Here is a 230,686-nt window from a genome sequence, read left to right on the forward strand (position 1 = left end):
CTGTTTCCGACAAAGTGTATCAAGCATATGCGGCGTTGAAACGAAGCGCGCATCCGGCGTTTTTGGAAATAGCTCCTTCGTATGCTTCGTTGATGGTCGGTTTTAATTCGGTACGGTACGATTTTCAAACGACATGTCGACTGATTCAATCGTTTCTCGAAGATGCGCCGCACATCGATGCACGCGAGCAAAAGGTCGTGACGATTCCCGTTTACTACGCGCAAGAAGTCGGTTGGGATTTGGAGGCTCTTGCTTTGGAAAAACGGATGTCGATCGAAGCGATCGTTGCGTTGCATACGCAAACGACGTACCGAGTTTATGCCATCGGTTTTGCACCCGGATTTGCCTATTTGGGACAAACCGACGAACGCTTGGAAACGGCACGCCTTGCCAATCCTAGAAAAGCCGTTCCTAAAGGAAGCGTTGCGATTGCGGATCGCCAAAGTGCCGTGTATCCCGCGAAAAGTCCCGGAGGATGGAAAATTTTAGGACGTACGCCGATTGCGATGTTCGATGCATCGTATCCAGGACTTTCGTTTGTACATGTAGGAGACGCGGTACGTTTTGAAGCGATTAGCCAAGAGCGTTTTTTGGCATTGGGCGGTGAACTATGAGTCAAAAACATGTAGGTTTCACGGTACTCAAAGGCGGCGTGCAAAGCACGATTCAAGATAGCGGACGTATAGGATTTTGCGATATCGGGTTGACGCAAAGCGGGGCGATGGACGAAACGGCGTTCGGTTATGCCAATAAGCTTGCCGGAAACGCGTTTAACACGCCGGTCGTGGAGATTGCCTTGGGCGGGCTTGCTTTGGTTTCGACATGTAAGCAAACCGTTGCGATTACGGGAGCGGATATGCATCCGACGCTGAATAGCGAACCGATCGGCATGTGGCAAACGCACCGTCTCGAAAAAGACGACGTCATACGCTTCGGATTTGCCTCAAAAGGGCAGTTTGCGTACTTAAGCGTCGCGGGAGGTTTTAAAACGCCTTTTGCGTACGGAAGTTTTTCCACGAGCGTTAAAGAAGGGCTTGGGGGCATTGACGGAAGAAAACTGATCGAAGGGGATTTTTTGCCGACGCAAGGTACGTGCTTGCCATTAAAACGCCGTCTTCCGAGCGTTCTTATACCTTCGTACTCCGACGAGGCGGTTTTACGCGTCGTTAAAGGATACCAAGAGGCATTGTTCGATGCACGGGCGCACGAGACGTTTTTTACGACAACGTATCGTTACAAAGGCGAGGGCGATCGTATGGGGTATCGTTTGTGCGGAGAAAAAATCGTACCGAGCGTTACGGGCATTTTGTCGGAACCGATTTGTTACGGAGCGATTCAGATTCCCAGTCACGGCGAACCGATCGTTCTTTTAAAAGAGCGACAAACGATCGGCGGATACCCGAAAATCGGCTCGGTCATTGCGGTGGATTGTTTTAAACTCGCGCAATTAAACGTCGGGGGAAGCATACGGTTTCAAAGCGTTACGCCTGAGGAAGCAAGAGCCGAGGCCCTTGCCTTTCGTGCGCGTTTTACGTTCTAAAGTCGGTTAAAACGTGGTTGAGCTCTTCGGTAAGCGTGCTTAAGTGGCGCGTTGCGCTTTCCATCTCTTCCATGCTTTTGGCGTTACTGACGCTATACGCGTTCATCTCTTCGATCTTTTGGGCAATACCGTCGATACGTTCGGCGGTTTTGGCGTAATCGTGAAGCGTTTGTTCGTTGGAAGCGGTGGCGTCGTCCATGATACGGGCGGTTTGGCTGATGTTGTTTTCGACGTCGTGCGCGATTTGCGTCAATTTTTCCATACTTTGCGAATTGGTGTTCATATGATCGCTGGCGTCGTTAATCGCTTGAACGATCACGTTAATGGTCGCATTGATCTCCAAAAGGCTTTTTTGCGTACGTTCGGCGAGTTTTCTCACTTCATCGGCAACGACCGCAAAGCCTCGTCCGTGCTCGCCCGCGCGTGCGGCTTCGATGGCGGCGTTAAGCGCTAAAAGATTGGTTTGATCGGCAATGTCGGAGATGACCGTTAAGACGTTTTTCACTTGATCTGCATCGGAGCTGAGTTGTGCGATTTGTCTGGCCAGTTCGACTTCGGTTTGCGCCGAGTCTTCGACTTGTGCCGCCATTTTCAAAATTTCGTTTTTGGCATTGCCAAGCGTCGTATGCGCATTTTCGATCTCTTTTTTGGACTGCTCGGCTTTTTGGAGCGAATGTTGCAGCTCGTTTTTGATCGCTTGCGACATCGCGTTGGTTGTTTGGGCGATTTCGGAGGTGCTTTTGACACGTTTGCCGACTTCGATCGCGGTAGAGCTTAATTGGGTTGCAACCGAAGCGTTTTGAACGCTGGATTCTTTGGCGTGCGCAACGGTTTGGCGGACTTTTTCGATAAAACGGTTGAATTCCAAAGAGGTTTGTCCGATTTCGTCGCCGCTTTTAATATCGATTTTTTTCGTTAAATCGCCATCACCGCTTGCCAGACTGGCGGCTTTGTCTTTCAACTCCTCAAGCGGTCGGCTAACGGCTTTTCGAAGCACGAGAATCAGAGCGACGATTACCAAAATATCGATGAGTGCCATAATGACGATTTGGCGTAACATACCGCTTTGCGCTTCGTTGACCGTTTGATCGACGACGGATTTGGGTACCGCCATCAACACTTCGCCGCAACGATTGCCGTCAAAGCCTTTGAGCTCTTGGCGAACGACGAAATACGTCGGCGTCATAAAGCGGCTTCCTTGTGCGCTTAAATCGAGGTTTTTAATCTCTTCGAAAAGCTTCATATCGGTATTTTCTTTTTTTTGCGACAAGGCGGTATCGCGGGCTAAGAGCGCGTCTTTTGCCGAAGCGCTAAGATCGAGTTGTTTTTTATCGGTCAAAAAGATAACGCTAGCACCCAAATCTTTTTTAGCACCGGTGACGACCGATTCGAACGATTGGATAAACTCGACCGAACCTAAATACTCTTTGTCTTTGAGAACGGGTGCCAAACCTCGAAGCGACATGCCAGCAACGCCCATTTCGATGGCATAAAGCGGTTGCTTGCTCTCTTTAACTTTTTTAATCGTATGACGAAACGACGCAAGATCGTCGCCGAATTTTTCAGGCATCCATGCGCGTAAGAAACTTTTAATATCTTTGGTATGAATGTGAATTTGAACGTTTTTAAAGTCGGTAAACTCTTTATAGGTTTGAGAGAGCGTTTTAAGCCCTTCGAGCGCAAGCGCGCGATCGTTGCGAAGCAAGGCTTCGATGACGTAATAGTTCGACGCGACGGTAATCGCATTGGTTAAGGCAACGTCGTATTTGGCATCGAGTTGGTTTTCGACGTAGACGCGAAGCGTTGATTGCTCTTTGGTATAAACGTCTTTTTCGATCGTACGAACGCTCAAATACGTAGACGCTAAAATAATCACCATACCCACGATGATCGAAGAGATCAGCGGAAGATGGATTTTGTTGGAAATCGATAGAGCAGAATACATGCAAGACTCCTTAATGCCATATGGTTTAATTGTAGTCAAGTTTTCTTTAAAATTCTTTATACGTAAGAGGGAACTTTAACATTGCGAGCCTCATCGGCGATCCGCTAAAAAATGGTTATAATTCACGTATGAAAGAAGTCTATGACGAGGAAGAAGGTCGGAATATGTTTACGGGATTGATTCGCGAATGTGCCGAAGTGCTGAGTTATCATACCAATGTTTTACGTTTGAGGGCGCGCTACCGTCCGAAGATCGGCGATAGTATCGCTATCAACGGAGCATGTTTGACGGTTATCGCTTTATTTGAAGACGGTTTCAGCGTCGAACTTTCGTTGGAGAGCCGTCACGCTTTAGCGATGGAAAATTATGAGGGAAGCGTGCATATCGAACCGGCGATGCGCTTGGACGAACGGCTAGACGGTCATATGGTGCAAGGGCATATCGACGGTATCGGCGTTATCGAATCGCTCAGTTTGCAAGAAAACGGTTTGGATATTCAAATCGGGCTTCCCGAAGCTTTGATGAAGTTTGTCGTGCCCAAGGGGAGCATCGCCATCGACGGCGTGAGTCTGACGGTCAATGAAGTGTTTTTGCATGCGTTTCGTTTGACGATTATTCCGCATACGCTGGAAAATACCTTGATCCGCTCTTACCGCGTCGGGCGTCGCGTCAATATCGAAACCGACATGTTCGCACGTTACGTCTACCATCTGTTTCACCGCGAAAAAGCGTTGGATTGGAAAAGCGTGGATCGCATTATGGCATTGTACTAATGCGTTTTATGTTTACCGACCGCTTCGGCGGCGTAAGTCCTTTTCCCTTTGAGAGCCTTAACGTCGCGTATCATGTCGGCGACCGACCCGAGAACGTTGCGCTCAATCGTGAACGTTTACGCGAAAAAATCGGTGCGGAAAGCTTGGTATTTATGGAACAGGTTCATCAAAACAGCGTCGAGCGTATCGAAACGGGTTTGGAAATGCCCGTTTGCGACGCGATGATCACGAACCGAAAAGGGATCGGACTGTGCGTGATGGTTGCCGATTGTATTCCCGTGCTCTTATACGATGCGATAACCCAAAGCATCGGAGTCGCCCATGCGGGGCGTGAAGGAGTGCGTTTAGGCGTGGTGCAAGCGTGCGCCTTGGCGATGCAAAAGGCATACGGCACGAAACTTGAAGACTTACATGTAAGACTCGGACCTTCGATTCACGCGTGTTGTTACGAAGTCGGACCTGAGGTAACGTACGGCTTTGAACGCCATCTTTACGTACGGGGAGGACGCTACTTCTTGGATTTGCAACATGCTTTACAAGAGGCTTTGAGCACTTTGGGAATCGTAACATGTAAGATCGAAATATCGGCGGAGTGCAGTTGTTGCAATAGGGATTATTTTTCGTACCGTCGGGAAAAGCAAACGGGACGCTTTGCGGGAGTGATGTGTTTATGAATACGAAAGGTTTAAGTGCGTATCGGGCGTTACAACCGACAAATACGGAGCATGCTAGGCGTGCTCAAATGGAAGTGATTTTAAAAAAAGCGACGCTTTACAACGTCGCTTTTTTGCAAAACGAGACCTTACTGACAGCGTTTGCCGCGTTGCCTCAAATCGTGATTCCGATGCAAACGTTGGAGCAAACGGCGGAGCTTCTCTTGTGGCTTGATAGCGCACAAGAAAAAGCGTTACTCAGCCATTAATGTCCGCAACTGCAACCGCAACCGCTTTTTGCCGCCGCAACCGTTTTGAGGGCTTCTAACGCCGCTTCGTAATTAGGCTCTTCGGTGATTTCGGGGCAAAGTTCTTTGTAAACGATCACGCCGTGTTTATCGACGATGAAAATCGCGCGTGCACTCAAACCTTTAAGCGGACCATCGGCAATCAAAACGCCGTAAGCGTTTGCGGCGGTTTTGTCTCTAAAATCGCTACCGACTTGAAGGTTTGCGATACCCTCCGTGGTACAAAAGCGACCCATCGCAAACGGTAAGTCCATCGAAACGACGGTAACGGTTGCGTTGTCGATACCGGCGGCTTTGGTATTGAACATACGAGTCTCTTGCGCACATACGGGCGTGTCTAATGAAGGGACGATGACGATCACTTGCGTTTTATCGCTTGCTCCGCCGATCGTAATTTCGCTTAAATCTTTCGCGACGACGCTGATACAAGGTGCTTTATCGCCGACGTTTAATTCGGTTCCCGCTAAGTTTACAAGATTGCCTTTGAGTTTGGTAGTTGCCATAGAGTGTTCCTTTAAAAAAGATGTATTCGTGCTTCCATTATAACTAACTCGGATAAATAAACTCTTAATTAAAGAGGTTAACGCTAAAGAAATAAGCTACTTGTTATAATGCCGCTTTTGAAGAGTGTTTTTGCAAAACGCATACCGCAAAAAAGTGGGAAGTATCCGGAAAAAGTGCGAGTGGTTTTGCCAAAATGCCATCATAAAGGACGGTGATGCGAATCTATGCGTTGTTGGTTTTATGCGTGCTACTGTGGTCGGGAAATTTTGTTTTGGGACGCTTCGTCTCCGATGCGATCGAGCCGTTGGAGTTGGCGTTTTTCAGGTGGCTTGGCGTTTTGATCGTGGGTTTGCCGTTTTTATGCTTACATGTACGAAACATTGCACGTGCGCTTAAAGAGCATTTTTTCGTGTTGGCGCTTTTAGCGATGCTCGGGATTGCGGGTTTCAATACGCTTTTGTACGTCGGGTTACATTACACCGCTGCGATCAACGCATTGTTGATTAATTCGAGCATTCCGTTATTGATCGTTTTTTTCTCTTTCGTCTTTTTAGGCTTGCCCATCCGCGCGATTCAGGTTTTCGGCATCGTGCTCTCAACGGCGGGCGTCGCGTTTTTGGTCCTCAAAGGTGATTGGCGCGTTTTGGGTTCGCTTCAGTTCAATCAAGGCGATTTTTGGGTGATCGCTTCTTCTTTATGTTGGGCTGCTTACAGTGTTTTGGTTAAATTTCGTCCGAAGGCTTTGAGCAGTTTCGAGTTTTTTATGACGACGGTTCTTTTGGGCGTCATCATGTTGCTACCCTTTTATCTGGCGCAAGGCTATACGCTGGAGCGTGAATATTTCGTTCTCAAACACTACTATTGGGCCATCGCTTACGTGAGCCTTTTGACGTCGATCGTTTCGTATTACTTATGGCATTTGGGAATTGCGCGTATCGGAGCGGATAAAACCGGACAGTTTACCCATTTGATGCCGCTTTTCGGAAGTGCTTTGGCATATCTGTTTTTAGGCGAACGTTTGGAATGGTACCATCTAGGAGGTGCCGTTTTTATAGGATGTGGACTTTACCTGTGTTTGTTTGTTCGTCAAAAAAGCTGCTCGAAGATTTGAAAGCGGCGTCGGGTTTGCCGATGTAAAAGCCCTGCGCGTAGTTCACGCCGATCTCTTTCACGCATTCGAGCACTTCTTTGGAATGCACGTATTCGGCAATGGTTTTGATGCCGAGCTCTTTGGCAAAATTGACGACGGTTTTGGCGATAATCTTCATTTCGTCGTTGCGATGGATATTTTTAATCAAACTTCCGTCGATTTTGATAAAATCGGCATGCAACTCGCTTAAACGTTCAAAATTGGAATATCCCGCCCCAAAGTCGTCGATGGCGATTTTCGCGCCGTAGGATTTGACTTGCGAAATAAAATGCAACACGGCTTCGTAGTTGTCGATACTGTCGCTTTCCAAAATCTCAAAGATAACCCAAGGTCCGACGTTAAACTCTTCGAGTTTTTCCATGATAAACGTCGTCGTTACCAGATTGGTCATATCCAAATACGAGAGGTTGATCGAAAAGCTGCTCGATGAGATTTGGAAGGTCTCAAACGCTTTTTGGATCAACGACATAGAGAGTTTGGAGTAGATTTTCGAATGTTTGGCAACGTCTAAAAACTCGCTAGGAACGTAATACCCTTCGTTTTCTTTTTGAATACGCATCAAGGTTTCGTATTTTTCGATCTCATACGTACGAACGTTGAGGATCGGTTGGAAAAAAGGAACGACGCGGTCTTTGGCAAGGGCTTCTTTAAGGGTGTGGTTCATCATCATATTGTGATGGTACTCTGCTTCTTTATGGCTACTTTTGTCGTAAATCATATACGCTAGGCGTTTATTCTTTGCCTCTTTGCAGGCAATAGAGGCAAGTTTTAAGAGGTTTTTCTTACCTTGGTACGCGCCGATCGAAAGCGTCGTGTCGACTTCGACCTCTTCGCACATGATGCGATCTTTCGTAATTTTCGTCGAAAGTTTTTTCAGGTACTTTTGAAGGTTAAATTCGCTAAAAGGTACTTTGATCAAAATGGCGTAAATATCGGCTTCAAACTTGTAAAGCGAAGATTCTACGGGCGGGAGATTGCCTTGTAGCCATTCGCCGATGACTTTGAGAAATTGGTCGCCGAAGCGATGACCGTAAAAGTTATTGGTATTTTGAAACGAGTCGATGTTAATAATCATCAGCGTCGAATCGATGGACGGGTCGAGTTTTTTCTTTTCTTGAAGGAGTTTGAGTCGATTGGGAAGGCGCGTGTTGAGGTCGATATAGAGATTTTTGCGTAATTCGTCTTTGAGTTTATCGTTGGATTGTAAGACCCTGTAAACGCCCCAAAAGTTTAAAATACCCAGTAGCGCAAGAAGGGCGTAAGCGAGCGTATCGTAATCATAATGTACGGCAATGCCGATCGGGAGCATCAGGCTCGCAAGAAGCAATCCCGTCTTTAAAAAAAGTTTATATGAGCGTTTCAATCCAATCCCTAAATACCGATATGAGCCCGCGAGAATGCAAGGAAGGCACTTTAGCACAAAGGGTTTGAAAAAAAAATAAAGAAGAGCTCTTATCAACGCACGATTGAAACGCACTATCAGGTTCATCACACAAAAGTCACGCTATAATCTGAGCTCAAACTTTACGCGAAAGATTACTATGGCTAAACAACGTTGCGATCACTGCCGATTAGAGTACGACGCTTCGGCGTTATTTGAAGATAAGAGCTTTACTCCGTCCAAATACTTTTGTTGCAAAGGCTGCCAAGGCGTTTTTCATCTGCTTCAAGACGAAGGATTACAAACGTTTTACGGCAAGATCGGCGAAACGACGCTGGAGCCGCCTAAGGTGCTTCACGACGACGTTGCGAGGTTCGATTTGGACGGATTCGTTTCCAAGTACGTGAAAGAAAATAAAGAAGGCTTTAACGAAATTTCGCTCATTATCGAGGGGATTCATTGCAGTGCTTGCGTGTGGCTTAACGAAAAAGTGCTCTCCAAAAAAGAGGGCATCGTCGAAGCAAGCATTAATTATACGAATCATAAAGCCAAAATCGTTTGGGACGCAAGCGTTATTAAATTGTCCGAGATTATCGAGACGATTCGAAGTATCGGCTATAACGCGTATCCTTACGATCCTAAAAGCGGGGAAGAACGCAGTATCGCTCAGCGTAGAGAATATTATACGAAGCTCTTAGTCGGCATTTTTGCGACGATGAACGTGATGTGGATCGCCGTGGCGCAATACGCGGGGTATTTTAGCGGTATGGAAAAATACCATAAAAATATTTTGAATTTTGCGGAGTTCGTTTTAGCCAGTCCGACGCTTTTTTATACGGGGTCGGTCTATTTTAAAGGGGCATATTACGGCTTGAAACACCGACAGATCACAATGGATTTTTTGGTTGCTACGGGAGCTTCTTTAACCTATCTTTTCTCACTGTACGCGATGTTTTCCCAAAACGCCGAAGTCTATTTCGACTCGGTTACGATGATTATTACGTTTGTTTTTGCGGGGAAATATTTAGAAGTTTTGACTAAGAAAAAAGCCGTCGATACGATGGATGCGTTCGGTAGCGCAATGCCCACGGAAGTCGTATTGGTGAAAGGCGAAGAAAAAATTTTAACCGATGTCGAATCGATCGAAGCGGGCGAAATCCTTGAGGTCCGTGCCGGCGATAAAATCGTGATCGACGGCATCGTTTGCGAAGGAGAAGGGTCGTTTGATTTTTCGCGTATTAACGGCGAATCGATTCCCGTTTTACTCAAACAAGGCGATAAAATTTTGAGCGGCTCTATCTGTCTGGACAGCGTGATTCGTTACAAAGCGACGTCGACGTTTGCCTCTTCGATGCTCTCGAAAATCGTCTCCTTGCTAGAAGACGCGATGAGTAAAAAACCGCAGATCGAGAAGCTAGCAAACCGTATTTCGGGTTATTTTTCGCGTACGATTTTAACGTTGGCACTTCTGACGTTTTGTTTTTGGTTCTACCAAAGTGCTTCGTTTGAGACCGCGTTGATCGTTTCGATCTCGGTCATCGTCATTGCCTGCCCGTGCGCTTTGTCTTTGGCGACGCCGATTGCGACGTTGGTCGGCATCTCTTTGGCGGCACGAAGAGGCATTTTGTTTAAAGAGGCAGGATTTTTGGAAAGTATGGCACAATGCGATACGCTGGTGCTCGATAAAACGGGCACGATTACCAACGCAAAGCCCGAAGTGATCGAAACAATCTTTGAAGACGAATCGTTTGCGTCTTTAGCGTATGCCCTGACATGTAGCTCTTCGCATCCGATCAGTCAAGGTGTCGGAGCGTATTTAAAAGCGCGATTTCCCAAGATGCCCTCACACGCTTTAGAGCAGATCAAAGCGATCGAAGCCAAAGGCGTTAAAGCCCTTTGCGAGACTAAGCGTATCGCAGGCGGTAATGCCCGCTTGATGCACGAAGAGGGAATCGAGGTTCATATCCCTCAAACGTTGGAAAACCTGACGCATTACTTTTTTGCGGTCGACGGGCAGATCGTTGCGATGTTCGGGCTCAAAGATACGCTCAAAAGCGATGCGAAAGAGAGCCTTGAAAAGCTCCAAGCGTTAGGGCTTTCCTTGGTACTGTTAAGCGGCGATCATGCCCATGTCACCGAAAGTATCGCAAAGGAAGCGGGAATCGAAACGTACGCGTCCGCGCTCTTACCGCACGAAAAAGCCGAATACATCGAAGCGTTGCGCCAAAAAGGGCATAAGGTCGTCATGGTGGGAGACGGTATCAACGATACGTTAGCCCTTTCGAGTAGTGAGATCGCCATTGCGATGGGAAGCGGTGCGGACGTGGCGGTCGAAGTGAGCGACGTCGTTTTGACGCAAGGCGATATGCGCGGTTTGTACGAGGCGTTTGTGATTGCGCGTAAAACATTGCGGATCGTCAAAGAAAATTTGGCGTTTTCGTTGCTTTACAACGTTTTGACCGTGCCTTTGGCGATGAGCGGTTATATTATCCCTCTGTTTGCGGCATTGTCGATGTCTTTAAGTTCGCTGGTCGTGGTGGGAAATGCGATGCGTATTAAAACGGTATTGAAAAGGAAAGAGTAATGGACGGTTGGGTTATTGCGATGATGCTCGGTGCTTCGACGCTTTTGGGAGCATTCGGTTTGTGGGCGTTGATATGGGGCATTCGAAGCGGACAGTTCGACGATCAAACCAAATTTATCGACGGTGCGCAGTTTGACAGCCAAGAGGCATTGAACGATGCGGTGATGATGGAAAAAAAGCGCAAAGAACTTTTGGAAGAAAAACGTAAAAAAGAGACGGGATACGCCCCGCCGGATTAAAAAACGTTCATACGGCTACAAGAGCGCGATGCCCCGTAGCCGTATATCGCTTATTTATAAGAAGCGATGGTCGCGGCTACTGCTTTAAGATCTTCGTCGTTTAAGCCTGACGCGATCGGTTTCATAACGCCTTTCATCGGTCCGCCTTCACCGTTTTTGTATCCGTTAACGGAAGCGATGATTTTTGCGGCATCCCAGCCTGCAATAATTTGAGACTTGTTTAAAGCCGCTTTGGAAGCTTTGTCGCCGTGGCAAGAAAAGCATTTTGATTTGTAGATCGCTTCGCCGTCCGCCGCCATAAGCGTTGAACAAGCCGCAATCGCCAAGAATAGAGAGAGTTTTTTCATTGAAAGCCCCTTGAATGTTGTGTGTGGCAAAATTATAACGCAGGAGACTTTATCCTTGCTTAGCCGATGTGACATTTCTCAAAAAAGCAAAGAGGGTTTAGGTCAAAGTTTGGGTATAATTTACCTTAAAATCTAAGGACGGTAGGTCGAAATGTGGCGAATTTTGGGTGTAATCGCGTGGTGTTTCTCTTTGGCGTACGCTCAAACGCATAGCGTATGCGAGACGGAGCGAATCGACTCTCAAAGTGCTAAAGCAAAGATAGAAAAAATCTTAATCGAAGAGCCTTCCAATACGGTTTGCATGCTTCAACTTGCCAATATTTACCTCAAACGCGGGCAAATCGCGCGCGGTTTCGAACTGCTCGTCGATGCCTATACGATCGATCCTCATCATGTGGAAAACAGCCAAATCGCAACGGTTTTACCTTTTGCGCTTAAAGTGACCAATCTCAAACAGCAAGCGGCAAAAAGTAACGATAAACGTATCTGGAACGAGCTAGGTGACGGGTATTTTGAAATGGGCATTTTCAGCGAAGCGGCGTTGATGTATAAAAAAAGTTTGGCGGTGGACGGCATGCAACATATGATTCGTCTTAAACTCGCCCTTGCCTTGCAAAAAAATACGCAAATTTACAGTGCACTTGAAGCCGTTCAAAAAGTTTTAAACGCAGAACCCGATCATCTGTTCGCCAATTATTATATGGGAAAATTTTTAGCATACGATATGAAAAATCGCGACGAAGCGCGCGTGTTTTTTAGGCGGGCGAAAGAGTCTTTGATCGCACAGCAAAAAGAATTTGATTATTTGGAGTACACCAATTTGCTCAGCGACATTACGCAAGAGTTGGAAAAATAGATGAACAAAGCGGTGTTTTTGGATCGTGACGGCGTGATTAACAAAGATAAGGGTTATGTCTATCGGATCGAAGATTTCGAGTTTTGCGAGGGTGTTTTCGAAACCTTGCGTACGTTTCAAGATTTAGGATATTTGCTGATTATTGTCACGAATCAATCGGGTATCGGACGCGGGTATTACCGTGAAGAAGATTTTCACGTTTTAACGTCGTGGATGTGTCAAGCGTTTTTACATGTAAACGTCACCATCGACGCGGTGTATCATTGTCCGCACGCACCGGAACTTGGTTGTTCGTGTCGTAAGCCTCGGAGCCAAATGTTCGAAGAGGCGATCCAAGCGTTTGACATCGACGTGAAGCGTTCTTGGATGATCGGCGATAAACCAAGCGATATGATAGCCGCAAGAGGCGCTCGTATCGAGCAAACGATTTTCATCGGCGAAGATCAACCGAGCGATGCTAAATATAGGGTTAATTTTCTTTTGGATACAATCAATATTATTAAATAAGGTTTTTTATGGTCGATTTTCATCATAAAACGGTTTTAATTACGGGCGGTGCTGGATTTATCGGCAGTAACCTCGCTTTTTATTTTCAAGAAAACTTTCCGACATGTAAGGTCGTCGTCTTTGATTGTTTCCGAAGCGAAGCGACGTTTGCCAACGGTCACTTAAAGAGTTTCGGGCATTTTAAAAACCTGATCGGATTTCAAGGCGAAGTGATTAGCGGCGATATTAACGATGAAGCGGCGATTGCCAAACTCGTTGCGTACCGCTTTGATTATATCTTTCACGAAGCGGCGATTTCCGATACGACCGTGCTCGATCAAGGGATGATGATCCAAACCAACGTCAATGCTTTTAAGCATATTTTGGAACTGGCCCATCAAAGCGGTGCGGTCATAGTCTACGCTTCCAGTGCCGCAACGTACGGCGATGCTCCTTCTCCTCAACGCATCGGATACGAGCGACCTCAAAACGTGTACGGTTTTAGCAAACTTGCCATGGAACATACCGCACGAGCATTTTGCGTATCGCATCCAAAAATGTCCGTCGTAGGGCTTCGGTACTTTAACGTTTACGGTCCAAGAGAGTACTTCAAACACAAAACGGCGTCGATGGCGTTGCAACTCGGGCTTCAAATTTTAAGCGGTAATAAACCGCGTCTTTTTTACGGATCGGAAGCGATCCAACGCGATTTTATCTACATCGACGACGTGATTCAAGCCAATCTTAAAGCCGCGCTTTGCGGCAAATGCGGCGTTTACAATGTCGGAACGGGAAATCCGCGTAGTTTTCAAGAGATTGCCGATACCTTGCAACAAGAGCTCGGTACTTCCTTAGGCACGGACTATTTTGAAAATCCTTATATTGGGGCGTATCAGATGCATACGCAAGCGGATATTGCTTTGACATGTCAGGATTTGGGTTACCGACCGAGCGTGAGCTTGGAAGAGGGCATCAAAGCGTATGCTCCCGAAATAAAACGCATTTATGAAAGCGAAGTCAAACGTGGATAAATTACGAACGTATCGTCCGACTATTTTGGTCATCGGTGACGTAATGTTGGATCATTACCTTTGGGGAAAATGCGAACGCATTTCACCCGAAGCTCCGGTTCAAGTCGTGGACATTCAAAAAGAGAGCACCGTTTTAGGCGGTGCCGGAAACGTGGTCAATAATCTTTTAAGCTTAGGCGCAAACGTCGGCGTTTTAAGCGTCGTCGGTCAAGACGAAAACGCCGAAGAGCTGGTACGCATGCTTGAAATTTCCGGTGCCGACGTTGGAGGCATCGTTCGAGAAGTCGGGCGAAAAACCGGCAAAAAAAGCCGCGTGATTGCGTCGCATCAACACGTCGTACGGTATGACAGCGAATCCAAAGAACCGATTAGCCAAACGTCGATCGAGGCGCTAGTGTCTCATTATGAAAAAATGCTTCCCCATGTCGATCTCGTTTTGCTTTCCGATTACGGTAAAGGGGTTTTAACGGAAGCCCTTACATGTCACGTTATTGCGCTTGCACGAGCAAAGAGTAAGTTGATTTTGGTGGATCCAAAAGGCGACGATTATCGCAAATATGCCGGTGCAACGCTGGTGACGCCCAATAAAAAAGAGGCGAGCCTTGCGACGAAAATCGCCATCGTCGATGATGAGAGTTTACAAAAAGCAGGCATGTTGCTCAAAGAGAGTTTGAATCTTGAGTATGCCGTGATTACGCTTTCCGAAGACGGTATGGCACTGTTTGGCGAGACGTTTATGAAAATGCCCACCGTCGCGCGTGAAGTCTACGACGTCACCGGTGCGGGAGATACGGTCTTAGCCGCACTCGGCTATGCGCTTGCCTGCGATTTAAGTATTCAAGAAGCCGCATCGTTTGCCAACAAAGCCGCCGCCGTAGTCGTCGGAAAACTCGGAAGTGCTACGGTGAATTTCGATGAAATCGAAGCCTACGAGCATACGTTTTGCCGCACGAGCGCGCAAAGTAAGCTGAAAACGAAAGAGCAGATCCTCCGCATTCTTGCCGAGCAAAAACACCGCACGATCGTTTTTACCAACGGTTGTTTCGACATCTTACATGTAGGGCATGTGAAGTACCTCGAAGTGGCTAAAAGCTTTGGGGATATGCTCATTGTGGGGCTTAATTCGGATGCGTCGATTCAGCGTTTAAAAGGAAAAAGCCGTCCGATTAATCCATGGGAAGATCGCGCGTACCTGTTAGCGGGATTGGAATCGGTCAGTTACGTCGTTTTGTTTGAAGAAGACACGCCTTTAGAGCTGATCACCGCCCTTAAGCCCGATATTTTGGTCAAAGGAGCGGACTATGAAGGTAAAGAGGTCGTGGGAAGCGACATCGCCAAGGAAGTACGATTAGTAAGCTTTATCGAGGGCAAAAGTACGACGAAGACGATAGAAAGGATACGAAACGCATGATGGAGATGATTTATACCGAAATAAAAGCGCATCAAGCGGTCGTCGAGGCAACGCTTTCGACGTTGCAAAGCCACATCTATACCGCTTCGATTATTGCGAGCGAAGCTTTAAAAAACGGGCATAAAATTATGCTTTGCGGTAACGGAGGAAGTGCCGCCGACGCGCAACATATCGCCGCCGAACTGAGCGGGCGTTATAAAACGGAGCGACGCGGGCTTGCGGGGCTTGCTTTAACGACCGATACGTCGGTTTTAACGGCGGTAGGAAACGATTACGGGTTTGATCGTATTTTCGATCGTCAAGTCGAAGCTTTGGCGCAAAAGGGCGACGTGCTCATCGGTATATCAACCAGCGGACACAGCAAAAACGTCGTGCGTGCGCTCAGTCTGGCTCGCAACATGGGATGCCGTACCGTCGGTTTAAGCGGAAGAGACGGCGGCGTGATGAGCGAATTTTGCGACGTCAATATTATCGTTCCGAGCGACGATACGCCGCGTATCCAAGAGATGCACATTTTGATCGGGCATATTCTATGCCAAGCGATCGACGTAAAATAATGCAAATGAGTGTACACATTTAAAAAGCTAAAGGGCATGGATATGAAAGAATACGTAAGGGTTAAGTTAATATCGCGCGGAAGTAAACCCGACGGGGAGAGCGGTTTTAAAAAACAATTTGAAACCGACGATGCCGTATGGGGAGGATGCTCTTTTACGTTTGACCCTTTAGATCAAAACTATGATTGGCTAGTCGTTATCGATGACTTACCTCATTGTATTCCCAATCGAACCGAACGCCTGCAATGCCCTAAAGAAAATACGATATTAGTCACCACAGAACCCAGTACCATCGCTTATTACGGAGAAGCGTTTGCGAGACAATTTCATTATCTGATAACCAATCATGATTCAAAAGCACTCCCTCATCCCAATGCGAAACGTTCTCAAACGGGAAATGTTTGGTTCTACGGCAAGCGTTATGATGAAATAGCCAGCATGATCTATCCCGTTAAAACTAAAAAAATTTCAACCGTATGTTCGATTAAACAACAAGGGCATACGATGCATAAATTAAGGTACGAATTTACGCAAAAAATGCAAGAAGCTATTTTGGAACTCGAACGATTCGGGCGAGGGTTTAAATGGATTGAAAATAAAGCCGACGCACTTGACGATTATGAATTCCATGTTGCCGTAGAAAATCATATGGAAGCCCACGTATGGACGGAAAAATTGGCCGATGCCTTTTTAGGATGGTGTATCCCGATTTATTGCGGTTGCACGAACGTTTACGACTATTTCCCTGAAGAGAGTCTTATTGCGATCGATATTCACGATATGGAAGGATCTATCGCAAAAATTAAAGAAATTATCGCAAAAGAAGGTGAGTACGAAAGGCGCTTTGAGGCACTCAAAGAGGCTAGAAGACGTGTACTTGAAGAGTATAATCTTGTAGCGATGGTTGCTCAAATCGTACAAAATTCTCAAACGGCGCAGTTTACGCCGAATCAGAAAATCTACTCGAGAAGGATGATGCGGGTGAAACACCTTCCCGATCTTTTTCACTATATGGGATTTCGTGCTAAAAATTTTACGAAAAATTTTTAATTTTTAACGCGGTGACGGTTCGCTCTTTTGTGCAAAAATAAAAAATGCGAACAACGAGAGTGCCGAGAGCATAGGTGCATTGCTGATAATACTATGATCAAACTGGCTAACGACTAAAAACGCGACAAAAAAAGCCAATAAAACGGAATTTTTGATTTGAACGATTTTTTCTAAGGCGACGTAAAGTAAAAAAGAGAAAGCCGCGAAACCGACAATACCCAAAAACAGCATAATTTCCAAGAAGCTATTGTGTACGCTGAACGTATTTTGTGAAGCAATTTTTTGGTAACTCATCAATCCGTAGCCGACTATCGGATGTGCTTGAATTAAGCGGATACTATCCAGCCATATAATGTCGCGATCGCTTGAATTGAGGTGAATGAGTTGTACGAATCGTAAAAAAAGCGTATCAAAGTAAAGGAAAAAGCAAACGATCGATACAATGAGTATCAGCAATAACGCGTAATGTTTGTAGGTCAATCGTTTGTATTCTTTGAAAAGATAGATCGCTAAAAAAACGGTGCAAAAAACCCATGCGGAGCGGGAATAACTGAATAACAACCCGAAAATGAAAAACGGTATAGTGATGCTTAAAAAGAGTGTTTGATAATGTTTAGGGGAAAGATCGTTTTCGAAAATTAACAAAAGTGTCGATAATGTGATACCTATTGCCATAAAAAGCCCAAACGTATTGCGGTGAAACATTGCCGCACGGATTCCCCCATTCATACCCTCACCGGCGATCGATCCCAAATGCCCTCGAATGAAATCGATACCGCTAATGGCTTGATAGAGCCCGTCGATACCTTGAATCGACAAGGCACATAAAATCGAAATGAGCAAAAAGCGCTTCGAAATAACGGCATTTTGATAAAGCACGATTAAGACGACGAAAAGTAAGAAATAACGAACGACGTATTCAAAAATAATTTTCCATGAGCCAAACGAAACATAAGGACTTAAAAGGTTTGATGTCACCATAGACGCAATGACAAGTCCAAATGCAATCAGGAGCTTTTGATAGGTGATGACAAAGTCTTTAAAAGAAAAAAAGAGGCGATTTTTGTAAAAATAAATTCCGCTAAAAAAGAGGAATAAACTGTAACTAATAGGGTATATCGCCGTTTTCATGGGAATAAAAAGAATAAAAACAGATAAGAAAAAGCGAATGGCGTTTTCCAGTGAAGCATAATACAGTACCGATCTCATAAGCCTAAGTATCCTAAAATTTTTTCGTAAGCGGCTTTTGCCGTATAGTGATGAAGGCATGTGTCAAATCCATTGCGTGCAACGGTTTCTCGTTCGTTCTCATGTGATAAAAAATAACGCACTTTTTCAAGAAGTTCTTCTTTGGTTGCATACGTTTCAATATCTTTTCCCAAGACGAAATATTCTTCCAATTCCGAATGGCGTTGGGTGATATAGAATGAACCGGTTAGCGGAGCTTCAAAATCTCGCCCTTTTAAGATAAAAATATCATCGTTGATACCGACTCCGGCAAAGCCCAAAATAATTTTGGCTTGATTAAAGAGCACAATCATTTCATCGGGCGTTGCGTTCCCTTCTTCCCAGCCCGAACCTTTGGTTAAAACCGAAATGCCGTTTTGTCGCAAATACGTGATATACGTCGGGCGGGTTCCGTAGTTTGCTCCGATAAAAACGACATCGTACTTTTTTTCAAGTCCTAGCTTTTTATAAATTAACGGATTGGCGGCATACGGTTTGTAAAGAACCTTGCCTCCTTCAACGACGTATTTGATAAGAGCACTTTTTGACGTGGTCAGCGATACGTCAAAATAAGAACAAATCTCACTCATACCGCGATACCTTCCATCAGGACCTTTACGGCTTTTGAATTTGCGTTCGTCATCCAAACTTTCGTTGATAATAGGTACGTTGAGCGTTTTAAAAAAGTCCAAAGTTGCTTGCGTGAGCGTTCTTCCCGATAGATAACATATGATAACGTCGATTGTATGTTGAGCCATGGTTTCTTGTACGAAACGCACCATCTGACGATTGATTGCTTCTTTTTGGGCGTACCACTGTTTTCGATCGTCTTGCGGATCCATCTCAAAACGAAAGACGGTACCTAATTCTTGCAACGGCAAATACGTGTTATTAATACTAAACGTACCGTCGTACGACGTAAGATAGATAATATTCAAGCGACGTCTTGAAAATGTGTTCTCGTGGATTACAAAAGTCTCAAAAGGCGGCAACGGACCGAATTTTTGAATATAGGCTTTTTCGTAGAGAGCATTTTCTCGGTGTAATCGCCATGTGCGAAATTTTTGTTTGAGCGTATTGAGCATGATTAAAACTTTAAGTTCGTCGGCGTGACGCCGCTTTTGATTATTTTAGCGGGATTGCCCGCGACGATCGTTCCGTGCGGTACGCTTTTGGTTACGACGCTTCCTGCCGCAATAATGGCATTATCGCCGATAGTGACGCCTTTTAAAATCAAGACGTTATTACCGATCCAGACATTATTGCCGATTTTTACCTCTTTGGTTTTAACGGAGAGACTGCCGTCTTCTAAGGTATATTCATGAAAATCACTGTCTAAAATCGTGACATTCCATGAAATAGCACACTGATCGCCGATTGAAATTTTTTGGGCGGAACGAAGAGTCGCTCCGGCGCTGATGTACGTGCTGTTACCTATTTCGAAGACGGCTCCTTCTTCAAGGGTTAAGGCACTTCCCAATCCTATTTTACTGTTGCCGTTTAAAACGAGTCGGCTGTGTTGCATTAAATTGATATTACATCCCGTATGCGTAAATCGAGCGATAGCACCGTCGCCGTAACCGACAATCAGCTTTCCTTGCGTACGCTGCGTTACCGAAGCTCCTTTTTTGATACGAATTTTTGCTTTTCCTTTAACGCAAAGAAAAGAATGCTTCAATTTCCAATATACGATCAGTTTATTCCACAAGGTACTTAGCATTAAAACCTCTCATTTTGCCATTCGTAATTTTCACTCAAAGGACGATCAAAAATCGTCTCAATCATATAACGCGTAATTCTTTCGCCGTTAAAGCTTCGGTGGGTTTTTCCCCAACCTTTTTGTGCGATATTTCGGCGTTCTTGATCGTGTGTATGAAAATAGCGGAGTTTGGCATGTAACTCTTCCGCTGAGTCGACATAAACGACCTCTTCATGCGTGTATAAAAGCTCCATATCGGGAACTTTAGGTGAAAACGTCAAAATACCGTTTCCCGTAAGTTGTACGATACGATCTGACATGTAAAGATCGACGTCGTTACGGCGATTGTAGCTTAATCCCATTTTGGCTTGGGATAATTGTGATGTATACGCATCTCCAAAAATCAACGGTTTTCCTAAGCAACCAAAGAATTGTGCGTTGCAAAAAGAGAGGCTTTTTTCAAGCTCTACTAAAAAAGCTTGACGCTCGGGTTCTTTATAGTCTCTGCCGCAAAAAAGAAAATCGATCGAAAGGTCGCTATGCGCGAAGCATTGGGCAGTTTCGATGGAAGCATCGGCAATATTGGGAAAATAAGCGACGCGGTTACGGGGGCGTTTGAATGCTTTTAACAGCGTGCCGCTTGTCGTTGCAAAAAAAACGTCCAAAGAGTCAATTTTAGATTGAATGTTTAAACAATGGTGCTGAATCCAAAGCGGATCGACAAACCACATAGCAATTTTAATATTCGGCAATAAAAGACGAATGCGCTCTAACGTTTCACCGCTGATCAATTCGGCATGCGAAAGCAGTAAAAGGTCCGGGGCAATATTTTTACATGTTTCAATTAGTCGGCGATTTGTTTTGCCGATCCCCCATCGCTTGGAACCGAAGATATTACCGCATCGCGCCGTGTCTCGATAGCTGAAAGGATAGACAAAGTGCCCGTTACGAATTAAGCCTTGCTGGATTTTATAATCGGTAGCATAATAGCTTTGCCCGTCTTTGAGATAATTAAAGCTTGCGACATGGACTATTTTCATCAATCTCCTTTAACAGTTCGTGCAGTTGTCGTTCTACGGCGTCAGGGGTAATTTCTTTTAAGCAAAGATTATTCTCGCATTGTTTACGAAAACAGCCCGAACAAGAAAGAATTTGCATCAAAACGGCATTTCCTTTTTCGGGCGGAAACCATTTTGAAGCGAGTTGTCGAGAGCTAAAAAGTGCAACTAAGGGCGTATGAACGGCATAGCATAAATGCATCGCTCCGGTATCGTGGCAAATCGCTGCCGTACACGTTTGTAAAAATCCGGCACTTTGCGCAATCGAAAATTGTCCGCAAAAAGTATAGGCGCGATCCAAATCGGCAATAATTTTATGTGCGTCTTGCTTCTCTTGTTCTCCTCCGATAACCGCTACGCTAAAGCCTTCTTTGCATAAAGCAACCGCCAACGACCGCCAAGAAGAAAGCGGCCATTTGTTGGCGGGAACGTTGGTTCCGATGACAAAGGCAACCACCTTGTGCGGTGTTTGAAAAAGTGTGAGTAGTTCGGCAGAAGGAGCTTCGATCTGCAAAGGATAATCAGGCGTTCCCGTAATAGCGTTGCGCGCTAAGTTTCGTACAAAGCGTTCACTTTCGCGCAAAGGAGGTGCGTACGTTAATTGCTCTTTCACAAAGAGCTTGGACATACCTTCATCCCATCCGAAAGCATTTTTGATCCCTAGCAAAAAACGAACGACCAGCATATTGCGTAAGGTCTTAATGAGTCCGTAGTTTTGGGGAAGCTCAATGTAAAGATCGTAATGTTCGTGTTTTAAGGCTTTGAGTTCCTTTTTACGGTTTTGTTTTTGAATCAGATAGATTTTCGAAAAAAAATCTTTCCGTACAATCGTCGAAAGGTTTAAAGGGGTTGCATACGTCGTAACAAAATCGAGTTGCGCGTGAGGATAGTGCCGACGTATGATCGAAAGTGCCGGAAGCGTGACGATGGAATCACCGAATGTTCCGATGCGATGTATTAAGATTTTTGAGACAGGCATTTTAGAAGAAAATAAAAGCTTTTGAACACACGCAATAATGCGGTAACGTACCGATAAAAGGGTTCTAATCGTCAAGAGTTTTAACATGTAAGTTTGTATCATAGTCGTTTCTGATAGACACCTATTGTTTTTTCGACCATTTGATCTAACGAAAAATGGCATTTCACGTAAGTATACCCATCAAAGCTTAACTCTTTTGCTTGTGTAATTTTTTGCGCCAAATCCTGCGCGTCTTCGATGGCGGAAAAGTAGCCGTTTACGCCTTCTTGAACGATGTCTAAAACGCCGCCGTGACGCGTGGCGACGACCGGCGTGTTCATGGCGATCGCTTCGGCGACGCTTCTTCCGAAACTTTCGGGTTTTTTGGAGCAGCTGAGCGTAACGTCGCTTAGGGCGTAAATTTCCGCTACGTTATTGGAGCTTCCGCAAAATAACACCGTATCGTCAAGTTCCAGCGATGCACAAAGAGCCTGAAGTGACGCGGCATAGGCGTGTTTATCTTCGCGGATACCTCCGATAACGAGTCCGACGATGTTGGGAATCTCTTTTTTAAGAATCGCAACGGCTCGGATAAACGTTTCCAGATCTTTGAGTTGCGTAATGCGTCCGACCGTCGAGACGACGAAGCGATCGTGAAGATTAAAGCGCGTTTGAAATGCTTCGATAAACGATCGATCGACCGTTGAAGGATTAAAAACCGTAAGATCGATACCCCTTGGGATGACGCTTATTTTTTCATCGGGAACGCCGTAGTGTGTTTGAATAAAGTCTTTGATCGCGCCGCTAACGCAAATCACGTGATCGGTTTTGGTCATGATCGAACTGTAAAATCCGACGGAGTTAAAGCCGTGAACGGTTGAGACGACGGGAAGGCGTAAAAAGCGATTGGCGAAAAAGACCATCCACGCCGGTACGCGACTTCTGACATGTAAAAGATCGGGGCGTATTTTTTTCAAGGTACGGTACAACACAAAGATGCGCCACGGTGCACTGAAGGGGTTTTTCGAGCAGACGTCGACTTTGACATGTACGCTTCCTTCACGCTCTAATCGCTCGACCAAACGGCCGCCGTTGCTGATGACGACGCTTTCAAATCCGCGTTTGATCAATTCGCGTGAGAGTTCGACGACGCCGCGCTCCACGCCGCCTTCATTGAGTTCGGGAAGCAGTTGGACGATTTTCATTTACCGATCTCCTGCGCGTAACGTTTAAAGTCGATTTTACGGTTGCGGCGTGCAACCGTACCGTCAAACAGGTGCAAGTATCCTTCTTGCTCAAGGTTTTGAGCCATGGCAAAAAATTTAGTGTTTTTTACTTCGTCGAGCGGCAACACTTCAACGCAAGACGTACCGTAACCGATCGCTTCACTGATCATCGACGTGGAGTCGATCGTGATAAACACGACTTCGCAATGCTCCAAAAAGTCGGCGATCGGGTTGATAGGTGTTTGGGAAAAAATGACGCGGTAGGCAAAGGGATAACTTTCGACTAAGGCTTCGATCTCTTTGGAGGTTCGAGGGGATGTCGTTAGCGCGATTTCGTAGCCTTGAAAGCGTTGAAAGATAGCGTCGAGTTGGTTTTTGAGACGCTCTTTGTTCATTTTCAAAAGAGCGTTGTCTCCGCCGATAACGATACCCACGGACGGAGCTTTCGGCGTGAACAGACCTTGCGGCCTTGGACGGCTAAAATTTGCCGGAAGCACGACAATGTTCGTCCGTCGTGGCGGATGATCGTGTTCTTGTGCAAAAATAAGATCGAAGTCGTAACGGTAACCTTGCGGAAGCATCATCGTGACGGACTTGATGTTGAGGGCGCGCGCAAGCGTTTTGTTCGCATAATAGGTTCCAGAGCCTGCCGAGACGATCAGATCGTAGGTTTGATGAAGCGGCTCAAGATTTTTAAAAAGCCAAAGCGTGTAAATTTTGAAAAAATCAAGCACGTACGAGAGCAGTTTCAGCGTGCGACATGTAAAGGCAACGGGAAGAATATCGTAATGCGCTTCAAGGTATTCGGCAAATGCGACGGATTGGTTGAGATGCCCTTTTCGGGAGTCGCTTAAAATGAGAATCCTCACGGGCGAATCCTCCAACGATTGTGCATCCAAAACCACTGTTCTGGATACTCCCTCACGACTGCTTCGATAATATCGTTGTAGTGTTGGGTTAAGCGTGCGATTTTGTCCGTTTCGTCCCACGCTTCGCTCAAAGAAAGTTCGGCGTCGCGACCGATGATCAGTCGGTAGCGACCGCTTGCTTGACGTGCCATAAAAAGCGGTATGACGGGCGGATCGTAGCGTCGTTTTAAGAGCGCGGTGGAACTTACGGTATCGGCGGGATGTCCGAAAAAAGAGGCTTGGATGCTATTGGCGCCGCTTGCTTTTTGGTCGATCAACATACCGGCGATACCTTTGGTTTTCAGCGTACGTAAAATGGCGTTTATCGCTTGGCTTTTGTTGGCGAGCGCATTTCCGTAGAGGCTTCGAAACGGTGCGGTGATATATTTTTCGATCAAACGGTTGTTACCGCTTCGTCCGATAACGACCATCGGATAACCGTGTTTGGCTAGAAAATGGGCTAAGAGTTCCCAATTCCCGAAATGCGCGGTCAAAAGTAAAATGCCTTTACGATTATCGGAAAAACGTGCGTGGATTTCCTCAAGCGCTTCGTCGAGGTTTTCGACGGCCGCATCGATATCGAAACGGCGATGGTACATTAGTAAAACTTCCGCAAGCGTCGTGCCGACACTGGCATATGCTTTTTTTGCCAACGCTAAACGGGAGGAGGCTTCCATCTCCGGAAATGCCAACGCGAGGTTTTTAAGCGTTAGCGAACGTCTACGACGCTCGAGTCTGAAAAAAAGTGCCGCAAGGAGTTTGAACAAGCCGTAAATTGCGCTTATAGGAAGCAGCTTGGCTAAAAAGAGCACACTTTTAACGACGGCGTATTCCACGTAAATTCGCATCTCATCACTTTCATAGTAAAATTAGGCTAAAATTTTAGCTAAAACGAGCCAAGGAGAGACTTAATGATCTGCGTCTTCGACATAGAGACGATTCCCGATGCCGCGCTGATTCGAAACGTTTTAGGCTACGAAGGAGACGATTATAGCGTCTCGATGTTAGCGATGAAAGAGCAAGAAGAAAAAAGCGGAAGTTCGTTTTTGCCGCTTCCTTTTCACAAGATCGTCGCCGTTTCCGCGGTGATTGCCGACGATTTCGGAATGTTCCGAAAAGTCAGCAGCATCGAGGGTGCAAACGAGCATGAAATGGTCAAAAATTTCCTCCATTTTATCAACCAAAAAAATCCGAAATTGGTCAGCTTTAACGGACGGAGTTTCGATATGCCGCTTTTGATGCTTCGCGCGATGCAATACAACCTGACATGTAGTGCGTATTTTGAAGCGGAAAACAAAGAGTTAAATAAAAATAAATGGGAAAATTACCGCGCACGCTATTCGGATCGCTTTCACGTGGACGTGATGGATCATTTGTGCGAATTCGGTGCGGTTCGAGGATTGAAACTCGATCATGTTTGCGCGATGGCGGGACTTCCGGGAAAATACGACGTTCACGGCGACCAAGTGATGGAGCTTTATTACGCGGGGGAAATCGGCAAAATCAAAGAGTATTGCGAAAGCGACGTGCTCAATACTTATTGGCTTTTTTTAAAATACGAGCTTTTAAAAGGCAATCTCATTATAGAAGATTATCAGCGCGCATTGGTTACAATGCAGGAAAATTTAAAACACGACAAATCCTATACCGACGTGTTCGGCATAGCTATTGAAGAAGAATTGTACAAGGAACATCGATGAAGACGATTTTTAGGGAATATGACATCAGGGGTATCTATCCAAACGAACTGAACGAGCAGACGGTTAAATTGATCGGCTACTTTTTGGGCAAACGCATTTTAGAGGTCGGAAACGTCGTTTCGATCGGCTACGACGCACGAAGCCATTCGCCTGTTTTATGCGACAATCTAACCAGCGGTTTAAATAAAGCGGGATGTAAAGTGCTCAATATGGGACTCGTGGCGACGCCCGTGAACTACTTTAGCAATTTTCAAACGTTTGAGGGGCTCACGCCTAACGCGTCTATTATGATTACGGGGTCTCACAACCCGAGCGAGTATAACGGCTTTAAAGTGACGATCGATAAAAAGCCTTTCTTCGGCGAAGATATTTACGCTTTGGGTGCCGAAATTATGCGCAATTACGAGATGGAGATCGAAGACGATCTTAGCGCGACGTTTATCAACGCCAAAGAGCGTTATATCGCTTATATGATTCAAGAGTTTGACCATCTCAAAGGCTTTAGCACGCCGTTTGTCTACGACTGCGGTAACGGCGTTGCGGGGGTTGTCGTACAGGATATTTTCAAAGGTTTAAACTTTACATGTAAAGGTTTGTTCACCGATCCCGACGGCACCTTCCCGAATCATCATCCGGACCCCACGGTGGAAAAAAACCTCAAAGACATTAAAAAAGAGCTTGAAGGCGAATTTTCTCTAGGCTTCGCTTACGACGGCGACGCCGATAGAATCGCGTTTCTCACGAAGAAAAATAACGTCAAGGGCGACATTATGGCGATTTTGTTCTCCCGTGCAATGCAAAATCCGACCGTGATCGGCGAAGTCAAATGCTCGCAAATCATGTACGACGATATCAACGCCAGAGGCAAAGCGATTATGTATAAAACGGGACACAGCAACCTCAAAGTGATGATCGCCAAAACGGGTGCGGATTTTGCGGCGGAAGTCAGCGGACATCTTTTCTTCAACGACCGCTATTTCGGTTACGACGACGCTATTTACGCGACCCTTCGTATGATCGAGCTGGTAAAAAACGGTCTTGACGTAGACGCGGAGATCGCAAAATTACCGGTCGTGTATTCGACCGAAGAACTTAAAGTCGAAACCAACGAAAACGACAAATTTCCATTGGTCGAAAAAGTCAAAGAACTCTTAAAAAATCCTCCCAAAGATTTTCCGGCGATTAAAGAGATCGTCGACGTCGACGGCGTTAGGGTTATCTTTAGCGACGGTTGGGGACTGGTTCGTGCCAGCAATACGACGCCCGTACTGGTTACGCGTTTTGAATCGACCGTGCAAGCGCATGCCAAACTCTACGAGCAAAAGCTCAATGCGTTGATCGCGCAGGCAAAAGAGATGTTGGCATCGCATTAAGAGTGCCGATGCGTAAGGTTGTTTTTATCTGTTTCGTATCGCTTTGCTTTTGTTTTGCCGCTAAGCCGGATTTGATGCTTTTGGAAGAGTGGAAAGACCAAAACGTTTCAGGCTGGTTGATGAGCGAGAAAATGGACGGCGTACGCGCTTATTGGGACGGGCAAAAGTTGATTTCGCGCGGCGGCGTCGTTTTTGCGGCTCCGACATGGTTTACCGAAGGATTTCCGCCTTTTGCGGTGGACGGAGAGTTGTGGAGCAGGCGCGGAGAATTTTCGAAAATTGTCTCGATCGTCAAAAAACAAGAACCGCACGAAGGATGGAAGGAGATCGCTTTTTACGCGTTTGACGTTCCTTTGGAAAACGGCGGTTTGGTGCAGCGTTTGGTCAAGCTTGAGTATTATCTCAAACTCAATCAAGCCGATTATCTTCACGTCGCAAAGCAAATGACATGTAAAGACAACGACGATTTGCAACGTTTTCTAAGCGAGGTTGAACAAGGCGGCGGAGAGGGTGTCGTCGTCCGCAATCCCGATGCCAAATACGTTGCCAAACGCGATCCGAACGCCTTAAAAGTGAAACGTTTTTACGACGCCGAATGTGTCGTCACGGCACTACACCCGGGCGAAGGAAAATACAAAAAAGTTTTAGGCTCGCTGACATGTCAAAACGACGAAGGCGTTCGCTTCGATATCGGTTCGGGTTTTAGCGACGAAGAGCGAAAAAATCCTCCGGCGATCGGAACAAAAATTACGTACACGTACAAAGAGACGACGTCCAATAAAAAACCGCGTTTTCCCGTGTACGTGAGAATCAAAGAAGAGATTTAAAAGGTAGTGGTTATGGATAAAATTGCAATCATCGGTCTGGGTTACGTCGGGCTTCCCTTAGCCGCAGAGTTTGCTAAGCAATACCCCGTCGTCGGCTTCGATATTTTTCAAACGCGTATCGACGAACTTTCTCAAGGGTACGATCGTACCTTAGAACTCACAAGCGATGAACTCAAAGAAGCATTACGTTGCGGCATAAGCTTTAGCACGAATCTGGAAGATATGCGTTCGTGTACGATTTTTATCGTTACGGTTCCTACGCCGATCGACGCAAGCAATCGTCCCGATTTAACGCCTCTGATTAAAGCCAGTCAAAGCGTGGGAAAAGTTTTGAAAAAAGGCGACATCGTCATTTACGAAAGCACGGTGTATCCGGGCGTGACCGAAGAGGTTTGCGTGCCCGTTCTCGAAGAGGTTTCGGGCTTAACGTTCAATCGCGACTTTTTTGCGGGTTATTCACCCGAGCGTATCAATCCGGGCGATAAAACGCATACGGTTAAGCATATTTTGAAAGTGACTTCGGGTTCTACGCCCGAAGTTGCCGAAAAAGTCGATGCGCTTTACCGTAGCATTATCGTCGCCGGAACGCATAAAGCCTCTTGCATTAAAGTCGCCGAAGCGAGTAAAGTCATCGAAAACACTCAACGAGACGTGAATATCGGGCTGATTAACGAATTAGCGCTTATTTTTAATACGATGGGAATCGATACCAATGAAGTCTTAGAAGCCGCCGCGACGAAATGGAATTTTATTAAGCTCAAACCGGGGCTTGTCGGCGGACATTGCATCGGGGTCGATCCGTATTATTTAACGTACAAAGCCGAAGAGTTAGGCTATAAACCCAATCTCATTCTCGGCGCGCGCCAAATCAACAACAGTATGGGAAAATACATCGCCGATAAAACGATTAAGCTGATGATCGAACACGATACGAAAATTAAAGACGCCAATGTCCTTATTTTGGGCTTGACCTTTAAAGAAAATTGTCCGGACATTCGCAATACCAAGGTCGTCGATATTATCGAAGAGTTAAAAACGTTCAAATGCAACGTCGATGTTTACGATCCGTGGGTCGATCCGGTTGAAGCAAAATTGCATTACGGCTACGATTTGATCGCCGATCCGTTTGCCAACGATAAAAAATACGATGCCATCGTCGTCGCCGTAGGACACCAAGCGTTTGTGACAGTGCCCGAGTCGGAGTACCGACGCCTCAGTCACGTTTTAATCGACGTCAAAGGCATCCTCAAAAATCCGACGTGGAGATTGTAAAGATGGTCGATAGATTATCTTTTCATTGGTGCATAAACGTAAATCGTAAAAATATATATAATGAGAAGCAAAGGATTTTTCGTGATTAATGTCATTTTATGCGGCGGGAGCGGTACACGACTATGGCCGCTTAGCCGTACGTTGATGCCCAAACAGTTTGTCAAACTTTTTGATCAAAAATCGTTGTTCCAGTTGACGGTTGAACGCAACAGTACGGTGTGTAGCGAACACTTTATCGTCTCCAATACCGAGCAATATTTCTTAGCACTCGATCAATTGGAAGAGCTTAAAAAGTCGAACAATCGTTATTTGCTCGAGCCGATTGCTCGCAATACAGCTCCTGCTATTGCCCTTGCATGTATGGCGGTAAACCAAGAAGAGATCGTTTTAGTTACCCCAAGCGATCATTTGATTAAAGATCAAAAAGCATATGAAAGAGCGGTTAACGAAGCGGAACGCTTAGCCAAAGAGGGCTTTTTGGTGACGTTTGGTATCAAGCCGACGTTTGCCGAAACGGGATTCGGTTATATCGAAGCCGAGGGTGAAGAGGTGAAAGCTTTTCATGAAAAGCCTGATCATCAAACGGCGGAAGCTTACGTACAAGCCGGAAATTACTACTGGAACAGCGGGATGTTCTGTTTCAAGGCAGGTGTGTTTTTACATGAGCTTGAAACGTATGCGCCGCAAATTTTCCTGACATGTCAAACCGCTTATGCGCATGCGCGTCAAGAAGTTGTTTTACGTATCGGTCATGATGATATGTTTACTATTCCCGAAGATAGTATCGACTATGCCGTAATGGAAAAAAGCAAAAAAGTGAAAGTCGTTCCCAGCGATATGGGTTGGAGTGACGTGGGAAGTTTTGATGCGCTTTGCCAAGAACTTGACAATGATGGAAACAATAATTTTATTATGTCCCCTAAACATGTAAGCTTAATTGATGTGCATGATTTGATTGTGATTGATACGGAAGATGCCCTTTTGATTAGCCAAAAAGGGTGTTCTCAAAAAGTTAAAGAGATCGTAGGACAACTGAAAAAAGAGCATGTTGAACTTACCACAACGCATAAAACAACGCATCGGCCTTGGGGAACTTTTACGGTATTGGAAGATAAATTAGGCTATAAAATTAAAAAAATTATGGTTAAGCCCGGGAAACGTTTGAGCCTTCAAAAGCATTTCCACCGCAATGAACATTGGATCGTTGTGAGTGGAACAGCCACGGTTCAAGTCGAAGCGAAGACGTTTCTTGTGAGGGAAAATGAATCGACCTATATTAAAGCAGGTGAAATTCACCGCCTTGAAAATCAAGGTAAAATCCCACTGATTCTGATTGAAGCACAAGTGGGCAGTTATACGGGCGAAGACGATATCGTAAGAGTTGAAGATGATTATAAAAGGGAAAATGTATGAATCAAAAAGTGGCACTGATTACAGGTATTACGGGACAAGATGGCAGTTATTTAGCAGAATTTTTGCTTAAAAAAGGCTACATCGTTCACGGTCTTAAACGACGCAGTTCACTTTTTAATACCGATAGAATCGACCATCTTTACCAAGATCCACATGTAGAAAATAGAAATCTTATCCTTCATCACGGCGACATGACCGATAGTATGAATTTAACGCGTATCATCCAAGAGACACAACCTGATGAGATCTATAATCTTGCGGCGATGAGCCATGTGGCTGTTTCATTTGAAACACCCGAATACGTTGCGAATGCCGATGGCACAGGCACACTTCGTATCTTAGAGGCGGTGCGCCTTTTAGGCTTAGAGAAAAAGACAAAAATCTATCAAGCGAGTACGTCTGAACTTTACGGTAAAGTGCAAGAAACCCCACAGAGCGAGACCACACCGTTTTATCCAAGAAGTCCTTATGCCGTGGCTAAAATGTATGCGTATTGGATTACGGTGAACTACCGAGAAGCATACGGCATGTTTGCCTGCAATGGTATTTTATTTAACCATGAATCGCCCGTACGCGGAGAGACGTTTGTAACGCGTAAAATCACGCGAGCGGCAAGCAAAATCGCTTTAGGTCTTCAAGATAAACTCTACCTTGGTAACTTAGATGCCAAACGTGACTGGGGTCATGCCAAAGATTACGTGCGTATGATGTGGATGATCCTACAAGCAGACGCGCCAGAAGATTGGGTTATCGCAACGGGACAAACCACAATGGTACGCGACTTTGTGCGTATGGCGTTTGGCTATTGCGGTATCGAGCTTGAATTTAAGGGTGTTGGCGTGAAGGAAGTCGGTGTCGTCAAAGCATGCTCCAATCCACTTTACCAAGTCGAAATCGGAAAAGAGGTTGTCGCAGTTGATCCTCGCTATTTTAGACCGACCGAAGTGGATTTACTCTTAGGAGACCCCAGTAAAGCGGAACAAAAACTCGGTTGGAAACGTGAATTTAAGCTTGAAGATTTGGTCAAAGACATGATGGCATCGGATCTAAAATTGATGACAAAAGACGTCTATCTTAAAGAGGGCGGCTATAAAATTATGAGTTATTTTGAGTAGAAACATGCAAAAAACCTCCAAAATTTATGTCGCGGGTCATCGAGGTCTTGTTGGAAGTGCCATTGTCAAAAGCCTTATAGCCCAAGGTTATACCAATATTATCGGTAAAACACACGGAGAACTTGATCTTACATGTCAAAAAGACGTGCAAGAATTTTTTGAAAAGGAAAAGCCCGAATACGTTTTTCTAGCGGCCGCTAAAGTCGGAGGTATCGTAGCCAACAATACCTACCGTGCCGATTTCATCTATGAAAATTTAGCCGTGCAAAATAACGTGATTTACCAAAGCTATGTTCATGGCGTTAAAAAATTGCTTTTTTTAGGATCTACATGTATTTATCCTAAAAACGCACCACAACCTATGAATGAAGAATCTTTACTCACAAGTGAACTTGAATACACCAATGAACCTTACGCGATAGCTAAAATTGCCGGTATTAAAATGTGCGAGAGTTACAATCTTCAATACGGTACCAACTTCATTTCCGTGATGCCTACGAATCTTTACGGTCCAAATGATAATTTCGATCTTGAAACGTCGCATGTGCTTCCGGCACTCATTCGAAAAATTCACGAAGCCAAAGTGAATCAAGAGAAGGAAGTCGAAATTTGGGGAAGCGGAAAACCGCGAAGAGAGTTTCTCTACTCCGAAGATATGGCAGACGCGTGCGTATTTCTTATGGAAAACGTTGATTTTAAAGATCTGATCGGCGGTAAAAAAGAGATTCGTAATACGCACATTAATATCGGAACGGGAGAGGATATTAGTATTCGAGAACTAGCGGAATTGGTACGAACGATTGTCGGCTATGAAGGAACACTCGTTTACAATACGGATAAACCTGACGGAACGATGCTCAAGCGTACCGACCCTTCAAAGCTGAATGCTTTGGGTTGGAAACATAAGGTACGGCTTGAAGAAGGAATCCAAACGGTTTACGGATGGTTTTTGAAAGACAATAGACATATTTAATACGCTTATTATAATATCACGGCTTGGTGGAAAAAACTATAATGAAAAATTTTGCTCTGATTGGAGCTTCTGGTTATATCGCTCCACGACATATGAAAGCGATTAAAGATACAGGGAATGATCTGATTTGTGCTTTAGATAAAAATGACAGTGTAGGGATTATTGACAGTTATTTTCCAGAAGCAAGCTTTTTTACGGAATTTGAACGTTTTGATCGCTTTGTGGATAAATGGCGAAGAGAACAAGGGAAAAAAATAGAATATGTTTCTATTGCAACGCCAAATTATTTACACGATGCGCATATTCGTTTTGCACTCAGGAATGAGGCACATGCAATTTGTGAAAAGCCTTTAGTTTTAAATCCTCACAATATTGATCAGCTAAAAATTATCGAGCAAGAGAGCGGTAAACGAGTTTATACAATTTTGCAATTAAGGCTTCATGATTCTATTATTACACTCAAAAATAGAGTTGAAAGTGAATTACGTTTAAATCCTCATAAAATTTATGATATTGATTTAACGTACTTGACCAGTCGCGGAAAGTGGTATTTTACCAGTTGGAAAGGGGATGAGTCTAAAAGTGGGGGCATCGCAACCAATATCGGCGTACATTTTTTTGATATGCTCGCATGGATTTTCGGGACGATAGAAGAAAACAGTGTCCATATCAAAAATGCAGACACCAATGCCGGCTTTATAAAGTTCAAACATGCAAATGTAAGATGGTTTTTATCCGTTAATTATGAGTATATCCCTGAAGAAATCCAAAAACAAGGTAAACGCACTTTCCGAAGTATGACAGTAGACGGGGAAGAATTTGAATTTAGTGAAGGGTTTACGGAATTACATACCTTAAGTTATAAACATATTTTTGAAAATGACGGTTTTGGTCTGGACGATGCTCGTAGTTCTATTAATATCGTTTCTACAATTCGAAAATTAAACCCTATAGGTTTAAAAGGCGAATATCATCCTTTTGCTTCTAAAGTTTTGCACGCATGAATACTTTTTTTGTACATGAATCAAGTTATGTTGATGAGGGTGTATGTATCGGAGAAGGAACAAAAATTTGGCACTTCTCTCATATTTTAAGTGGTTCTTGCATCGGAACAAATTGCTCTTTTGGTCAAAATTGTGTGGTTGGTCCCCATGTCAAAATAGGACATAGCGTGAAAGTCCAAAATAATGTTTCGATTTATGAAGGTGTTGAAATTGAAGATGATGTTTTTCTAGGTCCTTCCGTCGTTTTTACCAATGTGATTAATCCACGGGCTTTTATCTCTCGTAAAAATGAATTTAAAAAAACGCTGGTAAAAAAAGGAGCTTCTATTGGAGCGAATGCAACTGTTATCTGCGGAGTCACAATCGGACATTATGCATTGATAGGAAGTGGAGCCGTAGTCAGCAAAGATGTTCAGCCTCATGCCCTCATGGTCGGGGTTCCGGCAAAACAAATAGGTTGGGTTGGCATATCCGGTAGTACGCTAATTTTTACCAATGAACAATCGGAAGATGACTATGCGTATTATCACCTTGTAAACGATGCACTAAAAGTCGTGCTAAAATGAAAATAGATTTTGCTAATTTAAAGTACCAACACGCATTGTACCAAGATGAAATTGAACAAGCCATTTTAAAGGTTGTTCGAAACTGTAATTTCATTATGGGAGAAGAGGTACAAGAGTTTGAAAAGCACTTAGAACATTTTACGAAAGTAACCTATGCTATTACATGTAGCAGTGGTACGGATGCTTTATTACTCGCGATGATGGCATTGGATATCACTCCTGGGGATGAAATTATCACAACGCCGTTTACATTTATTGCCACAAGTGAAACCATGGCATTATTGGGAGTTAAACCTGTATTTTCAGATATTGATGAAAAAACTTATACGCTTGATCCTCTTAAAATAGAAGAAAAAATTACGTCTAAAACAAAAGCGATTATGCCTGTATCTCTTTATGGGCAACCTGCTGATATGGATGCGATTCAAAATCTTGCCGATGCTTATCGTTTAAAAGTGATCATCGACGGTGCTCAGAGCTTTGGAAGTACATGTAAAGGTAGAAGCGATAGCGCATTAGGAGATATATCCTGTACGAGTTTTTTCCCGGCAAAGCCGTTAGGATGCTATGGCGACGGTGGTGCCGTATTTACCAATGATGAGCACCTCGCTTCAAAACTAAAATCATTAAGAGTGCATGGACAGACAAAACGGTATTATCACGCGTATATTGGTCTTGGCGGAAGACTTGATACGATACAAGCTGCTATTTTGAACGTCAAATTAAAATATTATGAAAAAGATTTGGACTTAAGGCAAAACGTTGCGAAACAATATACGCAAGCTTTACAAGAAATCCCTAATGTAACCTTGCCTTTTCTCTCACAAAATACGACGAGTGCCTGGGCACAATATTCGATTAGGGTACACAATCGAGATGTCGTTCAAGAACAATTAAAGCGTGCTGAAATTCCGACAGCTGTACATTACCCTGTACCTCTTCACTTGCAAGAATGTTTTCGTTATTTGGCATATCAACAAGGTGATTTTCCTATTGCCGAACGTATTGCACAAGAGATCATCAGCTTACCGATGAATCCTTATATCACAAGTGAAGAGATCGCATACATTGCTCACACTTTACGAGAAGCAATAATAGATCATTAGAACGAGTGTTGGTTTTAAGGAAGTAACAAGCCATACGGTTATAATATTCATTCATTGAATGCATAAGGAAATCTATGGCAACTCCCAATTTCCCTGATTCTGAAGCGCTAGCTGTTTTGAGAAGCGCCGAGAATCATTCATCGCAAAGTACCTTAGCAGATGAGATAGGTTATAGTGTCGGCAAGGTCAATTACATCCTTAAAGCTTTGATTGAAAAAGGCTTTGTCAAAGTGCAACGCTTCGCAAATAGCGATAATAAAAAAGGATATAGCTATCTTTTAACAAAAGAGGGGATTAAGCATAAGCTGTATTTGACGGAAAAATTCGTTCAAATCAAAAAGCAAGAGTACGACGAATTACAAGCCGAACTTGAAAAATTGAAAAAACAAGCCGATGCTCTCTAGCTTTAAACCTAAAAGCGAGTTTAGCCGTAATGTTTTGACCCTTATGACGGGTACAACCATAGCGCAAGCAATCCCTATTGCCATTAATCGTATATGTTCAAAAATTTGTTAGGAGTGATAATAGCGGAGTTGTCGGATACTTGGAAAGCAACATGTTATTATTTGAAAGAAAATTAGGTATTTAATGTTAAAAAGAAATCTTTATTCACCTTTTTTGAAGAATACAAGTATTTATTTGTGCGGTTCTCTTATTAGTGCCGGTGTTCCTTTTTTATTATTGCCCATTCTCACAAGACATCTCAATCCAAGTGAGTATGGCTACGTATCAATGTTTACTCTTCTATTATCCATTGTTGGAGTTTTCACGGGCTTAAGTGTACAAGGTTCTATAGCAAGAGAGTATTTCAATGAAAATATTAATTTTAAAGAGTTTGTTTTTAATTGTATTCTTCTTCTCTTCATCAGTACTTTATGTGTTATGCTGCTATTTTTACTTTTTATAGAATATATTAGCAAGTGGTCTTCCCTATCAGATTATTATTTATATGCAATTGTTGGCATATCTTTTTTTCAATTTCTTAGTTTAATAGTTTTAGCTTTATATCAAATTCAAGCGAAAGCAAAAGAATATAGCTTTATGCAAATCTTTCAATCTAGCGGTACAGTGTTACTTAGTATCTTTTTTATTGTGTATTGTGAGATGGACTGGCAAGGAAGAGCTTTAGCTCAAATACTTACGATGATAACTATAGGCTTAGTATCATGTAAAATTTTATATAAAGATTGGATTGTTATTCGTGTGAACAAAGAGTATTTAAAAATTGCTTTATCTTTTGGGTTGCCTCTTATTCCTCACAGTTTGGGAGGAACACTGGTTGTCGTCGCCGATAGATTAATTATCAATAATTCTTTGGGTGTTTATGATGTGGGCATTTATACGGCAGGGTTACAGATTGGAAAGATGATGAGTCTAGTGACAAGTTCTATAAGCAATGGGTACACGCCTATTTTTTATAAATGTTTAAATGAAAGCAATGACACATTAAAAAAGAAAATTGTTTTGCTGACATATATATATTTTATAGGACTTCTTGTTTTAGCTTTTATAATAGGGTTTTTTGCACCACTCTTAGTAAAGTATATCTTAGGAAAGAATTTTTTTGCTTCTGCCAATATAATTTTTTGGATAGCGCTAGGAGAGGCTTTTAACGGTATGTATCTTGCTGTTGTCGGATATATTTTTTATGTTAGGAAAACAATAGGTTTGGCAATAATTACTTTTGTATCCGGGGTGACATGTATTGTAAGTACATATCTTTTGGTCCAAATAATGGGGATTGAAGGTGCCGCAATAGCTTATAGCATAAGTTTATTGACGACGTTTTTATTAACGTGGATATATGCTATTAAAAATTACAAAATGCCTTGGTTTGTAGGTAATGTAAAATGATAAAACATAAGATTAAACGAATTATCCATATTTGTGCAAGTTTACAAAAGCGGGATACTTATCAACAGATTGAGCCTTGTGATATTCTTTTTTGTTGTAGTGAAAATGATTTAGGCGATGTCATTAATTCAAAATTTTATTCAAAAACGATAGATTATTTATTTGAAACAATGCAACAACATAATATTTCCGTACAAAAAATTTTATTGCCTTTTTCGTCTTTATCTCAAAGTAAAATTTATCTCAAAAGCTATTCTGTTAATCGAAGCTATTTTATTGCAAGACTGTTAGATATTTTTTTAAGAACAAAAAATAAATTTAGTATCGACGTATATAAAAATATATTAGAGCATTCTCATTGTAAGTGGATTATAGGTATAGGCTTAAATGAGTATCTATGTAAAGCTGCGGATGAGCTCAATATTTTTAGTGTTGAAGTGCTACACTCCTTAGGATTCCCTAATATACAGCATCCATGGTTCAATAAAGAAGAGTTCTTTTTACCAAAAGGAATTATGGTGTTCGATGATATATCATATAATACGTATGAAAAAAAATTGTCTAAAAGAACGAAACTTTTACGCTTAGATCCTTTTTGGTTAAATAAAAAATATTCATTATCTTCAATACCCGAAACTTTTGAGTTTGTAACAAAAGTGCAACGATACCAAAAAACTATACTCGTTTCATTACAATGGGGGTATGATGGAGATACGAATTATTTTAATGGCATATTGGACAACGGGATTATCCATCAGAATTTGTTAAAAGCTATAGAGCAAACTCAAAATAAAATTTTGTGGCTGTTAAGATTGCATCCTGTGCAAGTAAGAGATCAAAAATATCGGCATCATGTCAATTTTGTTCAGTTGTTATGTCAAAAATATAAAAATGTTGAATATTCTTTTTCAAGTCATTTACCGTTATATGAAATCCTTGCTTTGGTAGATGGTCATATCACTATGTGTAGTATGCTCGCTTACGAAGCTAGTTTTTTTAACATTAAAACTTTTTTTATGTGTCCAACACTTAGAGCCGGTGGTGTGTATGAAAAATATTTTGAAGATTTAGTCGCAAAAGGTTTAGGAATTAAGAGTGAAGCTAAAACAGAAAAAATTTTAGAATGGACGAATACATGCAGTAAAAGCAATATATTAGATGTACAAGTAAGTAGTATAAAATTTCAAATAGAAAGCATATTAAGTTGGTTAAAAGTGAGTTATGAGGAGCTCTATAAAAATTCTGATCAAATCTGTACCCGTTGTGTCATGGATACGACAGACCCAAAGATCGTGTTTGATGCAAACGGTGTTTGTAATCACTGTAGAGAATTTGACGCCATTAGCTCAAAACGGTGGTTTCCGAATGAGGAGGGTGCGAAAACGTTAAATGCTATTTATGAAGGCATTAAGCGTGAAAATGCTCACAAGCCTTATGATTGTATTTTGGGGCTTAGCGGTGGAGTTGATAGCTCTTATCTGGCGTTAAAATTACACGAAGCAGGTATGCGCCCGCTGGTGGTTCATGTTGATGGTGGGTGGAATAGCGAGCTGGCTGTTGCCAATATTGAAAAAATTGTTCGCTATTGCGGTTGGGATTTACACACTATCGTGATTGATTGGGAAGAGATGAAAGATTTGCAACTGGCGTATCTAAAATCGGGAATTGCCAATCAAGACGTTCCGCAAGACCATGCTTTTTTTGCCTCTTTGTACCATTTTGCCACCAAGCATGGTGTTAGGTATATTATCAGTGGAGGGAATATCGCTACCGAGAGCGTCCTACCGAAATCATGGCACTGGGATGCGATGGATGCAGAAAATTTGAGAGCAATTCATCAAAAATTCGGTACCCAAAAGCTCAAAAACTATAAAACAATAGGATTTTATGAACTCTATTTTTACTACCCTTTTATCAAGAAGATGAGAACCGTTCGACCTTTGAATTTTATGCCTTATATCAAGCGTGAAGCATTGCAAGAACTAAAGGAAAAAATAGGCTATAAAGAGTATGCAAGAAAGCACGGAGAATCCATTTTTACAAAGTTTTTTCAAAATTATTGGTTGCCTGCAAAATGGGGATACGATAAAAGAAAGCCTCATTTATCCAGTTTGATTCTCTCTTCTCAAATGACAAGAGAAGAAGCGTTAGAGGAGCTTAGCAAACCGTTGTATAACGAGCAAGAACTCAACGAAGATAAAGCATATGTCGCTAAAAAATTGGGTATAAGTACGGATGAGTTAGAACAAATTTTTCATATGCCAACTCATAGCTATAAGGATTTTGCCAATAGGGAACGAAACTATACGCAAATGAAAAAAATTCAATCTTTTTTAACAAAATTACTCGGCAAAAATTTGTCGCGATATTCGTAAGGGCATTCATGATAGCCATACTTGATTACGGAATAGGCAATTTAAAATCTATTCACAATATGTTTAAAAAAATCGGAATTGATGCGGTGATTACATCAGATATTCATGAAATCCAAAATGCCGATAAGTACCTTTTACCCGGTGTAGGCTCTTTTGATTATGCGATTATGCGCCTAAAAAACGCTTCTTTTTTTGATGTCTTGGAAAAAGAAGTTTTAGAGGTAAAAAAGCCCGTGCTTGGCATTTGTCTTGGGATGCAACTTTTGACGCAAAGAAGCGAAGAGGGTAAAGAGCAAGGGTTGGGCTGGATAGATGCGCAAACGATACGATTTGATTTGGACGATAAAAGTTTGGCGATTCCTCATATGGGTTGGAACAAGGTCATACCAAGAGAAGAGGGAAAGGTGCTCTTTAAGCATTTGCAAGAGAGTCGGTTCTATTTTGTGCACTCCTATCACGTTGTCTGCAACGATGAAGCAAACATCGCGGCAACAACGTGTTATGGGGATGATTTTACATGCAGTGTTTCTAAAGGCAATATTTACGGTGTGCAATTCCATCCTGAAAAGAGCCATAAATTCGGTATGCAACTTCTTAAAAACTTCGGAGAACTGTAATGCTTCAAAAAAGAGTGATTCCGTGTCTTTTATTGCATAAAGGGGGATTGTATAAAACGGAAAAATTCAAAAAACCGACGTACATTGGCGATCCCATTAATGCGATTAAGATTTTTAACGAAAAAGAAGTCGATGAGCTGATGTTTTTGGATATTGATGCAACCATTTTGCACAAAGAGCCAAATTATAAAATGATAGAAGACATTGCCGGTGAATGTTTTATGCCTCTGTGCTACGGCGGTGGTGTGAAGAATATAGAGCAGATGAAAAAGATTTATGCCCTAGGAGTGGAAAAAATTTCACTCAGTTCACAAGCTATTTTAAACCCACCGCTGATCGGCGAAGCGGCCGGTATCTTTGGCAGTCAGTCCGTGATGGTCACCATAGACGTTAAGAAAGATTTTTGGGGAAAGACAAAGGTTTTTATCCATAATGGAAAAACCAACACAAAGCTCAATCCCATAGAATTTGTGACCATCGTTGAACGTCTAGGAGCGGGTGAAATCGTTATCAATTCAATTGATAACGACGGGATGATGAATGGATATGATATTGAACTGCTAAAAGCACTAAAAGCCGTTTTAAATGTTCCTCTTATCGCGCTTGGGGGTGCGGGGAAAATGGAACATATCAAAGAGGTGTTTGAACAAGCAAACGTAGATGCCGTTGCCTGCGGCAGTCTTTTTGTGTATCAAGGGCCGCTTAAAGGCGTTTTGATTAGTTATCCTCCCTATGAGCAGATTCAAACGTTATTGGACGGAGGGACACATTTATGACGTACGATGCAATAAGGGTGTGTACCAGATGCGTGATGGACTCCACGATCAAAGCGATTGATTTTGATGAGGATGGCGTTTGTAACTATTGCAAAACATACGAACACAGGGTTGCGACGGAATTATACAAAGAACCTGAGAGAAGCGAAAGACTGTATGCGTTAATTCGCACGATGAAAGAAGAGGGCAAAAATAAAAAGTATGATTGCATCATTGGTGTTAGCGGAGGTGTCGATAGCAGTTATATCGCTCATTTGGTGCATGAATTTGGTTTGCGTGCCTTAGCCGTACATTTAGACAACGGTTGGAATAGTGAATTGGCGGTAAAAAATATTCAGTTACTTTTAGACAAGCTTCATATTGATTTGTACACGCATGTTATTGACTGGGTGGCGTTTAAGGATTTGCAAAAGGCATTTATCAAATCCTCTATCGAAAATTTAGAAATACCGACAGACCATGCCATCACCGCATTGCTGCTTCAAACGGCGGATAAACACGGCGTGCGCTATATCTTAAACGGAAGTAATTTGGTCACGGAAGGCATCTTACCCGTTCAAGGCGGTAGAAGCATCGACGATAGGCTCTTAAAGGATATTCATAAAAAGTTTGGAACCCAAAAATTGAGTAATTATCCCGTGATGAGTATTTGGAGTTTTGCCTACAAAGTGCTGGTAAAGAGAATTAAATACCTTCCGATTCTAAATTATATGGATTACGATAAAGAGGCTACAATTCGTTTGCTTGAGGAAAAATACGGCTGGAAAAGGTACGGCGGAAAGCATTATGAGTCTATCTTTACACGATTTTTCCAAGGCTATTTATTGCCGATGAAGTATGGTTACGATAAACGAAAAGCGCATTTTTCGACGTTGATTATGTCGGGTCAAATGAGTAGAGAAGAGGCCTTGCAAGAGCTAACACTCAACCCTTATCCTAGCGAAAGGCTTTTGGAAGAAGACAAGGCGTTTTTTTTGAAAAAGTTTGATTTTACCGAGAAAGAGTTTGAGCATATTATGAAGCAACGTCCAAAAGTACCGTCTGATTTTAATTCTTACGAGAGGCTTTTTGAGACATTAAAACCTTTGATGCTTAAAATCAAAGAGTATGCTAAAGGCAATTAGCGTGAAAAATATCAATCTTCATCTCTATCCTAGCACGATGACGAATGAGAGTCGCATTTTTAAAGAAGCCACATTTATAGCGCATCATTTGGATTTTGAGTCTGTTTTGTTGATGGGGCTTTGGAAAAAGGGTTTAGCTAAAGAGGAGTGCCTTGATGCCCAGATTCATATTAAGCGAATAGCATTATTTGGCATTCAAAAAAGAGCCGTATTGTATGTGTATTTGCTTGTGTATGGTTTATTGTTTATTGTGGCGCATAGACCTAGGATGATTAACATTCATACCGTGGAGTTCTTGCCCTTAGCCTTTGTCGCCAAATGTTTTGGGCTCAAAGTCGTTTACGACACGCATGAATTAGAGACGCAAAAGGCTAATGTTAAAGGATTGAGGCAAAAACTTTCGATGCTTATCGAGAGCGTTTTTATTCGCTATGCCGATGTTGTTATCGTGGTAGGTGAAATGATAGCCGATGTGTACAAGAAGATGTATCCGAAGAGGCAAAGACCCTATGTCGTGCTCAACACACCTCCGTATGGTGATGTTGTCAAAAAAAATATTTTTAGAGAGCTGTTTGGTATAAGCCAAGAGCAAATCATCTTCTTATACCAAGGAGGGCTTGGCAGGGGGCGAGGTGTTGAGATGATTTTAGAGGCCTTTCAAGGTTTGCAAAACACCCCTTACGTGGTGGTTTTTATGGGTTCTGGGGTATTGGAGGCGAGCATTATTGAGGCATCAAAAAGGTATAAAAATATCTTTTTTCATCATGCCGTTGAACCAAAAGTGCTCTTAGACTATACTTCTTCGGCAGATTTTGGATTGTTGTTGTATGAAAATACGTGTCTGAATCACGCCTATTGTTGTCCCAATAAACTTTTTGAATACATTATGGCAGAATTACCCGTGATGGTGTCTCCTTTGCCTGAGATTAGCGCATTGGTCGCACGCCATCAGATTGGTATGGTGCTTGAAGAAGAGAGTGTAGAGGGTTTAAAAAAAGCCATCGATACCATAGCTTCATGGGATAAACAAGTGCTCATCCATCCGTTAAAAAGGGTTAAAATGGGCTATAATTGGGAAGCGCAAGAAGAGATTTTACGAAAAATTTACCAAGAAGAAAACCCATGAAAATAGTGACGATTTTAGGTGCACGCCCCCAGTTCATCAAAGCTGGAACACTGAGCCGTGCCATTGCATCGCATCCTAGCATACAAGAGGTCATCGTTCATACGGGGCAACACTACGATGCCACGATGTCGGATATCTTTTTTGAGCAGATGCACATACCCAAACCCAATTATTTTTTAGGTGTCGGTGGGAAATCGCACGGTGCAATGACGGGGCAGATGATTGAAAAGATTGAAGAAGTTTTGCTCATCGAAAAACCTGATTGGGTTTTGGTTTACGGCGATACGGATTCTACGCTTGCGGGTGCACTTGCTGCGAGTAAGTTACATGTAAAGATCGCGCACGTGGAAGCGGGATTGCGGTCATTTAATATGAAAATGCCCGAAGAAATCAATCGCATTGTAACCGATAGAGTCAGTACGCTTCTTTTTTGTCCGACCGAGGTGGCTGTTCACAACCTCAAACATGAAGGTTTTGAAACCTTTACATGTAAGATTGTTCAAAGCGGTGACGTGATGTATGAAGGGGCATTGTTTTATCGCCAATATGCTCAAAAACCAACCTTACATGTAAAGAATGATTTTGTGCTTTGTACGATTCATCGTGCCGAAAATACTGATGATGAGGTGCGTTTAAAAAGTATTTTTGATGCCCTCAATGAGATAGCCAAACAAAGGCAAATTGTCCTGCCCATACATCCACGCACTCGAAACGCTCTTAAAGCACAAAAGTATCAACTCTCCCCAAATATTACCTTGATAGAGCCTGTGGGGTATCTTGAAATGATATGGCTTATAGACCACTGTTCCCTCGTGATGACGGATAGCGGAGGGCTTCAAAAAGAGGCGTATTTTTTCCATAAGCCTTGCATGACCTTGCGGGATGAAACAGAATGGGTAGAGCTTGTGGCATGCGGTGCCAATGTGCTAGTCGGTGCTAATAAAGAAACAATTATCTCTACATTTTCAAATTTCATGTTTAAGCCGAAAGTTGCAAACCTATACGGCGATAACAATGCGAGTACGCTTATTATTCAGGCCTTGGTATCATATGCCTAAAAACATTTTAATCATTAACGAATATGCAGGAAGTCCATCTTACGGAATGACGTTTCGACATTATTATTTTGCTAAAGAATTTATGAAAAAAGGGCATCATACAATAATCGTAAGTGCCTCTTTTTCCCATTTTTTAAAGCGTTATCCCGATATGAAAGGTCTTTCTTATAAGCAAGAAACGGTTGAAGGCGTTGATTTTTTATGGATTAAAGTCTTGAAATATACAAAATCATTTGATATAAAAAGAGCTTTTAAATGGTTAGATTTCACGTGGAAACTCTTTTTTATAGGCAAGGCTCTACCCACAAAGCCGGATGTTATTATTTGTTCTACTACAGAGCTATTTGCAATTGTACCGGCTTATTATTTGTCGAAAAAGTATAAAGCTCAATTAGTTTTTGAAGTACGAGACATATGGCCTCTTACATTAATTGAGATAGGCGGTTTTTCCAAACATAATATTTTTATTAGGGTTATGGCGTGGTTAGAAAAATTTTCACTTCAAAAATCAGATATATTAATTTCCAATTTATCGCATTATTCCAAGCATCTTCATGACTTAAACATACATCGAGATGTACATTGGATTCCTAACGGGATTGATCTTGATGAGATGGAGCATCGTGAAAATTTACCTGAGCTGCTAAAATCATCTATCCCGAGAGATAAATTTGTCGTGGGATACACTGGTAAATTAGGGACTTCTAATGCGTTGTTATTTTTATTGCAAGCGGCTAGGATGTTGCGAAACAACCGTGATATTGTATTTGTTCTTGTCGGTAGCGGACAGGAAGAAGAGAATCTAAAGTCTTATGCCGCCGATTTAGAAAACGTTGTTTTTATGGAAGCAATTCCCAAGATACAGATTCAATCTATGTTGCAGCTTTTTGATGTTTGTTATTTAGGACTGCAAAAAAAAGATCTTTTTAAATTTGGTATTTCTCCAAATAAACTTTATGATTATATGTTGAGCGGAAAGCCTATTTTGCAAGCAATCAATATTCAAAACGATATTGTAGAAATATCGGGTTGCGGTTTATGTGTACAAGCTGAGGATGCCAATGCCATTGTTGATGCAATAAAAATATTTTACAGTATGCCCAAAGAAATGCGAAAACAATTGGGAGAAAAAGGTAGGGCATATGTACTTCAGAATTTTACGTATGATCGTCTAGCGCAAGCGTATCTTTCCTGCTTGAGCATTTAGATGAGGATACTTTAGATTTTAAACTCTTTTAAACTATAATAATAGCCTAAACATGACATGTAAGGACGTACGTTGGCACTGATCGATACTTTTGTCTTGTTCAAATGCTTGACGGTTTTTAGCGTATCGTTAAGTTTAAACGTTTTTTTGGTTTATTATCAAAAACGCATCAATATTTTAGATATTCCCAACGATCGTAGTTCGCATGATCGCGTGGTTCCTCGAAGCGGCGGCATTGCTATTTTTAGTGCGTTTGTTTATGCCTTTGTTCTTTTCAATCCTCTTGAAAACGCGATAGCGTTATTGCCCTTGACTTTGGTTTTTATAACAGGACTTTGGGACGATATTCGCTCGGTACCCGCAAGGCTTAAGCTACTTATTACGGCATGTGCCGGAGGATTGTTGTATCTGAACGGATTTGATATTCAACGGTTCGGAATCTTTTTTGGGCATGAAATTGTTTTTACTTTCTGGGCAGCATTGGCGTTTTGCGCATTTGCGATTAGCGGATTTGTGAGCGCTCTTAATCTGATCGACGGCTTAGACGGGTTAGCCTCGTGTATAGCGTTAGTTATCTTAGCGGCATTTTCTTATATCGGATGGAAATATGAAGATCTTTTTTTGTTTTATACGTCCGTAGGCTTGATCAGTGCTTTGATAGGATTTTTAGTCCTAAATTGGCATCCGGCTAAAATTTTTATGGGTGATAGCGGTAGTTTAACGATAGGTTTTATTATTGCGATGCTGACGCTTTATTCGATTCAAAAAGCGTATATAACGGCTATTTCCATTTTGCTTTTAGCGGCTATTCCGATTTTAGATACATTGATCGTGATGTTACGACGCATCCTTAACCATCAAAGCCCTCTGCATGCCGATAAAACCCATATACACCATATGATTTTTCAATTGCAAAACGGCAATACGCGAAGAACGGTTATTATTTTAGGGCTTTTGCAAGGATTTTTTTCGTATATAGGGTTAGGATTTAAAGTGCGAGACGATGTTTATATTTTCTTTCTTTATGCTCTTTGCTTTACGATTTTTTATCTTTTACTCACACCCAAAAGAGGTGCTTGATGGATTTACGTTACAAAAGTTACGTTGCATTATATTGTTTGATTGCTTTTGCGTTTAGCATTGCGATTCGTTTGATTTGGGTGTATCAGTTTAGCGATTTTGAGAGTTTTCACTATGCCGATACGTTTATGATTAACACCAACGACGGTTATTATTGGGCGGAAGGTGCGCGAGATTTGCTTGCGGGGGTACATCAAAAGTTTGACGGCTCTCCCATAGATCAAGCCCCTGCTCAATTAACGTTTCTGCTTGCGAAAATAGTACCGGTTTCGTTTGAAACGCTTATTTTTTATATGCCGGCCGTTTTGGGATCGTTGATCGTTTTCCCGATGATGTTGATCGCGTATAACCTCGGTATGATCGAAGTCGGTTTCCTTGCATCGTTATTGGCGTCGATCGCGGTCAGTTATTACAATCGAACGATGATCGGGTATTACGATACCGATATGCTCAATATCGTCTTCCCGACACTTCTTTTATGGTCGTTGATTTTGGCATTACGCACAAAAGAAGATAAATACCTTCTGATAACGGCAGTAGAAATTATTGCGTATCGATGGTGGTATCCGCAAAGCTATTCGTTGGAATTTGCATATTTGGGGTTGATCTTAGTTTATGCTTTGGTGTTTGAGCGTAAAGAGTCTTTCCCGATAAAGTTAATCGCAATGATGCTTTTTGCGATGATGGGTTTGCCGATATTGGCCCGTTTGATCGGTGTAAGCGTGCTTTATGCCCTCTTCAAACAAAAAAAACTTGCTTCATACGTGTGGTATATTTTAGCGATCGGTAGTATTCTTTTTTTTGCAACGGGAGGGTTCTCTCCGATTTGGGCGCAATTAAAAAGTTATGTTTTTAAAGATGCGATCGACGTAAGCCAGCAAGGACTCGAACTTCATTTCTTCTCAGTTAACCAAACGATTCGAGAAGCCGGCGATATTCCTTTTTCGGTTTTTGCGGAGCGAATCAGCGGACATACGATCACGTTTGTTGCTTCGATAGTCGGTTATGTGTTATTGGTACGACGTTACAAAGCGATGTTGTTGGGATTACCGCTCATGGGACTCGGCTTTTTAGCACTTTGGGGCGGACTACGCTTTACGATTTATGCCGTACCCGTTTGCGCGTTGGGCGTTGCCTATCTACTTTTTATACTTAGTAGCTCCATTACGGGACTTTTCGTCAATGAAACATTGGGGCGGATTCTCAAATCGAGCTTTGTCGTAACGGCAAGCTTAGCCGTTTTATATCCTAACGTCGCGCATATTATCGAATATAGAGTTCCGACCGTCTTAAATAAAACCGAAGTCGAACAGCTCTCATCATTGCGAAATAACGTCGGTAGAGAAGATTATATCGTGACATGGTGGGATTACGGCTATCCGTTACGCTACTATGCCGATACGAAGACGTTGATCGATGGCGGAAAACACGGCGGCGACGTGAATTTTCCCGTCAGTTTCATGCTCACGAATACGCAAGAAAGTGCGGCGCGACTTGCCCGTTTGGAAGTCGAATACACCGAAAAAGCCTTTGTAACGGCCGAAGAAAACGAAACGAAAGAACACCCAAAAAAGATCATCAACAATACCGCTCAAATGAGTTTGGATTACGGTTTTAACAATGCCGACGATTTTTTAGATGCGTTGCAAACGCCTTTGAGCTTACCTCAAAAAACGCGTGAAATCTACTTCTATTTACCGTTTCGCATGCTCAGTATTTTCCCGACCGTCGCACAATTTAGCAATTTGGATCTTATGAGCGGCAAAACGGTTCGCCATCCTTTTTTCTACGAAACAAGTCGTTTTCAAGACGGTGCTAAATTGCTTCAACTCGGAAACGGTATCGCTTTGGATAAAGAAAAAGGAGCGTTAAAAATCGGCAGTAACGAAGTTGGCGTTCGTACCTTCATTCAAACGGGATACGACGAGCGCGGTACCTTTGTGAAGCAACAACAATCGCTTCATCCCAACGGTGAACTCAATGTGATCTACATGCAGCCATATAATACCTTTTTAATCGTCGACAACGCTATGTTCGAATCGACGTATATACAACTTTTTGTTTTGGAAAATGCGGATGGGCGGTTTTTTGAGCCGATTAGTTTAGAACCGTATGCTAAAATATACCGTTTGAAAATTTAGTTACAATTACGAAAACTAAAAAGGTAGATGTGATGGTCATTCGAGAAATACAGCAGTTCTCAGAAGTGAGAACGCGGGCAAGAGCCTATTTGTGCTATCTTTTTACGCGTAATATACCCAATCGCATGCCAGAACCCAATCTGGACGTGATTACCGCGAGCTTAGATAAAATCGTGCATGAAGTCGACGATTTTGAAGCCTTGTATCTGTTGGATTACAAAGGCGAACAAGTCATTAACAATATCACCGACGATCCGCATAAAAAAGGCGGGCTCGGACAAAATCGTAGCGGTAAATCTTATTATTACCGTGCGGTACGTGAAAAACGGTGCGTTTTAAGCGATCCTTACCCTTCAACGTTAACGAACGACTTAACCGTCACGGCGTCGTATCCGATTTACGACGAACAAGGAGCGTTACGTTTTATCGCATGTATCGACGTCTCGTTAGAGCATATCTTAAAAATTGCTCACCCCTCGTCGTTGCAATCGGGATTTGGAAAAACGTCGAAATTGATCTATACGCTTTTTTCGATCTCTTTACTGGCAATCGCGCTTTTACTGCTTTTTAACGGTATGCGAAGTTTGTTTATGCACGGACTTGCCTTCGAACTTTTGGACATTAAAGCGATGTTCGAATCGACCATTTTGATTACGCTCTCTTTGGCAATTTTCGATCTGGTAAAAACCATTTTTGAAGAGGAAGTTTTAGGGCGTAACGAAAAAGACGATACCTCCGGAATGCATAAAACGATGGTACGTTTTTTAGGCTCGATTATTATCGCGTTGGCGATTGAGGCGTTGATGTTGGTGTTTAAATTTGCGATTATCGACGCGTCGCATATCGTCAATGCGGTGTATCTTATCGGAGGCGTGACGTTTTTACTGTTTGGCTTGGCGTTTTACGTGAAATCCGTGAATCAAAAGAGAGAATTATGATAGGTTTAATCGATTACAATATGGGCAATCTTCGAAGCGTTACCAACGCGTTTGAGAAACTCGGTACGCGTATCGAAATTGTGAAAGACGCTTCACATGTAGAAGGTTACGACAAGATTATTCTTCCGGGTGTAGGTGCCTTTAAAGATGCGATGGCGTGTTTAAAAGAGCGCGAGATGGATGAAGCCGTCAAAGCGTTTGCCGCAACGAAAAAGCCTCTTTTAGGTATCTGTTTGGGGATGCAACTGTTGTTTGAAGCCAGCACGGAATTTGGAAAAACGCAAGGTCTAGGACTCATTGAAGGGGAGGTCGTTAAATTTGACACGACGCGTTTTTCTCAACACCTTAAAGTACCGCATATGGGTTGGAACGAGCTTGAAGTGGTGCGAGATACACCGCTTTTTAAGGGGATGGCACCTCGCTTTTACCTCTACTTCGTACACAGCTTTCATGTGCAGTGCGACGAAAAATATCAAATCGGAAAAACGACGTACGGCTATACGTTTGCGAGCGCGGTTCAAAAAGAAAATATCTACGGGTTTCAGCCGCACCCTGAAAAGTCGCATGAAAACGGCTTGGCTATTTTAAAGAATTTTGTGGAGTTATGATGGAAATTTTACCGGCGATTGATTTAAAAGACGGCAAAGCGGTACGCTTGACAAAAGGACTAATGCAAAGTGCTACGGTCTATTCGAATGAACCGTGGGAAGTGGCAAAAACGTTTGAAGAAATGGGCTCAAAATGGGTTCACTTGGTCGATTTAAACGGTGCGTTTGCGGGTGAACCGCGCAATATGGAGCAAATTCAAAAAATTCGTAAGAAATGCAACCTCAAATTGGAATTGGGCGGAGGAATTCGCGACGAAGAGACGATTCGACGTTATGTCGATCTTGGAATCGATCGGGTTATTTTGGGCTCCGTCGCGCTTAAAAATCCCGCTTTCGTCAAAGAGATGTGTCGAAAGTACCGTATTGTCGTAGGCATCGATGCGATCGACGGTTTTGTCGCAGTGGAAGGTTGGGCGGAAAAATCGACGATGTTGGCGACGGATTTAGCCAAAGAATTTGCGAATGCCGGCGTGGAGGCAATTATTTGTACCGATGTCGGGAGAGACGGCATGTTAAGCGGCGTTAATGCGGAGTTTACGCTTTCCATTGCGGAAGCTTCGGGGATCGATACGATTGCCAGTGGAGGCGTTAAAAATTTGGACGATATAGTTTTACTAAAACACTCGCGTAAAGTCGCCGGCGTTATCGTCGGAAAAGCGTTTTACGAGGGTACTTTGGACTTACGCGAAGCCTTTGCCCGTTGCTCTTAAAAGAGTGCTTTAAACTAAGTTCAAACTAAAGTTCGTTAGAATGGAAGACTAAACCTTAAAGTTAAAGGAGTGACATTGAAGCTGCTTGTAGTAGACGATAGCTCGACAATGCGCCGTATTATAAAAAACACTTTACAGAGATTGGGGTTTGATGACGTGTTAGAAGCAGAACACGGCGTAGAAGCCTGGCAAATTTTGGAAAGAACTCCGGATATAAACGTTTTGATTACCGATTGGAATATGCCCGAGATGAACGGACTTGATCTCGTACGAAAAGTGCGTGCCGAAAAAAAATATGAAAATATGCCGATCATCATGGTCACGACCGAAGGCGGTAAAGCCGAAGTTATTACCGCGCTTAAAGCCGGAGTCAATAACTATATCGTCAAACCGTTTACGCCCCAAGTCTTAAAAGAAAAACTCGAGGATGTTTTAGGTTAATCTGAATGAAACAAACCTATAACGAATTGTCCTTAACCGCTAGTAGCGAATATTCTCTTTTTATGGATTGTCTGATGAGCCTCAGCGATGAGGCCATTGAAGAAAAAGACGGCACAATGATTTTGCGTAGCGAAGAAGACCTTGAGACGATTCGCTTCGGTATGGAAACGTTTGCCCAACAACTCTCTCTTGCCTTAAATCGTTCTATAACGCTTGAAAGCACCTTGTCGGTTTGCGAGAATGAAGATTGGATTGCACAGTATCGCAATTCGGTTCAGCCGCTTTACGTCGAAAATTTATACATTCATCCCAGCTGGGTGCAAGACGATCCGAACAAAATCAATGTCGTGATCGATCCGGCGTTGGCATTCGGATCGGGACACCATGAGACGACGTACGGATGTTTGTTACTTTTACAACGCTATGTTCAACCGAATACGGCTTTGCTTGACGTTGGATGCGGGAGCGGGATTTTAGCGATAGCGGCTTCTAAATTAGGCGCTAAAGTCGATTTGTGTGATACCGATGAGCAAGCGACGCTTTCGGCGAGTGAAAATTTCCAACGCAATCATGCGACGTTTCAAACGATATGGACGGGGTCGGTACAAAAAAGAGAACGCGAATACGATATCGTCGTTGCCAATATTATCGCCGATGTGTTAATTATGTTGGCTTCCGACTTACAAAGTGCGGTCAACGAAAACGGTCTTTTGATACTTTCTGGCATTTTAGATAAATATATCGATAAGGTCGAGCATAAATTTACGACAATGAACCTTGTCGAAAAGTACCAAAAAGACGAGTGGTTTACGCTCGTTTTACAAAGGAAATAGATGAATCCCAACCCAGACAATAAAAACGATAAAAAAAATAACTTTTTCAACCAAAATCCTCTCTTAATGTTTGCGATTTTTTCCATAATCGTTATTTTACTTTTTAAAAATTTTACCGGCGGTACGAGCGATAACGGTATGGCGGCTAATTTCAACGTTCAAAACAGTGCAACGCGTACCATCAGTTATTACGAACTTAAAGAGTTGATCCGCAACAGCCAAATCAGCTATGTAGCGATCGGACAAACGACGATTAAAGCTTTTTCCAACGAAGGTGCGCAAAAAACCGTATACGTTGTTAAAAAAGTCGGTGAAGACAGTACGTTGATTCCGTTAATGGATGAGAAAAAAGTCGGTTACGGCGGTTATAACGAATCCAATATCTTTACCGAGATTCTCTTCTCATGGGTTTTACCCGTATTTGTCTTTTTCGGTATTTGGATGTTCCTAGCCAATCGTATGCAAAAAAATATGGGCGGAGGGATTTTAGGCATGGGGAGCAGTAAAAAGCTCGTCAATTCCGAAAAACCGAAAGTCAAATTTGAAGACGTCGCCGGTGTCGAAGAAGCTAAAGAAGAGGTCAAAGAGATCGTCGACTTTTTAAAATACCCCGATCGTTATATGAACTTAGGAGCTAAAATTCCTAAAGGCGTACTGTTAGTAGGCCCTCCGGGTACGGGTAAAACCTTGCTTGCCAAAGCGGTTGCAGGAGAAGCAAGCGTGCCGTTTTTCTCGGTTTCGGGTTCAAGCTTTATCGAAATGTTCGTGGGTGTTGGTGCGAGTCGCGTACGCGATTTGTTTGAAAACGCTAAAAAAGAAGCACCTGCTATCGTATTCATCGACGAAATCGATGCGATCGGTAAGAGCAGGGCTGCTAGCGGTATGATGGGCGGTAACGATGAAAGAGAACAAACGCTCAATCAGCTTTTAGCGGAAATGGACGGATTTAGTTCGGATAAATCGCCCGTGATTGTTTTGGCGGCAACGAATAGACCCGAAGTCTTGGATGCCGCACTCTTGCGACCGGGACGTTTCGATCGACAGGTTTTAGTCGATAAGCCCGATTTTCAAGGTCGTAAAGATATTTTAAAGGTTCATGTCGTCGATATTAAATTAGGAAAAGATATTAATCTTGAAGAAATTGCACGCTTAACGGCGGGTCTTGCGGGTGCGGACTTGGCCAATATTATTAACGAAGCAGCACTTCTTGCGGGACGTAAGAATAAAACGTACGTCGAACAACAAGACCTTGTCGAAGCGGTAGAGCGTGCGATTGCGGGGCTTGAGAAAAAAAGTCGCCGTATCAATCCGGAAGAAAAACGTATCGTAGCATACCATGAAAGTGGACATGCGCTTCTTGCGGAGACGACGGAAGGTGCAAAACGCGTTTCGAAAGTATCGATTATTCCAAGAGGACTTGCAGCCCTTGGATATACGCTTAACACTCCCGAAGAAAATAAATTTTTGATGCAAAAACACGAGTTGATGGCGGAAGTCGACGTTCTTTTGGGCGGTCGCGCGGCAGAAGAGGTCTTTTTGGGCGAAATTTCGACGGGTGCCGGTAACGATTTGGAACGAGCAACGGATATTATTAAGGCGATGGTAAGTATTTACGGTATGAGCGATGTCGCCGGTTTAATGGTTCTTGAAAAGCAACGCAATACGTTTTTAAACGGCGGAACGGTCAAAGATTACAGCGATAAGATGGCGGAAAAACTTGACGAGCACATTAAAAAGACTTTACAAGAGCGTTATGAAGTCGTTAAAGTCCGTTTGGAAGAGTATCGAGAATGTATCGAACGCATTGTGATGAAATTAAACGAATTTGAGACGATTGACGGAGAGCAGTTGCGCGAAGTCATTGCTTTGTTTGAAGAAGAAAACGGCATGCCTTCAAAACTCAAACACACTAAATCCGTTCACGAAAAACCGCTGAACGAACAACCGACGAGCCATGCGTAACGTTTTATATACGACGACGCAACCGATCGCCAAAGAGGGATGGAACCGTCTCGTTTTAACGGGAATGGTGTTGCTTCTTTCGTATGCGCTTTCGTGGCTGACGTGGTTGTTTTTCCTGCTTTTCGCATGGACGCTTTTTTCCTATCGCAATCCCGAGCGTCTTGCAGACGAAGACGATGTGCGCGCTTTGATTTCGCCGATTGACGGAAGAGTAACGTCGATTGCGAAAACGACGCTTGAGAACAATCAAGAGATGTTGCGCATCGTGATTCGAAAATCGTTTTTCGACGTGGGATTGATTCGCGCTCCTCTTGCGATGAACGTCGTTGCGACGACGCATCGATTCGGTCTTTTTATGCCGCCTTCGCATGCATTGTCGGCTGCTTTAGGTGAGCGAAGTATCGTGACATGTCAGGCACAAAATGACCAACTGTATATGGTCTGTTCTATCGGTTCTTGGGGAACTCCGGTTGCGTTTTACCGTAAAGACGGCTCTTTTAAAGCAACGGAACGTATGGGTTTCCTCAAAGACGGGGAAATTGCCGTGCTGGTTAGTTTAGATACGCGTATCAAAGTGGTACTGAACGACACGGTTAAAGCAGGGCAAAGCGTGCTCGGCTATCTTGCGTATAAGGATTAAGATGAACGTTCAAAACGGGAACAAATTGCAATTGATGTATGTCTTTCCCAATCTTTTTACGGCGGCGAGTGCTTTTTTAGGCGTGATTAGCGTCATTGCTTCGGCTAATGCTCAATTTGATAAAGCGGCGATTTATATTCTTTTGTCGTTAATTTTTGACGGACTTGACGGTAGAGTAGCACGATTGACCAATGCGACGAGTAAATTCGGTGCCGAATTCGACTCTTTAGCGGATATCGTAGCTTTCGGCGTTGCGCCTGCGATGTTGTTTTATTTTAGTATTGCCCATGCTTATGGGAAAGTCGGCTCGCTTTTATGCGCGATGTTTGTCGTTTTCGGGGCAATCCGTTTGGCACGTTTCAACGTGATGATCGGCACGGTGGAGCCTTCCGTTTTTATCGGTGTTCCGATTCCTACTGCCGCCGTCGTCGTTGCAATGTGGATTTTATTTTATAAAGAATATCCCGCAATTCACGGCTATGAGAGTCTGATGCTGATTGGTTTAGGCGGACTTTCGTGCCTAATGGTCAGCAATATTCGTTATCCGAGTTTCAAGAAGATCGATTTAAAAAAAGGTCATCTAATTAAAACGCTGGTGTACCTTGTTGCGACGTTTTCGCTTCTGTATTTATACCCGATCGAAGTCGGAACGCTTCTGATTAGCCTGTACCTTGTATACGGCTTATTACGAGGCGTTTACACGTTCATCGTTGCCAAATACTATAAAAATTGAGTATAATACGTCCACTCTGAAGAAGTGCGTTTCACGCTCTTCTTCAAAAGAGCTATTTTTAAAGGAGAAACGATGAAAAACGTTACGGCGATCGGCATTATGAAATCGATTAAATGTTTACCCAAAATTGAGATTAAAAACGCTCTCCTGCAAAACCTTCTCTCCCTCTAATTTTCTTTTTTTTCATTCATTTTTAGCAACACAGATACAATCATTTAAAGGATAACCTTATGAGCGACAATACTATTATCATTTTTGATACGACGTTACGCGACGGCGAGCAAAGTCCCGGCGCGTCCATGAATACGGAAGAAAAAATTCAAATCGCCTTGCAATTGCAAAAGCTCGGCGTTGACGTAATCGAAGCGGGATTTGCAGCGGCGAGCCCCGGAGATTTTGACGCGATTGCGCGTATCAGCGAAGTGATTACCAAAAGTCGCGTCTGTTCGTTGGCGCGTGCGTTGGAGAGGGATATTAAAGCGGCGGGCGAAGCCGTTTCCAAAGCAAAATTCAATCGCATTCACACGTTTATCGCGACAAGTCCGATTCACATGCAATACAAACTTAAAATGAGTCCGGATCAAGTCATTAAAAAAGCGGTCGAAGCGGTACAATACGCCAAAACTTTTTGTGAAGACGTCGAATTTAGTTGTGAAGACGCGGGACGTAGCGAAATCGGTTTTATGAAAGAGGTGTTAGACGCCGTCATCAACGCCGGAGCAACGACGCTCAATATCCCCGATACGGTCGGCTATCGCTTACCGACGGAGATGGGAGCGATTATTAAGTCGTTACACGACTTTGTCGGTGCGCGTGCGATCATCTCGGTACACAACCACAACGATTTGGGGCTTGCGGTCGCCAATTCGCTTGCATGCGTCGAAAGTGGTGCGCGTCAAATCGAGTGTACGATTAACGGGTTGGGCGAGCGTGCCGGAAATGCGGCACTTGAAGAGATCGTGATGGCACTTCGAACGCGTAAAGATCATTTCAGTGCTTACGAGACGAATATTAACATTAAAGAGATTTACCCGACCAGCCGCCTTGTCTCTTCGATTACCGGAATCGAACCGCAACCCAATAAAGCGATCGTCGGCAAAAATGCATTTTCGCATGAAAGCGGCATTCACCAAGACGGTGTTTTAAAACATACGCAAACGTATGAAATTATGAGTGCTAAAGATATCGGACTCGATAAAAACTCGATCGTTCTTGGAAAACATTCCGGTCGCCATGCGTTTAAAGACAAATTGGCAAGCTTAGGATATGAATTGCAAGACGATGAAATTAACGAAGCGTTTGAGCGTTTTAAAATTTTGGCGGATCAGAAAAAAGAGATTTTCGACGATGATTTACGTGCGTTGGTCGCCGAAGAGATTACGAAAATTCCTCAAGTGTTCGAGTTGCTTCGCTTGCAACTTTCCGATTGTGCTCCCGGAGGCGTCCCAAGTGCGGCGGTGACGATCAATCACGACGGTAAAGAGATTACCGATGCGGCAATCGGCAACGGAACGATGGACGCTATTTTTAAAGTAATCGATCGCGTATGCGGCGTCAGCGGAGAGCTTAAAGATTATAAAGTCGATGCGGTTTCACAAGGCAAAGATGCTATGGCGCGCGTCATCGTCAAAGTCGTTTTCGACGAGAGCAAGCCGGCGATTATGGGACACGGGCTAAGCGTCGATACGATGCTGGCAACGGCAAAAGCCTATATTGGGGCACTTAACAGTTACATGTCGATGCGCGATCGTTTGCGTAGCGTTCACAAAATGGAACAAGAAGGCATTTAAGCCTCTCTGGTCTTAAACCTTACATGTCAAAACGTACATGTAAGGTTATTTGACCAATTCGAACGTAAAATACTGCGAGATAAAACCGATATTTCCGATGCTTCGGTACTGGGCGGTTGCCGCTTCGTAATTTCCGACTTCTTGATACAGCAAGCCAAGCGCGTACTTACTCTCCACGTTGGAGGGGTCGGTCAATTTGGAAAGCTCTAAAAGCGCGATGGCGTTTTCGCTATGGCCCGCACCGATAGCCGAGACTGAGGCGAGAAATACGGTGTAGGTATCTTTCTTATGAAAATCGTCGATGAGTTTATTGTAGAGCACAAATGCCTCTTCAAAATTGTTGGTATAAATTTGCAAATATGCGAGCGTTTGCATAATCGACGGAATATCGACGCGCTCTTCTTCCATGCGTTTGACTACAAAATCGCGTTTTTGATGCAACAATCCGCCGATTTGCAAGAGCTTGATGTACTGTTCTTTGACGATTTTGGGGCCGTAGTAAAAAGCGTCGTAGTCTAACGGTAGTGCATTAAATTCGATTTGAATCGCTTTGGCATATTGTTTGATGTCTTGTTTATCGTGCTTGATGTTAAACAAGATGATATTGGCAAGAATGTCTTTGGGAAGCAAGGCTTGTAACTTTTGCGCATTGAGGCGATACAAGCGATTGTTGCCGAGCTTTTGCGACGCGACGATATTTAGGACAAGATGCAAAGGCGAGTCCTCTTTTTCTTGCTCAATCCAGCGCGTCAGCGAAAAATGGTTACCGTCTGTGAGGTAGATCATCGACGCGTACAGACTGTCTTGTCCGAGCGTAGGATTTTTGGTGATGCTCTCTTTCACGTCTTCGCTGAGTTTCGTGATGTCTTTGCCGATGAGATTTCCGCTCATGAGTGCAAAAACGCCGGCGAGATAGTTGCCGTTATCGAGATGGTAACTTTTGGAAAAATGGCGATATGCCGCACCGTAATCGCCCATCTGTGCATAGGTTAACGCTAAATTGTAATGTAAAATAGAGTGGTTTTTGTATTCATCGACCATTTTCAAGAAGAGCTCATTAGCTTCGTATACGTGAAAATCAAGGGCTTTTTTAATGCCTTTGGAAATAGCGATGTTGACTTTGGAAATCGTCGAGCTGGCTTTTAAATACGAAAGAGCCGGTCCGATTTCGTCGATAAAAATATTCATACTTCCTTTTCGAATATAATCGATCGTCTGTTTCGCATCGAAAACTTTGTACGGCGCGTAGTAAAATAAAAGACTGTAGATATTCTCGTTGTCGAAGAAAAGCTCTTTTTCAAATTCGCTTTGCGCCTTGTCCACGTCAAAGAGCGTGGGTTTTAAAATTGCGTGCATTTTGTAAATCGGGGCGGCGTTTTCGTCACGTACTTTGGCGACTTCTTGGATGAGCGAAGCCGTGTTGGCAAGATTACCGAGTTTATTTTCAACCAAAGCAAGTGCCATTTTGACGTGCGTATTTTCAGGTTCGTTGCGAAGCGCGCGTACCAAATAGTTTTTGGCTTTGCCATAATCGCCGAGTTTTGCCTGTAAAAGTCCTAACGTAAACAGATCGCTCTCTTTGGCAACACCTTCTAAATCCTTGTACGCTTCTTGATTGTACGCTAAAGAGGCCAAGATTTTCGACGTAAGATAGTTTTGGTCTTCGCGGTAAAAATCGTTGGTAGGATGCGAGAGCGCACTTAAGGCTTCAACGTAAAAATTTTTATAATAATGCACCAAGCCCACGTAGTAGGAATAAAGCGGAGCATTGCTCTCTTCGGGAAGGTACGCGTATGCCAAATCGACGTAGTAGTGAAACAGCGTTGCGTCCCCCATTTCCAAAGCGCATACGGCAGCATTGATAGCACTGATGCAGCGATGCTCTTGGTTTTGAATCGCTTTTTTAAAGGCGTCCAAAGCTTCGGCGTAACTTTGTTCTTTGAGCTTGGCGACGCCGATATTGTAATACGAAATCGCTTCATTATACGTCGCAATCTTTTCGTAGAGTTTCAACGCTTCGTCTTTGTTCCCTTGCTCGTAAAGCACATGGGCTTTTTTAATCATCGAATCGACGCGGGAAGGTGAAAACTGCTCTTTGACGATCGGTTTTTCTTCGTGTTTAACGATCGGCGCGGGGGAGGGTGTCGGGTGTGATTTTAATTTTAAAATCACGATGATCGCGATAATAATCGCCAGAAGAAGTACGCCCGCGGCGACTAAGAGAATCAACAGACGTTTTTTCGCGTGTTTGGCAAGTTCGTCTTCCGCATTCTCTGCGGATGCCGTCTCCTCGGAAGCTTCCTCTTCGATAGGCGCAAAGCCTTCTTCCGTAGGAGTCGAAGGATCCGCTTCGAGGATGACGACTTCTTCTTCCGCCATCTTACATGTACTCTTTTAAAACGTCGGGAATCGCGATGCTCCCGTCTTCTTGTTGGTAATTTTCCATCAGTGCGATTAACGTACGTCCGACGGCTAACGAAGAGCCGTTGAGCGTATGAACGAGACGGTTTTTACCGTTATCTTTGAAGCGAATTTTCGCGCGTCTGGCTTGAAAATCAAAGGTGTTGGAGACAGAGCTGATCTCACGGTAACGGTTTTGTCCGGGAAGCCAAACTTCCAAATCGACCGTTTTGGCGGCACTAAAACCGAGGTCTCCGCCGCAGAGCATTAAATGGCGGTGCGGAAGCCCCAAAGAGGTCAACAAATCGGAAGCGCACGAGAGCATCTCGTCAAAAACGGCTTCGCTTTGCTCGGGCGTCGTGATGCTGACCAGCTCGACTTTATCGAACTGATGTTGGCGAATCATACCGCGAGTATCTTTACCGGCACTGCCCGCTTCTTTACGAAAACACGCCGAATAACATGTCATTTTAATAGGCAACTCTTCTTGCGTTAGAATTTCGTCTCGAAAGAGGTTGGTTACGGGTACTTCGGCGGTCGGAATGAGAAAAAGCTCTTCGCCTTCGATTTTAAACAGATCGTCTTCGAATTTGGGCAATTGTCCCGTTCCCATCAAGGTTTCGCGGTTGACGATGTACGGAACGCACACCTCGTGAAAGCCGCGTTTACGGTTAAAATCCAACATGTAATTAATTAAGGCGCGTTCAAGCCGTGCCGCTTCGTTTTTCAGAACGCTAAAACGGCTTTTGGAGAGTTTGACGCCGCGCTCAAAATCGATCCAATTTTGTTTGATATCCAAATCCCAATGCTCTTTGGGCGTAAAAGAGAAGACGCGAGGTTCTAAAACGCGTTTGAGTTCGACGTTATCGTTTTCGTCTTCTCCTTCGGGAACAAGAGAAGAGGGCATATTGGGAATGACGGAGGCTTGTATTTCCATTTGTTCTTCCAATGCCCGAACGATCTCTTGTGCTTCGGCAATTTTTGCTTTATTGTCCGCGAGTTCCGCTTTGAGTGCGCTCACGTCTTTACCTTCTTTCGCGTAAACGCCGAAGAGTTTGCTTTTGGCGTTTTGCTCCGCTTGCAAAGGCTCCAGCACGATGCGCGCATTTTTAAGCTCCAACGAGAGCGTTCGAAGATTTTCCAACAGACTTTCGTCGACTTTTTTCTTGCGAAGCGCGGTCGCTACGGTTTCAAAATCATTTTGTATCAGTTTAATATCTAACATAAAAGTTCCTAACGATAAATTCCGACAAGGTCGCGTGCGATTTTCATTTTTTCAGAAGCGATGGTGCGGGCTTTTTGCGCGCCGGCTTCTAAAATCTCGATCACTTCGTTTGGATGGTCTAAAAAGTAGGCACGTTTTTCGCGCGCGCTTGCAAAATAGTTCCAAACCAATTCGTTCAAATAGGCTTTAAAATGGCCGTATCCTTCGCCGCCTTTTGCGTAACGTTCTTTTAACGCCTCTACTTCGTCATTTTTCAAAAAGAGTTTAGCCAAAGCAAAAACGTTACATGTCGTGTAGTCTTTGGGCTCTTCTAAGGGAGTGGAATCGGTAACGACACGGGCAATCGTCTTTTTGAGCTCTTTTTCGCCGCAAAAAATATCGATCGTATTGCCGTAGCTTTTACTCATTTTCGCACCGTCGATACCCGGAACCGTGGCGACTTCTTCTTCGACTTTAAAGGTTGGAACGGTAAAAATTTCCCCGAAATCGTTGTTGAATTTGATGGCAATGTCGCGTGCGATTTCGACATGTTGAATCTGATCTTTGCCGACTGGAATCACGTCTGCGTCGTAGAGCAAAATATCTGCCGCCATTAAGACGGGATACGAAAAGAGCGAATGGTTTGCGGCAATGCCCTTGGCAACTTTGTCTTTATAGCTGTGCGCACGCTCCAATAAGCCCATCGGCGTGTAACCGGAGAGAATCCAATAGAGCTCCAATACTTCTTTGACGTCCGATTGTACCCATAGCGTGGACTTGGAGGGATCGATACCTAAAGCCATAAAATTGATCGCCGCGTCTAGCGTGTTTTGTTTAAGTGCCGGAGCGTTTTTTAACGAAGTGAGCGCATGGTAGTTCGGAATAAAAATAAACAAATCGCTCTTTTCCTGTAAATCGACCATTTGTTTGATCGCACCGAAGTAATTGCCGATATGAAGGGCACCGGAGGGTTGAATTCCCGTTAAGACTCGCATCGTTTTTTAATCCTTTTTAATTTTAAAACTTTGATGATTTCCGCGACGATCTCTTGGACAGAGCGGTTTTCGACGTCGATCATCACGTCGGCTTTTTTTGCGTACAAAGGAGCACGCTCTTCAAACAAAGCCTTGGCTTTTGCTTCGTCGCTTAAAAGCGGTCGTTTGGCAAGCTTTAAGTCCGCTTTTTCGTGTGTCAGCAGTCGCGCCATAATGCCCTCGTACGAAGAGCGAAGGTAGACGACGGTGCCGATTTTGTCCAAATTGTCGGTTTTAAAAAAGCCTCCGCCGGTTGAAATGACAGCATTTTGAACGTTTTTTTGAAGCCATTTGGCAGTTTTTTTCTCAAGTTTTCGAAACGCCGCTTCGCCGTCTTTTTCAAAAATCTCTTTGATTTTTCGGTTTTCCATGCTCTCGATCAGATCGTCCGTGTCCAGTCCGAAACGATCGGTTGCTTGAATCAACGCACGCGCGATTGTTCCTTTGCCCACGCCCATAAAGCCGATAAAAACGATGTTTTTATTTTTTGGATCAAGCATCGTCTTGCTCGTTTTGTTCGTCTTTTTCGCCTTTGGCGCGCGGATAGATCAAAATAGGCGTGCCCTCGAGGTTAAACGTGTCGCGAAGGCGGTTTGCCAAATAGCGTCGATAGCTAAAGTGCAAGGATCGCGGTTTGTTCATTACCAGTACGATGCGCGGCGGTTTGCTTTGGTACTGGGTGGCAAAATAGATTTTAACGACTTTGGCGTGATCGCTCGGGATTTGATGTTTGATCGTCGCTTCTTTGATGACTTCGTTAAGACGGGCGGTCGGAATGCGTTGCGCATAGTTTTCGTAAACGCTCAAAAGCATCTCTTTGATCTTGGAGACGCGTTGCTTCGTCAATGCTGAAACGCTAATCAGCGGCGCGTAAGAGAGAAATTTAAAACGATCTCTGACTTCTTTCATGATCTCTTCATACTCGACGTTCGCTTTATCCCATTTGTTTAAAACGATGATGCATGCGAGGTTGTTCTCTTCTACGAGTCCGGCGATGCGTTCGTCGAGTTCTTTAAAAGGCTCGCTGGCGTCTAACACCAATAAAGCGATATTGGCACGCTCTAACATCTCTTTGGTGCGCATTAAAGCGAATTTTTCGATACCTTCGATTTTTCCGCGACGGCGAAGTCCCGCCGTATCGACGAAATTGATGATTTTTTCGTTGTACTCTATGGCTTCGTCGACCGGATCGATCGTCGTTCCTTCGATGCTGCTGACGACGGCGCGTTGTTTCCCGACCAAAGCGTTCAGTAGCGAGCTTTTTCCGACGTTGACGCGTCCGATAATCGCGACGTTGATGCGGTTGTCGGGGACGGTTTCTTCTTCGATCGCTTCGGGAAGCTCTTCTTCTTCATTCCAATCGTCCTCTTCGTCCCAATCCTCGTCATCGTCTTCTTCGTCGCTTTCACTCGCTTCGCTTACGATCGATCCTTCCGGTGTCGGCAGATACGCGGCGATCCATTCCAAGAGTGCGCTTACGCCTCTATTGTGCGAAACGGAGATTGGAAAAACGTTTTCCGCGCCGAATTCGCTAAATTCCCAAGCGCGTTCCATCTCTTTGTCGTTGTCGATTTTGTTGATAACAAGCGCGATCGGTTTATTGCGTGCTTGCAGGGCGTAAAAAATCTTTTTCTCTTCATCGCTCGGAAGCCGTTTCCCGTCAACGACCATGAGTAAAATGTCGGCTTTTTTGGACGTTTCCATCGACATGTCGTGAACGTTGGCAAACAATTCCGAAGAGCGATCGAGCCCACCGGTATCCAAAATAATGCACGGTTTTTCGCCGATGAAGACTTCATGGGATTTGATATCGCGCGTCGTGCCGCTAAAATCGGAGGTAATAGCGATACGTTGTTTGGCGATGCGGTTGAATAACGAGCTTTTGCCCACGTTGGGCAGCCCGATAATGGCTATTTTTTTCATACGAACCTTTTGTCAAGATAACCTAAATGAGATACATTATAGCGTTGCTTTGCTGTTATTTTGGTAAACTCTCGACGTAGAGCGTCTGAGAAGGGAACGCAAACTGCGCGCCGTTACGCTCGACGATGCGCATAATTTTAAGATTGACGTCTTGCCTGACATGTAAGAATTCCGCCCAAACCGTCGTTTTAGTGAAAAAGTAAAGAAAGATGCTAAGCGCGCTGTCTTGAAATTCATCGAAATAGACCAAAATCGTCTCTTGGTGAATATCGGGATGGTTTTTGAGCATTGCGGTAATCTCTTCGACGATCGTTTGAATTTGTTCGACGCCGGTAGCATACGTCAGACCGATGCGGGTATTGATGCGGCGTTTGCCCATACGCGTCCAATTGGTAATGGGCGTATTGGCGACCGTGGCGTTAGGCACGCTTACTAAGGCTTGCGCGAAGGTGCGTACTTTGGTAGATCGAATGCCGATCTCTTCGATAATGCCTTCCACGACGGGTGTTTGAATCCAATCGCCGACTTTAAACGGGCGGTCGCTGAAGATAACCAACGAACCGAATAAATTGGCGATCGTGTCTTTGGCCGCCAATGCAAATGCCAAACCTCCGAGTCCCAAAGAGGCGACAAACGCACTCACGTTAATGCCCCATTCTTGTAAAATCGCCATCACGCCGATAGCAATAATAAGAACGCGAAGCGTTTTAATCAAAAAGTTTTGAATGTCCGAGTGAAGTTCTTTGCCGAATTTGGACGAAAAGAGGTTGAAAAGGTTTGAAAACGCTTCGACCAAACGGTACAAAATCCAAAAAACGACGAAGCTAAGACACGAACGCACAAACAGCTCTAAAAAGCGGTCGATATTTTTAAACGGCAACCACTTGATCGCAAAATAAAGACCGAATAAGACGATGGAGAGTTTGAGCGGTTCTTCGATAACGTCGAGAATTTTATTTTGGTTGTCCTCTTTTTTGCCTTGACGCGAACGCTTGCGCAGCGGTTTTAGCAACAGTTTACTGATGATGCGGCGAAAGAGCAGCGACGAGAAAAAAATGAGCAGTGCGATACCGACGTTGGCGATCGGAAAGCCCCAAAGCGAATAATTCAAGATGGATTCAATATTCATGACGTCTCCAAGCTAAGAGGTAAAAATCAACGAATTTTAACACGGAAAGGATTAAGATAACGCATTTTAGGTTACATGTGGAGTCGGTGTGGGAGCGTTTATTTCAGGGATGAACCGCGGCGTTTTGTTTATGCTCGTTTCATCGTTTAGTTTTGCAATCGACGGGGCATTTGCAAAAGTGCTGAGTCAAGATTTCGATTCGATCGAGGTGGTTTTTTTTCGTAACGGACTGACGATGTGCCTTATGGCGGCGACGTTTTTACGAAAACCTCTCAAACAAGTCGGCGGAAAGCCTTGGTTACTTCTCTTTCGTGCACTCATCGGCTTTTTTTCGATGCTGGTTTTTTTCTACAATATCGCGCATATTCCGTTGGCGGACGCGATGACGTTTTCACGAACCGCGCCTATTTTTACCGCTATTTTGGCATTTTTCTTTCTGAAAGAACATATCGGCTGGAAAGGTTGGGTTGCGGTTTTTTTCGGTTTTGTGGGGATCGTCATGGTGATGAAACCCGGCGAATTGATGCTTTCTAAAACCGATTTTTTCGGCATTATGAGCGGTTTAGGCGCGGCATTGGCGTACACGAGCGTTCGCGAACTCAATAAAGTTTACGATACGCGCATTATCGTTTTGGCGTTTGTCTCGACCGGAACGGTTTTTCCGGCGTTGTTTATGCTTTTGAGCGAATTTTACCATACGCCGATGTTTGATTTTATGCTCGGAAATTTTAAAATGCCCTCAGGAATTCAGTGGCTTTACATCGGTTTAATGGGCTTTTCGGGTGCGGTAGGACAACTGTATATGACCAAAGCGTTCGGGACGACCAAAGCGGGTATCGTCGGGGCGGCTGGGTATTCGATTATCTTCTTTTCGCTCTTGATCGGATTGTTTTTGGGCGATCCTTTACCGGATTTTATGGGTCTATTGGGTATACTCTTGGTTATTTTGAGCGGCGTTATCGTTGCTAAGGAGAAAGAATGATTTTAATTGCAGGACCGTGTGTTATCGAAAGTCGCGAAAATCTTTTTCGGGTTGCCGAAAAATTGATGACGTACCATGAAGATTCTACCGTCGATTTTTACTTTAAATCCAGTTTCGATAAAGCCAATCGTACCAGCATCGACAGTTTCAGAGGTCCAGGGCTTGACGCGGGACTCAAACTGCTCGATGAAGTTAGAACGCAGTTTGGCTACAAGCTTTTGACGGATATTCACGACTACACGCAAGCAAAGCCCGTAGGGGAAGTCGTCGACGTGTTGCAAATTCCCGCTTTTTTATGCCGCCAAACCGATTTGTTGGTTGCCGCCGCGCAGACGAAATGCGTCGTGAACATTAAAAAAGGTCAATTTTTAAATCCCGCCGATATGCGTTATTCGGTCAAAAAAGTGTTGGATACGCGCGGCGTGAAAGAAGAAGGGTACGATGCCGCCAAACAAGCGGGTGTGTGGTTGACCGAGCGAGGCTCGACCTTTGGATACGGCAATTTGGTCGTGGATATGCGCAGTTTCGAAATTATGCGCTCGTTTGCTCCGGTCATCTTCGATGCGACGCATTCGGTTCAAATGCCCGGAACCGAGGGCGGTAAAAGCGGAGGAAAACGCGAGTTCGTGCGTCCACTTTCGCGTGCGGCTGCTGCCGTGGGCGTGGACGGGTTCTTTTTTGAGACCCATTTTGATCCGTGCATCGCGTTATGCGACGGGCCGAACATGCTTTACTTGGAAGATTTAGATGCGGCGATTAAAGACATTCAAGCGATTCAAAACAGCCTAAAGGCCTAACATGCAACTCGTTCCCACGCGCAATATCCTGCTCAACGTCGGAAGTGCGGCAGAAAAAAGGCAAGAGATACGCGACTATTTTCTGAAAACTTATACGGTTTACGAAAGATTGTTCGAGGTGATGAAAGAAGACGAAAGTTATTACGTGACCGCCGATTCTTTGCGGCATCCTTTGGTCTTTTATTTCGGACATACGGCGACGTTTTTCATTAACAAACTGGTGCTTGCCAAATTAATCGATAAACGCATCAACCCGACCTACGAGTCGATTTTTGCGATCGGCGTGGACGAAATGAGCTGGGACGATCTGGATCAAGCGCATTATCAATGGCCGAAAATTGACGAAATTCGTGCCTACCGCGATGCGGTCAAAACCAAAGTATTAGAGCTGATCGACACCTTGCCGTTGCAGATGCCGATTTCGTGGGAAAGCCCGTTTTGGGCGATCTTGATGGGGATCGAGCATGAGCGGATTCACTTGGAGACCTCTTCGGTTTTAATACGCCAATTGCCCTTAGAGTACGTGCAAACGCATCTGTTTTGGAAAATATGTCCGATCGACACGCCCGTCGTGCAAAACCGTTTGATCGATGTTGCGGGCACGACGCTTCGTTTGGAAAAACGCAAAGACGATGCGCTTTACGGTTGGGATAACGAATACGGCTTACATGTCAAAGAGGTTCACGACTTCAAAGCTTCCCGATTTCTCGTTTCCAATGCCGAATTTTTGGCGTTTGTGGAAGAAGGCGGATACGAAGAAGCGCGTTTTTGGAGCGAAGAAGGTTGGAAATGGCGAACCTACAAAGAGGCGAGAATGCCGCTTTTTTGGAGAAAAACCGATGCGGGTTATTCCTTGCGAACGATGGTCGAAGAGATCACAATGCCGTGGAGCTGGCCGGTAGACGTTAACTTCCTCGAAGCCGAGGCGTTTTGCAACTGGAAAAGTGCCAAAGAAGCTAAAAGCATTCGCTTACCGAGCGAGGACGAATGGTACGTGCTTCGAGACTTACATGTACAAAACGACGAACCGTTTTGGGACAAAGCACCGGGTAACGTGAACCTCGAATACTTCGCTTCTTCCGTACCCGTGGATACGTTTGCGTTCGGCGATTTTTACGATATTATCGGTAACGTCTGGCAATGGACGCAAACGCCGATCAACGGATTTGACGGATTTAGCGTTCATCCGCTGTACGACGATTTTTCCGTACCGACGTTTGACGACAGACACAATCTCATCAAAGGCGGCTCGTGGATCAGCACGGGAAATGAGCTCATTCGCGCTTCGCGTTATGCGTTTCGCCGCCATTTTTACCAACATGCGGGATTTCGCTACGTCGAGTCGGAAGAAAGCGTTGAGACGCATTCGGTCTTTTACGAAACCGATCCGCAGCTCTCTTTACTATGCCATGCGCATTTCGGAGAGAAAGAAAATAATTACTACGAAGCGATAGCGCGTGTCTGCAAAGGGCTTGAAGGAGAAAAGAACAAAGCTTTGGAAATCGGATGCGGTGCGGGACGAGCGACGTTTGCGCTGGCATCGGATTACAAAATGGTGCACGGCGTAGAGTTTACCGCACGCGTGGTTCGTTTGGCGACGAATTTCAAAGAGAGCGGAAAGCTCAAATACGCGCTCAAAGTCGAAGGCGAATTGTGCTGTTTTGAGGAACGCGATTTGAGCGATTTTAACATCGATCCCGCGCGGCAAAAAGTCGAATTTTGGCAAGCCGATCCGCACAATATGAAGCCTTATTTTGACGGATACGATTTGGTTTTGCTCAACGATGCTTTGGACACGCTTTACGATCCGGCACTTTTTCTCAAAACGATCGGCACACGCATGCGTACGGGGGCGTTTTTAGTCATCGCGAGCGGTTACGACTGGGATGAGAGTGAAACACCTCGCGCAAAATGGCTGGGCGGCTTTAAGAAAAACGGCGAAAAATATAGCACGTTCGATGCTTTACACGAGCATTTGGAACCGACGTTTGAATTGGCGCAAAAAGCGTTTGATATGCCTTTAATACGCTATGAAAATGAACGTATGAGCGTGATAAAAACCTTACATGTCAGTGTCTGGAAAAAGCACTAAAGCGTCCCTAACAAAAAATAGGGTATGATTAAAGACTTTATCCATTTTATTAAAGGATTGCTATGAATATCGTTGAAGGAAAATTATCGTTAAACGGCACGGAAAAGGTCGCCATTATCAATAGCCGATTTAACCACATTATTACCGATCGTTTGGTCGAAGGTGCGCGTGACGCGTTTATTCGTCACGGAGGCGACGAGAAAAATTTAGATCTTATTTTGGTTCCGGGTGCATTTGAAATTCCGATGGCTTTGGACAGGCTTTTAAACGGTGGAAAATACGACGCGGTTTGTTGCGTCGGTGCCGTTATTCGCGGAAGTACGCCGCATTTTGACTATGTTGCCGCGGAAACGACCAAAGGCGTCGCCAATACGGCTTTGAAGTACCAAAAACCGGTCACTTTCGGCGTTTTAACGACCGATACGATCGAACAAGCCATTGAACGAGCGGGCAGCAAAGCCGGCAATAAAGGCTTTGAGGCGATGACGGGATTGATTGAATTGATCAGTCTTTATAAACATTTTTAATTTTTAAGGAAAACGTTTGGCAACACGACATCAAGCGAGAGAAACGATTATCGGCATTTTGTATGCCGAGGATATCGGCAATGCCGGTATCGAAAAATTTATGGACGAGCTTTTCGAAGACAAAAAAATTCGCAATCAGCAAAAAGAGTTTGCTTTAGGACTTTACCACGGCGTGAAAGAGCACTTAATCAATGTCGATGCGTCGATTAACCGCCATTTAAAAGAGTGGAATTTGAGCGAAATCGGAACGATCGAACGAGCGATTTTACGTTTAGGTTGCTATGAGGTTCTTTACACTTCTTTGGACAATGCCGTCGTCATCAACGAAGCAATCGAATTGGCAAAAAAACTGTGTAACGAAACCAGCCCGAAATTTATCAACGGCGTTTTGGATGCCGTGTGTAAAGAGCAGGAAGTGAGTGCATGAAGCTATGCGTTGCCCTTGATCTACCTGAAAAATCCGACAACCTTGCGTTAGCACATACCTTAAAAAGCGAAGACATTTGGCTCAAAGTCGGTCTTCGCTCGTTTATTCGCGACGGAAAACCTCTTTTAGAGGAACTCAAGGCGATCAATCCTTCGTTTAAAATCTTTTTAGACCTCAAACTTCACGATATTCCCAATACGATGGCGGATGCGGCGGAGTCGATCGTCGCATTGAATGTTGATATGTTCAACGTTCACGCCTCAAGCGGTAGAAAAGCGATGCAAACGGTTATGCAGCGCGTCAATGCACTTTCCAACCCTCCGATCGTCTTGGCGGTTACCGCTTTGACAAGCTTCGATAACGCTTCTTTTGAGGCGATTTACCGTACGCCGATTGCGCAAAAAGCCGTTGATTTTGCCACGGATGCGTATGAGAGCGGTATTCACGGCGTCGTATGTTCGGCGTATGAAAGTTTGGATATTAAAGCGCATACGAGCGAGCATTTTTTAACGTTAACGCCCGGTATTCGTCCGTTCAACGAGGCAAGCAATGATCAAGAACGCGTCGCGGACTTGAAGGTAGCTAAAGCGCAAAAGTCTGATTTTATCGTTGTCGGTCGACCGATCTATCATCACGCCGATCCGTTAAGCGTTGTTCGAAAAATTTTAGAGTCTATCGCATAAAGAGGTAAATATGATTCAGAAAATTGTGCTAAGTATCGTTTTGTTTTGTGCAGTATCGATCGTTGCATTTTTTTTACTGATCAAAGTTATCGATTTTAACGAATATAAACCGAAGATTCAAAAAGCCATTAAAGAGAGTACGGGATACGAGATTATGATTCGAGGCGACATCACGCTCTCGTTATCTCCGGTCGGCGTTAGCCTCTCCGACATTGAAGTCGCCAATCCCTCTTACCGTTCCGATGTCTCGTTTGCCAAGCTCGGTAGCTTTGACGTAGCTCTTGATATTGCGGCATTGCTTAAAAAAGAGATTAAGATCAAGTATCTTGTTATCGATAACCTTTCCCTGTCGATTGAAAAGAATAAAGAGGGTAAATTGAATTACCTTTTGCCTCCGGTAACCAAAGAAGTCACCCATAAAAATTCTTCCGCGAAAAGTAAAAAAGTCGAAGAAATCGAAGCCGAAGAAGATGCTCTTTTTATTAACGTGAATAAGGTTAAATTTACCCATGCTTCGATGACGTATACGGACTTGAGCGATAACGCTAAAATGGTGTTTGAAAATATCGATGTCGAGATGAACGATATTCATTTTGATCCGAGTAAGCACTCTCTAAACGGGCTTGTCTTTTTATCTCAAATGCATATCGATAAAATCTCTTACGATCGTTACGTTTTTAACGACGTTTCTATGTCAATGGAGATGAAAGATGCGGTCGGCGTCAGCGAAAATCTTAAATACACGCTTTTCGAAACACTCTTCCAAGGAAGCGGAAAATTCGACTTTAGCGGGAAACAACCGAAAATTTCGTTAAAGCATAAAATTGAAGGCCTAAAACTGGCACCGTTTATAAAAGGAATGTTTCAACAAGATATTGCAGAAGGTACGGCTGAAGGTGATTTGAAGCTTTCTTTTACGGCGGGTGATATGTTGAGCTTTAAAACAACGCTAAACGGCTACGTCAATCTTTTCGCTAAAAACATAACGCTAAAAGGCTACGATCTCGATCAAATCGCTCCTCTTGTCGATACGCATGCTTCAAAAAATTTAGGCAATATCCTGAACAGCTCGCTAAACGGTGTGCAAGGCGGGAAAACGACGGTTCAAGAGATGAGTATGCGGGTCGATGTCGGTTATTCCGAAGTTCAGCTTAGCGACGTAGCGTTTAGCACCGCAAAGAACAGAGTCGCCCTAAAAGGTAAAATCAATATCGTCGAAGAGAAATTTGTCGATTTGAAAGCCGCGTTACTCAATGCCAAAGGATGCAGCGTTTTTGAGCAAAAAATAAGCGGTACGTTTGCAAAACCGAAGGTCAAAATGGACGAATCGAACGCGAAAATTTTAACCAACGTGGCATTATCGTTTTTTACTAAAAACGATAAAAGTACGGCGGATAGTAATTGTACGGTTTTTTACGAAGGCGTTATTGCCCAGCCCGTACCGTTGAAAGAAGATACGAAGCTAGAATAGGTTTTGCTTTTTAAAGCTCGTAAACGATCTTTAAAAGGAGTACCCTATGCATTTTATAGAAGGTGTCGAGCTTATCGTAATGCTCAAAAGTAAAATAGAAGAGGCGAAAAAAACGGATCAAGATTCGGTCAAAAAACTTCAAAAACTGCTTGATAAGCTCTTACAATCTAAAGATCCGGTCTATATTTGACCGCCGCAAAGAGCTTAAGAAAGGCTTTAAGCTCTTTGTTATCTATGTTTGCTATAATTGCACTCTACTTTTTCTTGGACAGATGGGTGAGTGGCTGAAACCACACCCCTGCTAAGGGTGCGTCGGGGCAACCTGACCGAGGGTTCAAATCCCTCTCTGTCCGCCACCACATTTTTAATCTCCATATATACACTTTATATGTTACTTCCATTTAGAATTTACGCTATTGGCTTTAAAAATATTATTTTCAAATGCAACACGTAAGTGAAAAAATGTTATTACTTAAAGACTCTCCATGTATGCATCAGAAGAATAAAAGATAGATAGTTAAAATTAATTATTTAGCAAAACAAGGCACTTTCATTGGCTTATAAATATTACAAAGGAAAAAAAGAAGATAAAAGAATAGAAGCTATAGCATATCTTATTATTCTTGCTTTATTTTTCATGTATTATTATCGTGAAACTATTATCAAAGTATTAAGCATTATAATTGGCATTGCTTTTATAATTGTTCTTTTATATCTTCTTTTTAAACCAAAATTTATAAAAAAATCTATTCCTGAAGTAAACAATGTAGGCGTTAAAATTATTGTTACTGATGAAGATCATATAACACGAAGAAATGAAAAAAATACCACAGTACATGAACCCATAAAGAGACAATCAATTAACAAAGAGACAACTCAAAATTCTTTACATGTAAATGAAGATATTCAAAGTAGGGAAAAAATATTTTTCAGTCAAATATCAAGAAAAAATCCAAGTTACCAAGAAAAGAAAAAGCGCGGAGACGCCTATGAAATGCATGTAGGAAAGTATTATGAAACTCAAGGGTATCAGATTGATTACCATGGATTAAAATACGGTAAAAAAGATGGCGGTATTGACCTTATAGCAGAAAATGAGCATGAAATATTGTTGATTCAGTGTAAAGGGTGGAATCAAACAATAGAAATGAAGCGAAGGTATGTTGTTGAATTTATGGGTAATTGCTCAACATTTTTAATGGATAATCCACATTTAAAAGAAAAAAATATAAAAAGAATTTTTGTAACCTCTAGCGAAAAAAGTGAATTGGGACTTGATAAATACCTTATACAACATGTAGGAAAAATCGAATATATCATTATGCCTTTTTCATAAAAAAACTATTATAAGGAGTCAATATGGCGAAGTTTTTAAATACAAGTGCGACCAACTACTTTTTAGAAGAGCTTATCAAATCTACCAATGATAAATTGATTTTAATAAGTCCTTTTTTAAAGCTCAACAATCGCATCAAAGAACTTCTTGAAGATAAAAATAGAATGAAAATAGACATAAGAATTGTCTATGGAAAAATCGAAATGAAAAACGAAGAGATCAATTGGCTCAAAGAGCTTTCTTTTGTACGAACGAGCTTTTGTGAGAACTTACACGCTAAATGCTATATGAATGAAAAAATGTGCATTGTGACCAGTATGAATCTCTATGAATTTAGCCAAGTCAACAATAATGAAATGGGTATTTTAATCAAGAGAGATGATGATCAAGAACTTTACAATGACACAAAAGAGGAAGCAGAGAGAATTATACGCATCAGCGATGAAGTGAGAATGTCCGTTGAAAAAATCGAAAAAGAGGCTGATGAAGAGCACGATAAACTAACCACTTCAAAACTTGCCGTTAAACTCAAACTTAAAACCGATGAACTTTTGGAAAAACTTGTATCTTTAGGATTTTTAGAAAGAAAAGGTGAAAAAGAGTATATCACGCAAAAAGGTAAAGAAGCTGGAGGCGAATTTAGAGCTAATAAACATGGCGGATATTTTCTTTGGGACAAAGAGATGAAGCTATAAAATGGGAATTATTTCACGTTTTTTAAAGATTTATATTTGAGTTCAAGATCGTTAAATAAAATAAACGCTACCAATAACTGCTTAAAATTTTCATGAGCAGAAGAGACGCTTAATCCTTACATGTACCCAAGCCTTGAGGCGCGTTGAATGAGGGCAATTTATAGTGTATAAGTCTGAAAATAGGACTCTTGGGATATAATTTAGCTTTTAAAATGTTCAGTGTGTTAGGTAACGAATGAAAAAAACTATCTTGACTGTAAGTTTGGCGGTTTTAATATGCTCATGGGCACGAGCCGATACCGTTTCTTTGGTCTTGGAAAACGACGCTATCGTAGGGCAGGATCATCATTATACCAACGGAATGTATATGACGTGGATGAGTGATGCCGATACGACGTTTCCGGATCTTTTGAGTTTTATCGATTTGGGGCAGAAAAATGTCGCTTTGTCGCTTTCGCATGCGATATTTACTCCCGAAAATAAAGATATCCGTACGCGGGATTTAGATGACTTACCCTATGCGGGTTATCTTGATTTAAATTTTCTCGCGTATAAATCTTCCGCCAATTTTTTCCATGAAGTTGGGCTTAATGTAGGAATGGTCGGCCCTTCTACGCAAGCCGATACTCTTCAGAAGCGTTTTCATACCGTCTTTAGATTCGATAAACCCGAAGGCTGGGACAATCAGCTTCGAGATGAATTTTTGTACGGCGCGTCATATCAAATAGGGTATAAAACCGATCCCGTATCGCTTGGCGATTTAAGCTTTGATTGGACGACAAACGCCAAAGCCGATCTTGGAAATTTTTATACCGGAGCGTTGGCGGGCACGACGTTGCGGCTTAGCAGTAAAGCAATGCGTAGTTTCAGCACGGCAGGGAATTTCATCGGTGCCAACGAAAGCTCGCTTCTTAATTACGAACCGCAAAAGAGTTTTACGTGGGCAGTGTCCCTGGGGGTATTTTACAATAAATTTCATACCTACTATTTAATCGACGAGGCAATCGACGAAGGGTATCGACTCGATAAGCTTGACGATATGGTCGGCGAAAAACTCGCTTTAGATCTTTTATGGTCAGATGTTAAACTTTCGTTTTACCTCAAATCGGTCGATACCGACATGAAAGGAACGAAGCATTCGAGCAATGAGCAAACCGGCGGCATCGGTCTTGTTTGGAAGTGGGATTAAACCTCGGCGTCGGTCTTTCAAGGGCATTGCTTGTTCAAGACCGACGTTGCGTATTTCCTATAAGTTAATTTAGGCTAAAATACCGCAAAATCACAGGGCTCGTCACCATTTTCGCCTCTTTTGAAGCCCATTTATCTTACATGTCACGATTTAAAAACGAGAGTTCATAGTATGATCAAACTGTACATTCATTTTATTACGACGCATTTTAAAGTCGTTTTGCTTGCGTTAGCAATTTTAACGGGCATTTTCGGCTATTATGCCCGCGATTTGAGCATCGACGCTTCGGCTGAAACGTTGCTCTTGGAAAACGATCAAGATTTAAAGTTAACGCGGGAAGTTCACGGGCGCTACATTAGTCCCGATTATCTCGTTATTTCGTTTAGCCCGAAAGCGTATTTGCTGGACGATACAACCCTTAAAACGATTCAAAGTCTTAAAAACGATTTGCTCAAAATTGAAGGCGTTGAAAGTGTCACGTCGCTTCTTGACGTTCCCTTATTGCAAAGTCCGCCGCAAAAAGTTCAAGACGTCGTCTCCAACGTACGAACGATCGCTGCTTCCGACATCAATAAAAGTATGGTTCAAGAAGAGCTGACGACGAGCCCTTTGTATGCCGCCAATCTCGTAAGCCGCGATTTTAAAACAACGGCCGTGGTGGTCAATCTCAAAGACGACGCGCGGTATACGGAGCTTTTGGGTAAGCGTAACGAATGGTTGACGCTTTCGCAGGAACGTGCTTTAAATGCGGAGGAAACCCGAGCGTTTGAGTCCGTAAAAGCCGAGTTTAAAGCCTACCGCGACAGTTCGCGCGAGTCGACGCACCAACTGATCGTTAACGTTCGAGAGACGCTCAAGCCCTATCAGCCGACGGGCGAGCTTTTTTTAGGCGGCGTCATGATGATCGCGGACGATATGATTCATTTCGTTAAAGACGATATCGCTATCTACGGCGGGGCTATCTTGGTCATTATGCTTTTGGTGCTTTGGGTCATCTTTAGGCAGATGCGCTTTGTCGTGCTTCCCATCGTCGTATCGTTTGTCGCTGTCGTCGTAACGACGGGAATTAACGCGCTTTTGGGATTGGAAGTGACCGTCATCTCTTCCAATTACGTCGCGATGCAGCTGATTACCACGCTTTCGTTGGTTATTCACTTGATTGTGTGTTACCGCGAAGAGTACGCGCTTTATCCAAACGCTTCGCAACAAGAATTGCTCGAAATTACGTTGGGTCGGATGAGCGTTCCTTCCGTATTCGTTATTTTAACGTCCGTTGCGGGATTCGGTTCGTTAATGACATGTGATATTTTACCGATCATTGATTTGGGAAATATGATGAATATCGGCGTGACCGTTTCGTTGATCGCCGCGTATCTGCTCTTTCCGGCGATGATGATGTTGCTCAAAAAAGAGCCTCCGGTATTGACTTTCGATCATCTCTTTACGCTCAACCAAACGTTCGCCCGCATTGTCGAGCATCACGGGAAAATCATTATTACTGTCGTGATCGGACTTTTTGTCTTTAGCGGATACGGCGTTACGCACCTTGTCGTAGAAAATAGTTTTATCAACTATTTTAAAAAAGGTACCGAAATTTATAAAGGTATGGATAAAATCGACAATAATTTAGGCGGAACGACACCGCTTGAAGTGGTCGTCAAATTTCCGAAAACGGCAGAAGAGACGACGTCAAATTCGAGTGCTACAACGCCGATGGATAGTTTTGAAGCCGAATTTAACGCTATGGACGACAAAGCGCAGTATTGGTTTACCGCGCAGAAAATGGAGACGATTTTAAAAGTACACGACTATTTGCTCTCACTGCCCGAAGTCGGGCATGTTTCCTCTTTGGGGACACTCTCTAAAGTCGGACGTATTTTAAAGGACGGAAAGGATTTTGACGGCGTAGAGTTGGCACTTTTGTACAATCAGCTTCCCGAAAAAGACAAACGATTGCTGATTTCGCCTTTTGTCAATATCGAACATAACGAAGCGCGCTTCGTGATCCGCGTCGTAGATTCCAATCCGAATTTGCATCGTAACGAACTTTTAGAGCGTATTCAAACCGAGCTGCATACGAAAGTCGGTTTGGAGGTCGAGAATTATAAACTGGTCGGTATGATGGTGCTGTACAACAATATGCTTCAATCGCTTTTCAGCTCGCAAATTTCAACCTTAGGCTTTGCACTGCTCTCTTTGGGCGGTATGTTTTTATTTTTATTTCGCTCGTTTAAAATCGCGACGGTTGCGATGATCGTTAATATGGTTCCCGTAAGCGTTATTTTCGGCATTATGGGAATTTTCGATATTCCTTTGGATATGATGAGCATTACGATCGCCTCGATCGCCTTAGGTATTACGGTGGACAATACCATTCATTACTATTACCGCTTTAGAGAAGAACTTGCGCGTGATGGCGATTATGTCGCTTCGATGCATCGTGCGCACGGTACGATAGCGTTCGGTATGTTTTACTACTCGTTGGCGACGATTATCGGGTTTTTGGTTTTGGTCACGTCTAACTTCATTCCGACGTTGATTTTCGGTCTTTTGACGGTGCTTGTTTTATTGGTTGCCATCGTCTCGGATTTACTTTTCTCGCCGTTTTTGGTTCTCTTTTTCAAACCGTTCGGCAAGCCTAAGCTCAAGAAGTAGCTTACGCATTTTTGAGAACACTTTGCCTCAACATCATGACATGTAAGGCAAAGTGAACGCGTTTTAGAATTTAAGCGTAACGCTTACGTAAGCACCGAAAGGCGCACCTGTTAAGTAAGAAGTGGTTACACCGTCGGCAGAAAGAGCATTGTCCGGGGTAATAATGGACGCAATGTATTCTCTGTCCAAAAGATTGACCAGATTTAACTGTACGTTACCCTCTTTAAACCCTTGTATTTTAGGTAATTTGTAATCGACGTTGAAATCGACCGTCGTAAAAGAGGGAATCTCTTCCGTATGATCGACCGTTCCGTATCTGCTTGCCGTGTAGCGAACGATCGGCGTAAATTTCCAACTTCCGATTTTATACGTCATTGAACCTTTAAGTCCGTGCATCGGAGCGTCGGGAACTTGATTGTTTTTAATAGACGTCGTAGCGGTTGCCGTTGTTTGGAACTCGTCGGTATAGTAGTAACGATTGTAAAACGCACTTGCCAAGAAGTCGAAATGTTCGCTCAATGCACCGCTAATCGCAAACTCGGCACCGTAGCTGGCAGCATCGATGCTATTGGTCGGGTATTTGACGCCGTATTGCGTGTCGTAAACGGTGGCTTGTTTACCGGAAACTTTGGTATAAAAAAGATTCGGTGCCAAGACGATGTCGCCTACTTTATACTTAAGCCCGATGTCGAAGTTATCCGAGATCTCTAACTCTTGTTTATCCCATAATTGTTGAAGCGTAACGTGTTTCCCGACATACGTCGCGCGTCCGGAGATATACGAAGGGAAGAGGTTTACGTCGTATCCGTAGCTTCTGCCGTAATCAAAATAGATTTCGGTATTGGGTGTGAGTTTATAGCCTAAATACGCACTCGGTAGCCATTCGGTAAAATTTTTTGAAGCAACGCTCGACCACGGATCAAGCGGAATTTGTCCTAAAGCGGTATCGTAATCGGAGCTGATCGTCGAACCGGTTGCATTGGCACTATGGCTGTTGATTTTTGCCAAGGTGAAGTCAAGGTAACGCAACCCGAAAGCGTAACTAAAGTCGTTAATATCGCCGCTTAGTTGTACAAACGGTGAGCTAAATTCGTGAGAAGACTCTTCAGCTAGCATTCCCCAGCCGTTGTATTTGAGTGCTCCCGTTGATGTTACGCCGTAGACTCTACGACTCGTCGGCGGTCCTGGTAAGTCTTGTTTCCCGTACCAGTAACCGATTTTCATCGCCATCTCTTCGATAATCGGTATTTCGTACGCTAAAACCGCTCCGTAACGTTCGTGATCGATCAGCCATTGCGTAACGGGTGAGGTTGTAGGGCTTGTCGGAGTATTGGTAAACCAATATTCGCCTTTATCTTTTGAATAATACGGTTTGAAGCTTAAAACAGAGTCGTTGGCAAAGCGGTATTCGAAGTTGGCGGTTACGACATCATCGGTGAAAGATTGTCGGTTCCAATCGTAATAGTTCGCATTTTTCGTTGTCGGATATGCGGTATTCCAATCTTTTTTAGAGTACATGTCAAGATTTTTTGCTTCAGCGTAAGAAAGACTATAGTAGTTATGGTGATCGTCTTCGCTATGAACGAAAAAGAGCTCGCTTTTGAAATTGTCGTTCGGCGTATAGGTCATACCCAACATAACATTGGTTCGATCCAGATCGCCTTCGCCTTTCCATTTGTCGCCCGTGGTTTTAGAAACCGATCCAAAAGCCGATACGTCACCCATTTGACCCGTATCGAAACGTAAGAAGGTGCGTAAAGCGTTATCCGAACCCACCGTTTGGGAGACCGTCGTTTCCATCTCTTTTTTCGGTCGCTCGACGATCATATCGACTTTTCCGATGAGGTTTGAAAAACCAAGACTTTTATCGGCGGGCATGTAGCCTTTGTACAAATCGATCCATGCGATATTTTCCAGATCGAACATCGTTTTCCCGCCGCCAGGATTTCCGCTGATCGGAAGCGATTCTAACATGTAAACGCCGCCGGGACCCGATTGGCTTTTACCGCGGATACGTAAAGGATCATGGAACGATGTCTCGTTCGATCCGAAGACTTCTGCCGGTTGATAATCGACCGAGGGCGACATTCCGACGACTTTAAGTGCGGACATACCGATCGGTCCGCTGTAAAGCTCGATGGCGTCTTTATTGTAACCCTGAGAATTGATGTTCTCTTTACTCTGCGTTTCAAATGCCGTAGCACTTCCCGTTTTTCCCGTCGCGACGACTTCTCCTAGCGTGTACGAATCTTCTCCGTGAAGTGTACATGCGGCGACAAGACTTAGCACGAATGCTGCTTGTACCTGTTTTTTCATTACACAGAACCCCCAATTTATGTATTTTTATATATAACGCATAACAATCGAATTATGGTTGATCGCCTCTTTTGATCTTACGCACGTCAAGGGTGAATATTTAAAAGTCAATACCCGAGACACTCAGAAAAGAAGGTTTATTTTAATCTATATTAATAATAATATAACGATATGGTAAAGTTCCTTTCGTTAAGATGTCCTTAAACCTGTAAACGTACATACGATCAATGCCTGATAATGCAAGAAAGATTCCGTGCCTGATAGATGCGGTAAAATCGCTTCGTAAACAATGCATTAACATTTCAATGGCTATAATTACGTAAATTGAATTCGTGTATGGGATGTGCCGATGCGTTTATATGGATGGGGATTCATACTTGTCGTAAGCTTAGCGTATGCAAGCGATAACGATCCTTTTGAAACTCACAAATTACTTCCGCCTTCTTCCGTGCTTTCGTGTGAAAATGTCGATACCAAGCGGACGTTATCCCTTGAAGACGTCGTCAATCTAGCGTTGTGTCGCAATCCGCAAACGCAAATTGCATGGCAGTCGCTTTTGTACCAAGCGGCACTTGTCGGACAAGCCAAAGCCTCGTTTTTACCGACGATCGATGCGACGGGTTCGAGTGCTCAAACCGAAAGTTCCGAAAAATACTCTTCGGGTCGCGTGGATAAAGCGGCGTTGGAACTTTCGTATTTACTGTACGACTTTGGAAAACGCGATGCTAACGAGCAAAGCGCAAGGCAGCTTTTAAATGCCACCGCCGCCTCAAACGACGGTACCGTTCAGGCGGTTTTTTTAGAAGCGTTGCAGGCCTATTATTCGCTTTTTGGCTCTAAAGCTTCTTTGGACGCGGCCGTTGAAGCGGAACGTTATGCCAAAGAGAGTTTGAGTGCCTCCGAAGTTCGACTTCGCGTCGGAACGGCAACCCAAGCGGATATGTTGCAGGCAAAAACGGCGTATTCGCAAGCGGTATTGACGCGCATTAAAGCCGAAGGTAACCTTCGAAGCGCTCAGGGAACATTGGCATCGGTTTTAGGGTTCGCTCCCGATACGAGCGTCGCGTTGTTTGAACCCTCTATGAATCCTCCGACGCACGATTTTGAGAAAAACGTCCATGCTATGATGGACGAAGCACAAATAAAACACCCCGATCTTTTAGCCGCCGAGGCAACGATTAAAGCCAAGGAAGCCGACGTTAAAGCCGCTAAAGCCGACGGGAAGCCTTATTTTTCACTCAGCTCTTCGATCGGACGTACCGATTCAAAAATCAGCGATCAAGATTCACGCGTATCGACGATCGGTTTGTACGTTACGATTCCTATTTTTACGGGATACGCTACCAAATATAAAGTCCAAGCCGCGAAAGAGCAATTGCTTTTGAGTAAAGCGCAATACGAAAAAACACGCCAAGACGTTGCTTTGAACGTTTATCAAACGTATCAAACGCTTGTAAGCGAGACGCAAACGATTCAAGCAAGTCAAGATACGCTCATCAGTGCCGAAGCCTCGCACAACGTCGCGTTAGGGCGTTACAAAGCGGGCGTGGGCTCTATTTTGGATCTTTTGAGTGCTCAAAGTGCGCTTGCCAACGCCAAGCAAGAGTACATTCAGGCTTTGTACAATTGGTATATCGAAAAAGCAACGCTTGCCAAAGCGATCGGCGTCTTAAATTTGTCAGCGATTAAAGGAGAAAACGAATGAAAAAATACCTCTGGAACCGATGGACGTTTTTTCTCCTTCTCATCGGAGTAACGATCGGTGCTTACATGTGGTGGCAACGCTTTCACGATATTCCCGTAGAAGCGAAATACAAGTTTCAAACGATTACGCAAGGCGATTTAACGCAAACGGTCTCTGCCAACGGCACGCTTAACCCTTTGGTTCTCGTTACGGTAGGATCGCAAGTCTCGGGGAAAATCATTCGTTTATATGCCGATTTCAACGATCGCGTTAAAGAGGGACAAGTCCTTGCCGAATTGGATCCGGCACTGTTTGAGGCGCAATTGGCGCAAAGCGATGCGAATTTAAAAAGTGCACAAGCTTCCTTGGAACTTGCCGATGCCAACTTGAAACGCATGCGTGAATTGTTTGCGCAGGCATATATCTCCAAACAAGAACTCGATGGCTCGATTCAAGCGCAAAAGGCCGCACGTGCCGCCGTGGATTTAGCCGCGGCACAACGCCAAAAAGATGCGACGAATTTGGCTTATACCGTGATCAAATCGCCGGTTTCGGGTGTTGTTATCGACCGTCAAATCGATGTCGGACAGACCGTCGCGGCAAGCTTACAAGCTCCGACGCTTTTTAAAATTGCCCAAGATTTAAGGCAAATGCAAATCGACTCCAGCTTTGCCGAAGCGGACATCGGACGGATTAAAGAAGGTCAAAGCGTCAATTTTTCGGTCGATGCTTTTCCCGATCGCATTTTTCAAGGTACGGTCAAGCAAGTACGCCTCAATGCGACGACAACCTCTAACGTCGTTACCTACGATGTCGTCGTGACCGTTGAAAATCCCGAAGAAATTTTAGCACCCGGTATGACGGCATACGTCAACGTCGTATTGGCGCAACGTCAAAATGCTCTTTTGGTTCCCAATGCGGCGTTACGCTATAAGCCGACGAGCCTTAAACCCAAACCGATCGGCACGGATGCTAAAGGAACGGCTTTAACGCAACATAAAGATAAAAAAGAGAAAAAGACTTCGACGGTGTACATGTTAGAAAACGGTTTACCGAAGCCTATCGAGGTTAAAGTCGGTATTACGGACAATCGTTTGAGCGAGATTATTAGCGATGAGCTTCACGCAGGCGATCAAATTATCGTGGAAGAGGTCAAAGACGCTTCGGCGAAAAAGGTCGCAACACCGCCGATGGGAAGGCCGTTTTAATGGCTGAAGTCATTCGTATCGAAGCGTTAACGAAAAATTATCATACCGATGCGGGCGAAGTTTGCGTGCTAAAAGGTGTCGATATTACGATTCAAAGCGGCGAATTTGTGGCGATTATGGGACCTTCCGGTTCGGGAAAATCGACGTTTATGAATATTTTGGGATGCTTGGATAAGGCAACGTCTGGAAACTATTTTCTTAACGAAACGGATACGACGACCTTGGATAAAGATGCACTTGCGTCGCTTCGCAATCATGTCATCGGTTTTGTGTTTCAAGGCTTTAACCTCTTAGCACGTAAAAATTTGATCGATAACGTCGCTTTGCCTTTAGTGTATGCCGGTATTGGTGCTAAAGAGCGCAAAGTACGCGCGCTTGAAGTGCTCAAAAGCGTAGGGCTCGAAGCGTACGCGACCTATCTTCCCAATCAGATTTCAGGCGGTCAACAGCAACGCGTCGCCATTGCACGTGCACTGATCAATCGTCCGAAATTGATTTTAGCGGATGAGCCGACGGGAAATCTGGATACGAAAACCAGTCAAGAGATTATGGATCTATTTTGCAAACTCAACGATCAAGAAAAAATTACGATCGTTTTGGTTACACACGAACCGGACATTGCCGCGTATTCCAAGCGTTTGGTCAATTTTGTCGACGGACGCATTCAACACGACGGATTGACCGAACATTTTCAAGCGAGTCTCGTATGATTTTTATGATGTTGCAAGAGGCATGGAGTGCGATGAGTGCTAACCGTTTACGGACGTTTTTGACGATGCTCGGTATGGTCATCGGCGTAGGGGCGGTTATTTTGATGTCTTCCATTGGAGCCGGAACGCAGGCAAAAGTCAAAGAGTCGATCGCGTCGATGGGAAGCAACTTGTTTATCGTTTTAGCGGGTTCGATGACATCCGGAGGCGTTCGTATCGGAAGCGGCGGGGTTCAAACCTTGAAGATGAACGACGCAAGCGCGATCGAAGAGCTCTCTAGCATTAAAGCCGCCGCTCCGGTCGTTCCGGGTACGGCGCAGCTGGTGTATCAGTCTTCCAACTGGAATACGCAAGTCTCCGGAACGACGCCGGCGTTTTTCGAGGTACGAGACTGGCCGAGCGAAGAGGGAAGCGTTTTCTCCGACTCGGACGTTAGAAGTGCGACGCGTGTCGCGGTACTCGGTAAAACCGTTGCGACCAATCTGTTCGGTGACGAAAGTCCCGTCGGAAAAACGATTCGTATCAAAAACAGTCCGTATATCGTTTTGGGCGTGCTTGCCTCCAAAGGGCAGAGTTTGGACGGGCGCGACCAAGACGATACGGTCATGGTTCCGATTACGACGGCGCAAACCAAGTTATTCGGAAGTCAGTTTAAAGGCGTCGTGCGTTTTATTATGGTAGAAGCGGTTTCGGAGAGTGTGATGGATAAAGCCGAAGAGGAGATGCAAGTCTTGTTGCGCGAAAATCATAAATTGCGACCTAACGCCGAGGACGATTTTACGATTCGCAACTTGACCGCACTCGCCAATACCGCGGCGGAGACGACCAAAGCGATGTCGTTGATGTTGGCGGCGATCGCTTCGATTTCGTTGTTGGTCGGCGGTATCGGCATTATGAACATTATGCTGGTTTCCGTGACGGAGCGAACGCGCGAGATCGGTATTCGTATCGCAATCGGTGCCAAACAACGCAATATTTTGCTTCAATTTTTGCTTGAAGCCTTGATGATCTCTATTATCGGGTGTTTGATCGGCGTGTGCGTCGGAATCGGCGGAGCGTACGGGGTGGGTGCCTTTTTCCCTATCAGCGTCGTGATTACGCAAAGCTCGATCGTCATCTCCTTTTTGGTGGCAACGTGCGTGGGCGTCTTTTTCGGATTTTATCCCGCACGAAAAGCCGCCAATTTAGAGCCGATCGAGGCGTTGCGCTATCAATAGCGGTTTGCAAATCTACAAAAATATTTATCCTATCGTGAAAGCAACGAAATCTCGGTAAAGGTGCCAAACGCTAAAAGCGATTAGCACCGCTCCGATGATTTTTTGCAAAGTATGCAGGTACGCAAAGAAGCGAGACTGCTTGGCATGAGCAAACAACACCGCAACGCTCATGTCCCACGCCAATAACATTGCCGTCATCCATACCGCGTAAAAAATCTTGACATGTAAAGACGTTTCGGGTTTGATAATCGTAAAAAGCAACGAGAAATAAAAGAGAATATTTTTGGGATTGAGCAGTGCCGACAACACTCCTTGGACAAAAAGTTTGAAAGCTATTGTGACGTTGGGGCGCGTTTTACGATCGAGTGCGGGTGCGGGCGCGAACAGTAAGAGACATCCAAGATAGCCTAAAAAAATCGCACCGCCCGTTTCGACGAAGCGAAGCAGTGTCGGGTACGTGCTTAAAAATTCGTGCCCGATATAGGCAAGTGCGATGTAAAACGCATTGCCGGAGGCAATCCCCAAGCAACTCCACCACGCTTTGCGATACCCGTGCGCTAAAGCGTGTTTGACGATGAGAAAAAAGTCTTGCCCCGGACTGAGAAGCGCTAAAAAGTAAAGAGAGGTCAGGGTGAAAAATTGCGGTTCGAACATAAGGTTCCTTTTTTACATGTAAGTATAAAAAAAACCCGTCAAATATTATTGTACGAAATTGACCTGATACTCTTTGGGCGTCAGTGCGGTACGGCGTTTGAAAAAGCGGTGAAAATGGCTTTGATCGCTAAAGCCGCAGTATTGCGCGCACATCGCGATCGAAACGCCTTTTTGCAACAACTCTTTGGCGTGTTCGATACGTTGATCGAGTCCGTAGTGTTTGGGCGTACAAGCGTAAGAGGCTTTGAAACGACGCAATAGAACAAAAGGGTTGTATCCGAAACGTTGCGCAAGGCTTGCAAGGCTTAAAGGTTCGTCAATGCGACTTTCTAAAAAATGGGCAATTTCACGCATGGAAGAGGGTGTCTTTTGCGGCGAATCAGGTTCGCTGTAAATCCATAAAAACTCTTTAAGCCATCCTTCGAGCGCACGCACATGAAGTGCCGAATAGCTCTTTAGGAGCGAAGCTATCAGATGTTCAAACGTTTCGCATAAGCGTTGATGAAACACTAAGGGTGTGCGAAGCGGAAGCAGGGTTTGGGTTGGGCCGAAAAGTTCGGATTGGATTTTGAGGCAAAATGTGGCGTCGAAATAGACCATCACGTAGCTACGTCGGGTGTGCTCTAGCGGATTGCACGCATGTTGCGTATGCGGTTCGATCAGTGCAAGGGCTCCTTTTTGCAGTAAAAACGCTCCTTGCGGAAGCCTAAAGCGGGTTTTCCCTTCTAACATGTAGCCGATCGAGAGGCTTGAGTGAGCGTGGGATTCGTAGGCTCGGTCGCTTTGAAGCGTTTGGCGTATTTGGAAAAAAGGTGCTTTTGCATAATGCACGGTGAGGGTTTGGGTAGGATTATTCATAAAAGTATTGTAATATAATAATCCAAATGAAGGCAAGGAGAAGAGGATGAAATCATGGATAGCGATGTGCTTTTTAGCTTCCGCACTGTTTGCTTTAGACTTCAACCGAGAGAGTTATTTTCAAAACCTGTGCGACCAAAACGACGCGAAAGCTTGCTTGGCGTTAGGCGCGATGTACCATGTGGGCGACGGCGTCCATCAAAATTTCCCCAAAGCAAGAGAGCTTTACACCAAAGCATGCCAGCTTGAACTTGCCGAAGGGTGTACGCACCTTGCTTACATGTACGAAAACGGCCATGCCGGAATTCATCCCGCTAAAGCACTCGATCTGTACGCGAAAGCCTGCGAAATGGGCGACATGAGCGCATGCGCGAGCGCGGCGAAATTGTACGAAAACGGTGTCGGTACCGACGAAAATATGCAAAAAGCCGTGGACTATTACGACAAAGCCTGCGAAGCCGCCGATGCGAAAAGTTGCGCGCATTTGGGTACCTTGTACGAACAAGACGGCAACGACGCGTATGCGGTTTTGTATTATCAAAAAGCGTGCGACGCAAACGACGCATCGACATGTACTAATCTTGGGATGATGTATTTAAGCGGAAAAGGCATCAACGTCAATGAAAAAAAAGCGTACCAACTGTTTCAACAAGCATGCAGTTTAGGTGACGAAGCGGGGTGCAAAAATTATGAGAGCATGAAAAACGCCCAATGGTATTAATCGCTAAAAAGACGTATGCCGCTACAATTGAGGCTCATTAACTTTTTCGATCGGTCGATATTAAAAAAAAGATTTTCTAAAGGAGTATTTGTGAGTCTCACGATTTCCTCTTCTCTCTCACAAACGGAAACATACAAAACTCCTAGAGTAAAGCTCAGTATGCGAGAATTGGAAGCACTCAAAAAACTACCGACCGAAATATCAACCGAAGGCGAAATTTACGCTTCGGTAGCATTTTCTTCCCACAAACTTTCTCTTGCCGAGCTCAAAAATGAACAACTGGTCGTCGATACATCAAAACTGACGTACGTGAGCTATTCCGACAGTAAGAAAAACGAACCTAACCGTACCGTAGTGATCCGCGATCCCGAAAACAAAAATGCGTATATGACGCTTGAACTTTCAAAAGCCAATGTCGAAAGATTGAAAGAAAAATTTGACGGAGAGAACAACTTTTTCGAGCGCAGTGAGGGCGTTTTACGCCTCAATGGAGAAGCGGAAGCATTTGTCGCAGGATGGTTGCACAATATCGCGATAGATCGTAATTATGCTGCGTCCGATACCGACGGAAACGGGTTGATCGAAAAGGATGAAGCTAAAACGTTGACGATTGGATTTGAACGCCAGACGAACTACGATTATATCGGCAAAAAATTGGTGAAGATCTCACTTGGATCGGGAGCTCATTATCGTGCTTTAGATTTGACACCTGACGCTCATAGTCTTTTTGTAGATACCGAGGCAAGCGAGCAACAAAACGGAAAAAGTAGTGCCGCTTCTGCCCAATACGTCGCGTTTGAAAACAGTATTGAAAAAGAGTTGGAACATACGCTTATGATGGATACGAACCTTGACGGGAAAGTGACGTTGGAAGAAGGATTGCTTGATAAATTCGGACAAAATTATCGCAAAAACGTTTTGCGCGATATGAACAAATTTCATCAAGATTTGTTAGAAAAGTATGCGGATTTGAACGATGATACCAAGCTACAAAATTACGATTTCGGGCTTTATAAAACGATTTCTCGCGAGGATGAAGAAACATTACGTGCACAGATGCGCCAAGATTCCTTAAAAATAAGCACGGAGTCTTTACTCGACGCTACGCGTAACAATACTCAAACGATCTCTGATATGTTCGAACAACTTCAAAAGCAAACTTCCGAAAATCCCTATGCATTCAAGCCTGAAGGGTACGGTTTTCCTTTTGATCTTGCCGATTTTCGCGGTTGAGCGTTCAGCGTAATAATGCCTCGCTTAAGGGTTAAAAACACGGTGATCCTTGTGTTTATCGGCGTACATGCGCTCGTCGGCAAGGCGGATGAGGGCTTCGACGTCATTGGCGTCGATCGGGTATAATGCCGCTCCGACGCTGGTGCTGCTTGTGATTTCGACGGCGTTGATCGTGTAGACTTTTTTCAAAAGGGCTTTAAGCGTGAGCATCGTCTCTTCAAGCACCGTATAGCTATGGCACTCTCTCAGAACGACGATAAACTCGTCGCCTCCCAAACGTCCCAAGCACGCAGATTTCGGTAACGTAGGTTGCATCGTTTGAACAAAACCGATCAAGAGTTCGTCGCCGAACGCGTGTCCGTACGTATCGTTGATCTCTTTAAAATAATTCATATCGAGCAAAATAATACCGAACGTGCGACGCTCTTTTCGTAAAGCATCGATGAAGTTTTCGATGTAGCGTCGATTCCATACGCCGGTGAGGTGGTCGTGGTATGCGAGGTATTCGATGCGTTTTTTGGCTTCGGCGGATGCAAGAATTTCGTCTTTGAGTTTTTCGTTTAAGACGATAACGCGTACGGCGGTTTTAGCGTTAACGAGTGCTTTGAGAAATAAAACCCCTTCGCACAGCATAAAAATGGCCGCCAAGATCGCAAAAAACGGGTCGTCGGTTTTGAAATATTCGCTGACTAACGTGGCTTCAAAGGGCAAAAGCACGCCTAAAAAATTGATGCAAAACTGCATGGGAATCAGGCTAAAACTTAAAAACCCGATATGCACGAAAGTCGACATCGCGATATACGAAAGCGTGTACGCCAATTTGGAAGATTCGGGCATTAAGGGAATAAACAGACCCCAAACCAATGCGATACCAAAGCTAATGCCCAAACGTTTCGCAATTAATATTCCGACGTTTTGAGGGGTTAACGTCAGAGCGTGTACGTGTTGTTCATAGCGAAACAGCACGATGCCGAGTGTGCTAAGTGCCAGCGACCAGAGCGTAATTAAGGTCCATGAAACCTTAAAAAAGTCGAGTAAAACGACGCCGATAATAAGGCCGAGAAAAAGCGATAAAAGGCTGATCTTGGTATGGCTGAAATAGATTTTGGCGCGTTCAAGATTGATGCGATCGTTTAAATCATTTGAGTCGATTTCCGACCGAGGCGCACCGAAAAAAATAAGAGAATGGAGGATGCTCATGAGCATCGTATTAAAAAATAAGGATTCATAGGTCGGATAGTAGCACGTGAATGCTTGATGTAAGATATGGTTTAAAAAATAATCTCAAAAAAGTTGAAAGAAGCATCTAAGCGATGCTTCTTTATTGGCTATTTGAGGTGCTTCAAATTAAAACGAACAAAACGGTAAGCGGCAAAAATGACGATCGGCCATGCGATAAGCCATAGAATCGATGCAGTATAGTCCATACTTTCTCCTTAATAATGATGCGATGCCGAATCGGTCATTTCGGCTTCATCGATACGTTTTCGATCCATTGCGTACCATGCGTAAGCGATGTAAGATAAGACGAAAGGGATCAAAAGTGCGACGTAACTCATCGCAACGAGCGTATAAAAACTGCCGCTGGCGTTTTGGATCGTCAGTGAGCTTTGAAGCGACGAGAGCGAGGGATAAAATGCCGTTTGGTTCAATCCCGCGAGTAAGAAAACGGACGTAACGGCAAGAACGATACCCGTTCCCATAAGCTTAATCGCTTGCCGATGCGCTTTGACGATTCCAAGATAGAGTGCAACGAGTACGAAGCTAATGCCGAGTACGAGCATCAAAGCGACAAGCGGCATTGCAAGAAGATTGTCGCAATATTTGAAAGCGATGATATATACGACGCCGTTATCGTCGTAGCCGTAGCCGTCTTTGAGAAAAATCCACGCTAAAAACCCGAGAAAGAAAGGCAAAAAGAAAAGCGTATTGCGTAAAAGCATCGATTGGATTCTTACATGTAAGGTTTGAGATGCGATATTGCTCAAAAAGTAAAGTCCGGCACACAATCTTGCTAAAAAGAAAAGGGTAAACGCCAAAAGATAATTTTGCGGTACGAACAGGGCTTCAAGACCCCGAAACGAGCCTTCCCATCGGACGAAGAAATTTTCGTCGAGACGAAATGCTGCCCCGCTAAAAAGCGTGCTTAACGCAACGCCTATGAGTATCACGCCGAGCGAACCGTTGAGGTATAAAAATGCCTCGTAGGTTTTTTGCCCTAAAAAATTATGGGGCTTTTTGCGGTATTCGTAACTGACGGCTTGGACGATGAAACAAAACAAAATCGCAAGCCAAACCCAGTAGGCGCCTCCGAAACTCGTGGCGTAAAACAGCGGAAATGCTGCAAAAATCGCACCGCCGAAAAGAACGAGCGTCGTAAAGCCCAGCTCCCATTTACGTCCTAAAGAGTTGACGAGCATGCTCTTTTCGGTTTCGTTTTGCGGAAGGCTAAACAACAAGGTTTGACCGCCTTGAATAAAGAGTAAAAAGGCAAAAATGCCGCCTAAGAGACTAAGAATCATCCACCATAATTGTTGGAGGTGGATATACGAGAGCGTTTCAAACATCAGTGACCTCCGTTGGGACCGAGAGCGATTTGCTTCAGCATAATTTTAATTTCGGCAATCAGCAACGCCGTAAACAAAAGTGCAAATAAGCTAAACGAAAGCGCGATATTTCCGCTTCCTAAATGCGTCGCGGCAATGTGCGTGGGCATCAGATCTTGAATCGCCCACGGTTGCCTGCCGACTTCGGCGACGATCCAACCCGCCTCGGCGGCAATATAGCCTAAAGGGATGCTCCAAAGAGCGGCGTAAAGAAGCGGTTTTTTGGTTTGAACGTCGCGTTTGAGCGTCAAGAAAAGCGTTAATGCAAAAAGGACGATAAACCACATGCCAAGAGAAACCATGATGTGAAAACTGTAAAACGAAAGGGCGATCGGCGGTACGATTTGTTCGGGTTTCTCAAAATACCCGTAACCGAAATCTTTCATATGCGCTTGTAAAATCGCTTCGTGCGTCTTCATCGCGTCCGTATCGTTTTGTGCTTTGGCGGTTCTAAAATCGCTTAAAGCTTTAAGCGCGATCTTTCCGCTATCGATGCGTTCTTGAGCCGAAGGCAATCCGTGCGCCGCATTGCCGTAGACCAAATCTTCCAATCCGGCAACGAAAGCATCGACGTTTCGATGTCCGAGTAACGATAACATGTAAGGCAGTTCGATATCGCCTAAAAATTCGTGTGCGTCGTCGCCGAGACGTTTGTCGGGATTTAAAATACCAAACGCGATAATCCCCGCACGCGACTCTCCTTGATACAATCCTTCCATTGCCGCCAGTTTGACCGGTTGGTGTTGTGCGACTTGGTACGCACTCTCATCTCCGCTAATCGTTAAAAAAAGAGAGGTTAAAAGTCCAAAAGACGCGCCTACGACCAAAGAGCGTTTGGCAAAAAGCACGTCGCGGTTTTTGAGTAAAAACCATGCCGAAATTCCGATAACGAAAAGCGCGCCGATGACGTAACCGCTAGCAACGGTATGTAAAAATTTGGCGATAGCGACGGGAGAAAAAATGACGTCAAAAAAGTTTGCCATCTCGTTACGCGCGGCGGCGGGATTAAAATGCATACCGATAGGATACTGCATCCAGCCGTTGGCGACTAATATCCAAAAGGCCGAAAGATTGGAGCCTACGGCGACGAGCCAGGTCGAAAGAAGGTGAAATTTGGGACTGACTTTATTCCAGCCGAAAAACATCACGGCAAAAAAGGTTGACTCCATGAAAAACGCCAAAATGCCCTCGATCGCTAAAGGCGCGCCGAAAATATCGCCGACGAACCATGCATAATTTGCCCAGTTCGTACCGAACTCAAATTCCATAATCAATCCCGTCGCGACGCCGATGGCAAAGTTGATAGCAAAAAGACCCATCCAAAATTGCGTGATCTTTTTCCACGCACTCTCTTTTGTGGTAACGTAAATCGTCTCCATAATCGCGATGATAAAACTCAATCCCAAGGTTAAAGGAACAAATAAAAAATGGTAAATTGCCGTCAGCGCAAACTGCGCACGACTCCAATCTACCGAAGTAAGCTCGTTCATTTTCTCTCCTTCGTAAGATTTTCTAAAACAAAATCACTCCGCTCCTCGTCGTTAGAAAAGCGCGTGTGCAAGGTCGTGTGAAAGAACAAGAGTTTAAACACGACCGCCATAATCAACAATTTGACGAAGAGAATTTTCCAAAGCGTTTTGCCGAGGGTTAAATGCGCAAAACCCTCTTTATAGAAGTCAAACAAAGCAAATAAAAGGTGCATGGATTTCTCCTAAAGCTCTCAGGCAACGTTGATCAGCGATTTGACCCAAGCCTCCATCGTTGCGTGCATTTGTTCTTTGGGAGCTTCAAGAAAATCGAGAATAAAACGCTCTTTCGTTTCGCAAATGCCGATGGAACGCGGGCGAACCGCTAGAATTTTAGAGTTTGGAATCGCTTGTCCAAAGCAAAAAACAAGATTTCTAGCATCAAGAATTTCCGGAGCGATTTCTCCCTCAAGGCTTTTGGTATGCTCGTAATTATTAAAAACGGCAATAAATTTTGCAATCGGATGGGCTTCGACTTTCGCTTTTAACGCCTCCAAAATAGCCTCGATCGTATCGTATTGACACTCGCTCTTTTCGATACTCAAACTAAAGATCGGGTATTTATCCATGTAAACGGTTTTGGTCATATTTTTTCCTTTTTATAGATTTATTTGATTAGAATAATAATTTATTTTAATTAATAAAAACTAGACGATTTGACTCTAGAAAGAAATATTCAGATATTTTTTATCCTTTTACATATGTTCATTTCATTTCGAAAAAAACGTTAAGAGAGAGTATGCTATGCTTTGGGTAGTGAAATAAACCTCTTCACCCTAAAATTTGAAAGATGACGGAAAAGATGTCAGAAAGATGTCGGATAAAAAGCACCGAAGGTGCGTGGGCACTCTGCCGAAGAGAACCCAGTGTTAACGTAGCTTTTAGAGCTTAGCTCTAAAGGCGTGTTAAAGATAAAAAAGCACCGAAGGTGCGTGGGCACTCTGCCGAAGAGAACCCAGTGTTAACGTAGCTTTTAGAGCTTAGCTCTAAAGGCGTGTTAAAGATAAAAAAGCACCGAAGGTGCGTGGGCACTCCGTCTTGGAGAACCCAGCGTTAGCGTAGCTTTTAGAGCTTAGCTCTAAAGGCGTGTTAAAGATAAAAAAGCACCGAAGGTGCGTGGGCACTCCGTCTTGGAGAACTCAGCGTTAGCGTAGCTTTTGGAGCTTTGCTTCAAACGCGTGTCAAAAGATAATAAACTGAAGGAGAACGAAGTGGAACACGAACTTAAAAGCCTTCAAAAAGTCTACGGCGTCGTGATCGAATTTTTGACGCAGTACAGTTTCCAGCTTATCGGTGCGCTGATCGTCGTCGTGATCGGATGGTTCGGCGCAAAATACGTTTACGCGCTTTTGATGCGTTTGTTTGCGAAATATCGCTTGGATATGACCTTGGCGCGCTTTTTAGCGAACGTCGCCAAAGTATTGGTTTTAACGGCGATGATCGTGGTTGCCTTAGGTAAAGTCGGTATCTCGATCGCACCTTTCGTTGCGGCAATCGGCGCAGCTTCGCTCACGGCCGGATTGGCGTTGCAAGGAAGCGTTTCTAATTATGCCGCGGGTGTTTTGCTGATCGTTTCGCGCCCGTTTAAAGTCGGCGATACGCTCTTGGTTGCAGGCGTTTACGGCGTGGTGGAGGAGATTAAGCTCTCGTATACGATGCTTCGTAACGAAGACGAAGAGCTCATCAGCGTTCCTAATAAAAAGATGATCGGCGATATTTTGGTTAATTCGTTTGAGGAACGAGTTGTTGAGAGTCGATTGTTTCTGACATACGAAAGCGATCCGCTTAAAGCGATTGCATTGATCCAAACGACGCTCAATGCTTGTCCCGACGTTTCACAAACGCATCCACCCTTGGTCGGCATCGCGCAGTTGGCGCAAGGTGCGATTGAAATCGGGCTTCGCTATTGGGTTCCGACGAAGCGTTATTTTAAAACGCAATACGACGTTAATTTGGCGATTTATCAAGCGTTGCGACACGAAGGCATTGCCGTTTCTTACCCGAAACACGAAATTCAAATCGTAGGAGGTACGTTTGATCCCCAAAAAGTATGAGTTTATTACCTTTGCTTTTTTGATGTCTTTTTTTATGACCCTTTTGATGTCGTTTGTGATCACGTTGATTAACGTCGGTTTGATCGACGGTTTTGGGATGAAATGGTTTCAGGCGTTTTGGAGAGCGTATGTTGTAGCTTTTCCTGCCGTTTTAACGGTTGTCCCGATTGTTCGAAAAATCGTGAATAAGGTTGTAGCGAAGCATTAGGCGACTTGCTTGTTTGCGAAGAACAAAAGTCGTCTATCAGGCTTTGAAGAATTCGATCAGGCCCATAACGATTTCAAAACCGATCAGTACGATAATAATCCACTCTAAAACTTCGCTATGCCTATGGTTAATCAGATCGAGTGCCATGGAAATATCGTCTTTGAGATGCGAAAGTTTGTGTTCGACGATTTCAAAGCGATCTTTCAGTTCCAAAATCGACGAAAGGCGGTTGTAAAGTTTTTCGGCTTCCGCGTTGTCCCATAAAATGTTGGGTTTGTCGAGTAAAAACAAGTCGCTCACCATTGCGTGTTGGATGGCACTTAAGGTGCGTGCAAAAACAATGATTTTGGAACGGCGAAAAAGTGAGTAGTGTTGCGTCAAATCCAATAAACGTTGACTCTCTTCAAAATGAAGGCTCAAATCTTGTTCGTATTTTTCGAGTCCGACGCTTTGCGAAACGATCAAGGCAATGATCACGAGATAAAGCGTTAAGGGTTCTTTTAAGACGATGCGTTCGTTATAAACGTTGCACGCGCTGGAGAGCGACGCATCGATTTCGATAGGGTAATCTTGATAAAGATAGTGCCGCTCAAACGCGGGTGCATTTTCAACGCCGAGCTTTTCTAAAGCTTTAACGATCGAATCTTTGTTCCAATTGATAAACGTGATGACGTTAAAGCGCGTGTACACAAGATAGGTCTCTTTATATTCGGTGTAAAACGCCTGTTCGATGCCTTTTTTCATCGAACAGGCCAAACGCATTTCAATTTCGTCTTTGCGGTAAGGCTTGGGAAGGTAAATCGAAACAAGCGGAAGCGTTTGCGCCATCGTACGATCCTTGCATAGAGTAAACATAGTATAACGCTTTTTGGTTTCACAAGGGTTACGGCAGACTCAAAAGCGGACTTAACGAAATTTGCGTTATAATTTTTTCAAAAACGAGGATAAGGAATGAAACTACTGTTAATCGGTGCCGGAAATATGGGCGGAGCGATGCTTCAAAGCTTACATGTCAAAGATATTACGGTCGTAGAACAAAACGAAAAACGCGCGCACGTTTTAAAAGAGATGTTTCCGAACGTAACGATTGTGAACGAAACGCCTTCGCTAGAGAACTATGTCGTTATTTTAGCGATCAAACCCCAGTCGTTTCCCGCTTTACGAACGCAAGGCGTTGCACAAGGCGTTATCTCGATTATGGCGGGTGTAAGCTTAGCGCAACTTAAAGAAGGAATTCAAGCTCAACATTACGTACGCGCTATGCCGAATATGGCGGCATCGGTGCGTAAATCCGTCACCTCTTTATGCGGCGACGAAGCGTTAAAGCCGATCGCTTTGGAAGTCTTGGAAACGATCGGCAGTTGTTTTTGGCTTGGAAGCGAAAAAGAGCTTGACGTAGCGATGGGGCTTGGAGGCTGTGCGCCGGCTTGGATTGCCTTGGTTGCCGAAGCGTTAAGCGACGGCGCGGTCAATTTGGGACTTAAACGGGAATTGACGTTTCCGATGATCGCCGCATTATTTGAGGGAATCGGCGAAGTTTTAAAAAGTGAACACCCCGCACTGTTGAAAGATAAAGTCATGTCGCCGGCGGGTACGACGGTTGCCGGATATATGAAATTGGAAGAGGGCAAAGTGCGCGACAGTTTTATCAAAGCGATGGATGCCGCGTACGAAAGAGCAAAAGATTTGAGCCGTTAAGCTCGATTTATTTGGCGTTAAAAAGCTCGCTTAGGCGAGCTTTTGAGCCTTTTTTTTTGCCGAAGACGCCTTCTTTGTCGCCTTCTTCGGCGTTACGACCGCTTTTTTTGCAACGGGTTTGTCCTCGGTAATATCGGGTAGTACGTCTTCAAAAATGGTTTTAATATCGTTCCAACGGTGTTCGGAATTGAGCATGACGACCAGAATATCTTTGTTATCTTTTTTGGCACGTGCAATGAGACACGGTCCTGCTTTTTGCGTGTATCCCGTTTTGATTCCGACTGCGTATTTGTAGTTATTGAGCAATTTATTGTGCGTGTACGCCGCATAACTGCGTTTGGTATTGAGTGCCCTAAAATCATGGCGTTTGAGTTTTGCCATATCGTTGAACTGGCTGTTTTTGATTGCGTATTCGCTGAGTGCCAATAAATCTTGTGCGGTCGAGTAGTGGTTGCCGATGTCAAAACCGCACGGATTGGTAAAATTGGTATTTTTCATACCGATTTTTTTAGCTTTTTGGTTCATTTGTTTGACAAAATTGTCCACGTCGCCGTCGCCTAAATAGACGCCGATCGACATTGCCGCATCGTTAGCGGACATAACCATGGCCGCCTTGACAAGGTCTCGTAAATAAAATTTTTCGCCGACGCGTAAGTTGGCTTTGGTAGGTTCGACTTGAATCATCTCGCGCGTAATCGTCACGACGTCGTTCATACGTCCGCTTTCGATCGCCAACATCGCCGTCATGATTTTCGTCAAGCTTGCGGGTTGGTTGATTTTTTGTTCGTCTTTGGCAAAAATAAGTTGTTTATTGTTCAAATCTTTTGCAATAATCGCATCGGTATTTTTTTTAATACGATCGGCTGTCTCTTTGTCTAAATAGGCTGCATTCAAACCGGTAACTAAAAGGGTTGTTCCGCAAAAAAGCGTCAATAACGGTCGGATCATGGGACTCTTTTCAAAAAAATTTTTTTCATTTTAATCAAAAAACCTTAAGTCTTTCTTTTTGAAACGGCTAAAATAGCCGATTTGCTCAAATTGCGTCGTTTTAGAAAAACATCGACGCGTCTTTACGATCGTCAAAGCATTGGAGTGGGCAAAAATTCATCATAAAATCGTTATATCTTTTAAGGTAATAACGTTATAATGCCTCGATATTTAACCGTTTTAAGGTTAATTCGATCCATCGTTATATACTACAACTACATAAGGATAGAGGACGTTATGGAAAACTTCGGTACGGGACTTTTAAGCTTTGATAAACCGGCACTCCTTGAAAAGCGGATTCGGCTTTTAGAGGCGATCGCAACGACAGGATCGATCAGCAGTGCCGCTAAAAGCGTCGGTCTTAGTTACAAAGCGGCTTGGGAAGCCGTCGACACGATGAACAACCTCTCGGATCATCCTTTGGTCGTACGCGTAACGGGAGGAAGCGGCGGCGGCGGAACGACGCTGACTTCTTTTGGGCAAGAGGTCGTTGCCAACTACGCCGTTTTAAAAAAAGAGTATGAGAGGTTTTTAAATCGGCTTTCTGATGTGGGTAATTTTGAAAAAGGTTTTCTTAAACACATACAAAGGATAGCCATGCAAATCAGTGCACGAAATCAGTTAATGGGAAAAGTCGGCGACATTAAGCTGGCAAAAGTGAATGCGGAAGTTAGCATCGTTCTTAAAAGCGGCGTGATTTTAGTTTCGACCATTACGCATAGCGCGGTGGAAGAGATGGGATTAAATATCGGCGACGAGGTTGTCGGTATTATCAAAGCCTCTTCGGTATTGATTTCAAATCAAATCGAACTTGCGACCAGTGCGCGCAATAAACTTTTAGGTATGGTCACCGACGTCAAACTCGGCGAAGTCAATGCCCAAGTGAGCGTCGACATCGGGCAAAACGACGTGATCGTCGCTACCATCACGACCGAGTCGGTAAAAAGCCTTGCTCTTTGCGTCGGCTCACGGGTATGTGCCATCATTAAATCCAGCAGTATCTTAATCGGAAAATAAAATTATTCTAAGGAGTCTACATGTTAAAGTTTTTTCTTTCAAGCGTTCTTCTTTCCGTCTCCCTTCTTGCGGGAGAAATCAGCGTTGCCGTTGCGGCGAATCTGAGCGATGCGATTGAGGTTTTAAAAACGGAGTTTGCCAAAACCAACCCTAACACTAAGGTCAATACGATTTTAGGGGCAAGCGGAAAATTTACGACGCAAATTAAAAGCGGTGCACCGTTCGATCTTTTCTTAAGTGCAGATATGAAATTCCCCGAAAATCTTTATGCGGAACAATTTGCGATCACCAAGCCGGTCGTTTACGCCAGCGGTGCTTTAGCGATGGTGAGTACGAAAGGGTTGGATCTGAGCCGAGGAATGGCGGTTTTAAACGATCCGAAAGTCGAAAAAGTCGCTATTGCCAATCCCACGACCGCACCGTACGGAACGGCGAGCATTGAAGCATTTAAAAATGCCAAGGTGTTTGAAAAAACCGAACCCAAATTGGTTTACGGCGATAGCATTTCTCAAGCATTACAATTTTCGATTACCGCGGCTGACGTAGGATTTGTCAATGCATCGGCATTTTACAGCGATAAAATGAAAAATTATAAAGAGGGCAAAGAGTGGGTGATGGTCGATGCCAAACTTTATACGCCGATTGCACAAGGTATCGTCGTCTTGAAACAAGCCGAGCATAACGCGGAAGCCAAAGCGTTTTACGATTTTATTTTGAGTGCTCCCGCCAAAAAAATCTTCAAAAGCTACGGATATTTGGTGAATGAATAAGCTACCGGCACGTATCAGTCAAATCGAAGAAGCGCAAAATCTTCATATCGTGCATTTTGAGGGGGAAAATTACTCCCTCAAAATGATGGGATTGGAGCTACCAAAAAATGTACATGTAGGTTCGAACGTTATCTTAGGCGTCAAACCTTCCCACGTTGCTATCGCCAAAAATCTTTCGGGAGAATTGAGCTACTCCAATCAAATTTACGCAACGGTTCATCGTATCGAAGAAGGAACGCTTTTGTGTAACGTCGAGCTACATGTCGGTTCATCTGTGATGCAAAGCCTCATGACGATGGCATCGTGCAAACGCATGCGTTTACAGGTGGGCGATGAAGTCGTCTTATTGATGAAGGCGAGCGAAGTCTTTATCACGGAGGTTCTCGATGTTTGAAAAAATAACGGCATTGGAATTGACCCCATTTTTCATTTCATTCAAGCTTGCGAGCATCACAACGGTTATCCTCTTGATTATTTCATTGTTTTTAGCATGGAAATTATCGCAGACTCGGTCACGTTATAAGCCTATTTTTGAAGCAATAACCGCTCTGCCTATTGTTTTGCCTCCTTCTGTTTTAGGTTTTTATATTCTGTTCACTCTTTCGTTTCACTCTCCTATCGGTCAATTTTTTAGAGACGTGTTCGGTATAAAATTAGTTTTTAATTTTACGGGTTTGGTTGTAGCAAGTTGTTTTTATTCTCTCCCTTTTATGGTACAACCTTTACAAAGCGGCTTTGAAGCTCTACCGAAAAATATGCTCGAAGCTTCTTATATCGCCGGTAAAAGCAAGCTCTCTACACTCTTTCGCGTCGCGCTGCCCAATATTAAACCTTCTATGCTTACCGCCGTCGTCATTACGTTTGCTCATACGGTCGGCGAATTCGGCGTTGTGTTAATGGTGGGCGGGAGTATTCCGAGTGAAACCAAAGTCGCATCGGTTGCCATTTACGAGATGGTGGAGATTATGGATTACCAAGGTGCGCATATCTATAGCGGTATTATGGTGTTCATTAGTTTTTGCGTTTTGTTATTGGTCTATATCTTTAACCGTAAACAGAACAGCCATTTCGGTGGTCTATCATGATCGAAATCAGCATCGAAAAAGAGCTTTTAGGCTCTTTAGGAAAGATGGATCTTTGCATCGACCTTCGTATTGATCGGCAAAGCTTTGTCGCTTTGTCGGGTCAAAGCGGTAGCGGTAAAACGACATTGCTTCGTATTATCGCGGGATTGGAAAAAGCCAAAGGTCGTATTTGCGTCGACGGGGAGGTTTGGCTCGATCAAAACGTTTACCGTGCGCCGCAAAAACGCGGGATCGGTTTTGTTTTTCAAGACTATGCGCTTTTCCCGAATATGAGTGTTTTGGAAAACCTGCTTTTCGTTAAAAAAGACAAAGCTTTAGCAGAGCAACTTCTTGAAATGACGGAGCTAAGCGAACTGGCGCATCGAAAACCGGCAACGCTTTCTGGCGGACAAAAACAGCGCGTGAGTTTGTGTCGCGCGATGATGAACCGACCGAAGCTTTTATTGATGGACGAACCGCTCTCGGCACTCGATCCTTCGATGCGAACCAAGCTTCAGCATGAAATACTCAGTTTACACAAAGCGTTTGAAACGACGACGATCATGGTCAGTCACGATCCAAGCGAGATGTATAAGCTTAGCTCTCGCGTCGTCGTTCTCTCACAAGGAAAAATCGTTCAAGACGGCGATGCTAAAAGCGTGTTGCTGCGTACGCAAGGCAGTCAAAAATTTTCGTTTGAGGGCGAGCTTTTAGACATCGTGAAAGTCGACGTGATTTATGTCGCGATCGTTGCAATCGGTCAACAAATCGTTGAAGTCGTATTGGACGAGGGCGAGGCGCAAAATTTGCGTGCGGGAGATATCGTCAATATCGGTACGAAAGCATTTGCACCGATTTTACATAAGAAATAAGGAGCTCTAAGATGAAGAGATGGTACGTTGGCTTGCTCGCAAGCGCATTATTGTCGGTTTGTTCGTATGCCGATGCGCTAAAAATCGCCGCGGGTGCAGGGTATAAAAAACCCGTCCAAGAAGTCCTCAAACTCTACGAAGCGAAATATCCGAAAGTCGAAGCGATTTACGGCAATATGGCGCAAATTTTTGCCCAAGCCAAACAGATGGATATTGCCGTCGTGATTGCCGATAAAAAGTTTTTGGAAAAGCAAAAAGAGTTAACGTTCGTCGAGTATCAAACGATCGGAGAAGGCAAAGCGGTCATCGCATACGCTAAGGGAGTGCATCTTGAAAAAGCAGAGGACATTGCCGATGCTTCGATTAAGAGTGTAGGAATGCCCGAAGCGAAAAAAGCGATTTACGGCGATGCGGGTATCGAGTTTTTAGAGAATGCAAAATTGACGGACAAAGTCAAAGACAAACTCATCGTCGTCGCAACCGTTCCTCAAGTGAGTGCGTATGTCGGTTCGCACGAAGTGGATGCGGGTATTATGAATCTAACGGCCGCGCTGGATAGTTTTGATAAAATCGGCGGTTACGTCAAAATTCCGGAACACTACTACGGTAAAATCGAGATCGTCGCCGGTAGTTTAAAAGCATGCGAAAACGATGCTACATGTCGTCAGTTTAAAGCTTTTTTGAAAACACCCGAAGCCAAAGCCGTATTTGAAAAATATGGACTTTGAGTGGATGCAGGTTTGGCACCCTTTGGTGCTAAGCCTCAAAACATTGGGATGTGTCGGACTACTTTTAGTGGTTTTAGGCATTCCTTTGGCGTATTTGCTCTCGAAAGAAGAACTCAAATACAAATGGTTCTTAGAAACGCTCGTGACCTTACCCTTGATTTTCCCTCCGATCGCAATCGGTTTTTTGCTTTTGCTTTTACTGGGAAAATACGGCTGGATCGGCACGTATTTGAACCAAATAGGCATTCGTTTTATTTTTGATTTTAAAGGGCTCGTGTTAGCGGGATTTGTTGCGGCACTCCCTTTGATGGTCAAACCGCTACAATCGGCGATAGAACTTTTCCCCAAAGCGATCAAAGAAGCCGCATACATGAGCGGAAAATCGCCGCTTTACACCTTATGTTTTATCGTCTTACCCTCTATTCGTAAAAGCCTGATCGCCGCACTGTTGATCGCTCTTGCCCGCGCTTTAGGCGAAGTCGGCATTACACTCATGTTGGGAGGTAATATCGTCGGTAAAACCGATACGATCTCGCTCGCGATCTACAATGCCGTTTTCGACGGAGATTATCCGCTTGCTTTAAGTTTGTGTACGATTTTGATCGTCGTCTCTTTAGCGGTATTTGCGGCATTGCATTTTTTAGAACGCCGCGATAAAGTGCTTTAACCCATCGGAACAAAGTTTTTTTACAAGTAACGGAAGCAATGGATTAAAGTTAGGCAATAGAAACTTTCGTTAAAATAAAAAAATGATTTTAATAGACAAAGGTTATACGTTATGATGGATATGATTCGAGAAGATATCGGCTTGATGGATGTAACGACCGTAGGTCTAGGCATCGGACATTTGGATGCAAAAATTACCTTTGCACCGAAACGTCCGGTCGTTTTATGCGGTGCGGAAATCGTCGAGACGATGTGCAAAGAGATGCATCTAAGCGTCAAACGCTTTTGTAAAAGCGGCGATTTTGTGGAAGCAAATACACTTATTTTAGAAGCTTACGGAAGTGCGGCACAGGTTCATCAGGTTTGGAAAGTGTGTCAAAATATTTTAGAATATTTGTGCGGGATTGCGACGAAAACATCGGAGATGCTTACGCAAGCACGCCTTTACAATCCGCATATCGAACTGTTAACCACGCGTAAAATTTTTCCCCGTACTAAAGAATTAGCCCTTCAAGCCGTATACGCCGGCGGCGGAGCACATCATCGTTTGGGATTGTACGACTCTATTTTGGTTTTTAAACAGCATCGCGTTTTTTTCGACGACAAGGCGTCGTTTGAAGCACAATTTCGCAAAATGAAACAACAATTTTTGGAAAAGAAAATCGTCGTCGAGGTTGAAAATGCAGATGAAGCACTCTATTTTGCGCGTTTAGGCGCGGATATTTTGCAGTGTGAAAAAATGACGCCCGAAGAGTTTAGCGCATGCGTTGCGTCGGTACGCCGCGAAGTTCCTTCCGTCTTTTTTTCCGCAACGGGCGGCGTGAACGAGAAAAATATCGGCGAATACGCTCAAGCGGGAGCCGATTGTATCGTGACGTCTTCGCCCTATCATGCCAAACCCGCCGATATACGCGTGATTATCGAGAAGTGCTGATGCAGACGGTGCAAGCCGTTTACCATGCTTCGTCGGAAGAAAAAAAGTCGACGTTTATCGCGTTTTTGTGCCCGATAGAAGCGTTTGAGGCTTTACATGTCAGATTAAAAAACGAACATCCCAAAGCCGCGCACATTGTTTGGGCTAAAAGGGTTTTTAACGAATACCGTCAAATCGTTGAAAATAACAGTGACGACGGCGAACCGAAAGGAACCTCTGGACCTCCGATTTTAAGCGTTATGCGAGGTTTTGAAATCGTCAATGCGGGCATTTTAATCGTTCGTTATTTCGGAGGTATCAAACTGGGAACGGGCGGTTTGGTACGTGCGTACGGCAATGCCGCCAAAGAGGCGATCAGTGCTTCGACGCTTGTGACGTTCGAGTTTCAAACCGCGGTAGAATTTTTTACGCCTTTTGCGCTTCTCGCGCGTTTTGAACATTATTGTAGCACGCAAACGCTTCTGTTTCAACGCACGTTCGATACGCAAGGAGCTTATTGGAAGATGACGCTCAGCGAAGCTCAAAAAGAGGCTTTTGTACGTTTCGCCGGCGTGTTTGAATCGGAAGGATTTAAACTTTTATAACTCGATCGCTTCGACTTCTATCGCGATTTTGACGATCTCGTCGACCGTTAAGCCGCCGCCTTCTAAGAGTTTATTCCAATTCAATCCAAAATCTTTGCGGTTGATTTGCCCTTCCAAACTAAAACCGATGCGTTGATGTCCTTGAAAATCTTTAACGACTCCGTGAACGGTGGCATTTAAGACGACTTCTTTCGTAACGCCGTGCATCGAAAGCTTGCCGTAGACTTTTCCGTCTTTATAGCCGCTCATCGTAAAATCAATCGTTTTAAACTGGTCAACGTTGAAAAAATCAGCACTTCGCAAGTGATCGTCGCGTTTGGTAATGCCCGTATCGATCGAAGAGGCGTTGATTTTGGCGTTGAGTTTGGTAAAGACCTTCTTATCGACGTCGTAGTCGATATCGGCGGAGTAATTTTCGAACGAACCTTTGACGTTGGATATCATCATATGCTTGATGCTAAATCCGATATTGGAGTGCGTATTGTCGATGACGAATTCTTTTGCATGTGCAAATGAGAAGAAAAGTGCCGTAGCACTTAAAAAAAGTACGATATGCCTCATAGACGATCCTTTCGAGTAAAGTAATGACGTCTATAGTATAATCGTACCTTCCTTACGGCTCTGCTACGGGGGAAAAGTAATTTTTTAGATTAAAGGCGTTACAAGTTGGTAGAGTGCGGCACTGCTGATACCCGCAAGTACGCCCGCTAACATGTCGTCTCCCATCACGCCGAGCGCGCCTTTAACGTTGCGATCGATGCGTCCGATTAACGAGGGTTTCCAAATGTCGTAAAGCCTAAAAAAGAGAAAACTCAAAACGATTTGAAGCAGGGTTTGCGAACTGAGGATCAATGCGATCCACACGCCGACCGCTTCATCGATCACGATGCGCGAATCGTCGTGATTGCCGCTTTGTTCTTCGTACGCGTTAATCTGTTTAAAAGCAATCATCGTCACTAAAATCGTTAGCAATACCAGCGTTTCCATCGAAATATAGCGTATCAGGACGACACCTAAAACGGTGGCAAGCAAGCTCCCCGCCGTTCCGGGTGCTTTAGGGGAGAGTCCGCTGTAAAAAAAGGTTAAAAAGCTATTGGGCATGAAAATCCTAAGTCAGTGAAGTCGTTTGATATATATTTTGCATTAAAGTCCTTTAAATAGTGATTTTGTAGTTTAAGAATTATTTTTTGTGTACTTTTTTATGTATATCTCTTGTTCTGCTTTTATTATTTCTTTCAAACCAAGAAGTACATTCTTCTAAGACAAAATAAATTTTTCCCCCTGTATCATATTGATGATAGGGAAGAGGGTCAATAGTTCTTTGCGTATACTCTTCCAATGTTCTTACACTCATACCACAATATTCCGCAAATTCTTTTTTAGCAAAGTGATTTCTTGGTTTGCCAATCTCATCTTTTAGTGCATCGTAAGCATTTGCTAGGCTTTGTAATGTAGCATAAAGATTTTCGTATTCTTGATTTTTTTTACTTAATGCCTCATTCGCTTCTTTAAGACTAGCTATCCTAATCTTTTTAGCACTAATCAGGGCATTTTTATCTGCTATCCATTGATTTAAAAAACTTATTGTACTAAATTCTTCTTCTTCCATGATTAGCCATTTTATTAAGATTTTGAATTACTGTAATTCTACATAAACTAAGATTTTAAGTTTGTTAAAATGATGGTATGAGATGATGAGGTGAAACAAATCTAAAATAAGTATGATATACGGGGTGGTTGAGTTAAGAAACACTCGTTTGCGTAGGACGATGGGCTATTAAGTATATTAGTATCGCTAAATACGATAATGTCGCTATTAATCTTTCTGTAGTTTTCCTTCTAACTCTTTTAGTTTTTTGAGATTATTTTCTTCTGTTTTGATTAACTCATCAAAAGCAAGACCTTTTATAAGTGTTTTATATAAATTTGGTTTTGTTTTTTTCCAATTTCTAAGAGTTTTAACATCTATCCCAAAAAAACCAGCCATATCCCTTTGAGTCATTTAAAACCTTTTTTTATTTGAAAGGTACAAAATGAGACTTTATATCTCAACAAGGTAATAAAGCCCTTTGTTTTCAAAATAAAAGGTAAATAAGCCCCTTTTAATATTTTTGCCAATAAAATACTTAGACTAGTAAAATAATATTTTTAAGGAGCACTCATGCAAAAGTTAATCATTTCATTTTTCATATTGTTTTTTATATTTGGTTGTAGACAACCGCCATCTCCTGAGCAAATAAGACAAGCGGATTATGGAATATATCCAGAAAAATATAAAGAATTAGTAACAGAATATATTACTGCAAATTTAATTGACCCAACAAGCCCAATTTTTTCAAATTGGACAGGTCCTGAAAAAGGATGGTATCAACAGCCTTACTCTCAGAATGGAAAAGTCTATTATGGCTATAAAGTCTGTGTGTATGTTAATGCGAAAAATAGAATGGGTGGTTATACTGGGGCAAGTCCATTTTTTGTAGTTATTAATAATAACCAAGTTGTATATTTAGACAGTGCCTCAAGTTATAAAAGAGGTACTATAGGTGAGGAAGAAGCATATAGACGATGTAATTTTTAAAAAATTTTACGAATAAAAAATAGTGGTTTAATAGTCATATGTGCCCTATGCGAGTTTATCTAGGGATGTTGGGTAACTAGGCAAAGACCATAAAATGCTTCACATAAACTTTATAGAGAATAAATTAATTTTATGAATTAATCAGGTGTGCGAAACCAGTTACCAATAGAATTATATTATTAAGATTTATTTTATAAAGGTTAATCAATGGCAATGATAAATTGTTCAGAATGTGGTAATCAAGTTTCAGACCAAGCACTCACATGCCCACATTGTGGCATTTCTTCTCCAATTTCATTAGAAGAAAGAAATAAAAGAGAGGAAGAGTTAAGACTTATTGAGGAAGAACGAATTAAACAAGAAGAGTGGGAAAAAATTATAGAGGAAGAATTAAAAAAGAAGAAAGAAATAGCAAATCAAATGAGGAAGAAAAGTAATCCTATCCTTTTTGCTATAGCAGGAGGAATGACGCTTATATGGTATTTTGCATATTCTTATTTTACTCCTAATATAAGAAGCAATGTAAACACTCCAAGTGTAAGTACTTCAAATAATTCATCTTATTGTTATGACATGTGGTATAAATATGGCTCTTGTGTGTATCGCTCATCAAATGGATTACCCTGCAAGTCGGGGACTGATGTGTCAATACCAACAGAATGTCAAAATTTTGCTGGTAAGAATGAAGCATCAAAAGCGGGTATGCTATCAAGTAGATAACAGTGGTTTAAGTGCCTCCATATGAGCCTTAGGTGAGCTTATCTTATCTAAGGCTGTAGGGGAATTAGGGCAAGACTATAAAATGCTTCACATAAACTGTAGAGTATTTTTACGAATTGATGAGGTGTGCAAAACCATTATGTTCTTATTAAATGAAATTATTTAGCTTTAATGATATAATGAATTTTCGAAAAAGTTTCAGTGATTTTTTTAAACAATAAAATTGTATTTCAAAGCCCATATAAAGCCTTTTAAAACGTATAATCGATATAAGTAACTCACTACTAGGTAGGTAAAAGTTATGAATGATGTTTTAGATGAAGTTCCTAAAATTTATACGTCTTATAATATATCTGGTATAGACTCTTTTAATATTACTCTTAGAGAAAAAAATAAAAATAATCTTACAAGCTTTTTATTTCAATGTATCGAAGATAAAATAATCTCACGGTTCACGACCAACAAAATCTTTTTTGATGATGGTAATTCTATTGATAAAAGAGATGTTTACCAAAGAGGATTAAGAGGGGATGTTAATACTACCTTTGAGATTGGTGGCATTTTAAGTTATCAATTTGCTTCTGCGCCTATTTGGAATTTCATTAAAGCTTTAGTTATAAAATACGGTAAACAATTAATACTCAATCGAATTGATTATTGTATTGATTTCAAGATGGATGATTATAATAAGTCTCTAAATATTAAAGAATTTTATCTTTATTTTACGAAATATTCATTAGGTCGTATTAAACTTAAAGAGCCAAAAAATAATAAGGAACATAATACCCAATATGTTTTATATGATAACCCTTATTTTAAAATTTATTGGTATAACAAACATATTAAAAAGGGTAAAGTAAGAACCATCAATGCTATTGTAAGGGTCGAAATAAGCCTTAAAAGAAAATACCTTAGTCGTAGCACTATTGGGTGTGGCACAATGGATGAGTTTGTTTACAACTATAATAACATCACTAAAGAGCTACTTAGTAAAATCAATGTGAATATTATGGGAGATGAGGTTTACTTTAATACTGAGACAACGGATCAAAAACTTAAACAATTTGTAAAATATATACAAGATGAAATTCCTTATCCCCCTTATATGATGCGAAACGATAGTAATAATGTTGAAAATACTAAATTGATTAAAGAAGTTATTGCACTCTCTAAAAGAACAGAGTATCAAACAAAGAGCACAAACCGACCTAATGTTCAAAAGATTAGTGAATCATTAGGGGAAAATAAAAATAAAGTAGGAAATATCATTAAATTTTTAGCATTGTGTAAAGAAGAAGAAAAAATGCAAAGTGAAAAGTAATTTTTTTACGAAAAATTATAAAGCAAAAGGAGAGTAAACAATGAAAGATTTCATTTTAGAAATGGGTGAAAAGCTTTTAGGATTAATTGTTATTGTAGGAATGATTTCTGCTGGAGCTATTGTAATTCATAAAGGGTTACTTGGACTTCTAACAGCATTAGCTATTATGATAGGGGTTGTAAGTACTACATTTTTTCTATACCTTTTAATAGACATTAGAGATAAAAATGTAGAAACTAATGATTTATTAAAAAAGCTCATTGAGCAAAATGGGCGGATAAATTAATCTTTAGTAATATAGTCATATAGTTTTTCTAGTGCTTCCAAAGTTTTATCTTTGGTTGACCTTGAGTAGATACCTGTGATGCTTTTATTTTGATGACTTAGTACTTCTTGAATAGTGAAGGGATGTATATCTAATTCTATAAGAAGAGAACTCCCTAAATGCCTAAAATCGTGAGTGTGAAATTTTTTATCTCGTAGGCTTTGAATATTACCAAGAAACTTTTTCTTTTCAAAGCCTATAAGAGTTTTATTAACTGGTTTTGGCATTTTCCCATTTGATACATTTGTTACAAAATCACTTTGAAAAATAAAAATATCTTTTGGATATTGTTTTCTTAATTTGTGTAATTCATCTAAAAGAGATTGAGGTATAGACCATTGTTGTATTCTTTTTGTTTTTGTAATTTCAGCTCGTGATAATATTGTATTATTGTCTAAGTCTATATCTGACCATTTTAACTCTAAGAGTTCGCCCATTCGTCTACATGTGAATAGAATCATCAGAAAATAAACACGGTATTTAAAATTTTTAATTTCTAGGATAGCTTGATAAAATTCTTTTGCAGTTTGAAGATTGTTATTAGTTAATGTTCTTACGTCTCTTTGCGCTTTGGGTTCACCTTTTACAAATTGTGTAGGTGATTTTTGAATAATATCATTTTTCATAGCTTCGTTAAATACAAAACCAACATATCTTTTGACGTTGTTTATATAACTAGAAGCATAGCCTTCTTCTTTTAGCTTACTGATAATTTCAATGATATCTAGGCGACTAATATCTTCTAATCTTTTTTTGTGTAAAGACTTTAAGTGCTTTTCGCTAAATACTTTAATGTTCTTTTGGTATTCACCTTTTTTACTGTCTATAATTTCATTCATATAATCAACAAATTTTTTATCTTTTTTATATGATATTTTTTCAAAAGGATTATTCCCTTTACGAATTTCTGCTTTTACATCAGATAATGCAGTTTTTGCTTTAGAAAGAGTTGTAGCATTAAATAGCTTAGTAAGATTCTTTTTATTGAATCTTTGAGCATTGCATCTAAACGTAGCGATATACTCTTTTTTGCCATCATGACTATGTGTTTCATAGATTCCATTTGCTACTTTTTTATATTCTCTATTATCTGCCATTTTCATTTCCTTCGGCTTTCTAAAAGATATTGTACACAAAAATAAAAAATAAATGTATTAATAAAATAAATTTTGTGTACAATTTGTGTACGTTAAGATGTGGTAGAATGTTTGAAAATGTGAGATAGGTTGATAAGTAATCCCTAATTAAAGGGATTACTTATTGTGTATTGGTATTTAAGAAAAGTGATTACGTTAAAGAAGTCGTTTGGTGCAAGCGCATCAGCTCAAGGTAAAATTCGCGTTCGTCATGGTTTTCCAACAACCCGCTGTTCGGGAAAATCGCATCGTAAATTTTACCGATATTTTCGAAACGCTTTTTAAAGAGCTCGCTTAAAATCAGTGCCGAAATATCTTTGCGCATAAAAATCGCTGGAGGTAGCATACCGGCTTTGAGAATCTCTAAAAGCGATTCGGCATGGTATTTGATGTGGTGATGCGCGCCGTGAGGACACGTATTGGTGCTCACCAACGTTTTGCATTCGTTACAGTAAACAAATTCGGTAATAATCTCGACGTCGATCTCTAAATCTTTGTAGTGGTTTAAAATAGATCGCATTTCGTTTTTGTCGTAGTACGCGCCGATACCGCTGTGATTTTGCCCTAAGATGAGTTTGTTACACCCGAAATTCGAAGCGCAAATAGCATCTAAAACGGCATTTTTATAGCTTGAAAAAAGGTAGGTATTTTCAAACGGGACGATGACGACGCGATTTTTCGGCAAATAGTTGTCGACAAAATACTGCAACGCTTTAAAGCGTAAATCATAGGAGAGAATGTCTTGCTTGTAAGGTTTGAGCAGAAAAATGACAAGCATGTCGCATTTTTCCAACGTGATGCGCATCACGCGTTCATGTGCTCTGTGAAAAGGTTTTGCGTTAATCATCATTGCCGAGACGCTTTTGGCACCGAGTTGCTCTTTGGCATCGGCAATTTTGGCTTTAACGTTTTTAATATCGTCGAAAACGAGTTCGTACTCTCCGCAAACGGCAACGTCCCCAAGACGTTTTAAAAAGGTTAGCGTTTCGGGGTTAGAAACGTCGTACGTTCCGAAAATTTGTTCGATGCGTCGTTTTTTATCGACTTCAAAGACTTCATCGACGATGATGGTTCCTTTGATTTTTCCGTCGACGATAAAATCAAGCGGTTCGCCTTTGTAGGCGGTGGTGAGAATTTCTCGGTTTTTTTCTCCTGCCGGTGCGATGATAAACGGGAACGGGAAGGGTTTTCCTTTATAATAGCCGCTTTGCGCGACCTCTTCGTATTCGGCTTTGTTCATCAGCTTGTCTACGGGATGCAAGATGCCTTCTTTGGCGAGGGCTAAGGTGGCGATAAACTCTTTGTCTAAGAAGAGTTGCCGATTATTTTTTCTTGTTGATTCCATACTTCTTCCTTTTTTCCCATAAACTTTTACGTGATATGCCTAATTTTTTCGAGAGCTCGGTATCGGGGAATTTATGTTGAAAATTACAAATCACGTATTTCACGTAATCGTCGATACATAAAATATCGCCTTGATCCAAGATTTTACTGTCGCTGGTGATTTCGATCGTATTCAAGTCGCTCTCTTCGTTCGGGTCGGTACTGCATATGATAGCACGTTTGCCTTCGATCATAGCGTAGATTTTGAGTTTTTCGCTCTTTTTGAGGTTTTGAAGATCGACGATGTAGAGTAACTCCTCACTATCGGCACGGGTAATCTTTTCAAAGGCGTTAGGGTGCATCAACGAAATGAAGCTAAACGTTTCGTTTTGGGAATTGGCGTAGTTAAAGACAAGGGCGTCGGCATGTTTTTGAAAGTTCGTTTTAATCAAGATCGGAAATTTCGTTTTTTTATCCAAAGGCTCTAAATGCGCGCTACTAAAGAGGTTCTTAACATACTCCTTGTAGGTCTCGTTCTCTTTTTTGAGGCTTTTAAATTGGTTGAGATGTTGAAGTTTGCGAATCAACTCTTCGATCATAAAAGGTTTTTGGATATAGTCGCATGCACCGGCTTTGATCGGGTTGGTAACGGTGTCGTTGCTGATATAGGAGATCATTAAAATAATAATAGATGCACGGTGCTTTTCGATGACGGGGTAAAAATTTTGTCCCGAAATATTCGTAGAGAGTAAAATTGCGTCGTACTTTTCATCTTTGAGCGCGTCTTTAATGCTGGTAGCGATTTCACAGATATGCCCGATTTCCATTAACTTAGAGGCGATACTTTGAGCGAGGTAAATCTCATTTTCAACGATTAAAATCTTCATCTATTCTTCCAATCATAGTATTTTAACGTAGCCGTTGCACTGACCGCAACACCTTCTTTTCTGCCCACGAATCCCAATTTTTCCGTTGTCGTCGCTTTGACGTTGACGTGAACGGGCGCAATGCCTAAAATATCGGCAAGGCAAAAGCGTATGGGATCTTTAAAACCGCTTAGCCTTGGAAATTCCGCCATGACCGTAAGATCGCAATGAGTGATCGTAAAACCGACTTTGGCTAAAAAGGAGCATACTTCGCGTAAGAGTATTTTCGAATCGATATTTTTATACCGTAGATCGTTATCGGGAAAGAGTTCGCCGATGTCGCCGGCTCCCGCTGCGCCTAAAAGCGCGTCGATTAAAGCGTGAATTGCCACATCGCCGTCGGAATGTGCTTTAAAGCCGATGTCGGGGTGCACTTCAACGCCGCCGAGCATCATCGCTTTGCCTTCTTCATACGCATGGACGTCGAAGCCGTAACCCGTAAAGTGATCCGAAGAGGGGGGCATCAAGCACGCTAAAGAGGCTAAATCTTCTTGACATGTCAGCTTTTTGGCATTCGCGTTGCCTAAGACGTAAGCGACGCTTCCGCCGATCGCTTTGATTGCACTGCTATCGTCGGTATAGGCAATCGGCGTTTCCAACGCTTTTCGCAAAACCTCCGTTTTTGAGAGTTGCGGCGTTTGGATCAGTTTCACGTCTTCACGCTCGATGGTTTGGTGTTCGTATACGACCGTATCGACGACATTAAGGTACGGTACGACGATATCGGCACTCTCTTTGGTATCCAAAAGGCGCATCAAAAGCGCTTGATCGATGCAGGCTCTCGCGATGTCGCTAACCAAGACGTAGGGCGTATCGACATGTAAGAGTGCGTTTTTCAAAGAGGCTTGCCTTGTCTCTCCGCCCTCAACGAAACAGATAGCGTCGCTAAATTTTTCGGCATAAAAACGTTCATCGGGGCTTGTCGTGACGATCGTGCGGGCAAAAGGGAGATGTTGTTGAAGGTTTTGTGTGGCAAAAAGCCATAAAGGCAGGTCGCCTATGCGTAGCCACTGCTTCTTAACACGCCGATTAAAACGTGAGGAACTTCCCGCTCCCAACATTATAAGCGTTAAATCGGGCAAACTTTGTCCTTTTTTCTGAAGTGTTACGATATTATACATTTTGAAAGCTTTTTTTTATCTTTTTTGTGTTAAATTCCATCATCACTTACCTCAAAGGTTGAATAATGTTGAATAAAGATGTGGTACTAAAGGCATTAGGTGGCGTAAAATATCCCGGATTTGAAAAGGATATCGTGACATTCGGTTTTGTCAAAAGCGTCGAAGTTTCAGAGAATAATGTTTATGTTGAAGTCGATATCGTCTCCTCTAGCAAAGAGGTCGGTGACGAATTAAAAGCCAATATTGAAAAAGAAATAGATGCCCTCGGCGCAGCACGTGTCGATGTTGTCGTCAAACAGCCCAAACCTCCGGTTGAAAAAAGCAATTCGCAATCGGGTAAAAATATGGCTCCGCACATTAAAAATTTCGTGATGGTTAGTTCGGGAAAAGGCGGTGTCGGTAAAACGACGACGACCGTGAACTTGGCGATCGCTATGGCAAGCCAAGGCAAAAAAGTCGGACTTTTAGATGCCGATATTTACGGTCCGAACGTGCCTCGTATGATGGGCGCAGTCGATCAACATCCCGAAATCGTCGGTCAAAAAGTCAAACCTATCGTTGCGTACGGCGTAGAGATGATGAGTATGGGCTCTTTAATGGAAAGCGGTCAGTCGTTGATTTGGCGCGGAGCGATGATTATGAAAGCGATTGAGCAGCTCTTACGCGATATTTTATGGAGCGATTTGGACGTTTTGTTTATCGATATGCCTCCGGGAACGGGCGATGCGCAACTTACCTTGGCTCAAAGCGTTCCGGTCACGGCGGGTATTTGCGTTACTACGCCGCAACAAGTCGCACTCGACGATACCGAGAGAAGCCTTGACATGTTCCAAAAATTGCACATTCCGATTGCAGGTATTATGGAAAATATGAGCGGTTTTATCTGTCCAGAGACGCATAAAGAGTACGATATTTTCGGTAAAGGTACGACCAAGCCGTTGGCGGAAAAATTTGAGACGATCGTTATCGGGGAGATTCCTATCGAGCCTGCCGTTCGTGAAGGCGGCGATGCCGGAAAACCGGTCACGTTTTTCCATCCCGAGAGTGAAACGGCGAAACGCTACCAAGCGTCTGCTCGAAAACTATGGGAATGTATCGAGAAAGTCAACGAAGAGGGCGGCGCAAGCAACGAAGCGATCCAACCGACGATGGGTATCAACGGAAGCCCGAGCGCTTGTTCTCAACATTAAAAAAAGGATAAAGAGATATGGCATTACGTATGACGGTTGACGAAGCCGATTTCAAAGCGTTAGTCGGCGAGATTGAAGCGCAAGAAGGGTATAAAAAACCGATTGCGTTCGGTATCGCTCGAGTGGATCGCGGACAACTCAATCCGCATAAAATTTTACAAGCCACGTTTCCCGTCGTAAACTGGAATGAAAATTTCGGTTCGGCGGCTATTTTGATCGCAGCGTTGCAAGAAAGCGGCATTGAGATTGATTTTAGCGGAAGCGAATACGTTTGCGACGTGAAGAAAAAGTTTGTTAAAAATGCGATGAACGCGTTTACGCCTTATCTAAATAAAGCATTCGGCGATGCTCATAAAAACGTGCAAGTGATTAAAACGCTCGATTGGATTGCGCAAACCGAAAAATTGAAAAAAGAGTATCGTATCGTGTTTCTTTTTGAAGACGATAAGCCGCTCAGCCCCGAATCGGTTTACCTCAAACTTTACGCTCTTTCAACGGGTAAAGCCGCTTTACGCTCTTTAAATCTCACCGGAGCGTTCGGCGTGCTTGAAAACGTCGCATGGTCGTTCGGACAGCCTATCGAGCTTGAATGGCTTCGTATGCATGAAGTCGAAATGAAGCTTTACGGTCATTATCCGATGATCGAGTCGGTCGATAAATTTCCGCGCTACCTCTCACATGTTATTCCTGCGGACAATACGCGCGTGCTAGACGCAAGTAAAGTTCGTATGGGAGCGCATTTACATCCGGGAACAACCATTATGCCCGGTGCAAGTTACGTCAATTTCAATGCCGGAACGACGGGTGCGGTGATGGTTGAGGGACGCATCAGCTCTTCGGTTGTCGTCGGTAAAGGTAGCGACGTGGGCGGCGGTGCGAGCATCTTAGGCGTTCTAAGCGGCACCAACGGCAATCCCGTCAGTATCGGCGAAAACACCTTGCTCGGCGCAAACTCGGTAACGGGCATTCCTTTGGGAGATGCATGTATCGTCGATGCGGGTATTGCGATTTTAGAGGGGACAAAAGTCGGTGTGAGCGCGAAAGAGCTCGTTAAAATCATCGAAGCCAACCCCAAAGCGAAACACTTGAAAAAAGCCGACAAAGAGGAGATCGTTTTCTTTAAAGGCTTAGACCTCTCAGGACTTAACGGAATTCATTTCCGTCAAAACAGCGTCAACGGAATGATTCAAGCCGCACGTTCCAAACGCGAGATCAAACTCAACAGCGACCTTCACTAACGCTTTCTAAAGCGAGCGAAAAATCCCCGCTCGCTTTAGGCACAAATCAAACAATTTCTTCCGCTCTCTTTTGCCTTATAGAGCGCATCGTCCGCTAGTTTAATAATCTCGTGAGGCGTTTTACCTTTGAAAGATTGTGCCGCGCCGATGCTCACGGAGAGACGTTCTTTTTTAGGCTTCACGGGAGTCGGCGTTTTTTTAGGTGCTTGTTCGGGACGGTTTTGATCGCGAATGACAAACCCTCGTCTAAAAATGCGCTCCCGTACCTCTTCGAGTGCCATGATGCAATCTTCTCTCTTTTTACCGCTAAAAACGATCGTAAACTCTTCTCCGCCGTACCGATACGCCCTACCGCCGTTTTTTACCTGCGAAAGCTCTTTGGCGACCATTTTGAGCACTTCGTCGCCGATGTCGTGTCCGAAAGTATCGTTAAATTTTTTGAAAAAGTCGATATCCACCATCGCTAGCAGATAATTCGAACCGATATGCAAAAAACGCTCTTCAAGTGCTCTACGTGCGGGAATACCGGTGAGGGTATCGATGTACGCCATCGTGTAAGCGTCTCTGACCAGCGCGCTAATGGCAATGAGCGAAGCCAGTAAAGAGTAGAGGATAAAGCCGTGCGCTTCTTGCCTAAAAAGAAACGATACGCACAATGCGGCAAGCATCCAAAAAGGTGCTTTTTGCGTGTAGGCGTTAAAGAGTAAGGAGACGAGAAAAATAAAAAGCAGCGCAATGACGACGATAATCACCGTAAAGTCGTTGGTTTGGGTCAGTTGATGCAAAAAAGAGGGTAAAAGCGTCGTGTTGAGTGCGGTTTGAAGTGCAGGCGAAAAATACACGAGAGCGGCATAGCTTAACCCCAAAATCGCAATCGCAATCGTGGTACGCAACGCACCGAATGCGCTAAAAAGTCCTCTTTCTTGCAAGGCATACAAGAGCAAATAGCCGATAGCACAACTCAAAGGAACGATGTGCCAAAACGCCGTTCCGCTCAGTTTGGTAAAAAACGTATTGGGAAACGCCAAAATCAGGTTGAAAAAAAGAGGGAAGAGGAGTAATGCAAAGAGTTTGCTTTTATTAAAATAGACGCTTAACGCCAATGCCAATCCTAAAAAAACAAAGGTGCTTTGCCATAAAAAATAGTACATGTAAGCAGGAATCAGCTCAAAATAAAGCGCGACGAAGCCTAGAAGAATTGCTCCTAAACAAAGCGCGTTAAAGGTATAAAGTACCTCTTTCATTCGTTGCATTGCATCCCTTCATCTCCTGTCATTCCGTATGATTTTACCATCTTTAGGCTTTGGTTTGAGACGGTAAAAGGTATCGGAAGCTTTAAAAAGCACGGAAGGAAATTCTTTTCCTTCCGCAATGAATGATTTTTACATGTAAAGAGAAAAGAGGGGAGTTAACTCTATTTTTTCCCGGCAAAAATACCCGCGGCAGATGAACCCGTTTTGGAAAGTGCCCACGTACCGCCGATCTCGTTAGCCGCAGGACCGTAAAAGCTTCCTTTGATCGATCCGGTATTATCCGTACCGTTCAATCCACCTGCAAAGCCGTTTCCGCTGATAGAGACCGCATTTAAATTGGTCGTCGCATAAGACGCGCCGCTTGAGGCGTAATTGACGTTCATCGTACCCGTAATCGTACCGCTTGCAAAATTTGCATTCATCGTATGTGTACCGTTCAAGGTTTTCAATGCGCCGCTTTCATAGCTCATACCTTGTACCATGCCGTTATAGGTTGCCGTTCCGCTTGATGGCATTGAGGTGGTCGGTGTCAATTTTCCCGCAATCCAACGTGACCCGTCAACGACCGTTTTGTGAGAAGCCGAGAGTTCGGTGCTCCACGTTCCCCATGAAAGATAGTTGTAGCTATCGTTTTCGCTCATGGTCGTTGCCGCATACGTTGGAACGCTTCCCGAATCTTTCATCGCAACAAACGCATTTTGGTTGACGTATACGTTTGTATCGGTATAATCCGTCGTAAGCGTTCGATTGGTCGATCCGTCCGTAACCGTGATGGACGCTTTAACCTCTCCGGTTGAAGGTTTCAACGTCATTTGTACATCATCCGTCGTCGTACTGGTGTCGATCGCGACGGTGCCGGTTGAACGGTTGGCTACGAAACCTACCGCATGTCCAGACCAGACTTCGCCGTCGCTCGGCGTGTAAGATTTTGCGACGGATTTTGTATTGACATACCCGCTCATCATCATCGAACTTAAAGACGGTGTACCGCTTTCACTGTAGTACGTCGCCCCGAATGTTCCGCCCATACCGTTAGGATAAGCGTTTCCATAAAGTTGAAGCGTCGTCGTGTCACGCATAGCATCTTTGATGACTCTGGGTAGATTACTGCTTTCAGATGCGCTCAAACGACGTGTTTTAAACGTATAGTTTCCTGAAATTTCCAAAGCGGCTCGATCGATATCGCCGACAAAAATCGCCGTTCCTTCGGCACTATCCATCAATGCGTTCGTATCAAAACCATACACTTTACCCGTTGCCCAATTGACAAATAATTTCATCGTATCGGAAGCATAAGAAGTTTTTGTATAAGGAGAAACGACTCGTTCGCGAATATCGTAGGTAGAAACACCGCTCGTCGGAAGCTTGGAAGAAGAACTTAAACGCTCACCGTAATAGCCTTCAACCGTACTTGAACCGTTTTGCAAAATATACCTAAAGAAATCTTGATCGCCGTCGGCATGAAAAACGGAAGCCCCGCTCATATCTTGACCAAATATAGACGTTGCATCGCTAATCGAACCTTGATAATATTCCGTTCCTACGACGTGTGCCGCACTTGCCGTATCGATGCTAAAGGTGCTATCGCTTTGGTTGGGATAGGTAAGCGTAAACGTTAGGATTTTACCGCTTGCGTCGCTTGACGCGGTGACGCTACTAGGAGTTCGTACGCGCCAAACCGTACTGTCGATTTTGGAGACCATGCCGCCCGTCCATTTATTATCGGCGACCGCATCGTAAATAGCGTTTAAAACGGCATCTTGAATATTGGATACGTCGGTTAAGCGCATATAAGACCCGCCCGTAGCATCGGCAATTTCAACGGCGGCATCTTGCATTTGTTGACCCGACGTCGAAGCATAGACGTTGGATGTTTGTCCCACGTTAATTTCCGAAGTGTCGATGAACACTATTTTCGCTCCGGCGGCAATCGCCAAGGCTTTGAGTTCTTTTTCATTGACACTGTTTTGCCACGAAGGTGCATCTCCGAAAACGACGATGACTTTTTGAGCACCGGTTCTCCAATTGGTTACTTGTCCACTGGCAAGCGAAGTATTGCGCGGGGTTGGGGCACCTGAATCAATGACTTGCTGAATCGCGTAAAAGTTACCTTCTTCCCAATCGCCACCGCCTGACGCATACCATTGATTGATCGCGGTCGTGACCGCCGTATCGTTATTGGTAATCGGTTGGAGAAGTTGATAGGATGAGGTCGCCGTTTCACCGTATTCGCTCGGATCTCCGAGGTAACGCCCGACACCGAACTGCGCGTTGACTTTGGAAAAACGGCTATCGGCGCGTAGGGCGTCTAAGATCGCTTGCGCATTGGTTTGAGCACTACCGACGAGTCCACCCATACTTCCGGTGTTGTCGGCTAAGAGAAAAATATCGACATCATGCTTGGCAAGCAATCGGTCAAGCTCAAGTTTTCGAGTTGTTTCGATGGTTTTTGTGGTATCGACAACTTTGGTAGAGAGCGCATCTTTCAAATAGGCATCGGAAGACCATGATTCCATTATAGGCAGAGGCATAGTGTCGCTTTCTTTTGCGGAAGCAAGCAGTACAACAGGGGTTTCAATTTCGTACATTTCATAAGCAACTTTGTCTTTCTTGGTCGTTTTTTGATTATGTTCAAAATCAACTTTAATTTGATTGACTACTTTTCTCAGTTTTTCAACATTATTGTTATAGATTATTTCCATTGCAGTAGATGCATATAATAATGGCTCGTTTGTCATAGGATTTTTAAGATAGTCACTAGCGATATGATCATACATATCAAGACTGTTCAAAAATGTTTTTTTCAGCATAACATCTGCTTCTACTTCAATTCCCCAAAGTGTTGTTTTCATGTTTGCTTGAATGAATTTTTTATCTTGTTCTATACTTTTTCTCAAGTTTTGTATTGCCTGATTATTCTCATTTATTGCTAAACGAATTATGCTTTCAATTTCATCCGCATTTTTTGCATTTGCTAATTTCGCACTATAAAATGGATTTTTAAGACGGTCGGTAACCCCGTTGAGAATGAGATATTTTGCTAGTTCTCCTTCTGTTTGAATCATGTTTAAATAATTTTGATTGATTTCTCTTTTCTTGTCTAATGTAGCTTCATAGGTTTGTTCAACATCGTTGAAAGCACTTGCAAATCCAAAAGCAGGTCCAATGACAGGGGCTAAAGCTAAATCAGAAAGTGCTGTATTAAAATAATCTCTTACACTAGCTTCCCCCATTTGTATTTTTGCGGCTAACTCTCCGGTACTTTTTCCAGCATCGTATGCATTAATAGCTCCACCAACAAGCGTTGTTGTCGCTTTTAGGTTTAAGGTTCCTTTTAAATCTTTTGTTAATGTTTGTATATTTTTTTCAACAGTTGATGCTCTGCTTTCAAGCTTATGCAATCCTTCTGTAGTGCTTTTAATGTTCTTATTTTCAATTGCTTTTTTGGTCGATGATAAATTTTTCTCTTTATTTCGTAGTTTAGTTTCCATATCTTTGATTTTTTCGTCAGATGCCTTCCATTCTTCCACTATCGCTGTCATATTTCCAATACCTTGTTCAATAAACCAAGTTGGATCAATAATATCAGCCGATACTCCTCCGCTCAACACCATGCACGCCGCTGCTGAAATGGCTATTTTTTTCATTGTATTTTTCATTGTTTGCCCCTAGTCTTTAATGTTAAAAATTTTTGGTCAACGTTAGCATCGTTTGTTGACGGTTATAGTCGTACATGTCGATGGTGGAACTGTTTTTTGTGTAGGTGTACGAGAGGGTCACGTTTGCCGCCCATTCTTGGATTTGGTAGTTGAGGTTGGCGGTTGCGTCAAAACGTTTATCGACTCTTCCCGTGGCATATGCCGCTTCGATGCCGTCGTAATCGGTTTTGCTATAACTTGGAGAGATATAAATGCTCCACTCGGCATTGATAGCATTAAAATAACCGACGTTGACGCCTTTAGAGTTGTTTTCAAAAGTTTGGACGCCCGAGTTTTCATGTCCTAAATAGCCACCGAACGTAACGTATGAATGGTTATCTACTAAATAGCGCAAAGACGGCGAAAATGTGATGGCGTTACCGTCTCTATCGCTGTTATCGTAGTAGTGTTTCTTTTGAAGCGCAAGGCTGGAGATAAGTAAAAGTTCTTGGGAGAGTGCATAACTGACTTGCGGTACGATACCGTGGCTAAAAGAGTAATAATCTTTGTCGTGACCGATCTTAATGCGATTGACGACATAAGGCAGAGCAAACGTCCAATCGCCTTCTTTATACCCAAACCCCGTCGAAAGGGAGAGATTGGTCGAGTCGTACGTATTGACTTTGCGGTAGTCGATCGTGCTGACGCCGATGCTGTTTTGCCATGACCATTCATCTGACATGTCATAACTATAATCCGCTCCCGCTTTAAGCGTTAACGCCCAATCTCGCGTATTTTTTGCATTTTGATCGAGGGTAAACGGCAAGTCGTACATTAATACGGAGTCGATACTCGGTCCTTGATTGGCGTTGGTATCGTACATGTAGCCTGCGCCGACGTAAGCGTTCCATTTTTTAGGAGACGAAGCGTCGATAGTCGCTAAGAATCGATCGATATTCTCGCCGACTTTCGCCGGAGGATTTGCCGATTTGACGTCTTGAAGTAGACGTTTTGCTTTTGCTTGGTCTTTTTCCAAATAATACACTTCGGCTAACTCAAGCTTAACGCGTAGGGCGTTGGGTTCTTTCTCGAGCAATTCGGAAAAATAGGCTTCGCTCTCTTTTAATTTGCCCGTTTCTTTCGCCGACATCCCCAGTAAAAAAAGTCCTTGATTGGAAAGCGATTTGTCCGCATATGCAGGTGTTAACAACTCGTAAGCAATTTGCGGTTGATCGTTTTGTAAAGCCTCTTGCGAACGCACCAAAATACTTTTATCTTCTTGTGCAAGAAGATTCAGTGTTACTAAACTCATTAAAACCATTATCTTTCGATACGAAACCCTCTTCATAGAACTTGCCCCTCTGTCATAAAATATTCGTCTTATATTGTAGTATCGCTGCGTTACGTGTCCCGTTATATTTTTTAATATGTACGATTTTTTTGCAAATTTATCGTATGAAAGGTATACTTTTCGGAAAAAACGTGGATAAGCGATGCAAAAACTTTTTGTGTGGTGTCTGTGGGTACTTTCTTTATCGGCGGCTTCGATCGATATAGGGCAGAGCGATAACGTCTCGTTACTGGAACACGCCGAAATCTACCTCGAAAAAGGTGCAAACTTTGAAGTCTCGGACGTGCCGCCGCAAGAGGTCTTTCAGCCTTACATGTCATCTTTTATCAGCCAAGGGTATTTAGCCGATGAAGCGGTTTGGGTGCGTTTCAACCTCAAAAACGAAAGCGCCGTAACGGTGAAACGTTTCTTACATGTCAATAACTCGATGCTTGATAGTGTTATTTTATATGATGACCAAGGTCATATTTTAAAAAGTGGAGTTTTGTATAGAACGGAGTATAGTGATATATTTGATTATTTTTTCCCAATACAACTCAATTCTTTAGAAGAGCGAACATTTTATCTTAAGGTACTCACTAACAGTTGTGCGACGTACTTTCACCTTCATGCGGAGAGTGAAGCCGTTTTATGGAAAAAAACGTTAGACAGGCAGTTGATTTTAACGCTTTTATTTTCCGTTATGGGAACGCTCATTGTTTACAATGCCTTTATTTACTTGTTTACAAAAGAACGCGTTTATCTTACTTATGTGTTTTATTTGAGTGTGGTGGTTTATAATGATCTCTCTTATACGGGTATGCTTTTCCCGGCTATGAAGCTTTGTGGTATATCCTATGAAGGCATGATCGCATGGTCGTATATTGATGCCTACTTAGGACCACTCTATACCATGGGTGTAACCCTTGCAGTATTGTTCTTTGTGCGAGATTTTATGCACCTTGAACGCTACCCAAAAATCCATCGAAGTTTCAAGTGGTTCTTTCTAGGATGTTTAGGGTTTGCGCTTATTTATCTTTTTGGAAGCGATATCATCTTTGACGTGATTATTTATTATATGTGCTTTATCTTACTTTATATCTTAGCCATTGCCGTCTATCTTGTCTATAAAAAAGAGGAAAATAGCCTCTATTTTTTAGTGAGTTGGGGCGTAAATATCCTAGGGACATTTATGTTTTTACTTTACAATATAGGTATGTACATTCCTAAGAATGGGGTATACTGTTATTTTTATGAGATGAGTATGGTATTTGAAGGGCTTGTTTTTTCTATTATCCTCTCTAAACGGCTCAATCGTACCAAAGCATTGGCAAAAGCGTTGGATACCGAACGCATTTTGATACGGGAATTGCATCATCGCGTTAAAAACAATCTCCAGTTTATCGTCTCTTTGTATCGACTCAAGTTGCGTCCGAGCTTGGATGCTATCGGGAAGGCAAAGCTCGTCGAAGCAGAGAGTAACGTGCGCTCTATCGGTAAGATTCATGAGATTTTACATGCGCATCAAAATATCTCGGAACTCGCCGCTTCGGTGTATATCAACGATCTGATTAAAGAGATTAAACGAGGGTATCCGCAAAGTAACATTACCGTTGTGATCGAAGCGGACGAAGTGGTTCTCTCAATCGATCATGCGATTTATTGCGGTTTGATTATCAACGAGCTGGTGACCAATGCGCTCAAATACGCTTTTGACGCACATGAAGGGGAAATCATTCTCCACCTTACCTATGCGCAAAAAACGTACTGTTTGGAAATATACGATAACGGTAAAGGCTTTGAATGGGATGATGAACGCGATTCGTTCGGGCTCTCTTTAGTCAAACGGCTAATACACGATGAACTTAAAGGAACGTTGCACTACGAGCAGACACACGGGAGTCATTATACGATTCGATGGCGCTAGTCGTTGAGTTTGTATCCGCTGTATTTCACGACTTCAAACGAAAGTTCGGGTAGTTTCGTGCGTAAACGATGCATCAATTGCCTTCGCGCCGTATCGCTGATAACGCTATTGGACCAGATGACTTCGTCGATGTAGGAGAGCGGAACGATTTTACCGCGATTGTGAAGTAACAATAAAAAAAGTTGTTGTTCTTTTGCCGCTAAAATGACCGGTACGTCGTTTAAATAGAGCTGTTGATGTTTAATACTGTAAACGTAGCCTTTTCCGATGTCGATAAAGGCGGAAGTCTCTTGAATCCTAAGGGCACATAAACGTAACGAAGCGATCAGCTCTTCTTCGCGAAACGGTTTTAAAATATAGCCCGTGATACTGATGGAAGAAGCTCTTTTAAGCGTTTCCTCATCGCTAAAAGAGGTCAGAAAAATCACATGTGAATGGTACAATTGTTGAAGCATTTGTGCCGTTTCGATACCGTCGATTGAGCCTTTGATCTGAATATCGGCTAAAACGACGTGAAGACGGTATTTATGGGCGATTTTCATAGCACTTGGCGTATCCGAAGCGATAAATGCGTGAAATCTAGGTAAGGTTTCAACGATGCTTTTAATATCTAAAGCAATAATCGGATCGTCTTCTAAGATAAGGACATTGACCATAAAACCTCTTTAGAACGTAAATAGCGGTAGTATAACATGCGTGCGTTACGCATTGCGTTATAAAACCGCAGCGTCTTAGGCTGCGGTTTGGGATTTGGGTTTCATCGATTGAAGTTCAATGATGCGAAGGATAATCGCCGAGTAGTACGGAATACTTTGAATCAAAAGCGTAAACGCAAAAACGTAAATTTCGGTAATGCGCGTAAAATTGGTAAAGTAAAGCGCAAAAAACGAAATCGTCAGTAAGCTTGCTAAAATCATCTCGTGACGGATCGGATTTTTATTTACTTTTTTCGTATTACCGCCTTTTTCGGTACGTTTGAAAGGCAGTCCGTCTTTCACGAATCCGTCGTAAACCGCTTTAAAGATGACCAGTTGGAGGCTCATCGATGCAATCGCACTCAGGATCGTCTCTTTAATGCCCATTTTGACGCGGGTATGGTACAAAATAAACGCATGCAAGATGTTAACCAAGAAGGCAACGACGATAGGCAAGGTCAGCGGCAAGGTCGGGATCGTAACGCCGACGAAAATGATAAACGGAACCCAAAAAATATTTAAAAATGCGGTCATCGCGCCGAATGCGTCGGAGAGCCAGAAAAACCAGCCTGCGACGAAGTGGTATTTTTGGTACGGCGTTAAGGTTTTGGAAGAGGGCATAAAATGACGCCAATGCTTTTTCAAAATCTGAATCGCACCGTACGCCCATCGATGGCGTTGCGTTCGAAACGCTTCAACGGTATCGGGCAATAGTCCCCAGCCGTAACGACGGTTTGTGTAGTGCGCGCTGTAGCCCGCTTCAAACAGGCGAAGTCCCAATTCGGAGTCTTCGACGATCGTATACGTCGTCCAATCTCCCACTTCGTGCATCGCCGAGAGGCGCGCCATGAGCATCGTTCCGTGTGCAACGATGGCGTTTTCTTCATTTCTTTCCACCATTCCGATGTCGAAAAAGCCCGCATACTCGGCATTCATCGCTTGCTTGATCAAGGATTCGTTACCGTCTCTGTGATCTTGCGGTGCTTGAACGAGCGCGACTTTAGGATCATCGAAAAGCGGTACGAGATCGACGAGCCAATGATCGCTTACGACGTAGTCCGCATCGATGACCGCTAAAATCTCGGCTTTTTCGTTCGTGTGTTGGAGGGCAACGTTGAGCGCACCCGCTTTAAATCCGGTACAGGTAATGTTTAAAAAGACGAATTTGTCGCCGAGTTTTTTGCAATGCTCTTCAATCGGTTTCCAGTAAAACTCTTCGGACGTGTTGTTGATGACGACCAAAACTTCGTAATTGGTGTATTGCATTCTGGAAAGCGCATCCAGCGTTTCGATGAGAACGTGCGGTTGTTCTTTGTATGCGGGCACGTGAATCGAAACAAACGGAGCGTGTTCTAGTTTCAGGTGAAGCGGTACGAGACGCTTAGGTGCAATGCCGAGCGTACATTTGAAGAGCTCGTTGATCTTTGCCAGCGTGATGATGACCAAAGGAATCATTAAAATAATACCCATCACCCACATGACCCACATACCGAAGTTCATATAGTAAACAAACGGATAGGTTGCCGCCATAGCGATACCAAATCCCATCGCCTGAGCCGCGGCGGCAAAGGTCATGGAATGCGCGAAATTGACGCGCTGGTTGCGCAGACCGAAATAGGTCAGTAAGATGCCTAAAAAGACGGCTCCCGCCATTTGGTAACGCCAAAGAGGGTTTAAAACGGTTTGTTTAACGAAGTGAAATTTCGGTTGTTTGTTAATATCGAACAGTCCCCAGTAAGGTCCAACGCTTCCCTCGTGAACGCCTTTCCACGGCTGATCGAATGCTTCGACGATATTATAACTCCATTTGTTCGCTTTTGCCATCTCTAAAAAGCCCGTAATCGCGGCGATTTGATTGCTAAGCGTGGCTTCGGCTTTTTCATTGTTGTAACCGCTGCTCGGCCAACCGAATTCCCCGATCGTAATCGGTTTTTTAGGATACATTGCGGCAATAGCGTCGTATTTTTCCTTGGCGAAAGCCAACGTTTTTTCGATAGGAATTTTTTCCCAGTAGGGAAGAATATGCACGTTAATAAAATCGACATGTTTGGCAAGTTCTTTGTTGGTCAGCCAGACATGTTGCACCTCCGCAGACGTTACCGGAATCCGCGTACGTTTGGAAACACGGTCGATGTACTCGATGAGTTCGTCGGACGTTAAATCGGCACGCAGCAAAACCTCGTTTCCGACGATGATGGAAGCGATACGCGGCGCATACAGTTTGGTTAATTCAAACAGGGTTTCGATTTCGCCTTCGTTGGCACCTTTATCGGTGGAGAGCCAAAGCCCCACGTCGACTTTGAGTTTGGTATCGCCGACGTTTTCCAAAACGCGTTTAGCGTCGCTGATAGCGTAGGTACGAACTTTACGCGCGATACTCTCGATAATTTTCATATCGTCGGCGATTTCTTGATTGCTTTTGGGCGCTTTATCGAAACCTTTGTACGGCGTGTACGAGAGGGACTCGATTTTATCGCCGATTTGAGGGGACGTAACGATTTTGTCGCCGCCTCGCGTCCAAATGAAAACTTGCACCAACGAGGTGAGGAGAATAGACAACAGAATGTATTTGAAATATTTCAATCGAATGCTCCAAAAAGGATAATGTTTTTAAGCCGCACGCGGTGCCGCTAAAAAGTAGAAGATTTTACAACAACTTTGTTTAAAAAAATGAAGCCTATGGCATCGAGATAGGTTTTTTCCCTTGTAGGAAGCGTTCTAACTCCTCTTTTAAAAGCGGTTTTGCGAAATAGTATCCTTGAAAAAGATCGCATCCCAAAGTGCTCAAAAGCTCTTTTTGCGCTTGAGATTCAACGCCTTCGGCAACGACGCGCATCCCGAAATTTTTCGCAATCGCTATGATGTTGCGTACCGTACTTGCCGATACGTCATCCTTTAAAATTTCGTCGATGAAGCTTTTGTCGATTTTGAGCTCATCGATGGGAAGTTTGCGTAGCATGCTCAAAGAAGAGTACCCCGTCCCGAAATCGTCCATCGAAATTTGAATGCCCATCGTTTTAATCTCTTGTAAAAGCGGCACTAAAAAATGAAGATCTTCGATAAAGAGATTTTCCGTGACTTCCAGCGTTAACGAAAGCGACCTAATGTGCGTTTTTTCAATCGTTTCGATTAGATGTCGTAAAAAAGAGGGGTCGGTAAATTGGCGTACCGAGATATTGATCGAGACGCAAAAATCGTATCCGAGGCGTTGATGTATGTCGTGCATTTGCGTACAAACGCTTTCAAGAATAAAACGTCCGATGTTCGGCATTAAACCCGAAGCCTCCGCCAAAGGAATAAACAAATCGGGCGCAACGGAACCTAAGTGTGCGTTGTTCCATCGTACCAAAGCTTCGACCCCGTGAAGCCTCTCTTGCGCGTCGACTTGGGGTTGGTAGACCATAAAAAGTTCATGATTGTCGAGGGCTTTTCGTAACTCTTGTTCGACGTGAACGTTACGTAAAAAGCCTTCTTGCATCGTTTCGGCAAAAATATGCGCACTGTTTTTGAGTTTTTTGGAAGCGTAAAGGGCAATATCTGCCGCGCGCATTAACATGTCAAGGTCTTCCCCGTGTTGAGGGTACAGTGCAATGCCGACGCTAGCACCGACCGTGAAACGTAACGTATCGATCGTATAAGGCTTGGAAAGGGTTTCGATGAGGTGCGTCGCAAAATCGAGTACCGCTTGCTTTTCAGACAGCTGCGTGAACAGTATAAATTCGTCGCCGCCGTAACGGATAATTTCGGCGTCGGAGGGCAGAAGCGTTTTTAAACGGTTTGCGATCGCGACCAAGAGCCTATCGCCGTAGTGATGTCCGAAGCTATCGTTGATATTTTTAAAATGGTCCATATCGATATATAAAAGCGTAAACGGAGGTGCGTCTTTTGCGATTCGGTTTGAACTCACGGTTTGTTGTAAATAGTTGCGGTTGGGTAAGTCGGTGAGTTGATCGTGCGTCGCTTGGTACGTTAAATCCGCACGGCGCTTGGATTCTGCTTGCGCAATAAAGAGGAACAGAAGGTAAAAAACCGTACCGAAAAGAAGGAAAACGCCTGCATACAGTCCGAGCGTTTCCATAAATTCTCCCACAATAACGTCAAAAGAGGTTTGTGCCACGATCCAAAGTTTATACTGGGCATTGTATTTCAACGAAGAGAGGTAGCGACGAGAATGTTCGTCTTGATAGCGAAACGACACCAAAAGTTCGTTGTTTTGCAACGTTTGAGGATTGAGCCCGTATGTATCGAAAATCGTGGTCCAAATACGCTCCATCGTCTCGGGAGGAAAAGGTTTTTGATAGGTTCGGTTGTATTCGTCGTGCTCTTGTGAAAGGTACTGGAGATACAAATCACTCTCTCGAATGATCGAAACGACGAGATTTTGGCGATAACGCACCGTGCTAATCAGGCGGTCGAACGTGCTGGTGAGTTTCAAAAGCGCGGTCATGACAAACAGAGGTTTTCCCTCGGTGTCGCGAATCGTTTTACGAATCGGCATCGCCCATTTTTGAAGTTCGGGCGTAAAATTAGGTACGACCGAAAACCATTCCATGGTGTGAAAGTGCGTCCATAAAAGAGGCATAACTTTCGGGTCTATTTTTGAGATTGGGAATACGCGCGGGATCGCTATCGGAACTACCGTAGAGAAAAACACCCTCGGGCGTCGTGACGCCGAATGCCAAAACGTCGGGGTTGTCTAAGAGTGCTTTGGCGTATTTGCCGATACCGGAGGGGTGATGTACGTAACGGTCTTCTTCGGCAATAGCCGCGCCTAAAACGTCCATCAAACGCTCTTGCGTATCAAACAAAGAGTGGGTTGCGTTGGCGATCAGTTCGACGGTGTTTTCTTGCGCAATTTGGTACTTTAAAGAGATGTTTTGCCATTTAAAATAGCTGAGTAAAAGAAATAAGATAACGGCGGTTAAGGTTAAGCTGTAAAAAATCAACCAAATATTTTTTTTGAAAAGTGCCACCAAGTGTTCCTTAACACAATCTGCGTGCATTAATTGTAGCATTTTTTAGTCTGATTGGGCGATAAATCAAGATAAAAGAACCTTAATGGTATAATCCGCGAAAAACTAAAGCGAGTATGTATGGTCGAAGTCAACAATCTAACGATGCGCTTTTCGCATCAGCTTTTATTTGAAAATATCAATCTGAAATTGGACAAAGGAAAACGCTACGGATTGATCGGCGCAAACGGAGCGGGTAAAACAACGTTTTTAAAAATTTTATCGCGCCAAATCGAGCCGACCAGCGGCAATATTTCAATTGAAAACGGTCTTCGCGTCGGCGTTTTAAACCAAAACCAGTATGCGTTTGAAGAGTACACCCTCAAAGATGCGGTTATGTACGGCAATAAAAGATTGTACGATGCAATCAAAGAAAAAGAGCATTTGTACGCAACGGGCGATTTTAACGACGATAAGGTCAACGACCGATTGGCGGAATTGGAGATTGTCTGTGCCGAAGAAGATCCGACCTATGAAGTGGACGTCAACATCGAAAAGATTTTAGCCTCTTTGGGTTTTACGGTCGATATGCACGACATGTTAATGAGCGAACTTACCGGCGGCGATAAATTTAAGATTTTGCTGGCACAAGTGCTCTATCCTAAACCGGACGTTTTGTTTCTTGACGAGCCGACCAACAACTTAGACTTGGAAGCGATTTCGTGGTTGGAAGAACAGTTGGTTCGCCATGAGGGTACTATGGTCGTTATTTCGCATGATAGACACTTTTTAAATGCGGTCGTGACGCATATTTTAGACGTCGATTTTAAAAAGATTCGCGAATTTACGGGCAATTACGACGAATGGTACATGGCGGCAAATTTGATCGCCAAACAGCAAGAGATGGAGCGCGATAAAAAGCTCAAAGAAAAAGAGGAGCTCGAAGCGTTCGTGCGCCGTTTCTCCGCCAACGCGTCTAAAGCAAAACAAGCGACCTCCCGTCAAAAACGTCTTGAAAAGCTCGATATTGCCGACATTCAAACCTCTTCGCGAAGGGATCCGAGCATCGTGTTTCGCATGGGGCGCGACATCGGTAACGAAGTCTTGGAAGTCGAAGGCATTGAAAAAAGTTACGGTGATCAAAAAGTGTTGCATTCGGTTTCGTTTAAAGTCGAAAAAGGCGAAAAAATCGCGTTAATCGGTCATAACGGCGTGGGAAAAACGACGTTGTGCAGCATCATCATGGAGCAATTGGAGAAAGACGCCGGAACGATTAAATGGGGCGCGACGATTATCCCGAGCTATTTCCCTCAAAATACGACCGATATGATTAACGGTGATTTGCAGTTGTTTGAGTGGTTACAACAATTTGACGACAAAAAAGATCTGGACGAGATTCGTAAATGTTTGGGGCGAATGTTGTTCTCGGGCGAAGAGCAAAAAAAAGGCGTCGGACAACTCAGCGGCGGGGAAAAACACCGTATTGGACTTTCGAAAATGATGTTGGAAAAAGGCAACTTTTTAGTCTTGGACGAGCCGAACAACCACCTCGATCTTGAGGCGATTATCGCTTTGGGCGAAGGACTTTTCAAATTTCCCGGCAACGTGATTTGCGTCACGCACGATCGCGAACTGATCGACGCGTTTGCCAACCGAATTATCGAACTTCACGCCGATGGAAGTATCATCGATTTTAAAGGCAATTACGAAGCGTTTCGAGAGACGTATGGCCGATAAAAAAGCCCCTTTTACGATCGGCTCGTCGTTAGATTGTATTCAAGCGTGGGAAATGGAGGAAGAAAAGTCCTCCGTGCTTACATGTGAGTTTAAAGAGCCTTGCAAGCACCTTTTAGTCATGCATATGGAAAAACGCCAAGGCAAGCCCGTCAGTATCGTGGAGCCTTTTTTTCTAGGCAAAGAGGCGTTGAGCACTTTGTGTTCGCAGTTGAAAAAAAAGTTGGGAATCGGCGGTACATGTAAAGACGATCGATTGGAATTTCAAGGCGAATGCCGCGAAAAATTAAAAGTATTACTGCAAGCACAAGGATTTCGTTTTAAAGGATAAACAGTGTCGACTCTTTTAATCAATGCGTTGTTGCCGATTGCTTTGATTATCTTTACGGGCTACCTTTTTAAGCATATGAAATTTCCTACGGCGGATTTTTGGCCGAAGATGGATCGCTTTACGTATTACGTTTTGATGCCTTCGTTGTTGGTTTATGAACTCGCCGTCGCCAAAATCGACGTGAGCCATACGGTCAATTTGGTGGTAATCAGTTTGTCGGGAATTTTTATCGTTTTGGTACTATTGATGTTGCTTAAGGGCGTTTTTCATTTTGAAAACCGAGCGTTTACCTCGATCGTTCAAGGCGGCATTCGTTTTAATACCTACGTTCTTTTGGCTCTGGTCAATGCGCTTTACGGCGCACAGGGCTTGGTTTTAAGCGCAATCGTCATCGCATTTGCGATTCCGTTCATCAACGTCTTGTGCATTAGTGTTTTTGCGATTTATACGCGCGAGGGAACGTTTTCGATGAAACGTTTTTTGACGACGGTCGTGAAAAATCCTCTGATCGTCGCATGTGCGATCGGCGGATTGTTAAACGTGCTTGGAAACCCTTTGCCGACTTTTATGCTTAAAAGCATTGCAATTATCAGTCATGCGGCGTTGCCGATGGGGCTTTTATCGGTCGGCGTGGGATTGGAGTTAAAGCATCTAAGTCATGCTAAAAAAGCTCTGGTCGTCTCTTCGAGTGCTAAATTGGTCGTTTTCCCGCTGATTGCCTACGCTTTAGGAACATTTACGGGATTAAGCGGTATGAGTTTGAGCATCGCCGTTATTTTCGCTTCGATGCCTACGGCAACGTCGGCGTATATTTTAGCACGCGAAATGGGTGGAGACGTCAGCTTAATGGCGTCGATTATTACCGTGCAAACCTTGACATGTATGGGAACGCTTTTTTTGATTCTTCCGTTACTCTAAACAAAAATCCGTCTTAAAACGACGAATCTCGCTCCTTGAACCTATAACGACAAGAACGTCTCCGGCATCGAGCTTATGCGTATGGCCTTCGGTAATGAAAATAAATTCCTTGTTGAATTCTTTATCGTGGAGTCCTAACAGTAACATGTTATACGCTTTCCATGCGGAATATTGACTCAAAAGCGTACCGTTGAGAGGCGACGTCTCGGTCACGGTCAGTTGCGCCATATTGACGTCTTCTTCTCCAAAAATCGTCGTTTCGACGATTTGCATGACTTCGGGTTGCGTAATAAGCTTGTAAATTTTTTTACCCGTAATTTGGTAAGGATCGAGAATGGTCGTCGCTCCGGCAATTTCGAGCTTATGAACGGCATCTTTCGTGTGCGTGGTCGCAATGATAGGAACGTTCGGATCGATAGCGCGCACGGAAAGGGTTAAAAAGACGTTGTGCACGTCGTCGTCAAAAAGGCAAAAGACGAAACCGACGTTTTGAGCGATACCGAGCGATTCAAGCGCATCGTCGTCGCCGTAGTCGCAGACGATCAGATCAAATCCCTCTTTTTGCGCTTTGACAAGAGCCGCTGGGTCGTAATCGACCAGCCTGAACGCGTAGCCTTGTTTTTTGAGTTTTGTCGCAATTTCTAACGCCGTACGGCTAAAACCGAAGAGTAAAATCAAAGCATCGTTCATTCGCGACTCCTCTTCTCGTTTTGTTTGCGAAAAGCGTTAATAGCGTGTTTACGCCCCATGACGATGAGGCTGTCGTGTGGTTGCAAGACAAAATCGTCCGCAGGGTTGAAGAAGAAGTATTTTTCACATGTACTTTCGTCTTGACGTACGATACCGAATAAGAGCAAACGCCTAGAGGATAAGCTCAAAGCGGTAACCGTTTGGCGGTTAAAAAAAGAGTATTCATGCACAAAAATACTTTCAAAAACAATACCCGTATTTTCGCTAAGTATTCCTTCCAACGCGGCATACGAAACCGGTTGGGTTACCAGTTGCGCACCCAGAAGGCCGATCGTTTCATCGGCACTAAACGCATAATTTGCACCGGCAAGCAAATACTTTTTCTTGTGCGCCGCTTTAATGACGCGCGCGATAATCGTCGCGTGAGGACTTAAGCTTCGAGCACTCAGCGTGATAAAAATATTCAGTTCGTCGCTGTTGGTCGCACAAATAATATGCGTCGCACGCTTCTCGATACCGAGCGTTCCTAAGAGCTTGCTTTTGGAAGCGTCGCCTACGATACCGATCAATCCGCGTTCTTGCGCAAGTTTGATTTTCGCGGCGTCCGTATCGATAATCACCAAGGCGTTTCCGTCTTCATGGAGCATTTTAGCAACGACTTCGCCGACCCTTCCGTAGCCGCAAATCAGAATATAGCGTTCAAGTTTTTCGATGTCGTAGTAAAGACGGTTCTCTTTTAGCTCGACGAGTTTGTTTTGAAACGACGAGACGATAATGGACGTTAAAAATGCCAATACGCATACGCCGAGAATAATCAACACCATCGAAACCGCCATACCTTCTTGGGTCAACGGGACGATGTCGCCGTATCCGACGGTTCCCATCGTGACGATCGACCAATAAATGGCATCAAAAAGCGTGTTGATTTTCGGATTTTGGTTGGTTTCGAAGATATAAATCGCCGAACTGCCCGCAAAGATAACAAAACCCGCAAAAATCGCCAAAGTCAACAACTCAAATTTCTTTTCGTGCAAAATGGCGGCAAAGGTTTTCATACTTCTGGCATAGCGAAAGAGCTTAAAGATACGGAACAGAAGAAAGATACGCAAAAATCGAAGCGGTCGGTAGCTTGGAAGAATCGCTAAAAGATCGATAATCGCTAAGGGCGAAAAGACGTAATCCAATTTTTTACGAACGACTTTGACAAGCGCGCGTCCTAATGAAAAAGGAAGGTTGTTTTTTAGTGCGTATTCGTAGTCTTCGATAACAATCGCATGGCTATCGGAATAGATCCAAAATCGTAGAAGGTACTCTAAAATGAAGATGAAAAGCGATCCTTGAATGATCCATTCAAGGATGGATTCATCGGGATGCTTGACTTCGTAAAGCAGGCACAACACGCTTAAAACGACCAAAAAAACCATGAAAATATCAAAATAAAATTTGATTTTGGAATGCGGGTACTCTAAAAGCGTGCGTGCGGCTTCTTTCAAACGTCGGTAAGAAACGCTGGTGTCGAGAAAGTAAGCGAAACGAATCACTAAAGCGGCCAATGACACAAGGCGTTCCTTAAAAATTAACGTGATTACGCAAGACGTTAAAAAGACGTTTTGCGTAGGAGCGTCGCGATTTCTCCGATTTCGGGAAAACGTTCAACTTCGGTTCCGATTTTCTCGGTTTTAGAAAAAATGACGACATTATCGACGACGACATCGAAAAAGCCGCCCGTTTTAGGGCTCAAGGTAATGGAAGCATTTGGAAATGCTTGTAAAATTTCTTCTTTCACACGGAAAGCTCTTGGCATATATCCTCAACGCGTACAATAATAAATCGTAACGTTCATGATCGGTTCCTTATCATTAATGTTCTGTTTCTTCGACAAAGACGAGTGCTTTGGTGCATGCTTCGTAGAGCTGATCGGTCGTAAAGCAACGCGTATCGTTGATGGTATCGGCAATCTTTTGAGCATCGTTGGCATGGTTCATCTCAATTGCGATTTGCAATAAATTGCCTAAAAACCCCTCTTTGCGCAATAATGCGATTTTGATTTCGTCGTCTAGATGAATATGCGCCAAAAATTCTTCCATCGAAACGTTGAGATAGGCGTCGATGAGCGAGAGACTTCCGGTTAAAAACGCTTGGTTGGCATACTCTTTTTTATTGCAAAGAAGCGTGAGCTCTTCCATGACTTTAGCGCGAAATTTGGCATTGTTAAACAACTCGCCTCCGAAAGGGCGATGGTTCGGCGTCATATACAAAAAAAGTCCGAGCCACGAAAGCAGCTTTTTAGGACCGAGTAACAATACCATCTGTTTGATCGAGCTAATCTTATTTTTAAAATGGTAGGCACCAGAGTTGACATGTCGTAACAGATTGTAGACCAAATCCGGACATGTCGCAAAACGACTCGCGATAAAGGTCGCGTCGCTGTCTTCGTGAATGCAGTTCATCAATTGAATGGCACTGAGCGTGTTAGGCTCGATCTTGCGACCGCTTAGGATAACGGGTTTTTCAAAAAAATAGCCTTGGTAAAACGTAAATCCGTGGTGAAGACAGGCCTCATGCTCTTCATAAGTTTCGATCTTTTCCGCCAATAAAGGGATATTGTAGTGCGCCAGTTTTGCAACGGCTTGCGGAAGATTTTCCAATCCGATGGCTTGAATATCGACTTTGATAAAATCGATGTAGGGGAAAAGAGGTTCATAGGCTTTAAACATCGCTTCGCTGCAATCAAAATCGTCTAGGCTCAGTCGGTACCCCAATGTTCTTAAATGCTTAATGCGCTCGTACAATGCCAAGGAAATTTGCGTATGTTCTAGGATCTCAAACCCGAAATACTCTTTGGGGAGCAGTAAAATCGCGTCGCTAAAAATCATCGTCTCGTCGACGTTGATAAAACCGAACTTTTGTCCGATAATAGGAGAAAGTCCGATATTATGGATAATATTTACAATGACGCGTGCGGTCGCCTTGGCGTTGTCCATAAAGGTCGCAAGGTTTTGCGTATCGCACGAGCGGTACAGCAATTCATAGCCAAAACAAGCCCCTTCGGTGTTAAAAATGGGCTGCCTACCGACATACGTGCTCACGAATCGTTCCTTTCAAGAGAGATCAAGACCTACGTCTATTTTTTGCTTTTGGCCGCATCTTCAAATTTAACCGTGACGATACCGCAAAACTTTTTATCTTTATAGAATTGTACCATGTAGATGCTTTCTTGTTTATCGATAGCGTAATTACTCATAATTTCTTTTTGCATAATCTTAAGACCGCTTTCGTTTTCGACGCCGTGTTTGGAATAACCGATGACGTTAATGCGGTACCCTCTAATCGGTTCGACCGAAAAGTCGTTTTTAACGGTGACGAGCGAGCCGATTTTCACTTTTTGGACTTTCCCGTCGATGACGATCGAAACGCTATCCAACGAATGATCGAATTCGATAAAATCGGGAATCAGCGTCGAGACGACTTGGTTACCGTTCATCACTTTGTAGACGTTTTTTTCTTTAATGACGGCAACGAGCGGGTTATTGCTTTTATACTCCAATTTGTTCGGATCCATCGGAAAAAAACGAATGGAAGATTTGAGCGTTGAAAGGTCTAAGAAAATTTTTGTCGGAGGAATTTCAAGCGTGCCGTCGTCTTCGAGGAGTTTTTTTATCACGGGTTGCGAGAGTTCGAAAGGGCGTGAAAATTTGATACCCATAAGGTCCATAAATTTCTCGATCGTACGCAGTTGGTAATAGACTTTTTGGGAAAGATCGGTAATGTTTTTACTGGTTTCGATTGCAAAAGCGGGCTTATTGTTCGTAATCGAAAAATAGGTCAAACTTTGTTGCATTGCTTTATCTTGCGTCTTGGTATTGGTGTTTTTGACGTTAAATTCATGAACGTCTTCAATCAGCGCAATATTGGTTTCTTGGTTGACTTTTTTTGCGATATCGCCTAAATTACCGAATTTGGCACTGGGAATTTGCTGTTGATCGATAATCGTCGCTTGTCCCCATGCTTTGGAATTAAAATCTTTGTTGAGATTGCGCTCTCGGTAAAATCCGATGCCGTCGTGAAGGTTGAGCGTGAGGTCGACTTTGGGCGTTAAGATCAATTTTTTGATTTCATTGACGATCTCGAGGTCTTTGTCTTTAGGCTCTATTTTGGCGAATTTTCGGTTCATATCGCCGTAAACGCCGCGCTTATTTTGGACGATACTGTCGAAGTTAAGGTTGGGAACGATCCAAACATTGCCGCTTTCGATTTTATAATGTTTGGCTAGAAGCATAGGTGCGAAGTATCCACCCGGTTCGTCTCCGTGAATTCCTCCGATAATCAATAGCGTACTACCGGCTTGGGAGCTCTCTTTTTTAATCAGCGAATAGTGTAAGTTAGCGGCATCAAGTGTTGCGATGCAAAGAAGGCAAAGAAAGATCAAACGTTGAATCATCGTCATGGGCATGGTTATCTTTTTCGTAAAATTTTTTCCAAGAAGCTTAGCAAATAGGAGATTAAATTTTACCAAAGCTTCTCTTTAGCCGACAAGTTTTCGCGTAAAACGGTAACAAACGTTTCAAACGAAGGGAGAGAAAGTTGCGCTTCGCGTTGTTTAACTCCCCACATCGATTCGGGGAAATGCGTATCGTTTTGAAAGCGTGCCATCACGTGAATGTGCAAATGCGGAACGTAATTGCCGAACATCGCAATGTTGATTTTATCGGGAGCGTAAAAATCGAGCATCGTTTTTTCAACGACGAGCATCGCGTCTAAAAGAATGCATCGCGTCTTTTCGTCGCAATCGCTGAGCTCTTTGTACGGGTGTCGGCTAAAAATCTTAACCCACGGGATAGAAGCGTTTTCTTTTTGAAGGTAAAAAAAGTCGTTTTCGTAAATGTTTTCGTTCATCGTTCATCCTTTTGAAATCGGTGTTTATAGGTGCATTTGCGGCACAAGGTTTCCACACAGCGACCTTGTCGGAAACCTTGGAGAATCGTTTGGGCTCTTTGAGCATTTAAAATCGTCTCTAAGGAGTCTACATGTAAGTTTCCAAGCGGCATAACGCCTTCTTTATCCAAGCAACACGGAACGACGATACCGCTTGAGAGAATGCCGAAATGCGATTTTAAACCTAAGCAGCTTCCTTCGCTCTCATTCGTTGACGCTAAGGACGGCCATTCGAAATAGCGATCGAAATGCACGAGGACTTTTTCGGCAAGACGAAGCGAACGCGGTCTTTCGCGCTCGATGGTTTGGGCGTCCAACGTAACGCCGAAGGCTTGCGAGAGGTAAGCAAAAAGCATGGCGTTAAACGCTTTTTCGCTTTGCTTTTCGTCGAAATTCCAGACGCGCAGATTGATAAAAAGGTCTTTGCGCGTTTCGTTTTGTGCGCGGCACAGTTCAAGGACGGGTTGCATATAGGCTTCAAACGAGAGCGGCATAGCGTTTTTGTTGTAGCTATTGAGCGAGATATTCACTTGTTTTAAAGCAGGGTGTAAAAGCGTTTCGTGCGAATGTTTACTCAGATAGTACCCGCTGGTCGTTAACAAGCCTTGCAGTCCGTATCGCTTCGTTGCGCTGAGGTAAGCTTCAAGGTTGGAAAGGCTCAGCGGATCGCCTCCCATATGGTAAGCGATCTCTTTCGTATAGGCTAAAAGTTGAGCTAAAAGAGACTCGAAAAAATCGAGCGACATGGATTGAGGTTTCAAGGTGCTTTGCGGACAAAAGCTACACTTCAGCCCGCAGATATTACTCAGCTCGACGTAAACGCGATGAAACTTCATTGCACTCCCGTTAAAACGCGTTTTTGAGCTCTTGCTCGTCTAGCATAGAAGGGTCAAAACGTTTGACGCAATTGCGCCCGCTCTCTTTGGCTTTGTAAAGCGCGATATCCGCAAATTTGATGCATTTCCAAAGCGAATCGGAATTTTTCGGGAAGATGGAGGCTCCGACGCTGAGTGTTTTGTAAAACGCCGTGCCGTTAAGTGCTTGAATCGGCGTCTTTTCAAAAGCGAGGCGAATTTTTTCGGCGATATTTTGCACCATCGCTTCGTCGCATTCGTAAAGCAAGACTAAGAACTCTTCGCCGCCGAAACGAAACGCCGTATCGGCCTCGCGAATATTCTCTTTGAGGCATTTGGAAAGGGCGCGAATCGCTTGATCGCCGACGTCGTGACCGTGGGTATCGTTGACCATTTTGAAGAAGTCGATGTCGATCATTAAGATGCCGTAAACAATGTTATTGCGTTTGGCTTGCGAAAGGGCTTTTTCAATATATTCGTCCAAATATTTGCGATTATACAGTCCGGTCAACGCATCGGTCGTCGAAGAGACTTTTAAAATTTGCGTTAGGTTCTTACTGACGAGCTCGGGACGTGCGGCATCGATATAATTTTGAATTTTCGGCAATTGCGCCTTAATGTCGTTTAACTCTTCGTCCGAGCGCGCCCAAATACTAAGGAGCAATTCCAAATCGTTGGAAATGAGATAAGGAATACATAAAAAATGCTGACATGCGTCGCATGTTTCGCAGATATTGTGAAACTGATCGGAATAGACCGACTGTTTCGTACGAAGAGCGCGACACGACATCTCGACGTTACGTTCTTTCGTGGAAGCGTCGAAAACCACTTGCGGACGGAAAAACTCTTTTCCGGATTCGACCAAGACGAAATCATTAAGTGAAAAGTCGTTTTTTAAAATCATACCGATACGGCGATAGACTTGCTCTTTATCTTCGTCGAATTCAATGGTTCGTTTAAATTGGTAAATATCGGACAGTTCATGCACGATTGCTTGTGCGTCGAGCAAAAGATCGGGTTGATGATTCGGAGAGAGTGCTAGAAATTTTTTGACGGTCACTTCGATGTCGTTGAGGGTGTTCTCCAACTTTTCTAAAAGCGAATTGATCCAGAACATCACGTTATGGCACTCTTTATCGCTGCCGCTAAAACGGATACGTTTGCTGTAATCCCCCTCCTGAGCCTTGTTCATCACGTAGGTAATGGAATCGAAAAGCTCCATGAGAGGTTTCATCGAGTTGTTGATGACCAAAAAGACCGCCGTCATAATAACCAAAGAGAGCACGAAAACGCTTAAAGAAGTCAAAATACCGTTCGTGCGAATTTCGGAAATATCAAAAACGATGCTGATCGCGCCTAAAACTTCGCCTTCTTTAGCGTTGTGGCACTCCATGCAATTTGGGTTACTGCGTTCTTTAGCGATGTAAGGCGTACTGATGCGAAGTTTCGCCGTATGCGAACTCTCTTCGCTTTGCTGATGCACTTGACCGGTTTTAAGCGTTTTATCATCGATGTCGTCGCGTACGGTTTCATTGTTGAACCCTTTACCGAACTGCTTAATGACCGAATCGCTGCGAACGACCCATAACGCTTCGACGCCTTTGGCTTGGCTGATTTTATTGAGAAAAAACTCGCGTTGATCCATTGTTCCGGTGAGCATATGCGCCGAAAGACCGTCTTGTACCAATTCGGCAATGATTTGCGCTTTTTCCTCCGCGTTCTTTATCCCTAAATTTCGGATGGAAAGTGCGGAATAGAACATGGAAAGCATAAAAGAGGCGAAAATCGTTCCGACAATGACGATCGAGAGTTTTTTCTGCATCGCGTATCCTTAAATTTATTCTACCGTAACGCTTTTGGCTAAATTTCGAGGCATATCCACGTCGTTACCCAAACGCACCGAAATTTCCAAAGCAAGCAATTGCGTAATGACCATCATCTCAAAATATTCGCTCATAACATGGGTATGCGCTCGCGTTTTAATGACGTCGTCCGCCAAATCAAAAGGTTCAGGACTAATAATTAACATCGTCGAATCACGCGCTCCGAGCTCTTCGACGTTACTTTTCATCTTATCGTAGAGGAGATTTTTAGGCATTAGAGCGATCGTAAAAAGTTCGCTGTCGGCCAGTGCGATCGGTCCGTGCTTCATCTCTCCGGCAGGATAACCTTCGGCATGTAGATAGCTGATCTCTTTAAGTTTTAAAGCCCCTTCCAACGCTAGGGGATAAAAAAGATCGCGCCCGATAAAGAAGAAGCCGTGACCGTGCAAATAGCGTTTGGAGAGGCGTCTGATTTTTTCGTGAACGCTTTCGTTGACTTTTAAGACCAAAGGAATGTGCAACAACGCTTCGATTTCGGTTTTCATGCGTTCTTTTGTGATTGTCTTTTTCTTTTCGGCAAGGAAGAGGCTTAAAAGCCATAACGTCACGACTTGCGTCGCAAACGCTTTGGTACTGGCGACCCCTTTTTCGATGCCAGCACGCGTTAAAATGCTCATGTCCGCGGTCCGTACGATAGAAGAATTATCGACGTTACAGATAGCAAGGGTCTTCATACCGCCTTTTTTGGCCATTTTCAGTGCTTCTAAGGTATCGGCGGTTTCGCCGCTTTGGGAAATCACGATAAAGAGTGTTCGAGGCTCTAGCAAAGGGTCTTTATACCGAAATTCGCTCGCAATTTCGACGTTGGAGCGGATTTTGGAAAGGCGTTCGAAAAGATAGCTTGCGCTTAGTGCGGCATGGTAACTCGTACCGCAGGCACAAATTTTAATCGCATCGATTGCATCGACGTCAAGAGAAGATAGTTCGTCCAAAACGACGCTATCTTCTTTGGTTCTGCCCATCAGCGTTTCGGTCACGACATGGGATTGTTCGTAGATCTCTTTTTCCATAAAATAGCGAAACCCGTCTTTTTGGGCGGAAAGTTTGTCTTTCGTTAACGCTTTAAATTCGAGGCGATGTTCGATACCTTCGCTTTTAAGCGTGACGGTTTTGTTTTTTGCCCAGCCGTATTGACCGTCTTCGAGGTAGCATACCTCTTTTGCCAAACCGATCAGCGGTGCGTCTGAGGAGCTGAAAAAGACTTCACCGCATTCATTTTTGCCGAGTAAAAGCGGTACGGCGTTTTTAGCGAAGAAAATGACATCGGGTTCTTTTTGCGTAATCAGTAAAATCGCATACGCGCCGTGAAGCGCTTGGATCGTAGCTTCGAAGGCTTGAAAGCAGTCGTTCAAAAGGCGCACGTTTTTTTCAAACAGATGTACGGCGACTTCCGTGTCGGTTTGGCTTAAAAAGTTGACGCCGTCTTTGAGCAGTTCGTCTTTAATCTCTTTGTAGTTTTCGATAATGCCGTTATGAATGATGTACGAAAATTCGCCCCAATGCGGGTGTGCGTTGGCTTCGGTCGGTTTGCCGTGCGTTGCCCACCTCGTGTGACCGATGCCGACGCCGAATCCTTCCGAGCTATAGTGTTCGACTTTGCGTGCAAGGTTGGAAAGCTTTCCCGTGGCTTTAAAAGCGTCGATTTCGCCGTCTTTTAAAACCGCGATGCCCGCCGAGTCGTACCCTCTGTATTCAAGCTCTTTAAGTCCGCCGAGTAAAAAGCTTCTTTTTTCCGCCGTTCCGATGTATCCTACGATTCCACACATACCGTTTTTACCTTTCTTAATTGAGAGTTCTTGCAAAAGAACTTTTTATACATCTTTGAAGCAAAGCTTGAAAGATTACGTTAACACTGGGTTCTCTTTGACAGAGTACCCACGCACCCTTGGGTGCTTTTACTGCTTGTAAAACTCTTTTTGCAAGCAGTCTATTCAGAGAAAAATGCCGAGAATTTTCTCTTTATTGTCACATAAAGGGACTGTTTTTTCAATTAAGATCAAGTTTCGCGTCTTATTCTTGATCGTTTGTATTTTTGCCATCGCAATGTCGATGCCGTATTCGTCGAACATACTCATCATGTACGCCATCAAGCCTCGTTGGTTCTTTGCGTTGACGTGCATGAGCGCGTACGATTTGGAATGTTCGCAGTTGAGGTCGATCTCGCCTTTTAAAATAGTCGGCTTTTTTAAGACGGCTTTTTTATGCATATCAAACGAATTTTCGATCAATTCTTCTATCAGCGGAATATCGCTTTCGTCGACTTTTTCGTTAAAGTCGAGTTGAAAATATTTTTTGCCGTCGAAGAGTTTGTAAATATCCATTTGCACCAAATCGAGGTAGGAGAGTTTCCCCAAAAGGTAGCCGATATTAAAGCTGATACCCCGAATCACGTTGATACTGAGATGATCGTCGTTTTTAATCACGTAACGGTACGAATTAAGCGGCGTATCTTCCGCTTCTTTGACGGTTTTGACGATGGCTTGGGGTTTGAGTTTCAAAAAGAAAAAGTTTGAAGGCACCGAGAGCGTTTTTTTCTGCAAGGTTTTGGAAAGCTCTAAAAATTCGGGGCTTTTTTTCAAACTGTTTTCTTTACGAAGGCGTTTGGTCGTTTCGTCGATAAGCTCTTCTTTATCGAACATTTCCATCGACGCATTGTAAAATTCTCGTAAAAGCTTACCGATAAAACCGGTGTAGATATTGTCGTTAACGGCGTTCATATCGGCATACGTTAGAATGTAGAGCATTTTTAAGACATGTGGGGTTTGGAGTTTGGAGATAAACGCCAAAACGACTTTTTCACTGTAGATGTCTTCGCGACTGGCGGTATTGCTCATCAACGTATGGTAGCGAATCAGCGTTGCGCCCGTTTCAATCGCCTCTTCGGAAAAATAGAGTTTGGAGGCGTAAATGCGGAAAATCTTCGCGCCCAGCTCGCTGTGGTCGTTTTTACGTCCTTTGCCGATGTCGTGCAAAAAGGAGACCAAGCGTATTAAGGCTTTGCCTTCGGGGCATAAATCGTCGAAGAGCGATTGAATGAACGGATCTTTGATATGTTCGAGATGATAAAGCGTATGCAACGAGTGAATATCCGCCGGAAGTTTGTGGTATCCGTCGAATTGCGCGAGGTTTTGGATCTGTTTCAACGGTTTAATTAATTGTTGAAGCAGCGAAGCTTCGTAGAGAACGTTAAAAAGCGCATACACATTGGACTGAAATAAAAGCGCGTAAAACTGTTTATAGATTTTTTTAGAGTTATGGGCGGCAAAACGCGCTTGTCGGATGTAATGAATGTAGCTAATATCAAAGCTCACGTCGCGATCGTCGAATTGTTGCAGTTGTTCCAAAACCGTTCCGAGCGTCGGGATCGGTTTTTTGAGCGACGCGTATAAGCAATGATCGACAAGGTACAAACCTTGGGCGATACGTCCTTGTTTTAAGACGCTTAAGCGTGAAGGCACGGCAAGAAGCGAAGCGGTGAGCTTACGCGTGAAGATTTGGAACGTAATGTCGATCGTGTGCATGCAGGCAAACGTTTTGGAGGCAAGTTGCATCTGCGCATTTTTAAGGATTTTGTTTTCAAATCCCAATTTTGCGGCGACGTCCGGAATATACTCAAGGATCAAGACGTCTTGTTTTTTCTTGGCGCTGAGATGTAACGCGGAGCGTACGCGGTAGAGAAATTCGAGTGCGCTTCGAAACTCTTTATACTCCTCTTCATCGATAACTTCGGGGACGCGATCTTTGAGGCGAATGCTTCCGAAGAGAATTTTACAAATCCACGAAAGCGTATTGGCGTCGCGTAATCCGCCCACACCTTCTTTGATGTTGGGTTCCATGCTCATCGGGTTTTTTTTACGTCGCTCTTCGCACGCTTGAATGATGCTTTGAATGACCTCTTTTTTTTGCCAGCGTTGGATTTTAAGCAGTTCGCGTTCGGTTTCCATCCAAAGCAGTTTCGAGCCGCACAAAAAACGCGATTCGAGCATCGCGGTTTTGATTGTCAAGTCTTGGTTGCTCGCATGGACGATCTCTTCGAGTTTGTGCGTACGATGTCCTAGTTTCATTCCCGCATCCCACGCCAAATAGAGCATCGATTGAATAATCGGCTCGATGTTGTAGCCCGGAACTGCTTTGTATACGACCATCAAATCGACGTCCGAATAGACGCACAACTCTTCCCTTCCGTAACTGCCCATCGCAACCAGCACGATCGGTACGGCATTGGCAAAAGGCATGTAGTAGCCAAAATATTTGCGAAGCGTGTATTTGTAAATGATCGTAATGAAATGATCGATGGTTTTGGTATGTTTTACTAAAAAATCTTTACCCTGATTCTCGGTAAAAATTTCGTTTAAAGAGCCTAAATAATGTTTGATATGCTCTTTGATCAGTTTTGAAATTTCAAAGTCGTCCGCATTTTTTTCGATTAAATCTTCAATAATTTCTTCGATGTCCATCCTACTTCCTGCTCTCGTTTGAAGTCACATATGATACATTAAAAGAGCTTGTTTGTAACCAAAACGTAATAAAATCGTGACAAAAATTTTCCGAGATACTCAAAATAAGGCGTTAATATTTATTTTAACAAGAAAGGAGTAGCATTTCAAAACGCAAATCAAGCACGGTCCGTTAGCTCAGTTGGTAGAGCATATCACTCTTAATGATGGGGTCGTAGGTTCGAAGCCTACACGGACCACCACCTCTTTTTTTCCTCTTTCGCGCGCTTAAAAGTGCGATATAATGCTCTCTAAAAAATTTCATTCACGTTACATGTCAAAGGAAAACGTATGCAAAAGCCTTATATTAACGCCTTTCCGGATGCCGAGGGATATTTTGGAAAATTCGGCGGTGCTTTTTTGCCGCCCGAATTGGAAACCCAGTTCAAAAAAATAGAACAAGCCTACTTAACCATCGGAAATTCTCACGATTTTATTCGTGAGCTTCGCGATATTCGCAAACACTATCAAGGTCGTCCGACCCCCGTTTATTATGCCAAGCGTTTAAGCGAGTACGTCGGGGGAGCACGCATTTATTTGAAGCGCGAAGATCTAAATCATACGGGTGCACACAAGCTCAACCACTGTATGGGCGAGGCCTTGCTCGCAAAATATTTAGGCAAGAAAAAGCTCATCGCCGAAACGGGAGCGGGGCAGCACGGCGTGGCGTTGGCGACGGCGGCAGCGTATTTTGGGTTGGAGTGTGAAATTCATATGGGTGAAGTGGATATCGCCAAAGAGCACCCTAACGTTGTGCGTATGCGCGTACTCGGCGCGAAAGTCGTTCCGGTCTCCTTTGGCGCGCGAACGCTCAAAGAAGCGGTCGATTCGGCATTTGTGGCGTACCTTAAAGACCCAGAAAACAGTATCTATTGTATCGGTTCGGTCGTAGGGCCTCACCCGTTCCCGAAAATGGTCAGAGATTTTCAAAGTATCGTCGGTATCGAAGCAAGAGAGCAATTTTTAGAGATGACGGGCAATCTTCCCGATAACCTCGTTGCCTGCGTGGGCGGCGGCAGTAACGCGATGGGACTTTTCTCCGCATTCATCGACGATCCGTGCGAGATGTACGGCGTTGAACCCGGCGGTCGCGGTACGAAACTGGGCGAGCATGCGGCGAGTTTGACGTACGGAAGCGAGGGTGTATTGCACGGCTTTAACTCCATCATGCTTAAAAACGACGCCGGAGAGCCTGCCGAAGTTTATTCGATCGCCAGCGGTTTGGACTATCCGTCCGTCGGACCCGAACATGCCTATTTGAAAACCAGCGGACGCACGAAAGTGGGTATCGCCGATGATGCGGAGACGATTCGGGCGTTTTACGACTTAAGCCATTACGAGGGTATTATTCCGGCTTTAGAGAGTGCCCATGCGGTCGCGTTTGCAATGAAGCTTGCTAAAGAAAAACCGTATGAGTCCATCTTGGTAAATCTAAGCGGCAGAGGCGATAAAGACATTGATTTTGTGGTGGAAAACTATAAGCCCGAAGATTACATGTAAGAAATTGTGAGAGGAGTTTAGATTAAACCTTCCTCTCTTTCTTTACCCAGCCAAAGAATTTGTAGATTAGGTCAAAAATTATCTTCATATTCATGAAAATAATTTATTTGAGGCTTTTCTTGTGTTTTATTATTTAATTTATTTGTTCTTTGATAAAGTAGTTCTATTTTTGCATCTATATTATTGATGTATTGTTGTACTGAGAAGAATCTTGCTTGGTTAGTATGAAGCTATCCAAATGAGGTAGGCTATCAATGGATAAATTAAAAAAGGCATGGTATAGATTAAATTATAAATAGCGATACCTTTTAATAATTCCTAACCACATTGCTTTATCCATGGCTTTTTCTGTTATTTCTAATGTGGAATGGTCATCGGAAAATCCTAAATTATTACGATTCATGTTCTCCGCCCTTTTTATATTTTAATCATTTTTTTGTATTTATTAATGCCTAAAATAACAATGCGAGCATTTGAATTATCGATTTTATAAACAACGATGTAGCCTTTATGGACTAAATCTCTGAAGGTATCATCGTCAAAATAGATAGATTTTCGGTACATGTAAGGTGATTCGGGAAGTATTTCTATTTTTTTTCTGAGAGATTGTGCAAATTCATTAGCTCGTTGCTGACTATCAAGTGCGATAAAATCCCAAATAGTGCTTAATGCTTTCACAAAATTTTCATTGTAGAGAATTTTCAAAAACAAGCCTTAGCGTGTTCATCGATTTTTTCCCAGACGGCGTCGTGCGATAAGAGTTGAACCGTGTTGTTTTCGATCTCTTTAAGTGCGTGTTGAAAATAGGTTTTATTGGTTTCAAACAGCACGTTTTCATCGATTTGAACGTTTTGAATCATGCCTTCTTTAAGGCTAGAAATAAGGGTTAAAAATGTCTCTAAGTATTGATCTTGGACTTCTATTTGAATGGTTTGCATTGCAAATCCTTTGTAACTGATTCTTAAAAAATTATAGCATTTTTTCGCAGAAAATCATTTAACCTCTCTTTATAAAAAAAGTGGTTAAAATCTCTCTTTATTTCTTTCTGAAAGAATTCCATGACACTGATCGAAAAATTAGAAAACAATGAACGTCTCAGCCTTGATGAGGGCATCGCGCTGTACGATTTAGACCTGTTTACGCTCGGCAAATACGCCAATCAAAAACGTCGTGCGCTTCACGGCGATAAAGTCTTTTTTAACGTCAATCGCCACATCAATCCTACGAATATCTGCAAAGACGTCTGTAAATTTTGTGCGTTTAGCGCACACCGCAAAAATCCAAATCCTTATACGATGAGCCATGAAGAGATTTTACAGGCTGTTGAGCATTCGTTGAAGGAAAAGCATATTACCGAAGTGCATATCGTTTCCGCCCACAATCCTCATACGGGGCTTGAGTGGTATTTGGAAGTTTTCTCCAAAATCAAAGCAAAATTTCCCTCTTTACATGTCAAAGCGTTGACCGCGGCGGAGATCAACTTCTTAGCCGACGAGTACGGCTTAAGCTACGATCAGGTGATCGATAAAATGATCGAACACGGCGTGGATTCGATGCCCGGAGGCGGTGCCGAGATTTTTGACGAAGGCGTGCGCGAATACATTTGCAAAGGCAAGGTTAGTTCGCAACAGTGGCTCGAAATTCACGAGAAATGGCACCAAAGAGGCAAAGAGTCCAATGCGACCATGTTGTTCGGGCATGTCGAAAAACGCGAACACCGCATCGATCATATGCTTCGCCTAAGAGAGCTCCAAGACAAAACGCACGGCTTTAACGCCTTTATCCCTTTAGTCTATCAACGCGACAACAATTACTTACATGTAGACGATTTTTTAAGCTCCACCGAAATTTTAAAAACCTTTGCGATCAGCCGTTTGATGCTCGACAATATCGCTCACATCAAAGCGTATTGGGCAACCTCGACGATCAATTTAGCGCTTGTCGCGATGGAATACGGCGCGGACGACTTGGACGGTACGATCGAAGTCGAGTCGATTCAAAGTGCCGCGGGAGCCAAAAGTGCTCACGGTCTTGGCTTACAAACGATTTTGGAGCTGATTCACACGAGCGGTTTTCAGGCGATCGAGCGTGACAGTCTGTATCACGAACTTAAACATCACACACTATCTTAATTCAAAGGATTGACTTTGAGCGACTTTTTCAAACTTGAAAAAAACGGTACGACGGTTAAAACCGAAGTAACGGCGGGTTTTACGACCTTTTTAACGATGATGTACATCGTGCCGGTCAACGCGATTATTATGAGCAAAACGGGTATGCCTATGGACGCTCTGATTACCGCGACGGCATTGATTACGATCTTCTCGAGTATCCTTAACGGACTTTGGGCCAATACGCCGATTGCGATGAGCGTGGGTATGGGACTTAACGCGTATTTTACGTTCGGTTTGGTTTTAGGAATGAAAGTACCGTGGCAAACGGCATTAGGCGTCGTATTTCTTTCGGGCGTTTTATTTCTCGTGCTTTCGTTGACGCCGCTACGCGTTTGGATCATGAAAAGCGTACCGCACGATTTAAGGCGTGCCATTAGTGCCGGTATCGGCTCTTTCATCGCGTTTATCGGGCTTAAAAGTATGGGCATGGTTGTTGCTAATCCTGCCGTGCTTGTGGGTGTCGGCAATTTTAAAAATCCAAACGTGCTCTTAGGCGTCGTAGGATTGGTTTTGGTCGTCGCGTTTTATACGTGGAAACTCAAAGGTGCGTTTATTTTGGCGGTCGTCTCGACGGCGATTATCGCGTGGGTGTTAGGCATTGCCGCGTATCCGAGCGAATTCTTTTCGCTTCCCGCATCGGTCAGTCCGATCGCTTTACAATTGGACGTTAAAAGTGCGTTGACGCTTTCGTTGTTTCCCGTCATTATTACCTTTTTGATTACCGATTTGTTCGACTCGTTAGGAACGCTTGCGGGGGTCGGCTTTCGTGCGGGTCTGTTTAAAGACGACGGAAAAGAGCTTCAAAAAACGCTTGAAATCGATGCGCTTGCGAGTACGGCATGTGCGGTGGTAGGCGTTTCGACGACGACGGCGTTTATCGAAAGTGCCGCGGGCGTGGAAGAGGGCGGTCGCACCGGTTTAACGGCCGTGGTTACGGGACTGTGTTTCATTTTGACGCTTTTCATGATGCCGCTTTTTAAAGCGATTCCCGAAAATGCGATTTATCCCGTTTTGGTGATGGTCGGCGTTTTGATGTTCGGTGAATTGTCGCATATCAATTTTAAAGACACGGCGATTGCGGTTTCGACCTTTTTGATCGTCATTATGATGCCTTTAACGTTTTCGATTACGAACGGATTGGCGTTTGGTTTAATTGCGTATGTTTTTATTAAATTACTCAAAAAAGAGTTTAAAGAGATTAATTTCGGTATCATCTTTCTAACCTTGGTGAGTTTAACCGTATTTATCGTACAAGAGGGGCATTAATGCGTTATTACAGTTATGAAGAGTTCAAAGTCGATGTCAATCATCTCGCCAAAGAGATCAAACCCTACGCGCCCGACGTGATTTTAGCCGTGGCGCGCGGCGGTATGACCTTAGGACATTTTTTATCGGAAGCCTTGGAAATGCGTTCACTGTATTCGATCAATTCGATTCACTATGAAGAGACGCGCAAGCTTGATACGATTCAAATCTTTAATATTCCCGATCTTTCGCGTGCCAAGCGGGTCGTTTTAGTGGACGACATTATCGACAGCGGCGAGACGATGATCGAGATTAAGCGCGTGTTGAATGCAAAATATCCGGATGTGGACTTGAAAGTGGCGGCGGTTTTCTACAAAGAAAAAGCTCTGCTTCGTCCTGATTTTGCCGCCAGAGAAGCGACCGAATGGATCGAGTTTTTCTGGGATTTCCAAATTGACCAATACAAATAACAAAGGGAGTTTCGGCTCCTTTTTTATGTTTTTGACGCGTTACCAACTTCTTATTATTTATACATGTACGATTTTAACGCTTTGCACCCTTTATGCGGTGCAGCCCATTCAACCCCTTTTTGAAAAAGAGTTTGCCTTAAGCCGTTTTGAGGCGGTTATTTTTACGACCGTCATTATGCTCCCCTTAGGTTTTGCGCCGATTGTGTACGGGTATGTTTTAGAAACGCTCTCCTCCAAACTTTTTTTGAGAAATGCCGTTTTGATTTTGGGCGTGTTGGAACTTTTATTTGCCTACAGCGATACGTACGCGGCGTTACTCGGCATTCGAGCGCTTCAAGGCGTTTTGATTCCCGCCGTTTTAACCTCTTTGATGAGTTATATCAGTTTTATTACGCCCAAAGAGAGGGTTCAGCAAGCCATCGGTTACTACATCGCGGCGACGATTTTGGGAGGGTTTATCGGGCGATTACTCTCCGGAACGCTGAGCGATCTTTTCGGGTGGCGACTCTTTTTTATTCTTTTGGGCATTGCATTAATTGCGATGTACGGGTGCTTGCATTATGTCGGCGAAGAGGTGAAGGTTGATTTCGTGAAGCCGAAACTCTCTCAAATCGTCGATGTTTTGAAGCAAAAAAGTTTTTTGAATATTTATACGATGATGTTTTTTATCTTTTTCGTCTTTCAAGCACTGTTGAATTTTATTCCGTTTCAGCTCAAACAACTCAGCTCGGCGATGGGATACGGAAAAGTCGGGATGATGTATGCGGGGTATATCATCGGTTTTATCGTGTCGATTCGGATTTTATGGCTGATCAAACGCTTAGGCGGCGAGACGAAAACCATTATGATCGGCATCGTGATCTTCGCTCTCGGGCTTCAAATCTTTCATATCGGCGATTATACCGTGATGTTTGCGGGGATGTTCGTCTTTTGCGCGGGATTTTTCATTATCCATTCGGTCGCTTCGGGGCTCATCAGCAAATTGGCGCATGAAAAACGGGCGATTTCCAACGGACTCTATCTCTCTTTTTACTATGCGGGAGGTACGATCGGGACGTTCGCGCCGGGTGTTTTTTACGCGTATTTAGGATGGCACGCGTTTATCGGCTTGTTGACGTGCATCGCGTTTGCGACGCTTTGGTTTGCCTACGCGCTTCAAAAAGGAGTCTAATGGTTTTCTCTGAAGTGCCCCAAACAAGCAAGGTTCGAAGGCAGAAAATCAGAGAATTTTTACAAAGCGTTTCGTTGGAAATGTCCGAAGACGTCGAAACGTTCGTCGTCGCTAAAGAAGAAGATCGCATCGTCGCATGCGGCGGATTGAGCGGCAAAGTGTTGAAAAATATCGCCATCGACGAAAGCATTCGCGGCGAAGGCGCGGCTTTAAGCTTGATGAGCGAACTCTTAAAAGTCGCCTACCGTGAAGGGCGTTTTGAGCTCTTTTTATTTACCAAACCCCACTATCAAGAGGTCTTCGAATCGTGCGGATTTAAATACATCGAACAAGCGCACGGCGAAGTCATTTTGATGGAAAACAGCTATGCGATCGAAGCGTATAAAAAACGTCTACGAAAACTGCGTCATTCGGGCGATACGGTCGGATGCATCGTGATGAACGCCAATCCCTTTACGTTGGGGCATCGTTATTTGGTGCAAGAGGCGTGTGCGCGATCGGATTGGGTGCATCTGTTTGTGGTTAAAGAAGACGCTTCGTTCTTTCGTTTTGCGGATCGCTACCGTATGATTGAAGAAGGCGTGCGCAATTTTTCGAACCTCACGTTGCACGAGGGTTCGGATTATATGATCTCTAAAGCGACGTTCCCGACGTACTTTATTAAAGACAAGGGGCGAATCGATTCGCTTTATACCGAACTGGATTTGGCGATTTTTCGGCATCATTTAGCCCCTCCTTTAGGCATTACGCATCGTTTTGTGGGAGAAGAGCCTTTATGTGTCGTCACAAACGAGTATAATACGCAAATGAAACGACGGCTTGCCGAAGCGAGCGAGTATCCGCCTATCGAGCTTGTGGAGCTTAAGCGTATCGCCGAGTCGGGTGAGCCGATTTCGGCTTCGAGAGTCCGAGGTGCGATGAAAGAGAATCGTTGGGACGAGATAGCCCGTCTCGTACCGCAAAGTACCTATCGATTGCTTGCGGCGATGAAAGAGGAAGTAGAATGAATACCTTACATGTACATTTACAACCCGCACATGCGGGAACGTTAGAATCGAGCGATGCGTTCGTGCGCGTGATGCCGAACGATCAAGCGGGAGTCGAAATCGTTTTGGAGAGTAGCGTTGCCGAAATCTACGGCGATGCGATCGAGGCTTTAGTGCTTCAGACGGTACTTTCCATGAACGTCGATCGCGTGAAAGTGACGGTTCAGGATAAAGGGGCTTTGGATTTTGTGATCAAAGCGCGCGTGCAAACGGCACTTTTGCGTGCATTGGGCGTGAATGAGCCCGATTGGAGTACGTTATGAAACAAAAACTTCGACGTAGCATGCTTTTTGTACCCGGATCTAACACCGGTATGGTCTGCAACGCGTTTATTTATCAACCCGACACCGTTATGTTCGACTTGGAAGACTCGGTGGCACTGAGCGAAAAAGATTCGGCACGCATGATGGTCTTTCACGCTTTACAGCATTTTACCTACCAAAATATCGAAACCGCGGTGAGGGTCAATCCGCTGAGTTCACCTTTCGGGTTACAGGATTTAGAAGCGGTGATTCGTGCGGGGGCGGATATTATTCGTCTTCCAAAAACCGATACGATGGACGACGTTTTGGAGATGGAACAAGAGATCGCGCATATCGAAAACCGCATCGGACGTGAGAAAAAGACGTTGCTTCTTGCGGCGATCGAGAGTGCCTTAGGCGTCGTGAATGCCGTCGATATCGCGCGTTGCTCCAAACGGATGATGGGCATTGCCTTGGGCGCGGAAGATTTCGTACGCGACCTTCGCACCCAACGGACCAAGGAAGGAACCGAACTGAGTGCGGCGCGCAATCAGATTTTACTGGCGGCGCGTGCGGCAAAAATCGGCGCGTTCGACTCGGTCTTTTCGGACGTCAAAGACAAAGAGGGGTTTGTACACGAAGCGCAGTACGTTAAAGGGCTTGGATTTGACGGAAAATCGCTCATCAATCCCAATCAGATTCCATGGCTTCATAAAGTGTTCGAACCTTCCAAAAAAGAGGTCGATTGGGCGATAGAGGTTTGCGAAGCGGCGAAAGACGCCAAAGAAAAAGGGTTCGGCGTCGTCTCCTTGGACGGTAAAATGGTCGATGCTCCGGTTGTCTTACGCGCGGAATGGATTTTGGATTTGGCGCGTGCGTCGGGCGTGTTAGGAGAAGAACAATGAAAGATATCGAAAAATACGTTAACCCTAAAGCTTTAACGCCGAGCAATGCTCCTTTCTTTCGCTACGAAGAGAAGCGTAAAGGCGAAGAGCGACGTGCGAAGCTGTGTTTGAGTATTGAAGAGGCGATTTACCGCTCCGGATTGAAAGACGGCATGACGATTTCGTTTCATCATGCGTTTCGGGGCGGCGACTTGCTTTTAAATAACGTGATGAACGTTATCGCCAAAATGGGATTTAAAAATTTGACCTTGGCGTCGAGCTCTTTGGCTTCCGTTCACGATCCGCTGATCGAGCACATTCAAAACGGCGTCGTAACGCAAATTTATACGTCGGGACTTCGTTCAAAGCTGGGTGAAGCGATTTCAAAAGGGTTGATGCAAAAACCGGTACAGATTCACTCGCACGGCGGGCGCGTGCATCTGCTTCAATCGGGCGAACTTCACATCGACGTTGCCTTTTTAGGCGTTCCAATCAGCGACGAGTTCGGCAATGCCAACGGCTATTCGGGACGTTCCAAATGCGGCTCTTTGGGATACGCGATGATGGACGCGCACTATGCCGATTACGTCGTCGTCTTGAGTGAATCGCTGGAAGCATACCCGAACGTTCCGGCAAGTTTGCATCAAGACCAAGTCGATGCGATCGTCGTGGTCGACGAGGTGGGCGATCCTTCTAAAATCGGCGCGGGAGAGACGCGGATGACGACCAATCCCAAAGAGCTTTTGCTCGCAAGCCATACGGCAAAAGTAATCGAGCATTCGGGATTGTTTCAAGAGGGATTTAGTATCCAAACCGGAACGGGTGGAGCTTCTTTGGCAACGACCGTCTTTTTGAGCGAACGTATGGAAGAAAAGGGCATTAAGGCCAGTTTCGGGCTTGGTGGAATCACGGGAACGATGGTGTATATGCTCAAACGAGGCTTAATCAAAAACCTATTGGACGTGCAAAGTTTCGACGAATTTGCCGCCAAATCGCTTGGAGAAAATAAAAACCATATCGAAATCAGTGCCAACGAATACGCCAATCCAAGCTCTAAAGGTGCATCCATTAAACAACTCGACATCGTCGTTTTGAGTGCGCTTGAAGTAGACGTGGCGTTTAACGTCAACGTTATTACCGGTTCAAAGGGTCTTTTGAGGGGAGCTTCGGGCGGACATAGCGACACGGCGGCGGAAGCAAAGCTCTCCATCATCGTTGCTCCTTTGACGCGCGGGCGCATTCCGACCGTGACCAAGCGTGTCAATACCGTCGTCACGCCCGGAGAGAGCGTAGACGTGCTCGTCACCGACCAAGGTATCGCGGTCAATCCTAAAAACCGTGAATTGAAAGAGCGACTCCAAAAAGCAGGCTTACATGTCGTCGATATTCATACCCTGTATGAGCGCGCGATTGCGCTTTGCGGGGAACCTGCACAGATCGCGTACACCGACAAAATCGTTGCGGTCATTCGCTACCGCGACGGCTCGATCATCGACGTGGTGCGACAACTTGCCTAAATGATTGATACGCATGCGACGCTAGAGAGTATTTTAAACGCCAAAGAGAAGCGCGCGCAAAGGCAACAAGAGCTTTTGGCGCACTTTGGCGAGGTATCGCTCATCTGCTTAAGCCTCACGATTCCCGGTTCGCTCAAACTTTCCCATTCCTCCGTCGTGATCTTTGACATTGCCCTTCGCGAAATTCGCCTCCTTTTAGAGCGTGAAGCACTGACGCTTTTAGCTTTTGAATCCACCTTAGCCATCAGCGGTGCGGAAGCTATCTTTACATGTCAGGCTCGTTCTGAAGAATTGAAAAGGCTGACATGTCAGATCGAAGAAGAGCATCCGTTGGGGCGTTTTATGGACATCGACGTGCTCGACGCACAAGGAAAAATTCTCTCGCGCGAAGCATTTGGATACCCCAAAAGACGCTGTTTGATATGCGATAACGAAGCCAAAATCTGTGCAAGAGCGCACGTCCATTCGTACGAAGAACTGCATCGTCATATCGACGCATCGGTGCAAAAGCACGCATGGAAACAGAGCATAGCCCTGTGGTGCAAACGTGCGATGAAAAGGGAAGTCGAGCTTACCCCAAAACCCGGACTGGTCGATCAAGCAAATTCCGGTGCGCATTGCGATATGGATATTTCGACGTTTTACGCAAGCATCGAAGCGATCGTTCCTTGGACGCAACGTTTTCTCGAAGAGGCTTACATGTACGCAAACGAAGAACCTCAAGCAGCATTTTCGCGTTTGCGACGCATTGGAATTGCGTGCGAAAACGCGATGTTTGAAGCGACCCGAGGCGTCAATACGCACAAAGGCATGATCTTTTGTTTAGCCCTTTTGTGCGGAGCGATCGGGCGGCTAAAAGCTCGAAACGAAAGTTTGACATGTCAGGCGTTGCAAACGGAGATTCACGTTTTGTGCGCGCATGTCGTCGAAGAAGATTTGATGCGGCATACACCCAACAGTGCGGGAATGCGTTTTTTCAAAGAGACGGGCAGTTTGGGCATTCGAGGGGTGGCGCAAAGCGGTTTTGCACTCGTTTTTGAAACGTCGCTCCCGTTTTTTCGCGAATGCTATGATCGTTTCGGCGAAGAGAATGCCCTCAAACAAACGCTTCTTTTGCTGATGGGCACGGTCGATGACAGCACACTCTGGTCGCGCGGCGGTTTGGAAGGCTTGGCATTTACGAAAAACGAAGCGCAAAAAATCTTACATGTAGGTCTAAAACACCAAGATTTGGACGACGCGCTCAAACGTTTCGATCAAACCATGATCGCCAAAAATCTCTCCCCCGGAGGCAGCGCGGATTTGCTGGCGCTTACGTGGCTACTCTCCCGAATTGTCGAATCTTAAGCAAAAGCGTGTTATGATAGTTAAAACTTGCTTATGGAACTACTTATGGTGTTAATGATCGATAAGAATAGTTACGGTTTGTAGCAGGGCTATTCGTCACTATTTTTCACTATTCATCAGTATTCGTCACCTCTTCAAAAACCCCTTGAAATAACCATTAATCCCCATTATACTTTTCTCAGATAGATAACCGGTTTCTATCAACATTTATCATTACTCTTCTTTTTAGGGTAGAAATGGGGTAGAAAATTATGGCTCGTATTAAATCGAAGTCAAATGTAGGCGTATATAAAGAGGTGCTGGTTAGCGGCGATATATCTTACTACTACACGTATAAAGATACTGATGGCAAAAAATGCTGGGTTAAAATAGGTCTTAAATCAAACGGCTATTCAGAAAGAGATGCCGTTGTGCAGCGACGCAAAACTATGACAGAATTGGAAAATGCACAAGAACCCATTTATGTCAAAAAAAACAAACGTCAAAAAGTTGTAACATTAAATCAACTGGCACATTATTATTTTGATGAAAAGAGGGAAATAAAAAATCATCGTGATGCGTATTTAAAATATACAAATCAAATTGCTCCTATTCTTGGATTTGACAATATACAGACTCTTAAGTCTGAGAAAATTCAAAAATTCAAACAAATTCTTTTGGAAAGAGGGTATAAACCAGCATCCGTTAATTATTACTTGGCATTGCTCAAAGCCATCATTAATTATGGAATTTATACGGATCGCATCACTATCATCAATCCATGTTGTAAGGTTAGACTTCTAGCAATTAACAATCAGCGTAAAAGAATCTTGACCGAAGAAGAAATCGAGTCACTATTAAAGCGATTATCTCATCAGACTAAAGCATATTTATTTGTTTTAATTGCTATTTTTACAGGGGCAAGACCAAAAGCTATTTTGAATTTGCAATGTAAAAATATTGATTTCTCTTTCAACACAATCACCTTTATTGCAATGAAAAAAAGACCTCCATATTCTGTAGTTCTTCATCAAAGATTGGCAATTGCCCTACACAAATGGTGCAAAGACTTACGGCCTGAAGAATTTATTTTCTTTCGAGAAAATCCGTCTTTAAATAAAAGCGTTCATCTGTCATATTTAGGGATAAAAAAGTTTATTCAACCTAGTATGGACATACTCTTTAATAAAGGGCTACCTGCAAATGATAGGATTAATAAGGTGACGCTGTATACGCTAAGACACTCATTTGGGTCTTTATTGTCCAAGCGTGGAGCAAATGCTTTTGTGATTAAAGAATTAATGAATCACTCAAAAATTGACATGACAGATCGCTATGTCAAAGTTTCGAGCCAAGAAACAAAAAAATATATTGACGCAATTTTATAGGAGAATGATGATGTCAAGAAAAAAAAGTATATTAGATTGTTCACTTTTAGATATGCACAAATACTCAAAAACGGCATTTCAACACTTGTATGACAAATTAACAGATAATAAATTTAAACGAGCCTATGTTGATAAAAATCACCCTATAAATGCTGTGACTGGAGTTTTATGGGATATTACACAAGGAAATGAAGAAATAGTCAAAATTATTTCTGAAATGGATAAAATTGACAATATTCGAGCAGAAAGCAGTATCTCAAAGCTCGAAAAAATAACTGATACTTGGATAAAAAAGGCTTATCGAAAACACTTTAGTGAAGGAACACAAATTAGCCAAACTATTTATTTGCGTTTCATAAATACAATTATGAACCATAATAATGAAGAAGGTGCTATGAATTTGCGATTTGCTGCAAAAAATCTTTTTGATAAAATTTATGGAACATACCGAGCAAGGCAGCATTCTATTGGCAAGTCTAACAAATTCAATGAGTTAATAGAACGTTACCCAAAACTTAATATTGACAAAGCATATCGCTATGCAATTATGACTGGTAAGTTTAATATTAACTCCGATGATATAGAAGAATTTGAATATATCTTAAAATTTGCTCTTTCGAGCAAAGAGAATTCAAATAAAAGGAAGTATATCATTAAAAAATGTTGATGAAAGAAGAGAGGGGAAATTCATCATTCCCCTCCTTGACAGAGTTACAAAAGATTTGGGTGATCTTTTGATGTGAGATTTTATTTTATAACTTCAATGAAGGATTGTCAAATGAATGTAGGTCTTGAAAATCTTGAACTCCTACCTCAGATTTTAGAAAAACTCACCTTGTTGGAAAAAAACTTGGAGAATTTTCATTCAAAACGATGGATGAATGTTAAAGAATTGAGCCATTATCTAGGATATTCGGAAGATCATATTTATAAACTCAAAGAAGATATTTTTTGTGAAGGCATCCATTTTTACAAAAGAGGTAAACTCTTTTTTGATCGAATCGAAATTGATAAATGGGTTATTAACGGTAGCAATAATGATCAAAATGCACTTGCTAAAAAGCGGATGAATGAAATTTTGGATTCAGTTATCGGAAAAACAAAGCGATAATTTTTATAAGTAGAGAGGAAAAAAGATTATTTCGTAGTTTCTTTAATTTGCGGAATCAAATCCCTCACCTCTAGCCCAAACTCGAAAGCTATTTTGTAGAGGTGTTCAAGGTTATAACTGACATCGTGTTTGCGAGTTTCAATTTTTGCGACATAGTTTGGTGATTTATGACCAAGAATTTGTGCTAAAGCTAATTGACTAATCCCACGTTTTATTCTTTCATTTTTGACATTTTCAACAATCTGATCCATAAAACGCTCAATCATTTTTTCCACAATCAATCACCTTTGTTAAACACCTATAAGTTGTTGAAATAGTAGTGATTAACGAGGTTTACAACAAACACTTATAAGTGTTTAATAAGCCTTTTTTCGGTATTCTTTAACTACAAATAGTGACAAGGGTTGATGATGAAAAAGATGGTTTTAGTGTTGTTAATCTTAGTAGGGTTTTTAGATGCGGCAGAAGTGGCAAAGAGTGTTACAACATGCTCCTTTAGCCGAAAACAATTAGCAGCTTTTGCGGATATCCCAATGGTGTGTTCAGGAGATTATAAAAACAATGCCTCAACGCAAGAGCTCTATGCTAAAGGTTGGAGACTTGTTAATTCTTACACCCATGGTGGCGAAACGTATCTTGTATTTGAAAAATAGTAGATTATAAAGGAGTCTATGATGTTGTCGATGATTGTTGATTATCTTTTTTTACTGATTGCTAAAATCTTAATTGTTGCCTTTTTTATTGGACTTGGAGCATTAGCTGTTTTTCTAGTTTATTGGGGATTTATTGATTATGCGACAGCTATTAGAAAAATACAATCTATCTTGATGGGTGATGTGATGATGTTTTTTTCTCTTCTTTTACTTGTTGGATGTATGTTTCATACTCCTGATACAAAGAGTATTTCATCAAGAAAAAAGTTCAATACCAATAAATACCTCGATAGAGTCTTTTTTGAACATGATACAGGCAATAGGATGTTCTAATGAAACAGACACTTTTTCTTGTATCAAGCATTCTTGCACTCTCCTTTTTTAACGGTTGTGCCACAACCTCACAGCCAAGTACTGCATTACAACAAGCAACTTCATTAAAAGAGTATATTGCTTTTAAACGAGGCTCTGAAACACTTAGTTATGCGGTTGTTGCAGAAAAAGAAAATCAAACCCTTATTGAATACCGCACGTATGATGAAGCAATGAATGTTGCAGATGCTAGAGCGATGATGGATGTCCTAGATGATGCCAAAGGGTATTGTGAACTTATTGGTGGTCTTAGTATCTATGGTGATCAAGCTATAAAAGAAATCAATACTCATCCAACAGCACTTAGTCTTGATTATGTGAACTATAAAAGCACGATGCAAAAACAAGGCTTAGGTAAATTTGAAGGATTTTATCAATGTCACTCCTCTAAAGACGGCTTTGCAATAACGTTTATGAAAGATCATGTCGAAGTACGTCAAAGTGCTATTTTGGGAAATCAACGTGATTTAAAAGAGACCTATTCACGCTTTTACATGATTCAACACGATCACTTGCAAAGCCTTGGAGTAAAAACATGGCTAAAAAGCACAAAATACGCCCAATTTTTAACGAACTACACTTCGTTCGAGGAAATACTCGGATTGGAGAAAAATAGCTCTATTTTGCCTTGGAGATACGAACGTATCCTTGGAGCCCATAAATATTGCACCTATTACGGTGGAAAATTTTATGTTTCCAATGCTTTCACGCAATCTCAACCAATGAGCATAGATGATTATCTCTTCACTCGTATTAATGCAATGAGCTCAACGACCATCAATATTTTCATGAATCAAGATACGTTCATTTGTAAAAATAAAGATGCAAAAAAAGCTTTTCGTTTGATACACAGTGATAAACAATTAGAATTTAAACAAGGGGAATAATTTTTCCCTTGTGTGTTTTAGAACAATTTGTTCTATAATTTTAAATGCATAAAACAAAAAAAACTATGAAAGGATAACTATGACACTTTTTAATATCATCATCGGCACATTAGCATTTATCACAGCAGCTTTGGCAATCGCGAAGCTTAGATATGAACTTGGTTATTCAAAATACAGTCCATACTACAAAGAAAAAGCATAAATCAAAAGAGGCATAAAAACCTCTGCTTTTAGATCCTCAAAAAAACATATCCAAAAATTTTATTCGGACACTATTCACTAGTCGTTCATAATATGGGCATTTTATTCGAAAAAGCATCCTTTTTCAATCTTGCTTCACTATCTCTTTAGAGATATATCACTATTTTATTCGAAAACTAACACCACACTATCGGACGTAATATATATGGCTGTTTTATTCGGAAAGAAAATTTTCCTACACTCCTATTCACTATCGTTCATATTATAAGCGTTTTCTTTACATGAAATGTAATTTTATCCCTTTACATAACCTCTTTAGAGGTAATAGGGCTTTTCTTTACATATGAATAATTTTGTTATCAATTGTTATATATAAGCATTTTATTAACAAGTTTATTAAAAAAATCAAACATATTGGTATTCATTTAGCTATAATCAGTATTAATTAACTATGATTGGTAATTGGATACAGATGGGATATTCGGAATCAGACACACGCTCAAAAATAATTGACCCTAAAATCAAGCAAAGTGGTTGGCAAGAAAACAGCATCATTCGTGAGTATCACTTCACAGATGGAAGAAAGCTCATTGGTAATAAACGAGGTAAAAGATACTTTGTTGATTATCTTCTCACTTTTAAAAATACCAACTTAGCCATCATCGAAGCCAAAGCAGAAGATAAAGATCCACTGGATGGCTTACAACAATCTATCAATTATGCTGAAAAACTCAAAATTGATTTTGTCTATTCAACCAATGGGCATAAGATTTATGAACACTCTTTGATTGAAGGCAAGGGAAGCTTTATTGAAGAGTATCCAACACCAAATGAACTGTTTGAACGAAAATTCGGTGTCATTGATAGCAAAAAAGAGAGCATTATCACCTATCCATTTCACATTGAAGGCACTCTGAAACCTCGTTTTTATCAACAAATTGCTGTTCAAAAGACTATTGAAGCCATAGCAAACTATCAAGATAGAATTCTTCTTACCTTAGCCACAGGCACAGGAAAAACCTACATTGCTTTTCAAATTGTATATCGCTTATTTCAATCAAAATGGAATAAAGACGGAAATGATAGACGCCCTAAAATTCTTTTCTTAGCCGATAGAAATGTTTTAGCTGACCAAGCCTTTAACACCTTTAATCCATTGGAAAAAGACATTATAAGGCTCAATGGTAAAGAGATAAAAAAACGCAATGGTAAAGTACCGACCAATGCCAATGTATTTTTTGCTATTTATCAGTCCATTGCTGATTGTGTAGATATAAGTGAAGTTTCAGAAGAAGATAGTGAAGATGATGTGGGTGGTTATTATAGACAATACCCTAAAAACTTTTTTGATTTAGTAATCATTGATGAGTGCCATAGAGGAAGTGCAAACGATGAAAGCAGTTGGAGACATATATTAGAACATTTCAATAGTGCTGTTCATATAGGTTTAACTGCCACACCTAAAAGAGACGACAATGGCGATACTTATAAATATTTTGGAGAGCCTATTTATGAATACTCTTTAAAAGATGGTATCAATGATGGCTTCTTAACCCCTTACAAAGTCAAACGCATTCAAACCAATATTGATGAATACAAATTTGACCCCAATGATATTATCACCGGTGAGCTTGAAAAGCAAATTGTCACATTAGATGACTTTGAAAAAAATGTCATCATTCCAAAACGAACTGAACTCTTAGCCAAAACGATTTTAGAAAATATCAATCCCTTAGATAAAACCATTGTCTTTTGTGTCAATCAAAAACATGCCATGGATATGAAAGTAGCCATTGATAGCTACAAAACTATCAAGGACAATCACTACTGTGTCAGGGTAACTTCGGATGAGGGAGAAATAGGACGAGCTTTCTTAGAAGCTTTTCAAAATAATGATAAAGATATACCAGCCATTCTCACTTCTTCAAAAATGCTCACCACAGGAGTGGATGCTAAAAATGTGAGAAATGTAGTTTTAACCGCACCTATTCGCTCCATAACAGAGTTTAAACAGATCATTGGAAGAGGAACAAGGGTATATGAAGGTAAAGACTTTTTTACAATTATAGACTTCGTTGGTGCAACCAATCTTTTTTATGATGAGAGATGGGATGGTATTCCTGAAAATCCAATACCTCTAACGCCGCCAAGTGGTGGAAAAGGTGAAGAAGAAACACCACCACCAAGAGGAGAAAATACTCCACCAGATAAGCCACAACCACTAAAAGATAAAGTAACCATTGATGTTAAAGGCAAAAAACTTAAAGTCATCAATATTGAAACAACCTATGTAGGAGAGGATGGAAGGCCTCTTAAAACAGATGCCTACTTAGAACTTCTTATCGGTATTTTGGGCAAATTTTATAACAATGAAGAAGAGCTTCGTGAGATTTGGAGTCATCCTAAAAATAGAAAAGACCTACTTCATAAACTAAGAGAAATGAATATCGATGAAGCGCAATTAGAAGACTTAAAGCAAATCTTTGAGGCTGAAAATAGTGATATTTACGATGTCTTAGCGCACCTTTCATTTAACCTTGACATTAAAACACGTAATGAACGAGTTTTAGCCGTTGAAAATTCTTCTTTTGTGGAAAAATACCACACTGAAAAAGCAAAACAATTTATCGAGTTTATCTTGGAACGCTATAAAAAAGATGGCGTTAAAGAGTTGGAAGAAGATAAGCTCAGTAAATTGATAGAACTGAGTGGCTTTGAGAAAAATGAACTTAAAATGTCTTTTGGAAATTATAATCTTAGAGATGAATATTTTGGGTTACAAAAAGAAATTTATAAGGATTAATTTTGAAGATAGAAAAAATAGTTTTAAATAATTTTAAATCATTTGACAAATTAACATTTGATTGTAATCAAAATTTGAATGTGCTAATAGGTGAAAACAATATTGGTAAAACAACAATATTTGATGCAATATTATTATGGTATTTTGGATATTCATTACTTATAACTGCTGATGGCAATTCATTTTACAAAAAGAACAACTACAATTCTTTAAATATAAATTTCAATAAACTTTTAATTTTTCGTATAGTTAATACAATCGATCTTTTTTTTGATCATAAACAACCTTTATCTATTGCACTCATAGTCAATGATATGGGTACATCATATGAATTAAAAATAGAATTTGAAATGCCTACAATTGAAGATTCTTATATTAGAATTAGAAATCATCAATCATTAGAAGATTTTTATGCATTTGCTGAAAAATGCAAACAATCTGGATTAAAATTAAGAGATATTGTATCTATATCATTTGCAAAGCCTGTTTCATTTATTGAACGTGAAGAATTGTTTTTAAATAAAGGACAAATAGCAAGAAAATCTTATTTAGGAAAAAATTACGAAACATTAAGAAATAAGATAATTAACACACAGGTTAATAGAAAATTCGACTATTTAGAACAGAAATTACAAAATATCCTTGGAGTGGAATGTAGTATATTTTATAAAAACAACAATAGAGATGATGATGAATTTATTAAATTATTCATCAAACTTGGTACTCAAAAAGAAATAGATATTTCTTTAGTGGGCAGTGGAATTCTTCACATTTTTGAGATTTTTGCATCTTTATATGTAAAAGAAAAAAATGAAAATGGATTAAATATCATTTTAATAGATGAACCTGACTCTCATATTCATGCTGACTTACAAGTGAAAGTATTAGAAGAATTACAATCAGAACAAAATAGACAAATTTTTGTCATAACACATAATGATAGGCTTATAGAAAAGACTAGTGATGGTGAATTATTTTATATAAATCAGTATATAAAAGATACAAAGATATTAAAAGCATCTTCTATAGATGAATATCATTTAATTAAACAAGGACTTTCAAGTTTATTCCCAATAATAGAAGAAGATCGTACACCATTAATTATTACCGAAGGAAAAACTGATTGGAAACACATGAAAGCGGCATTAGAATATTTTCACACTATTAATAAATTCTCAATTTTAAATTTTTCTTTCTTTGAATACGAAAATGACCCACAAATGGGTGATTCTCAGTTACAAACTTTATTAAAAGAGTTAGCTAAAATTCCGAGAGAAAATATTATTATTGGTATTTTTGATTGTGATACCGCGATCGGACAAAAATATTTAGATCCGTCGCACCAACAATTATCTGAAAAAGTATTCGCTTTTGCTATCCCTATACCTGATTACAGATCATATCATGACGGAATTAGTGTTGAATTTTTATACCCTGACAGTGATTTGAAAAAGATTGATAGTAATAATCGAAGGATTTATCTTTCTGATGAATTTTCAGATAAAGGACGCTTAATAGAAGATAAAACTATTAGTATTTTAAATGCAGACAAAATCAAGGCTAAGATTTCAAGAGAAAAAAGCATAGTGATAGATAGTAATGTAATTGATTTAGATGAACATAATATTGCACTAACGAAAAATGATTTTGCAGAAAATGTTCTTTATAAAAAGCAAGGATTTGAAAATATGGATTTTTTAGGATTTGAAGACATTTTTAATAACATTGAAGCTATTATTGAAAGAAGAATATAAGTCTATGGAATCAAAAATAAACCGTATTATAGATAGACTGTGGAAAGACGATGGCATTAGTGGTGCCATGCAATACACCGAACAAATTTCTTGGATACTCTTTTTAAAATTTTTAAATGACTTAGAAGAAACAAAAAATGACGATGCTGAACTTGATGGTAAAACATACACTTACATTTTGGATGAGCCATTTAGGTGGAACACATGGGCGTGTCCTAAAACCAAAGAGAAAAAGTTAGACGTTATCAACGCTAAAAGTGGTGGTGACTTGCTTGATTTTGTCAATAAAGAGCTTTTCCCTTATCTTAAATCTTTTAAGTCTATCACTGAAAATCCAAAATCCGTCAAGTATAAAATCGGTGCTATCTTTGAGTATTTGGAAAACAGAATTGCCAATGGTCATACCTTGCGTGAGGTGCTTGATATTATCGATGAGATGAATTTTCAAACCCATACCGATACCTTTGAAATGTCCCTTATCTATGAAAAACTTCTAAAAGACATGGGAGGAAGCGGCACATCAGGAGAGTTTTATACGCCAAGAGCTTTGATTAAAACTATTGTCGATGTGGTCAATCCTCAAATTGGCGAAAAAGTCTATGATCCAGCCGTTGGAAGTTGTGGCTTTTTGATAGAAGCATACAACCATATCCGTTATGAAGATGTAGAACAAAACAAACAAAAAACACTCTCTGTCACGCAATTAGAGTTTTTAAATGAAGAGACGTTTTATGGAAATGAAAAGACCCCTTTGGCATATATCATGGGTGTTATGAATATGATTTTGCATGGCATCGAATCACCCAATATTGCTAAGTCAAATACACTTACAAAAGACATACGAAACATTGAAGAAAAAGACAGATATGAGTGCATCTTAGCCAATCCCCCTTTTGGAGGCAAAGAAAACGAGCAAATCCAACTCAACTTCCCTGTAAAAACAAATGCCACTGAACTTCTCTTTTTGCAACATATGATGAAGAGTTTAAAATTGGGTGGAAGGTGTGGTGTAGTCATCCCAGAAGGTGTATTGTTTCAAACCAATAATGCCTTTCAATCCGTCAAAAAAGAGCTATTAGAGCGTTTCAATGTTCATACTATCCTTTCACTTCCAAGTGGTGTTTTCTTGCCATACAGTGGTGTTAAAACCAATGTCCTCTTTTTTGATAGAAAAGGAAGCACGAGTGATATCTTTTACTACGAGATCAATCCTCCCTACAAACTTACAAAAAATAAGCCTATCGCATATGAGCACTTTCAAGAGTTTTTGGAGAGTTGGCAAGAACGAAAAATCACTGAAAATAGTTGGGTAGTCAATGTCACTGACATCAAAGACTTTGACATTAGTGCTAAAAATCCCAATAAAGCAGAAGCTATCGAGCATAAATCACCGATTGAATTGGTTGAAAATATCAAAGTCAATAATCAAGAAATAAACGATTTAATGGACGAGATAGAGGTTATTCTTATCGGGAAAGATATCAATGGATGAATTGTATCAATTGCCTGATGGGTGGGAGTGGAAAAGATTCGATGATATTGCGTTCATTAAAGGTGGAAAGAGAGTTCCAAAGGGAAAAAAATTAACTGAACAAAAAACAGCCTATCCATACATAAGGGTATCTGATTTTAGAGATGATGGGACAATTGATACTTCAAAAATCCAATATATAACAGAAGATATTTATCATACAATTAAAAACTATACCATCACATGTAAAGATTTATATATAAGTATTGCTGGAACCATTGGCAAAACAGGTATTGTTCCAAAAGAGCTGAATGGATCCAATCTGACTGAAAATGCAGTTAAATTAGTCTATAAGCTTCTAGATATTGAGAATACATACGTTTATTTTTTTACCTTATCATCATTTTTTAAAGAACAAGCAGGATTAGCAACAAAAATAGTTGCTATGCCGAAATTAGCCATAACAAGATTAGCTGAAATAAAAATCCCTCTTCCTCCACAGCAAGAACAACAACGCATTGTGACAAAACTTGATACGCTTTTTGAAAAAATAGACAAAGCTATTGCTTTACATGTAAAAAATATGGAAGAAGCCGATGGCTTTATGGCAAGTGTTTTAAATGAAGTTTTTAGCGAGTTGGAAGAGAAATATGAAAAAATAACATTTGATAAAGTATGCAAGAAGATAACCGATGGTAGTCATAATCCACCACAAGGCATTGAGAATAGTGAATATATTATGCTTAGTTCTAAAAATATATTTAATGGTTTGATTAATTTTGATAATCCTCGTTATCTATCAGAAAAAGATTTTAATATTGAGAATAAAAGAACAGATATAAAAATAGGAGATGTGCTTTTAACTATTGTTGGCACAATTGGCAGAACAGCTGTTGTTGATTTTAATAAGAAATTTACCTTGCAACGAAGTGTTGCTGTTTTAAAACCAAATCGTGATATTTTGAACTCATATTTTTTAATGTATTCCCTACAAAAAAATTTAAATGTATTAGTCAATGGAGCACAAGGTGCAGCTCAAAAAGGTATCTATTTAAATTCTGTAAAAAAATTAGAAATCGTTAATACTCCTATATCACTTCAACAGAAAATTGTTACCTATTTAGATGACATATCATTTAAAATTGAGCATGTAAAAAAAGTCCAAAAAGAAAAAATGGAAAGCCTTAAAGCACTCAAAGCCTCGATTTTAGATAGTGCTTTTCGTGGTGAGTTATGATATGCGGATAACTAAAATATTTTAAAAGGCAGGTATTATGATGAAGATTGATACTGCGATATTAACAACAAGTCAGAACATTTGTAAAAACATTGATAGATTTGATGCTTCTGAAAGAGGGCTATTGTCTCAAAATATTTTGTCGCAACTTCGAAATTTTGTTGAATATATAGCGATAAAACTCTATGCTAATGGAAATGATATAGACCCAAATACATATCAAAACAATACCCAAGCTCTTGAATTTATACACACAAGAGGCAACTATCGATTTTTAAGCAAATTTCATGCACTACTTCAAATTTCAGCATCTCACTACACACTTGATGAGGGGCAATCCGAAAGGCTTATGTTAAAGTATTATGAGTATTTGTTGAGAATAAAAATTTTTCTTAGTGAAAAGTATGCTCTTGAAGTGCTTGATAATATAGAAAAATTCCCGCTCAATAATGATTCTAAGCTTATGGAGTATTATGAAAAAATTGCTGATAGGCTTGATAAAATTCCATTAAAACAAGTTGATAGAATAAGTAGTGATCGTTTTTATATACAAAAAATAAAACCATTTTTTATCAATCATAAGATTTATTATGAAGTCACATTTACGATTGCAAGTGATTATACAAGTAAATTTGATAGGATTATTGCATTTACCAAGTTAGATATGTCTCATAATTACGCTGTAAAACTTTCTATTAGACATGATGGAATAAAAATCATGGGAAAGACAATGCCTATTCGTGTTATTGATGATTGGGAAGTGTCAGTGCGCCCATGTGAGCTTGATAACTATGCAGATTTATTTGGAAGTCATACAAGAATCACCGGTAGTGGTGCTGAGTATCGTGAATTAATGTCTTTTCTTACAGAAACAAGAATGAGCTTTGTTGATTTAGTTGTTTCTTCTGATAGTTATTTTGCCCATATAAAAGAATTAATAACCAAGCATGCAAAAGCATTGCATTTTTTTGAAGTTTTGGAAAAAAGTCGAGAAATTATTAAGACAAATAAGGCTGGAGCAAATATCATTAGATATTTGTTATTTAAACTCAACAATAAAGTTATAAGAGCACAATTTACAAATGAAGCATGCGGAAGACTATCATATTTGTTTTTAGAATATGGCTGTATCCCTTTTGATCAGATGCCTTTTGCTACATCTCTTATGAACCATAATCCAAAACTTTCAGATTTGTTTGAATGTTTAAACCCTTCTGGGCGTGAACATGAGCTTTTTGCAAGGCTTATCAAGAACAATACAGAAAACAATGGGATATTGTATACCACTAAAAAAGACATGAGTGGATTTGAGAATGTAGATACACTTATAGCTAAATATAATAAAGCTCTATACAAAACACATGGTCACCGTAAAATTGAAGAATACAAAGAGCATTTTTTCATCAAAGGCTATGAAGAAGATTGCATTGCTATTATCCAAAAATTACAAGAGTTGTCCACAAGTGGAATTGGTGATTACAGAAACTCTGTTGAATCTTGGTTGCAAGATAGTTCTAATCATGAAATTGATTGTGATGAAAAGAAAGCAGCCTTAAAGCAAATGTTCGAGGACTCTTATGTATCTTTGATATATGGTTCTGCAGGAACTGGTAAATCTACCTTGATTAATCATATATCTAAATTTTTTAATGATGAAGTAAAGATTTATATCGCAAATACCAACCCTGCTGTTGATAATCTAAGGCGTAAAGTTAAAACTAACAATAGCTCTTTTAAAACGATAAAAAAATTTTTAGCCAAAAAACATGAAATGAAATGTGATGTCTTGATTATTGATGAGTGTAGTACGGTTAATAATGCTGATATGAAAAAAATTCTTGAGAATGCAAAATTTAGATTGCTTATTTTAGTAGGAGATACATTTCAAATTGAATCAATTGTCTTTGGTAATTGGTTTAACATTGCTCGTTTTTTCTTACCTTCAAAATCAGTTTCTGAGCTTACTAGGCCATATAGGACTACCAATCCAGCACTTCTTACTGTTTGGGATAAAGTAAGAAAGCTTGACGATGCTATGCTTGAACCTTTGGTTAAAAATGACTATTCTGTCGAATTAGATGAATCAATTTTTGAACGTTCCGATGATGACCAAATTATTCTATGTCTTGCTTACGATGGACTTTATGGTATCAATAATATTAATCGGTTTTTACAAGGAAACAATCCAAATAAAGCTATTTCATGGGGTATTAATATCTATAAAGTTGATGATCCTATCTTGTTTAATGAGTCTAATCGATTCGCCCCTTTGATTTACAATAATTTGAAAGGAAAAATTGTTGGCATTGAACGGTCAGAAAATGAAATCCAATTTGATATCGAAATTGATAAAGCAATAAATGAGTTTCAAGCAGAAGAGTATGATTTTGAACTTATCGGTATTTCTGAAAAGCGAAATTCGATTATCAGATTTATAGTCCATAAAAATGGAAATGTAGATGAAGATGATGATATGCCCTCTGAAGCTGTTGTGCCTTTTCAAATTGCATATGCTATTTCAATTCATAAAGCACAAGGTTTGGAATATAGCTCTGTAAAAGTTATCATTAATGATGGAATTGAGGAACTTGTCACTCATAATATTTTTTATACGGCGATTACACGAGCAAAAGAAAAATTAAAAATATATTGGACTCCTGAAACAGAAAAACGAGTTTTACAAAATTTAAAAATTAGAGATGATAAAAAAGATGCAAGGCTTTTAGCGCTCAAATATAATTTAACTTTCATATAATTCAAAATTTTTGTGAAAAAATGAAACAGTTTTTAAAGAACTATATTTTTTGTGATATGGTGACAATTTAAAGTTTTTTTAATAATTTTGTCAATAACGGTATTGTCATTTTATAAAAAATGTTGTTTTTTAGGCAATTAGTGGACAAAATCCTTAAAATAGCCATGTCTTTTTTTAAGGATAAATTTATGTTTTACTTGTTTTAATAACTTCATCTGCTAAATTTATTCATAGCAGGTTGCATTATTGTAGACTAAAACATAATGGAGGATAATATTTGCATAAAAGCCTAATCTAAATTTTTTGATTAGTGTGTAATATGTCTGATTGATTAAAAATACGAAAGTATAGTTTCGTGAATGGAACGTATAAGGCTTTGTATAAAATAACAAAGCAATAATGGAGGAAAATAATAACTTAGTTAACATAATGCATTCATCAAAAAGGATGCCATTTGATGGATGATCAATTTTTAATAAACAAATTAATAGAAGAGTATGGATTTACTCTTTCAAAACAAGAGTTGGCTGAAGTGCTTAATATCAGTATAACAACTGTGGATAGGAGACGCTTTCAAAATCCAGAGCTTTTGCCTCCCTCTAAAAAACTAGGGGTAGGAGTTCGTGCTCGTGTCGTTTTTCCAGTACATGGAGTAGCAATTTATTTAAGTCAAACACAGTAATTGCGTTTAATTGAGAGGAGGAAGCTTTTTCCTTCTCTTCTTTGTATATTCTTCAAACATGATATTAATCAAAAAGCAACGCAAAAATTGATACAATATGACCATATATAGTGTTTAGGGTAGAAATAGGGTAGAAATCTTAGAACTCTAAAAAGGTATATAGGAGAAAAGGCTCTTTACGAGGGAGCTTTCAAGGGATGTGTAGAAAATGGTATTAATGATCGATAATTACGATAGTTTTACGTACAACATCGTGCAATATTGTTTAGAACTCGGAGCCGATCTTAAGGTTATTCGAAACGACGAGTTGAGCGTTGAAGAGATCGAAGCGTTGCATCCGGAAAAAATTATCATTTCCCCGGGGCCCGCAACTCCCAACGAAGCGGGCGTGAGTTTGGACGTTATTCGATATTTCGGCGGTAAAATCCCTATTCTGGGTATTTGTCTAGGACACCAAGCTATCGGACAGGCGTTCGGGGCGAAAGTCGTTCGCGCCAAACGTATGATGCACGGTAAAACTTCTCAAACCAAACAGCTTCACAACAGTTGTTTATTTGCAGGATTGCCTGAAGAATTTACGACGACACGTTACCATTCGCTCATCGTGGAGCAAGAAGGGCTTCCCGAGTGTGTGATTCCTACGGCGTACAGTACCGACGACCACGAGATTATGGCGTTGCAAATCAAAGATAAACCCATCTACGGCGTTCAGTTTCACCCCGAGTCTATTTTGAGTGAACACGGTCATGCCATTTTAAATAACTTTTTAAAACTATGAGAGAGCGTCTTTTTCTCGGACTCATCTTACTTTTCAGTGCCGCGGCGTTGATGTTTGAGACGCAAACGCTTTCGATTAGCTACGACGAAGCCGAGATTTATTTCAACGCCCATACGATCGTGCATTATTTGGCGCATGCTTCGACGAGTCTTTTGGGACAAAATGATTTGGCGTTACGTTTGCCGTCCATCATTTTGCATTTACTTTCGATCTTTTTGCTTTATAAAATCGGAAAATTATTTTTAAAAAGAACGATCGATCGCATTATCGCCGTGGCGATTTATGCGTTTCTTCCGGGCGTCAATAGTGCGGCGTTACTGGTCAATCAAGGCAGTCTTGTCATCTTCTTAACGCTTCTTTTTACGTATTGCTATCTCAAAGAGTATAAAGTCGCTTCACATGTCATCTTGATCGGCTCGCTTTTTGTCGATAATTCGTTTGCGATTTTTTACATTGCTTTGTTCATTTATGCGTTGATGCAGAAAAAAACCGACTTGGCGATTTTGACGCTAATCTTGTTTAGTGCGGCGATGTATCTGTACGGTTTTGACACGGGAGGAAAGCCTAAGGGCTACTTCGTCGATACGCTCGGTATTTACGCGGCCGTATTTTCCCCGTTGCTGTTTCTCTATTTTGTGTATGCGATGTACCGTATTTTGATTAAAGAAGAGAAAAATCTTCTATGGTACATCTCGTTTATCTCCTTGATTGTTTCGTTTATTTTGTCGCTTCGTCAGCGTTTGGCATTGGAAGATTTTGCGCCGTTTGTCGTTTTGTCCGTTCCGTTGATGGTTAAAGTCTTTTTTAACAGCTATCGCGTGCGCTTACCGCAATTTCGCAAATGGCATACTTTGGTCTTCGGGTTGATCCTGGCCACGCTTGTGTGCAATACGGTTTTAAGTTATTTACACAAACCGCTATACTACTTTTTGGAAAATCCGTCGCGTAATTTTGCTATCAAATACCACATCGCTAAAGAGTTGGCGCAAGCTTTACATGAAAAAGGCATCGATAAAATTATTCTCAAGGACGACAAACTCTCCTTGCGTTTGAAATTTTACGGTATTCAAAGCGGCGGTTTCGTCAAACTTAGCCCTCAAAAAGAGGTAGATGAAGGGTTTGAACAAATCGATATCGTTTATGTCGGAAAAGTCGTCAAAACATTTTACTTATACAGGCTAGGCTAAAAGAGGCTCGCATGAAAAAAGCATTCACGATGTTGGAATTGGTTTTTGTCATTGTCGTCGTAGGCATTCTCTCCTATATGGTAGCCTCAAGCTTCACGCGCAACCCCCTCCGCGAAGCCGCCGATCAACTGGTAAGCCACATACGCTATACACAACACTTGGCGATGATGGATGATAAGTTTGATGTGAATGATGCAACTTGGTACCAGGAACGATGGCAAATAGTGTTTAACTCAGATGCTAATACTTATAATCAGTGGGCTTACACGATTTTTTCCGATGGCAATAAAAATGCAAATCCAAATCTTACGTTAAACGAAGTTGCTCTTAACCCTTTAGATCCTGCGAAATACCTTACTGGAGGATATACGGGAATTATTTTTTCTGACGGTGTAGGCGCTACGCAAGAGATGAATTTAGGAATGAAGTATGGAGTCTCTACAATAACTTTTAATGCGGCATGCCAGTTTGGCGGAAGCCAACGAATATCGTTTGATTATTTGGGACGGCCGCTTAAAGGAGTTCCTAGTGGATTTGGAGCAATTTACCAAAGGAATAGAATGATTACGGCTCAATGCCAGATCACATTAACCGATGTGTCCGGTAATGCAATCATTATTGCAATAGAACCGGAAACAGGGTATACGCATATTTTGTAGCCTTTCTTTTCTTTAACCTTTTTTTAAGGAGTCTGGGTATATAATTTCGTCCTCGTTTGAGAGAACGGGGTTAAAGAGAAGCCCCCAAAGTAGGGGATTAGCTTCACGTTCATTACCATTTTAACAATGTCAAATTCAATCTTTGAAATCTAAATAAGCGACCGAGCTAGGACGCAAACATGTAAGAGATTATCAACTCTTCGGAATAAAAGAGATAAATCAAACTTCATTTATGAAGGATACAAAGGGCAGAAGCTTTGCTTCGTGCTTTAGTATTTGGTTCTTTAGCAAAGGTTTCCTTTGCGCTAAAAGAACATTTTAATGGAGAGTTTGATCCTGGCTCAGAGTGAACGCTGGCGGCGTGCTTAACACATGCAAGTCGAACGGATGAAATAAGCTTGCTTATTTCGTTAGTGGCGCACGGGTGAGTAATGTATAGCTAACCTGCCCTTTAGTGGGGGACAACAGTTGGAAACGACTGCTAATACCCCATACTCCAGCCTATCAAAAGGTAGGTTGGGAAAGATTTATTGCTAAAGGATGGGGCTTTATGGTATCAGCTAGTTGGTGGGGTAACGGCCTACCAAGGCAATGACGCCTACCTGGTCTGAGAGGATGATCAGGCACACTGGAACTGAGACACGGTCCAGACTCCTACGGGAGGCAGCAGTGGGGAATATTGCACAATGGGGGAAACCCTGATGCAGCAACGCCGCGTGGAGGATGACGCATTTCGGTGTGTAAACTCCTTTTATAAGGGAAGATAATGACGGTACCTTATGAATAAGCACCGGCTAACTCCGTGCCAGCAGCCGCGGTAATACGGAGGGTGCAAGCGTTACTCGGAATCACTGGGCGTAAAGGATGCGTAGGCTGTAATATAAGTCAGAAGTGAAATCCAACGGCTTAACCGTTGAACTGCTTTTGAAACTGTTTTACTAGAATATGGGAGAGGTAGATGGAATTGGTGGTGTAGGGGTAAAATCCGTAGATATCACCAGGAATACCGATTGCGAAGGCGATCTACTGGAACATTATTGACGCTGAGGCATGAAAGCGTGGGGAGCAAACAGGATTAGATACCCTGGTAGTCCACGCCCTAAACGATGCACACTAGTTGTTGCGATGCTAGTCATTGCAGTAATGCACTTAACAGATTAAGTGTGCCGCCTGGGGAGTACGGTCGCAAGATTAAAACTCAAAGGAATAGACGGGGACCCGCACAAGCGGTGGAGCATGTGGTTTAATTCGAAGATACACGAAGAACCTTACCTGGGCTTGATATCCTTGGAATCTTGTAGAGATACGAGAGTGCTAGTTTACTAGAACCAAGAGACAGGTGCTGCACGGCTGTCGTCAGCTCGTGTCGTGAGATGTTGGGTTAAGTCCCGCAACGAGCGCAACCCTCGTGATTAGTTGCTAACAGTTCGGCTGAGCACTCTAATCAGACTGCCTTCGCAAGGAGGAGGAAGGTGAGGACGACGTCAAGTCATCATGGCCCTTATGCCCAGGGCTACACACGTGCTACAATGGCGCGTACAAAGAGAGGCGATACCGCGAGGTGGAGCAAATCTTAAAAACGCGTCTCAGTTCGGATTGGAGTCTGCAACTCGACTCCATGAAGCTGGAATCGCTAGTAATCGTAGATCAGATATGCTACGGTGAATACGTTCCCGGGTCTTGTACTCACCGCCCGTCACACCATGGGAGTTGAATTCACCCGAAGCCGGAATACTAAACTAGTTACCGACCACGGTGGGTTCAGCGACTGGGGTGAAGTCGTAACAAGGTAACCGTAGGAGAACCTGCGGTTGGATCACCTCCTTTCTAGAGTATAAGAGACACTATCTCACAATGGTGTCTCGGCGAGAATAGCTTGGTTGCTTATTTAGTTTTGAGAGATTGAAGAAATGAATGAAAAGGGGCTTATAGCTCAGGTGGTTAGAGCGTACCCCTGATAAGGGTAAGGTCAGAGGTTCGAGTCCTCTTAAGCCCACCATGGGGAATTAGCTCAGCTGGGAGAGCGCCTGCTTTGCACGCAGGAGGTCAGCGGTTCGATCCCGCTATTCTCCACCATTTTTTATGGACATTGTAAAACGAGAGAAAGAAGTTTAATATCAGTTCTTACATGTAAGAGTTGATATTAGACTTTTTTAGTCTAAAGTTATTTAATTTAATATTGTCAAAGTCAACAAAACGCAAAAAAACAATTTACAACTTGTTGAATGTTTCATTACATTTAATAAGGGAGTGAAATGTGCATTAGAATACAAATAGGTAAGCTATTAAGAGCGAATGGTGGATGCCTAGGCTGTAAGAGGCGATGAAGGACGTACTAGACTGCGAAAAGTTACGGGGAGCCGTCAAGAGGCTTTGATCCGTAAGTATCCGAATGGGGCAACCCAGCTGATAGTGATATCAGTTACCCTGCGGGGGGCGAACCTGGCGAAGTGAAACATCTCAGTAGCCAGAGGAGAAGAAATCAAATAGAGATTCCGATAGTAGCGGCGAGCGAACTTGGAAGAGGGCAAACCTGTTGCTTGCAACAGGGGTTGTAGGACTGCGTTGTAGAATGATGATAGATAGTAGAGTAACCTGGAAAGGTTAACCATAGCGGGTGATAGTCCCATATACGAAATCTAGATTCATCTTAGCAGTATCCTGAGTAGGGCGGAACACGTGGTATTCTGTCTGAAGCCGGGAGGACCACCTCCCAACCCTAAATACTACTTACAGACCGATAGTGAACCAGTACCGTGAGGGAAAGGTGAAAAGAACCCCAGTGAGGGGAGTGAAATAGAACCTGAAACCATTTGCTTACAATCATTCAGAGCCCTATGATTTATCAGGGTGATGGACTGCCTTTTGCATAATGAGCCTGCGAGTTGTGGTATCTGGCGAGGTTAAGAAAACTCGGAGCCGTAGCGAAAGCGAGTCTTAATAGGGCGAATTAGTCAGATGCTGCAGACCCGAAGCGAAGTGATCTATCCATGAGCAGGTTGAAGCTGGTGTAAGAGCTAGTGGAGGACCGAACTCGCTGACGTTGAAAAGTCTTGGGATGACTTGTGGATAGGGGTGAAAGGCCAATCAAACTTCGTGATAGCTGGTTCTCTCCGAAATATATTTAGGTATAGCGTCATGTTGTAGTATACGGGGGTAGAGCACTGATTGGGCTAGGGCCTATACCAAGGTACCAAACCCTGTCAAACTCCGAATACCGTATATGTAATCATGGCAGTCAGGCGGCGGGTGATAAAATGCGTCGTCAAAAGGGGAACAACCCAGACTACCAGCTAAGGTCCCTAAGTGATAACTCAGTGGAAAACGATGTGGAGTTGCTTAAACAACCAGGAGGTTGGCTTAGAAGCAGCCATCCTTTAAAGAAAGCGTAACAGCTCACTGGTCTAGCGATTCTGCGCGGAAAATATAACGGGGCTAAAGTTATCCACCGAAGCTGTAGATTCTACATAGTAGAGTGGTAGGAGAGCGTTCTAGTCAGCATTGAAGGTGTACCGGTAAGGAGCGCTGGAGCGGCTAGAAGTGAGTATGCAGGCATGAGTAGCGATAAAACGGGTGAGAATCCCGTTCGCCGAAAACCCAAGGTTTCCTACGCGATGTTCGTCATCGTAGGGTTAGTCGGGACCTAAGTCGAGTCCGAAAGGGGTAGTCGATGGAAAGTTGGTTAATATTCCAACACCAATAATAGAGCGCGATGGAAGGACGCTTAGGGCTAAACGAGGCAACTGATGGAATAGTTGTTCGAAGGGTGTAGATTAGATGATAGGCAAATCCGTCATCTTTTATTCGAGACCCGACAGGCACTTGATGCTCTTCGGAGTGGATGGTGAATCGTTGATGCCGTCGAGCCAAGAAAAGTTTCTAAGTATATCTGTTATTGCTCGTACCGTAAACCGACACAGGTGGGTGAGATGAGTATTCTAAGGCGCGTGGAAGAAATCTGGTTAAGGAACTCTGCAAAATAGCACCGTATCTTCGGTATAAGGTGTGCCTCCTTCTGTATATGGACTTGCTCCAAAAAGCGGAAAAGGTTGCAACAAAGAGTCCCTCCCGACTGTTTACCAAAAACACAGCACTCTGCTAACTCGTAAGAGGATGTATAGGGTGTGACGCCTGCCCGGTGCTGGAAGGTTAATTGATGTGGTTAGCGCAAGCGAAGCCATTGATCGAAGCCCCAGTAAACGGCGGCCGTAACTATAACGGTCCTAAGGTAGCGAAATTCCTTGTCGATTAAATATCGACCTGCATGAATGGCGTAACGAGATGGGAGCTGTCTCGACCAGGAATCCAGTGAAATTGTAGTGGAGGTGAAAATTCCTCCTACCCGCGGCAAGACGGAAAGACCCCGTGGACCTTTACTATAGCTTGACACTGCTGTTGGGATAAAGATGTGCAGGATAGGTGGGAGGCTTTGAGGGTGTGACGCCAGTTGCACCTGAGCCATTGTTGAGATACCACTCTTCTTTATTCTGATAGCTAACTGGGACATATTATCTATGTTCAGGACAATGTCTGGTGGGTAGTTTGACTGGGGCGGTCGCCTCCTAAAAAGTAACGGAGGCTTACAAAGGTTGGCTCAGAACGGTTGGAAATCGTTCGTAGAGTATAATGGTACAAGCCAGCTTGACTGTGAGAGATACACCTCGAGCAGAGACGAAAGTCGGTCATAGTGATCCGGTGGTTCTGTGTGGAAGGGCCATCGCTCAAAGGATAAAAGGTACCCCGGGGATAACAGGCTGATCTCCCCCAAGAGCTCACATCGACGGGGAGGTTTGGCACCTCGATGTCGGCTCATCGCATCCTGGGGCTGGAGCAGGTCCCAAGGGTATGGCTGTTCGCCATTTAAAGCGGTACGCGAGCTGGGTTCAGAACGTCGTGAGACAGTTCGGTCCCTATCTGCCGTGGGCGTAGGAAAGTTGAGGAGAGTTGACCCTAGTACGAGAGGACCGGGTCGAACGAACCACTGGTGTACGGGTTGTTCTGCCAAGAGCATCGCCCGGTAGCTATGTTCGGATGTGATAACCGCTGAAAGCATCTAAGCGGGAAGCCAACTCCAAGATGAACTTTCCCTGAAGACCTCATGAAGACTACATGTTTGATAGGCTGGGTGTGTAATGGGTGAGAGCCCTTTAGCTGACCAGTACTAATAGGTCGTTTGGCTTATTCTATATTAACGTATGATAATGCTATTTCACTTCCTTATTAAGTGTAAAGCGCTTTGTTGACAGACAATACTAAAATCACCGAAAGAATGGTGAATTAAGCCTATTTCGCTATAATGCGACAATAGATTTAATTCACGATTCTGGTGGCTATTGAGAAGAGGAAACGCCCTGTCCCATTTCGAACCAGGAAGCTAAGCTCTTCATCGCCGATAATACTCTCTCTTACTGAGATGGAAACGTAGGTCGCCGCCAGTTCTCGTGATTCCTTACTCTTTACCTTCTTGCCTATAATTCGTGTTTCATTTAATCACCGTTTCCTTTTTTAACTAACCTTATTCAATATCTTGTTTCCAGAATATATCTCTATATATCCATGTCTCATTCTGACGCTATATTTGTACGATTCCTCTATTCTTCTGTATATATACCTTCTCTTTCTATCTATAAAAATGATCTGGTTACACTAAATGATACACAGAGATGATAGAATTTCTGTAAATCATAAAGAGGATAAACGTATGTCAGGGAGAGTACAAAGATATACCCAAGAATTTAAAGATTCAGCGATACAGTTGGCATTAAACAGTGAGAAATCTGCGATGGTAATTGCCAAAGAGTTGGGGATGAGTGAGAAGACTTTATATGCATGGTTACGTCAATATCGTCAGAAGCATCATTTGGAATCTCCAATGATTGTACGTTCTTCAATCAACCATCATGCCAAAGAGAGCGTGGAAGAAGAGAACAAGCGCTTGCGTAAAGAGAATGCCCGTTTAAAGATGGAAAGAGATATCTTAAAAAAGGCAGCGGCGTTCTTCGCAAACGAAGCTCATTGAAGTACGCCTGGATCAAAGAGCATTGCAACGAATTCAATGTTGCATCAATGTGTCATATATTAGAGGTATCAAGGAACTGTTATTATCGATGGCTTCGTATTGAAAAACAAGAAGATACTTTTTTAAATACGATGATCAAGGATATTTTTCTTGGAACCTATCAAACCTATGGCACGCGTCGTCTAAAAAAAAGACTTGAGCAACTCTATGGCTTGATCGTTTCTCGTAGACGAATTGCAAGGATTATGAAAAAATTAGGACTCAGTTGTCGCAATAAACGTCGTTTTAGAGTGCTTACCACCAATTCCAATCATACGTATGCCATTGCCCCTAATCGAATACAACAAGACTTTTATACATCAACGCCCGATCAAATGTATGTGGGCGATATCACCTATATTCCGACACAAGAAGGGTGGCTGTATTTAGCGGTTGTAATTGATTTATATTCGAGAAGAGTCATCGGGTGGTCTATGGATACACATATGAGTTCCATGCTTGTCAATGATGCTTTATTTATGGCACTTAAAAAGCGTAATCCTCCTCATGGTGTTATCTGGCATACCGATCGCGGCAGTCAATATGCTTCTGATGCTCACAAAGCCTTACTTAAGGAATATGGCATCGTTCAGAGTATGAGTGCTAAGGGAAACTGTTACGATAATGCTGTTGCTGAGAGTTTTTTTCACTCGCTAAAAACCGAACTGACACATCACATGAAATTTGAAACAAGGAGCCAAGCCAATCAAGCAATATTTGAATATATTGAAGTGTTTTACAATAGACAGAGGTTACACTCAAGTAATGGCTATTTATCTCCGGTAGATTTTGAAAATAGATACTTGTTACAAAACAACATCAGTGCTTAGACATTTTCTTTTCTGTGTATCATAAACTGTTGACAGATCAGTAAGATACTTCTTGGAATTACAAAACAATGAGGTGTCCACGGATTGAATTCTCGTCTACTCATTTGGGGTCATTCCAGTTTTTTAATGTATGACATAGTGATTTTGAATTGATTTTCTGTAGAAAATCATTAGTAAAATAGCCTATTTGTGTTTATTTCATTAGTTGTTATCAAGTCATTTTGGTGTTAATTAAGCTCAAAAAACTCATTTTAAATTTATTTCTTATTTTGTTCAAATTTTAACCTTTTTTTAAGGAGTCTGGGTATATAATTTCGTCCTCGTTTGAGAGAACGGGGTTAAAGAGAAGCCCCCAAAGTAGGGGATTAGCTTCACGTTCATTACTATTTTAACAATGTCAAATTCAATCTTTGAAATCTAAATAAGCGACCGAGCTAGGACGCAAACATGTAAGAGATTATCAACTCTTCGGAATAAAAGAGATAAATCAAACTTCATTTATGAAGGATACAAAGGGCAGAAGCTTTGCTTCGTGCTTTAGTATTTGGTTCTTTAGCAAAGGTTTCCTTTGCGCTAAAAGAACATTTTAATGGAGAGTTTGATCCTGGCTCAGAGTGAACGCTGGCGGCGTGCTTAACACATGCAAGTCGAACGGATGAAATAAGCTTGCTTATTTCGTTAGTGGCGCACGGGTGAGTAATGTATAGCTAACCTGCCCTTTAGTGGGGGACAACAGTTGGAAACGACTGCTAATACCCCATACTCCAGCCTATCAAAAGGTAGGTTGGGAAAGATTTATTGCTAAAGGATGGGGCTTTATGGTATCAGCTAGTTGGTGGGGTAACGGCCTACCAAGGCAATGACGCCTACCTGGTCTGAGAGGATGATCAGGCACACTGGAACTGAGACACGGTCCAGACTCCTACGGGAGGCAGCAGTGGGGAATATTGCACAATGGGGGAAACCCTGATGCAGCAACGCCGCGTGGAGGATGACGCATTTCGGTGTGTAAACTCCTTTTATAAGGGAAGATAATGACGGTACCTTATGAATAAGCACCGGCTAACTCCGTGCCAGCAGCCGCGGTAATACGGAGGGTGCAAGCGTTACTCGGAATCACTGGGCGTAAAGGATGCGTAGGCTGTAATATAAGTCAGAAGTGAAATCCAACGGCTTAACCGTTGAACTGCTTTTGAAACTGTTTTACTAGAATATGGGAGAGGTAGATGGAATTGGTGGTGTAGGGGTAAAATCCGTAGATATCACCAGGAATACCGATTGCGAAGGCGATCTACTGGAACATTATTGACGCTGAGGCATGAAAGCGTGGGGAGCAAACAGGATTAGATACCCTGGTAGTCCACGCCCTAAACGATGCACACTAGTTGTTGCGATGCTAGTCATTGCAGTAATGCACTTAACAGATTAAGTGTGCCGCCTGGGGAGTACGGTCGCAAGATTAAAACTCAAAGGAATAGACGGGGACCCGCACAAGCGGTGGAGCATGTGGTTTAATTCGAAGATACACGAAGAACCTTACCTGGGCTTGATATCCTTGGAATCTTGTAGAGATACGAGAGTGCTAGTTTACTAGAACCAAGAGACAGGTGCTGCACGGCTGTCGTCAGCTCGTGTCGTGAGATGTTGGGTTAAGTCCCGCAACGAGCGCAACCCTCGTGATTAGTTGCTAACAGTTCGGCTGAGCACTCTAATCAGACTGCCTTCGCAAGGAGGAGGAAGGTGAGGACGACGTCAAGTCATCATGGCCCTTATGCCCAGGGCTACACACGTGCTACAATGGCGCGTACAAAGAGAGGCGATACCGCGAGGTGGAGCAAATCTTAAAAACGCGTCTCAGTTCGGATTGGAGTCTGCAACTCGACTCCATGAAGCTGGAATCGCTAGTAATCGTAGATCAGATATGCTACGGTGAATACGTTCCCGGGTCTTGTACTCACCGCCCGTCACACCATGGGAGTTGAATTCACCCGAAGCCGGAATACTAAACTAGTTACCGACCACGGTGGGTTCAGCGACTGGGGTGAAGTCGTAACAAGGTAACCGTAGGAGAACCTGCGGTTGGATCACCTCCTTTCTAGAGTATAAGAGACACTATCTCACAATGGTGTCTCGGCGAGAATAGCTTGGTTGCTTATTTAGTTTTGAGAGATTGAAGAAATGAATGAAAAGGGGCTTATAGCTCAGGTGGTTAGAGCGTACCCCTGATAAGGGTAAGGTCAGAGGTTCGAGTCCTCTTAAGCCCACCATGGGGAATTAGCTCAGCTGGGAGAGCGCCTGCTTTGCACGCAGGAGGTCAGCGGTTCGATCCCGCTATTCTCCACCATTTTTTATGGACATTGTAAAACGAGAGAAAGAAGTTTAATATCAGTTCTTACATGTAAGAGTTGATATTAGACTTTTTTAGTCTAAAGTTATTTAATTTAATATTGTCAAAGTCAACAAAACGCAAAAAAACAATTTACAACTTGTTGAATGTTTCATTACATTTAATAAGGGAGTGAAATGTGCATTAGAATACAAATAGGTAAGCTATTAAGAGCGAATGGTGGATGCCTAGGCTGTAAGAGGCGATGAAGGACGTACTAGACTGCGAAAAGTTACGGGGAGCCGTCAAGAGGCTTTGATCCGTAAGTATCCGAATGGGGCAACCCAGCTGATCGTGAGATCAGTTACCCTGCGGGGGGCGAACCTGGCGAAGTGAAACATCTCAGTAGCCAGAGGAGAAGAAATCAAATAGAGATTCCGATAGTAGCGGCGAGCGAACTTGGAAGAGGGCAAACCTGTTGCTTGCAACAGGGGTTGTAGGACTGCGTTGTAGAATGATGATAGATAGTAGAGTAACCTGGAAAGGTTAACCATAGCGGGTGATAGTCCCATATACGAAATCTAGATTCATCTTAGCAGTATCCTGAGTAGGGCGGAACACGTGGTATTCTGTCTGAAGCCGGGAGGACCACCTCCCAACCCTAAATACTACTTACAGACCGATAGTGAACCAGTACCGTGAGGGAAAGGTGAAAAGAACCCCAGTGAGGGGAGTGAAATAGAACCTGAAACCATTTGCTTACAATCATTCAGAGCCCTATGATTTATCAGGGTGATGGACTGCCTTTTGCATAATGAGCCTGCGAGTTGTGGTATCTGGCGAGGTTAAGAAAACTCGGAGCCGTAGCGAAAGCGAGTCTTAATAGGGCGAATTAGTCAGATGCTGCAGACCCGAAGCGAAGTGATCTATCCATGAGCAGGTTGAAGCTGGTGTAAGAGCTAGTGGAGGACCGAACTCGCTGACGTTGAAAAGTCTTGGGATGACTTGTGGATAGGGGTGAAAGGCCAATCAAACTTCGTGATAGCTGGTTCTCTCCGAAATATATTTAGGTATAGCGTCATGTTGTAGTATACGGGGGTAGAGCACTGATTGGGCTAGGGCCTATACCAAGGTACCAAACCCTGTCAAACTCCGAATACCGTATATGTAATCATGGCAGTCAGGCGGCGGGTGATAAAATGCGTCGTCAAAAGGGGAACAACCCAGACTACCAGCTAAGGTCCCTAAGTGATAACTCAGTGGAAAACGATGTGGAGTTGCTTAAACAACCAGGAGGTTGGCTTAGAAGCAGCCATCCTTTAAAGAAAGCGTAACAGCTCACTGGTCTAGCGATTCTGCGCGGAAAATATAACGGGGCTAAAGTTATCCACCGAAGCTGTAGATTCTACATAGTAGAGTGGTAGGAGAGCGTTCTAGTCAGCATTGAAGGTGTACCGGTAAGGAGCGCTGGAGCGGCTAGAAGTGAGTATGCAGGCATGAGTAGCGATAAAACGGGTGAGAATCCCGTTCGCCGAAAACCCAAGGTTTCCTACGCGATGTTCGTCATCGTAGGGTTAGTCGGGACCTAAGTCGAGTCCGAAAGGGGTAGACGATGGAAAGTTGGTTAATATTCCAACACCAATAATAGAGCGCGATGGAAGGACGCTTAGGGCTAAATGAGGCAACTGATGGAATAGTTGTTCGAAGGGTGTAGATTAGATGATAGGCAAATCCGTCATCTTATATTCGAGACCTGACAGGCACTTGATGCTCTTCGGAGTGGATGGTGAATCGTTGATGCCGTCGAGCCAAGAAAAGTTTCTAAGTATATCTGTTATTGCTCGTACCGTAAACCGACACAGGTGGGTGAGATGAGTATTCTAAGGCGCGTGGAAGAAATCTGGTTAAGGAACTCTGCAAAATAGCACCGTATCTTCGGTATAAGGTGTGCCTCCTTCTGTATATGGACTTGCTCCAAAAAGCGGAAAAGGTTGCAACAAAGAGTCCCTCCCGACTGTTTACCAAAAACACAGCACTCTGCTAACTCGTAAGAGGATGTATAGGGTGTGACGCCTGCCCGGTGCTGGAAGGTTAATTGATGTGGTTAGCGCAAGCGAAGCCATTGATCGAAGCCCCAGTAAACGGCGGCCGTAACTATAACGGTCCTAAGGTAGCGAAATTCCTTGTCGATTAAATATCGACCTGCATGAATGGCGTAACGAGATGGGAGCTGTCTCGACCAGGAATCCAGTGAAATTGTAGTGGAGGTGAAAATTCCTCCTACCCGCGGCAAGACGGAAAGACCCCGTGGACCTTTACTATAGCTTGACACTGCTGTTGGGATAAAGATGTGCAGGATAGGTGGGAGGCTTTGAGGGTGTGACGCCAGTTGCACCTGAGCCATTGTTGAGATACCACTCTTCTTTATTCTGATAGCTAACTGGGACATATTATCTATGTTCAGGACAATGTCTGGTGGGTAGTTTGACTGGGGCGGTCGCCTCCTAAAAAGTAACGGAGGCTTACAAAGGTTGGCTCAGAACGGTTGGAAATCGTTCGTAGAGTATAATGGTACAAGCCAGCTTGACTGTGAGAGATACACCTCGAGCAGAGACGAAAGTCGGTCATAGTGATCCGGTGGTTCTGTGTGGAAGGGCCATCGCTCAAAGGATAAAAGGTACCCCGGGGATAACAGGCTGATCTCCCCCAAGAGCTCACATCGACGGGGAGGTTTGGCACCTCGATGTCGGCTCATCGCATCCTGGGGCTGGAGCAGGTCCCAAGGGTATGGCTGTTCGCCATTTAAAGCGGTACGCGAGCTGGGTTCAGAACGTCGTGAGACAGTTCGGTCCCTATCTGCCGTGGGCGTAGGAAAGTTGAGGAGAGTTGACCCTAGTACGAGAGGACCGGGTCGAACGAACCACTGGTGTACGGGTTGTTCTGCCAAGAGCATCGCCCGGTAGCTATGTTCGGATGTGATAACCGCTGAAAGCATCTAAGCGGGAAGCCAACTCCAAGATGAACTTTCCCTGAAGACCTCATGAAGACTACATGTTTGATAGGCTGGGTGTGTAATGGGTGAGAGCCCTTTAGCTGACCAGTACTAATAGGTCGTTTGGCTTATTCTATATTAACGTATGATAATGCTATTTCACTTCCTTATTAAGTGTAAAGCGCTTTGTTGACAGACAATACTAAAATCACCGAAAGAATGGTGAATTAAGCCTATTTCGCTATAATGCGACAATAGATTTAATTCACGATTCTGGTGGCTATTGAGAAGAGGAAACGCCCTGTCCCATTTCGAACCAGGAAGCTAAGCTCTTCATCGCCGATAATACTCTCTCTTACTGAGATGGAAACGTAGGTCGCCGCCAGTTCTCGTGATTCCTTACTCTTTACTCCTCATTTCGTCTTCTACAAAGGCGGTCTTCCTTGGAAAAAAATCAATCAAAAGCTTATGTCTTTGCTCTTTTAGCAGTATTACTTTGGTCAACAGTAGCGAGTGCTTTTAAATTGACATTGGCTCATTTAAATGCCTTACAGCTCTTGCTCTCTGCCTCTTTTTTCTCCTTGTGTGTTTTTTTCCTTGCGATAATTTATCAAAAAAAATTTCCTTTATTACTAACCTATTCTAAAAAAACCTATATGCAGTTGGCTCTACTAGGCTTGATTAATCCTTTTAGTTATTACCTCATTTTATTTCGTGCCTATGAGCTTTTACCAGCGCAAGAGGCTCAGCCAATCAATTATACATGGGCTTTGACACTGACCTATTTGTCTGTTTTTATTTTAAAACAAAAAATGAGCCTTTACGATGGCATTGCAGGCATACTGTGCTATTGCGGTGTATTGATCATCTCGACACATGGCGATTTATGGAATGTCTCTTTTTCTAGCCCTAAAGGTGTCTTTTTAGCGCTCTTTTCAACGGTCTTGTGGTCACTGTATTGGATCTATACGACAAAATTACATGTCGATCCTTTGGTAGGGCTTTTTGTCAATTTTCTTTTTGGTGTTCCTGCTATTTTCATCTATGCCTTATTGACGTCTGATCCTTTAGTCTTTGATCTTTATGGTGTACTAGGGTCTTTGTATATTGGCGTTTTTGAGATGGGAATTACCTTTATTTTATGGCTTCAAGCGATGAGGCTAAGTACCAATACGGCTAAAATTGCCAATCTCATTTTTATTTCACCTTTTTTATCGCTGCTTTTTATCTCACTGCTTGTTGGTGAGACGATTCTTTTCTCAACGTTTATGGGATTGGTTTTAATTATACTGGGGCTTTTGATACAACAAAAAGCCAAAAAGGAGAAGCTATGAAAAGATGGCTTTCTTTCGTGCTTGTATTGGCAAGTATGGCGCTTTCTTTAAATGCGGACTTCTTAGATATTGAACGCCAAAGAGCTTTAAAAGAGCATAAATTGATTCTTTTAAGCGTTGAGAAAGAGGGATGTCCGTATTGTTTGAAGATGCAAAAGGAGGTGTTTGGCGTTACAACATTCGATCAACACATCGCGCAGCACTATTTACATGTAAGCATTCATCAAGAAGATCCAGCGTTACCCAAAGCGTTACATGTCAAATATTTCCCAACAAATTTAGTCTTATCACCGAAGGATTTAAAGATTATCGATGAGTTTGCAGGGTATATGGCACCCGAGAGCTTTATCGAGCTCTTAGATGAAGTGTACGCGCAGGAGTTTAAGCCCTAGCTCTTTGATAGTACCGGACAACCAGCATGGCAATCAGCGTTGCAAACACCAAGCGAAGCCCCACAATCACCCACGGATTTGCCCCAAAAATGACGAACAAGAGCGTATCTTCAATGATAGCGTGACAGATCATAAGATAGGTGCCGATAAAAAGGATCTCACGATCTTTTAGGACACCTTTTTCATACTCCGAGATCAAAATGCCTGCCCCATAGGTAATGCCCAAAATAACCCCCACTGTGATCGAAAATCCGCTGTTCACTTTTTGGGAGTGTTTTTCAATGATGGAAAGTGACTTGATAAAATCAAGAAAAAAGATCAGTAGAGTTACTAAGATGATAACTTTAATCGAAAGCGAAAGCGATTCGTACAATGAGTTTTGCAAAAGCGCAAAGAGCGATTGATACATAGGGTGTTCTGGTGCCAAAGTTTCTTGTGTAGCAATATTCTCAAACCAGCTTTGTGGAAACTTGGATGCAAGCCCACCAACGAGAAGTCCTGCTCCTAAACGCAGTCCAATGGAGTAAATCCTTGAAAGCCCCAATCGTTTCATGATCTCCGTCTCGACAATAAGCGCGTGAGCGATTCCTAAAAAAACGGCCAAAACAGTCCACTCTTTCGCGCTAAGTCCCAAAGGAGCCGCAAAAGCAATGGCGGCATAGATATTCAAAAACAGTCCGCTGACAATGGCAAGAGCTGCTTCAGGTGGAAGATCCAAGAGTGCAACAAGCGGTTTGAACACAAATGTAATATGCGCTAAAAGATTGTAATAAAAAAGAATATCTGCCAAAATGTAGATGGGGACAATCAATTTTAAGATCGTCCATGAACTTTTTAACGCTGTTTTGAGTGATTTTTGATAACTAAATGCCATTTTGACTCTTTTTTAATACTTAATTTATATTAGCTAAGCTATAATACCGACCTCAAAAGAGAAATGTGCGCTCGTAGCTCAGCTGGATAGAGCATCGGTTTGCGGTACCGGAGGTCAGGGATTCGAATTCCTTCGGGCGCACCACTTCGTTTTTCACCTCTTGATAGCGAACTTTTGGTTATCTCAAACACTTACATTATTTAGAACGTCTCTTCAAATACCCTATATTTTGTTTTTTGTAATCCTAACTCTTCATAAGCTTTTTGAGTCGTTTTATCGTCTTTGTGAACATAAAGTCGAATTCCGCAGACGTCGTAATGCTCTTTTGCGAGACTTTTGGCTTTATCTAACAATGCGTCGTGAATCTCTTTTTCATGCTCATGGTCGGTCACGAAAATACTTTGAATGCAATAATACGCTCCGTTGTTCCAATCGCTCCATTCTCTTGTGATCATCGTCAATCCGACAATAGTTTGATTGACTTCCGCCATCAGGTAAAAACCGTTGTGAAATTTAGCAAAAACTTGATGGACGCCCTCGGTGGTCAATGCGAGCGAAACGTTTTTATTAACGGTTTCTTTAGCGAACAAAACGTTAAAAGCGGCAATTTCTTTGGCATCGTCGCGCGTTGCGATACGAACGATTAAGTTTTCTAACATGTTGACTCCTTAGGTTGATTTTGCAGTATTGTATCGACAATCGCTTTAGCTCCGCCTTCATGAATTAACGCGGTCAGTTTTTGCGATAAAGAGGCAAGATCGCATGCCAAAATCATCTCAAATAGCTTTTGAGAATCGACGTGCGCTTGTTCCATCATCAGTGCGGCACCTTGATCGACCAATGTTTTGGCATTGTAATATTGGTGGTTGGCGGCGGCATGCGGGTAGGGAATAAAACAAGCAGGCAAAGAAACGGCGCAAAGTTCCCAAAGCGTGCTTGCACCCGATCGGCTGATCGCAAAATCGGCACGTGAGAGCTTTTGGGCAATCTCTTTGGAAAAGTCGAATACGTCGGCGGGGATAGCGGTCTCGTCATAGAAACGTCGTATGCGTTCAAACTCTTTCGCTCCCGTTTGGTGGATAATTGCAATGCCTCTTTCATGGAAAAACGGGGCAAGCGTACATGCAAGTTCGTTAATAAACGTTGCGCCTTGACTTCCGCCTAAAAAGATGACGGTTTTGAGTGTTTGACGCTGTTTACGGATCGCAAAAAACGCATCGCTTACGGGATAATCCGTCATAATTGCGTCATGTCGATAAGAGTTAAAAAACGCTTTAGCAAACGGCTTGAGCAGTCGGTTGAGCTTTCCCTCTACGGCATTTTGCTCATGGATATAAAGCGGTAACCTTGCGATCAACGCACCGAAGGATGCCGGTGCCGCCGAATATCCGCCGACGGAAAAGACGGCACTTACGCCGTGTTGTTTAAAAAGACGTCTACATGTAAAGGCCAAACGCACCGTCGTGAAAAGCGAACGAAGTTTGTGAATACCTTTTTTATTGACCACGCCTCTACTCTCCAAAAAGTACGTGCGCTCAAACGCATCGTCGCCTTCAAACCATGCACGGTCTTGCCCTGCGGTTGAACCGATATAAAGCGGTTTATGACCTCGTTTGAGTAACTCTTCTTTAATCGCCCGTGCGATGACCAAATGGCCACCCGTGCCGCCTCCGGTAATTGCAATCATAATTTTGCCTTTTTGCTGATCATTAACACCATTCCGATACCGACCGAGAGGGCTAAAATGGAGCTACCTCCGTAGCTGATAAAGGGAACGGAAATACCTTTAATCGGCGTGATCGAGGTAATGCCGTAGGCATTCATTAAAAATGAAAAAACGATCAAAAGACCGATACCCAAAGAAAAAAGATAGTAGACTTTACTATGACTTCTGGAAGCGATTTTAAAGATACGGTAAATAATCGTCACAATGACGAGCGTTAAGAGCGTGACGCCTAAAGCTCCGACTTCTTCGGCGATTCCCGCAAGGGCAAAGTCGGTGTGCACTTCACTCAAATAGCCGAGCTTGAAAAGTCCGTTGCCGATACCTTCACCGAAAATACCGCCGTGTTTGATGGCATTGAGCGAGTGGGAAATTTGATAAGGCTCGGGTGCGTCTTCGACACGCAAAACGGATGCGATGCTTTCGGGAAACATTGAAAGAACCATGTTCTGAATCGTCGCCCACCATGTTTTGATTCTTAAAATACGGTGCGTTGAGCTAAAGATGGCGACTAAAAAAACGAAAATAGAACCTAAAATCGCGAGCATAAAGAGTTGCGCGCTGGTGCCGGCGAAAAATGCCATCACGGCAAACGTCAAGGCAAGGACGACGACTTGCCCTAAATCGTTTTGCATAACGGCGATCAAATAAATGACCAAAACGAACATAGCGATATACGGCAAAATCAGTAACATCTCTTCTTTGAGGCTTTTTTTATCGTTGTTCAGTTTGCGTGCAAAACTCCACGCAAGGAAATAGACAAATCCGATTTTGAAAAACTCAACCGGAGCTAACGAAAAGCCCGGAAGACGAATCCACCGTTTCGCCCCGCCTGCGGAGGTGACGAGTGATTCGGGAAGGTAGTGCATGACGCCCATTAACAAGAGGCAACTTAAAAAAATCGTAAAGCCGATATGCATTAAGAACTTATCGGGATCGAGTTGCGAAAGCGACCACATGATAAAAATACACAGCATTCCTACGGCAAATTGGCGAATGAAAAAATGGTATTCGGAATAGTCGAAAAAAAGTGTCGTAAACACCGGTAGAGAGAGTGAAAAGACCATCCCTACAAAGAGTGCAAAAGCACAGAGTGAAAAAAGTATTTTATCGGTTTGCATGCTTTCTTTGTGTATAATTAGATTTTGATCTATTCTACACAAAAATAGATTAAAGCTTGGTTGAAGCATATTTTGGAATAAAAATTGCTTGCATAAGGCAAGATTCGAGAAAGGGTAACAAATGGGATTTGAGATCAGTAAATCAAACGCTTTGATGGTCGAAGGCTTAAACGCAAGAGCCTTGCGTCAAGATTTGATTTCAAGCAATATCGCCAATATCGATACCCCTTTTTATAAATCGAGAGACGTTGATTTTGAGACGGCTTTGATCGAAAAAACCAAAGAGATTTACGGTGCGGGCGAGACAGGAAACGCAACATTGGAAATGGCGCAAACCGACATGTCGCATTTAAGCGGAGATAAAAGTTTTGATACTTCCAAAGCGACGATTTACCTCAGAGACGGGCATACGGCACGCAATGACGGTAATACCGTTGATTTGGACGTCGAGACTTCCGAGCTCGGTAAAAATGCGATGATGTTTAACGCACTCACGTCGGCGTTGCAAAAAAACGGTGCTATTTTTAAAAGCGTCATCGAATATTCGTCTAAACTATAAGGATTGAGCTATGGCATACTTGAGCAGTTTCGATATTAGCAGCTACGGACTTTCCGCGCAACGCTTCCGTATGGAAGTGATCAGCTCCAATATCGCCAACGCCAATACCACGCGAACAAGCGAGGGCGGTCCTTACCAACGTCGCGACGTCGTCTTTAAAGCGACGGATTTCAATCAAACGCTCAATGACAAACTGGCGAGCCAAAATAACCTCTTAAGTTATGAAAATCCCTTAGACGATCCGTTCTTGCAAGAGAATGCCAATCCTGCTATAATGAGCGTTGCCGTGGATAAGGTGGTACGCGACGAGAGCGAGTTCCGCTACAAATACGACCCGACGCATCCGGACGCCAACGAGGAAGGATACGTGGCATATCCGAATATTAATCCCGTCATCGAGATGTCCAATCTCATCGAAGCGACCCGTGCGTATCAAGCCAACGTTTCGGCGTTTCAAAGTGCTAAATCCATCGCTCAAAATGCGATAGATCTTTTAAAAGGATAAGCTAAATGCCTAGTAGCATTGATAAACTTTCATCACTCAATACCTTGCTCTCAACCGGTGACAAAAGTGATGTTAAAAGCGGTGACGATTTTTCAAAGATTTTAGAACAATCGATTGCCGAAATTAACGATTCGCAGGTCAAAGGCGATCGTGCTATGGCGGATATTGCAACCGGTGAAGTCAAAGATTTGCATCAAGCCGCTATTGCTATCAATAAAGCCGAAACAAGTATGAAACTAATGCTAGAGATTCGCAATAAAGCCCTTAGTGCTTATAAAGAGATCTCTAAAACTCAAATTTAACTTTTTGCCTTTGCATGGAACCCTCAGATACTAAAAAAATTAAAATTCTCTTCTTATTCGTCGTCGTACTTTTAGGGTTTATGATCTTTTTGGGAACCCTTTTTTATTGGGCTACCATCGAACGACGATTGCCTCGTTTGGAACACAGCGAAGTCAACCATGCATTGCGCGGTAATATCGTGAGTGCGGACGGTTTTAAAATTGCAACAAGCCAACAACTCTACAAAGCCATCGTCGACACGCGCAATATCGATCCTAAAAAGCTAGACCTTTTCGTGCGTTTGTATTCGCTTTACAGCGGAGACGATCCTAAAGCGGTCGCCGCGACGCTTGGTTCCAATTCCGGCAGTACGGTGTTATCGTATCGTATCGATTCAAAAACGGCCAAATACCTGCAAGAACTTTCACGAAAGCTCTACAAGCTCGGTGTTTTTAAAAGTTATGAAGACCCCAAAACGGGCGTAGCGTTTTTGCACGGACTGAGCGTGGTCGAAAGCGGCGAAGACAGGCTTTATCCGGCGGTGGATTCGCTGACGCCGATTGTCGGCTACGTACGTAAAGTCGAGCAAAAAAACATCACGAAAACGACCGGCGTTAAAGGTATCGAGCGCTACTATGAAGACAAGCTCTCTTCGGTACAAGACTCGTTGGTCTACGGTTTTCGCGATATCGCCAATACGGTTATTTTGGACGGAAATAGCGTCTCTTCACGCCGCTTTGACGGTTACGACGTGCATCTGACGATCTCGTTAAAAATGCAAAAAATTATCGAAAGCGTCTTGGATCAATATCAAAAAAACTTAGAAGCCAAAGAGATTATCGTGGGTATCTTAAACAGCGACACGGCCGAATTCGTTGCGTTGGCGTCGAGCAATCGTTTCAATCCCGATCTGATCGAGAAAAAAGATTACGGTTCTTTGAACGTATCGGCGATCGAGTATATTTACGAACCCGGTTCGGTTTTGAAAAGCATTACGTTTGCGCTATTGCTTAAAGCAAATAAAGTCAATCCCTACGATATCGTGAACGTGTACGGCGGAAGTTATAAACTCGGTACGAAAGTCATTAAAGATACGCACAAGGCGGACAAACTGACCGCCGAAGATATTATCGTCTATTCCAGTAACGTCGGAACGGCGCAAATTGCTCAAAAACTCGATGCAATGGAGTTTTACCAAGGACTCAAAGATTTTGGGTTTTCGGTGCGAAGCGGCGTGGATTTGCCTTTTGAAAATCCGGGGATTATTCCTACGATCAACCGCTTCAATTCTCCGATTTACAAAGCTACGGTCGGATACGGATACGGTATGAACGCGACTTTTATGCAAGTGATTCGCGCGTACAACGTTTTCAATAACAACGGACGTATTTTAACGCCGATGTTGGTTAAAAAGTTGGTTTCGCCTATCGGGCAAGAACTGTTTCCCGAAAAAAGCCCCGAAAATCAAATTATCCCCGTTTCGGTGGCGAAACGAATGCAAAAGATTTTAATTAAAGTCGTTCAACAAGGTACGGGAACGGGTGCCAAAATCGAAGGACTCGAAATCGGCGGTAAAACCGGTACGGCACATATCGCGGAGGACGGAGAATACGTTCGAAGTTATAACGGCTCGTTTTTCGGCTTTGCCAACGATAAAAAAAATCGCTACACGATCGGCGTCTTAGTTCGCGAAGCCAAAAAACGACAAGCGTATTTTGCGGCGCAAAGCGCGGTTCCCGTTTTTAAAGAAGTGGTCGAAAAGCTTGTTGAAAACGGCTACCTTACTCCTTCAAGCGATCTTGTACCCAGCAACTAATCGCTTCAACGAAACCATCATCGTCGTTGGGGCATTGTGCCACAAGGTAGCGCTCAAATCCTAATTCGTGCGCAAGATGCGCATACTCTATGCTCAGTTCAAACTCCGTTTCGGAATTGTCGATCGTAAATGAAATGGGCACGATAAGTGCGTTTTTATTCTCCAGCGTTTTGAGCTTCTCTTCTAAAGAAGGCTCTAACCATTTAACCGGTCCTAGTTTGGACTGATACGCCAGATGCACCGCTTTAAAGTGAAGCTTTTCTGCTTCCAAAAGTTTTTCCATCGCTTTTACATGTAACGTAATTTCTTTCTCATACGGATCGCCACTCGCAACGATTTTTTGCGGCAAAGAGTGCGCCGAGAAGATCAGCTCCATCTGTGTTGGGTCATTTTCGGCAAGTGCTTCTTTGATCTTTTTGAGCAAAAGGCGGTTGTAGCGTTCGTTTTCATAAAAGTGGTCGATCACGCGTATTTTAGCACCCAATCCCAACGCTTTTGCCGTTTTCATGAAATCTTCTACCGAAGATTTGGTCGTCGTGGTCGAGTAGTGTGGATACAAAGGCAACAAGATAACTTCCTCTATTCCTTGTGCTTGAAGCTCGCGGATCACTTCATCGCAAAAAGGCGGCGTATAGCGCATCGCGAAAGTTACATGTAAAGAGGGAAGGGCACTTTGCAGTTTTGAAACGAGTTGTTTGGTATAGCCCACCAAAGGCGATTTGCCGCCTAATTTGGCGTAGTTGGCTTGTGCCGTTTTCGTGCGAGAGGTCGTGATCATAAACGCGATCAAACGGCGTAAGAGAGAGCTTTTAACGGTGATAATATTGGCATCGTTGAACATGTTGGATAAAAAGAGTTTGACTTCATCAAGATTGTTTGGACCTCCCATGTTCAGAAGTACCAGTGCTTTTTTCATTCTAAAACCTTTGCGTAAGATAATCTCTATTGTACATGTAAGATGCTAAAGAGTGCTTTACATGTCAAAAGTGCTGAAACGATTAAGCGGTGCTGTGGTATGTTTTGAAAGAGTGTTTCCAAAGACGAGGATAAATCGATGAAAAAATATATAGCAACTTTCCTTGGTTGCGCGCTAAACGTAGCGGCAGAATGTTCCTTTCCCGCAAATACTTTGATCGCCACCGCGGACGAAGTGCGCGACACAAAAACAGGACTCATTTGGAAACGCTGTGCCCTTGGGCAAACGTGGCAGAAAAACAGAGGATGTGTGGGTGAGGTCGAGCTGATGCGGCGCGTGGAAGTTGATGAAAAAGTACGCTCGCTTGGCGAAAAATGGCGTTTACCAACGGTCGATGAACTGCTGACCCTAGTCGATGCTCGCTGTCAAAATCCCGTGATCAACACAAAGATTTTCGGCAAGGTGGTCGATGTGACGGGCGAGGGGGCAAACTACCTCACTGCGTCCGTCTACCTTGAGGGCGATGAGGTCATACCGACACTTTTTTACACGATTGATCTCTTAAACGGAGGTGTTGACGCGCACACCAAAGGCTTTGTGGGAGCCGTGCGGTTGGTGCGTTAGAGCTTTTTAAGGGGCACACCATGGCATAAATGCTTTTCATCTTTTGCCACACGCGCGCATTTTTCGCAGATAAACTTGGGTTTGGAGACGATCTTGACGATCTTTTTGGCATACGCTTTCACGTCGTCTTTTTTCAGAGAACAGAGTTTTTTGATTTTCATGCTACGCCTTTTTTTGACATGTAAAAGTGTAGCATGAAATAAGGCAGTATGCTTAAACCGCACCCATGATTTTTTTGGAGCTCTCACCTTTGTGGCTTAACACCTCTTCAAAACTCATCGCCGTAGCAGTGCAGTCAGAGCCTAAAAGAGCTTCGTAAAGTGCTTCGATCTTCTCGGCATTGTCCATTTTTTTGAGTTCACCTTTCTCTAAGTTGGAGAGGTCTAAAAGCTCGTTCCAAACGGAGCTTTCCGCAAGCGAGTAGGCATTGAAAGTAACGCCCTCATACGTAAACGTACCGTTTTTATCCAAGTCGGTGACGTAGAGAACGACCAAAGTCGCGGGTGTAAAAAATGCTTTGTACTTTTCGAAAAAAGGCTCAAAATGCGCAATACTTTCAAGTTCGCATGCAAAAAATTTAATACTCGCATCGTCGGCTACGACCAAAACTTGTTTCGCTTGAATTTTCGGCGGCAAAACTCTATCGGCAGAGAGCTGCTTCCCCGCTTCGATAATTAAAGCACCTCGGTAACCGACCAGTCCTTGCCCCAATTCTCCGCTAAAAGAGGGCTGCCACGCAAGATTGTTCTCTTTAATATACGCTACGATCGACATGATGTTTCCTTTTTGTGTGATAAAAAGGCTTATACAAGAACTATTCCACGAAGTGTGAAGCGGCAGAGTAAGGTACTTTTGAAATAATGTAATAATAAAAACGCTGTATAAAGATTAGAACAAATACTCTTAAAATTGATCTACATGTCAACCCTTAAACCCAATTTCTGTATAATCGCGCCATTTTAGTAGGGAGTATTGTTTTATGAAGCATACGCTTAAAATCACGCTTTTTTATTTGGTCATGTTTGTCAGTCTCGGGCTTTTTTGGTTTTGGGCGGCAAAACCTTCCGATTCTCTTGTAACGCTTCCCGAGGACGTCAAGCTTCAATGCCTCTCTTACGCGCCTTTCGGGAAAGACGATTCGCCGTTTGATATTCCAAACGGGTTTAAGCCTTCGCTTGAACAGATGGACAAAGATTTGGCGCATTTGGCGACGATTACGGGGTGTATTCGAACGTATTCGAGCGTCGGGCTGGAGGCGTTACCCGAAATTGCCCGCAAGCACGGGCTGAAACTTTGGTTGGGTGCATGGGTCAGCAGTGATGCGAGTTTGACGAAAAAAGAGATCGAAACCGTGATCGCGCTTGCGCAAGAGAACAAAGACATCGTCGAGACCGTCGTCGTCGGCAATGAAGCGTTATTGCGCCGCGACGTGAGTGCGTCTCAGTTGGTCGCGTATATTCAAAGCGTTAAAGAGGCGTTGCCCGATATGACGATCACGTATGCCGACGTATGGGAGTTTTGGAACAAACATCCCGAAGTCGCACCCGCGGTCGATCGCGTGACGATACACATTTTGCCGTATTGGGAAGATAAGCCTATTAGCGTCGATAAAGCACTCTTACATGTCAAAGCGATTCGCGAAGCGATGATGCAAAAAATCCCCGACAAAGAGATCGTCATCGGTGAGACGGGTTGGCCGAGTTTCGGGCGAATGCGCGAAGGTGCTTACCCGAGTGCGGAAAATCAAGCGATTTTTACGCGCGGTTTTGTGAAAATGGCGCAAGAAGGCGGATGGAAATACAACTTTATCGAGGCGTTTGACCAACCGTGGAAACGTGTGAGTGAGGGTGCGGTCGGCGGTTATTGGGGACTTTTTGACGCAGATCGCGCGGATAAACATATCTTGCACGGATTTGTGAGCAATTATCCGTACGCGCAATGGATGTTTGCGGGAAGTTTTGCTTTAAGTTTGCTCGGGTTGATTTGGCTGGTGCGTATCCAGACGTGCGCATGTAAAAAAGCGGCGTATTGGTTTGTAAGTTTGTGGGGCGGATCGGTAGCGCTTGTGTGGCAAGCGTATCAGTATTGGATGGTTTCGAGAAATACCCTTGAGGTCGTTTGGGCGATTTTGTGTTTGGGGCTTGCGTTGATCTTATGGCTCAAAATCGTACGCTACGTGATGACCGAAGAGATGGTTTTTCCGGCACGTATGAGCCGTTTGATGTCGGTCGTAACGCTTAGCGAGCCGTTTCAAAAAAGCTTTTTTGCGCATGATCTGTTGCATACGCTCAGCAGCGGCGTTGCTCTTGTCATGGCACTTTCGATGGCGTTTGACGGACGCTACTTGAATTTCGAGATCGGAACGCTCGGCATCATTACGGCATTTTACGCGATCGCGTATGTGACGACCGATCGCAAAGCGTTGAACGGGCTTTTAGAAAAAGTGACGGGCTTGGCACTTTTTATCGCCGCATTGGCGGTACTTTTACACGAAAGCGCACGCAACGATTTTGCGCTCAATTGGGTGGTTATGATGGTCGTTTTAGGCTCGACTTTATGGCTTTCCTTGTCTAAAATGTGTGGAATAGTCCGAACGTTCTCGTTTTTGCTCGTTGCGGCATTGGCGATTTTTGCACTTAAAGAGGGAATTTACGTGAACGAAAAATGGATCGACGTATGCGCGAGCAATCCTTCTCTTTTAACATGTCAGTTCAAAGTTTGGTTAGGTAAGATCATTTACCTCAATTACGTCGGACTTTCAGGTAGCGTCGTTGCCCTATTTGCCGTGCTCTCGGGCAGTTATCTTTTAGGCGTGCTCGCGATGGTGATGGGACTGTTTGGTTTGCTAACGTTTAATGGATTTTTAGGCGCGATTCTGGTCGTTTTGGGTTGGTGGGTCGTCGGATACCGTTTGGGCGAAAAATGTACGTTATAACGTTAAAAGCTCCCTTCAACAGAGTATTTTAGGGCATTTAATAATAGCCTTTAGGTTTTTTCGTTAAAATAGATCAATTTTGAATCATGAAATAGGGAAAAAAGTATGGATGTAAGAGCCGAGTTTCTAAAGTTTTTCGAGCAAAAAGGGCATCAGATCGTCGAGAGTTCGCCTCTCGTTCCCGATGATGCGACGCTGCTGTTTACCAATGCCGGTATGGTTCCTTTTAAGAGTATTTTCACGGGCGAAGTTCCTCGTCCTAACCCGCCGCGCGCGACGAGTTGTCAGACGTGTATTCGAGCCGGGGGTAAACATAACGACCTTGATAACGTCGGCTACACCGCACGCCATCATACTTTTTTCGAGATGCTCGGAAACTTTTCGTTCGGCGATTATTTTAAAGAAGATGCTATCTCTCATGCGTGGGAGTTCGTCACCGAAGTGTTAAAACTTCCCAAAGAAAAACTGTGGGTGACCGTACATGAAAGCGACGACGAAGCCGAAGCGATTTGGAAAAAACACATCGACGCCTCTCGCATTATGCGCTTTGGCGATAAAGACAACTTTTGGCAAATGGGCGATACGGGACCGTGTGGTCCGTGCAGTGAAATCTTCATCGACCAAGGCGCAGAGCATTTTAACACGCCCGAAGATTATATGGGCGGCGACGGCGATCGCTTTTTAGAGATTTGGAATCTGGTTTTTATGCAGTACGAGCGCGATAAAGCGGGCGTTTTACACAAACTTCCCAAACCTTCGATCGATACGGGAATGGGGCTAGAGCGCGTTACGGCGGTCAAAGAGGGTGTGTTTAGCAACTACGACTCATCGCTTTTTATGCCGCTTCTCAATCACGTTGCGACACTGTGCGGTAAACCTTACGCGTATGCTAGCGGGGCGAGCTATCGCGTCATCGCCGATCATATTCGCGCGGTCTCCTTTTTGTTAGCGCAAGGAACGACGTTCGGTCGCGTAGGTCGCGGATACGTTTTACGTCGAATTTTACGCCGTGCGGTACGACACGGATACCTTTTAGGACTTCGCGAGCCGTTTATGTACCGCTTGCTCGATACCTTGTGTGATTTGATGGCGCAGCAGTATCCTTATTTGGCGGAGAAAAAAGAGACGATTGCCGAACAGATCAAAAACGAAGAAGAGAGCTTTTTCACGACGATTGCTTCAGGGCTTGAATTGTTTGAAAAAGAGCTTCCCAACACCAAAGAGACGTTTAGCGGCGAAGTGGCGTTTAAACTGTACGACACTTACGGATTTCCTTTAGATTTGACGGCGGATATGCTCAGAGAAAAAGGACTTAGCGTTAACGAAGCGGAGTTTGAACACTTGATGGCAGAACAAAAAGCACGTTCAAAAGCTTCTTGGAAAGGCAGCGGCGATAAAGCGACGCAGGGCGATTTTAAACCGCTCTTGGAAAAATTCGGACACAACGCGTTCGTCGGTTACACGCACCAGAGGGCAACGGGTAAGATATTGGCCTTGTTGGATGAGAACTTCAAAGAGGTTCAAAGCTTGGACGAAAACGGTTGGGTGATGTTTGATCAAACACCGTTTTACGCGATGAGCGGCGGACAAAGCGGAGATGAAGGAATCGTAGAAGGCTACGGAAAAGTGCTCGATACGAAGAAATTTTTTGATTTGAACCTTTCGTTGGTCGAACTTGAAAAACCTTTACATGTCGGCGATACGGTGAACTTAATCGTCGATACGTCACGCTTGGAGATCGAAAAGCACCACAGTGCGACACACTTGCTTCACAGCGCGCTTCGCAAGGTTTTGGGCGAACATGTCAGTCAAGCGGGCAGTTTGGTCGAAAAAGACCGACTTCGTTTCGATTTTTCCCATCCTAAAGCACTCAACAGCGAAGAGTTGACTCAGATCGAAGCTTTCGTCAATGCCGTCGTTGCAAGCGGCGTCGAGGGCATTACGCGATTGATGAACGTCGATGAAGCGAAAAAAAGCGGTGCGATGGCGTTGTTCGGCGAAAAATACGGTAACGAAGTGCGCGTCGTCAGTTTCGGCGACGCCAGCGTCGAACTTTGCGGCGGAACGCACGTACGCAATACGGCCCATATCGGAAGCTTTTTCATCTTAAAAGAGAGCGGCGTGAGTGCCGGCGTGCGACGTATCGAAGCCGTGTGCGGCGGTGCGGCGTTGGCGTACGCGCAAAACATGCGAAGCGAGCTTGAAGCGATTAAAGAGAGCGTGAAACATAAAGAGCCGTTGATCGGTATTAACCGTCTGAAAGAAGAGCTCAAAACGTTAAAATCCGAAGTAGAATCGCTCAACGCACAGGCAGGAAAAGCCGTCGAATCCTTGCAGATGAACGGCGTCGAAGTGATCGTCGATGTTTTAAGCGCGGGTGACATCAAAGCGCGAATCGACGATTTAAAAAACGAAAGAGACGCGGTTGCGGTTTTATTGCTTCAAGAAAAAGATGACAAAGTGATGATCGCCGCGGGCGTTAAAAACGCGCCGATTAAAGCGGGTGCATGGATTAAAGCGATTGCTCCGATCGTCGGCGGCGGAGGCGGAGGAAGAGATGATTTCGCACAAGCGGGCGGGAAAGACGCTTCTAAGATCGAAGAGGCAAAACAAGCCGCCCTTGCGTATGCCAAGGCGGGACTTCAAGGATAAACGATGCGGGATCTGATTACGGAAATCTTCAGCGATTTTAGTCGAATCATCGTCTTTTTGCATATCATCAGTGCCGCTATTCTTATCGGCAGTATGTTTGTGATGCGCTTTGTGATTCAACCGGTCGAAGTGGACATTCCCGACGTAAAGATTAAATTTACCAGTTGCATCAATATGCTACGTCGGTATATCGTTTTTCTGGTTCCGGTGATGTTGATTATCGCCGGTACGTCCGTGTTTATGCATATCGGATTAGGGTTTAAAAACGGTCATCCGATGAGTAACATTATGGTGCATACGAAAGAGGCGTTGTGGACGTTTATTACTTTCAATTTTATTTACATGTACTTCAAATATCTGAAAGCCAAAAAAGGTTTTGACGAAGAAAATTACATCGAGACGGAAGAAAACGTCATCTTGATGGTGCGCTATTTGATCCCGCTCAATCTTTTATTGGCATTGATTTCAGTCTATTTCGGCGTGATTTTGAGGGGTTATTAAGATGCAAACCATCGTACTAGGCTCTTCTTCGATAACCCGAGCGGAACTTTTGAGTCGATTTTGCGTTCCTTTCGTGCAAAGGGATACGGGATTTGACGAAGAACAATTATGCATCGACGATCCGGCACATTTCGTGTATCACGCCACGAAAGGAAAGATGCAAAGTTATCTTGACACTTACGCGTTAGATATGCCCGTTTTATGCGCCGATACGGTTGTTACGGCAAACCGCCAGATTTTACGAAAAGCCAAAGATCGAGCGGACGCCAAACGCATTTTAGAGCTTCAAAGCGGGAATACGGTCAGCATTATTACATGTATGATTTATAAATCCAAAACGTGCGAGTTGATCGACCTTGCGTCAACGAATTATCGTTTTGCGCCGTTTGAAAAAGCGGATTTGGAAGCCTATTTAAACACTGACGCGTGGGTCGGCAAAGCAGGGGCATGCATGGTCGAAGGCTTTTGTAAATCTTACATTCAAGAGGTCACGGGACTGGAAAGTACCGCCATGGGCTTAAGCGTCGAAAGACTGCTACCGTTTTTATCCTAACGATGTACGAACACGAACTTCAAGCCATCCGCAAAGCCAACCGATACCGAACCAAAACAGTATACGATGAAGGCATTCACGATTTCAGCTCCAACGACTATTTGGGACTTGCCGAAAATAAAACGCTTTTTGAACGTGCGGTTGCGCACGTTTCGATGTACAAAACGCATGCACCCAAAGCATCGATTTTGGTCAACGGCTATCACCCGATTCATGAAGAATTTGAAACATTGGTCGCGCGTCAAAACGGATTTGAAACGGCGTTGGTATGCGGAAGCGGTTTTTTAGCCAATTTTTCGTTGATAGAAGCGTTACCGCGTAAAAAAGACCTGTTGATTTTGGATGAAGAGTATCATGCCAGCGGTATGGTGGCGTCCAAAACGGTGGATGCGGAAGTCTTGACGTTTCGACACAACGACGCCGATCATTTGGAAAGCCTCATCAACTCTCGTCCTCATAACCGCGTGATTATCGCGGTCGAGGGCATTTACTCCATGAGCGGAGATCTTCTCAACCGTGCGATTTTCGAGATTGCCGATCGCTACAACGCCTTATTGATCGTCGATGAAGCGCACAGTGTGGGCGTCGTGGGAGACCATCTTCGCGGTGTTTTCGACTTATTCGGCATTACGCCCCAAGCCAATCATATCAAAATGGGCACGCTTGGAAAAGCGTTAGGCAGTTACGGAGCGTATATCTTATGCAGTGCGCATATTGCCGAGTTTTTAAATAACCGCGCCAAGGCGATTATTTACACGACGGCTCCTTCGCTTTTTGACATTGCGCTGGGATACCAAGGTTTTTTATACGTGATGAAACACGTACACAGCTTAAAAGAGGCGATTAACGTGCGCCAAACGCTGATGCAAAAATGCCTCCAGATCACGATGCCCGGACTGATCGGCTCGTATGCGATGGAAGATAACGCACAAACTTTAGCCTTGCAAAAGAGTCTTTTGGAAGCAGGATTTACGGTCGGTGCGATTCGACCGCCGACCGTTCCCGCGCCTATTTTGCGGATCATTCCGCGACTAGCGGAGTCTATCGAAGATTTGGAAACGCTTTGCTTGTTGATCGAAAAGGCGCGTGCTTGAGCTTTACATGTCAGCGTTTAACGATCCGCCATCAAGAACACGTTCTTGTCGACACGGCGTTTTCGTTTGAACGCTCGTTTGCTCTGATCGGGCAAAGCGGCAGTGGAAAAAGTTTGACGCTCAAAGCACTTTTGGGGATGTTGCCTCAAGCCTTGGACGTGACGTTGGAGTATCACGCTTCGTATGAACTCGTTCGCGGTCATACGGTCGCATTTGTTCCTCAAAACCCGTTTACGGCACTCTCTCCCTTAACCAAAATAGGGCGGCAATTTCTTCGGGACGAAGCCAAAACAAACGCCTATTTAGAAATGGTCGAACTGGATCCTGCTTTAGCCAATCGCTTTCCTTCCGAACTCAGCGGCGGGCAATTGCAACGTATTTGTATTGCGATGGCACTTTCTTTGGAGCCGAAACTCTTGCTTTTAGACGAACCGACGACGGCGTTGGACGAAGAGAGCAAAGAGACCGTATTGCGCTTGATACGGCGGTTGCAAAACGTTTACGGTTTTGATATGCTTTTTGTCACGCACGATATCGAAACCATTCGCAACGTGTGCGACGAAGTCGGTATTTTACAAAACGGACGATTGATCGAGCAAGGGCGCGGTTCGGACATTTTTTCGTCTCCGAAAGAAGCCTATACGCAAGCCTTATTTGCTTCCGGATTTAAACAAAGGAGTTTTAGAACGTGAAATTTATTTTAACGACGATTTTTATGATTATGTTTGCCGGCATTTTAGCCGTACTTTTTCTCTACGCGCAAATTCGTTTCGATGCCGATAAAATTATTCATTACAGTCCGAAACTAACCACGCAGATTTACGATCGTAACGGCGAATTGATAGCCAATTTATTTGATGAAGAAAACCGTTTGTTCGTCGAGTACAAAGAGATTCCCGCGCGGGTGATCGAAGCTTTGGTCGCAACCGAAGATACGTCGTTTTTCGAGCACAGCGGTATTAATCTCGAAGCGATTTTCAGAGCACTCGTCAAAGACCTTCAAGCGATGAAGATGGTCGAGGGGGCTAGTACGGTGACGCAACAATTGATTAAAAATACCGTTTTAACACGTCAAAAAACGCTTTCGCGCAAACTGAACGAAGCGGTTTTAGCTTACATCGTCGAAGCGGAGCTTAGTAAAGAAGAGATTTTAGAACGCTATTTTAACCATGTGTATTTCGGACACGGCTATTACGGTATTAAAACAGCGGCACTCGGGTATTTCAAAAAAAACCTCGATGCTTTGAGCATCAAAGAGATCGCGATTTTGGTCGGGCTTCCGAAAGCTCCGAGTTCGTACGATCCGACGCGTCATATGGACCTCTCTTTGAGCCGTGCCAATCAAGTCGTCAATCGTATGTATACGCTCGGTTGGATCAGCGAAGCAGAATACACCAAAGCTACGTTAGAGCATCCCGTCGTATATGACGAAACCTTAACGCGCAATCGCGCTCCTTATGTCGTCGATGAGGTCGTAAAAGCGGTCGGAAGCGAATACGACGATCTGAAAAAAGGCGGTTATCAGATCTATACGACCGTGGATTTGAAGCTCCAGCATTTGGCACAAGAAGCGTTAAAAGTCGGTTATAACGGTATGGCATCGCGCGCGAAAGATATGAATCTCTCCGAACTCAACGGTGCGATGGTGGTTATGGAAAACGGTTCGGGTAACGTGTTGGCTTTGGTCGGCGGTATCGATTATGCCAAAAGCAGTTTTAACCGTGCCACCCAAAGTAAACGCCAACCCGGTTCGAGTTTTAAACCGTTTATTTATCAAAAAGCATTGGATTGGGGGTATTCGCCGCTTTCCGAAATTCCCGATATTTCGCGTACGTTCGTCAACAGCGAAACGGACGAAGAGTGGAAACCGAAAAATTATGAAAACGATTTTGAGGGCTTGATTACGCTTAAAGAAGCGTTGGTGCATTCGCGCAACCTTGCGACGATCAATCTACTCTCGATCTTGGGACTCGATAGCGTTTATAAAGAGTTGAAAAAAGACGGATTTAAAAGCCTTTCGATGGACTTGACTTTAGCCCTCGGAAGTTTCGGTATTTCACCTTTGGAATTCAGCAGTTTTTATTCAATGTTTCCGAATTACGGGGTTAAAACGGAGCCGCTTTTGGTCAAAAAAGTCATCAATCGTGACGGCGTCGAAAAGGTTTACGAGACGAAGTCTACGACGGTAACGACTCCGGAGCAAAGCTTTTTGATGATCGATATGATGCGTGAAGTCGTTAAGCGCGGTACCGGAAGAAATGCACAAGTTGCGGGCATTGAAATCGCCGGAAAAACCGGTACGACGAACAGCAACGTAGATACATGGTTTTGCGGGTTTTCTCCGGACATCGAAATCATCACATGGTACGGCAACGATAACAACACGCCGCTGAAAAAAGGCGAAACAGGCGGTCGTGCGGCAGCTCCGGCATTTAAATATTTTATGGGTAAATACCTTGAGATGTACCCTGAAACGACGAGAGAATTTAAAATGCCAGAAGGCGTCGGTTCACGCAAAATTAACGGCGTTATCGAATACTTCACCGAAAAATCGCCTTTTCCGAAAGTGACGATTAAACAGCAACAAGACGAAGGCGGCTTGATGTTCTAACAAGCGTTCATGCACCGATAACATCTTTAAGAATATCGGTCTCAACGCCTTTACCGGTAAAAATAGGTTACAATCTCTTCTACATGTTGGATTGGATTCTGTGACTCGAAGTCAAGCTTTAGTGCGCAGTCACAACGTAGCTTTGCGGGCTTTGCCCGAAAAGCGTGTAAAATAAAAAAGGGAAGGCGACTCTTGCGAGTCGCGCTTCCCTTGAGGCGTGTTAGGGCTTAGACTAGCACGAAAATACGGTTTTAAATTCAAACGCCGTAGGTCTTGCCTCATCTGGCCAAACTTGAGTTTCGAATTTGTAGTGTTGGTATGTATCCAAAAATTCTGGAGTCATAACAGGTTTTAAGTATTCATTGTCACGGATTAACGCTTCAAGTGAACCTCTTAGGGTATGAGGCATTTGGTTAATACCTTTTTCTCTAATTTCATCCAGTGTCAATTCAAACAAGTCTTCATCCATTGGACCAACAGGCTCAGCTTTTGTTTTGATACCATCAATTCCTGCAAGAAGCATGGAAGCAAACGCAAGGTATGGACATGAAGTTGAGTCTGGGAAACGCATCTCAACACGAACGGATTTCTCGCCCGCACCGTAAGGAATACGGCAAGATGCTGAACGGTTTTGCATAGAGTAAGTAAGGATTGATGGTGCTTCAAATCCAGGAATTAAACGTTTGTATGAGTTGGTTGAAGGGTTTGTAAACGCCGCAACACTTCGTGCGTGTTTCAAAATACCACCGATGTACCAGCGTGCCATGTCGCTAAGGTTAGCGTATTCGCCAGCTTTATAGAACATGTTTTTGCCATCTTTCCAGATTGATTGGTGAACGTGCATACCGCTACCATTGTCACCGTAAAGTGGTTTTGGCATAAATGTAGCTGTTTTTCCATTGAGGTGAGCTACCATTTTAACAACGTATTTGTATTTTTGAACGTTATCAGCTGCTTCAATTAATGTTCCAAATTTAACACCGATTTCGCCTTGTGCTTGAGCAACTTCGTGATGTACAACGAAAACTTCAAGACCAATTTGTTTAAGAGTTTGTACCATCTCAGCACGTAAATCTACCATTGAGTCGATTGGTTGAACGGGGAAGTATCCGCCTTTTGTGCCTGGGCGGTGACCTGTATTGTAACCATCTGTATAACTTTTTGCGCTATTCCATGTACCTTCTTCGGAGTCGACTTCATAGTATGAGCAGTTGATATCGTCTCTGATTTTAACGTCGTCGAATACGAAAAATTCATTTTCTGGTCCAAAATAAGCCACATCGCCTAATCCTGTTTCGGCAAGGTATTTCAATGTTTTTTTCGCGATACTTCTTGGGCATTTTTCGTACAATTCGCCTTTGTAAATATCAAAAACGTCGCAAAAAACAACAACGGTCGAATCTGCCGTAAAAGGGTCTAAAAATGCCGTTTCGGCTTCCGGTTTCAATAACATGTCGGATTTATTAATCGGTTGCCATGCTTCGATAGAAGAACCGTCAAAAGGGATACCGTTTGTAAAAGAATCTGTACTGATGGCTTCCATCGTATACGTAAGGTGATGCCATGTTCCTTTCATGTCCGTGAAACGAAAATCGACGAATTCAACTTCATTGTCAGCACAGTATTTGAAAAATTCTTCAACACTGTTAACGAATTTACCCATGGTGTAACTCCTAGAATTTAAATTTCAGTAATTTTATCAGAATGAGCTGAAAATAAAGCCGAAAAGGGTGCTTAAAAATTAACCATTTCCCGTTCTCTCTTTTCAAATAATGCACATTTTTTATACCCGTATCGTTTGGCGACTTGACGGATTTCTTCTTGGCAAAAACCGATTTGATCGATCGCGTGCGCGTCGGATCCGAACGTAATCGGAATATCGCTTTGTGCCAGTAATTCCAGCAGGACATCTCCGGGATACTGTTCTTTAACAGGTTTGCGCAATCCGGCGGCATTGATTTCGACGACCATATCGGCTTTTTTAATGGCGTTAATCGCCTTTTGGGCAATGCTGCGAATATCCTTTTTAGGAAGGTAGTTAAAAATTTTGATCAGATCGAGATGTCCTACGACCTCAAACAAGCGGCTTTGTGCCAATGCTTCGATCGCGTCGAAATAACGTTGCCAAATCACGTCGATATCGTGATGCGTGTACTCTCCGATAAATTCAGGATTGTCAAATCCCCATTTGCCTAAAAAATGTACCGAACCGATGAAATAATCGACATCGCGCTTTAAAACGCTTTCATCGATATAACCGTCTAAAAAATCGACTTCGTACGCCAGTAAAATTTTGATAGTATCGCGGTGTTTTTCGCGAAGTAAAAGCACTTCTTGCTCATATCCTTGCATTTCGTCAAAGCGCATACGATAAGCTTCGTCAAAGCGCATCGGGGCATGATCCGAAAATCCGAAAACGTCGATTTTTCGGGCAACGGCTTGTTCGACGAAGGATTGCATGCTTCCCTTCGCATGGTGGCATAAAGGCGTATGGTTGTGTAGGTCGATGATCATCGTGCGTTCTCCGCGCTTTTGGTGTCTTAAATAAAATTATATAAAAAGTTCACTATAATAGACCATAATTTGTCACTTTAGGAGAAAGCTTATGACGCAAGAAGAACTGGATGCTTTAATGGCGGGTGATTTAGACGACGCCGACGAAACGTTGCCTTCCCTCGCTACACTCGACGAAGAATCGGACGAAGGGGTCAATGCGCACGAAAACCAAGAGTCCGATATGCCAAGCGATGAAGATTTGGCGCACCATAAAATGATACACGAATACCGACCGTCTTCCACGATGGCTTGGCCACCGCCTCCTCCGACGGACGATCATAAAATGGTGCATCAACTTGACGACGTGACGAAAGATTCCGAGATTAAAGCCACTCAAGTCTTCGACAAACTTGAAACCGTCAATAACTTTATGATGAGTGCCGAAGAAAATGCCAAAGAAGTCATTAAATTGATCGAGAGTAACATTGCTCTTTTTGAAACTTTGGTGACGAAATTTCCTAAAATCGAGCAATTCCAAAATGCTCTAGACGACAATAAAACCATGAAAGTACGCGTTGAAGATATGTTGATGAACGCACAGATGGCGGAAGACGAGATCATGATGACGATGGATATTATGCAGTATCAAGACATTCATCGCCAAAAAATCGAACGCGTTATCAACGTTATGCGTGCGCTTTCGAAATACATGAGTGCGCTTTTTGAAGGTGCGAAAGACGACACCAAACGGGTCAGCTCCGCGGTGCATATTCACGGAGACGAAACGACCGAAGACGTCGTTAGCAACGAAGATATCGAAGCGTTGATCGCTAGTTTAGGAAAAAAATAGGTGTCTAACGTCGAACTGCTTTCTCCTGCCGGAAATTTTGAAAAGTTAAAAATCGCGCTCTCATACGGTGCGGATGCCGTTTACGCGGGGGTGAGCCACTTCTCTTTGCGTATCAGGTCGGGTAAAGAGTTTACGTACGAGAGTTTCGAAGAGGCAATCGCGTATACGCATGCGAAAAACAAACGCTTGCATGCGACGATTAACGGATTTCCGTTTAATGCGCAGATTCCTCTTTTGGAAAAGCATATCGAACGCGTCAGCGCGATGAATCCCGATGCTTTTATCGTTGCGGCTCCGGGCGTCATCAAACTTGCGCAAAAGATTGCTCCGCATATTCCCGTGCACCTTTCGACGCAAGCCAACGTGTTAAGTTATTTGGACGCGGAAGTGTATGCGGATATGGGCGTTAAGCGCATTATCGCCGCGCGCGAAGTCAGCCTCAAAGATTTGGAACAGATCAAAAAACACTTGCCGCATATCGAACTCGAAGTTTTCGTCCACGGTTCCATGTGCTTCGCGTATAGCGGGCGTTGTCTGATCAGCTCTGTGCAAAGCGGTCGCGTTTCCAATCGCGGAAGTTGTGCCAATGATTGCCGTTTTCCTTACACGCTTTACGCGCATAATGAAGAGAGCGGAACCCTTTTTAGACTTGAAGAGAACGAAGAGGGAACGCATATTATGAATGCAAAAGACCTCAATTTAAGTGCACATGTCAAAGAAATTTTAGATTCGGGCGTGATCGATTCGTTGAAAATCGAAGGACGTACGAAGAGTGCTTATTACGTAGGTATCACGACCAAGACGTATCGCCAAGCGATTGACGATTATGAGCGCGGAGCTTTTGATGCAAACGTCTATGCGAAAGAGCTTGCCACGACGAAAAACAGAGGCTTTAGCGACGGTTATTTGGTCAACCGTCCTTACGAAAAAAACGATACGCAAAATTTGGCGCATTCGATCAGCGAAGGGTCGCATCAGGTGGCGGCGCAAGTCGACGAATCGGGTAAAACCTGTTTGTGCAAAGACGTTTTGGCGTTACATGTAGCCTATGAAATCATCGCTCCCTCATCGGCACACGTTGAAGCGGTTGACAATGAGATTGGGACGATTTTTAAAGAAGACGGTCTTTGGAAAATTCGGTTTAAAAAGCTTCAAACGCCTTCAGGAAAACAGTTTAAAGAGATTCATAGCGGCAACGTCAATGCGATCGTTTTACCGACGTTGTTGGCGGGATTTACGTTTTTTAGAATACAACAAAAGGATAGTATGTGAAATTCGTTTCTATATTAATGGGAAGTAAAAGCGATTACGGCGTGATGGAAGAGTGTGCCAAAACGTTGGAGAAATTCGGCGTCATGTACGAATTGATCGTTTCTTCGGCGCACCGAAGTCCGGATCGTACCCATGCTTACGTTAAAAATGCGGAAGCAAAAGGTGCAAAAGTGTTTATTTGCGCAGCGGGAATGGCGGCGCATTTAGCGGGAGTCGTCGCTTCGTTAACGACGAAACCCGTTATCGGCGTTCCAATGAAAGGCGGCGTCATGGAGGGGATGGACGCTCTTTTAAGTACGGTCCAAATGCCCGGAGGCATGCCCGTAGGTACGGTGGCGATCGGTTCGGCGGGTGCAATGAACAGTGCGTATTTGGCAATGCAAATTCTCGCAATCGACGATGAGGAGTTGGCGGCTAAATTGAAAGAAGATCGCATCTTAAAAGCCAAAAAAGTCGAAACCGATTCTTCAGGGATTGAAGTTATTTTATCGTAAGGAGACGCATAATGAACAGTTGGTTAGAAATTGAGGCATTTAGCCGTTTGGTCAACTTAGATATACCCGCTGTTCGTTTATTGATAGACGAAGGAAAACTTGCGTCCAAAGAAGAAGAGGGGCAATGCTTCGTCGAAATCAGCCGCAGTGCGCAAGCTTTGATTCCGGCAACGCAAGGCGTCGTCGTTGAAGACGGCTTTAGCAATACCGGAAATCTGACGATGAGCTCGGAATTCGTCGAAAAAACCGTCGGGGCTATTTTAAGCTTGCACGAAAAGGTTTTGGATGCGAAAGAAGAGACGCTAGACGCGCTCAAAAGTGAAAACCGTTTTTTAAAAGAGGCCCTCTTTTCGATGCAGGAGCTTTACGACGAAGATCGCAAAACGATCGAAACGCTGAGTAAGCAAATCGAATTTTTAAAAGACGAGCTTGATTTTACCAAACGAAAATATAAAATGATGTGGAATAAAGCGGTGGAGGGTTATACCCCGCCTACGAAATAATCTTTACATGTAAGAAAAAGGATCTGTGCGTGCTTACTTTTAGTCAAATGCTTTTAAACCTCCAAACCTATTGGCAGCAAGAGGGATGTACGATCGTTCAGCCCTACGATATGCCAGCAGGTGCGGGAACGTTTCACAATGCAACGTTTTTACGTAGCCTCAGTTCAAAACCGTGGGCAACGGCATACGTCGCTCCGAGCCGAAGACCAACCGATGGACGTTACGGCGAAAATCCCAATCGTTTGGGAAGTTATTACCAGTTTCAAGTGTTGATCAAACCAAGCCCCGATAATATTCAAGAGCTTTACCTTAAAAGCCTTGAAATGCTAGGGCTCGACATTAAAAAACACGATATTCGTTTCGTGGAAGACAACTGGGAATCGCCGACTTTAGGCGCATGGGGCTTAGGCTGGGAAGTGTGGCTAGACGGTATGGAAGTAACGCAATTTACGTACTTTCAGCAAGTCGGCGGTATCGCATGCAATCCCGTTTCGGTTGAAATTACCTACGGCGTCGAGCGCTTGGCGATGTACCTTCAAGAAAAAGAGTCCGTTTTCGATCTCGTGTGGAACGAAAACGCGTTTGGCGTAACGACGTACGGCGACGTGCATAAACAAAGCGAATACGAGTTTAGCCGTTATAATTTTGAAGTCGCAAACGTTGCAATGCTTTTTGAACATTTTGAAAACGCGCAAGCCGAATGCAAGCGTTGTTTGGACGAAAATTTGCCGTTACCTGCGTACGATTATTGTTTGGCGGCGTCGCATACGTTTAACGTATTGGATGCTCGAAAAGCGATTTCGGTAACGCAACGTCAAAATTATATTTTAAAAATTCGTGAGCTTGCCAAAGGGTGCGCGCTCAAATACAAAGAAGTAGTCGGATAATGCGCTTAGGCGAGATTTACGACTTTCTAGACGCCTTAAGCCCCTTTGCGACGCAAGCTTCTTGGGACAACAGCGGTTTACTGATCGGAACGCGATCCGATGCCATCGAGCGTATCTATTTAAGTCTCGACGTTGATCGCGCTTTGGTCGAAGCGGCGGAAAAACACTCGTTGATTATCACGCATCATCCGCTCATTTTTAGCGGCTTGAAACAGCTCGATTTTTCGCGTTATCCGTCAAATTTGATTCAAACAATCGTACAGAAAAATATTGCGTTGATTGCAATGCACACCAATTTCGATCTTTCACATCTCAATGCGTACGTCGCTCGAAAATTGGGTTTTGAGATTGCGCTGACGAAAGATTTCGTGGCGTATTGCGACGTCGATGAAAGTTTTGAAGCTTTGACATGTAAGGTTAAAAACGCCTTAGGGATAAAGCACCTGCGCGTCGTTCAAACCTGCGAACACGTTAAGCGTTGCGCGTTAACGACGGGTGCCGGCGGAGATTTGATCCGCACCGTCGAGGCCGATTGTTTTCTAACGGGCGATTTAAAATACCATCAAGCTTTAGAAGCCAAAGAAAACGGGCTTAGTTTAATCGACATCGGACACTTTGAGAGTGAAGCGTATTTTGGGGCGTGTTTAAGTGAGCATTTGAAAAATTTGCCATTAAAAGCTATAATATCAAATTCTAAAAACCCCTTCCAACACATATAGAGGACACAGAGCATATGAATAAGTACTTAGAGCAGTTAATTGAGCTTTCCAATTTAGACAAAGAGATTGACGATTTTGCACCGCGCATCGCTAAAGTGGAGAAGACGTTAAAACTCTCTTTAGATAAAGAAAAAGAGCTAAAATCGCAAACCGAGGTTTTTCAAGCCGACATCGCCGACGCTAAACTCAAAAAAGCAAAAAACGAAGCACATTTGGCGGAACTTTCTGCTAAATTAAAAGATTTTACGAAAAAAAGTGCGTTGGTAAAAACGGCAAAAGAGATTAAAGCCTTGCAACTTGAAGAGGAAATCGCCAAAGAACAATGCGATTTTGCGAACGAAGAGATCGCTCGTTTGGAAAAAATCATCGATCTAAAACAAAACAGCATCAGTGCCCTTCAAGAAAAAATCGCGCAAGCCGCAGCCGAAGCCGAAAAGATTAAAGAGACGATCGATTCGCAAATTCAAGCGATTGAAGAAGAACGCAAAAACGTTTACAAAGCCAAAGACGAATTGGTTTCCGATATGAGTCATAAAATTTTGACGTTTTACCAAAAAATTCGTAAATGGGCAGGAAACTCTACGGTCGTGCCGGTCAAAAAACAGGCTTGCTACGGATGTTTTATGCGTATCAACGATAAAACGTATGCGAGTGTTTTAAAACAAGACGATATCGTGACATGTCCTCATTGCGGTCGCATTTTATACAAAGAGATCGAGGAAGAGAAGGCGTAAGGGTTGCGCTTTATCTATTACGGTGCGGCGGTGTTGCTCTATGTAGCGGCACTGCCTTTTTTAGTTTTCCTTTGCTTTAAATCTAAATATACGTTTTCGATTCCCGCACGCTTTTTTCTGAAAAATAACGCTCCTTTCGAACCGAATGCCCGTATGTGGTTTCACGCGTGTTCTTTAGGCGAGGTGCGATCGTTGAAGCCTTTGGTGGAGACTTTTGCGCCGAGCGACGTTCGCATTAGCGTTATGACGCAAACCGGATTTCGCGAAGCCGCTTTACTTCATACGGCGGTGCGTTATTTGCCGTTTGAAATTTTTTTACCGTTTTGGACACGCCCTCAAGACGTTTTAGTCGTGATGGAAGCCGAGCTTTGGCCGCTTTTGTTTATCAGCGCGAAAGCCAAAGGGATACGAACGGTGTTATTGAATGCAAGAATATCGGATCATTCCTATGCTTCGTACGCAAAATTTGCATGGTTTTACCGTTGGATTTTTCGCTACGTCGATACGGTATTGGCGCAAAGCGAAGAGGATAAGGAGCGTTTGGCTTTTTTAGGCGCGAAGCGCATCAGCGTCGTCGGCAATATCAAACAGTACCAACGCTACGGCGTTACAAAAGTTTACGATAAGCCGAAAAACAAGCGATTGATCGTCATCGCAAGTACGCATGAAAAAGAAGAGGCGTTGATCTTAGAGCATATCGCGATCAAAGAAAACGATACGATCGTCGTCGTACCCAGACATCCGGAGCGTTTTGAAAAAATTCGACGTTGGTTGGCATCGTATGCGACAGAGCATCGACGTTCATTTGACTCTCTTTCGCACAGCGAGCGCTTGGATAGCGATTTTATTTTATGCGACCAAATGGGACGCTTGATCGATCTTTATGCCGTTGCCGACGTGGTTATCTTAGGCGGCTCGTTTGTGGAAGGCGTCGGCGGGCACAATCCGCTAGAGCCAGCATTTTTCGGCGTTAAATTAATTAGCGGAGCATCGATCTTCAATCAAAAAGTGCTTTTTGAAGCGGTAGAAAACGCCAAAATCGTTGCGATCGACGCACTTTACGATGTTTTTGAACACATCGACGAAGTCCGTCCTTCTTTCATTACTCCCAAAGATGCGATTGAGCCTCTTTTGGAAAAAATCAGAGGAACAGACCATGATAGATAAAGCCTATAAACTTTTGGCCCTTCAAGAAAAAATCTCCAATCGCGCCGCAAAAGAGTTAATCGATCGAGGCGTTGTTTACGCGGCGGGAAAAAAAGTAAGTGTTGCGCGCGGAGAGTTGGACAGTTCGACGAAGTTTAAAGTCGAAAAAATCGCACCGATTCGCGTTTTATTTGAAGACGCGTTTCTTATGGCGGTCGATAAGCCGGCATTTATGACTTCCGAAGAGGTCGCAGAAGCGAAAAATTTACCGTTGTTACATCGTTTGGATCGCGAGACGAGCGGAGTTTTATTATTAACCAAAGACGATGATTTTCGTAAAAAAGTGGTCAATGCATTTAAAAAACGCGATGTTCAAAAAGAGTATATTGCGATCGTCGAAGGTAAAGTCGTTGAAGCTATGGAGATTAACGCTCCGATTTTGACGATTAAAAAGGGCAATACGGCGTACAGTAAAATTAGCGATGACGGTAAAGAAGCGATCAGTTACATCGAACCTTTAATGATCGAAGGTAAACGCTCCAAGATTCGCGTCAAGATCGAAACGGGACGAACGCATCAAATTCGCGTGCATTTAAAGAGTATCGGAGCTTCCATTTTAGGTGATACCGAATACGGCGGACGACCGTACAAACGCTTAATGCTCCATGCGTCCAAAATCGCACTTTTAGGGTATAAATTTGAGAGTAAAGAACCTGAAGATTTCATTAAATTCGCGGCAGTATAAATTAGAATAGGAGCACTCAAAACTACGATAAAATCGTTGTTTAGAAACGATAAAGCTCTTTTAGATATAGGCAAAAATTAAGGTTTAATTTAGTTTAAAGTATTGGTTGGATACAATACGAGCTCTTTTTCAAATGAAGATGTTTGAATAGCTTAGGAAGGATAATGCGTGTTTGAGGTTTTAACCGATTCATTTCGTACGGCCGTTAATAAAATTCGTTTCAGCGACGATGAAAAGTCGCTCAAAAATGCGCTAGAAAATTTAAAAAAAGCATTACTCAAAGCCGATGTGCATCATAAAATCGTTCGAGACTTGCTCAAACAAGTTGAGATCGAGACCAAAGCGAAAGGCATCGGACAGGTTAATTTTTTACGTGCACTCAAAACAAATTTGACGCAAATTTTGACGGTTCCCGGTCGCCAAGGATTCGTTTATGCGTCAAAGCCGCCGACCAAAGTTTTGATGGTCGGTCTCCAAGGTAGCGGTAAAACAACGACGACCGTGAAATTGGCAAATTATTTAAAATTAAAACAGAAAAAAGTGTTGGTCGTTGCTTGCGATTTACAGCGTTTAGCCGCCGTAGAGCAGTTAAGACAGTTGTGTAGCGCTAACGAAATCGATCTTTATTTTGAAGAAAACGGCAATCCCTTAACGATTGCCAAAAATGCGCTCAAAAAAGCCAATGAAGGCTTATACGACGTCGTTTTGGTCGATACCGCAGGTCGATTGGCAATCGATGCGGAGTTAATGGATCAACTCGAAGCGATTAAAAAAGAGACTTTGCCCGATGAAATCTTTTACGTTGCCGATTCGATGACGGGTCAAGATGCGGTGCGAAGTGCGGTAAGTTTTCATGAAAAAATTACTTTAAGCGGCGTGATTCTCAGTAAATTTGACGGTGACGGTAAAGGCGGCGTAGCGTTAGGTATCGCCGAACAAACCGGCGTTCCGCTTCGTTTCGTGGGCGTGGGCGAAAAAGTAGCGGATTTAGAGCATTTTATTCCCGATCGTATCGTTAACCGTTTAATGGGCGAGGGCGATCTTGAAACTTTGGCGGAGAAGACCGGTTCAATTATCAATGAGCAGCAAGCTAAAGCGATTACGAAAAAGATCAAAAAAGGCGAGTTTAACTTTAACGACTTTTTGGAACAAATGGAGCAGATGAAAAAGCTCGGAAGTATGAAGTCGTTGATCGGGATGATTCCGGGACTCTCGTCGGTCGCGGGAAAACTTCAAGACGTTGATATGGAAAATTCCGTTGAGATGAAACGCATCAAAGCGATGATCGGCTCAATGACCAAAAAAGAGCGCGAAGATCCGGAGCTTTTAAACAACAGTCGCAAAAGAAGAATTGCGGAAGGTTCCGGACTTTCTCAAGTCGAAGTCAACCGCTTTTTAAAGCAGTTTGCCAATGCCGCGAAAATGGCAAAGAAGTTTTCGGGCAAAAAGGGAATGCAAGATTTGCAAAATATGCTATCCCAAAATAAACACGCACATCTTCGTTAAGATGTGACGGTTTATATCTACATGTAGACTGACATGTAGATATAAGTTGTAACAAACGAAACATAAACATAGGAGACCATAAAATGGCAACAGTTGTAAGATTAACACGAATGGGTAGAAACAAAACTCCGTTTTACAGAATCGTCGTAACGGACAGCAGAAAAAAACGCGACGGCGGTTGGATCGAGTCTATCGGTTATTACAATCCTCTCACCAATCCCGAAAGCATTAAATTCGATGCGGAAAGACTTGCTTATTGGAAAAGCGTCGGCGCAAAGCTTAGCGACAGGGTTGCAAAAATTACCGGTAAATAATGATGATTGATAAATTCCTCGAAGAGTTTGCAAAACTTTTGGTAGACAATCCTAAAGGCGTAAGAGTCGAACGAAGCGATGTCGACGGTAGTTTTTGCGAAGTGGTCATTTATGCGGACAAAATCGATACGGGTAAATTGATCGGTAAAGACGGCAAAATGATTAACTCGCTTAAAACGCTTATTTCCGGTTGTAAAGCCAAAGACGGCAAGTCTTATAGAGTTACCGTTAAAGCCAACGATGAATAATCAATCTTCTCTCATCGAAGTCGCCGTTCTCGGGCGACTCGTGGGACTTAAGGGAGAACTCAAACTTCATTTGGAGTGTGATTTTCCGGAACAGTTTAGAAAAGGCAAAACGTTTACGACCCAAAAAGGCGAAACGCTTGAAGTCTTTTCGTACCACCAAGCGCGCTCGCTCATCTCTTTTGTCGGCTATCTTGACCGAGAATCTGCCGTAAAGCTCGTCAATACTCAGTTGTTTACGTCGAAGGAAACTTCGCTTAAAGAGTGTGCGCTTCAAAAAGACGAATTCTTTTGGTTTGAGCTGATCGATGCTCGCGTGATCGATGAAGACGGGACACTCTTAGGCACCGTCGATGAGATCGAGCGTATCGTAACGACGGATTATTTGGTAGTTCGAACCGATGCGGAGTTGGTCAAAAAAGGACATGTCACATCCTTTTATCTTCCGTATATCGAGCGGTATATTCTCTCGTTCGACCCAAGTGCAAAAGAGATACGTAGTAAAGATGCTTTAGGAATTCTGGAGAATTCGTGATGCGTTTTTCTTACGTGACGCTTTTTGAGGGATTGATCGCTTCGTATTTTGAAGATTCTATTTTGAAGAGGGCAATCGCCAAAGGGCTCTTAAGCGTGGATTTTTTTAATCCTCGCGATTTTACCGACAACAAACACGGTAAAGTAGACGACTATCAAGCCAGCGGCGGAGCAGGACTCGTGTTGTTTCCGCAACCGCTTTTTGATCTGTTACGTCGGATCAAAGAGTCTTCGCCCGAGGCATATATGATTTTTCCGACACCCGCCGGAAAACTTTTTACGCAAAACGATGCGAAACGCTTGGCGCAAAAAGAGCATATTGTTTTTGTTAGCGGACGGTATGAGGGGATCGACGAACGCGTTATTGAGACGTTCGCCGATGAGCTCTTTTGCATCGGGGATTATGTCCTAACCGGCGGGGAACTTCCGAGTTTGGTACTCAGCGATGCCATTAGCCGTAACATCAAAGGTGTTTTAGGCAACAGTGATTCGTTAAACGTGGAGAGCTTTGAAGAGCCTCTTTTAGAGGCCCCGTGTTTCTCAAAGCCGGCAATTTATGAAAATAAATCCGTGCCCTCAGAGTTTTTAAAGGGAAACCACGCTAAAATCACAAGCTTAAAAAATAAAATGTCTGAATCAAAGACGAAATATTTCAGACCGGATCTGTTTTCTCGCTTTAGCGTGAAGCATTAGAAATGATATAAAGGATGATGCAATGAGAAATAAATATATTGAAGCTTTTGAAGCAGGACAGATTTCTGCGAAGAATATTCCTGATTTTAGAGCAGGTGATACGATTAAAGTTGCCGTTAAAATTATCGAAGGCGACAAACAACGTGTTCAAAATTTTGAGGGTATCTGTATCGCAAGACGCGGAACCGGTACGGGTGAAACATTTATCGTACGTAAAATCGGTGCTAACGGCGTAGGCGTTGAGAGAATTTTCCCTATTTTCTCCGACAGTATCGAAGAAATCGCTGTCGTAAGACGTGGTATCGTTAGACGTTCAAAACTCTTCTATCTTCGTGATAGACGCGGTAAAGCTGCAAAAATTAAAGAACTCAGAAAATAATTTTTTTTCGAAGCGGTGGATGTCTTGGTTTCGCCGCTTCTTCTCCTTTTTTCTTCGCGTATCTTCTTTGAAAGTTTGTAATGTATCTTGATCAACGCTGTTTAACCTGTATTTACGACCAAAGTAAACGCGTGGGTACGCTCTTAAATCTAACGTCGGAACAAAAAAACGCTATCGACTCCTTGGCACGCCGATTGATTGAGAATTTTGATACCGATCAAACGCCGCCTCACAATGCCGCACCTCTTTATGAAGCAATAGCTCGGTTATTGGGCGTTCGGGATTTGTACGGTGACTTCAAAAAAGCTTCGTCTCTCAAAGCCAAAGCCTTTCTTCCTTTATGCCAAATGTATATCGAGCAAAGTACTGACCCTCTTTTAAGTGCGCTTAAAACCGCAGTGGCGGGTAATGTGATCGATTTGGCGGCGGTTATGCTCTACGACCTCTCCGAAGAACTGGAAAAAATCTATCATACCCCTTTTGCAATCGACGATTTTTCGACACTGCAAGCAACACTTCAAAAAACGAAAACCTTAGTTTACCTTGCGGACAATGCGGGGGAAGAAATTTTTGATAAACTCTGTATTCAGACGATTCGAAGGATTTACCCGACGATCGACGTCTATTATTTCGTGCGCGGTCGACCGATTATTAACGATTTGACGTATGAAGATGCTATGGCTTCGGGCATGGATGAAGTGGCGACGCTCGTTAACAGCGGCGTTCCGACGCCCGGACTGGCGTTTGAGTTGATGTCGCCGTCGGCTAGAGAACTTTATGAAAAAGCCGACTGTATTCTTTCCAAGGGAATGGGTAATTTTGAATGTCTGAACGAACGAAGCGATGATCCGATTTTTTTTCTGTTTAAAGTCAAATGTCAGGTTGTCGCCGAAGCCGTAGGGGCAACGCTCGGCGACATCGTGTGTAAAAAATCTTAAAGTTCGCTATAAGCTTGTTGTAATTTTCTCACGCCTTCATCGATTTGCTCTAAGCTCGAGTTGGTATAGTTGAGTCTTCCGTAACCGCTTTCATGTTTGTCGGCAAAGAAAACCGAACCGGGTACAAACGCAACCCCTTTTTGAATGGCAAGGTCGAACAGTTTCATACTGTCGTTGCATTTTTTAAAATGAACCCAAATAAACATACCGCCCTCCGGTACGACAAAATCGATACTCTCGCCAAAATAACGTTTGAGTGCCGCTACCATCGCATCGCGTTTCGGACGATAATAATCGACGAGGCTTTTGACATGTGCTTGCAATTCGCCGCTTTGCATCATTCGTGCGCAGACGAGTTGAAAAAATTTGGAATTTTGAAGGTCCGTACTCTCTTTGGAAAGGGTTAGCGCACTGATAATCTCTTTGGGTGCTCTGATCCAACCGATACGAAAATCCGGTGCCAAAGTTTTCGAAAACGTTCCCAATGCAACGGTCCATTCGGGTAAGAGATCGGCAAACGAAGTCGTCGATACGCCTTCGTAGCGAAGCGCTTCGTACGGGCTATCTTCCAAAAGGATGACGTGATATGCTTTCGCCAAACGTACTACTTCAAGACGGGTTTGCAGGGTGTACGAATAGCCTGTTGGGTTTTGAAAAATCGGTATCGTATAAAAAAATTTGGGACGATAGGTTTTAAAAAGAACTTCCAATGCTTCGGTGTCAACGCCATCGGGCGTTAAGGGTGCCGCTTTGATCGTGACGTCGTACATGCGAAAAAGTCCCAAGGCCGCAAGATAGCTCGGGTCTTCGACGATAATGCAATCGTTCGGGTCCAAAAACGTTTTACACATCAAATCAAGCCCTTGTTGAGAGCCGTTCGTTAACATAATCTCTTCTGCGTGCGTGTCGCGGTAGTGTTTGGCGATTTGCTCTTTGAGGGCAACAACGCCTGAAGCATTGCTGTATTGGAAAAGACGATTGTCTTTTTCGGCAAAAAGTGCTTTGGAGTGTTTTTCGATAGCATCCGCCGGAAACAACGCCGCATCGGGAAGTCCGCCGGCAAAAGAGATAATCGTATTTTGTGCCGTCAAATCTAAAATCGTCCGCGTAAACGAGCGTGAAGCGGTTGTAATGCGTTTGGCTAATTTGGTTTGCATAAGAAGAACCTTTTTCAAAATATAAAGTGTTATTATAGAAAAGATACGATGAAATAACCACCGATAAACACCGATTTCCTTTGTCCGTTTGTGCTATAATTGTTGCATGAAACACAAAAGAACGACTCAAAACGACCATATCGAGCGTATCAACGAAACGTTGTATACGATTCATGCCGACTTGTCGCAAAATTTAAGCGTCGAAACCTTGGCGGGTAACGTTGCGATGTCGGTCTTTCATTTTAACCGCATTTTTAAAGAAGTCGTCGGCGAGAGTGTTCATGCGTATGCGAAGCGCGTCAAACTCGAACATTCCGCCAACGTGTTACTTTTCACGCCTGAGGCAACGATTACGCATATTATGCGCGAAGTCGGATTTCACTCCAATGCTTCTTTTACGCAGGCTTTTAAAGAAAACTTCGGTGTTACGCCCAGTAAATGGCGCGAAGTCGACCAAATCAATGCTCATCGCGATTTGAGTTTCTCGGGGAAACCCTTACATGTCAAAGTGGCGGCGATGCCTTCGTTTGAGGTTGCCTACGTTCGGCATAAAGGTTACGACAAGAGCATTCAAACCGCATGGTTAAAACTTCAGGCGTGGGCATTGCAAGAGGGTATCGCATTTAACGCGCAAACCATGATCGCCCTACACCATAGTAATCCGCGTTTTGTCGAGGCTTCCAAATGCCATTACGTTGCGTGTCTAGAACTTCCCAAAACACGCAAATTTTACCGAAGCGGCGAAATCGGCGTAATGAAAATACCGCAAACCTTTTGTGCCATTTTCTCGTTGCAAGGCGTCTACGGCGACTTGAAAAAGTATATGGACGTCATTTACCATGAATGGTTTCCTAAAAGCGATTATGAAAAAGTCTCGTTACCTTCGTTTGCGATCTATCGGCAAAACCACTTCATCGATCCGTGCGAACGTTTCGACCTCGACTTTTGCGTTCCCGTACGGTTTAAGTAAACGTTGGATTTTGATTGCATCTTTATTTTTTAAGAGTATAATTTTGTAAAAAAAGAAGCTTCATGATGAAATATCCTCCTATATTTATAAGTGCGACCAATACCGATATCGGTAAAACCTATACGACGCTTAGGTTACTTGAAACATTGAGCCAACAAGGCTTGAACGTCGGTGTGATGAAACCTATCGAGACGGGCGTAGCCCCTGTTCCTTTGGACGGGACGCTTTTGTTCGAAACTGCCAAAGCGCACAATAAGGCGTTAGAATCTTTGACGATCAACGACATCGTTCCATACCGATTTGAATTGCCCGCGGCACCGTATGTTGCCAAAGGGCGTAAAAAAATCGATCCGGACGTTTTACGCCATGCTTACGAAAAGATCGAAGCTTTAAGCGACATCGTTTTAATTGAGGGGGCGGGCGGTTTGCTCGTACCGATCGAAGAAGATTTTTACATGTACGACCTGATGCGTCTTTTTAATGCCCGAACACTCTTGGTGGCGCACGATAGACTAGGGTGCATTAACGATTTATTGCTTAATTTGCATTTGTTGGATTCATTAGGCGTCGATAACTACGAATGGTGCGTCAATTCCAAATGCGCGGAGGATCGTGCGGCGTTTGAGAAGATTTCCCTGCCGTTTTTAAAAAAGCTTTTCGGCAGGGTTTTAAGCGTGCAAGAGGATATGCCCGCAATCGCACGCAGTTTAGTAACTTACCGTGACGTTAATGCGAATATAGTCTAAAGGACGATCGGAGTATTTGACGATCGGTTGGTTTTTATAATACGCGGTGTTGCGAAAAAGCGGCGCACCGTCGTTTCGTTCTTCATAACGTGTCGTACAACGTCTTTGCGTTTTATACGTCGGTCCAGAATTGTTTTCCGCAACGTTTTTTCCGACCATCGTTCCGACCACCGCTCCGCCGATCGTTGCTGCCGTTTTACCCGTTCCGCCGCCGACTTGATGTCCTAAAACACCGCCGGCAACACCGCCGATAATCGCACCCACGGTTCCTTCATTTCCCGAAGAGGAAGAGGGTACTTCGACTTGCTCGTCCCAACACTCTTGATACGGAACGCTTGAGGATGAACCGTGGTATTCGCGTTGGCTATTGGAGACGCGAACGTCTTCTTGAAACGTAAAACTTTCGGCATAAAGGGCAGAAGCAAAAAAGCATACGCATGAGAGATAAAGGTGTTTTTTCATAACGTTTTTCTCCTTTTTTTCGGAATTGTAGCACATCTTGAACAATAAAACGTTAATCAAACTTACAGTCATGCTTTGTTACAATTTTGGCAGATTTTGCAAGGAGCAACGCGTGAAACATTTGATCAATACGCGAGATTTTTCATTGGAGGAAGTCGAACATATCTTGGCGCGCGCCGATGAATTTTTAGACGAAAAACCAAGAGATATTTTGAACAATAAAACGGTCATTACGATTTTTTTCGAAAATTCGACGCGAACGCGCAGTAGTTTTGAGATTGCCGCAAAACGGCTCGGTGCGATGGTCGTGAGTTTGGACGTTTCACGCAGTTCTTCGAGCAAGGGCGAAACGCTTTTCGATACGGCGGCCAATCTCGATGCGATGGGCCCCGATGCGATCGTCGTGCGTCATAAAAGTTCGGGCGTTCCGCATATCTTAGCCAATTACGTCAATTGCCCTATCGTGAACGGCGGCGACGGTTCGCATGCGCATCCGACGCAGGCTTTATTGGACCTTTTTACGATGCGACGCCATTTCGGCGACGTGCGCGGTAAAAAGGTCGCGATTGTCGGCGATATTAAAAATTCCCGCGTCGCCAACAGCAATATCGAGCTTTTAGGCCGTATGGGCGTCGAGGTTATTTTGGTTGCTCCGCCGCATTTCCTACCGCAAACGCATTTACGTACCTCTCATCGCATTGAAGAGGTGATCGACGAAGTTAACGTCATTATGAGTCTTCGTACGCAAACCGAACGCCATACCAATCAAATTTACGCTTCGCTCAAAGATTACGCGACCGATTTTTGCATTACGTCCAAGTTGATGCAAGATCGCGATATTATCGTTTTGCATCCAGGTCCCGTGCATCGCAACGTGGACGTAGACGATTTTATGATGAAAGATCCGCGCTCTAAGATTTTGGAGCAGGTTAAAAACGGCGTTGCCGTTCGAATGGCGGTTTTGGAGAAGCTGATTGCCCATTGAGTTCGTTCAAACGCTCAATCGCTTCGGACAACAACGTACGCCTTTTTTCTTTGTCGTCGATTATAACATTAAACAGTTTTATGCCCAAGCGCTTCAAACGCTTGATCCGGATATTTTGTATGCGCTCGATGCCGAGTGCCCTTCTTTGAAACAGACGTTTACGTTTGAAAAATCGTTTCCGGATTTTCACAATTACCTTCGCAAAATCGAGGCGGTTCAAGAAGCGATACGCTCGGGTAATACCTACCTTCTCAATTTGACCGCACCGACGTTGTTGCACGGCGATTTAGACCTTCGTGCGATTTTTCATGCGGCAAATGCGCCGTTTAAACTCTGTTTCAAAGATCGGTTCGTCTGCTTTTCGCCCGAACGTTTCGTCAAAATCGAAAACGATTGCATTATGGCGTATCCGATGAAGGGAACGATCGATGCGAGCATTGATAATGCGAAAGAACGTATTTTAAACGACGAAAAAGAAAAAGCCGAACATGTGATGGTCGTCGATCTTTTACGCAACGATCTTGCACGCGTCGCGACAAACGTCCGTGTCAAGCGTTTTCGTTACGTCGAGGCTATCCAAGCAGGCGAAAAAGAGCTTTTACATGTCAGTTCGCATATTAGCGCGTGCTTAGAGCCGACATGGCATGATCGTATCGGCGAGATTATCGCCGATTTATTGCCGGCGGGGTCGATTAGCGGAACGCCGAAACGAAAAAGCGTCGAGTTGATCGAACAAATCGAAGGCTATGAACGCGGCTTTTTTACCGGAATTTTCGGCGTATACGACGCAAAAGGGCTGGACAGTGCGGTGATGATCCGTTTTATCGAAAAAACCGATGAAGGGTTTGTCTACAAAAGCGGCGGAGGAATCACGCTTTTAAGCGATCCGCTAAAAGAGTACGAAGAGGTGTGCCATAAAGTCTATATCCCCGTGCTTTGAAACGATCAAGGCCGTTGATGGCACGTTATTGCATTTGGAGTACCATCAAGCCCGCTTCGATCAAACGAGGCGAGCACTGTTTACATGTCAAGAGCCGATCGCGCTTTCACGAGCGATCATTCCGCCTTGCCGCGGCGTTTTTCGGGTGCGCGTCGAATACTGTGAAACGATTACGCACATCGACTACCGCGCGTACGAACCTACACCGATCCAGACGATCGCTTTGGTCGAAAGCCCGCTTGCGTACGACTACAAATATTGCGATCGCGAAGCGTTGAATCTGCTGAAACGCGACGATACCGATGAGGTGTTGATCGTTCGTCACGGCGAATTAAAAGATACGACGATTGCCAATATCGCTTTATGGATCGACGGCGAATGGAAAACGCCTTTGTGTCCGCTTTTAGAAGGAACGACACGGGCAAGATTGCTGGCACAAGGGAAGATTAAAGCCGAAAGTTTATCCGTAGGAGACATTCAAAAAGCCCGAAAATTTGCTATAATGAATGCTCTTAGAGGATTTGAAATTCTTGAAAACGTATGTGTGAAGGATTAAGTATTGAATTGGGATTTATCCGCTTTATACAAGCACGAATCTGACTTAGAAGCAGATTTGAACGAGGCACGAAATCGTGCGATCGGTTTTGAGAACGTCTGCAAAGGCAAGCTCAAAGAGCTGAGCGGTCACGAATTTTTAGAATCGATTCGTGAGTACGAGGCGATTAACGAGATTTTGGGTCGCATTATGACGTATGCTTTTTTAAACTTTGCGACCGACAGCGACAAAGGCGGTTTTTTCGCCCGTTACCAGCAAGAACAAAGTCGTATCGGCGAGCATTTGCTTTTTTTCGAACTTGAATTTAACAAACTAACAAAAGCCAAACAAGAAGAACTCATCGCGCTAAGCCCGCATTACGCCTTTTATTTGGAATCGCTTATCGAAGAAAAACCCTATCAGCTTTCTCAAAAAGAAGAGCGTATTTTATTGAAAAAAGAGATGACGTCCGCTTCGGCGTTTAGCCGTTTGTTCGATGAACACTTTAGCCGGTTGACGTTTACCTTTGAAGGTCAAAAGCTCTCCGAAGAAGAGATTCTCAGTAAGCTTCAAGACCCTTCCCGCGAGGTGCGTAAAAAAGCTGCCGACGTTTTTACGAAAGGCTTAAAACCCCATCAGCCGTTGTTAGCGTATATTTTTAACATGATCAAAACCGATTTGGCAAGCGAATGTGAACTTCGCGGTTATAAAAATGCCGAACAACCACGCCATTTGGACAATAAAATCACGCAAAAAAGCGTTGATGCGCTCATCGCCGCCGCCGAAAACAGTTTCCACCTCGTGCATGAATATTATGCGTTGAAAGCCAAGCTTTTGGGATTGGAAACGTTGTACGAGTACGATCGTTACGCACCTTTGGAAGAGAGCAAGGCGTGCTATGATTTTGAAAACTCGAAACAGATCGTCTTAGACGCGTTTGCCAAATTTAATCCCAAATTTTACGAGATCGCTTCAATGGCATTTACGCAAGGTTGGATCGACGTTTTCCCTCAAACGAAAAAACGCGGCGGCGCATTTTCGCATCCGGCGACGCCTAGCACGCATCCGTACGTGTTGCTCAACCACACCGATACGCGACGTGATCTGTTTACCTTGGCGCACGAGCTTGGGCATGCGATTCATCAGTATCTTTCTCGCGACGTCGGTTATTTAGGCAGCGATACGCCCTTAACGACCTCCGAAACCGCTTCGGTTTTTGCCGAAATGCTTGTTTTCGACGCCATTAAAGAGGGATTGAGCTTAGACGAAAAACGCTCTTTATATGCCAGTAAAATCGAAGATATTTTTTCAACGCTTTACCGTCAGATTAACTTTACGACGTTTGAGCGCAAAGTGCATGCGCATGAAGGCGAATTGGATACGGCAACGTTCAATCGTTACTGGATGCAAGAGAGTCAAAAAATGTTCGGTTCGAGCATTACGCTGAGTTCCAACTATCATTTGTGGTGGAGTTATATTCCGCATTTTATTCATTCTCCGTTTTATTGCTACGCTTACAGTTACGGGCAATTGTTGGTACTTGCGTTGTTCGGTCTGTATAAAAAAAGCGATAAAGCGACGTTTGTCCAACACTATACGAGTTTTTTAAGTGCCGGAGGAAGTCAAAGTCCTAAGACGTTGATTCAAAAGTTCGGATTTGACATCGACGACGAGCGTTTTTGGCTTTTGGGTATCGGCGAAATCGAAAACTTACTCCAAGAATTCAAAGGAATGTGCGATGCTTGACGCTTTATTGGGGGACGAAGAGTTTTGTCAATTGATGAAGAAGCACGGTAAAGAGATGGTAGAGTTGCTTTTAAAGCGAGGCGTTCATTTTTCCGTTTTGACCAATATCGCCGATGTGACGTTTGAGCCGGAACTTCCGCCTGAAATTCGACAAAATTTTAAACCCATTACGATGTTTTATTTGGCAGGTTATACGTTTGAAAGTACGCAGGTATATAACGGGACGATCAGTTTTGAAGCGGGATTCGGAAGCCATAATTTCGGCTCTTTGGTGACGTTCCCGTTGGAGTCGATTTTACAAATTATCGTCGAGGAAGTGCCTATTTTTATCAACCTCGGTACTGCTTCTAGCAAAAAAGCACCCAAAGAAGACAAATCAAACGGGCTTCAACGCTCCATGAGCGCGTTCCTCTCCAATCCCCACAATCAAAAATTGATTAAAAAATAACGAAGGATCGAAGAAGGCGGGTTGTACGAAACAGCCCGCTTTGATTCTTACATGTAAAGCTTACATGTAAGAAAAATCCATTAGTTCTTGAGCTCTTGTTTGCTCATAATGTAATTAATGACGTTATCGATCAAAGCATCGTGTTTGCGGTCTTTGATATGGCAAAGATAGAGCATTCGCGTGAGTTTAAGCCCTTTCATTTTCGTCGTAAACAGTAAGCCTTGCTCGACCTCTTCGCTGATAATATGTTTCGAGAGAATCGATACGGTCGGCTTTTCTTCGATGTTGGCTTTCATGAGCGTATTTTTGACGGCGGTCGAACTTGTGACGATACTTTTGACCTTAAAGCTTTTGCAATCGATGTCCATCTTCTCAAACGTTTCGTGAATAATTTTACGCGTGTTG

At 43.2% G+C, this 230,686-nt stretch carries 214 protein-coding genes, 7 tRNA genes, 6 rRNA genes and 3 pseudogenes (2 of these 230 running past the window's edge); 162 read left to right on the plus strand and 68 right to left on the minus strand.

Going from position 1 to position 230,686, the window contains the following annotated elements; translation table 11 throughout:
* On the plus strand, positions 1-614 hold the 3' portion of the coding sequence (gene pxpB / locus UCH003_RS02995) for a 5-oxoprolinase subunit PxpB (RefSeq protein ID WP_060825372.1). Its footprint begins 76 nt before the window's first position; only the last 614 of its 690 coding nucleotides appear in the window; its start codon lies beyond the left edge, outside the window; it ends in the stop codon at positions 612-614.
* The gene (locus UCH003_RS03000; RefSeq protein WP_060825373.1) at positions 611-1,540 is read left to right on the plus strand and encodes a biotin-dependent carboxyltransferase family protein; all 930 of its coding nucleotides are present in this window, start codon (positions 611-613) and stop codon (positions 1,538-1,540) included. Before pxpB ends, UCH003_RS03000 begins: the two co-directional genes overlap by 4 nt.
* On the opposite strand, the gene UCH003_RS03005 is transcribed toward UCH003_RS03000, so the two are convergent.
* Positions 1,530-3,485, minus strand: coding sequence for a methyl-accepting chemotaxis protein (locus tag UCH003_RS03005; protein ID WP_060825374.1), 1,956 nt, complete (start codon positions 3,483-3,485; stop codon positions 1,530-1,532). The genes UCH003_RS03000 and UCH003_RS03005 overlap by 11 nt on opposite strands.
* A gap of 164 nt (positions 3,486-3,649) precedes the next feature.
* On the opposite strand from UCH003_RS03005, the gene UCH003_RS03010 reads away from it, so the two are divergent.
* The 3 genes from UCH003_RS03010 to UCH003_RS03020 are packed head-to-tail and all read left to right on the plus strand — an operon-like array spanning position 3,650 to position 5,180.
* On the plus strand, positions 3,650-4,258 hold the full coding sequence (locus UCH003_RS03010; protein ID WP_041962276.1) for a riboflavin synthase: 609 nt from the start codon (positions 3,650-3,652) through the stop codon (positions 4,256-4,258).
* On the plus strand, positions 4,258-4,932 hold the full coding sequence (gene pgeF / locus UCH003_RS03015) for a peptidoglycan editing factor PgeF (RefSeq protein WP_060825375.1): 675 nt from the start codon (positions 4,258-4,260) through the stop codon (positions 4,930-4,932). The genes UCH003_RS03010 and pgeF overlap by 1 nt, the downstream gene beginning before the upstream one ends.
* Positions 4,929-5,180, plus strand: a complete 252-nt coding sequence (locus UCH003_RS03020; protein ID WP_060825376.1) for a hypothetical protein — start codon at positions 4,929-4,931, stop codon at positions 5,178-5,180. The genes pgeF and UCH003_RS03020 overlap by 4 nt, the downstream gene beginning before the upstream one ends.
* On the opposite strand, the gene tpx is transcribed toward UCH003_RS03020, so the two are convergent.
* Positions 5,177-5,722, minus strand: a complete 546-nt coding sequence (tpx, locus tag UCH003_RS03025) for a thiol peroxidase (RefSeq protein ID WP_060825377.1) — start codon at positions 5,720-5,722, stop codon at positions 5,177-5,179. The genes UCH003_RS03020 and tpx overlap by 4 nt on opposite strands.
* A gap of 215 nt (positions 5,723-5,937) precedes the next feature.
* Here tpx and UCH003_RS03030 point away from each other — a divergent pair, with 215 nt between their 5' ends.
* Entirely contained in the window at positions 5,938-6,834 is an 897-nt protein-coding gene (locus UCH003_RS03030) for a DMT family transporter (RefSeq protein ID WP_060825378.1), read from the plus strand.
* Here UCH003_RS03030 and UCH003_RS03035 read toward each other — a convergent pair.
* A complete protein-coding gene (locus UCH003_RS03035) occupies positions 6,773-8,236 on the minus strand; it encodes an EAL domain-containing protein (RefSeq protein WP_082709134.1) in 1,464 nt (487 codons plus the stop codon). The two genes, UCH003_RS03030 and UCH003_RS03035, sit on opposite strands and share 62 nt — an antisense overlap.
* A 178-nt stretch (positions 8,237-8,414) precedes the next feature.
* Here UCH003_RS03035 and UCH003_RS03040 point away from each other — a divergent pair, with 178 nt between their 5' ends.
* Both UCH003_RS03040 and ccoS read left to right on the plus strand, forming a co-directional pair.
* A complete protein-coding gene (locus UCH003_RS03040) occupies positions 8,415-10,838 on the plus strand; it encodes a heavy metal translocating P-type ATPase (protein ID WP_060825379.1) in 2,424 nt (807 codons plus the stop codon).
* A complete protein-coding gene (gene ccoS / locus UCH003_RS03045; protein WP_039674273.1) occupies positions 10,838-11,077 on the plus strand; it encodes a cbb3-type cytochrome oxidase assembly protein CcoS in 240 nt (79 codons plus the stop codon). Before UCH003_RS03040 ends, ccoS begins: the two co-directional genes overlap by 1 nt.
* 50 nt (positions 11,078-11,127) lie before the next feature.
* Here ccoS and UCH003_RS03050 read toward each other — a convergent pair whose 3' ends face one another.
* Positions 11,128-11,424 (minus strand): c-type cytochrome, encoded by a 297-nt coding sequence (locus tag UCH003_RS03050; protein WP_039674271.1) that lies wholly within the window; start codon positions 11,422-11,424, stop codon positions 11,128-11,130.
* 151 nt (positions 11,425-11,575) lie between these two features.
* On the opposite strand from UCH003_RS03050, the gene UCH003_RS03055 reads away from it, so the two are divergent.
* Genes UCH003_RS03055 through UCH003_RS03080 form a run of 6 tightly spaced genes read left to right on the plus strand, consistent with a single transcriptional unit; the run spans position 11,576 to position 16,815 of the window.
* Positions 11,576-12,280 carry a tetratricopeptide repeat protein gene (locus UCH003_RS03055; protein WP_060825380.1) on the plus strand — a complete coding sequence of 235 codons (705 nt, stop codon included), beginning with the start codon at positions 11,576-11,578 and terminating at the stop codon, positions 12,278-12,280.
* The gene (gene gmhB, locus UCH003_RS03060) at positions 12,281-12,787 is read left to right on the plus strand and encodes a D-glycero-beta-D-manno-heptose 1,7-bisphosphate 7-phosphatase (RefSeq protein ID WP_039674267.1); all 507 of its coding nucleotides are present in this window, start codon (positions 12,281-12,283) and stop codon (positions 12,785-12,787) included.
* Between the two features lie 8 nt (positions 12,788-12,795).
* Entirely contained in the window at positions 12,796-13,797 is a 1,002-nt protein-coding gene (gene rfaD / locus UCH003_RS03065; protein WP_144440975.1) for an ADP-glyceromanno-heptose 6-epimerase, read from the plus strand.
* Positions 13,790-15,208, plus strand: coding sequence for a D-glycero-beta-D-manno-heptose-7-phosphate kinase (gene rfaE1, locus UCH003_RS03070; protein WP_041962269.1), 1,419 nt, complete (start codon positions 13,790-13,792; stop codon positions 15,206-15,208). Before rfaD ends, rfaE1 begins: the two co-directional genes overlap by 8 nt.
* Complete coding sequence (gene gmhA / locus UCH003_RS03075; RefSeq protein ID WP_041962268.1) at positions 15,205-15,765, plus strand: D-sedoheptulose 7-phosphate isomerase; 561 nt, start codon at positions 15,205-15,207, stop codon at positions 15,763-15,765. The genes rfaE1 and gmhA overlap by 4 nt, the downstream gene beginning before the upstream one ends.
* Positions 15,766-15,807: 42 nt before the next feature.
* On the plus strand, positions 15,808-16,815 hold the full coding sequence (locus UCH003_RS03080) for a glycosyltransferase family 10 domain-containing protein (RefSeq protein ID WP_060825382.1): 1,008 nt from the start codon (positions 15,808-15,810) through the stop codon (positions 16,813-16,815).
* Positions 16,816-16,818: 3 nt separating this feature from the next.
* Here UCH003_RS03080 and UCH003_RS03085 read toward each other — a convergent pair whose 3' ends face one another.
* The 8 genes and pseudogenes from UCH003_RS03085 to UCH003_RS03120 form a co-directional block, all read right to left on the minus strand.
* Entirely contained in the window at positions 16,819-18,024 is a 1,206-nt protein-coding gene (locus tag UCH003_RS03085) for an O-antigen ligase family protein (RefSeq protein ID WP_060825383.1), read from the minus strand.
* Positions 18,021-19,127 carry a glycosyltransferase gene (locus UCH003_RS03090; protein WP_060825384.1) on the minus strand — a complete coding sequence of 369 codons (1,107 nt, stop codon included), beginning with the start codon at positions 19,125-19,127 and terminating at the stop codon, positions 18,021-18,023. The genes UCH003_RS03085 and UCH003_RS03090 overlap by 4 nt, the downstream gene beginning before the upstream one ends.
* A 2-nt stretch (positions 19,128-19,129) precedes the next feature.
* Positions 19,130-19,309: pseudogene (locus UCH003_RS14015) on the minus strand (DapH/DapD/GlmU-related protein); the annotation flags it as partial.
* A gap of 452 nt (positions 19,310-19,761) precedes the next feature.
* Positions 19,762-20,781: a glycosyltransferase gene (locus UCH003_RS03100; RefSeq protein WP_060825385.1), complete on the minus strand. Its 1,020-nt coding sequence runs from the start codon at positions 20,779-20,781 to the stop codon at positions 19,762-19,764.
* Positions 20,753-21,880, minus strand: coding sequence for a glycosyltransferase family 9 protein (locus UCH003_RS03105; RefSeq protein WP_158509028.1), 1,128 nt, complete (start codon positions 21,878-21,880; stop codon positions 20,753-20,755). Before UCH003_RS03105 ends, UCH003_RS03100 begins: the two co-directional genes overlap by 29 nt.
* Positions 21,877-22,962, minus strand: coding sequence for a glycosyltransferase family 4 protein (locus UCH003_RS03110; RefSeq protein WP_060825386.1), 1,086 nt, complete (start codon positions 22,960-22,962; stop codon positions 21,877-21,879). The genes UCH003_RS03105 and UCH003_RS03110 overlap by 4 nt, the downstream gene beginning before the upstream one ends.
* Entirely contained in the window at positions 22,959-23,852 is an 894-nt protein-coding gene (locus tag UCH003_RS03115; protein WP_060825387.1) for an ELM1/GtrOC1 family putative glycosyltransferase, read from the minus strand. The genes UCH003_RS03110 and UCH003_RS03115 overlap by 4 nt, the downstream gene beginning before the upstream one ends.
* Positions 23,849-24,739 (minus strand): lysophospholipid acyltransferase family protein, encoded by an 891-nt coding sequence (locus UCH003_RS03120; protein ID WP_060825388.1) that lies wholly within the window; start codon positions 24,737-24,739, stop codon positions 23,849-23,851. The genes UCH003_RS03115 and UCH003_RS03120 overlap by 4 nt, the downstream gene beginning before the upstream one ends.
* Positions 24,740-24,802: 63 nt before the next feature.
* Here UCH003_RS03120 and UCH003_RS03125 point away from each other — a divergent pair, with 63 nt between their 5' ends.
* The 30 genes from UCH003_RS03125 to UCH003_RS03270 all read left to right on the plus strand — a co-directional run bounded on the left by UCH003_RS03125 (position 24,803) and on the right by UCH003_RS03270 (position 57,253).
* Complete coding sequence (locus UCH003_RS03125; RefSeq protein WP_060825389.1) at positions 24,803-25,591, plus strand: 3'-5' exonuclease; 789 nt, start codon at positions 24,803-24,805, stop codon at positions 25,589-25,591.
* Entirely contained in the window at positions 25,588-26,964 is a 1,377-nt protein-coding gene (locus UCH003_RS03130) for a phosphomannomutase/phosphoglucomutase (RefSeq protein WP_060825390.1), read from the plus strand. Before UCH003_RS03125 ends, UCH003_RS03130 begins: the two co-directional genes overlap by 4 nt.
* Before the next feature lie 8 nt (positions 26,965-26,972).
* The gene (locus UCH003_RS03135; protein ID WP_060825391.1) at positions 26,973-27,791 is read left to right on the plus strand and encodes a DNA ligase; all 819 of its coding nucleotides are present in this window, start codon (positions 26,973-26,975) and stop codon (positions 27,789-27,791) included.
* Positions 27,792-27,803: 12 nt separating this feature from the next.
* The gene (locus tag UCH003_RS03140; RefSeq protein WP_060825392.1) at positions 27,804-29,063 is read left to right on the plus strand and encodes a nucleotide sugar dehydrogenase; all 1,260 of its coding nucleotides are present in this window, start codon (positions 27,804-27,806) and stop codon (positions 29,061-29,063) included.
* An 81-nt stretch (positions 29,064-29,144) separates the two neighbouring features.
* Complete coding sequence (locus UCH003_RS03145; RefSeq protein WP_060825393.1) at positions 29,145-30,476, plus strand: mannose-1-phosphate guanylyltransferase/mannose-6-phosphate isomerase; 1,332 nt, start codon at positions 29,145-29,147, stop codon at positions 30,474-30,476.
* Positions 30,473-31,591, plus strand: a complete 1,119-nt coding sequence (gmd, locus tag UCH003_RS03150; protein ID WP_060825394.1) for a GDP-mannose 4,6-dehydratase — start codon at positions 30,473-30,475, stop codon at positions 31,589-31,591. Before UCH003_RS03145 ends, gmd begins: the two co-directional genes overlap by 4 nt.
* Before the next feature lie 4 nt (positions 31,592-31,595).
* Positions 31,596-32,564, plus strand: a complete 969-nt coding sequence (locus UCH003_RS03155) for a GDP-L-fucose synthase family protein (RefSeq protein WP_060826919.1) — start codon at positions 31,596-31,598, stop codon at positions 32,562-32,564.
* A gap of 41 nt (positions 32,565-32,605) precedes the next feature.
* On the plus strand, positions 32,606-33,568 hold the full coding sequence (locus tag UCH003_RS03160; RefSeq protein ID WP_060825395.1) for a Gfo/Idh/MocA family oxidoreductase: 963 nt from the start codon (positions 32,606-32,608) through the stop codon (positions 33,566-33,568).
* Positions 33,565-34,134, plus strand: coding sequence for an acyltransferase (locus UCH003_RS03165; RefSeq protein WP_060825396.1), 570 nt, complete (start codon positions 33,565-33,567; stop codon positions 34,132-34,134). The genes UCH003_RS03160 and UCH003_RS03165 overlap by 4 nt, the downstream gene beginning before the upstream one ends.
* Complete coding sequence (locus tag UCH003_RS03170) at positions 34,131-35,240, plus strand: DegT/DnrJ/EryC1/StrS family aminotransferase (protein ID WP_060825397.1); 1,110 nt, start codon at positions 34,131-34,133, stop codon at positions 35,238-35,240. Before UCH003_RS03165 ends, UCH003_RS03170 begins: the two co-directional genes overlap by 4 nt.
* Positions 35,241-35,314: 74 nt before the next feature.
* A complete protein-coding gene (locus UCH003_RS03175) occupies positions 35,315-35,644 on the plus strand; it encodes a MarR family EPS-associated transcriptional regulator (protein ID WP_060825398.1) in 330 nt (109 codons plus the stop codon).
* A 184-nt stretch (positions 35,645-35,828) separates the two neighbouring features.
* The gene (locus tag UCH003_RS03180; protein ID WP_060825399.1) at positions 35,829-37,094 is read left to right on the plus strand and encodes an oligosaccharide flippase family protein; all 1,266 of its coding nucleotides are present in this window, start codon (positions 35,829-35,831) and stop codon (positions 37,092-37,094) included.
* A complete protein-coding gene (locus tag UCH003_RS13785; RefSeq protein WP_231964803.1) occupies positions 37,091-39,469 on the plus strand; it encodes an N-acetyl sugar amidotransferase in 2,379 nt (792 codons plus the stop codon). Before UCH003_RS03180 ends, UCH003_RS13785 begins: the two co-directional genes overlap by 4 nt.
* A gap of 8 nt (positions 39,470-39,477) precedes the next feature.
* Complete coding sequence (hisH, locus tag UCH003_RS03190) at positions 39,478-40,086, plus strand: imidazole glycerol phosphate synthase subunit HisH (RefSeq protein ID WP_060825400.1); 609 nt, start codon at positions 39,478-39,480, stop codon at positions 40,084-40,086.
* Entirely contained in the window at positions 40,086-40,862 is a 777-nt protein-coding gene (locus tag UCH003_RS03195; protein ID WP_060825401.1) for an AglZ/HisF2 family acetamidino modification protein, read from the plus strand. The genes hisH (UCH003_RS03190) and UCH003_RS03195 overlap by 1 nt, the downstream gene beginning before the upstream one ends.
* Positions 40,859-41,986 (plus strand): N-acetyl sugar amidotransferase, encoded by a 1,128-nt coding sequence (locus UCH003_RS03200; RefSeq protein ID WP_082709138.1) that lies wholly within the window; start codon positions 40,859-40,861, stop codon positions 41,984-41,986. The genes UCH003_RS03195 and UCH003_RS03200 overlap by 4 nt, the downstream gene beginning before the upstream one ends.
* A gap of 1 nt (position 41,987) precedes the next feature.
* Complete coding sequence (locus tag UCH003_RS03205; protein WP_158509029.1) at positions 41,988-43,112, plus strand: glycosyltransferase; 1,125 nt, start codon at positions 41,988-41,990, stop codon at positions 43,110-43,112.
* A complete protein-coding gene (gene wecB / locus UCH003_RS03210; RefSeq protein WP_060825404.1) occupies positions 43,109-44,170 on the plus strand; it encodes a non-hydrolyzing UDP-N-acetylglucosamine 2-epimerase in 1,062 nt (353 codons plus the stop codon). Before UCH003_RS03205 ends, wecB begins: the two co-directional genes overlap by 4 nt.
* Positions 44,127-45,377, plus strand: a complete 1,251-nt coding sequence (locus UCH003_RS03215; protein ID WP_231964804.1) for a glycosyltransferase family 4 protein — start codon at positions 44,127-44,129, stop codon at positions 45,375-45,377. Before wecB ends, UCH003_RS03215 begins: the two co-directional genes overlap by 44 nt.
* A 72-nt stretch (positions 45,378-45,449) precedes the next feature.
* Entirely contained in the window at positions 45,450-46,457 is a 1,008-nt protein-coding gene (locus tag UCH003_RS03220; protein ID WP_060825406.1) for a glycosyltransferase family 4 protein, read from the plus strand.
* Entirely contained in the window at positions 46,457-48,598 is a 2,142-nt protein-coding gene (locus UCH003_RS03225; RefSeq protein ID WP_173636950.1) for an STT3 domain-containing protein, read from the plus strand. Before UCH003_RS03220 ends, UCH003_RS03225 begins: the two co-directional genes overlap by 1 nt.
* Positions 48,599-48,630: 32 nt before the next feature.
* Positions 48,631-49,536 carry a PDC sensor domain-containing protein gene (locus UCH003_RS03230; protein WP_060825408.1) on the plus strand — a complete coding sequence of 302 codons (906 nt, stop codon included), beginning with the start codon at positions 48,631-48,633 and terminating at the stop codon, positions 49,534-49,536.
* Complete coding sequence (hisH, locus tag UCH003_RS03235; RefSeq protein WP_060825409.1) at positions 49,533-50,144, plus strand: imidazole glycerol phosphate synthase subunit HisH; 612 nt, start codon at positions 49,533-49,535, stop codon at positions 50,142-50,144. Before UCH003_RS03230 ends, hisH (UCH003_RS03235) begins: the two co-directional genes overlap by 4 nt.
* A complete protein-coding gene (gene hisA / locus UCH003_RS03240; protein WP_060826921.1) occupies positions 50,144-50,854 on the plus strand; it encodes a 1-(5-phosphoribosyl)-5-[(5-phosphoribosylamino)methylideneamino]imidazole-4-carboxamide isomerase in 711 nt (236 codons plus the stop codon). The genes hisH (UCH003_RS03235) and hisA overlap by 1 nt, the downstream gene beginning before the upstream one ends.
* 75 nt (positions 50,855-50,929) lie before the next feature.
* On the plus strand, positions 50,930-51,295 hold the full coding sequence (locus UCH003_RS03245; protein ID WP_060825410.1) for a chemotaxis response regulator CheY: 366 nt from the start codon (positions 50,930-50,932) through the stop codon (positions 51,293-51,295).
* Between the two features lie 5 nt (positions 51,296-51,300).
* Positions 51,301-52,128, plus strand: coding sequence for a 50S ribosomal protein L11 methyltransferase (locus UCH003_RS03250; protein ID WP_060825411.1), 828 nt, complete (start codon positions 51,301-51,303; stop codon positions 52,126-52,128).
* A complete protein-coding gene (ftsH, locus tag UCH003_RS03255) occupies positions 52,129-54,090 on the plus strand; it encodes an ATP-dependent zinc metalloprotease FtsH (protein WP_060825412.1) in 1,962 nt (653 codons plus the stop codon).
* Positions 54,083-54,730 carry a phosphatidylserine decarboxylase gene (locus UCH003_RS03260; RefSeq protein WP_060825413.1) on the plus strand — a complete coding sequence of 216 codons (648 nt, stop codon included), beginning with the start codon at positions 54,083-54,085 and terminating at the stop codon, positions 54,728-54,730. Before ftsH ends, UCH003_RS03260 begins: the two co-directional genes overlap by 8 nt.
* Before the next feature lies 1 nt (position 54,731).
* Entirely contained in the window at positions 54,732-55,463 is a 732-nt protein-coding gene (pssA, locus tag UCH003_RS03265; RefSeq protein ID WP_060825414.1) for a CDP-diacylglycerol--serine O-phosphatidyltransferase, read from the plus strand.
* Between the two features lie 230 nt (positions 55,464-55,693).
* Positions 55,694-57,253 (plus strand): 2-isopropylmalate synthase, encoded by a 1,560-nt coding sequence (locus tag UCH003_RS03270; protein ID WP_060825415.1) that lies wholly within the window; start codon positions 55,694-55,696, stop codon positions 57,251-57,253.
* Positions 57,254-57,298: 45 nt separating this feature from the next.
* On the opposite strand, the gene UCH003_RS03275 is transcribed toward UCH003_RS03270, so the two are convergent.
* From UCH003_RS03275 to UCH003_RS03300, 6 genes are read right to left on the minus strand one after another with little or no spacing between them, the layout of a single operon-like run.
* Positions 57,299-59,632: a tetratricopeptide repeat protein gene (locus tag UCH003_RS03275; RefSeq protein ID WP_060825416.1), complete on the minus strand. Its 2,334-nt coding sequence runs from the start codon at positions 59,630-59,632 to the stop codon at positions 57,299-57,301.
* 1 nt (position 59,633) lies between these two features.
* Positions 59,634-60,878 carry a serine--tRNA ligase gene (gene serS / locus UCH003_RS03280; protein ID WP_060825417.1) on the minus strand — a complete coding sequence of 415 codons (1,245 nt, stop codon included), beginning with the start codon at positions 60,876-60,878 and terminating at the stop codon, positions 59,634-59,636.
* An 8-nt stretch (positions 60,879-60,886) separates the two neighbouring features.
* Positions 60,887-61,852: a tryptophan--tRNA ligase gene (gene trpS / locus UCH003_RS03285; protein ID WP_060825418.1), complete on the minus strand. Its 966-nt coding sequence runs from the start codon at positions 61,850-61,852 to the stop codon at positions 60,887-60,889.
* Entirely contained in the window at positions 61,840-62,391 is a 552-nt protein-coding gene (locus UCH003_RS03290) for a shikimate kinase (RefSeq protein ID WP_173636951.1), read from the minus strand. Before UCH003_RS03290 ends, trpS begins: the two co-directional genes overlap by 13 nt.
* Complete coding sequence (der, locus tag UCH003_RS03295) at positions 62,384-63,814, minus strand: ribosome biogenesis GTPase Der (RefSeq protein ID WP_060825419.1); 1,431 nt, start codon at positions 63,812-63,814, stop codon at positions 62,384-62,386. The genes UCH003_RS03290 and der overlap by 8 nt, the downstream gene beginning before the upstream one ends.
* Positions 63,815-63,869: 55 nt before the next feature.
* Positions 63,870-64,943 carry a mechanosensitive ion channel family protein gene (locus tag UCH003_RS03300; RefSeq protein WP_039674199.1) on the minus strand — a complete coding sequence of 358 codons (1,074 nt, stop codon included), beginning with the start codon at positions 64,941-64,943 and terminating at the stop codon, positions 63,870-63,872.
* A gap of 109 nt (positions 64,944-65,052) precedes the next feature.
* Here UCH003_RS03300 and UCH003_RS03305 point away from each other — a divergent pair, with 109 nt between their 5' ends.
* The 13 genes from UCH003_RS03305 (at position 65,053) to UCH003_RS03360 (ending at position 77,797) form a co-directional block, all read left to right on the plus strand.
* Complete coding sequence (locus tag UCH003_RS03305) at positions 65,053-65,925, plus strand: DMT family transporter (RefSeq protein ID WP_060826923.1); 873 nt, start codon at positions 65,053-65,055, stop codon at positions 65,923-65,925.
* Complete coding sequence (gene kdsA, locus UCH003_RS03310; RefSeq protein ID WP_060825420.1) at positions 65,922-66,722, plus strand: 3-deoxy-8-phosphooctulonate synthase; 801 nt, start codon at positions 65,922-65,924, stop codon at positions 66,720-66,722. Before UCH003_RS03305 ends, kdsA begins: the two co-directional genes overlap by 4 nt.
* A 1-nt stretch (position 66,723) precedes the next feature.
* Positions 66,724-68,814: a 5-histidylcysteine sulfoxide synthase gene (gene ovoA, locus UCH003_RS03315; protein ID WP_060825421.1), complete on the plus strand. Its 2,091-nt coding sequence runs from the start codon at positions 66,724-66,726 to the stop codon at positions 68,812-68,814.
* 62 nt (positions 68,815-68,876) lie between these two features.
* Positions 68,877-69,341, plus strand: a complete 465-nt coding sequence (gene ribH, locus UCH003_RS03320; RefSeq protein ID WP_039674194.1) for a 6,7-dimethyl-8-ribityllumazine synthase — start codon at positions 68,877-68,879, stop codon at positions 69,339-69,341.
* Positions 69,342-69,357: 16 nt separating this feature from the next.
* Positions 69,358-69,768: a transcription antitermination factor NusB gene (nusB, locus tag UCH003_RS03325; RefSeq protein ID WP_039674192.1), complete on the plus strand. Its 411-nt coding sequence runs from the start codon at positions 69,358-69,360 to the stop codon at positions 69,766-69,768.
* Entirely contained in the window at positions 69,765-70,451 is a 687-nt protein-coding gene (pyrF, locus tag UCH003_RS03330) for an orotidine-5'-phosphate decarboxylase (RefSeq protein ID WP_060825422.1), read from the plus strand. The genes nusB and pyrF overlap by 4 nt, the downstream gene beginning before the upstream one ends.
* Before the next feature lie 10 nt (positions 70,452-70,461).
* Positions 70,462-71,922, plus strand: coding sequence for an AsmA family protein (locus UCH003_RS03335; RefSeq protein ID WP_060825423.1), 1,461 nt, complete (start codon positions 70,462-70,464; stop codon positions 71,920-71,922).
* A gap of 46 nt (positions 71,923-71,968) precedes the next feature.
* The gene (locus UCH003_RS13705) at positions 71,969-72,112 is read left to right on the plus strand and encodes a hypothetical protein (protein ID WP_173636952.1); all 144 of its coding nucleotides are present in this window, start codon (positions 71,969-71,971) and stop codon (positions 72,110-72,112) included.
* Between the two features lie 76 nt (positions 72,113-72,188).
* Positions 72,189-72,278: transfer RNA gene (locus UCH003_RS03340), tRNA-Ser, on the plus strand.
* Between the two features lie 197 nt (positions 72,279-72,475).
* Positions 72,476-73,258, plus strand: a complete 783-nt coding sequence (locus tag UCH003_RS03345; RefSeq protein ID WP_060825424.1) for a restriction endonuclease — start codon at positions 72,476-72,478, stop codon at positions 73,256-73,258.
* Positions 73,259-73,281: 23 nt separating this feature from the next.
* Positions 73,282-73,953, plus strand: coding sequence for a phospholipase D family protein (locus UCH003_RS03350; RefSeq protein ID WP_060825425.1), 672 nt, complete (start codon positions 73,282-73,284; stop codon positions 73,951-73,953).
* A gap of 235 nt (positions 73,954-74,188) precedes the next feature.
* Positions 74,189-75,142 (plus strand): lipid A deacylase LpxR family protein, encoded by a 954-nt coding sequence (locus UCH003_RS03355; RefSeq protein WP_060825426.1) that lies wholly within the window; start codon positions 74,189-74,191, stop codon positions 75,140-75,142.
* 171 nt (positions 75,143-75,313) lie between these two features.
* Positions 75,314-77,797: an efflux RND transporter permease subunit gene (locus UCH003_RS03360; protein WP_060825427.1), complete on the plus strand. Its 2,484-nt coding sequence runs from the start codon at positions 75,314-75,316 to the stop codon at positions 77,795-77,797.
* A gap of 63 nt (positions 77,798-77,860) precedes the next feature.
* On the opposite strand, the gene UCH003_RS03365 is transcribed toward UCH003_RS03360, so the two are convergent.
* Positions 77,861-80,113, minus strand: coding sequence for a TonB-dependent receptor (locus UCH003_RS03365; protein WP_060825428.1), 2,253 nt, complete (start codon positions 80,111-80,113; stop codon positions 77,861-77,863).
* Positions 80,114-80,462: 349 nt separating this feature from the next.
* Between UCH003_RS03365 and UCH003_RS03370 the strand changes: the two genes are divergently transcribed.
* From UCH003_RS03370 to UCH003_RS14025, 5 genes and pseudogenes are all read left to right on the plus strand, one after another.
* Complete coding sequence (locus UCH003_RS03370; protein ID WP_060825429.1) at positions 80,463-81,818, plus strand: TolC family protein; 1,356 nt, start codon at positions 80,463-80,465, stop codon at positions 81,816-81,818.
* Positions 81,815-83,005 carry an efflux RND transporter periplasmic adaptor subunit gene (locus UCH003_RS03375; RefSeq protein WP_060825430.1) on the plus strand — a complete coding sequence of 397 codons (1,191 nt, stop codon included), beginning with the start codon at positions 81,815-81,817 and terminating at the stop codon, positions 83,003-83,005. The genes UCH003_RS03370 and UCH003_RS03375 overlap by 4 nt, the downstream gene beginning before the upstream one ends.
* Entirely contained in the window at positions 83,005-83,715 is a 711-nt protein-coding gene (locus tag UCH003_RS03380) for an ABC transporter ATP-binding protein (RefSeq protein WP_039674168.1), read from the plus strand. Before UCH003_RS03375 ends, UCH003_RS03380 begins: the two co-directional genes overlap by 1 nt.
* Before the next feature lie 65 nt (positions 83,716-83,780).
* Positions 83,781-84,431, plus strand: a pseudogene (locus UCH003_RS14020) (ABC transporter permease); the annotation flags it as partial.
* A 138-nt stretch (positions 84,432-84,569) separates the two neighbouring features.
* Positions 84,570-84,932: pseudogene (locus UCH003_RS14025) on the plus strand (ABC transporter permease); the annotation flags it as partial.
* 24 nt (positions 84,933-84,956) lie between these two features.
* Here the strand turns inward: UCH003_RS14025 and UCH003_RS03390 are convergent.
* Positions 84,957-85,586 carry a LysE family translocator gene (locus UCH003_RS03390; protein ID WP_060825432.1) on the minus strand — a complete coding sequence of 210 codons (630 nt, stop codon included), beginning with the start codon at positions 85,584-85,586 and terminating at the stop codon, positions 84,957-84,959.
* A gap of 45 nt (positions 85,587-85,631) precedes the next feature.
* The gene (locus UCH003_RS03395; RefSeq protein ID WP_060825433.1) at positions 85,632-86,444 is read right to left on the minus strand and encodes a helix-turn-helix transcriptional regulator; all 813 of its coding nucleotides are present in this window, start codon (positions 86,442-86,444) and stop codon (positions 85,632-85,634) included.
* A 46-nt stretch (positions 86,445-86,490) separates the two neighbouring features.
* Here UCH003_RS03395 and UCH003_RS03400 point away from each other — a divergent pair, with 46 nt between their 5' ends.
* Together UCH003_RS03400 and UCH003_RS03405 are read left to right on the plus strand one after the other, a co-directional pair.
* The gene (locus UCH003_RS03400) at positions 86,491-87,165 is read left to right on the plus strand and encodes a tetratricopeptide repeat protein (protein ID WP_060825434.1); all 675 of its coding nucleotides are present in this window, start codon (positions 86,491-86,493) and stop codon (positions 87,163-87,165) included.
* A gap of 90 nt (positions 87,166-87,255) precedes the next feature.
* The gene (locus tag UCH003_RS03405) at positions 87,256-88,398 is read left to right on the plus strand and encodes a hypothetical protein (RefSeq protein WP_060825435.1); all 1,143 of its coding nucleotides are present in this window, start codon (positions 87,256-87,258) and stop codon (positions 88,396-88,398) included.
* Between the two features lie 24 nt (positions 88,399-88,422).
* Here the strand turns inward: UCH003_RS03405 and UCH003_RS03410 are convergent, their stop codons facing one another.
* The 5 genes from UCH003_RS03410 to UCH003_RS03430 all read right to left on the minus strand — a co-directional run bounded on the left by UCH003_RS03410 (position 88,423) and on the right by UCH003_RS03430 (position 93,117).
* Positions 88,423-89,598 carry a GGDEF domain-containing protein gene (locus UCH003_RS03410; protein ID WP_060825436.1) on the minus strand — a complete coding sequence of 392 codons (1,176 nt, stop codon included), beginning with the start codon at positions 89,596-89,598 and terminating at the stop codon, positions 88,423-88,425.
* A gap of 236 nt (positions 89,599-89,834) precedes the next feature.
* On the minus strand, positions 89,835-90,965 hold the full coding sequence (locus UCH003_RS03415; RefSeq protein WP_060825437.1) for a cytochrome d ubiquinol oxidase subunit II: 1,131 nt from the start codon (positions 90,963-90,965) through the stop codon (positions 89,835-89,837).
* A complete protein-coding gene (locus tag UCH003_RS03420) occupies positions 90,965-92,494 on the minus strand; it encodes a cytochrome ubiquinol oxidase subunit I (RefSeq protein WP_060825438.1) in 1,530 nt (509 codons plus the stop codon). The genes UCH003_RS03415 and UCH003_RS03420 overlap by 1 nt, the downstream gene beginning before the upstream one ends.
* Positions 92,491-92,706 carry a DUF4492 domain-containing protein gene (locus UCH003_RS03425; RefSeq protein ID WP_060825439.1) on the minus strand — a complete coding sequence of 72 codons (216 nt, stop codon included), beginning with the start codon at positions 92,704-92,706 and terminating at the stop codon, positions 92,491-92,493. Before UCH003_RS03425 ends, UCH003_RS03420 begins: the two co-directional genes overlap by 4 nt.
* Positions 92,707-92,724: 18 nt before the next feature.
* The gene (locus UCH003_RS03430; protein ID WP_060825440.1) at positions 92,725-93,117 is read right to left on the minus strand and encodes a DUF6858 family protein; all 393 of its coding nucleotides are present in this window, start codon (positions 93,115-93,117) and stop codon (positions 92,725-92,727) included.
* A gap of 624 nt (positions 93,118-93,741) precedes the next feature.
* Here UCH003_RS03430 and UCH003_RS03435 point away from each other — a divergent pair.
* Both UCH003_RS03435 and UCH003_RS03440 read left to right on the plus strand, forming a co-directional pair.
* A complete protein-coding gene (locus UCH003_RS03435; protein ID WP_060825441.1) occupies positions 93,742-94,584 on the plus strand; it encodes a mechanosensitive ion channel family protein in 843 nt (280 codons plus the stop codon).
* A complete protein-coding gene (locus UCH003_RS03440; RefSeq protein ID WP_060825442.1) occupies positions 94,565-94,792 on the plus strand; it encodes a DUF2798 domain-containing protein in 228 nt (75 codons plus the stop codon). The genes UCH003_RS03435 and UCH003_RS03440 overlap by 20 nt, the downstream gene beginning before the upstream one ends.
* A gap of 36 nt (positions 94,793-94,828) precedes the next feature.
* Here the strand turns inward: UCH003_RS03440 and UCH003_RS03445 are convergent, their stop codons facing one another.
* Positions 94,829-95,620, minus strand: a complete 792-nt coding sequence (locus UCH003_RS03445; RefSeq protein WP_060825443.1) for an RMD1 family protein — start codon at positions 95,618-95,620, stop codon at positions 94,829-94,831.
* A 123-nt stretch (positions 95,621-95,743) separates the two neighbouring features.
* On the opposite strand from UCH003_RS03445, the gene proC reads away from it, so the two are divergent.
* Positions 95,744-96,490: a pyrroline-5-carboxylate reductase gene (gene proC / locus UCH003_RS03450; protein ID WP_060825444.1), complete on the plus strand. Its 747-nt coding sequence runs from the start codon at positions 95,744-95,746 to the stop codon at positions 96,488-96,490.
* Positions 96,491-96,520: 30 nt separating this feature from the next.
* On the opposite strand, the gene UCH003_RS03455 is transcribed toward proC, so the two are convergent.
* Positions 96,521-97,438: a D-alanyl-D-alanine carboxypeptidase family protein gene (locus UCH003_RS03455; RefSeq protein WP_041962419.1), complete on the minus strand. Its 918-nt coding sequence runs from the start codon at positions 97,436-97,438 to the stop codon at positions 96,521-96,523.
* A 276-nt stretch (positions 97,439-97,714) separates the two neighbouring features.
* On the opposite strand from UCH003_RS03455, the gene UCH003_RS03460 reads away from it, so the two are divergent.
* The 9 genes from UCH003_RS03460 to UCH003_RS03500 all read left to right on the plus strand — a co-directional run bounded on the left by UCH003_RS03460 (position 97,715) and on the right by UCH003_RS03500 (position 104,112).
* Positions 97,715-98,494, plus strand: coding sequence for a TOBE domain-containing protein (locus tag UCH003_RS03460; RefSeq protein ID WP_060825445.1), 780 nt, complete (start codon positions 97,715-97,717; stop codon positions 98,492-98,494).
* Positions 98,495-98,514: 20 nt separating this feature from the next.
* On the plus strand, positions 98,515-99,264 hold the full coding sequence (modA, locus tag UCH003_RS03465; protein WP_060825446.1) for a molybdate ABC transporter substrate-binding protein: 750 nt from the start codon (positions 98,515-98,517) through the stop codon (positions 99,262-99,264).
* On the plus strand, positions 99,257-99,658 hold the full coding sequence (locus UCH003_RS03470) for a TOBE domain-containing protein (RefSeq protein ID WP_060825447.1): 402 nt from the start codon (positions 99,257-99,259) through the stop codon (positions 99,656-99,658). The genes modA (UCH003_RS03465) and UCH003_RS03470 overlap by 8 nt, the downstream gene beginning before the upstream one ends.
* The gene (gene modB / locus UCH003_RS03475) at positions 99,651-100,349 is read left to right on the plus strand and encodes a molybdate ABC transporter permease subunit (protein ID WP_060825448.1); all 699 of its coding nucleotides are present in this window, start codon (positions 99,651-99,653) and stop codon (positions 100,347-100,349) included. The genes UCH003_RS03470 and modB (UCH003_RS03475) overlap by 8 nt, the downstream gene beginning before the upstream one ends.
* Positions 100,346-101,200 (plus strand): ABC transporter ATP-binding protein, encoded by an 855-nt coding sequence (locus UCH003_RS03480; protein ID WP_039674136.1) that lies wholly within the window; start codon positions 100,346-100,348, stop codon positions 101,198-101,200. Before modB (UCH003_RS03475) ends, UCH003_RS03480 begins: the two co-directional genes overlap by 4 nt.
* 11 nt (positions 101,201-101,211) lie before the next feature.
* Positions 101,212-101,928 carry a molybdate ABC transporter substrate-binding protein gene (gene modA, locus UCH003_RS03485; RefSeq protein WP_060825449.1) on the plus strand — a complete coding sequence of 239 codons (717 nt, stop codon included), beginning with the start codon at positions 101,212-101,214 and terminating at the stop codon, positions 101,926-101,928.
* Between the two features lie 4 nt (positions 101,929-101,932).
* Complete coding sequence (modB, locus tag UCH003_RS03490) at positions 101,933-102,595, plus strand: molybdate ABC transporter permease subunit (RefSeq protein WP_231964805.1); 663 nt, start codon at positions 101,933-101,935, stop codon at positions 102,593-102,595.
* A 111-nt stretch (positions 102,596-102,706) separates the two neighbouring features.
* Complete coding sequence (gene modD / locus UCH003_RS03495) at positions 102,707-103,528, plus strand: ModD protein (RefSeq protein ID WP_060825450.1); 822 nt, start codon at positions 102,707-102,709, stop codon at positions 103,526-103,528.
* Positions 103,528-104,112: an IMPACT family protein gene (locus UCH003_RS03500; RefSeq protein ID WP_060825451.1), complete on the plus strand. Its 585-nt coding sequence runs from the start codon at positions 103,528-103,530 to the stop codon at positions 104,110-104,112. The genes modD and UCH003_RS03500 overlap by 1 nt, the downstream gene beginning before the upstream one ends.
* Here the strand turns inward: UCH003_RS03500 and UCH003_RS03505 are convergent.
* The 4 genes from UCH003_RS03505 to UCH003_RS03520 all read right to left on the minus strand — a co-directional run bounded on the left by UCH003_RS03505 (position 104,107) and on the right by UCH003_RS03520 (position 106,114).
* Positions 104,107-104,673, minus strand: coding sequence for a YceI family protein (locus UCH003_RS03505; RefSeq protein WP_039674127.1), 567 nt, complete (start codon positions 104,671-104,673; stop codon positions 104,107-104,109). The two genes, UCH003_RS03500 and UCH003_RS03505, sit on opposite strands and share 6 nt — an antisense overlap.
* Positions 104,674-104,757: 84 nt before the next feature.
* A complete protein-coding gene (locus UCH003_RS03510) occupies positions 104,758-105,213 on the minus strand; it encodes a phosphatidylglycerophosphatase A family protein (RefSeq protein WP_060825452.1) in 456 nt (151 codons plus the stop codon).
* A gap of 79 nt (positions 105,214-105,292) precedes the next feature.
* On the minus strand, positions 105,293-105,721 hold the full coding sequence (locus tag UCH003_RS03515; RefSeq protein WP_060825453.1) for a hypothetical protein: 429 nt from the start codon (positions 105,719-105,721) through the stop codon (positions 105,293-105,295).
* Positions 105,722-105,928: 207 nt separating this feature from the next.
* On the minus strand, positions 105,929-106,114 hold the full coding sequence (locus UCH003_RS03520) for a hypothetical protein (RefSeq protein ID WP_060825454.1): 186 nt from the start codon (positions 106,112-106,114) through the stop codon (positions 105,929-105,931).
* A gap of 159 nt (positions 106,115-106,273) precedes the next feature.
* On the opposite strand from UCH003_RS03520, the gene UCH003_RS03525 reads away from it, so the two are divergent.
* From UCH003_RS03525 to UCH003_RS03540, 4 genes are all read left to right on the plus strand, one after another.
* Positions 106,274-106,690, plus strand: coding sequence for a hypothetical protein (locus tag UCH003_RS03525; protein WP_060825455.1), 417 nt, complete (start codon positions 106,274-106,276; stop codon positions 106,688-106,690).
* A gap of 207 nt (positions 106,691-106,897) precedes the next feature.
* A complete protein-coding gene (locus tag UCH003_RS03530) occupies positions 106,898-107,410 on the plus strand; it encodes a zinc ribbon domain-containing protein (RefSeq protein WP_060825456.1) in 513 nt (170 codons plus the stop codon).
* Between the two features lie 301 nt (positions 107,411-107,711).
* Complete coding sequence (locus tag UCH003_RS03535; RefSeq protein WP_060825457.1) at positions 107,712-108,731, plus strand: hypothetical protein; 1,020 nt, start codon at positions 107,712-107,714, stop codon at positions 108,729-108,731.
* A 40-nt stretch (positions 108,732-108,771) separates the two neighbouring features.
* A complete protein-coding gene (locus UCH003_RS03540) occupies positions 108,772-109,017 on the plus strand; it encodes a hypothetical protein (RefSeq protein WP_060825458.1) in 246 nt (81 codons plus the stop codon).
* Here the strand turns inward: UCH003_RS03540 and UCH003_RS03545 are convergent.
* From UCH003_RS03545 to UCH003_RS03560, 4 genes are all read right to left on the minus strand, one after another.
* Positions 109,014-110,153: a tyrosine-type recombinase/integrase gene (locus UCH003_RS03545; RefSeq protein ID WP_060825459.1), complete on the minus strand. Its 1,140-nt coding sequence runs from the start codon at positions 110,151-110,153 to the stop codon at positions 109,014-109,016. The genes UCH003_RS03540 and UCH003_RS03545 overlap by 4 nt on opposite strands.
* A 190-nt stretch (positions 110,154-110,343) precedes the next feature.
* Positions 110,344-111,537: a hypothetical protein gene (locus UCH003_RS03550; protein WP_060825460.1), complete on the minus strand. Its 1,194-nt coding sequence runs from the start codon at positions 111,535-111,537 to the stop codon at positions 110,344-110,346.
* Positions 111,515-112,402: a response regulator gene (locus tag UCH003_RS03555; protein ID WP_060825461.1), complete on the minus strand. Its 888-nt coding sequence runs from the start codon at positions 112,400-112,402 to the stop codon at positions 111,515-111,517. The genes UCH003_RS03550 and UCH003_RS03555 overlap by 23 nt, the downstream gene beginning before the upstream one ends.
* Complete coding sequence (locus tag UCH003_RS03560) at positions 112,399-113,523, minus strand: bifunctional 2-C-methyl-D-erythritol 4-phosphate cytidylyltransferase/2-C-methyl-D-erythritol 2,4-cyclodiphosphate synthase (RefSeq protein WP_060826925.1); 1,125 nt, start codon at positions 113,521-113,523, stop codon at positions 112,399-112,401. The genes UCH003_RS03555 and UCH003_RS03560 overlap by 4 nt, the downstream gene beginning before the upstream one ends.
* 104 nt (positions 113,524-113,627) lie before the next feature.
* Here UCH003_RS03560 and UCH003_RS03565 point away from each other — a divergent pair, with 104 nt between their 5' ends.
* The gene (locus UCH003_RS03565) at positions 113,628-114,752 is read left to right on the plus strand and encodes an Mrp/NBP35 family ATP-binding protein (RefSeq protein ID WP_039674119.1); all 1,125 of its coding nucleotides are present in this window, start codon (positions 113,628-113,630) and stop codon (positions 114,750-114,752) included.
* Between the two features lie 17 nt (positions 114,753-114,769).
* Entirely contained in the window at positions 114,770-115,990 is a 1,221-nt protein-coding gene (locus tag UCH003_RS03570) for a tetrahydrodipicolinate N-succinyltransferase N-terminal domain-containing protein (RefSeq protein ID WP_060825462.1), read from the plus strand.
* Positions 115,991-116,025: 35 nt separating this feature from the next.
* Here the strand turns inward: UCH003_RS03570 and UCH003_RS03575 are convergent, their stop codons facing one another.
* The 3 genes from UCH003_RS03575 to UCH003_RS03585 form a co-directional block, all read right to left on the minus strand.
* Positions 116,026-117,243, minus strand: coding sequence for a GGDEF domain-containing protein (locus tag UCH003_RS03575; RefSeq protein WP_060825463.1), 1,218 nt, complete (start codon positions 117,241-117,243; stop codon positions 116,026-116,028).
* Positions 117,244-117,404: 161 nt separating this feature from the next.
* A complete protein-coding gene (locus UCH003_RS03580) occupies positions 117,405-119,945 on the minus strand; it encodes a transferrin-binding protein-like solute binding protein (RefSeq protein WP_158509030.1) in 2,541 nt (846 codons plus the stop codon).
* A 979-nt stretch (positions 119,946-120,924) separates the two neighbouring features.
* The gene (locus UCH003_RS03585) at positions 120,925-122,193 is read right to left on the minus strand and encodes a surface lipoprotein assembly modifier (RefSeq protein WP_039674112.1); all 1,269 of its coding nucleotides are present in this window, start codon (positions 122,191-122,193) and stop codon (positions 120,925-120,927) included.
* Between the two features lie 181 nt (positions 122,194-122,374).
* Here UCH003_RS03585 and UCH003_RS03590 point away from each other — a divergent pair, with 181 nt between their 5' ends.
* Entirely contained in the window at positions 122,375-124,138 is a 1,764-nt protein-coding gene (locus tag UCH003_RS03590; RefSeq protein ID WP_060825465.1) for a 7TM diverse intracellular signaling domain-containing protein, read from the plus strand.
* Here the strand turns inward: UCH003_RS03590 and UCH003_RS03595 are convergent.
* The 4 genes from UCH003_RS03595 to UCH003_RS13790 all read right to left on the minus strand — a co-directional run bounded on the left by UCH003_RS03595 (position 124,135) and on the right by UCH003_RS13790 (position 129,806).
* Positions 124,135-124,794 carry a response regulator gene (locus UCH003_RS03595; protein ID WP_060825466.1) on the minus strand — a complete coding sequence of 220 codons (660 nt, stop codon included), beginning with the start codon at positions 124,792-124,794 and terminating at the stop codon, positions 124,135-124,137. The genes UCH003_RS03590 and UCH003_RS03595 overlap by 4 nt on opposite strands.
* 75 nt (positions 124,795-124,869) lie before the next feature.
* Entirely contained in the window at positions 124,870-127,416 is a 2,547-nt protein-coding gene (locus UCH003_RS03600) for a glycosyltransferase (RefSeq protein WP_039674106.1), read from the minus strand.
* Positions 127,417-127,510: 94 nt separating this feature from the next.
* Positions 127,511-129,385: a putative bifunctional diguanylate cyclase/phosphodiesterase gene (locus UCH003_RS03605; protein WP_231964806.1), complete on the minus strand. Its 1,875-nt coding sequence runs from the start codon at positions 129,383-129,385 to the stop codon at positions 127,511-127,513.
* A complete protein-coding gene (locus tag UCH003_RS13790; protein WP_231964807.1) occupies positions 129,360-129,806 on the minus strand; it encodes a hypothetical protein in 447 nt (148 codons plus the stop codon). Before UCH003_RS13790 ends, UCH003_RS03605 begins: the two co-directional genes overlap by 26 nt.
* A 120-nt stretch (positions 129,807-129,926) precedes the next feature.
* Here UCH003_RS13790 and UCH003_RS03610 point away from each other — a divergent pair, with 120 nt between their 5' ends.
* The 3 genes from UCH003_RS03610 to UCH003_RS03620 are packed head-to-tail and all read left to right on the plus strand — an operon-like array spanning position 129,927 to position 132,768.
* Positions 129,927-131,522 carry an ABC-F family ATP-binding cassette domain-containing protein gene (locus tag UCH003_RS03610; protein ID WP_060825467.1) on the plus strand — a complete coding sequence of 532 codons (1,596 nt, stop codon included), beginning with the start codon at positions 129,927-129,929 and terminating at the stop codon, positions 131,520-131,522.
* A complete protein-coding gene (locus tag UCH003_RS03615; protein ID WP_231964808.1) occupies positions 131,512-131,850 on the plus strand; it encodes a translation initiation factor in 339 nt (112 codons plus the stop codon). Before UCH003_RS03610 ends, UCH003_RS03615 begins: the two co-directional genes overlap by 11 nt.
* A 3-nt stretch (positions 131,851-131,853) precedes the next feature.
* Positions 131,854-132,768 (plus strand): AEC family transporter, encoded by a 915-nt coding sequence (locus UCH003_RS03620; protein ID WP_060825468.1) that lies wholly within the window; start codon positions 131,854-131,856, stop codon positions 132,766-132,768.
* On the opposite strand, the gene UCH003_RS03625 is transcribed toward UCH003_RS03620, so the two are convergent.
* From UCH003_RS03625 to UCH003_RS03670, 10 genes are all read right to left on the minus strand, one after another.
* Positions 132,760-133,458, minus strand: coding sequence for a potassium channel family protein (locus tag UCH003_RS03625; RefSeq protein WP_060825469.1), 699 nt, complete (start codon positions 133,456-133,458; stop codon positions 132,760-132,762). The two genes, UCH003_RS03620 and UCH003_RS03625, sit on opposite strands and share 9 nt — an antisense overlap.
* Entirely contained in the window at positions 133,455-135,017 is a 1,563-nt protein-coding gene (locus UCH003_RS03630) for a potassium channel protein (RefSeq protein ID WP_060825470.1), read from the minus strand. Before UCH003_RS03630 ends, UCH003_RS03625 begins: the two co-directional genes overlap by 4 nt.
* A gap of 38 nt (positions 135,018-135,055) precedes the next feature.
* A complete protein-coding gene (locus UCH003_RS03635) occupies positions 135,056-135,262 on the minus strand; it encodes an Rdx family protein (protein WP_144440976.1) in 207 nt (68 codons plus the stop codon).
* Positions 135,263-135,317: 55 nt separating this feature from the next.
* Positions 135,318-136,547 (minus strand): EAL and HDOD domain-containing protein, encoded by a 1,230-nt coding sequence (locus UCH003_RS03640; protein ID WP_060825472.1) that lies wholly within the window; start codon positions 136,545-136,547, stop codon positions 135,318-135,320.
* A 35-nt stretch (positions 136,548-136,582) separates the two neighbouring features.
* Entirely contained in the window at positions 136,583-137,911 is a 1,329-nt protein-coding gene (locus UCH003_RS03645) for a M99 family carboxypeptidase catalytic domain-containing protein (protein ID WP_231964809.1), read from the minus strand.
* Positions 137,912-137,967: 56 nt separating this feature from the next.
* Positions 137,968-138,354 (minus strand): HIT family protein, encoded by a 387-nt coding sequence (locus UCH003_RS03650; RefSeq protein ID WP_060825473.1) that lies wholly within the window; start codon positions 138,352-138,354, stop codon positions 137,968-137,970.
* Positions 138,351-139,229: a radical SAM/SPASM domain-containing protein gene (locus tag UCH003_RS03655; protein ID WP_060825474.1), complete on the minus strand. Its 879-nt coding sequence runs from the start codon at positions 139,227-139,229 to the stop codon at positions 138,351-138,353. Before UCH003_RS03655 ends, UCH003_RS03650 begins: the two co-directional genes overlap by 4 nt.
* A gap of 10 nt (positions 139,230-139,239) precedes the next feature.
* Entirely contained in the window at positions 139,240-141,069 is a 1,830-nt protein-coding gene (locus tag UCH003_RS03660) for a GGDEF domain-containing protein (protein ID WP_060825475.1), read from the minus strand.
* A 15-nt stretch (positions 141,070-141,084) separates the two neighbouring features.
* Positions 141,085-142,896: a glutamine--fructose-6-phosphate transaminase (isomerizing) gene (gene glmS / locus UCH003_RS03665; RefSeq protein ID WP_060825476.1), complete on the minus strand. Its 1,812-nt coding sequence runs from the start codon at positions 142,894-142,896 to the stop codon at positions 141,085-141,087.
* 165 nt (positions 142,897-143,061) lie between these two features.
* On the minus strand, positions 143,062-145,587 hold the full coding sequence (locus UCH003_RS03670) for an HD domain-containing protein (protein WP_060825477.1): 2,526 nt from the start codon (positions 145,585-145,587) through the stop codon (positions 143,062-143,064).
* A gap of 166 nt (positions 145,588-145,753) precedes the next feature.
* Between UCH003_RS03670 and UCH003_RS03675 the strand changes: the two genes are divergently transcribed.
* Positions 145,754-145,829 (plus strand) — tRNA-Lys (locus UCH003_RS03675).
* 88 nt (positions 145,830-145,917) lie between these two features.
* Complete coding sequence (gene trpB, locus UCH003_RS03680; RefSeq protein ID WP_039674083.1) at positions 145,918-147,126, plus strand: tryptophan synthase subunit beta; 1,209 nt, start codon at positions 145,918-145,920, stop codon at positions 147,124-147,126.
* Between the two features lie 417 nt (positions 147,127-147,543).
* Here trpB and UCH003_RS03685 read toward each other — a convergent pair whose 3' ends face one another.
* Positions 147,544-147,831, minus strand: a complete 288-nt coding sequence (locus UCH003_RS03685; protein WP_144440977.1) for a type II toxin-antitoxin system RelE/ParE family toxin — start codon at positions 147,829-147,831, stop codon at positions 147,544-147,546.
* Positions 147,828-148,064 (minus strand): hypothetical protein, encoded by a 237-nt coding sequence (locus UCH003_RS03690; protein WP_060825478.1) that lies wholly within the window; start codon positions 148,062-148,064, stop codon positions 147,828-147,830. The genes UCH003_RS03685 and UCH003_RS03690 overlap by 4 nt, the downstream gene beginning before the upstream one ends.
* A gap of 120 nt (positions 148,065-148,184) precedes the next feature.
* Here UCH003_RS03690 and mqnE point away from each other — a divergent pair, with 120 nt between their 5' ends.
* The 12 genes from mqnE to UCH003_RS03750 all read left to right on the plus strand — a co-directional run bounded on the left by mqnE (position 148,185) and on the right by UCH003_RS03750 (position 159,700).
* The gene (gene mqnE, locus UCH003_RS03695; protein WP_060825479.1) at positions 148,185-149,258 is read left to right on the plus strand and encodes an aminofutalosine synthase MqnE; all 1,074 of its coding nucleotides are present in this window, start codon (positions 148,185-148,187) and stop codon (positions 149,256-149,258) included.
* Between the two features lie 15 nt (positions 149,259-149,273).
* The gene (locus UCH003_RS03700; RefSeq protein ID WP_060825480.1) at positions 149,274-150,566 is read left to right on the plus strand and encodes an NCS2 family permease; all 1,293 of its coding nucleotides are present in this window, start codon (positions 149,274-149,276) and stop codon (positions 150,564-150,566) included.
* On the plus strand, positions 150,566-151,015 hold the full coding sequence (locus UCH003_RS03705; protein ID WP_039674078.1) for a phosphoribosyltransferase: 450 nt from the start codon (positions 150,566-150,568) through the stop codon (positions 151,013-151,015). Before UCH003_RS03700 ends, UCH003_RS03705 begins: the two co-directional genes overlap by 1 nt.
* Complete coding sequence (locus UCH003_RS03710) at positions 150,999-152,186, plus strand: MFS transporter (protein ID WP_231964810.1); 1,188 nt, start codon at positions 150,999-151,001, stop codon at positions 152,184-152,186. Before UCH003_RS03705 ends, UCH003_RS03710 begins: the two co-directional genes overlap by 17 nt.
* Complete coding sequence (citC, locus tag UCH003_RS03715) at positions 152,186-153,193, plus strand: [citrate (pro-3S)-lyase] ligase (protein WP_060825481.1); 1,008 nt, start codon at positions 152,186-152,188, stop codon at positions 153,191-153,193. The genes UCH003_RS03710 and citC overlap by 1 nt, the downstream gene beginning before the upstream one ends.
* Entirely contained in the window at positions 153,190-153,495 is a 306-nt protein-coding gene (gene citD / locus UCH003_RS03720) for a citrate lyase acyl carrier protein (protein ID WP_060825482.1), read from the plus strand. The genes citC and citD overlap by 4 nt, the downstream gene beginning before the upstream one ends.
* The gene (locus UCH003_RS03725; RefSeq protein WP_060825483.1) at positions 153,492-154,379 is read left to right on the plus strand and encodes an aldolase/citrate lyase family protein; all 888 of its coding nucleotides are present in this window, start codon (positions 153,492-153,494) and stop codon (positions 154,377-154,379) included. Before citD ends, UCH003_RS03725 begins: the two co-directional genes overlap by 4 nt.
* A complete protein-coding gene (citF, locus tag UCH003_RS03730; protein WP_060825484.1) occupies positions 154,376-155,875 on the plus strand; it encodes a citrate lyase subunit alpha in 1,500 nt (499 codons plus the stop codon). The genes UCH003_RS03725 and citF overlap by 4 nt, the downstream gene beginning before the upstream one ends.
* Positions 155,876-157,222: a triphosphoribosyl-dephospho-CoA synthase CitG gene (gene citG / locus UCH003_RS03735; protein ID WP_060825485.1), complete on the plus strand. Its 1,347-nt coding sequence runs from the start codon at positions 155,876-155,878 to the stop codon at positions 157,220-157,222.
* Positions 157,223-157,473: 251 nt separating this feature from the next.
* Positions 157,474-158,589 carry a tyrosine-type recombinase/integrase gene (locus UCH003_RS03740; protein WP_060825486.1) on the plus strand — a complete coding sequence of 372 codons (1,116 nt, stop codon included), beginning with the start codon at positions 157,474-157,476 and terminating at the stop codon, positions 158,587-158,589.
* Positions 158,590-158,599: 10 nt separating this feature from the next.
* Positions 158,600-159,256 (plus strand): hypothetical protein, encoded by a 657-nt coding sequence (locus tag UCH003_RS03745; RefSeq protein WP_144440978.1) that lies wholly within the window; start codon positions 158,600-158,602, stop codon positions 159,254-159,256.
* Positions 159,257-159,367: 111 nt separating this feature from the next.
* Entirely contained in the window at positions 159,368-159,700 is a 333-nt protein-coding gene (locus UCH003_RS03750; RefSeq protein WP_060825488.1) for a helix-turn-helix transcriptional regulator, read from the plus strand.
* Between the two features lie 26 nt (positions 159,701-159,726).
* On the opposite strand, the gene UCH003_RS03755 is transcribed toward UCH003_RS03750, so the two are convergent.
* Positions 159,727-159,966 carry a helix-turn-helix domain-containing protein gene (locus UCH003_RS03755; RefSeq protein WP_231964827.1) on the minus strand — a complete coding sequence of 80 codons (240 nt, stop codon included), beginning with the start codon at positions 159,964-159,966 and terminating at the stop codon, positions 159,727-159,729.
* 144 nt (positions 159,967-160,110) lie between these two features.
* On the opposite strand from UCH003_RS03755, the gene UCH003_RS03760 reads away from it, so the two are divergent.
* The 26 genes from UCH003_RS03760 (at position 160,111) to UCH003_RS03885 (ending at position 189,071) form a co-directional block, all read left to right on the plus strand.
* Positions 160,111-160,353 carry a hypothetical protein gene (locus tag UCH003_RS03760; protein WP_060825489.1) on the plus strand — a complete coding sequence of 81 codons (243 nt, stop codon included), beginning with the start codon at positions 160,111-160,113 and terminating at the stop codon, positions 160,351-160,353.
* 21 nt (positions 160,354-160,374) lie between these two features.
* A complete protein-coding gene (locus UCH003_RS03765) occupies positions 160,375-160,686 on the plus strand; it encodes a hypothetical protein (protein WP_060825490.1) in 312 nt (103 codons plus the stop codon).
* On the plus strand, positions 160,686-161,612 hold the full coding sequence (locus UCH003_RS03770; RefSeq protein ID WP_060825491.1) for a hypothetical protein: 927 nt from the start codon (positions 160,686-160,688) through the stop codon (positions 161,610-161,612). Before UCH003_RS03765 ends, UCH003_RS03770 begins: the two co-directional genes overlap by 1 nt.
* A gap of 79 nt (positions 161,613-161,691) precedes the next feature.
* The gene (locus UCH003_RS13895; protein ID WP_280937456.1) at positions 161,692-161,814 is read left to right on the plus strand and encodes a hypothetical protein; all 123 of its coding nucleotides are present in this window, start codon (positions 161,692-161,694) and stop codon (positions 161,812-161,814) included.
* Between the two features lie 471 nt (positions 161,815-162,285).
* The gene (gene hsdR, locus UCH003_RS03775) at positions 162,286-164,616 is read left to right on the plus strand and encodes an EcoAI/FtnUII family type I restriction enzme subunit R (protein WP_060825492.1); all 2,331 of its coding nucleotides are present in this window, start codon (positions 162,286-162,288) and stop codon (positions 164,614-164,616) included.
* A gap of 2 nt (positions 164,617-164,618) precedes the next feature.
* The gene (locus UCH003_RS03780) at positions 164,619-166,370 is read left to right on the plus strand and encodes an ATP-dependent nuclease (protein ID WP_060825493.1); all 1,752 of its coding nucleotides are present in this window, start codon (positions 164,619-164,621) and stop codon (positions 166,368-166,370) included.
* 4 nt (positions 166,371-166,374) lie between these two features.
* Positions 166,375-167,862: a type I restriction-modification system subunit M gene (locus tag UCH003_RS03785; protein WP_060826931.1), complete on the plus strand. Its 1,488-nt coding sequence runs from the start codon at positions 166,375-166,377 to the stop codon at positions 167,860-167,862.
* Entirely contained in the window at positions 167,855-169,078 is a 1,224-nt protein-coding gene (locus UCH003_RS03790; RefSeq protein ID WP_060825494.1) for a restriction endonuclease subunit S, read from the plus strand. Before UCH003_RS03785 ends, UCH003_RS03790 begins: the two co-directional genes overlap by 8 nt.
* A gap of 37 nt (positions 169,079-169,115) precedes the next feature.
* Positions 169,116-171,833 carry an ATP-dependent DNA helicase gene (locus tag UCH003_RS03795; protein WP_060825495.1) on the plus strand — a complete coding sequence of 906 codons (2,718 nt, stop codon included), beginning with the start codon at positions 169,116-169,118 and terminating at the stop codon, positions 171,831-171,833.
* A gap of 457 nt (positions 171,834-172,290) precedes the next feature.
* Positions 172,291-172,515, plus strand: coding sequence for a hypothetical protein (locus UCH003_RS03800; RefSeq protein WP_060825496.1), 225 nt, complete (start codon positions 172,291-172,293; stop codon positions 172,513-172,515).
* A gap of 208 nt (positions 172,516-172,723) precedes the next feature.
* On the plus strand, positions 172,724-173,293 hold the full coding sequence (locus UCH003_RS03805; RefSeq protein WP_041962165.1) for an aminodeoxychorismate/anthranilate synthase component II: 570 nt from the start codon (positions 172,724-172,726) through the stop codon (positions 173,291-173,293).
* Positions 173,290-174,480, plus strand: a complete 1,191-nt coding sequence (locus UCH003_RS03810; RefSeq protein WP_060825497.1) for a glycosyltransferase family 39 protein — start codon at positions 173,290-173,292, stop codon at positions 174,478-174,480. The genes UCH003_RS03805 and UCH003_RS03810 overlap by 4 nt, the downstream gene beginning before the upstream one ends.
* Before the next feature lie 11 nt (positions 174,481-174,491).
* Complete coding sequence (locus UCH003_RS03815) at positions 174,492-175,139, plus strand: pilus assembly FimT family protein (protein ID WP_060825498.1); 648 nt, start codon at positions 174,492-174,494, stop codon at positions 175,137-175,139.
* 318 nt (positions 175,140-175,457) lie between these two features.
* Positions 175,458-176,966, plus strand: a 16S ribosomal RNA gene (locus tag UCH003_RS03820).
* Between the two features lie 95 nt (positions 176,967-177,061).
* A tRNA-Ile gene (locus tag UCH003_RS03825) sits at positions 177,062-177,138 on the plus strand.
* Between the two features lies 1 nt (position 177,139).
* Positions 177,140-177,215 (plus strand) — tRNA-Ala (locus tag UCH003_RS03830).
* Between the two features lie 199 nt (positions 177,216-177,414).
* Positions 177,415-180,325: ribosomal RNA gene (locus UCH003_RS03835) — 23S ribosomal RNA — on the plus strand.
* 136 nt (positions 180,326-180,461) lie between these two features.
* Positions 180,462-180,577: ribosomal RNA gene (gene rrf / locus UCH003_RS03840) — 5S ribosomal RNA — on the plus strand.
* Together the 16S, 23S and 5S rRNA genes with 2 tRNA genes alongside form the textbook arrangement of a ribosomal RNA operon.
* 263 nt (positions 180,578-180,840) lie before the next feature.
* Positions 180,841-182,027, plus strand: a protein-coding gene (locus UCH003_RS03850; protein WP_144440965.1) for an IS3 family transposase whose coding sequence is annotated in 2 segments (ribosomal slippage) — positions 180,841-181,132 and positions 181,132-182,027 — 1,188 coding nt in all. Because the reading frame shifts where the segments join, the coding sequence is not laid out codon by codon here.
* A 586-nt stretch (positions 182,028-182,613) separates the two neighbouring features.
* Positions 182,614-184,122: ribosomal RNA gene (locus tag UCH003_RS03855) — 16S ribosomal RNA — on the plus strand.
* 95 nt (positions 184,123-184,217) lie between these two features.
* Positions 184,218-184,294, plus strand: a tRNA-Ile gene (locus UCH003_RS03860).
* A 1-nt stretch (position 184,295) separates the two neighbouring features.
* A tRNA-Ala gene (locus UCH003_RS03865) sits at positions 184,296-184,371 on the plus strand.
* 199 nt (positions 184,372-184,570) lie between these two features.
* A 23S ribosomal RNA gene (locus tag UCH003_RS03870) occupies positions 184,571-187,481 on the plus strand.
* A 136-nt stretch (positions 187,482-187,617) separates the two neighbouring features.
* Positions 187,618-187,733, plus strand: a 5S ribosomal RNA gene (rrf, locus tag UCH003_RS03875).
* A 55-nt stretch (positions 187,734-187,788) separates the two neighbouring features.
* Complete coding sequence (locus tag UCH003_RS03880; protein WP_060825499.1) at positions 187,789-188,679, plus strand: DMT family transporter; 891 nt, start codon at positions 187,789-187,791, stop codon at positions 188,677-188,679.
* Entirely contained in the window at positions 188,676-189,071 is a 396-nt protein-coding gene (locus UCH003_RS03885) for a thioredoxin fold domain-containing protein (protein ID WP_060825500.1), read from the plus strand. Before UCH003_RS03880 ends, UCH003_RS03885 begins: the two co-directional genes overlap by 4 nt.
* On the opposite strand, the gene UCH003_RS03890 is transcribed toward UCH003_RS03885, so the two are convergent.
* A complete protein-coding gene (locus UCH003_RS03890; protein WP_060825501.1) occupies positions 189,061-189,945 on the minus strand; it encodes a nucleoside recognition protein in 885 nt (294 codons plus the stop codon). The genes UCH003_RS03885 and UCH003_RS03890 overlap by 11 nt on opposite strands.
* A gap of 67 nt (positions 189,946-190,012) precedes the next feature.
* Between UCH003_RS03890 and UCH003_RS03895 the strand changes: the two genes are divergently transcribed.
* Positions 190,013-190,089: transfer RNA gene (locus UCH003_RS03895), tRNA-Arg, on the plus strand.
* 56 nt (positions 190,090-190,145) lie between these two features.
* On the opposite strand, the gene UCH003_RS03900 is transcribed toward UCH003_RS03895, so the two are convergent.
* Genes UCH003_RS03900 through UCH003_RS03910 form a run of 3 tightly spaced genes read right to left on the minus strand, consistent with a single transcriptional unit; the run spans position 190,146 to position 192,789 of the window.
* A complete protein-coding gene (locus UCH003_RS03900) occupies positions 190,146-190,604 on the minus strand; it encodes a GNAT family N-acetyltransferase (protein ID WP_039673231.1) in 459 nt (152 codons plus the stop codon).
* Positions 190,598-191,632 (minus strand): undecaprenyldiphospho-muramoylpentapeptide beta-N-acetylglucosaminyltransferase, encoded by a 1,035-nt coding sequence (gene murG, locus UCH003_RS03905; RefSeq protein WP_060825502.1) that lies wholly within the window; start codon positions 191,630-191,632, stop codon positions 190,598-190,600. The genes UCH003_RS03900 and murG overlap by 7 nt, the downstream gene beginning before the upstream one ends.
* A complete protein-coding gene (locus UCH003_RS03910) occupies positions 191,629-192,789 on the minus strand; it encodes an FtsW/RodA/SpoVE family cell cycle protein (protein WP_039673227.1) in 1,161 nt (386 codons plus the stop codon). The genes murG and UCH003_RS03910 overlap by 4 nt, the downstream gene beginning before the upstream one ends.
* 121 nt (positions 192,790-192,910) lie before the next feature.
* On the opposite strand from UCH003_RS03910, the gene flgB reads away from it, so the two are divergent.
* The 4 genes from flgB to UCH003_RS03930 are packed head-to-tail and all read left to right on the plus strand — an operon-like array spanning position 192,911 to position 195,951.
* Positions 192,911-193,348 carry a flagellar basal body rod protein FlgB gene (gene flgB / locus UCH003_RS03915; RefSeq protein WP_039673226.1) on the plus strand — a complete coding sequence of 146 codons (438 nt, stop codon included), beginning with the start codon at positions 192,911-192,913 and terminating at the stop codon, positions 193,346-193,348.
* A 10-nt stretch (positions 193,349-193,358) separates the two neighbouring features.
* The gene (gene flgC, locus UCH003_RS03920; RefSeq protein ID WP_039673224.1) at positions 193,359-193,853 is read left to right on the plus strand and encodes a flagellar basal body rod protein FlgC; all 495 of its coding nucleotides are present in this window, start codon (positions 193,359-193,361) and stop codon (positions 193,851-193,853) included.
* Between the two features lie 5 nt (positions 193,854-193,858).
* Positions 193,859-194,155 carry a flagellar hook-basal body complex protein FliE gene (gene fliE / locus UCH003_RS03925; protein WP_039673222.1) on the plus strand — a complete coding sequence of 99 codons (297 nt, stop codon included), beginning with the start codon at positions 193,859-193,861 and terminating at the stop codon, positions 194,153-194,155.
* A gap of 14 nt (positions 194,156-194,169) precedes the next feature.
* The gene (locus UCH003_RS03930; RefSeq protein ID WP_039673220.1) at positions 194,170-195,951 is read left to right on the plus strand and encodes a peptidoglycan D,D-transpeptidase FtsI family protein; all 1,782 of its coding nucleotides are present in this window, start codon (positions 194,170-194,172) and stop codon (positions 195,949-195,951) included.
* On the opposite strand, the gene hemH is transcribed toward UCH003_RS03930, so the two are convergent.
* Entirely contained in the window at positions 195,917-196,867 is a 951-nt protein-coding gene (hemH, locus tag UCH003_RS03935) for a ferrochelatase (RefSeq protein ID WP_060825503.1), read from the minus strand. The genes UCH003_RS03930 and hemH overlap by 35 nt on opposite strands.
* Before the next feature lie 138 nt (positions 196,868-197,005).
* On the opposite strand from hemH, the gene UCH003_RS03940 reads away from it, so the two are divergent.
* Complete coding sequence (locus UCH003_RS03940; protein WP_060825504.1) at positions 197,006-197,491, plus strand: DUF1566 domain-containing protein; 486 nt, start codon at positions 197,006-197,008, stop codon at positions 197,489-197,491.
* Here the strand turns inward: UCH003_RS03940 and UCH003_RS13710 are convergent.
* Both UCH003_RS13710 and UCH003_RS03945 read right to left on the minus strand, forming a co-directional pair.
* Entirely contained in the window at positions 197,488-197,652 is a 165-nt protein-coding gene (locus tag UCH003_RS13710) for a hypothetical protein (RefSeq protein ID WP_173636953.1), read from the minus strand. The two genes, UCH003_RS03940 and UCH003_RS13710, sit on opposite strands and share 4 nt — an antisense overlap.
* Before the next feature lie 52 nt (positions 197,653-197,704).
* On the minus strand, positions 197,705-198,265 hold the full coding sequence (locus tag UCH003_RS03945; RefSeq protein ID WP_060825505.1) for a hypothetical protein: 561 nt from the start codon (positions 198,263-198,265) through the stop codon (positions 197,705-197,707).
* 205 nt (positions 198,266-198,470) lie between these two features.
* Between UCH003_RS03945 and UCH003_RS03950 the strand changes: the two genes are divergently transcribed.
* From UCH003_RS03950 to UCH003_RS03980, 7 genes are all read left to right on the plus strand, one after another.
* On the plus strand, positions 198,471-200,426 hold the full coding sequence (locus UCH003_RS03950) for an exo-beta-1,3-glucanase (protein WP_060825506.1): 1,956 nt from the start codon (positions 198,471-198,473) through the stop codon (positions 200,424-200,426).
* A gap of 105 nt (positions 200,427-200,531) precedes the next feature.
* Positions 200,532-203,078, plus strand: coding sequence for an alanine--tRNA ligase (gene alaS / locus UCH003_RS03955; protein WP_060825507.1), 2,547 nt, complete (start codon positions 200,532-200,534; stop codon positions 203,076-203,078).
* Positions 203,079-203,081: 3 nt separating this feature from the next.
* Complete coding sequence (locus UCH003_RS03960) at positions 203,082-203,579, plus strand: hypothetical protein (protein WP_060825508.1); 498 nt, start codon at positions 203,082-203,084, stop codon at positions 203,577-203,579.
* Position 203,580: 1 nt separating this feature from the next.
* On the plus strand, positions 203,581-204,132 hold the full coding sequence (gene maf / locus UCH003_RS03965) for a septum formation inhibitor Maf (protein ID WP_060825509.1): 552 nt from the start codon (positions 203,581-203,583) through the stop codon (positions 204,130-204,132).
* Positions 204,133-204,134: 2 nt separating this feature from the next.
* Positions 204,135-205,226, plus strand: a complete 1,092-nt coding sequence (locus UCH003_RS03970) for an aminotransferase class I/II-fold pyridoxal phosphate-dependent enzyme (protein ID WP_060825510.1) — start codon at positions 204,135-204,137, stop codon at positions 205,224-205,226.
* The gene (locus UCH003_RS03975; protein ID WP_060825511.1) at positions 205,223-205,918 is read left to right on the plus strand and encodes an ATP-binding cassette domain-containing protein; all 696 of its coding nucleotides are present in this window, start codon (positions 205,223-205,225) and stop codon (positions 205,916-205,918) included. Before UCH003_RS03970 ends, UCH003_RS03975 begins: the two co-directional genes overlap by 4 nt.
* The gene (locus UCH003_RS03980) at positions 205,915-207,837 is read left to right on the plus strand and encodes a penicillin-binding protein 1A (RefSeq protein ID WP_041963634.1); all 1,923 of its coding nucleotides are present in this window, start codon (positions 205,915-205,917) and stop codon (positions 207,835-207,837) included. The genes UCH003_RS03975 and UCH003_RS03980 overlap by 4 nt, the downstream gene beginning before the upstream one ends.
* Positions 207,838-208,069: 232 nt before the next feature.
* Here UCH003_RS03980 and glnA read toward each other — a convergent pair whose 3' ends face one another.
* Positions 208,070-209,500 (minus strand): type I glutamate--ammonia ligase, encoded by a 1,431-nt coding sequence (glnA, locus tag UCH003_RS03985; RefSeq protein WP_060825512.1) that lies wholly within the window; start codon positions 209,498-209,500, stop codon positions 208,070-208,072.
* A gap of 71 nt (positions 209,501-209,571) precedes the next feature.
* Positions 209,572-210,351 (minus strand): histidinol-phosphatase, encoded by a 780-nt coding sequence (locus UCH003_RS03990; protein ID WP_060825513.1) that lies wholly within the window; start codon positions 210,349-210,351, stop codon positions 209,572-209,574.
* A 91-nt stretch (positions 210,352-210,442) separates the two neighbouring features.
* Between UCH003_RS03990 and UCH003_RS03995 the strand changes: the two genes are divergently transcribed.
* The 16 genes from UCH003_RS03995 (at position 210,443) to UCH003_RS04070 (ending at position 222,292) form a co-directional block, all read left to right on the plus strand.
* Positions 210,443-211,183, plus strand: coding sequence for a hypothetical protein (locus UCH003_RS03995; protein WP_060825514.1), 741 nt, complete (start codon positions 210,443-210,445; stop codon positions 211,181-211,183).
* A complete protein-coding gene (locus tag UCH003_RS04000) occupies positions 211,184-212,455 on the plus strand; it encodes a peptidase U32 family protein (protein ID WP_060825515.1) in 1,272 nt (423 codons plus the stop codon).
* The gene (purE, locus tag UCH003_RS04005; protein WP_039673192.1) at positions 212,452-212,949 is read left to right on the plus strand and encodes a 5-(carboxyamino)imidazole ribonucleotide mutase; all 498 of its coding nucleotides are present in this window, start codon (positions 212,452-212,454) and stop codon (positions 212,947-212,949) included. Before UCH003_RS04000 ends, purE begins: the two co-directional genes overlap by 4 nt.
* A gap of 11 nt (positions 212,950-212,960) precedes the next feature.
* Positions 212,961-213,452 carry a DUF3972 domain-containing protein gene (locus UCH003_RS04010; protein WP_039673190.1) on the plus strand — a complete coding sequence of 164 codons (492 nt, stop codon included), beginning with the start codon at positions 212,961-212,963 and terminating at the stop codon, positions 213,450-213,452.
* Positions 213,453-213,481: 29 nt separating this feature from the next.
* Positions 213,482-214,339 (plus strand): glycine--tRNA ligase subunit alpha, encoded by an 858-nt coding sequence (gene glyQ / locus UCH003_RS04015; RefSeq protein ID WP_041963630.1) that lies wholly within the window; start codon positions 213,482-213,484, stop codon positions 214,337-214,339.
* A complete protein-coding gene (locus UCH003_RS04020) occupies positions 214,339-215,058 on the plus strand; it encodes a Nif3-like dinuclear metal center hexameric protein (protein ID WP_060825516.1) in 720 nt (239 codons plus the stop codon). Before glyQ ends, UCH003_RS04020 begins: the two co-directional genes overlap by 1 nt.
* 14 nt (positions 215,059-215,072) lie before the next feature.
* On the plus strand, positions 215,073-215,792 hold the full coding sequence (locus UCH003_RS04025) for a zinc ribbon domain-containing protein (RefSeq protein WP_041963628.1): 720 nt from the start codon (positions 215,073-215,075) through the stop codon (positions 215,790-215,792).
* A gap of 3 nt (positions 215,793-215,795) precedes the next feature.
* On the plus strand, positions 215,796-216,959 hold the full coding sequence (gene waaA / locus UCH003_RS04030) for a lipid IV(A) 3-deoxy-D-manno-octulosonic acid transferase (RefSeq protein WP_060825517.1): 1,164 nt from the start codon (positions 215,796-215,798) through the stop codon (positions 216,957-216,959).
* Positions 216,949-217,683 carry an RluA family pseudouridine synthase gene (locus UCH003_RS04035; protein ID WP_060825518.1) on the plus strand — a complete coding sequence of 245 codons (735 nt, stop codon included), beginning with the start codon at positions 216,949-216,951 and terminating at the stop codon, positions 217,681-217,683. Before waaA ends, UCH003_RS04035 begins: the two co-directional genes overlap by 11 nt.
* 168 nt (positions 217,684-217,851) lie before the next feature.
* On the plus strand, positions 217,852-219,189 hold the full coding sequence (gene ffh / locus UCH003_RS04040) for a signal recognition particle protein (RefSeq protein WP_060825519.1): 1,338 nt from the start codon (positions 217,852-217,854) through the stop codon (positions 219,187-219,189).
* A gap of 83 nt (positions 219,190-219,272) precedes the next feature.
* The gene (rpsP, locus tag UCH003_RS04045) at positions 219,273-219,503 is read left to right on the plus strand and encodes a 30S ribosomal protein S16 (RefSeq protein ID WP_039673177.1); all 231 of its coding nucleotides are present in this window, start codon (positions 219,273-219,275) and stop codon (positions 219,501-219,503) included.
* A 2-nt stretch (positions 219,504-219,505) separates the two neighbouring features.
* Positions 219,506-219,751 (plus strand): KH domain-containing protein, encoded by a 246-nt coding sequence (locus UCH003_RS04050; protein ID WP_039673329.1) that lies wholly within the window; start codon positions 219,506-219,508, stop codon positions 219,749-219,751.
* On the plus strand, positions 219,744-220,283 hold the full coding sequence (gene rimM / locus UCH003_RS04055) for a ribosome maturation factor RimM (RefSeq protein ID WP_060825520.1): 540 nt from the start codon (positions 219,744-219,746) through the stop codon (positions 220,281-220,283). The genes UCH003_RS04050 and rimM overlap by 8 nt, the downstream gene beginning before the upstream one ends.
* Complete coding sequence (gene trmD / locus UCH003_RS04060; protein ID WP_039673173.1) at positions 220,283-220,975, plus strand: tRNA (guanosine(37)-N1)-methyltransferase TrmD; 693 nt, start codon at positions 220,283-220,285, stop codon at positions 220,973-220,975. Before rimM ends, trmD begins: the two co-directional genes overlap by 1 nt.
* A 22-nt stretch (positions 220,976-220,997) precedes the next feature.
* On the plus strand, positions 220,998-221,354 hold the full coding sequence (rplS, locus tag UCH003_RS04065; protein WP_060825521.1) for a 50S ribosomal protein L19: 357 nt from the start codon (positions 220,998-221,000) through the stop codon (positions 221,352-221,354).
* 80 nt (positions 221,355-221,434) lie between these two features.
* Positions 221,435-222,292 carry a damage-control phosphatase ARMT1 family protein gene (locus UCH003_RS04070; RefSeq protein ID WP_060825522.1) on the plus strand — a complete coding sequence of 286 codons (858 nt, stop codon included), beginning with the start codon at positions 221,435-221,437 and terminating at the stop codon, positions 222,290-222,292.
* Here the strand turns inward: UCH003_RS04070 and UCH003_RS04075 are convergent.
* A complete protein-coding gene (locus tag UCH003_RS04075; protein WP_060825523.1) occupies positions 222,289-223,449 on the minus strand; it encodes a PLP-dependent aminotransferase family protein in 1,161 nt (386 codons plus the stop codon). The two genes, UCH003_RS04070 and UCH003_RS04075, sit on opposite strands and share 4 nt — an antisense overlap.
* A gap of 106 nt (positions 223,450-223,555) precedes the next feature.
* Here UCH003_RS04075 and UCH003_RS04080 point away from each other — a divergent pair, with 106 nt between their 5' ends.
* Positions 223,556-224,419, plus strand: a complete 864-nt coding sequence (locus tag UCH003_RS04080; protein ID WP_060825524.1) for an AraC family transcriptional regulator — start codon at positions 223,556-223,558, stop codon at positions 224,417-224,419.
* Between the two features lie 62 nt (positions 224,420-224,481).
* Entirely contained in the window at positions 224,482-225,165 is a 684-nt protein-coding gene (bioD, locus tag UCH003_RS04085) for a dethiobiotin synthase (protein WP_231964811.1), read from the plus strand.
* Here bioD and UCH003_RS04090 read toward each other — a convergent pair.
* Positions 225,127-225,627, minus strand: coding sequence for a glycine zipper 2TM domain-containing protein (locus tag UCH003_RS04090; protein WP_060825525.1), 501 nt, complete (start codon positions 225,625-225,627; stop codon positions 225,127-225,129). The genes bioD and UCH003_RS04090 overlap by 39 nt on opposite strands.
* A gap of 112 nt (positions 225,628-225,739) precedes the next feature.
* Here UCH003_RS04090 and UCH003_RS04095 point away from each other — a divergent pair, with 112 nt between their 5' ends.
* Genes UCH003_RS04095 through UCH003_RS04115 form a run of 5 tightly spaced genes read left to right on the plus strand, consistent with a single transcriptional unit; the run spans position 225,740 to position 230,281 of the window.
* The gene (locus UCH003_RS04095; protein WP_197653540.1) at positions 225,740-226,612 is read left to right on the plus strand and encodes an aspartate carbamoyltransferase catalytic subunit; all 873 of its coding nucleotides are present in this window, start codon (positions 225,740-225,742) and stop codon (positions 226,610-226,612) included.
* Positions 226,602-227,552: an aminodeoxychorismate synthase component I gene (locus UCH003_RS04100; protein WP_144440980.1), complete on the plus strand. Its 951-nt coding sequence runs from the start codon at positions 226,602-226,604 to the stop codon at positions 227,550-227,552. The genes UCH003_RS04095 and UCH003_RS04100 overlap by 11 nt, the downstream gene beginning before the upstream one ends.
* 28 nt (positions 227,553-227,580) lie before the next feature.
* Positions 227,581-228,108, plus strand: coding sequence for an aminotransferase class IV (locus tag UCH003_RS04105; protein ID WP_231964812.1), 528 nt, complete (start codon positions 227,581-227,583; stop codon positions 228,106-228,108).
* A gap of 3 nt (positions 228,109-228,111) precedes the next feature.
* On the plus strand, positions 228,112-229,833 hold the full coding sequence (locus UCH003_RS04110) for a M3 family oligoendopeptidase (protein WP_060825527.1): 1,722 nt from the start codon (positions 228,112-228,114) through the stop codon (positions 229,831-229,833).
* Positions 229,826-230,281, plus strand: coding sequence for a hypothetical protein (locus tag UCH003_RS04115; protein ID WP_041963619.1), 456 nt, complete (start codon positions 229,826-229,828; stop codon positions 230,279-230,281). Before UCH003_RS04110 ends, UCH003_RS04115 begins: the two co-directional genes overlap by 8 nt.
* Positions 230,282-230,361: 80 nt before the next feature.
* Here UCH003_RS04115 and UCH003_RS04120 read toward each other — a convergent pair whose 3' ends face one another.
* Positions 230,362-230,686 carry the 3' portion of a LysR family transcriptional regulator gene (locus tag UCH003_RS04120; RefSeq protein ID WP_060825528.1) on the minus strand. 581 nt of this gene lie beyond the right edge of the window, so the window shows 325 of its 906 coding nt (coding positions 582-906); its start codon lies beyond the right edge, outside the window; the stop codon is at positions 230,362-230,364.

It is taken from the genome of Sulfurospirillum cavolei (assembly GCF_001548055.1).
Taxonomy (GTDB): domain Bacteria; phylum Campylobacterota; class Campylobacteria; order Campylobacterales; family Sulfurospirillaceae; genus Sulfurospirillum.

What these genes read in the sequence shown, in the direction of transcription:
- UCH003_RS04010 (WP_039673190.1), top strand. Translation starts at nt 212,961, where the DNA reads ATGAACAGTTGGTTAGAAATTGAGGCATTTAGCCGTTTGGTCAACTTA.
- alaS (WP_060825507.1), top strand. Translation starts at nt 200,532, where the DNA reads ATGGATGTAAGAGCCGAGTTTCTAAAGTTTTTCGAGCAAAAAGGGCAT.
- UCH003_RS03790 (WP_060825494.1), top strand. Translation starts at nt 167,855, where the DNA reads ATGGATGAATTGTATCAATTGCCTGATGGGTGGGAGTGGAAAAGATTC.
- modA (WP_060825449.1), top strand. Translation starts at nt 101,212, where the DNA reads ATGAAGAGATGGTACGTTGGCTTGCTCGCAAGCGCATTATTGTCGGTT.
- UCH003_RS03655 (WP_060825474.1), bottom strand. Translation starts at nt 139,229, where the DNA reads ATGAAGTTTCATCGCGTTTACGTCGAGCTGAGTAATATCTGCGGGCTG.
- ovoA (WP_060825421.1), top strand. Translation starts at nt 66,724, where the DNA reads ATGCAACTCGTTCCCACGCGCAATATCCTGCTCAACGTCGGAAGTGCG.
- modB (WP_231964805.1), top strand. Translation starts at nt 101,933, where the DNA reads ATGCAGGTTTGGCACCCTTTGGTGCTAAGCCTCAAAACATTGGGATGT.
- UCH003_RS03360 (WP_060825427.1), top strand. Translation starts at nt 75,314, where the DNA reads ATGATCAAACTGTACATTCATTTTATTACGACGCATTTTAAAGTCGTT.
- UCH003_RS03740 (WP_060825486.1), top strand. Translation starts at nt 157,474, where the DNA reads ATGGCTCGTATTAAATCGAAGTCAAATGTAGGCGTATATAAAGAGGTG.
- UCH003_RS03610 (WP_060825467.1), top strand. Translation starts at nt 129,927, where the DNA reads ATGGTCGAAGTCAACAATCTAACGATGCGCTTTTCGCATCAGCTTTTA.
- UCH003_RS03400 (WP_060825434.1), top strand. Translation starts at nt 86,491, where the DNA reads ATGAAATCATGGATAGCGATGTGCTTTTTAGCTTCCGCACTGTTTGCT.
- kdsA (WP_060825420.1), top strand. Translation starts at nt 65,922, where the DNA reads ATGATTTTAATTGCAGGACCGTGTGTTATCGAAAGTCGCGAAAATCTT.
- UCH003_RS03755 (WP_231964827.1), bottom strand. Translation starts at nt 159,966, where the DNA reads ATGATTGAGCGTTTTATGGATCAGATTGTTGAAAATGTCAAAAATGAA.
- hisH (WP_060825400.1), top strand. Translation starts at nt 39,478, where the DNA reads ATGATAGCCATACTTGATTACGGAATAGGCAATTTAAAATCTATTCAC.
- proC (WP_060825444.1), top strand. Translation starts at nt 95,744, where the DNA reads ATGAAACTACTGTTAATCGGTGCCGGAAATATGGGCGGAGCGATGCTT.
- UCH003_RS03635 (WP_144440976.1), bottom strand. Translation starts at nt 135,262, where the DNA reads ATGCCAAGAGCTTTCCGTGTGAAAGAAGAAATTTTACAAGCATTTCCA.
- UCH003_RS03580 (WP_158509030.1), bottom strand. Translation starts at nt 119,945, where the DNA reads ATGGAAATAATCTATAACAATAATGTTGAAAAACTGAGAAAAGTAGTC.
- gmd (WP_060825394.1), top strand. Translation starts at nt 30,473, where the DNA reads ATGAATCAAAAAGTGGCACTGATTACAGGTATTACGGGACAAGATGGC.
- UCH003_RS03750 (WP_060825488.1), top strand. Translation starts at nt 159,368, where the DNA reads ATGAATGTAGGTCTTGAAAATCTTGAACTCCTACCTCAGATTTTAGAA.
- UCH003_RS03195 (WP_060825401.1), top strand. Translation starts at nt 40,086, where the DNA reads ATGCTTCAAAAAAGAGTGATTCCGTGTCTTTTATTGCATAAAGGGGGA.
- UCH003_RS04090 (WP_060825525.1), bottom strand. Translation starts at nt 225,627, where the DNA reads ATGAAAAAACACCTTTATCTCTCATGCGTATGCTTTTTTGCTTCTGCC.
- mqnE (WP_060825479.1), top strand. Translation starts at nt 148,185, where the DNA reads ATGACACTGATCGAAAAATTAGAAAACAATGAACGTCTCAGCCTTGAT.
- UCH003_RS03705 (WP_039674078.1), top strand. Translation starts at nt 150,566, where the DNA reads ATGCGTTATTACAGTTATGAAGAGTTCAAAGTCGATGTCAATCATCTC.
- UCH003_RS03430 (WP_060825440.1), bottom strand. Translation starts at nt 93,117, where the DNA reads ATGACCAAAACCGTTTACATGGATAAATACCCGATCTTTAGTTTGAGT.
- UCH003_RS03645 (WP_231964809.1), bottom strand. Translation starts at nt 137,911, where the DNA reads ATGCCCATGACGATGATTCAACGTTTGATCTTTCTTTGCCTTCTTTGC.
- UCH003_RS03910 (WP_039673227.1), bottom strand. Translation starts at nt 192,789, where the DNA reads ATGCAAACCGATAAAATACTTTTTTCACTCTGTGCTTTTGCACTCTTT.
- UCH003_RS03380 (WP_039674168.1), top strand. Translation starts at nt 83,005, where the DNA reads ATGGCTGAAGTCATTCGTATCGAAGCGTTAACGAAAAATTATCATACC.
- flgB (WP_039673226.1), top strand. Translation starts at nt 192,911, where the DNA reads ATGGGATTTGAGATCAGTAAATCAAACGCTTTGATGGTCGAAGGCTTA.
- ccoS (WP_039674273.1), top strand. Translation starts at nt 10,838, where the DNA reads ATGGACGGTTGGGTTATTGCGATGATGCTCGGTGCTTCGACGCTTTTG.
- maf (WP_060825509.1), top strand. Translation starts at nt 203,581, where the DNA reads ATGCAAACCATCGTACTAGGCTCTTCTTCGATAACCCGAGCGGAACTT.
- citC (WP_060825481.1), top strand. Translation starts at nt 152,186, where the DNA reads ATGGTTTTCTCTGAAGTGCCCCAAACAAGCAAGGTTCGAAGGCAGAAA.
- UCH003_RS03425 (WP_060825439.1), bottom strand. Translation starts at nt 92,706, where the DNA reads ATGCACCTTTTATTTGCTTTGTTTGACTTCTATAAAGAGGGTTTTGCG.
- UCH003_RS03585 (WP_039674112.1), bottom strand. Translation starts at nt 122,193, where the DNA reads ATGAGTTTAGTAACACTGAATCTTCTTGCACAAGAAGATAAAAGTATT.
- UCH003_RS03960 (WP_060825508.1), top strand. Translation starts at nt 203,082, where the DNA reads ATGCGGGATCTGATTACGGAAATCTTCAGCGATTTTAGTCGAATCATC.
- UCH003_RS03995 (WP_060825514.1), top strand. Translation starts at nt 210,443, where the DNA reads ATGACGCAAGAAGAACTGGATGCTTTAATGGCGGGTGATTTAGACGAC.
- UCH003_RS03180 (WP_060825399.1), top strand. Translation starts at nt 35,829, where the DNA reads ATGTTAAAAAGAAATCTTTATTCACCTTTTTTGAAGAATACAAGTATT.
- serS (WP_060825417.1), bottom strand. Translation starts at nt 60,878, where the DNA reads ATGTTAGATATTAAACTGATACAAAATGATTTTGAAACCGTAGCGACC.
- UCH003_RS03140 (WP_060825392.1), top strand. Translation starts at nt 27,804, where the DNA reads ATGGATAAAATTGCAATCATCGGTCTGGGTTACGTCGGGCTTCCCTTA.
- UCH003_RS03030 (WP_060825378.1), top strand. Translation starts at nt 5,938, where the DNA reads ATGCGAATCTATGCGTTGTTGGTTTTATGCGTGCTACTGTGGTCGGGA.
- UCH003_RS03770 (WP_060825491.1), top strand. Translation starts at nt 160,686, where the DNA reads ATGAAACAGACACTTTTTCTTGTATCAAGCATTCTTGCACTCTCCTTT.
- UCH003_RS03125 (WP_060825389.1), top strand. Translation starts at nt 24,803, where the DNA reads ATGATCTGCGTCTTCGACATAGAGACGATTCCCGATGCCGCGCTGATT.
- UCH003_RS03120 (WP_060825388.1), bottom strand. Translation starts at nt 24,739, where the DNA reads ATGCGAATTTACGTGGAATACGCCGTCGTTAAAAGTGTGCTCTTTTTA.
- UCH003_RS03230 (WP_060825408.1), top strand. Translation starts at nt 48,631, where the DNA reads ATGGTCATTCGAGAAATACAGCAGTTCTCAGAAGTGAGAACGCGGGCA.
- UCH003_RS03650 (WP_060825473.1), bottom strand. Translation starts at nt 138,354, where the DNA reads ATGAACGAAAACATTTACGAAAACGACTTTTTTTACCTTCAAAAAGAA.
- UCH003_RS03565 (WP_039674119.1), top strand. Translation starts at nt 113,628, where the DNA reads ATGTTGAATAAAGATGTGGTACTAAAGGCATTAGGTGGCGTAAAATAT.
- UCH003_RS03805 (WP_041962165.1), top strand. Translation starts at nt 172,724, where the DNA reads ATGGTATTAATGATCGATAATTACGATAGTTTTACGTACAACATCGTG.
- UCH003_RS03505 (WP_039674127.1), bottom strand. Translation starts at nt 104,673, where the DNA reads ATGAGGCATATCGTACTTTTTTTAAGTGCTACGGCACTTTTCTTCTCA.
- UCH003_RS03810 (WP_060825497.1), top strand. Translation starts at nt 173,290, where the DNA reads ATGAGAGAGCGTCTTTTTCTCGGACTCATCTTACTTTTCAGTGCCGCG.
- UCH003_RS03950 (WP_060825506.1), top strand. Translation starts at nt 198,471, where the DNA reads ATGAAGCATACGCTTAAAATCACGCTTTTTTATTTGGTCATGTTTGTC.
- UCH003_RS03020 (WP_060825376.1), top strand. Translation starts at nt 4,929, where the DNA reads ATGAATACGAAAGGTTTAAGTGCGTATCGGGCGTTACAACCGACAAAT.
- UCH003_RS03055 (WP_060825380.1), top strand. Translation starts at nt 11,576, where the DNA reads ATGTGGCGAATTTTGGGTGTAATCGCGTGGTGTTTCTCTTTGGCGTAC.
- glmS (WP_060825476.1), bottom strand. Translation starts at nt 142,896, where the DNA reads ATGTGTGGAATCGTAGGATACATCGGAACGGCGGAAAAAAGAAGCTTT.
- UCH003_RS03575 (WP_060825463.1), bottom strand. Translation starts at nt 117,243, where the DNA reads ATGCAACGAATGAAAGAGGTACTTTATACCTTTAACGCGCTTTGTTTA.
- UCH003_RS04115 (WP_041963619.1), top strand. Translation starts at nt 229,826, where the DNA reads ATGCTTGACGCTTTATTGGGGGACGAAGAGTTTTGTCAATTGATGAAG.
- UCH003_RS03500 (WP_060825451.1), top strand. Translation starts at nt 103,528, where the DNA reads ATGCAGACGGTGCAAGCCGTTTACCATGCTTCGTCGGAAGAAAAAAAG.
- hsdR (WP_060825492.1), top strand. Translation starts at nt 162,286, where the DNA reads ATGGGATATTCGGAATCAGACACACGCTCAAAAATAATTGACCCTAAA.
- UCH003_RS03525 (WP_060825455.1), top strand. Translation starts at nt 106,274, where the DNA reads ATGCAAAAGTTAATCATTTCATTTTTCATATTGTTTTTTATATTTGGT.
- UCH003_RS03690 (WP_060825478.1), bottom strand. Translation starts at nt 148,064, where the DNA reads ATGCAAACCATTCAAATAGAAGTCCAAGATCAATACTTAGAGACATTT.
- UCH003_RS03990 (WP_060825513.1), bottom strand. Translation starts at nt 210,351, where the DNA reads ATGATCATCGACCTACACAACCATACGCCTTTATGCCACCATGCGAAG.
- UCH003_RS03930 (WP_039673220.1), top strand. Translation starts at nt 194,170, where the DNA reads ATGGAACCCTCAGATACTAAAAAAATTAAAATTCTCTTCTTATTCGTC.
- UCH003_RS03105 (WP_158509028.1), bottom strand. Translation starts at nt 21,880, where the DNA reads ATGATACAAACTTACATGTTAAAACTCTTGACGATTAGAACCCTTTTA.
- UCH003_RS03000 (WP_060825373.1), top strand. Translation starts at nt 611, where the DNA reads ATGAGTCAAAAACATGTAGGTTTCACGGTACTCAAAGGCGGCGTGCAA.
- UCH003_RS03165 (WP_060825396.1), top strand. Translation starts at nt 33,565, where the DNA reads ATGAATACTTTTTTTGTACATGAATCAAGTTATGTTGATGAGGGTGTA.
- UCH003_RS03785 (WP_060826931.1), top strand. Translation starts at nt 166,375, where the DNA reads ATGGAATCAAAAATAAACCGTATTATAGATAGACTGTGGAAAGACGAT.
- UCH003_RS03745 (WP_144440978.1), top strand. Translation starts at nt 158,600, where the DNA reads ATGTCAAGAAAAAAAAGTATATTAGATTGTTCACTTTTAGATATGCAC.
- UCH003_RS03480 (WP_039674136.1), top strand. Translation starts at nt 100,346, where the DNA reads ATGATCGAAATCAGCATCGAAAAAGAGCTTTTAGGCTCTTTAGGAAAG.
- UCH003_RS03010 (WP_041962276.1), top strand. Translation starts at nt 3,650, where the DNA reads ATGTTTACGGGATTGATTCGCGAATGTGCCGAAGTGCTGAGTTATCAT.
- UCH003_RS03005 (WP_060825374.1), bottom strand. Translation starts at nt 3,485, where the DNA reads ATGTATTCTGCTCTATCGATTTCCAACAAAATCCATCTTCCGCTGATC.
- tpx (WP_060825377.1), bottom strand. Translation starts at nt 5,722, where the DNA reads ATGGCAACTACCAAACTCAAAGGCAATCTTGTAAACTTAGCGGGAACC.
- UCH003_RS03200 (WP_082709138.1), top strand. Translation starts at nt 40,859, where the DNA reads ATGACGTACGATGCAATAAGGGTGTGTACCAGATGCGTGATGGACTCC.
- UCH003_RS03135 (WP_060825391.1), top strand. Translation starts at nt 26,973, where the DNA reads ATGCGTAAGGTTGTTTTTATCTGTTTCGTATCGCTTTGCTTTTGTTTT.
- UCH003_RS03570 (WP_060825462.1), top strand. Translation starts at nt 114,770, where the DNA reads ATGGCATTACGTATGACGGTTGACGAAGCCGATTTCAAAGCGTTAGTC.
- trpB (WP_039674083.1), top strand. Translation starts at nt 145,918, where the DNA reads ATGCAAAAGCCTTATATTAACGCCTTTCCGGATGCCGAGGGATATTTT.
- UCH003_RS03795 (WP_060825495.1), top strand. Translation starts at nt 169,116, where the DNA reads ATGATGAAGATTGATACTGCGATATTAACAACAAGTCAGAACATTTGT.
- UCH003_RS03260 (WP_060825413.1), top strand. Translation starts at nt 54,083, where the DNA reads ATGCGTAACGTTTTATATACGACGACGCAACCGATCGCCAAAGAGGGA.
- bioD (WP_231964811.1), top strand. Translation starts at nt 224,482, where the DNA reads ATGATGAAATATCCTCCTATATTTATAAGTGCGACCAATACCGATATC.
- UCH003_RS13895 (WP_280937456.1), top strand. Translation starts at nt 161,692, where the DNA reads ATGACACTTTTTAATATCATCATCGGCACATTAGCATTTATCACAGCA.
- UCH003_RS03945 (WP_060825505.1), bottom strand. Translation starts at nt 198,265, where the DNA reads ATGTCGATCGTAGCGTATATTAAAGAGAACAATCTTGCGTGGCAGCCC.
- wecB (WP_060825404.1), top strand. Translation starts at nt 43,109, where the DNA reads ATGAAAATAGTGACGATTTTAGGTGCACGCCCCCAGTTCATCAAAGCT.
- UCH003_RS03275 (WP_060825416.1), bottom strand. Translation starts at nt 59,632, where the DNA reads ATGGCGGAAGAAGAAGTCGTCATCCTCGAAGCGGATCCTTCGACTCCT.
- UCH003_RS03940 (WP_060825504.1), top strand. Translation starts at nt 197,006, where the DNA reads ATGAAAAAATATATAGCAACTTTCCTTGGTTGCGCGCTAAACGTAGCG.
- UCH003_RS03130 (WP_060825390.1), top strand. Translation starts at nt 25,588, where the DNA reads ATGAAGACGATTTTTAGGGAATATGACATCAGGGGTATCTATCCAAAC.
- UCH003_RS03250 (WP_060825411.1), top strand. Translation starts at nt 51,301, where the DNA reads ATGAAACAAACCTATAACGAATTGTCCTTAACCGCTAGTAGCGAATAT.
- UCH003_RS03155 (WP_060826919.1), top strand. Translation starts at nt 31,596, where the DNA reads ATGCAAAAAACCTCCAAAATTTATGTCGCGGGTCATCGAGGTCTTGTT.
- hisA (WP_060826921.1), top strand. Translation starts at nt 50,144, where the DNA reads ATGGAAATTTTACCGGCGATTGATTTAAAAGACGGCAAAGCGGTACGC.
- rfaD (WP_144440975.1), top strand. Translation starts at nt 12,796, where the DNA reads ATGGTCGATTTTCATCATAAAACGGTTTTAATTACGGGCGGTGCTGGA.
- UCH003_RS13785 (WP_231964803.1), top strand. Translation starts at nt 37,091, where the DNA reads ATGATAAAACATAAGATTAAACGAATTATCCATATTTGTGCAAGTTTA.
- UCH003_RS03605 (WP_231964806.1), bottom strand. Translation starts at nt 129,385, where the DNA reads ATGGAATGGTTTTCGGTCGTACCTAATTTTACGCCCGAACTTCAAAAA.
- UCH003_RS03670 (WP_060825477.1), bottom strand. Translation starts at nt 145,587, where the DNA reads ATGGACATCGAAGAAATTATTGAAGATTTAATCGAAAAAAATGCGGAC.
- UCH003_RS03550 (WP_060825460.1), bottom strand. Translation starts at nt 111,537, where the DNA reads ATGGAATCAACAAGAAAAAATAATCGGCAACTCTTCTTAGACAAAGAG.
- UCH003_RS03545 (WP_060825459.1), bottom strand. Translation starts at nt 110,153, where the DNA reads ATGGCAGATAATAGAGAATATAAAAAAGTAGCAAATGGAATCTATGAA.
- UCH003_RS03595 (WP_060825466.1), bottom strand. Translation starts at nt 124,794, where the DNA reads ATGGTCAATGTCCTTATCTTAGAAGACGATCCGATTATTGCTTTAGAT.
- UCH003_RS03540 (WP_060825458.1), top strand. Translation starts at nt 108,772, where the DNA reads ATGAAAGATTTCATTTTAGAAATGGGTGAAAAGCTTTTAGGATTAATT.
- UCH003_RS03355 (WP_060825426.1), top strand. Translation starts at nt 74,189, where the DNA reads ATGAAAAAAACTATCTTGACTGTAAGTTTGGCGGTTTTAATATGCTCA.
- ftsH (WP_060825412.1), top strand. Translation starts at nt 52,129, where the DNA reads ATGAATCCCAACCCAGACAATAAAAACGATAAAAAAAATAACTTTTTC.
- UCH003_RS03530 (WP_060825456.1), top strand. Translation starts at nt 106,898, where the DNA reads ATGGCAATGATAAATTGTTCAGAATGTGGTAATCAAGTTTCAGACCAA.
- UCH003_RS03460 (WP_060825445.1), top strand. Translation starts at nt 97,715, where the DNA reads ATGGAAAACTTCGGTACGGGACTTTTAAGCTTTGATAAACCGGCACTC.
- UCH003_RS03085 (WP_060825383.1), bottom strand. Translation starts at nt 18,024, where the DNA reads ATGAGATCGGTACTGTATTATGCTTCACTGGAAAACGCCATTCGCTTT.
- UCH003_RS13705 (WP_173636952.1), top strand. Translation starts at nt 71,969, where the DNA reads ATGCATTTTATAGAAGGTGTCGAGCTTATCGTAATGCTCAAAAGTAAA.
- UCH003_RS03225 (WP_173636950.1), top strand. Translation starts at nt 46,457, where the DNA reads ATGGATTTACGTTACAAAAGTTACGTTGCATTATATTGTTTGATTGCT.
- UCH003_RS03725 (WP_060825483.1), top strand. Translation starts at nt 153,492, where the DNA reads ATGAAACAAAAACTTCGACGTAGCATGCTTTTTGTACCCGGATCTAAC.
- UCH003_RS13710 (WP_173636953.1), bottom strand. Translation starts at nt 197,652, where the DNA reads ATGAAAATCAAAAAACTCTGTTCTCTGAAAAAAGACGACGTGAAAGCG.
- UCH003_RS03290 (WP_173636951.1), bottom strand. Translation starts at nt 62,391, where the DNA reads ATGCTTGATCCAAAAAATAAAAACATCGTTTTTATCGGCTTTATGGGC.
- ribH (WP_039674194.1), top strand. Translation starts at nt 68,877, where the DNA reads ATGAATATCGTTGAAGGAAAATTATCGTTAAACGGCACGGAAAAGGTC.
- UCH003_RS04075 (WP_060825523.1), bottom strand. Translation starts at nt 223,449, where the DNA reads ATGCAAACCAAATTAGCCAAACGCATTACAACCGCTTCACGCTCGTTT.
- UCH003_RS03760 (WP_060825489.1), top strand. Translation starts at nt 160,111, where the DNA reads ATGAAAAAGATGGTTTTAGTGTTGTTAATCTTAGTAGGGTTTTTAGAT.
- UCH003_RS03110 (WP_060825386.1), bottom strand. Translation starts at nt 22,962, where the DNA reads ATGAAAATCGTCCAACTGCTTCCCGAACTCAATGAAGGCGGCGTGGAG.
- murG (WP_060825502.1), bottom strand. Translation starts at nt 191,632, where the DNA reads ATGATTGCAATTACCGGAGGCGGCACGGGTGGCCATTTGGTCATCGCA.
- modD (WP_060825450.1), top strand. Translation starts at nt 102,707, where the DNA reads ATGATGGATATGATTCGAGAAGATATCGGCTTGATGGATGTAACGACC.
- hisH (WP_060825409.1), top strand. Translation starts at nt 49,533, where the DNA reads ATGATAGGTTTAATCGATTACAATATGGGCAATCTTCGAAGCGTTACC.
- UCH003_RS03090 (WP_060825384.1), bottom strand. Translation starts at nt 19,127, where the DNA reads ATGCTCAATACGCTCAAACAAAAATTTCGCACATGGCGATTACACCGA.
- UCH003_RS04050 (WP_039673329.1), top strand. Translation starts at nt 219,506, where the DNA reads ATGATTGATAAATTCCTCGAAGAGTTTGCAAAACTTTTGGTAGACAAT.
- UCH003_RS03660 (WP_060825475.1), bottom strand. Translation starts at nt 141,069, where the DNA reads ATGCAGAAAAAACTCTCGATCGTCATTGTCGGAACGATTTTCGCCTCT.
- UCH003_RS03455 (WP_041962419.1), bottom strand. Translation starts at nt 97,438, where the DNA reads ATGATCCGACCGTTATTGACGCTTTTTTGCGGAACAACCCTTTTAGTT.
- UCH003_RS03395 (WP_060825433.1), bottom strand. Translation starts at nt 86,444, where the DNA reads ATGAATAATCCTACCCAAACCCTCACCGTGCATTATGCAAAAGCACCT.
- UCH003_RS03305 (WP_060826923.1), top strand. Translation starts at nt 65,053, where the DNA reads ATGAACCGCGGCGTTTTGTTTATGCTCGTTTCATCGTTTAGTTTTGCA.
- UCH003_RS04080 (WP_060825524.1), top strand. Translation starts at nt 223,556, where the DNA reads ATGAAACACAAAAGAACGACTCAAAACGACCATATCGAGCGTATCAAC.
- UCH003_RS03815 (WP_060825498.1), top strand. Translation starts at nt 174,492, where the DNA reads ATGAAAAAAGCATTCACGATGTTGGAATTGGTTTTTGTCATTGTCGTC.
- UCH003_RS03415 (WP_060825437.1), bottom strand. Translation starts at nt 90,965, where the DNA reads ATGTTTGAAACGCTCTCGTATATCCACCTCCAACAATTATGGTGGATG.
- rimM (WP_060825520.1), top strand. Translation starts at nt 219,744, where the DNA reads ATGAATAATCAATCTTCTCTCATCGAAGTCGCCGTTCTCGGGCGACTC.
- gmhB (WP_039674267.1), top strand. Translation starts at nt 12,281, where the DNA reads ATGAACAAAGCGGTGTTTTTGGATCGTGACGGCGTGATTAACAAAGAT.
- UCH003_RS03040 (WP_060825379.1), top strand. Translation starts at nt 8,415, where the DNA reads ATGGCTAAACAACGTTGCGATCACTGCCGATTAGAGTACGACGCTTCG.
- UCH003_RS03970 (WP_060825510.1), top strand. Translation starts at nt 204,135, where the DNA reads ATGTACGAACACGAACTTCAAGCCATCCGCAAAGCCAACCGATACCGA.
- rplS (WP_060825521.1), top strand. Translation starts at nt 220,998, where the DNA reads ATGAGAAATAAATATATTGAAGCTTTTGAAGCAGGACAGATTTCTGCG.
- UCH003_RS03420 (WP_060825438.1), bottom strand. Translation starts at nt 92,494, where the DNA reads ATGAACGAGCTTACTTCGGTAGATTGGAGTCGTGCGCAGTTTGCGCTG.
- UCH003_RS03370 (WP_060825429.1), top strand. Translation starts at nt 80,463, where the DNA reads ATGCGTTTATATGGATGGGGATTCATACTTGTCGTAAGCTTAGCGTAT.
- UCH003_RS03445 (WP_060825443.1), bottom strand. Translation starts at nt 95,620, where the DNA reads ATGGCGCAAACGCTTCCGCTTGTTTCGATTTACCTTCCCAAGCCTTAC.
- rpsP (WP_039673177.1), top strand. Translation starts at nt 219,273, where the DNA reads ATGGCAACAGTTGTAAGATTAACACGAATGGGTAGAAACAAAACTCCG.
- modA (WP_060825446.1), top strand. Translation starts at nt 98,515, where the DNA reads ATGTTAAAGTTTTTTCTTTCAAGCGTTCTTCTTTCCGTCTCCCTTCTT.
- UCH003_RS03350 (WP_060825425.1), top strand. Translation starts at nt 73,282, where the DNA reads ATGGCGAAGTTTTTAAATACAAGTGCGACCAACTACTTTTTAGAAGAG.
- UCH003_RS03375 (WP_060825430.1), top strand. Translation starts at nt 81,815, where the DNA reads ATGAAAAAATACCTCTGGAACCGATGGACGTTTTTTCTCCTTCTCATC.
- UCH003_RS03170 (WP_060825397.1), top strand. Translation starts at nt 34,131, where the DNA reads ATGAAAATAGATTTTGCTAATTTAAAGTACCAACACGCATTGTACCAA.
- gmhA (WP_041962268.1), top strand. Translation starts at nt 15,205, where the DNA reads ATGATGGAGATGATTTATACCGAAATAAAAGCGCATCAAGCGGTCGTC.
- UCH003_RS03390 (WP_060825432.1), bottom strand. Translation starts at nt 85,586, where the DNA reads ATGTTCGAACCGCAATTTTTCACCCTGACCTCTCTTTACTTTTTAGCG.
- UCH003_RS04035 (WP_060825518.1), top strand. Translation starts at nt 216,949, where the DNA reads ATGATAGATAAAGCCTATAAACTTTTGGCCCTTCAAGAAAAAATCTCC.
- UCH003_RS03510 (WP_060825452.1), bottom strand. Translation starts at nt 105,213, where the DNA reads ATGCCCAATAGCTTTTTAACCTTTTTTTACAGCGGACTCTCCCCTAAA.
- UCH003_RS03800 (WP_060825496.1), top strand. Translation starts at nt 172,291, where the DNA reads ATGGATGATCAATTTTTAATAAACAAATTAATAGAAGAGTATGGATTT.
- UCH003_RS03590 (WP_060825465.1), top strand. Translation starts at nt 122,375, where the DNA reads ATGCAAAAACTTTTTGTGTGGTGTCTGTGGGTACTTTCTTTATCGGCG.
- UCH003_RS03335 (WP_060825423.1), top strand. Translation starts at nt 70,462, where the DNA reads ATGATTCAGAAAATTGTGCTAAGTATCGTTTTGTTTTGTGCAGTATCG.
- UCH003_RS03900 (WP_039673231.1), bottom strand. Translation starts at nt 190,604, where the DNA reads ATGTTAGAAAACTTAATCGTTCGTATCGCAACGCGCGACGATGCCAAA.
- UCH003_RS04025 (WP_041963628.1), top strand. Translation starts at nt 215,073, where the DNA reads ATGAATAAGTACTTAGAGCAGTTAATTGAGCTTTCCAATTTAGACAAA.
- UCH003_RS03365 (WP_060825428.1), bottom strand. Translation starts at nt 80,113, where the DNA reads ATGAAAAAACAGGTACAAGCAGCATTCGTGCTAAGTCTTGTCGCCGCA.
- glnA (WP_060825512.1), bottom strand. Translation starts at nt 209,500, where the DNA reads ATGGGTAAATTCGTTAACAGTGTTGAAGAATTTTTCAAATACTGTGCT.
- UCH003_RS03410 (WP_060825436.1), bottom strand. Translation starts at nt 89,598, where the DNA reads ATGAGCATCCTCCATTCTCTTATTTTTTTCGGTGCGCCTCGGTCGGAA.
- UCH003_RS03615 (WP_231964808.1), top strand. Translation starts at nt 131,512, where the DNA reads ATGGCCGATAAAAAAGCCCCTTTTACGATCGGCTCGTCGTTAGATTGT.
- UCH003_RS03765 (WP_060825490.1), top strand. Translation starts at nt 160,375, where the DNA reads ATGTTGTCGATGATTGTTGATTATCTTTTTTTACTGATTGCTAAAATC.
- UCH003_RS03625 (WP_060825469.1), bottom strand. Translation starts at nt 133,458, where the DNA reads ATGAACGATGCTTTGATTTTACTCTTCGGTTTTAGCCGTACGGCGTTA.
- UCH003_RS04070 (WP_060825522.1), top strand. Translation starts at nt 221,435, where the DNA reads ATGTATCTTGATCAACGCTGTTTAACCTGTATTTACGACCAAAGTAAA.
- modB (WP_060825448.1), top strand. Translation starts at nt 99,651, where the DNA reads ATGTTTGAAAAAATAACGGCATTGGAATTGACCCCATTTTTCATTTCA.
- hemH (WP_060825503.1), bottom strand. Translation starts at nt 196,867, where the DNA reads ATGAAAAAAGCACTGGTACTTCTGAACATGGGAGGTCCAAACAATCTT.
- UCH003_RS03160 (WP_060825395.1), top strand. Translation starts at nt 32,606, where the DNA reads ATGAAAAATTTTGCTCTGATTGGAGCTTCTGGTTATATCGCTCCACGA.
- UCH003_RS03175 (WP_060825398.1), top strand. Translation starts at nt 35,315, where the DNA reads ATGGCAACTCCCAATTTCCCTGATTCTGAAGCGCTAGCTGTTTTGAGA.
- citD (WP_060825482.1), top strand. Translation starts at nt 153,190, where the DNA reads ATGAATACCTTACATGTACATTTACAACCCGCACATGCGGGAACGTTA.
- UCH003_RS03535 (WP_060825457.1), top strand. Translation starts at nt 107,712, where the DNA reads ATGAATGATGTTTTAGATGAAGTTCCTAAAATTTATACGTCTTATAAT.
- UCH003_RS03215 (WP_231964804.1), top strand. Translation starts at nt 44,127, where the DNA reads ATGCGAGTACGCTTATTATTCAGGCCTTGGTATCATATGCCTAAAAAC.
- UCH003_RS03555 (WP_060825461.1), bottom strand. Translation starts at nt 112,402, where the DNA reads ATGAAGATTTTAATCGTTGAAAATGAGATTTACCTCGCTCAAAGTATC.
- pssA (WP_060825414.1), top strand. Translation starts at nt 54,732, where the DNA reads ATGAACGTTCAAAACGGGAACAAATTGCAATTGATGTATGTCTTTCCC.
- pgeF (WP_060825375.1), top strand. Translation starts at nt 4,258, where the DNA reads ATGCGTTTTATGTTTACCGACCGCTTCGGCGGCGTAAGTCCTTTTCCC.
- UCH003_RS03515 (WP_060825453.1), bottom strand. Translation starts at nt 105,721, where the DNA reads ATGGAAGAAGAAGAATTTAGTACAATAAGTTTTTTAAATCAATGGATA.
- UCH003_RS04020 (WP_060825516.1), top strand. Translation starts at nt 214,339, where the DNA reads ATGCGCTTAGGCGAGATTTACGACTTTCTAGACGCCTTAAGCCCCTTT.
- UCH003_RS03890 (WP_060825501.1), bottom strand. Translation starts at nt 189,945, where the DNA reads ATGGCATTTAGTTATCAAAAATCACTCAAAACAGCGTTAAAAAGTTCA.
- trpS (WP_060825418.1), bottom strand. Translation starts at nt 61,852, where the DNA reads ATGCGAGTCTTAACGGGAATTCAACCCTCCGGTGCCCTTCATATCGGC.
- pyrF (WP_060825422.1), top strand. Translation starts at nt 69,765, where the DNA reads ATGAAGCTATGCGTTGCCCTTGATCTACCTGAAAAATCCGACAACCTT.
- UCH003_RS03270 (WP_060825415.1), top strand. Translation starts at nt 55,694, where the DNA reads ATGAGCGACAATACTATTATCATTTTTGATACGACGTTACGCGACGGC.
- UCH003_RS03100 (WP_060825385.1), bottom strand. Translation starts at nt 20,781, where the DNA reads ATGAAAATAGTCCATGTCGCAAGCTTTAATTATCTCAAAGACGGGCAA.
- UCH003_RS03470 (WP_060825447.1), top strand. Translation starts at nt 99,257, where the DNA reads ATGAATAAGCTACCGGCACGTATCAGTCAAATCGAAGAAGCGCAAAAT.
- citG (WP_060825485.1), top strand. Translation starts at nt 155,876, where the DNA reads ATGATTGATACGCATGCGACGCTAGAGAGTATTTTAAACGCCAAAGAG.
- UCH003_RS03300 (WP_039674199.1), bottom strand. Translation starts at nt 64,943, where the DNA reads ATGAATATTGAATCCATCTTGAATTATTCGCTTTGGGGCTTTCCGATC.
- flgC (WP_039673224.1), top strand. Translation starts at nt 193,359, where the DNA reads ATGGCATACTTGAGCAGTTTCGATATTAGCAGCTACGGACTTTCCGCG.
- UCH003_RS03050 (WP_039674271.1), bottom strand. Translation starts at nt 11,424, where the DNA reads ATGAAAAAACTCTCTCTATTCTTGGCGATTGCGGCTTGTTCAACGCTT.
- UCH003_RS03080 (WP_060825382.1), top strand. Translation starts at nt 15,808, where the DNA reads ATGAAAGAATACGTAAGGGTTAAGTTAATATCGCGCGGAAGTAAACCC.
- fliE (WP_039673222.1), top strand. Translation starts at nt 193,859, where the DNA reads ATGCCTAGTAGCATTGATAAACTTTCATCACTCAATACCTTGCTCTCA.
- UCH003_RS03520 (WP_060825454.1), bottom strand. Translation starts at nt 106,114, where the DNA reads ATGACTCAAAGGGATATGGCTGGTTTTTTTGGGATAGATGTTAAAACT.
- UCH003_RS03885 (WP_060825500.1), top strand. Translation starts at nt 188,676, where the DNA reads ATGAAAAGATGGCTTTCTTTCGTGCTTGTATTGGCAAGTATGGCGCTT.
- trmD (WP_039673173.1), top strand. Translation starts at nt 220,283, where the DNA reads ATGCGTTTTTCTTACGTGACGCTTTTTGAGGGATTGATCGCTTCGTAT.
- citF (WP_060825484.1), top strand. Translation starts at nt 154,376, where the DNA reads ATGAAAGATATCGAAAAATACGTTAACCCTAAAGCTTTAACGCCGAGC.
- der (WP_060825419.1), bottom strand. Translation starts at nt 63,814, where the DNA reads ATGAAAAAAATAGCCATTATCGGGCTGCCCAACGTGGGCAAAAGCTCG.